222 protein-coding genes, 1 tRNA gene, 1 pseudogene and 1 riboswitch (2 of these 225 only partly in view) are annotated in these 220,480 nt (G+C 72.7%); of the genes and pseudogenes, 84 read left to right on the forward strand and 140 right to left on the reverse strand.

Translation table 11 applies throughout. The features are described from left to right. The 8 genes from ACFFXY_RS15710 to ACFFXY_RS15745 form a co-directional block, all read right to left on the reverse strand. Positions 1 to 799 carry the 5' portion of a BadF/BadG/BcrA/BcrD ATPase family protein gene (locus ACFFXY_RS15710; protein WP_382352318.1) on the reverse strand. Its footprint begins 479 nt before the window's first position, so only the first 799 of its 1,278 coding nucleotides appear in the window; the start codon lies at positions 797 to 799; its stop codon lies off the left edge, out of view. A gap of 4 nt (positions 800 to 803) precedes the next feature. Continuing rightward, complete coding sequence (locus ACFFXY_RS15715; protein ID WP_382352320.1) at positions 804 to 2,003, reverse strand: family 16 glycosylhydrolase; 1,200 nt, start codon at positions 2,001 to 2,003, stop codon at positions 804 to 806. 49 nt (positions 2,004 to 2,052) lie between these two features. Further along, a complete protein-coding gene (locus ACFFXY_RS15720) occupies positions 2,053 to 2,889 on the reverse strand; it encodes a carbohydrate ABC transporter permease (protein ID WP_382352323.1) in 837 nt (278 codons plus the stop codon). After that, positions 2,886 to 3,794 (reverse strand): carbohydrate ABC transporter permease, encoded by a 909-nt coding sequence (locus ACFFXY_RS15725; protein ID WP_382352326.1) that lies wholly within the window; start codon positions 3,792 to 3,794, stop codon positions 2,886 to 2,888. The genes ACFFXY_RS15720 and ACFFXY_RS15725 overlap by 4 nt, the downstream gene beginning before the upstream one ends. Positions 3,795 to 3,806: 12 nt before the next feature. After that, positions 3,807 to 5,204, reverse strand: coding sequence for an N-acetylglucosamine/diacetylchitobiose ABC transporter substrate-binding protein (gene ngcE / locus ACFFXY_RS15730; RefSeq protein WP_382352329.1), 1,398 nt, complete (start codon positions 5,202 to 5,204; stop codon positions 3,807 to 3,809). Positions 5,205 to 5,250: 46 nt separating this feature from the next. Next, positions 5,251 to 6,027, reverse strand: coding sequence for a sugar isomerase domain-containing protein (locus tag ACFFXY_RS15735; protein WP_382352332.1), 777 nt, complete (start codon positions 6,025 to 6,027; stop codon positions 5,251 to 5,253). After that, positions 6,024 to 6,947, reverse strand: a complete 924-nt coding sequence (locus ACFFXY_RS15740) for a MurR/RpiR family transcriptional regulator (RefSeq protein ID WP_382352335.1) — start codon at positions 6,945 to 6,947, stop codon at positions 6,024 to 6,026. The genes ACFFXY_RS15735 and ACFFXY_RS15740 overlap by 4 nt, the downstream gene beginning before the upstream one ends. 141 nt (positions 6,948 to 7,088) lie before the next feature. Then, positions 7,089 to 8,165 carry a hypothetical protein gene (locus ACFFXY_RS15745; protein ID WP_382352338.1) on the reverse strand — a complete coding sequence of 359 codons (1,077 nt, stop codon included), beginning with the start codon at positions 8,163 to 8,165 and terminating at the stop codon, positions 7,089 to 7,091. Between the two features lie 223 nt (positions 8,166 to 8,388). Between ACFFXY_RS15745 and ACFFXY_RS15750 the strand changes: the two genes are divergently transcribed. Then, positions 8,389 to 9,345 (forward strand): NAD(P)-dependent alcohol dehydrogenase, encoded by a 957-nt coding sequence (locus tag ACFFXY_RS15750; protein ID WP_382352341.1) that lies wholly within the window; start codon positions 8,389 to 8,391, stop codon positions 9,343 to 9,345. A 63-nt stretch (positions 9,346 to 9,408) separates the two neighbouring features. Continuing rightward, positions 9,409 to 10,338 (forward strand): diacylglycerol/lipid kinase family protein, encoded by a 930-nt coding sequence (locus ACFFXY_RS15755; protein WP_382352344.1) that lies wholly within the window; start codon positions 9,409 to 9,411, stop codon positions 10,336 to 10,338. On the opposite strand, the gene ACFFXY_RS15760 is transcribed toward ACFFXY_RS15755, so the two are convergent. Continuing rightward, positions 10,335 to 11,351 carry a LacI family DNA-binding transcriptional regulator gene (locus ACFFXY_RS15760; protein ID WP_382352347.1) on the reverse strand — a complete coding sequence of 339 codons (1,017 nt, stop codon included), beginning with the start codon at positions 11,349 to 11,351 and terminating at the stop codon, positions 10,335 to 10,337. The two genes, ACFFXY_RS15755 and ACFFXY_RS15760, sit on opposite strands and share 4 nt — an antisense overlap. Positions 11,352 to 11,633: 282 nt before the next feature. On the opposite strand from ACFFXY_RS15760, the gene ACFFXY_RS15765 reads away from it, so the two are divergent. The 5 genes from ACFFXY_RS15765 to ACFFXY_RS15785 all read left to right on the forward strand — a co-directional run bounded on the left by ACFFXY_RS15765 (position 11,634) and on the right by ACFFXY_RS15785 (position 16,786). Next, a complete protein-coding gene (locus ACFFXY_RS15765; RefSeq protein ID WP_382352350.1) occupies positions 11,634 to 12,626 on the forward strand; it encodes a LacI family DNA-binding transcriptional regulator in 993 nt (330 codons plus the stop codon). Between the two features lie 49 nt (positions 12,627 to 12,675). Next, positions 12,676 to 13,113, forward strand: coding sequence for an RpiB/LacA/LacB family sugar-phosphate isomerase (locus ACFFXY_RS15770; protein WP_382352353.1), 438 nt, complete (start codon positions 12,676 to 12,678; stop codon positions 13,111 to 13,113). 50 nt (positions 13,114 to 13,163) lie between these two features. After that, positions 13,164 to 14,492, forward strand: coding sequence for an MFS transporter (locus ACFFXY_RS15775; protein WP_382352356.1), 1,329 nt, complete (start codon positions 13,164 to 13,166; stop codon positions 14,490 to 14,492). 243 nt (positions 14,493 to 14,735) lie between these two features. Continuing rightward, positions 14,736 to 15,548 (forward strand): SigB/SigF/SigG family RNA polymerase sigma factor, encoded by an 813-nt coding sequence (locus tag ACFFXY_RS15780; protein WP_382352359.1) that lies wholly within the window; start codon positions 14,736 to 14,738, stop codon positions 15,546 to 15,548. A 95-nt stretch (positions 15,549 to 15,643) separates the two neighbouring features. Next, positions 15,644 to 16,786: a glycoside hydrolase family protein gene (locus tag ACFFXY_RS15785; RefSeq protein WP_382352362.1), complete on the forward strand. Its 1,143-nt coding sequence runs from the start codon at positions 15,644 to 15,646 to the stop codon at positions 16,784 to 16,786. A gap of 50 nt (positions 16,787 to 16,836) precedes the next feature. On the opposite strand, the gene ACFFXY_RS15790 is transcribed toward ACFFXY_RS15785, so the two are convergent. Continuing rightward, on the reverse strand, positions 16,837 to 17,589 hold the full coding sequence (locus tag ACFFXY_RS15790) for a TetR/AcrR family transcriptional regulator (protein WP_382355441.1): 753 nt from the start codon (positions 17,587 to 17,589) through the stop codon (positions 16,837 to 16,839). Between the two features lie 120 nt (positions 17,590 to 17,709). Between ACFFXY_RS15790 and ACFFXY_RS15795 the strand changes: the two genes are divergently transcribed. From ACFFXY_RS15795 to ACFFXY_RS15810, 4 genes are all read left to right on the forward strand, one after another. Beyond that, a complete protein-coding gene (locus tag ACFFXY_RS15795; protein WP_382352365.1) occupies positions 17,710 to 18,942 on the forward strand; it encodes a DUF418 domain-containing protein in 1,233 nt (410 codons plus the stop codon). Between the two features lie 172 nt (positions 18,943 to 19,114). Continuing rightward, complete coding sequence (locus ACFFXY_RS15800; protein WP_382352368.1) at positions 19,115 to 19,951, forward strand: CPBP family intramembrane glutamic endopeptidase; 837 nt, start codon at positions 19,115 to 19,117, stop codon at positions 19,949 to 19,951. Further along, entirely contained in the window at positions 19,951 to 21,090 is a 1,140-nt protein-coding gene (locus tag ACFFXY_RS15805; RefSeq protein ID WP_382355444.1) for a sensor histidine kinase, read from the forward strand. Before ACFFXY_RS15800 ends, ACFFXY_RS15805 begins: the two co-directional genes overlap by 1 nt. After that, entirely contained in the window at positions 21,087 to 21,743 is a 657-nt protein-coding gene (locus tag ACFFXY_RS15810; protein ID WP_382352371.1) for a response regulator, read from the forward strand. The genes ACFFXY_RS15805 and ACFFXY_RS15810 overlap by 4 nt, the downstream gene beginning before the upstream one ends. Before the next feature lie 3 nt (positions 21,744 to 21,746). Here the strand turns inward: ACFFXY_RS15810 and ACFFXY_RS15815 are convergent, their stop codons facing one another. Then, positions 21,747 to 22,307, reverse strand: a complete 561-nt coding sequence (locus tag ACFFXY_RS15815) for an NUDIX domain-containing protein (RefSeq protein WP_382352374.1) — start codon at positions 22,305 to 22,307, stop codon at positions 21,747 to 21,749. A gap of 157 nt (positions 22,308 to 22,464) precedes the next feature. On the opposite strand from ACFFXY_RS15815, the gene ACFFXY_RS15820 reads away from it, so the two are divergent. Then, a complete protein-coding gene (locus tag ACFFXY_RS15820) occupies positions 22,465 to 24,429 on the forward strand; it encodes an ABC1 kinase family protein (RefSeq protein WP_382352377.1) in 1,965 nt (654 codons plus the stop codon). Here ACFFXY_RS15820 and ACFFXY_RS15825 read toward each other — a convergent pair whose 3' ends face one another. The 5 genes from ACFFXY_RS15825 to ACFFXY_RS15845 all read right to left on the reverse strand — a co-directional run bounded on the left by ACFFXY_RS15825 (position 24,430) and on the right by ACFFXY_RS15845 (position 26,758). Continuing rightward, entirely contained in the window at positions 24,430 to 24,768 is a 339-nt protein-coding gene (locus ACFFXY_RS15825) for an Imm51 family immunity protein (protein ID WP_382352380.1), read from the reverse strand. It abuts the gene before it with no gap. A gap of 71 nt (positions 24,769 to 24,839) precedes the next feature. Continuing rightward, a complete protein-coding gene (locus ACFFXY_RS15830; protein WP_382352383.1) occupies positions 24,840 to 25,280 on the reverse strand; it encodes an SRPBCC family protein in 441 nt (146 codons plus the stop codon). A gap of 3 nt (positions 25,281 to 25,283) precedes the next feature. Next, positions 25,284 to 25,664 (reverse strand): ArsR/SmtB family transcription factor, encoded by a 381-nt coding sequence (locus ACFFXY_RS15835; protein ID WP_382352386.1) that lies wholly within the window; start codon positions 25,662 to 25,664, stop codon positions 25,284 to 25,286. Further along, positions 25,661 to 26,119, reverse strand: coding sequence for an SRPBCC domain-containing protein (locus ACFFXY_RS15840; protein ID WP_382352389.1), 459 nt, complete (start codon positions 26,117 to 26,119; stop codon positions 25,661 to 25,663). Before ACFFXY_RS15840 ends, ACFFXY_RS15835 begins: the two co-directional genes overlap by 4 nt. Positions 26,120 to 26,212: 93 nt before the next feature. Next, positions 26,213 to 26,758: a hypothetical protein gene (locus tag ACFFXY_RS15845; RefSeq protein WP_382352392.1), complete on the reverse strand. Its 546-nt coding sequence runs from the start codon at positions 26,756 to 26,758 to the stop codon at positions 26,213 to 26,215. Positions 26,759 to 26,817: 59 nt separating this feature from the next. On the opposite strand from ACFFXY_RS15845, the gene ACFFXY_RS15850 reads away from it, so the two are divergent. After that, positions 26,818 to 27,669, forward strand: coding sequence for a class I SAM-dependent methyltransferase (locus tag ACFFXY_RS15850; RefSeq protein WP_382352395.1), 852 nt, complete (start codon positions 26,818 to 26,820; stop codon positions 27,667 to 27,669). A 26-nt stretch (positions 27,670 to 27,695) separates the two neighbouring features. Further along, positions 27,696 to 28,652, forward strand: a complete 957-nt coding sequence (locus tag ACFFXY_RS15855) for a DMT family transporter (RefSeq protein WP_382352398.1) — start codon at positions 27,696 to 27,698, stop codon at positions 28,650 to 28,652. Here ACFFXY_RS15855 and ACFFXY_RS15860 read toward each other — a convergent pair. The 18 genes from ACFFXY_RS15860 to ACFFXY_RS15945 form a co-directional block, all read right to left on the reverse strand. After that, positions 28,616 to 29,026, reverse strand: a complete 411-nt coding sequence (locus tag ACFFXY_RS15860; RefSeq protein WP_382352401.1) for a VOC family protein — start codon at positions 29,024 to 29,026, stop codon at positions 28,616 to 28,618. The two genes, ACFFXY_RS15855 and ACFFXY_RS15860, sit on opposite strands and share 37 nt — an antisense overlap. Before the next feature lie 48 nt (positions 29,027 to 29,074). After that, positions 29,075 to 29,824 (reverse strand): helix-turn-helix transcriptional regulator, encoded by a 750-nt coding sequence (locus ACFFXY_RS15865; protein ID WP_382352404.1) that lies wholly within the window; start codon positions 29,822 to 29,824, stop codon positions 29,075 to 29,077. Between the two features lie 23 nt (positions 29,825 to 29,847). After that, positions 29,848 to 30,366: an acyl-CoA thioesterase gene (locus ACFFXY_RS15870; RefSeq protein WP_382352407.1), complete on the reverse strand. Its 519-nt coding sequence runs from the start codon at positions 30,364 to 30,366 to the stop codon at positions 29,848 to 29,850. A 52-nt stretch (positions 30,367 to 30,418) separates the two neighbouring features. Then, complete coding sequence (locus ACFFXY_RS15875) at positions 30,419 to 31,891, reverse strand: aldehyde dehydrogenase family protein (protein WP_382352410.1); 1,473 nt, start codon at positions 31,889 to 31,891, stop codon at positions 30,419 to 30,421. A gap of 8 nt (positions 31,892 to 31,899) precedes the next feature. Beyond that, positions 31,900 to 32,901 carry a proline racemase family protein gene (locus ACFFXY_RS15880; protein WP_382352412.1) on the reverse strand — a complete coding sequence of 334 codons (1,002 nt, stop codon included), beginning with the start codon at positions 32,899 to 32,901 and terminating at the stop codon, positions 31,900 to 31,902. Between the two features lie 58 nt (positions 32,902 to 32,959). After that, a complete protein-coding gene (locus tag ACFFXY_RS15885; protein ID WP_382352415.1) occupies positions 32,960 to 33,877 on the reverse strand; it encodes a dihydrodipicolinate synthase family protein in 918 nt (305 codons plus the stop codon). After that, entirely contained in the window at positions 33,870 to 35,264 is a 1,395-nt protein-coding gene (locus ACFFXY_RS15890; RefSeq protein WP_382352417.1) for an FAD-dependent oxidoreductase, read from the reverse strand. Before ACFFXY_RS15890 ends, ACFFXY_RS15885 begins: the two co-directional genes overlap by 8 nt. Then, on the reverse strand, positions 35,261 to 35,572 hold the full coding sequence (locus ACFFXY_RS15895; protein WP_382352420.1) for a (2Fe-2S)-binding protein: 312 nt from the start codon (positions 35,570 to 35,572) through the stop codon (positions 35,261 to 35,263). Before ACFFXY_RS15895 ends, ACFFXY_RS15890 begins: the two co-directional genes overlap by 4 nt. Further along, on the reverse strand, positions 35,569 to 36,810 hold the full coding sequence (locus tag ACFFXY_RS15900; RefSeq protein WP_382352423.1) for an NAD(P)/FAD-dependent oxidoreductase: 1,242 nt from the start codon (positions 36,808 to 36,810) through the stop codon (positions 35,569 to 35,571). Before ACFFXY_RS15900 ends, ACFFXY_RS15895 begins: the two co-directional genes overlap by 4 nt. Positions 36,811 to 36,907: 97 nt before the next feature. Next, entirely contained in the window at positions 36,908 to 37,546 is a 639-nt protein-coding gene (locus tag ACFFXY_RS15905) for a GntR family transcriptional regulator (RefSeq protein ID WP_382352426.1), read from the reverse strand. Positions 37,547 to 37,660: 114 nt separating this feature from the next. Further along, positions 37,661 to 40,321 (reverse strand): beta-L-arabinofuranosidase domain-containing protein, encoded by a 2,661-nt coding sequence (locus tag ACFFXY_RS15910; RefSeq protein ID WP_382352429.1) that lies wholly within the window; start codon positions 40,319 to 40,321, stop codon positions 37,661 to 37,663. After that, positions 40,318 to 41,718: an aminopeptidase P family protein gene (locus tag ACFFXY_RS15915; RefSeq protein WP_382352433.1), complete on the reverse strand. Its 1,401-nt coding sequence runs from the start codon at positions 41,716 to 41,718 to the stop codon at positions 40,318 to 40,320. Before ACFFXY_RS15915 ends, ACFFXY_RS15910 begins: the two co-directional genes overlap by 4 nt. Beyond that, a complete protein-coding gene (locus ACFFXY_RS15920; protein WP_382352436.1) occupies positions 41,715 to 43,004 on the reverse strand; it encodes an alpha/beta fold hydrolase in 1,290 nt (429 codons plus the stop codon). The genes ACFFXY_RS15915 and ACFFXY_RS15920 overlap by 4 nt, the downstream gene beginning before the upstream one ends. Continuing rightward, a complete protein-coding gene (locus tag ACFFXY_RS15925) occupies positions 43,001 to 43,858 on the reverse strand; it encodes an ATP-binding cassette domain-containing protein (protein ID WP_382352439.1) in 858 nt (285 codons plus the stop codon). The genes ACFFXY_RS15920 and ACFFXY_RS15925 overlap by 4 nt, the downstream gene beginning before the upstream one ends. Continuing rightward, the gene (locus ACFFXY_RS15930) at positions 43,855 to 44,691 is read right to left on the reverse strand and encodes an ABC transporter ATP-binding protein (RefSeq protein ID WP_382352442.1); all 837 of its coding nucleotides are present in this window, start codon (positions 44,689 to 44,691) and stop codon (positions 43,855 to 43,857) included. The genes ACFFXY_RS15925 and ACFFXY_RS15930 overlap by 4 nt, the downstream gene beginning before the upstream one ends. Beyond that, positions 44,688 to 45,686: an ABC transporter permease gene (locus ACFFXY_RS15935; protein ID WP_382352445.1), complete on the reverse strand. Its 999-nt coding sequence runs from the start codon at positions 45,684 to 45,686 to the stop codon at positions 44,688 to 44,690. Before ACFFXY_RS15935 ends, ACFFXY_RS15930 begins: the two co-directional genes overlap by 4 nt. Continuing rightward, positions 45,683 to 46,657: an ABC transporter permease gene (locus ACFFXY_RS15940; RefSeq protein WP_382352448.1), complete on the reverse strand. Its 975-nt coding sequence runs from the start codon at positions 46,655 to 46,657 to the stop codon at positions 45,683 to 45,685. The genes ACFFXY_RS15935 and ACFFXY_RS15940 overlap by 4 nt, the downstream gene beginning before the upstream one ends. A gap of 6 nt (positions 46,658 to 46,663) precedes the next feature. Beyond that, complete coding sequence (locus ACFFXY_RS15945; RefSeq protein WP_382352451.1) at positions 46,664 to 48,349, reverse strand: ABC transporter substrate-binding protein; 1,686 nt, start codon at positions 48,347 to 48,349, stop codon at positions 46,664 to 46,666. A 257-nt stretch (positions 48,350 to 48,606) separates the two neighbouring features. Here ACFFXY_RS15945 and ACFFXY_RS15950 point away from each other — a divergent pair, with 257 nt between their 5' ends. Next, positions 48,607 to 50,736 (forward strand): alpha-galactosidase, encoded by a 2,130-nt coding sequence (locus ACFFXY_RS15950; protein ID WP_382352454.1) that lies wholly within the window; start codon positions 48,607 to 48,609, stop codon positions 50,734 to 50,736. A gap of 10 nt (positions 50,737 to 50,746) precedes the next feature. On the opposite strand, the gene ACFFXY_RS15955 is transcribed toward ACFFXY_RS15950, so the two are convergent. Next, positions 50,747 to 51,358, reverse strand: a complete 612-nt coding sequence (locus ACFFXY_RS15955) for a TetR/AcrR family transcriptional regulator (protein WP_382352457.1) — start codon at positions 51,356 to 51,358, stop codon at positions 50,747 to 50,749. A gap of 88 nt (positions 51,359 to 51,446) precedes the next feature. On the opposite strand from ACFFXY_RS15955, the gene ACFFXY_RS15960 reads away from it, so the two are divergent. Next, complete coding sequence (locus ACFFXY_RS15960; protein WP_382352460.1) at positions 51,447 to 52,481, forward strand: aldo/keto reductase; 1,035 nt, start codon at positions 51,447 to 51,449, stop codon at positions 52,479 to 52,481. A gap of 40 nt (positions 52,482 to 52,521) precedes the next feature. On the opposite strand, the gene ACFFXY_RS15965 is transcribed toward ACFFXY_RS15960, so the two are convergent. From ACFFXY_RS15965 to ACFFXY_RS15975, 3 genes are all read right to left on the reverse strand, one after another. Beyond that, on the reverse strand, positions 52,522 to 53,916 hold the full coding sequence (locus tag ACFFXY_RS15965; protein ID WP_382352463.1) for a cellulase family glycosylhydrolase: 1,395 nt from the start codon (positions 53,914 to 53,916) through the stop codon (positions 52,522 to 52,524). An 83-nt stretch (positions 53,917 to 53,999) separates the two neighbouring features. Next, positions 54,000 to 54,992, reverse strand: a complete 993-nt coding sequence (locus ACFFXY_RS15970) for a MerR family transcriptional regulator (RefSeq protein ID WP_382352466.1) — start codon at positions 54,990 to 54,992, stop codon at positions 54,000 to 54,002. Next, a complete protein-coding gene (locus ACFFXY_RS15975) occupies positions 54,992 to 55,642 on the reverse strand; it encodes a HEAT repeat domain-containing protein (RefSeq protein ID WP_382352469.1) in 651 nt (216 codons plus the stop codon). The genes ACFFXY_RS15970 and ACFFXY_RS15975 overlap by 1 nt, the downstream gene beginning before the upstream one ends. Before the next feature lie 124 nt (positions 55,643 to 55,766). Between ACFFXY_RS15975 and ACFFXY_RS15980 the strand changes: the two genes are divergently transcribed. Genes ACFFXY_RS15980 through ACFFXY_RS15990 form a run of 3 tightly spaced genes read left to right on the forward strand, consistent with a single transcriptional unit; the run spans position 55,767 to position 58,894 of the window. Beyond that, positions 55,767 to 57,149: an MFS transporter gene (locus ACFFXY_RS15980; protein ID WP_382352472.1), complete on the forward strand. Its 1,383-nt coding sequence runs from the start codon at positions 55,767 to 55,769 to the stop codon at positions 57,147 to 57,149. A gap of 33 nt (positions 57,150 to 57,182) precedes the next feature. Beyond that, the gene (locus ACFFXY_RS15985) at positions 57,183 to 57,737 is read left to right on the forward strand and encodes a Chromate resistance protein ChrB (RefSeq protein WP_382352475.1); all 555 of its coding nucleotides are present in this window, start codon (positions 57,183 to 57,185) and stop codon (positions 57,735 to 57,737) included. Then, the gene (locus ACFFXY_RS15990) at positions 57,737 to 58,894 is read left to right on the forward strand and encodes an MFS transporter (protein ID WP_382352478.1); all 1,158 of its coding nucleotides are present in this window, start codon (positions 57,737 to 57,739) and stop codon (positions 58,892 to 58,894) included. The genes ACFFXY_RS15985 and ACFFXY_RS15990 overlap by 1 nt, the downstream gene beginning before the upstream one ends. Before the next feature lie 66 nt (positions 58,895 to 58,960). On the opposite strand, the gene ACFFXY_RS15995 is transcribed toward ACFFXY_RS15990, so the two are convergent. Continuing rightward, positions 58,961 to 60,319 (reverse strand): UDP-N-acetylmuramoyl-tripeptide--D-alanyl-D-alanine ligase, encoded by a 1,359-nt coding sequence (locus ACFFXY_RS15995; protein WP_382352481.1) that lies wholly within the window; start codon positions 60,317 to 60,319, stop codon positions 58,961 to 58,963. Between the two features lie 117 nt (positions 60,320 to 60,436). On the opposite strand from ACFFXY_RS15995, the gene ACFFXY_RS16000 reads away from it, so the two are divergent. Genes ACFFXY_RS16000 through vanX form a run of 3 tightly spaced genes read left to right on the forward strand, consistent with a single transcriptional unit; the run spans position 60,437 to position 63,064 of the window. Next, complete coding sequence (locus tag ACFFXY_RS16000) at positions 60,437 to 61,408, forward strand: NAD(P)-dependent oxidoreductase (protein ID WP_382352484.1); 972 nt, start codon at positions 60,437 to 60,439, stop codon at positions 61,406 to 61,408. Then, on the forward strand, positions 61,401 to 62,441 hold the full coding sequence (gene vanA / locus ACFFXY_RS16005) for a D-alanine--(R)-lactate ligase (RefSeq protein WP_382352487.1): 1,041 nt from the start codon (positions 61,401 to 61,403) through the stop codon (positions 62,439 to 62,441). The genes ACFFXY_RS16000 and vanA overlap by 8 nt, the downstream gene beginning before the upstream one ends. An 11-nt stretch (positions 62,442 to 62,452) precedes the next feature. Then, positions 62,453 to 63,064: a D-Ala-D-Ala dipeptidase VanX gene (vanX, locus tag ACFFXY_RS16010; RefSeq protein ID WP_382355447.1), complete on the forward strand. Its 612-nt coding sequence runs from the start codon at positions 62,453 to 62,455 to the stop codon at positions 63,062 to 63,064. On the opposite strand, the gene ACFFXY_RS16015 is transcribed toward vanX, so the two are convergent. Beyond that, positions 63,061 to 64,173, reverse strand: a complete 1,113-nt coding sequence (locus tag ACFFXY_RS16015) for a sensor histidine kinase (protein ID WP_382352489.1) — start codon at positions 64,171 to 64,173, stop codon at positions 63,061 to 63,063. The two genes, vanX and ACFFXY_RS16015, sit on opposite strands and share 4 nt — an antisense overlap. Next, positions 64,166 to 64,837 (reverse strand): response regulator transcription factor, encoded by a 672-nt coding sequence (locus ACFFXY_RS16020; RefSeq protein ID WP_382352491.1) that lies wholly within the window; start codon positions 64,835 to 64,837, stop codon positions 64,166 to 64,168. Before ACFFXY_RS16020 ends, ACFFXY_RS16015 begins: the two co-directional genes overlap by 8 nt. Positions 64,838 to 64,928: 91 nt before the next feature. On the opposite strand from ACFFXY_RS16020, the gene ACFFXY_RS16025 reads away from it, so the two are divergent. Then, positions 64,929 to 65,405, forward strand: coding sequence for a D-alanyl-D-alanine carboxypeptidase family protein (locus ACFFXY_RS16025; RefSeq protein ID WP_382352494.1), 477 nt, complete (start codon positions 64,929 to 64,931; stop codon positions 65,403 to 65,405). Between the two features lie 6 nt (positions 65,406 to 65,411). Here the strand turns inward: ACFFXY_RS16025 and ACFFXY_RS16030 are convergent, their stop codons facing one another. Next, positions 65,412 to 66,758, reverse strand: a complete 1,347-nt coding sequence (locus ACFFXY_RS16030; protein WP_382352497.1) for an MFS transporter — start codon at positions 66,756 to 66,758, stop codon at positions 65,412 to 65,414. 81 nt (positions 66,759 to 66,839) lie between these two features. Here ACFFXY_RS16030 and ACFFXY_RS16035 point away from each other — a divergent pair, with 81 nt between their 5' ends. Continuing rightward, complete coding sequence (locus ACFFXY_RS16035; RefSeq protein ID WP_382352500.1) at positions 66,840 to 67,361, forward strand: winged helix-turn-helix transcriptional regulator; 522 nt, start codon at positions 66,840 to 66,842, stop codon at positions 67,359 to 67,361. On the opposite strand, the gene ACFFXY_RS16040 is transcribed toward ACFFXY_RS16035, so the two are convergent. Then, the gene (locus tag ACFFXY_RS16040) at positions 67,352 to 68,296 is read right to left on the reverse strand and encodes a helix-turn-helix transcriptional regulator (protein ID WP_382352503.1); all 945 of its coding nucleotides are present in this window, start codon (positions 68,294 to 68,296) and stop codon (positions 67,352 to 67,354) included. The two genes, ACFFXY_RS16035 and ACFFXY_RS16040, sit on opposite strands and share 10 nt — an antisense overlap. Positions 68,297 to 68,404: 108 nt before the next feature. Between ACFFXY_RS16040 and ACFFXY_RS16045 the strand changes: the two genes are divergently transcribed. The 5 genes from ACFFXY_RS16045 (at position 68,405) to ACFFXY_RS16065 (ending at position 72,828) form a co-directional block, all read left to right on the forward strand. Beyond that, positions 68,405 to 68,809 (forward strand): RidA family protein, encoded by a 405-nt coding sequence (locus ACFFXY_RS16045; protein ID WP_382352506.1) that lies wholly within the window; start codon positions 68,405 to 68,407, stop codon positions 68,807 to 68,809. A 140-nt stretch (positions 68,810 to 68,949) separates the two neighbouring features. Continuing rightward, positions 68,950 to 70,491, forward strand: a complete 1,542-nt coding sequence (locus tag ACFFXY_RS16050) for a sugar ABC transporter ATP-binding protein (protein ID WP_382352509.1) — start codon at positions 68,950 to 68,952, stop codon at positions 70,489 to 70,491. Next, a complete protein-coding gene (locus ACFFXY_RS16055) occupies positions 70,488 to 71,483 on the forward strand; it encodes an ABC transporter permease (protein WP_382352512.1) in 996 nt (331 codons plus the stop codon). The genes ACFFXY_RS16050 and ACFFXY_RS16055 overlap by 4 nt, the downstream gene beginning before the upstream one ends. Next, positions 71,480 to 72,445 carry an ABC transporter substrate-binding protein gene (locus ACFFXY_RS16060; RefSeq protein ID WP_382352515.1) on the forward strand — a complete coding sequence of 322 codons (966 nt, stop codon included), beginning with the start codon at positions 71,480 to 71,482 and terminating at the stop codon, positions 72,443 to 72,445. Before ACFFXY_RS16055 ends, ACFFXY_RS16060 begins: the two co-directional genes overlap by 4 nt. Before the next feature lie 143 nt (positions 72,446 to 72,588). Continuing rightward, the gene (locus ACFFXY_RS16065) at positions 72,589 to 72,828 is read left to right on the forward strand and encodes a hypothetical protein (protein WP_382352518.1); all 240 of its coding nucleotides are present in this window, start codon (positions 72,589 to 72,591) and stop codon (positions 72,826 to 72,828) included. A 238-nt stretch (positions 72,829 to 73,066) separates the two neighbouring features. Here the strand turns inward: ACFFXY_RS16065 and ACFFXY_RS16070 are convergent, their stop codons facing one another. From ACFFXY_RS16070 to ACFFXY_RS16080, 3 genes are all read right to left on the reverse strand, one after another. After that, positions 73,067 to 73,684, reverse strand: a complete 618-nt coding sequence (locus ACFFXY_RS16070; RefSeq protein WP_382352521.1) for a TetR/AcrR family transcriptional regulator — start codon at positions 73,682 to 73,684, stop codon at positions 73,067 to 73,069. A 157-nt stretch (positions 73,685 to 73,841) separates the two neighbouring features. After that, complete coding sequence (locus ACFFXY_RS16075; RefSeq protein ID WP_382352524.1) at positions 73,842 to 74,222, reverse strand: hypothetical protein; 381 nt, start codon at positions 74,220 to 74,222, stop codon at positions 73,842 to 73,844. Positions 74,223 to 74,254: 32 nt separating this feature from the next. Further along, complete coding sequence (locus tag ACFFXY_RS16080) at positions 74,255 to 74,599, reverse strand: hypothetical protein (protein WP_382352527.1); 345 nt, start codon at positions 74,597 to 74,599, stop codon at positions 74,255 to 74,257. 185 nt (positions 74,600 to 74,784) lie between these two features. Here ACFFXY_RS16080 and ACFFXY_RS16085 point away from each other — a divergent pair, with 185 nt between their 5' ends. The 4 genes from ACFFXY_RS16085 (at position 74,785) to ACFFXY_RS16100 (ending at position 80,743) form a co-directional block, all read left to right on the forward strand. Next, positions 74,785 to 77,568, forward strand: coding sequence for an AfsR/SARP family transcriptional regulator (locus ACFFXY_RS16085; RefSeq protein ID WP_382352530.1), 2,784 nt, complete (start codon positions 74,785 to 74,787; stop codon positions 77,566 to 77,568). Between the two features lie 151 nt (positions 77,569 to 77,719). Continuing rightward, complete coding sequence (locus tag ACFFXY_RS16090; protein WP_382352534.1) at positions 77,720 to 78,775, forward strand: FecCD family ABC transporter permease; 1,056 nt, start codon at positions 77,720 to 77,722, stop codon at positions 78,773 to 78,775. Beyond that, positions 78,772 to 79,887, forward strand: coding sequence for a FecCD family ABC transporter permease (locus ACFFXY_RS16095; RefSeq protein ID WP_382352537.1), 1,116 nt, complete (start codon positions 78,772 to 78,774; stop codon positions 79,885 to 79,887). Before ACFFXY_RS16090 ends, ACFFXY_RS16095 begins: the two co-directional genes overlap by 4 nt. After that, positions 79,802 to 80,743: an ABC transporter substrate-binding protein gene (locus tag ACFFXY_RS16100; protein WP_382352540.1), complete on the forward strand. Its 942-nt coding sequence runs from the start codon at positions 79,802 to 79,804 to the stop codon at positions 80,741 to 80,743. Before ACFFXY_RS16095 ends, ACFFXY_RS16100 begins: the two co-directional genes overlap by 86 nt. On the opposite strand, the gene ACFFXY_RS16105 is transcribed toward ACFFXY_RS16100, so the two are convergent. Continuing rightward, complete coding sequence (locus ACFFXY_RS16105) at positions 80,733 to 81,482, reverse strand: NADPH-dependent F420 reductase (protein WP_382352543.1); 750 nt, start codon at positions 81,480 to 81,482, stop codon at positions 80,733 to 80,735. The genes ACFFXY_RS16100 and ACFFXY_RS16105 overlap by 11 nt on opposite strands. Before the next feature lie 100 nt (positions 81,483 to 81,582). On the opposite strand from ACFFXY_RS16105, the gene ACFFXY_RS16110 reads away from it, so the two are divergent. Together ACFFXY_RS16110 and ACFFXY_RS16115 are read left to right on the forward strand one after the other, a co-directional pair. Continuing rightward, on the forward strand, positions 81,583 to 82,191 hold the full coding sequence (locus ACFFXY_RS16110; RefSeq protein ID WP_382352546.1) for a TetR/AcrR family transcriptional regulator: 609 nt from the start codon (positions 81,583 to 81,585) through the stop codon (positions 82,189 to 82,191). 126 nt (positions 82,192 to 82,317) lie between these two features. Next, positions 82,318 to 82,788, forward strand: coding sequence for a hypothetical protein (locus tag ACFFXY_RS16115; RefSeq protein WP_382352549.1), 471 nt, complete (start codon positions 82,318 to 82,320; stop codon positions 82,786 to 82,788). Positions 82,789 to 82,856: 68 nt separating this feature from the next. Here the strand turns inward: ACFFXY_RS16115 and ACFFXY_RS16120 are convergent, their stop codons facing one another. Then, positions 82,857 to 83,711, reverse strand: a complete 855-nt coding sequence (locus ACFFXY_RS16120) for a phosphotransferase (RefSeq protein ID WP_382352552.1) — start codon at positions 83,709 to 83,711, stop codon at positions 82,857 to 82,859. An 82-nt stretch (positions 83,712 to 83,793) separates the two neighbouring features. Here ACFFXY_RS16120 and ACFFXY_RS16125 point away from each other — a divergent pair, with 82 nt between their 5' ends. Beyond that, positions 83,794 to 84,999 (forward strand): serine hydrolase domain-containing protein, encoded by a 1,206-nt coding sequence (locus tag ACFFXY_RS16125; protein WP_382352555.1) that lies wholly within the window; start codon positions 83,794 to 83,796, stop codon positions 84,997 to 84,999. Between the two features lie 39 nt (positions 85,000 to 85,038). On the opposite strand, the gene mnhG is transcribed toward ACFFXY_RS16125, so the two are convergent. From mnhG to ACFFXY_RS16215, 18 genes are all read right to left on the reverse strand, one after another. After that, complete coding sequence (mnhG, locus tag ACFFXY_RS16130; protein ID WP_382352558.1) at positions 85,039 to 85,437, reverse strand: monovalent cation/H(+) antiporter subunit G; 399 nt, start codon at positions 85,435 to 85,437, stop codon at positions 85,039 to 85,041. Beyond that, the gene (locus ACFFXY_RS16135) at positions 85,434 to 85,697 is read right to left on the reverse strand and encodes an MrpF/PhaF family protein (RefSeq protein ID WP_382352561.1); all 264 of its coding nucleotides are present in this window, start codon (positions 85,695 to 85,697) and stop codon (positions 85,434 to 85,436) included. The genes mnhG and ACFFXY_RS16135 overlap by 4 nt, the downstream gene beginning before the upstream one ends. Then, positions 85,694 to 86,272 carry a Na+/H+ antiporter subunit E gene (locus tag ACFFXY_RS16140; RefSeq protein ID WP_382352564.1) on the reverse strand — a complete coding sequence of 193 codons (579 nt, stop codon included), beginning with the start codon at positions 86,270 to 86,272 and terminating at the stop codon, positions 85,694 to 85,696. The genes ACFFXY_RS16135 and ACFFXY_RS16140 overlap by 4 nt, the downstream gene beginning before the upstream one ends. After that, positions 86,269 to 87,792, reverse strand: a complete 1,524-nt coding sequence (locus tag ACFFXY_RS16145) for a Na+/H+ antiporter subunit D (RefSeq protein ID WP_382352567.1) — start codon at positions 87,790 to 87,792, stop codon at positions 86,269 to 86,271. The genes ACFFXY_RS16140 and ACFFXY_RS16145 overlap by 4 nt, the downstream gene beginning before the upstream one ends. Next, the gene (locus ACFFXY_RS16150; protein ID WP_382352570.1) at positions 87,789 to 88,232 is read right to left on the reverse strand and encodes a Na(+)/H(+) antiporter subunit C; all 444 of its coding nucleotides are present in this window, start codon (positions 88,230 to 88,232) and stop codon (positions 87,789 to 87,791) included. The genes ACFFXY_RS16145 and ACFFXY_RS16150 overlap by 4 nt, the downstream gene beginning before the upstream one ends. Continuing rightward, positions 88,229 to 91,060, reverse strand: coding sequence for a Na+/H+ antiporter subunit A (locus ACFFXY_RS16155; RefSeq protein WP_382352573.1), 2,832 nt, complete (start codon positions 91,058 to 91,060; stop codon positions 88,229 to 88,231). Before ACFFXY_RS16155 ends, ACFFXY_RS16150 begins: the two co-directional genes overlap by 4 nt. A 211-nt stretch (positions 91,061 to 91,271) precedes the next feature. Beyond that, positions 91,272 to 91,703, reverse strand: coding sequence for a universal stress protein (locus ACFFXY_RS16160; RefSeq protein WP_382352576.1), 432 nt, complete (start codon positions 91,701 to 91,703; stop codon positions 91,272 to 91,274). Positions 91,704 to 91,770: 67 nt separating this feature from the next. Continuing rightward, on the reverse strand, positions 91,771 to 92,787 hold the full coding sequence (locus ACFFXY_RS16165) for an LLM class flavin-dependent oxidoreductase (RefSeq protein ID WP_382352578.1): 1,017 nt from the start codon (positions 92,785 to 92,787) through the stop codon (positions 91,771 to 91,773). Between the two features lie 2 nt (positions 92,788 to 92,789). Continuing rightward, the gene (locus ACFFXY_RS16170; protein WP_382352581.1) at positions 92,790 to 93,821 is read right to left on the reverse strand and encodes an aldo/keto reductase; all 1,032 of its coding nucleotides are present in this window, start codon (positions 93,819 to 93,821) and stop codon (positions 92,790 to 92,792) included. Positions 93,822 to 93,835: 14 nt separating this feature from the next. Next, positions 93,836 to 95,035, reverse strand: coding sequence for an acyl-CoA dehydrogenase family protein (locus ACFFXY_RS16175; RefSeq protein ID WP_382352584.1), 1,200 nt, complete (start codon positions 95,033 to 95,035; stop codon positions 93,836 to 93,838). A 61-nt stretch (positions 95,036 to 95,096) separates the two neighbouring features. Then, positions 95,097 to 96,011, reverse strand: a complete 915-nt coding sequence (locus tag ACFFXY_RS16180) for an LLM class flavin-dependent oxidoreductase (protein ID WP_382352587.1) — start codon at positions 96,009 to 96,011, stop codon at positions 95,097 to 95,099. Continuing rightward, entirely contained in the window at positions 96,008 to 97,249 is a 1,242-nt protein-coding gene (locus ACFFXY_RS16185) for an LLM class flavin-dependent oxidoreductase (protein ID WP_382352590.1), read from the reverse strand. The genes ACFFXY_RS16180 and ACFFXY_RS16185 overlap by 4 nt, the downstream gene beginning before the upstream one ends. A gap of 1 nt (position 97,250) precedes the next feature. Beyond that, positions 97,251 to 98,876: a dipeptide ABC transporter ATP-binding protein gene (locus ACFFXY_RS16190; protein ID WP_382352593.1), complete on the reverse strand. Its 1,626-nt coding sequence runs from the start codon at positions 98,874 to 98,876 to the stop codon at positions 97,251 to 97,253. Beyond that, the gene (locus ACFFXY_RS16195; protein WP_382352596.1) at positions 98,873 to 99,706 is read right to left on the reverse strand and encodes an ABC transporter permease; all 834 of its coding nucleotides are present in this window, start codon (positions 99,704 to 99,706) and stop codon (positions 98,873 to 98,875) included. The genes ACFFXY_RS16190 and ACFFXY_RS16195 overlap by 4 nt, the downstream gene beginning before the upstream one ends. A gap of 9 nt (positions 99,707 to 99,715) precedes the next feature. Continuing rightward, positions 99,716 to 100,666 (reverse strand): ABC transporter permease, encoded by a 951-nt coding sequence (locus ACFFXY_RS16200; protein WP_382352599.1) that lies wholly within the window; start codon positions 100,664 to 100,666, stop codon positions 99,716 to 99,718. Positions 100,667 to 100,721: 55 nt separating this feature from the next. Next, positions 100,722 to 102,434, reverse strand: a complete 1,713-nt coding sequence (locus tag ACFFXY_RS16205) for an ABC transporter substrate-binding protein (RefSeq protein ID WP_382352602.1) — start codon at positions 102,432 to 102,434, stop codon at positions 100,722 to 100,724. A 48-nt stretch (positions 102,435 to 102,482) separates the two neighbouring features. Beyond that, positions 102,483 to 102,557 (reverse strand): putative leader peptide, encoded by a 75-nt coding sequence (locus ACFFXY_RS16210; RefSeq protein WP_382355450.1) that lies wholly within the window; start codon positions 102,555 to 102,557, stop codon positions 102,483 to 102,485. A 32-nt stretch (positions 102,558 to 102,589) separates the two neighbouring features. Further along, a complete protein-coding gene (locus ACFFXY_RS16215; protein ID WP_382352604.1) occupies positions 102,590 to 103,495 on the reverse strand; it encodes a LysR family transcriptional regulator in 906 nt (301 codons plus the stop codon). 132 nt (positions 103,496 to 103,627) lie between these two features. On the opposite strand from ACFFXY_RS16215, the gene ACFFXY_RS16220 reads away from it, so the two are divergent. The 11 genes from ACFFXY_RS16220 to ACFFXY_RS16270 are packed head-to-tail and all read left to right on the forward strand — an operon-like array spanning position 103,628 to position 113,251. Beyond that, on the forward strand, positions 103,628 to 104,860 hold the full coding sequence (locus tag ACFFXY_RS16220) for an acyl-CoA dehydrogenase family protein (protein WP_382352607.1): 1,233 nt from the start codon (positions 103,628 to 103,630) through the stop codon (positions 104,858 to 104,860). A 45-nt stretch (positions 104,861 to 104,905) separates the two neighbouring features. Then, positions 104,906 to 106,012: a dimethylsulfone monooxygenase SfnG gene (gene sfnG / locus ACFFXY_RS16225; protein WP_382352610.1), complete on the forward strand. Its 1,107-nt coding sequence runs from the start codon at positions 104,906 to 104,908 to the stop codon at positions 106,010 to 106,012. After that, positions 106,009 to 107,202, forward strand: coding sequence for an SfnB family sulfur acquisition oxidoreductase (locus ACFFXY_RS16230; protein ID WP_382352612.1), 1,194 nt, complete (start codon positions 106,009 to 106,011; stop codon positions 107,200 to 107,202). Before sfnG ends, ACFFXY_RS16230 begins: the two co-directional genes overlap by 4 nt. 11 nt (positions 107,203 to 107,213) lie before the next feature. Continuing rightward, on the forward strand, positions 107,214 to 108,347 hold the full coding sequence (locus tag ACFFXY_RS16235; protein ID WP_382352615.1) for an LLM class flavin-dependent oxidoreductase: 1,134 nt from the start codon (positions 107,214 to 107,216) through the stop codon (positions 108,345 to 108,347). Positions 108,348 to 108,369: 22 nt separating this feature from the next. Beyond that, the gene (locus tag ACFFXY_RS16240) at positions 108,370 to 108,864 is read left to right on the forward strand and encodes a flavin reductase family protein (RefSeq protein ID WP_382352618.1); all 495 of its coding nucleotides are present in this window, start codon (positions 108,370 to 108,372) and stop codon (positions 108,862 to 108,864) included. Between the two features lie 40 nt (positions 108,865 to 108,904). Then, a complete protein-coding gene (locus ACFFXY_RS16245) occupies positions 108,905 to 109,486 on the forward strand; it encodes a sugar O-acetyltransferase (RefSeq protein WP_382352621.1) in 582 nt (193 codons plus the stop codon). Further along, complete coding sequence (locus tag ACFFXY_RS16250; RefSeq protein WP_382352624.1) at positions 109,479 to 110,042, forward strand: TetR/AcrR family transcriptional regulator; 564 nt, start codon at positions 109,479 to 109,481, stop codon at positions 110,040 to 110,042. The genes ACFFXY_RS16245 and ACFFXY_RS16250 overlap by 8 nt, the downstream gene beginning before the upstream one ends. Beyond that, a complete protein-coding gene (locus tag ACFFXY_RS16255; RefSeq protein WP_382352627.1) occupies positions 110,042 to 111,019 on the forward strand; it encodes a phosphotransferase family protein in 978 nt (325 codons plus the stop codon). The genes ACFFXY_RS16250 and ACFFXY_RS16255 overlap by 1 nt, the downstream gene beginning before the upstream one ends. Next, positions 111,016 to 112,362 carry an MATE family efflux transporter gene (locus tag ACFFXY_RS16260; RefSeq protein ID WP_382352630.1) on the forward strand — a complete coding sequence of 449 codons (1,347 nt, stop codon included), beginning with the start codon at positions 111,016 to 111,018 and terminating at the stop codon, positions 112,360 to 112,362. Before ACFFXY_RS16255 ends, ACFFXY_RS16260 begins: the two co-directional genes overlap by 4 nt. A 59-nt stretch (positions 112,363 to 112,421) precedes the next feature. After that, positions 112,422 to 112,844: a hypothetical protein gene (locus ACFFXY_RS16265; protein WP_382352633.1), complete on the forward strand. Its 423-nt coding sequence runs from the start codon at positions 112,422 to 112,424 to the stop codon at positions 112,842 to 112,844. Then, positions 112,841 to 113,251: a hypothetical protein gene (locus tag ACFFXY_RS16270; protein WP_382352636.1), complete on the forward strand. Its 411-nt coding sequence runs from the start codon at positions 112,841 to 112,843 to the stop codon at positions 113,249 to 113,251. Before ACFFXY_RS16265 ends, ACFFXY_RS16270 begins: the two co-directional genes overlap by 4 nt. A 42-nt stretch (positions 113,252 to 113,293) precedes the next feature. On the opposite strand, the gene ACFFXY_RS16275 is transcribed toward ACFFXY_RS16270, so the two are convergent. Both ACFFXY_RS16275 and ACFFXY_RS16280 read right to left on the reverse strand, forming a co-directional pair. Next, the gene (locus ACFFXY_RS16275; protein ID WP_382352639.1) at positions 113,294 to 113,770 is read right to left on the reverse strand and encodes a hypothetical protein; all 477 of its coding nucleotides are present in this window, start codon (positions 113,768 to 113,770) and stop codon (positions 113,294 to 113,296) included. 105 nt (positions 113,771 to 113,875) lie between these two features. Continuing rightward, positions 113,876 to 114,421, reverse strand: a complete 546-nt coding sequence (locus ACFFXY_RS16280) for a PadR family transcriptional regulator (RefSeq protein ID WP_382352642.1) — start codon at positions 114,419 to 114,421, stop codon at positions 113,876 to 113,878. A 146-nt stretch (positions 114,422 to 114,567) separates the two neighbouring features. Between ACFFXY_RS16280 and ACFFXY_RS16285 the strand changes: the two genes are divergently transcribed. Together ACFFXY_RS16285 and ACFFXY_RS16290 are read left to right on the forward strand one after the other, a co-directional pair. Next, complete coding sequence (locus ACFFXY_RS16285) at positions 114,568 to 115,428, forward strand: SDR family NAD(P)-dependent oxidoreductase (protein WP_382352645.1); 861 nt, start codon at positions 114,568 to 114,570, stop codon at positions 115,426 to 115,428. A 180-nt stretch (positions 115,429 to 115,608) separates the two neighbouring features. Then, positions 115,609 to 115,986 (forward strand): hypothetical protein, encoded by a 378-nt coding sequence (locus ACFFXY_RS16290; protein WP_382355576.1) that lies wholly within the window; start codon positions 115,609 to 115,611, stop codon positions 115,984 to 115,986. 105 nt (positions 115,987 to 116,091) lie between these two features. Here ACFFXY_RS16290 and ACFFXY_RS16295 read toward each other — a convergent pair whose 3' ends face one another. Continuing rightward, the gene (locus tag ACFFXY_RS16295) at positions 116,092 to 116,280 is read right to left on the reverse strand and encodes a YbdD/YjiX family protein (RefSeq protein WP_382352648.1); all 189 of its coding nucleotides are present in this window, start codon (positions 116,278 to 116,280) and stop codon (positions 116,092 to 116,094) included. Continuing rightward, positions 116,277 to 118,421, reverse strand: a complete 2,145-nt coding sequence (locus ACFFXY_RS16300) for a carbon starvation CstA family protein (RefSeq protein ID WP_382352651.1) — start codon at positions 118,419 to 118,421, stop codon at positions 116,277 to 116,279. The genes ACFFXY_RS16295 and ACFFXY_RS16300 overlap by 4 nt, the downstream gene beginning before the upstream one ends. A gap of 366 nt (positions 118,422 to 118,787) precedes the next feature. On the opposite strand from ACFFXY_RS16300, the gene ACFFXY_RS16305 reads away from it, so the two are divergent. From ACFFXY_RS16305 to ACFFXY_RS16345, 9 genes are all read left to right on the forward strand, one after another. Beyond that, positions 118,788 to 119,441 carry a zinc metalloprotease gene (locus ACFFXY_RS16305; RefSeq protein WP_382352654.1) on the forward strand — a complete coding sequence of 218 codons (654 nt, stop codon included), beginning with the start codon at positions 118,788 to 118,790 and terminating at the stop codon, positions 119,439 to 119,441. 9 nt (positions 119,442 to 119,450) lie between these two features. Next, positions 119,451 to 120,215, forward strand: a complete 765-nt coding sequence (locus tag ACFFXY_RS16310) for a hypothetical protein (protein WP_382352657.1) — start codon at positions 119,451 to 119,453, stop codon at positions 120,213 to 120,215. A 258-nt stretch (positions 120,216 to 120,473) separates the two neighbouring features. Beyond that, positions 120,474 to 123,224 (forward strand): AfsR/SARP family transcriptional regulator, encoded by a 2,751-nt coding sequence (locus ACFFXY_RS16315; RefSeq protein ID WP_382352660.1) that lies wholly within the window; start codon positions 120,474 to 120,476, stop codon positions 123,222 to 123,224. A gap of 91 nt (positions 123,225 to 123,315) precedes the next feature. After that, the gene (locus ACFFXY_RS16320; RefSeq protein ID WP_382352663.1) at positions 123,316 to 123,780 is read left to right on the forward strand and encodes a heme-degrading domain-containing protein; all 465 of its coding nucleotides are present in this window, start codon (positions 123,316 to 123,318) and stop codon (positions 123,778 to 123,780) included. Positions 123,781 to 123,855: 75 nt separating this feature from the next. Beyond that, on the forward strand, positions 123,856 to 125,238 hold the full coding sequence (locus tag ACFFXY_RS16325) for a 3' terminal RNA ribose 2'-O-methyltransferase Hen1 (RefSeq protein ID WP_382352666.1): 1,383 nt from the start codon (positions 123,856 to 123,858) through the stop codon (positions 125,236 to 125,238). 22 nt (positions 125,239 to 125,260) lie between these two features. Then, positions 125,261 to 127,798 (forward strand): polynucleotide kinase-phosphatase, encoded by a 2,538-nt coding sequence (locus tag ACFFXY_RS16330; protein WP_382352669.1) that lies wholly within the window; start codon positions 125,261 to 125,263, stop codon positions 127,796 to 127,798. Further along, positions 127,795 to 128,613: a nucleotidyltransferase domain-containing protein gene (locus ACFFXY_RS16335; RefSeq protein ID WP_382352672.1), complete on the forward strand. Its 819-nt coding sequence runs from the start codon at positions 127,795 to 127,797 to the stop codon at positions 128,611 to 128,613. Before ACFFXY_RS16330 ends, ACFFXY_RS16335 begins: the two co-directional genes overlap by 4 nt. Before the next feature lie 11 nt (positions 128,614 to 128,624). Further along, on the forward strand, positions 128,625 to 129,284 hold the full coding sequence (locus ACFFXY_RS16340; RefSeq protein ID WP_382352675.1) for an alpha-ketoglutarate-dependent dioxygenase AlkB family protein: 660 nt from the start codon (positions 128,625 to 128,627) through the stop codon (positions 129,282 to 129,284). Positions 129,285 to 129,338: 54 nt separating this feature from the next. Next, entirely contained in the window at positions 129,339 to 130,241 is a 903-nt protein-coding gene (locus tag ACFFXY_RS16345) for an EamA family transporter (protein ID WP_382352678.1), read from the forward strand. Between the two features lie 15 nt (positions 130,242 to 130,256). Here ACFFXY_RS16345 and ACFFXY_RS16350 read toward each other — a convergent pair whose 3' ends face one another. From ACFFXY_RS16350 to ACFFXY_RS16365, 4 genes are all read right to left on the reverse strand, one after another. Beyond that, positions 130,257 to 130,643, reverse strand: a complete 387-nt coding sequence (locus ACFFXY_RS16350; RefSeq protein WP_382352681.1) for a phage holin family protein — start codon at positions 130,641 to 130,643, stop codon at positions 130,257 to 130,259. 13 nt (positions 130,644 to 130,656) lie between these two features. Then, positions 130,657 to 130,944 (reverse strand): SHOCT domain-containing protein, encoded by a 288-nt coding sequence (locus ACFFXY_RS16355; protein WP_382352684.1) that lies wholly within the window; start codon positions 130,942 to 130,944, stop codon positions 130,657 to 130,659. A gap of 11 nt (positions 130,945 to 130,955) precedes the next feature. Beyond that, complete coding sequence (locus ACFFXY_RS16360) at positions 130,956 to 131,360, reverse strand: DUF6325 family protein (protein WP_382352687.1); 405 nt, start codon at positions 131,358 to 131,360, stop codon at positions 130,956 to 130,958. A 132-nt stretch (positions 131,361 to 131,492) separates the two neighbouring features. Further along, positions 131,493 to 131,945, reverse strand: a complete 453-nt coding sequence (locus ACFFXY_RS16365; protein ID WP_382352690.1) for a DUF4383 domain-containing protein — start codon at positions 131,943 to 131,945, stop codon at positions 131,493 to 131,495. Between the two features lie 218 nt (positions 131,946 to 132,163). Between ACFFXY_RS16365 and ACFFXY_RS16370 the strand changes: the two genes are divergently transcribed. Both ACFFXY_RS16370 and ACFFXY_RS16375 read left to right on the forward strand, forming a co-directional pair. Continuing rightward, on the forward strand, positions 132,164 to 133,006 hold the full coding sequence (locus ACFFXY_RS16370; RefSeq protein ID WP_382352693.1) for a hypothetical protein: 843 nt from the start codon (positions 132,164 to 132,166) through the stop codon (positions 133,004 to 133,006). A gap of 10 nt (positions 133,007 to 133,016) precedes the next feature. Continuing rightward, a complete protein-coding gene (locus ACFFXY_RS16375) occupies positions 133,017 to 133,265 on the forward strand; it encodes a hypothetical protein (protein ID WP_382352695.1) in 249 nt (82 codons plus the stop codon). 25 nt (positions 133,266 to 133,290) lie between these two features. Here the strand turns inward: ACFFXY_RS16375 and ACFFXY_RS16380 are convergent, their stop codons facing one another. From ACFFXY_RS16380 to ACFFXY_RS16395, 4 genes are read right to left on the reverse strand one after another with little or no spacing between them, the layout of a single operon-like run. After that, entirely contained in the window at positions 133,291 to 134,133 is an 843-nt protein-coding gene (locus ACFFXY_RS16380; protein WP_382352698.1) for a carbohydrate ABC transporter permease, read from the reverse strand. Further along, positions 134,130 to 135,101 carry a carbohydrate ABC transporter permease gene (locus ACFFXY_RS16385; protein ID WP_382352701.1) on the reverse strand — a complete coding sequence of 324 codons (972 nt, stop codon included), beginning with the start codon at positions 135,099 to 135,101 and terminating at the stop codon, positions 134,130 to 134,132. Before ACFFXY_RS16385 ends, ACFFXY_RS16380 begins: the two co-directional genes overlap by 4 nt. Positions 135,102 to 135,103: 2 nt before the next feature. Next, on the reverse strand, positions 135,104 to 136,426 hold the full coding sequence (locus tag ACFFXY_RS16390) for an ABC transporter substrate-binding protein (protein WP_382352704.1): 1,323 nt from the start codon (positions 136,424 to 136,426) through the stop codon (positions 135,104 to 135,106). A 46-nt stretch (positions 136,427 to 136,472) separates the two neighbouring features. Further along, a complete protein-coding gene (locus ACFFXY_RS16395; RefSeq protein WP_382352707.1) occupies positions 136,473 to 138,092 on the reverse strand; it encodes an FAD-dependent oxidoreductase in 1,620 nt (539 codons plus the stop codon). A 56-nt stretch (positions 138,093 to 138,148) separates the two neighbouring features. Here ACFFXY_RS16395 and ACFFXY_RS16400 point away from each other — a divergent pair, with 56 nt between their 5' ends. Further along, on the forward strand, positions 138,149 to 139,012 hold the full coding sequence (locus tag ACFFXY_RS16400; RefSeq protein ID WP_382352710.1) for an AraC family transcriptional regulator: 864 nt from the start codon (positions 138,149 to 138,151) through the stop codon (positions 139,010 to 139,012). Here ACFFXY_RS16400 and ACFFXY_RS16405 read toward each other — a convergent pair. The 3 genes from ACFFXY_RS16405 to ACFFXY_RS16415 all read right to left on the reverse strand — a co-directional run bounded on the left by ACFFXY_RS16405 (position 138,987) and on the right by ACFFXY_RS16415 (position 142,308). After that, positions 138,987 to 140,189, reverse strand: coding sequence for an MFS transporter (locus ACFFXY_RS16405; protein WP_382352713.1), 1,203 nt, complete (start codon positions 140,187 to 140,189; stop codon positions 138,987 to 138,989). The two genes, ACFFXY_RS16400 and ACFFXY_RS16405, sit on opposite strands and share 26 nt — an antisense overlap. 5 nt (positions 140,190 to 140,194) lie before the next feature. Further along, a complete protein-coding gene (locus tag ACFFXY_RS16410) occupies positions 140,195 to 141,277 on the reverse strand; it encodes a glycosyltransferase family protein (protein ID WP_382352716.1) in 1,083 nt (360 codons plus the stop codon). Positions 141,278 to 141,525: 248 nt separating this feature from the next. Next, entirely contained in the window at positions 141,526 to 142,308 is a 783-nt protein-coding gene (locus ACFFXY_RS16415) for an IclR family transcriptional regulator (protein ID WP_382352718.1), read from the reverse strand. 151 nt (positions 142,309 to 142,459) lie between these two features. Between ACFFXY_RS16415 and ACFFXY_RS16420 the strand changes: the two genes are divergently transcribed. Continuing rightward, a complete protein-coding gene (locus ACFFXY_RS16420) occupies positions 142,460 to 143,458 on the forward strand; it encodes an AraC family transcriptional regulator (protein ID WP_382352721.1) in 999 nt (332 codons plus the stop codon). 96 nt (positions 143,459 to 143,554) lie between these two features. Continuing rightward, positions 143,555 to 143,989: an RbsD/FucU family protein gene (locus ACFFXY_RS16425; protein WP_382352724.1), complete on the forward strand. Its 435-nt coding sequence runs from the start codon at positions 143,555 to 143,557 to the stop codon at positions 143,987 to 143,989. A gap of 37 nt (positions 143,990 to 144,026) precedes the next feature. On the opposite strand, the gene ACFFXY_RS16430 is transcribed toward ACFFXY_RS16425, so the two are convergent. Together ACFFXY_RS16430 and ACFFXY_RS16435 are read right to left on the reverse strand one after the other, a co-directional pair. Further along, entirely contained in the window at positions 144,027 to 144,779 is a 753-nt protein-coding gene (locus ACFFXY_RS16430) for an alpha/beta hydrolase family protein (protein ID WP_382352727.1), read from the reverse strand. Between the two features lie 11 nt (positions 144,780 to 144,790). Further along, complete coding sequence (locus ACFFXY_RS16435; protein ID WP_382352730.1) at positions 144,791 to 145,645, reverse strand: helix-turn-helix domain-containing protein; 855 nt, start codon at positions 145,643 to 145,645, stop codon at positions 144,791 to 144,793. A gap of 88 nt (positions 145,646 to 145,733) precedes the next feature. Here ACFFXY_RS16435 and ACFFXY_RS16440 point away from each other — a divergent pair, with 88 nt between their 5' ends. After that, positions 145,734 to 146,954, forward strand: coding sequence for a Gfo/Idh/MocA family protein (locus ACFFXY_RS16440; RefSeq protein WP_382352733.1), 1,221 nt, complete (start codon positions 145,734 to 145,736; stop codon positions 146,952 to 146,954). A 67-nt stretch (positions 146,955 to 147,021) separates the two neighbouring features. On the opposite strand, the gene ACFFXY_RS16445 is transcribed toward ACFFXY_RS16440, so the two are convergent. After that, positions 147,022 to 147,972, reverse strand: coding sequence for a helix-turn-helix transcriptional regulator (locus tag ACFFXY_RS16445; protein WP_382352736.1), 951 nt, complete (start codon positions 147,970 to 147,972; stop codon positions 147,022 to 147,024). Positions 147,973 to 148,034: 62 nt separating this feature from the next. Between ACFFXY_RS16445 and ACFFXY_RS16450 the strand changes: the two genes are divergently transcribed. Further along, entirely contained in the window at positions 148,035 to 150,263 is a 2,229-nt protein-coding gene (locus ACFFXY_RS16450; protein ID WP_382352739.1) for an ATP-binding cassette domain-containing protein, read from the forward strand. 24 nt (positions 150,264 to 150,287) lie between these two features. Here the strand turns inward: ACFFXY_RS16450 and msrA are convergent, their stop codons facing one another. Together msrA and ACFFXY_RS16460 are read right to left on the reverse strand one after the other, a co-directional pair. Further along, positions 150,288 to 150,842 carry a peptide-methionine (S)-S-oxide reductase MsrA gene (gene msrA / locus ACFFXY_RS16455; RefSeq protein WP_382352742.1) on the reverse strand — a complete coding sequence of 185 codons (555 nt, stop codon included), beginning with the start codon at positions 150,840 to 150,842 and terminating at the stop codon, positions 150,288 to 150,290. An 89-nt stretch (positions 150,843 to 150,931) separates the two neighbouring features. Next, the gene (locus ACFFXY_RS16460; RefSeq protein ID WP_382355453.1) at positions 150,932 to 151,309 is read right to left on the reverse strand and encodes a permease-like cell division protein FtsX; all 378 of its coding nucleotides are present in this window, start codon (positions 151,307 to 151,309) and stop codon (positions 150,932 to 150,934) included. 86 nt (positions 151,310 to 151,395) lie between these two features. On the opposite strand from ACFFXY_RS16460, the gene ACFFXY_RS16465 reads away from it, so the two are divergent. Beyond that, positions 151,396 to 153,285, forward strand: a complete 1,890-nt coding sequence (locus ACFFXY_RS16465; RefSeq protein WP_382352745.1) for an alkyl/aryl-sulfatase — start codon at positions 151,396 to 151,398, stop codon at positions 153,283 to 153,285. Positions 153,286 to 153,426: 141 nt separating this feature from the next. Here ACFFXY_RS16465 and ACFFXY_RS16470 read toward each other — a convergent pair whose 3' ends face one another. The 8 genes from ACFFXY_RS16470 to ACFFXY_RS16505 all read right to left on the reverse strand — a co-directional run bounded on the left by ACFFXY_RS16470 (position 153,427) and on the right by ACFFXY_RS16505 (position 159,221). Next, a complete protein-coding gene (locus ACFFXY_RS16470; protein ID WP_382352748.1) occupies positions 153,427 to 153,798 on the reverse strand; it encodes a hypothetical protein in 372 nt (123 codons plus the stop codon). Continuing rightward, on the reverse strand, positions 153,785 to 154,384 hold the full coding sequence (locus ACFFXY_RS16475) for a hypothetical protein (RefSeq protein ID WP_382352751.1): 600 nt from the start codon (positions 154,382 to 154,384) through the stop codon (positions 153,785 to 153,787). The genes ACFFXY_RS16470 and ACFFXY_RS16475 overlap by 14 nt, the downstream gene beginning before the upstream one ends. A 5-nt stretch (positions 154,385 to 154,389) precedes the next feature. Further along, a complete protein-coding gene (locus ACFFXY_RS16480; RefSeq protein WP_382352754.1) occupies positions 154,390 to 155,178 on the reverse strand; it encodes a hypothetical protein in 789 nt (262 codons plus the stop codon). Between the two features lie 139 nt (positions 155,179 to 155,317). Further along, a complete protein-coding gene (locus tag ACFFXY_RS16485) occupies positions 155,318 to 155,650 on the reverse strand; it encodes a YnfA family protein (protein ID WP_382352756.1) in 333 nt (110 codons plus the stop codon). A 54-nt stretch (positions 155,651 to 155,704) separates the two neighbouring features. Next, on the reverse strand, positions 155,705 to 156,025 hold the full coding sequence (locus ACFFXY_RS16490; RefSeq protein ID WP_382352759.1) for a hypothetical protein: 321 nt from the start codon (positions 156,023 to 156,025) through the stop codon (positions 155,705 to 155,707). A gap of 178 nt (positions 156,026 to 156,203) precedes the next feature. Next, the gene (locus ACFFXY_RS16495; RefSeq protein WP_382352762.1) at positions 156,204 to 157,019 is read right to left on the reverse strand and encodes a carbohydrate ABC transporter permease; all 816 of its coding nucleotides are present in this window, start codon (positions 157,017 to 157,019) and stop codon (positions 156,204 to 156,206) included. Then, positions 157,016 to 157,897, reverse strand: coding sequence for a carbohydrate ABC transporter permease (locus tag ACFFXY_RS16500; RefSeq protein ID WP_382352765.1), 882 nt, complete (start codon positions 157,895 to 157,897; stop codon positions 157,016 to 157,018). The genes ACFFXY_RS16495 and ACFFXY_RS16500 overlap by 4 nt, the downstream gene beginning before the upstream one ends. Continuing rightward, the gene (locus ACFFXY_RS16505) at positions 157,884 to 159,221 is read right to left on the reverse strand and encodes an ABC transporter substrate-binding protein (protein WP_382352768.1); all 1,338 of its coding nucleotides are present in this window, start codon (positions 159,219 to 159,221) and stop codon (positions 157,884 to 157,886) included. Before ACFFXY_RS16505 ends, ACFFXY_RS16500 begins: the two co-directional genes overlap by 14 nt. A gap of 153 nt (positions 159,222 to 159,374) precedes the next feature. Here ACFFXY_RS16505 and ACFFXY_RS16510 point away from each other — a divergent pair, with 153 nt between their 5' ends. Beyond that, positions 159,375 to 159,998: a TetR/AcrR family transcriptional regulator gene (locus tag ACFFXY_RS16510; RefSeq protein WP_382352771.1), complete on the forward strand. Its 624-nt coding sequence runs from the start codon at positions 159,375 to 159,377 to the stop codon at positions 159,996 to 159,998. Positions 159,999 to 160,001: 3 nt separating this feature from the next. Here ACFFXY_RS16510 and ACFFXY_RS16515 read toward each other — a convergent pair whose 3' ends face one another. Beyond that, positions 160,002 to 160,781, reverse strand: a complete 780-nt coding sequence (locus ACFFXY_RS16515) for an alpha/beta hydrolase (protein WP_382352774.1) — start codon at positions 160,779 to 160,781, stop codon at positions 160,002 to 160,004. A 146-nt stretch (positions 160,782 to 160,927) separates the two neighbouring features. Here ACFFXY_RS16515 and ACFFXY_RS16520 point away from each other — a divergent pair, with 146 nt between their 5' ends. Both ACFFXY_RS16520 and ACFFXY_RS16525 read left to right on the forward strand, forming a co-directional pair. Then, positions 160,928 to 161,092 carry a hypothetical protein gene (locus ACFFXY_RS16520; protein ID WP_382352777.1) on the forward strand — a complete coding sequence of 55 codons (165 nt, stop codon included), beginning with the start codon at positions 160,928 to 160,930 and terminating at the stop codon, positions 161,090 to 161,092. Beyond that, the gene (locus tag ACFFXY_RS16525; protein WP_382352780.1) at positions 161,092 to 162,261 is read left to right on the forward strand and encodes a YeiH family protein; all 1,170 of its coding nucleotides are present in this window, start codon (positions 161,092 to 161,094) and stop codon (positions 162,259 to 162,261) included. The genes ACFFXY_RS16520 and ACFFXY_RS16525 overlap by 1 nt, the downstream gene beginning before the upstream one ends. 61 nt (positions 162,262 to 162,322) lie before the next feature. On the opposite strand, the gene ACFFXY_RS16530 is transcribed toward ACFFXY_RS16525, so the two are convergent. Then, complete coding sequence (locus ACFFXY_RS16530; protein WP_382355456.1) at positions 162,323 to 163,216, reverse strand: arginase family protein; 894 nt, start codon at positions 163,214 to 163,216, stop codon at positions 162,323 to 162,325. 30 nt (positions 163,217 to 163,246) lie between these two features. Further along, positions 163,247 to 163,690 (reverse strand): annotated as a pseudogene (locus ACFFXY_RS16535) (MBL fold metallo-hydrolase); the annotation flags it as partial. Positions 163,691 to 163,856: 166 nt separating this feature from the next. On the opposite strand from ACFFXY_RS16535, the gene ACFFXY_RS16540 reads away from it, so the two are divergent. Then, complete coding sequence (locus tag ACFFXY_RS16540; RefSeq protein ID WP_382352783.1) at positions 163,857 to 165,239, forward strand: alpha/beta hydrolase-fold protein; 1,383 nt, start codon at positions 163,857 to 163,859, stop codon at positions 165,237 to 165,239. Between the two features lie 46 nt (positions 165,240 to 165,285). Here ACFFXY_RS16540 and ACFFXY_RS16545 read toward each other — a convergent pair whose 3' ends face one another. Genes ACFFXY_RS16545 through ACFFXY_RS16565 form a run of 5 tightly spaced genes read right to left on the reverse strand, consistent with a single transcriptional unit; the run spans position 165,286 to position 169,828 of the window. Next, the gene (locus ACFFXY_RS16545; RefSeq protein ID WP_382352786.1) at positions 165,286 to 165,741 is read right to left on the reverse strand and encodes a MaoC family dehydratase; all 456 of its coding nucleotides are present in this window, start codon (positions 165,739 to 165,741) and stop codon (positions 165,286 to 165,288) included. Beyond that, entirely contained in the window at positions 165,738 to 167,204 is a 1,467-nt protein-coding gene (locus ACFFXY_RS16550) for an acyl-CoA synthetase (protein WP_382352789.1), read from the reverse strand. The genes ACFFXY_RS16545 and ACFFXY_RS16550 overlap by 4 nt, the downstream gene beginning before the upstream one ends. 4 nt (positions 167,205 to 167,208) lie before the next feature. Continuing rightward, complete coding sequence (locus tag ACFFXY_RS16555; RefSeq protein ID WP_382355459.1) at positions 167,209 to 168,057, reverse strand: amidohydrolase family protein; 849 nt, start codon at positions 168,055 to 168,057, stop codon at positions 167,209 to 167,211. Between the two features lie 26 nt (positions 168,058 to 168,083). After that, on the reverse strand, positions 168,084 to 168,992 hold the full coding sequence (locus ACFFXY_RS16560; protein WP_382352792.1) for an SDR family NAD(P)-dependent oxidoreductase: 909 nt from the start codon (positions 168,990 to 168,992) through the stop codon (positions 168,084 to 168,086). Beyond that, positions 168,992 to 169,828 carry a PaaX family transcriptional regulator gene (locus tag ACFFXY_RS16565; protein ID WP_382352794.1) on the reverse strand — a complete coding sequence of 279 codons (837 nt, stop codon included), beginning with the start codon at positions 169,826 to 169,828 and terminating at the stop codon, positions 168,992 to 168,994. Before ACFFXY_RS16565 ends, ACFFXY_RS16560 begins: the two co-directional genes overlap by 1 nt. A gap of 111 nt (positions 169,829 to 169,939) precedes the next feature. Here ACFFXY_RS16565 and ACFFXY_RS16570 point away from each other — a divergent pair, with 111 nt between their 5' ends. From ACFFXY_RS16570 to ACFFXY_RS16580, 3 genes are all read left to right on the forward strand, one after another. Further along, entirely contained in the window at positions 169,940 to 171,229 is a 1,290-nt protein-coding gene (locus ACFFXY_RS16570) for an MFS transporter (RefSeq protein WP_382352797.1), read from the forward strand. A 17-nt stretch (positions 171,230 to 171,246) separates the two neighbouring features. Continuing rightward, a complete protein-coding gene (locus tag ACFFXY_RS16575) occupies positions 171,247 to 172,542 on the forward strand; it encodes an extracellular catalytic domain type 1 short-chain-length polyhydroxyalkanoate depolymerase (protein ID WP_382352800.1) in 1,296 nt (431 codons plus the stop codon). A 151-nt stretch (positions 172,543 to 172,693) separates the two neighbouring features. Next, complete coding sequence (locus tag ACFFXY_RS16580; RefSeq protein ID WP_382352803.1) at positions 172,694 to 172,954, forward strand: hypothetical protein; 261 nt, start codon at positions 172,694 to 172,696, stop codon at positions 172,952 to 172,954. 120 nt (positions 172,955 to 173,074) lie between these two features. On the opposite strand, the gene ACFFXY_RS16585 is transcribed toward ACFFXY_RS16580, so the two are convergent. Both ACFFXY_RS16585 and ACFFXY_RS16590 read right to left on the reverse strand, forming a co-directional pair. Further along, a complete protein-coding gene (locus ACFFXY_RS16585) occupies positions 173,075 to 173,680 on the reverse strand; it encodes a lytic polysaccharide monooxygenase auxiliary activity family 9 protein (RefSeq protein ID WP_382355462.1) in 606 nt (201 codons plus the stop codon). Positions 173,681 to 173,935: 255 nt separating this feature from the next. After that, positions 173,936 to 174,997, reverse strand: coding sequence for a GNAT family N-acetyltransferase (locus tag ACFFXY_RS16590; RefSeq protein WP_382352806.1), 1,062 nt, complete (start codon positions 174,995 to 174,997; stop codon positions 173,936 to 173,938). Between the two features lie 31 nt (positions 174,998 to 175,028). Between ACFFXY_RS16590 and ACFFXY_RS16595 the strand changes: the two genes are divergently transcribed. Then, on the forward strand, positions 175,029 to 175,511 hold the full coding sequence (locus tag ACFFXY_RS16595; RefSeq protein ID WP_382352808.1) for a MarR family winged helix-turn-helix transcriptional regulator: 483 nt from the start codon (positions 175,029 to 175,031) through the stop codon (positions 175,509 to 175,511). A gap of 265 nt (positions 175,512 to 175,776) precedes the next feature. Here the strand turns inward: ACFFXY_RS16595 and ACFFXY_RS16600 are convergent, their stop codons facing one another. The 6 genes from ACFFXY_RS16600 to ACFFXY_RS16625 form a co-directional block, all read right to left on the reverse strand. Then, positions 175,777 to 176,100 carry a hypothetical protein gene (locus tag ACFFXY_RS16600; protein ID WP_382352811.1) on the reverse strand — a complete coding sequence of 108 codons (324 nt, stop codon included), beginning with the start codon at positions 176,098 to 176,100 and terminating at the stop codon, positions 175,777 to 175,779. Further along, complete coding sequence (locus ACFFXY_RS16605) at positions 176,093 to 176,413, reverse strand: hypothetical protein (protein WP_382352814.1); 321 nt, start codon at positions 176,411 to 176,413, stop codon at positions 176,093 to 176,095. Before ACFFXY_RS16605 ends, ACFFXY_RS16600 begins: the two co-directional genes overlap by 8 nt. A 172-nt stretch (positions 176,414 to 176,585) precedes the next feature. Beyond that, the gene (locus tag ACFFXY_RS16610; RefSeq protein ID WP_382352817.1) at positions 176,586 to 176,861 is read right to left on the reverse strand and encodes a DUF397 domain-containing protein; all 276 of its coding nucleotides are present in this window, start codon (positions 176,859 to 176,861) and stop codon (positions 176,586 to 176,588) included. Beyond that, positions 176,861 to 177,052, reverse strand: coding sequence for a DUF397 domain-containing protein (locus ACFFXY_RS16615; RefSeq protein WP_382352820.1), 192 nt, complete (start codon positions 177,050 to 177,052; stop codon positions 176,861 to 176,863). Before ACFFXY_RS16615 ends, ACFFXY_RS16610 begins: the two co-directional genes overlap by 1 nt. After that, the gene (locus ACFFXY_RS16620; RefSeq protein WP_382352823.1) at positions 177,049 to 177,897 is read right to left on the reverse strand and encodes a Scr1 family TA system antitoxin-like transcriptional regulator; all 849 of its coding nucleotides are present in this window, start codon (positions 177,895 to 177,897) and stop codon (positions 177,049 to 177,051) included. The genes ACFFXY_RS16615 and ACFFXY_RS16620 overlap by 4 nt, the downstream gene beginning before the upstream one ends. Positions 177,898 to 178,099: 202 nt before the next feature. Beyond that, the gene (locus tag ACFFXY_RS16625; RefSeq protein WP_382352826.1) at positions 178,100 to 180,613 is read right to left on the reverse strand and encodes a tetratricopeptide repeat protein; all 2,514 of its coding nucleotides are present in this window, start codon (positions 180,611 to 180,613) and stop codon (positions 178,100 to 178,102) included. Between the two features lie 155 nt (positions 180,614 to 180,768). Between ACFFXY_RS16625 and ACFFXY_RS16630 the strand changes: the two genes are divergently transcribed. Next, positions 180,769 to 182,040, forward strand: coding sequence for an MFS transporter (locus ACFFXY_RS16630; RefSeq protein ID WP_382352829.1), 1,272 nt, complete (start codon positions 180,769 to 180,771; stop codon positions 182,038 to 182,040). Positions 182,041 to 182,474: 434 nt separating this feature from the next. Here the strand turns inward: ACFFXY_RS16630 and ACFFXY_RS16635 are convergent, their stop codons facing one another. The 4 genes from ACFFXY_RS16635 to ACFFXY_RS16650 all read right to left on the reverse strand — a co-directional run bounded on the left by ACFFXY_RS16635 (position 182,475) and on the right by ACFFXY_RS16650 (position 187,473). Continuing rightward, on the reverse strand, positions 182,475 to 183,278 hold the full coding sequence (locus ACFFXY_RS16635) for a hypothetical protein (protein WP_382352832.1): 804 nt from the start codon (positions 183,276 to 183,278) through the stop codon (positions 182,475 to 182,477). Positions 183,279 to 183,280: 2 nt separating this feature from the next. Continuing rightward, on the reverse strand, positions 183,281 to 184,615 hold the full coding sequence (locus ACFFXY_RS16640; RefSeq protein WP_382352835.1) for a hypothetical protein: 1,335 nt from the start codon (positions 184,613 to 184,615) through the stop codon (positions 183,281 to 183,283). A 70-nt stretch (positions 184,616 to 184,685) separates the two neighbouring features. Then, on the reverse strand, positions 184,686 to 186,941 hold the full coding sequence (locus ACFFXY_RS16645) for a hypothetical protein (RefSeq protein WP_382352838.1): 2,256 nt from the start codon (positions 186,939 to 186,941) through the stop codon (positions 184,686 to 184,688). Between the two features lie 447 nt (positions 186,942 to 187,388). Continuing rightward, positions 187,389 to 187,473: transfer RNA gene (locus tag ACFFXY_RS16650), tRNA-Leu, on the reverse strand. Between the two features lie 158 nt (positions 187,474 to 187,631). Here ACFFXY_RS16650 and ACFFXY_RS16655 point away from each other — a divergent pair. Together ACFFXY_RS16655 and ACFFXY_RS16660 are read left to right on the forward strand one after the other, a co-directional pair. Continuing rightward, positions 187,632 to 188,645, forward strand: a complete 1,014-nt coding sequence (locus tag ACFFXY_RS16655) for a phosphotransferase (protein ID WP_335987525.1) — start codon at positions 187,632 to 187,634, stop codon at positions 188,643 to 188,645. A gap of 58 nt (positions 188,646 to 188,703) precedes the next feature. Beyond that, positions 188,704 to 189,801 carry a C45 family autoproteolytic acyltransferase/hydrolase gene (locus tag ACFFXY_RS16660; RefSeq protein WP_382352841.1) on the forward strand — a complete coding sequence of 366 codons (1,098 nt, stop codon included), beginning with the start codon at positions 188,704 to 188,706 and terminating at the stop codon, positions 189,799 to 189,801. On the opposite strand, the gene ACFFXY_RS16665 is transcribed toward ACFFXY_RS16660, so the two are convergent. From ACFFXY_RS16665 to ACFFXY_RS16705, 9 genes are all read right to left on the reverse strand, one after another. Next, the gene (locus ACFFXY_RS16665; RefSeq protein ID WP_382352844.1) at positions 189,798 to 190,622 is read right to left on the reverse strand and encodes a TrmH family RNA methyltransferase; all 825 of its coding nucleotides are present in this window, start codon (positions 190,620 to 190,622) and stop codon (positions 189,798 to 189,800) included. The genes ACFFXY_RS16660 and ACFFXY_RS16665 overlap by 4 nt on opposite strands. Positions 190,623 to 190,675: 53 nt before the next feature. After that, the gene (locus ACFFXY_RS16670) at positions 190,676 to 191,710 is read right to left on the reverse strand and encodes an SPFH domain-containing protein (RefSeq protein ID WP_382352847.1); all 1,035 of its coding nucleotides are present in this window, start codon (positions 191,708 to 191,710) and stop codon (positions 190,676 to 190,678) included. Between the two features lie 38 nt (positions 191,711 to 191,748). Continuing rightward, positions 191,749 to 192,228 carry an NfeD family protein gene (locus ACFFXY_RS16675; RefSeq protein ID WP_382352850.1) on the reverse strand — a complete coding sequence of 160 codons (480 nt, stop codon included), beginning with the start codon at positions 192,226 to 192,228 and terminating at the stop codon, positions 191,749 to 191,751. Positions 192,229 to 192,335: 107 nt separating this feature from the next. Beyond that, positions 192,336 to 193,391 carry a ferrochelatase gene (locus tag ACFFXY_RS16680; RefSeq protein WP_382352853.1) on the reverse strand — a complete coding sequence of 352 codons (1,056 nt, stop codon included), beginning with the start codon at positions 193,389 to 193,391 and terminating at the stop codon, positions 192,336 to 192,338. 10 nt (positions 193,392 to 193,401) lie between these two features. Beyond that, positions 193,402 to 194,199 carry an enoyl-ACP reductase FabI gene (fabI, locus tag ACFFXY_RS16685; RefSeq protein ID WP_382352856.1) on the reverse strand — a complete coding sequence of 266 codons (798 nt, stop codon included), beginning with the start codon at positions 194,197 to 194,199 and terminating at the stop codon, positions 193,402 to 193,404. 44 nt (positions 194,200 to 194,243) lie between these two features. Beyond that, positions 194,244 to 194,948 (reverse strand): beta-ketoacyl-ACP reductase, encoded by a 705-nt coding sequence (locus ACFFXY_RS16690; protein ID WP_359951357.1) that lies wholly within the window; start codon positions 194,946 to 194,948, stop codon positions 194,244 to 194,246. Positions 194,949 to 195,049: 101 nt separating this feature from the next. Further along, a complete protein-coding gene (locus ACFFXY_RS16695) occupies positions 195,050 to 196,000 on the reverse strand; it encodes a VWA domain-containing protein (protein ID WP_382352859.1) in 951 nt (316 codons plus the stop codon). 25 nt (positions 196,001 to 196,025) lie between these two features. Then, the gene (locus ACFFXY_RS16700) at positions 196,026 to 196,916 is read right to left on the reverse strand and encodes a DUF58 domain-containing protein (protein ID WP_382355465.1); all 891 of its coding nucleotides are present in this window, start codon (positions 196,914 to 196,916) and stop codon (positions 196,026 to 196,028) included. A gap of 46 nt (positions 196,917 to 196,962) precedes the next feature. Next, entirely contained in the window at positions 196,963 to 198,042 is a 1,080-nt protein-coding gene (locus ACFFXY_RS16705; RefSeq protein WP_382352862.1) for an AAA family ATPase, read from the reverse strand. Between the two features lie 396 nt (positions 198,043 to 198,438). On the opposite strand from ACFFXY_RS16705, the gene ACFFXY_RS16710 reads away from it, so the two are divergent. The 4 genes from ACFFXY_RS16710 to ACFFXY_RS16725 are packed head-to-tail and all read left to right on the forward strand — an operon-like array spanning position 198,439 to position 201,194. After that, on the forward strand, positions 198,439 to 199,002 hold the full coding sequence (locus ACFFXY_RS16710; protein WP_382352865.1) for an alpha/beta fold hydrolase: 564 nt from the start codon (positions 198,439 to 198,441) through the stop codon (positions 199,000 to 199,002). Between the two features lie 23 nt (positions 199,003 to 199,025). Further along, a complete protein-coding gene (locus ACFFXY_RS16715; protein WP_382352868.1) occupies positions 199,026 to 199,244 on the forward strand; it encodes a hypothetical protein in 219 nt (72 codons plus the stop codon). A 7-nt stretch (positions 199,245 to 199,251) separates the two neighbouring features. Further along, positions 199,252 to 199,758, forward strand: coding sequence for a PH domain-containing protein (locus ACFFXY_RS16720; protein ID WP_382352871.1), 507 nt, complete (start codon positions 199,252 to 199,254; stop codon positions 199,756 to 199,758). After that, complete coding sequence (locus tag ACFFXY_RS16725) at positions 199,755 to 201,194, forward strand: PH domain-containing protein (RefSeq protein ID WP_382352874.1); 1,440 nt, start codon at positions 199,755 to 199,757, stop codon at positions 201,192 to 201,194. The genes ACFFXY_RS16720 and ACFFXY_RS16725 overlap by 4 nt, the downstream gene beginning before the upstream one ends. 6 nt (positions 201,195 to 201,200) lie before the next feature. Here the strand turns inward: ACFFXY_RS16725 and hisG are convergent, their stop codons facing one another. Together hisG and ACFFXY_RS16735 are read right to left on the reverse strand one after the other, a co-directional pair. Further along, positions 201,201 to 202,046 carry an ATP phosphoribosyltransferase gene (gene hisG, locus ACFFXY_RS16730; protein WP_382352876.1) on the reverse strand — a complete coding sequence of 282 codons (846 nt, stop codon included), beginning with the start codon at positions 202,044 to 202,046 and terminating at the stop codon, positions 201,201 to 201,203. 14 nt (positions 202,047 to 202,060) lie between these two features. Continuing rightward, positions 202,061 to 202,324: a phosphoribosyl-ATP diphosphatase gene (locus ACFFXY_RS16735; protein ID WP_091050946.1), complete on the reverse strand. Its 264-nt coding sequence runs from the start codon at positions 202,322 to 202,324 to the stop codon at positions 202,061 to 202,063. Positions 202,325 to 202,542: 218 nt separating this feature from the next. On the opposite strand from ACFFXY_RS16735, the gene ACFFXY_RS16740 reads away from it, so the two are divergent. Continuing rightward, on the forward strand, positions 202,543 to 203,247 hold the full coding sequence (locus tag ACFFXY_RS16740) for a GH12 family glycosyl hydrolase domain-containing protein (RefSeq protein WP_382352880.1): 705 nt from the start codon (positions 202,543 to 202,545) through the stop codon (positions 203,245 to 203,247). Between the two features lie 42 nt (positions 203,248 to 203,289). Here ACFFXY_RS16740 and ACFFXY_RS16745 read toward each other — a convergent pair whose 3' ends face one another. Together ACFFXY_RS16745 and ACFFXY_RS16750 are read right to left on the reverse strand one after the other, a co-directional pair. Next, positions 203,290 to 204,963, reverse strand: coding sequence for a glycoside hydrolase family 2 protein (locus ACFFXY_RS16745; protein WP_382352882.1), 1,674 nt, complete (start codon positions 204,961 to 204,963; stop codon positions 203,290 to 203,292). Positions 204,964 to 205,035: 72 nt separating this feature from the next. Further along, positions 205,036 to 205,776, reverse strand: coding sequence for a TetR/AcrR family transcriptional regulator (locus tag ACFFXY_RS16750; RefSeq protein ID WP_382352885.1), 741 nt, complete (start codon positions 205,774 to 205,776; stop codon positions 205,036 to 205,038). 122 nt (positions 205,777 to 205,898) lie between these two features. Between ACFFXY_RS16750 and ACFFXY_RS16755 the strand changes: the two genes are divergently transcribed. Further along, positions 205,899 to 206,813 (forward strand): NmrA family NAD(P)-binding protein, encoded by a 915-nt coding sequence (locus tag ACFFXY_RS16755; RefSeq protein ID WP_382352888.1) that lies wholly within the window; start codon positions 205,899 to 205,901, stop codon positions 206,811 to 206,813. 179 nt (positions 206,814 to 206,992) lie between these two features. After that, positions 206,993 to 208,444, forward strand: coding sequence for an ArnT family glycosyltransferase (locus ACFFXY_RS16760; RefSeq protein ID WP_382352891.1), 1,452 nt, complete (start codon positions 206,993 to 206,995; stop codon positions 208,442 to 208,444). 48 nt (positions 208,445 to 208,492) lie between these two features. Here the strand turns inward: ACFFXY_RS16760 and ribH are convergent, their stop codons facing one another. The 13 genes from ribH to ACFFXY_RS16825 all read right to left on the reverse strand — a co-directional run. Further along, on the reverse strand, positions 208,493 to 208,963 hold the full coding sequence (ribH, locus tag ACFFXY_RS16765; protein WP_382352895.1) for a 6,7-dimethyl-8-ribityllumazine synthase: 471 nt from the start codon (positions 208,961 to 208,963) through the stop codon (positions 208,493 to 208,495). A 1-nt stretch (position 208,964) separates the two neighbouring features. Further along, positions 208,965 to 210,215 (reverse strand): bifunctional 3,4-dihydroxy-2-butanone-4-phosphate synthase/GTP cyclohydrolase II, encoded by a 1,251-nt coding sequence (locus tag ACFFXY_RS16770; protein ID WP_382352898.1) that lies wholly within the window; start codon positions 210,213 to 210,215, stop codon positions 208,965 to 208,967. Further along, entirely contained in the window at positions 210,212 to 210,802 is a 591-nt protein-coding gene (locus ACFFXY_RS16775) for a riboflavin synthase (RefSeq protein ID WP_382352901.1), read from the reverse strand. The genes ACFFXY_RS16770 and ACFFXY_RS16775 overlap by 4 nt, the downstream gene beginning before the upstream one ends. An 88-nt stretch (positions 210,803 to 210,890) precedes the next feature. Continuing rightward, positions 210,891 to 211,032, reverse strand: a riboswitch (FMN riboswitch). 79 nt (positions 211,033 to 211,111) lie between these two features. Further along, the gene (locus tag ACFFXY_RS16780; protein WP_382352904.1) at positions 211,112 to 212,101 is read right to left on the reverse strand and encodes a GGDEF domain-containing response regulator; all 990 of its coding nucleotides are present in this window, start codon (positions 212,099 to 212,101) and stop codon (positions 211,112 to 211,114) included. A gap of 7 nt (positions 212,102 to 212,108) precedes the next feature. Beyond that, a complete protein-coding gene (gene rpe / locus ACFFXY_RS16785) occupies positions 212,109 to 212,804 on the reverse strand; it encodes a ribulose-phosphate 3-epimerase (protein ID WP_382352907.1) in 696 nt (231 codons plus the stop codon). A 76-nt stretch (positions 212,805 to 212,880) separates the two neighbouring features. Further along, the gene (locus ACFFXY_RS16790) at positions 212,881 to 214,236 is read right to left on the reverse strand and encodes a glycoside hydrolase family 6 protein (RefSeq protein WP_382352910.1); all 1,356 of its coding nucleotides are present in this window, start codon (positions 214,234 to 214,236) and stop codon (positions 212,881 to 212,883) included. A gap of 156 nt (positions 214,237 to 214,392) precedes the next feature. Continuing rightward, positions 214,393 to 215,781 carry an RsmB/NOP family class I SAM-dependent RNA methyltransferase gene (locus ACFFXY_RS16795; protein WP_382352913.1) on the reverse strand — a complete coding sequence of 463 codons (1,389 nt, stop codon included), beginning with the start codon at positions 215,779 to 215,781 and terminating at the stop codon, positions 214,393 to 214,395. Next, positions 215,778 to 216,698 carry a methionyl-tRNA formyltransferase gene (gene fmt / locus ACFFXY_RS16800; RefSeq protein ID WP_382352916.1) on the reverse strand — a complete coding sequence of 307 codons (921 nt, stop codon included), beginning with the start codon at positions 216,696 to 216,698 and terminating at the stop codon, positions 215,778 to 215,780. The genes ACFFXY_RS16795 and fmt overlap by 4 nt, the downstream gene beginning before the upstream one ends. Continuing rightward, positions 216,695 to 217,246: a peptide deformylase gene (gene def / locus ACFFXY_RS16805; RefSeq protein WP_359951606.1), complete on the reverse strand. Its 552-nt coding sequence runs from the start codon at positions 217,244 to 217,246 to the stop codon at positions 216,695 to 216,697. The genes fmt and def overlap by 4 nt, the downstream gene beginning before the upstream one ends. A 223-nt stretch (positions 217,247 to 217,469) precedes the next feature. Next, positions 217,470 to 218,192: a hypothetical protein gene (locus tag ACFFXY_RS16810; RefSeq protein ID WP_382352919.1), complete on the reverse strand. Its 723-nt coding sequence runs from the start codon at positions 218,190 to 218,192 to the stop codon at positions 217,470 to 217,472. 8 nt (positions 218,193 to 218,200) lie between these two features. After that, complete coding sequence (locus tag ACFFXY_RS16815; protein ID WP_382352922.1) at positions 218,201 to 218,881, reverse strand: hypothetical protein; 681 nt, start codon at positions 218,879 to 218,881, stop codon at positions 218,201 to 218,203. Between the two features lie 2 nt (positions 218,882 to 218,883). Then, positions 218,884 to 219,633, reverse strand: coding sequence for a hypothetical protein (locus ACFFXY_RS16820; protein WP_382352925.1), 750 nt, complete (start codon positions 219,631 to 219,633; stop codon positions 218,884 to 218,886). A gap of 2 nt (positions 219,634 to 219,635) precedes the next feature. Beyond that, a protein-coding gene (locus ACFFXY_RS16825; protein ID WP_382352928.1) for an ATP-binding cassette domain-containing protein crosses the window boundary here: on the reverse strand, positions 219,636 to 220,480 show its 3' portion. 88 nt of this gene lie beyond the right edge of the window; the window shows 845 of its 933 coding nt (coding positions 89–933); its start codon lies beyond the right edge, outside the window; it ends in the stop codon at positions 219,636 to 219,638.

Consider the following 220,480-nt stretch of genomic DNA (forward strand, 5'->3'; position numbering starts at 1 on the left):
CGCCGCCGCCGGGCGTGCCCGCGGCACTGGCCGGGTCGGTGGATATGGAATCCGTTGCGGCCGTCGCGGTTACGTCGGGGCCACCGTCGAGTTCACCGGTGTGACCGCCCGCGGCACCGGCCGGGTCGGTCGACGTGGAGTCCGCTGCGGCCGTGTCGGTCGCGTCCGCGGCAACTGCCGGGTAGGTCGGCACGGAATGCGTTGCAGCCGTTTCAGTTTCGCCAAGGCCCCCGTCGAGGACGGCCTGCATGACCAGGTGCGTCAGAAGTGTCGGGGGGCGTCCGGATTGGAGGCTGGCGGCTGTGTCGGCGGCGGCGCGGCGGCCTATCCAGAAGCCTGAGCCCTTGTCGCCGAGGAGCCAGCCGAGGCCGTCGCCGACGCGGGTGATGCGGTCGGCGTCGATGCGGGCGGCCGCGGCTCCGGTGCCCGCGATGAGGACCGTGCCGAGCGGGGCGTCGGTGCCCGAGGCGAAGGCGACCTGGGCGTCGCCGACGGCCGCGACCGGGCATTGGAGCCCGGCGGCGTCCCAGACGCGCTGGAACGCCGCCGAGGTCTCGGGCCGGTCGAAGCCGCTGACCCCGGCGAGGCCGAGGACGGCGGCCGCGATGCGGCGGGGGTCGGTACCGGCCAGGGCGGCGGCGAGGGCGCGGGCGACCTCCGCGGCGGCGAGGTCGGGCGGGACGGCCAGCGGGTTGCCCCCGCCGGCGGCGCCCCGGCCGACGACCGCGCCGTCGAGGGTGGTCGTGACCGCGCGGGAGGAGGTCCCGCCGACGTCGAGGCCGAGTACCAGCGTGCTCATGGGATCAGCATGGCCCCAGGTCGGTCCATTGCGGCGTCCAGCCCGGCTCGGAGCCCTGGGTCCACCAGTTCGCGCGCCACAGGTGCTCGCCGTCGCCGGACTTCGGGCCGCTCGGGTCGCCGTTCGCGCTGCGCTCGTGGACGACCGTGTTCCCCGCGGTATAGACGGAGGCGAAGGTCCAGTCGGGCGCGGTGCCGCAGTCGGCGCCGGTCGGCGGGTCGGTCGGGTCGGTGGGCTCCTCGGTGGTGGGCGGGGTGGTGGGGCATTCGCCGCCGCCGGTGCCCACGGTGTCGGTGTGGTCGACGCCGTCGGCGCGGTACCCGGCGACGCGGGCGTTCACCTGGGCGGGGCTGAGGACCTCGCCCGCGGTGTGCATGACGTAGTCGACCTGCTGGTTGTAGACGCTGGTGCCGCCCGCGTGGGCGGCGGTGTCGATGAACCAGAGGTTGAAGTTGATGGACATGGGGGTCTCCGGGTAGTACTTCCCGGAGTGGTCGGCGACGAGCGCGCCGTCCACGTAGTACTTGACGTGGCCGCCGGCGACGGTGAAGACGAGGTCGTGCCAGCCCGCGTAGCTCTGGCGCTGGTTGTTGTTGATGTTGTCGGCGATCCAGGGCTCGGCCTGGTAGGTCTCCCAGGTGGTCTCGTAGAGGATGCTGCCGGTCTCGCCCCAGCCGCCGTTGGGGAGGTACTCGAAGTCGATCTCGCCGTAGTCGGGGTCCATGGGCGCGTCGAGCGGTGTGATGGTGAAGAACGTCTCGACGAGGTGGTCGCCGTCCGTGCCGCTGACGGGGGCGTCGGCGAACTTGACGCGGGCGGCGTAGGTGCCCTCGAAGAACTTCTGCTGGTGGAGGAGTTCGGCGTGGCTGGTGCCGCCGCCGGTGCCGTCGGTGGCGGCGCGCAGTTGCAGGGACTTCGCGCCGTCCACTGTGGGGAAGGTGATGTTGCTCGCGGGCCAGGCGGCGCCGGGGACGCCGGGGCCTCCGGCGTTGGTGCGGACGGTCCAGCCGCGGGCGGCGATGTTGGGGTCGGAGGCGGAGTCGTAGGCGAAGTCGTCGAAGAGGACGCCGTCGCAGGCGGCGGGCTCGGCGGCGTCGGCGGTGCGGTCAGCGTAGGTCGCGGTGGCGGTGCCCGCCGCGGCTACGGCGAGGACGGCCGCCGCGACGCCGAGGAGGCGCCTGCGCGGGGTGCGGATGGTGGTCATGAGAGCTCCCTTTCCTGTTGAACTCGTGTCGCACGGATCTGGGGACGGGTCAGCGGACCGCGCCTGCGGTGAGGCCGGCGCGGATCTGCCGTTGGAAGAGGACGTAGGCGGCCAGGACCGGGAGGATCGCGATGACGAGTCCGGCGAAGAGGCCGGAGAAGTCGCTGCGGTAGCCCTGGCTGACGGCGAGGGCGGCGAGGCCCTGGGCGAGGACGTAGCGGTCGGGGTCGGGGTTGAGGACGAGGGGCAGCAGGTACTGGTTCCACAGGCCGAGGAAGTTGAAGATGCCGACGCTGACGATGCCGGGGCGGGCCATGGGGAGCATGACCCTGAAGAACACCCCGGTGTGGGAGCAGCCGTCGATGAACGCGGCTTCGGCGGTGGCCGCGGGGAGTCCGCGGAAGAAGGCGTGGAGGAAGAACACGGTGAAGGGCAGCGCATAGGCGGCGTACACGAGGATGAGCCCGTGGTAGGTGCCGAGGAGGCCGAGCTGGTCCACGACGAAGAACAGCGGGACGAGGGCGAGGAACACGGGGAAGAGCATCCCGGCGACGAGTCCGAAGTAGATGATCCGGTTGCCGGGGAAGTCGTAGCGGGCGAGGCAGTAGGCGGTCAGGGCCCCGAGGAGCATGACGAGGAGGAGGGCGCCGCCGACGACGACGAGCGTGTTGAGGAGGTAGCGCCCGATGTGGGCCTCCTGCCAGGCGCGGACCCAGTTGCCCCACTGGGGGGACGCGGGGAGGGACCACGGGCTGGCGAAGATCTCGGCGTCGGTCTTGAGGGAGGAGAGCACGGCCCATGCGAGCGGGAGGGTCACGAGGAGGGCCCAGGCGGCGAGGACGAGGTGGAGCACGGTGTCGGTGAGGCGCGGACGTCTCGGTCTCATGCGAGTTCCACCTTCTCTCTCCTGGTGGCGCGCAGGGCGAGCGCGGTGAGCGTGAGGGTGATGAAGAAGAGCGTGACGCCCATGGCGGAGGCGTATCCGAACTCGCCGTAGGTGAACGCGGCGCGGTAGAGGGTGAGGCCGATGACCTCGGTGGCGTTGTCGGGGCCGCCGGGGCCCACGGTCATGATCTGGACCAGCGCGAACCCGTCGAGGGCGAGGATGCCGAGGTAGACGTAGGCGACCTGGACGCTGTCCCACACGAGCGGGAGGGTGATGCGGCGGAACACGGTGAACCGGCCCGCGCCGTCGAGGGTGGCGGCCTCGACCACGTCGGTGGGCACGGACTCCATTGCGGCGGTGAAGAGCACGACGTAGAAGCCGACCGCGGACCAGACCATGACGGCGGTGACGGCGGGCAGCGCGGTGGCGGGGTCGGCGAGCCAGGCGCGCTGGAGGCCGTCGAGCCCGACGGCGCCGAGGAGGCCGTTGAGGAGCCCGTCGCCGGGCGTGTAGACGAACTGGAAGAGGACGCCGAGGATGGCCACGGACAGCAGCTGCGGGAAGAAGTAGACGATCCGGTAGAGCCCGGAGCCGCGCACGCCGCGCCGCCCCGTGCCGCCGCCGAGGGTGAGGCACGCGGCGAAGAACAGGGCGAGCGCGATGGTGGCGGTCGGGACGACCACGAGCATGATCCCGTTGTTGCGCAGGGCCGCGAGGAACAGGGGGTCGGACCAGAGGTCGGCGAAGTTCGCCAGGCCCACCATGCCCGCTTCGGCGGACAGGCCGTCCCAGTCGGTGAGGGCGAGGTAGAACGCCTGGGCGTAGGGGGAGACGACGAAGACGCCGTAGAGGAGCAGGGGCGGCGCGAGCGCCCCGATCAGGAACCGGTGCCTGCCGTGTCGCATGGCCGCCCCCGCTCAGCGCTCGTACTTGGGGATCGAGTCGTCGGCGGCGACGGCGTCGGCGGCGGCCTGGATGCGGTCGGCCCAGGCTTCGGGGTCGGCGCGCCCGGCGAGGAGCTCGCCGGTGGCGGTGTCCACTTCGACCGCGAGCTCGGGGTACCAGGTGCGGTACTTGTAGCCGAAGACGTCGTCCCCCGCGGCGTCGAGGGCCGCGGCGACGGAGGCGAGGCCGGGCGAGAGGTCGAGGCCGTCGGTGGCGCCCTTGACGACCGGCATGGCCTTGGCGGACTCGGCGAAGCCGCGGGCGACCTCGCCGGAGAACAGGCAGCGGAGGTATTCAAGGCCGCCGCGCGGGTTGCGGGCCTGCGCGGGGACGAGGAACGACTCGCTGCTGGAGCCCTGGAGGGCGCCTGCGGGGAGGGCGTCGGCGGCGGTGAGGGCCGGGACGGCGGCCATCGCCATGTCGAAGCCCTCGGGGGTGACGTCCTGCTGCTCCCCTTCGAGCCAGGAGCCGCACGGGATGAACGCGGCCTGCCCGGTGCACCAGGCGTTCTGGGCCTCGGTGTGGGAGAGGCCCTCGGAGCCTTCGAGGAGGTGGCCGCCGGTGACGAGCTTGTGGATCGCGTCGGCGGCGGCGAGGACGCCGTCCTGCTTCCACGCGCCGGGCGCGAGGTTGTCGACGGCGTAGACGAGGTCGAGGCCGCCCGCCTTGGCGGCGAGGGACTGGAGCGGGTCCATCATGTACTCGGGGTACTTGCCCTGCCAGGTCCACGGCGCGATCCCGGCGCCCTTGATCTCCTCGCAGAGGGCGAGCATGTCGTCCCACGTGGCCGGGACGGTCCAGCCGCGGGCGTCGAAGAGGCTGCGCGAGTACCAGATCCCCCAGGCCACATAGGAGTAGTTGAGGAAGGCGGCGGTCCCGTCGAGGGTGCCGTCCTCGACCACGCCGGGCAGCAGGAGGTCGCGCACCTTGACGGCCGGGTCGTCGAGGCTCGGGGCGTCGAGGAGGTCGGCGAGGTCGGTGAGCTGGCCCGCGGCGGCCAGCGCGGCGATGTCGAGGCGCCCGGCGCCGGTGTTGTCCACGACGTCCGGCGGCTCGCCGGACACGAAGCGCGGCTGGAGGACCTCGCCGACCTTCTGGAGCCCCTCGTGGGTGACGGCGGCGCCGGGGTGGCGCTCCTCGTAGAGGGTGACGGCGTGCTGCGTGTACTCCGAGCCGAAGCCGCCCTCGAAGACGACCACTTCGAGGTCGGCGTCCTCGGGGACGCCCAAGGGGTTGTCGTCGGTGACGGCGCCGGTGGCCTGCTCGGCCGGGCCGTCGCCGCCCGCGGTGACGCAGCCGGAGAGCACGGCCGAGGCACCGGCCATTGTGGAGAGTTGCAGGAGGGTGCGGCGGGAGGAGCGGACGTTCATGAGGGGCCTTTCGGGGGGGGTTGAAAGGGACAGCGGAAGGGTCGGGTCAGGCGGTGCGGCGGATGCGCCCGGCGTAGCGGGCTTCGAGCGCCAGGTTGTGGTCGTCGCCGCCGGGGATGTTGGCGGACAGGTAGACCGGGGGCTCGTGCCCGGCGTCGAGGAGGCGCTGCACGGCCTCGCCGACGACCATCTGGGCGAGCACGGCCGAGGTCACGGAGGAGACCGCGCCGACCGCGCCGCCGCCGGGCAGCGGCATGGCGGCGTCGCCGTAGGGGGCGCCGTTGTCGAGCACCACGTCCGCGATCTCGCTGAGCCGCTTGCCCGACGGGTGCCTTGAGGGGGTCTGGGCGGAGTGCTCGGCGGAGGTGAAGGCGATCAGGGGGTGGCCCTTCTCCTTCACCAGGAGGGCGAGCTCCACGACGACGCCGTTGATCCCGGAGTTGGAGGCGACGGCGAAGACGTCGGCGGGCTCAGTCGGGACGGTTTCGAGGAGCTGGCGCGCGATGTCGGGGTTGCGCTCCAGGAACGGGTCGGCGAGGGTCTCCAGCGGGCGCCCGCCCGCGAGGACGAGGTCCCGCAGCGCGATCTTGTTGGAGGGCACCAGGCCCCCGGCCCGCCCGGCCAGCTCCATCGCGAGGGCCTCGGAGTGCCCGGACCCGAACGCCTGGAGCACGCCGCCCGCCGCGATCGAGTCGGCGACGAGCCGCGCGGCCGCGGCGACCGCGGCGGCCTGCCGCTCCCCCACGCGCCGGATCGTCTCGGTCACGAGGTCGAGGTAAGCGGCGCCGGTGATGCGCGGCGCGGGCGTGGGTTCGGTGGTCACTGGTCCTCCTGGGTGCGGTTGCGGCGGCCGCGGTTCGGCTCGTCGGCGAAGCGGTGGGCCTGCACGGCGCGGGCGGTCACCTCGAACGCCTCGGTGGTGCGCTCGTAGGTGCGCTGCGCGACGGCCACGTAGATGAGGTCGAGGACGAGGAGCTGGGAGTGCAGCGCCGAGAGCGCGGCGAGGCGGAACGTCGTCTCGTGGACGGCGGTCGTGAGCACCACGTCGGCGGCCTGCGCCATCGGCGAGCGGTCGAAGGAGGTCACCGCGACGGTGAGCGCGCCCTGCTCGCGGGCCTCGGCGAGGACCTCGACGACCTCGCGGGTGCGGCCGGAGTGCGACAGGCCGATCGCGACGTCCCCGGGGCGCAGGAGCGCTGCGTTGGTGAGCGCGGTGTGCGCGTCGGGCCGGAACCAGCAGGGGACGCGGATGCGCTCCAGGCGGAACGCCAGTTCCCTTGCGGCCGTGCCGCTGCTGCCCAGGCCCACGAGTTCGACGCGGCCCGCTTCGGCGACGGCCCCTGCGACTCTGTCGATCCGGTCGAGGTCGAGGCGGGAGGCGGTCTCCTGGATCGCGCGGGAGTCGGCGCTGGCGACGATCCCCAGGACGCGGTCGAGCGGGTCGCCCGGCTCGATCTCGCGGTCGATGTCGGTCTCCCAGCGGGCCTGCTCGGCGCGGCCGCCCTCGGCGGCGAGGGCCACGCGCAGCTCGGCGTACCCGGAGAAGCCGAGGACGCGGCAGAAGCGGGTGACCGTGGCCGTGGAGGTCCCGGCCCGGTCGGCGAGGTCCGCGATGGACGCCCGCGCCGCGCCGTCCGGGTCCTCCAGGATCTGCGTCGCGACCCGTTGCAGCGCATCGGGAAGCGTCGCGAGCTCCGTTCGGAGGCGCCCGACCACGCTCTGGTTGCGCACTGTCGCCGTCACTGGAAATTCCTTTCATTGAAGGTTCCTTATGAAGAAAATTACGATGAACTGGCGGCCAAGTCAACGCTTCAGGAGAATTAATTTCATCGCGGGGCGCGCGAAGGGCGCCCGGGCCTCGGCCCGGGCGCCCGTGGGAGGTGGTCAGGCGTCCGCGGCCGGTTCCGCCCGGGCCCGTTCGCCGACGGGCCAGAGCTGGAAGAAGTCGGCGTGGAAGGCCAGGAGCGGGAAGGTGACCGCCAGGAGCGCGGACGCGATCCACACCTCCAGGTCGAAACTCGGCGCGCCGGACGGGAGGTCCCCGGTGAGGACCGGCGCGAGGAGGCGGTAGACGAGGGCGAGGACGGTGCCGATCGCGGCGGCGGCGACCGCGGCGACCACGCCCTTCAAGGGCTGCTTGAACTTCGCGAACAGCGAGCCCTCGAAGGTGTTGAGCATGAGGATGGAGCCGAAGATGAACGGGATCGGGACGGTCACCAGGTACACGGGCGCGTCCTGGCCGAAGGCCCCGGTGCCGAGCAGGTAGGCGGCCGCGGCGATCGCGAACGCGGCCGCGGTCCACACCGCGCCTAGGACCGGCTGGCGCATGAGCTTCGGGAAGCGCGACAGCGGCCACAGGTCGAAGTGGACCATGAGGAACATGGCCGCGACGGTGGAGACGAGGAAGGCCACGGCGCTCCAGCCGTCGAACAGGCCGCCGGGGTCCTGCTCGGGGATGTAGAGCGGGCTGCCTTCGAGGAAGGCGAAGTCGAAGCACACCAGGAAGACCGCGACGGCGATGGCGTAGCAGGCGACGAGGAGGGCGACCCCGGCGATGAGCTTGTTGCGGATGCGGGCGAAGGGCCACCCCTGCCAGATGACGGTGAGCCAGAAGCAGACGACGACCGAGACGATGATCGCCTGCACCAGGGGCGGGGCCGGCGGGGTCTCGCCCGCGCCGACGGTGACGACGTAGAGGAGGGCGACGACGAGTCCCACGAGGAGGGCGAGCACCAAGTGGATCAGGCCGCGCAGGGGCTGGCGGCGGGCGGCGGCGAAGGCGGGCTGCTCGGCGTGCCAGAACACGCCGATGACGAGGCTCGCGGGGATGGCGCACATGAGGTAGTACGAGACCCAGCCGGCGAAGGTCGGCCAGTCGAAGAGGGAGATGAAGACCAGGGCCACGACCATGATGAAGAGCGCGGCGGCGACGCCGCGCACGGGCTGCTTGAGGGCGGGCATGCGCTGACTCCTTGCTTCAGGCGGAGGGCGGTCCGGGCCCCGCGAGACGGGCGCGGGGACGCACCGAGCGCATTTACGCAGCTCGATGTGTTGGTGATCACATTGCTCCGGTGCGGCGGTGATTGTCAAGGCCCCCAGGAGGTGCGGACGTCCCGGATCGCGGACCCGGCCCCGGCGCCGGTCCGTCTATGCTGGACGCTCCGGCGCGAGACAGGAGTCCGCCATGCGAGCCGTCCTCCAGCAGCGGTACGGGAGCCCCGACGAGGTCGAGCTCGGGGAGCTCCCCCGGCCCGAGCCCGCGGAGGGCGAGGTGCTCGTCAAGGTCAGGGCCGCGTCCCTGAACGGCTCGGACCGCGAGAACCTCGCCGGGAGCCCGTTCTACGCCAGGATCGGCGGGCTGCGCAGCCCGCGGCACCCGGTGCCGGGCTCCGATGTGGCCGGCGTGGTGGAGGCCGTGGGGAGCGCCGTCACCGAGTACGCGCCCGGCGACGAGGTTTTCGGGGAGCTGCTCGGGTACCGCGGCGGGCTCGCCGAGTACGTCGCGACCCCGCCGAGGCTGCTGGCCCGCAAGCCCTCCGAGCTGTCGTTCGTGGACGCCGCGGCCCTGCCGCAGGCCGGGTGCATCGCCCTGCGGGCCACCGCGGGCGTGCGGGAGGGCGAGAAGGTCCTCGTCAACGGCGCGGGCGGCGCCGGGGGCGCCATGGTCATCGGGCTCGCCAAGCACTTCGGCGCGGAGGTGACGGCCGTGGACCGGGCCGACAAGGCCGAGTACCTGCGGCGCGTCGGCGCCGACGAGACGATCGGGTACGAGGACGAGGACTGGGCCCGCCGCCGCGGGGCCTGGGACCGGGTCGTGGACCTCGTCGGGCACCGCTCGCCGTACCGGGTGGGGCGGGCGCTGCGCCCCGGCGGCCGGTACCTCATGGTCGGCGGGCAGACGCGCATCCTCTTCGCGGTGCTCCTCGCCGGGCCGACCGCGGGCCTGGGGTCGGGCAGGCGGGTCCGGGTGCTGGTCGTGCCGCAGTCGCGCGCCGACCTCGAAGCGGTCACGGCCCTGGTGCTCGACGGCGCGGTGGCCCCGGTGATCGACCGGGTGTACCCGCTCGCGGCGGCGACCACGGCGTTCCGGCGGATCGCCGCCGGGGACAATCGGGGGAAGGTCGTCGTCGAGGTCTCGTGAGGCCGCTAGGCTGGGCACCTCTGCGCGGCGAGCTGAGCGTCCGTGCGCGACAAGGAGACGACGATGGCAGGCGACCGGATCGCGATCGTGTGGAACCCGTCCAAGACCGCCAAGGAGGACCTGCGCAAGGCGCTCCCGGCGACCGACGCGGCCCTCACCTGGCACGAGACGAGCCCTGACGACCCGGGCCGCGGCGCCGCGGACGAGGCGCTCGAAGCCGGGGCCGAGGTGGTCGTGGCCGCGGGCGGCGACGGGACCGTGCGAGCCGTCGCCGAGCGGCTCGCCGCGAGCGGCGCGAAGGCCGAGCTCGGGATCGTCCCGATGGGCACCGGGAATCTCCTCGCGCGGAACCTCGGGGTGCCTTTGAACAGCCTGCCGAAGGCCATGGAGCGGGCGTTCGAGGGCCGCGCGAAGGACATCGACCTCGGCTGGGTCGAGGCCGAAGTGGACGGCGAGTCCGTGCGCAGCGCGTTCGCCGTCATGCTGGGCTTCGGGATCGACGCGCACATGATCGCCGAGACCGACGACGACCTGAAGAGCCGCGTCGGCTGGCTGGCCTACGTGGAGTCGCTGGGGCGGGCCGTGAACGCCACCGAGGTCGTCGACATCGACCTGGCGGTGGACGGGCGCGAGCCCGAGCGCACCGCCGGGCACACGCTGCTCATCGGCAACTGCGGGACCCTCCAGGGCGGCATCCGCCTGCTCCCCGACGCCGACCCCTCCGACGGGGAGCTGGACCTGCTGCTGCTCAGCGCCGAGGGCGTGGGCGGGTGGATCGACACGCTCCGGTCCTTCGTGTGGGACAACGGGGTCCGGCGGCTCATCACCGGCGAGGACAAGGCCGCCAGCGCGGACACCGCCGAGCACGGGCGGGCCTCGGAGCTGAGCGTGAAGCTGTCCCGGCCGCTGGTGCTGGAGATCGACGGGGACGACCTCGGGGAGACCGACGCGTTCGCGGTCTCGTTGCAGAAGAAGGCGGTCAGGGTCCGCTAGGGGCGGGGCGCGGCGACGGAGTCGCGGGCGACGAACTCGGTGGGGAGGTTGAGCTCGGCGCCGCTGGCGTCGCCTTCGATGGCGCCCAGGAGCTTCGCGACGGCTCGGGAGCCCATGTCGCCCCAGGAGCAGCGGACGGTGGAGAGCGCGGGCGCGGACAGGTCGGCGCCGAAGATGTCGTCGAAGCCGATGAGGCTGAGGTCGCGGGGGACGTCGACGCCGTGCCGGCGGCAGGCGCCGAGGAGGCCGAGGGCGACGAGGTCGTTGTAGGCGAGGACGGCGGTGGCGTCGGCGGCCATGACGGCGGCGAACGCGTCGGTGCCGCCCTCGCGGGTGGGCGCGGCGGTCTGTATCTCCACGATGGACATGCTGCGGTCGACGGCGAGGTCGTGGGCGGTCACCCACTTCATGCCGTTCATCCAGGAGGCCTCGGGCCCGGCGAGGTAGGCGAGGCGGCGGTGGCCGAGGCCGTGGAGGAGGTCGAGGGCCTCGACCATGCCGGGCCGCACGTCGGGGGCGACGGAGGGGACGCCGGGGACGGGGCGGTTGACGGCCACGATCGGCTTGGCGGCGGCGAGGTCCTGGATCTGGGCGTCTTCGAGGCGGGAGGCGACGAGGAGGAGGCCGTCGACGGCGATCTGGAGGCGCTCGGCGGTGGAGCGTTCGAGTTCGGCGGACTCCTGGGAGTCGGCGAAGATGAGCATCGCGTCGTGCTCGCGGGCGATGCGCTCGGCGCCGCGGACCAGGTCGAAGTAGACGGGGTTGGTGAGGTCGGAGACCAGGAGGCCGAGGGTGCCGGTCTTGCCGGTGGGGAGGGCGCGGGCCATCGGGTTGGTGCGGTAGCCGAGGTCGGCGGCGGCCTCGCGGATGCGCTGCTCGGTGCTGGCGCTGACGCGGCCGGGCTGGTTGAGGGCGCGGGAGACGGTGGAGGGGTTGACGCCGGTGATGCGCGCGATGTCGTAGATGGTCGCGGGGGTCTTGCCCTTCGCCGCCGGACGGCGCTTGTCGCCCACGGCTCCCCCTTCGGATCGTCGTTCGCCGCACGCGGGTGCGGAGCACCGGCAGGACTGACTGAATCATAGGAGTCTATTTCAAGTTCTGTGTACCGGGGAGCGCGGGAGTTGCGGGAGTGCCGGTCGGGGCGGGCTCGGCGGCCGGGGTTTCGGGTCGCTGTTGCGGGGCAGACCGGGGGCTCGGGCTTGCGTTCCCGTCTGAAGCGGTGTTACGGTGGAAACGTTTCCGCCATGGAAACGATTCCATGACATCGGAGTCCAGTGCACAGAGAGGTGCCACCGTTGGCCACGATCAAAGACGTCGCCGCCCGGGCCGGGGTCGCCGTCGGCACCGCCTCCCGCGTCCTCAGCGGCAGCCCCCAGACCTCCCCCGACTCGCGCGCCCGCGTCCTCGCCGCCGCCGCCGAACTCGGGTACATCGCCAACGGTCCGGCCCGCTCGCTGCGCCGCGCCCGCACCGACGTGCTCGGACTCCTGGTCTCCGACATCCGCAACCCGTTCTTCTCCGAGCTGGCCCACGCCGCCGAGCAGGAGGCGCGCGCCCACGGCTACACGGTGATCCTCGCGAACGCCAACGAGGACGCGGCGCAGGCGGACGCGGTGCTCGACGTCTTCGCCGCGCAGCGCATCGACGGCCTGCTGCTGTCCCCGCAGGGCCCCAAGACGCCCCGCCTGGAGGCGCTGCTCGCCTCGGACCTGCCGATCGTGCTGCTCAACCGGTCGATCGAGGGCGTGGACGCGCCGCTCTACGGGACCGACAACGCGGGCGGCGTGGCCCAGGCGCTCAAGTGGCTCCAGCGCCGGGGCCACCGGGACGTGGCCTTCATCGGCGGCCCGGAGACGTTCTCCACGGGCGCCGAGCGCCACGACGCGTACCTGGCCGGGCGTGCGGCGCACGGCATCAGCGCCGACGACGCGCTCGTGGACGCGGGCGACTTCCTCGCCGACGGCGCGGCGGAGGCGATGCTGCGCATCCTCGACCGCGGCGCGCTCCCGACGGCGGTCTTCGGCGCGAACGGGCAGACCACCCTCGGCGCGATGCGCGCCGTCCGCGAGCGCCTCGGCGCCGAGGCGGCCTCGCTCATCGAGTTCGTGTCCTTCGACGACGTCGAGTGGTTCGCCTTCATGTCACCGCCGGTGAGCGCCGTCAGGAACGACGCCCCGGAGATCGGCCGCGCCGGGGTGCGGGGCCTGCTCGCCCTCATCGAGGGCGGGACCGCGGCCCCGCAGCGCGTCGCGACCGTGTTCGTCGACCGCTCCGCGGGCGGCGCCTGATGACCTACCACGGAACACCCACCGCCGCAACCGAGAGGAGCACCGACCGATGAGGATCGCGCTCGGAGCCGACCACGCCGGCTTCCCCATGAAGGACACCGTCCGCCAGGTGATCGAGGGCCTGGGGCACGAGGTCCTCGACTGCGGGACCTGGAGCGCCGAGCCCGTGGACTTCCCCGACATCGTGCGGGCCACGTGCGGGCCCGTGCTGGAGGGCCGCGCCGACCGGGCGGTCCTGGTGTGCGGCACCGGGCAGGGCGCGGTCATGGCCGCCAACAAGCTCCCCGGCATCCGCTGCGGGCTCGCCCACGAGCCGTACTCGGCGCACCAGGCCGTGGAGCACGACGACGCCAACGCGATCGCCATGGGCGCCTGGCTCGTGCCGCACGCGCTCGTCCCCGACATCGTGCGCGAGTTCCTCGCGGCGGTCTTCGACGACGACGAGGACACGCGCCGCCGGGTCGCGAAGCTCAACGCCCTCGACTGAACCCCTACCCCCGCAACAGGTCCCGGCACCGATCAAAGGAGATCCCCCGCATGACCCAGGCAGCGACCGCCCCCGCACGCAGCCCCCTCGGCTCGAAGGACCACGTCAAGACCGCCATCGCGGCGGCCGCGGGCACCAGCGTCGAGAACTACGACTTCATCGCCTACGGCACGGCCGCGGCGCTGTACTTCGGCACCGTGTTCTTCCCGTCCGAGGACCCCTTGACGAGCACGCTCCTGGCGTTCGCGACCCTCGCGGTCGGCTTCGTCATGCGGCCCCTCGGCGGCGCGATCGGCGGGTACCTCGGCGACCGCTACGGCCGCAAGCCCGTCCTCGTCGGCGCCATGATCGTCATGGGCGCCGCGACCTTCGCGATCGGCCTCATGCCGACGTACGCGCAGATCGGCGCCGCCGCGCCGGTCATCCTCACCGTCGTCCGCATGATCCAGGGCCTCGCGTTCGGCGCCGAGTGGGGCGGGGCGATCACCATGGCCTACGAGCACGCGCCGTGGCACCGCCGCGGCATGTTCGCCGCGATCCCCCAGTCCGGCAACCCGCTCGGCATCGCCCTCGCCAGCGGCATGTTCGCGTGGAGCGCGACCCTCGAAGGCGACTGGCAGTGGCGCACCCCGTTCCTGTTCAGCGCCGTCCTGGTCATCGTCGCGCTCATCGTCAGGTCCCGGCTCTCGGAGTCCCCGGAGTTCGAGGAGGCGCAGGCCGCCGGGAAGACCGAGAAGAACCCGTTCCTCGCCACCTGGCGCGACGACTGGCGGGGCATCCTCCGGGTCATCGCGCTGCGGATCGTGGAGTCCTTCGCGTACTACTCGACCGCGACGTACCTGCTCAACTACATCTCCGAGCGCGAGCCGGAGCTGCGGCCCGTCGCGCTCGGCGCGATCACCGCCGCGAGCATCACCGCGATCGCCGTGACGTTCCTGGCCGGGACGCTCACCGACCGGATCGGCAGGCGCCCCGTGTACATCGGCGGCTGCATAGCGGCGGCGCTGTTCGCGTTCCCCATGTACCTCCTGACCAACGACGGGGAGCCCGCGCTCGTCGTCGCGGTGTTCGTCATCGGCATCGGGTTCATCCACGCGGCCCTGACGGGCACGCAGGGCTCGCTGCTGACCGAGCAGTTCCGCACGGCCACCAGGACGTCGGGGGCCTCGCTCGGGTACCAGATCGCCGCCGCGCTCGGCGGGTTCGCGCCGCTGCTGGCGGCCGCGCTCGTCGGGAAGTTCGGGTGGCCCGGCGCGTCGATGCTGTACCTGTTCGCCGCGCTCGTCGGCCTGGCCGGCATCCTCCTGACGAAGGAGACCTGGGGCCGCGAGGAGCGCGCCCGCGTGGGCGCGCTCGTCGCCGAGGCCCGCAAGGGGTGAGGCGGGAGGGGCGGGGCCGGTCGGTCCCGCCCTTGTGTTATGTCGAATTGACACGTGATGTGCATCACAAACAGGTTTATTCAAAAGAGTTACCCGCCGGTAGGTGACATCTCCGGGAACCGCTCATATGATGAAGGACAAGGCGTTCCCAGGGCACCCCGGCCCTTCGGAGCACTGCCGAGAATAGACGGACAACCCGCACGACGTCTGCGCCCCGGCCGATCACCAATCGGGAGGAAGACGATGAACGACGTACGACACGACCGCCGCAAGACCCGATCCGAGGAGTACGGCCACCTGGAGCCGCTGTTCGCCGAGCTCGAAGGACTCGACCCGGAGGACCCGAAGCGGTCCGAGGTCAGGGACCGGCTCGTGACCGGCTACCTGCCGCTGGCAGAGCACATCGCGAGGCGCTTCTCCGGCAAGGGGATCGCCAAGGACGACCTGGTGCAGGTCGCCTCGGTCGGCCTCATCCACGCCGTGGACCGCTTCGACACGAGCAAGGGGTCCGACTTCCTCTCGTTCGCGGTCCCGACCGTCATGGGCGAGGTCAGAAGGCACTTCCGCGACACGACCTGGCCGATGCGCGTCCCCCGCCGCCTCCAGGAACTGCGCCTGAACATCAACAACGCCACCCCCGAGCTGTCGCAGCGCCTCGGCCGCCCCCCGACGGAGGCCGAACTCGCCGCGCACCTGGGGATCACCGAGCGCGAGGTCCTCGAAGGCCTCGAAGCGCGCCAGGCGTACCGGCCCGTCTCCCTCGACGAGTCCCCGTTCGAGGACGACGGCCGGCTCCCCCTGGCCGAGACCATGGGCGACGAGGACGCCGCGCTCGCGTTCGTGGACGACCACGAGACGCTGGCGCCGCTCCTCCAGGAGCTGCCCGAGCGCGAGCGCACCATCCTGGCGCTGCGCTACTTCGGCGACATGACGCAGACGCAGATCGCCGAAGAGGTGGGCATCTCGCAGATGCACGTCTCGCGCCTGCTCAGCCGCACCCTCGGCGGCCTCAGGGAGGAACTCACCGAGTCCATGGCCGAGCCCGTGGAGGCTTGAGGAAGGATATCGCCGGCCGCTCCGCGACGCTTGCCCCGAAGTGTCCGAAGCCATAGCATGAGGTCGGCGATATCCCTTCTGCCATAAGGAGATCCATGACCCTCCACAGAGTATCTGGATCGAAGCGCAGCGTAGACGGATCGAGACGGCGGGGCCGCCGTGCGATGCTCGGCCTGGCCGGGGCGAGCATCCTGGCGGTCGCCGCCGTCACGGTCCCCGCGTACGCCGACGGAGCGGACGCGGACGCCGCGTTCCAGGTCGGCGTCACGCACGAGCGCTACAGCGCCGACTGGTGGGGCGAGGAGCAGGCCGTCGCGGACGCCAGGGAGATCCTGAGCAGCGTGGGTCCCTTGCAGAACCAGCACCTCATGGGCTTCGGCGCCGAGAACCCCTGGCCCGCAGCGAATTCGAGCGCCCGCGACTGGGGCAGCCTCGACGAGCGCATCGAGTTGATCGAGGCGACCGGCGGGACGCCCGTGGTCACGCTGTGCTGCGCGCCCGGCTGGATGACCCCCTCGGGCGAGGACTGGCCCGACGCGTACGAGGCGCCGCAGCCGCAGTTCTACGACGAGTACGCCCAGCTGTCGGCCGAGGCCGCCGCGCGGTACCCGCAGGTCGAGTACTTCCAGGTCTGGAACGAGTTCAAGGGCTTCTGGAACGAGGACCTCAACCGCTGGGACCACGAGGGCTACACGGAGCTGTACAACCTCGTGTACGCCGCCGTCAAGGAGGTCCGGCCCGACGCGAAGATCGGCGGGCCCTACGTGTCGCTCAACAGCTTCCAGGACTGCGCGCACGACTGCTCCGACCTCGAAGGGTCCTGGGGCACCGCGGACCGGCGCGACCTCGACGCCATGGAGTACTGGCTCGCGAACGCCGACGGGGCCGAGTTCTTCACCGTGGACGCGTGGTCGTCCACGAACGACGGGTACCACCCCGCGGCGGCGGGCGTGTACGAGAAGTTCCGCGACGTCACCGAGTGGATCACCGCCCGCACCGACCTGCCCGTGTGGTGGTCGGAGTTCTACGCGCCCGCCTCAAGCGCCGACGAGTCGAGCTCGGTGGCGCTCATGCGCGCCGCGATCGAGGGGATGAGGGACGGCGGCGCGGCGGTGGCGCTGCTGTGGAGCCCCGAGTGCCAGTCGGAGCTGCCGTGCCTGTGGACGGCGACCGGCGCGGCGGGCGGCGGGCAGGCCACCGAGTACGTGCCGCTGATCCGGGAGTTCTCGGCCCGCTGAACGAAACCGGTCCGGCCCCGCGCTTTTTCGGCGCGGGGCCGTTCCGCTGCCTACTGCTCCTCGGCGGCCGCGACAGCGACGGCCACGCCGTCGAGGAGGAGGTCCAGGCCGAAGAAGAAGTCGTTCTCGCCGGTGTCCTCCCCCGTGTCCTCCAGGAGCCCGCCGCCGAAGAGCGCGGCGGCGTCGGGGAAGCGCTCCGGGTCGACCAGGCGGGCCATCGCGCGCCCGTACTCGCGCTCGGCGGCGGCCTGGTCCAGGCCGGTGCCCTCGCGGCCGCGCGCGAGCGACTGCGCGAGCTGCGCGGCGCTGAGGACGTAGCCGCTGACGATCATGATCGCGCCGACCTTCGCGCCCCAGTCGAGGCGGGTCGGGCGCATGGTGCGCAGCCCCGCGTCGAACCAGTCGATCCCGTTGGGGCCGCTGGGCGGGCCCGAGGGCGGGACCTGCGCGAGCCACGGGTGGGCGGTGAGGACGGCCATCTGCTCGACCGCCCAGCGCCGCAGGCGCTCCCGCCACGGGCCGGTGCCCGCGAGGGCCTCGGGGACGGGGCCCTGGGCGGCGTCGCGCATGAGGTCGAGCAGCTCGTCCTTGGAGCCGACGTGACGGTAGAGCGACATCTTGGTCACGTCGAGGGCCTCGGCGACCCGCGGGAGGGTCACGGCCGCGATCCCCTCGCGGTCGGCCAGGGCCACCGCAGCGTCCACGACCGTCCCGACGTCGAGGCGGGCCGGGCGGCCGCGCTTCGCATCGGGTGCGATGCGCCACAGCCGCGCCAGCTCCGGCGGCACGCGCTCCTGGTCCATGGCCTGGCCGCCCTCCGTTCTGCTCGTGGGGATGCGGGGGCCATCATCGCACACCCCATTAGTGTCCCTCGTATAGTATCCTTCAGACACTATCTCGGTCCACGGAACGAAGGAATCGACATGACCACCCCGACCACCACCGCCCCGCCCGCGGGGCCCGGCACCGCCCGCGGCCCCGTCCGCCAAGCCGAGCGGGCCCTCGCCCCCGACCTCGCCCGCGGCGCCATGCTCCTGCTCATCGCCCTCGCCAACAGCGCCGGGTACTTCCTCGCCAGCGCCCCCGGCGTCGAGCTCCACCCGCAGGGCTTCGAGCGCGTCTACAACTTCCTCATGGTCGAACTCGTGCACGCCCGCGCGTTCCCGCTGTTCGCCCTCCTCTTCGGCTACGGCCTCGTGCAGCTCTCGCGCCGCCAGGAGCGGTCCGGGGCCTCGCCGCGGCAGGTCCGGAACGTGCTGCTGCGCCGCGGCGCGGCCCTGTTCCTCTTCGGCGCCGTCCACGGCGTGCTGCTCTACTCCGGGGACTTCCTCGGCGCGTACGGCCTCATCTGCGTGCTGTTCACGCTCCTGCTGCTCCAGCGCTCCGAGCGCGTCCACCGCTTCGCGCCCTGGTACCTCGCGGTCGGCGGCGCGTACACGCTGGTTCTGGCGGTGCTGGCCGTCATGGGCCTGGCCGGCGGCGGCAGCGGCGCGGCGATCCCGGTGTCGCCCTTCCCGTCCGCGCTCGCGCCGACGTACCTGGAGTCGCTCGCGGAGCGGGCGGCCGAGTGGCCGGTGCACACGCTCACGATCGTGCCGATGATCCTCATGGTGTGGGTCGGCGCGTGGGCGGCGCGGCACCGCGTCCTCGAAGCGCCGCAGGAGCACCTGGCGCTGCTGCGCGCCACGGCCGTCGGCGGTCTCGCGGTGGCGCTGGCGGGCGGGCTGCCGATGGCGCTGCTGACGGCGGGCGCGATCGACATGGACGAGGCCACGGCGGGCTCGGCGAAGATGCTGTACGAGACCTCCGGGTTCTTCGGGGGCCTGGGGTACGCGGCGGTGTTCGGGCTGATCGCGTACGCGTTGCGCGGCAAGATGAAGCAGGGGCCGGTCGTCACGGCGGTCTCGGCGCTCGGGCAGCGGTCGCTGACGGGGTACCTGTTCCAGTCGGTGGCGTGGCTGGCGCTGGCGGCGCCGTTCGGGCTGGCGCTGGCGGAGCGGTCGTCCAGTCCGCTGCTGGTGTCGGGGCTGTGCGCGGTCCTGGTGTGGGCCCTGACCGTGGTCGCGGCCGACATGATGCGGCGCGCGCGGTACCGGGGACCGGCGGAGATGCTGCTGCGGCGCATGGTCTATGCGCGCAAGGCGGGCGAGAAGTAGTCCTTTCAGGAACGGGGCCCGCCGACCGGCGGGCCCTTTCCCGTTGCCCGGCTTGTCCCCCGCGCGAGCTACGCGGAAGTGTCGACTTCGGGGGGATTCGGGCGGGCGCGGCGGTCCGTAGCGTTCAGCGCATGCCGCGGCGCCCCCGCCGCGGATCTGCGAAGGAGTGCTCATGAGACTGGTATGGCAGCTCGCGGCGGTCGCGCTGATCGCCTTCCTCGGCGGTCAGGGCCTGTACGCCGTCAACGGGAGCCCGTGGCTGCAACTGGCGCTCGGCCTGGGGACGGCGGTGGTCGCGGTCCTCGTGTACCGCTGGGTGGTCGCGAAGACCGAGCGGCGGGCGGTGGCCGAGCTCGGGCGGCCGGGCGCGGTCGGCGGGACGGCGCTGGGGACGGTGCTGGGCGTGGCGATGTTCGGGTTCGTCATCGCGAACATCGCGTTCCTCGGCCACTACACGGTGGACGGTCTCGGGTCGCCGGAGGGCGCGGTCGGGCTGGTCGGGTTCATGGCCGCGGCGGCGGTGACGGAGGAGCTGCTGTTCCGCGGGGTGCTGCTGCGGATCGTCGAGGGCTGGTTCGGGACGTGGATCGCGCTGGGGTCCACGAGCCTCCTGTTCGGCCTGTCGCACCTGACCAACCCGAACGCGACCCTGTGGGGCGCCATCGCGATCGCGATCGAGGCGGGCGGGATGCTCGGCGCGGCGTACATCGCGACGCGGCGGCTGTGGCTGCCGATCGGGCTCCACTTCGGATGGAACGTCGCGGCGTCGGCGATCTTCTCGACCGAGGTGTCGGGGAACGGGACCCCGCAGGGGCTCCTGGACGCGGCGACCTCCGGGCCGGTGGCGGTCAGCGGCGGGGCGTTCGGGCCCGAAGGCAGCGGGTACGCGGTGTTCGCGGGGGCCGCGCTCACGGTCGTGTTCCTGTGGATCGCGAAGCGGCGCGGGCACCTCGTGCCGCTCCGTCGCCGCGGCGACCGCGCCGACGCCGCCGCTACACTGCCCCGGTGATGCAACGCCTCCTGGACCGCTGGCGCCGACTCGACGTCGCGGTCCGGGACCTCCCCCTCGGGCTGCTGCTGGCGGCCCTGTCGTTCCTGCCGGTGCTCCGCGGCCACGAGACCCAGGTGGGCGACCTGCCGGGGCGGCCGCTGGACGCGCTCGGGTTCGCGGTCCTCGCGCTCGAATGCCTCCCGGTCGCCTTGCGCCGCAAGCGACCCGGGGTGAGCCTCGGACTGATCGCGCTCGGGTTCACGCTCGCCTCGCTGGGGAGCTACCACACGGTCGCGGGCACGGCCCTGGGGATCGCGCTGCTCAGCGCGGGCGCGCACCTGGACCGGTTCCGGCGCACCGCGATCGCGGTCCTCACGGCAGTGTACGTCGGCCTGGCGTTCGCGCTCACCGGACTCGGGTCCGCCGAGGGCGTCGCCGGGTTCGCCGTGTTCTACGTGCTGCTGGCGGTGACGTGGGGCCTCGGCGCGTGGCTGCGGTCCACGCGGGCGGCGGAGGCCGAGCGGCGGCTCCGCGTCGCCGAGGCGACCCGCGCCGCGGAGCGGACCCGGATCGCGCGGGAGCTGCACGACGTCGTCACGCACCACGTCACGGCCATGGTCGTCCAGGCCGAGGCGGCCCGGTACCTCACGGCCGCACCGGAACGGCTCGACCGGTCGCTTCAGGCGGTGGGCGAGACCGGCCGCCGCGCCGTCACGGACCTGCGGCACCTGCTCGACCTCCTCGAACCGGGCCGCGGGGCCGAGCCGCGGACGCCGCCGGTCGGGCGGCTCCTGACGCTGGTGGAGCAGACCCGGCAGGCCGGGCAGCCCGTCGAGTTCACCGAGCAGGGCACGCCCGCGGCGTCCACCGGCAGCGCCGACCTCGTCGCGTACCGCGTGGTGCAGGAGGGGCTCACGAACGCGCTCAAGCACGCCCGCAGCAGCCCCACGCGGGTCGTGGTGCGCCACAGGGACAGCGACATCACCGTGGAGGTGGCGAGCGAGCGATCGGCGGCGGGCCCGGCCGTGTCCGGGGGCGGGCGGGGCCTGGCGGGGCTGCGGGAGCGGGTGGACCTGCTCGGCGGGGAGTTCGAGGCGGGCGCGACCGAGGGCGGGTTCGCGATCCGGGCGCGCATCCCGGCCGGGGGCGCCTCGTGAGCGCGCCGATCCGGGTCCTCGTGTGCGACGACCAGATGCTCGTCCGCACGGGCCTGGTCACGATCATCGACGCCCAGCCGGACCTGGAGGTCGCGGGCGAGTGCGGCGACGGCGGGTCCGCTGTGGACCTCGCGCGGCGGCTGCGACCCGACGTGGTCCTCATGGACGTGCGCATGCCGGTGCTCGACGGCATCGAGGCGACCCGGCGCCTGGCGGGCGACGCGGTCGCCGACCCGGTGAAGGTCCTCGTGGTGACCACGTTCAACCTGGACGAGTACGTCTACGAGGCCCTGCGCGCGGGCGCGAGCGGCTTCCTCCTCAAGGACGCCCCGCCCTCCCAACTGCTGCAAGGCATCCGGACCGTGGCGACCGGGGCGGCCCTCCTCGACCCGGAGGTGACCCGGGCCCTGGTCGGGAGGTACGCGGCGCGCATCCGCCCGGCGGGCGGGCCGGTCGAGGTCCCGCTGACCCCGCGCGAGCTGGAGGTGCTGCGGCTCATCGCCGACGGCCGCTCCAACGGCGAGATCGCCGCGGCCCTGGTCATCAGCCCCGAGACCGTCAAGACCTTCGTGTCGCGCATCCTCGGCAAGCTTGGGCTGCGCGACCGCGTCCAGGCCGTGGTCTACGCCTACCGGCACGGCCTGGTCACCTGATCCCTACCAGCGGATGTGGATCGGCGTCTGCGGCGGCCCCTCGGTGAGGAGGCGGCGCACGAGGTCGGGGAGGCCGCGCGGGAGGACGCGCACTGGCGCGGCGTCCATGGCGTCGGCGTCGAGCCACGCGTGCGGGGTGGCCGCGGGGGTGCGGGCGGCGTCGGTGCGCAGGAGGAAGAACTCGTCGGCGGCGGCGACGAACGCGCCGGAGTCGATGCGCTGCTGGAGGCTGTAGCAGGTGGCGACCGGCGCGCCGAGTTCCGCCGGGGCGGCGGCGAACCCGAGTTCCTCGTCGAGTTCCCGGGCGGCGGCCTCGGCGGGGGTCTCGCCGGGCTCGATCGCGCCGCCGGGGGTGTGGAAGTAGCGGTCGCCCACGTCGCGGATCTTCGCGGGCCGGTCCAGGAGCAGGACGCGGCCGTGGTGGTCGAGGAGGACGGCGCGGGCGGTCCGGCGGCGGATCGTGGTGCGGGCCGGGTCGCCTGGGAGGTCGGGCGCGTGATCGTCCAGGGCGCGGTCCGGTGCGGGTTCGGCCGCGGTCGGTCGCGGCGCTTCTGCGATGGTCATGGGACTCAGCGTAAACGCGGTGTCCGACATGCGCTTGTTCGAAGCGTGTGTCCGATTGCGCGGCGGGGCGCGACACGCGGCGCACGGCGGGCGCCGATGGACCCTCCGGCGTAGCCTGTGCTGTCGAGCGCTGTCCCGTCCGGAAAGGCCGTTCCCCATGACCGAGTTCCTGCTGTCGGTGTTCGGCATCGCGTTCAACACCGCGGCCGTCGCGTACGTCGCGACCAGGCTCCTCGACGTGCGGTACACGCTGTGGCGGCTCGTCGTGGTCTCGGTGTGCGGCTACGGGGTCATGCAGTACGGACTGCTCCCCTCCCTCATGGAGCCGTTCCGCGACCGCGAGCCCACTTCGGACGAGCTGCCGGGGACGTTCGCGCTGTGGGGCCTCGCGCTCGTGACCGCGCCGGTGATCGCGATGATCATGCTGGTGGTGTGGGAGGCGGTGATCCCGACCGGCGCGGTGCCGCCCGCGCGCACCTGGTTCAAGGGCCTGCGCACGCGGCTGCGGCGCACCCGCCGGTACCTCCAGATCCTCGCCATCGCGGGCCGCCACGGCCTCATCGGCCTGCTGCGCGGGCGGCGGCTGGCCTCCCAGGACGCGGAGATGGCGCGGGCCCTGCGGCGGGCGCTCGACGACGCGGGCGTGACGTTCGTGAAGCTCGGGCAGATCCTCTCGACGCGGCGCGACCTCCTTCCGGCCGTGTACATCGCGGAGCTGTCGAAGCTCCAAGACCAGGCCGCGCCGGTCCCCGGGACGAGCGCGGTGCGGCTCGTGGAGGCCGCCGCGGGCGCGCCGGTCGGCGAGGTGTTCGCGGCCTTCGACGCCGAACCCGTCGCGGCCGCGTCGATCGCGCAGGTCCACACCGCCGTGCTCCACGGCGGGGAGGCGGTCGTGGTGAAGGTGCGGCGGCCCGGCGCCGACGTCACGGTGGAGCGGGACCTCGACATCATCCGGCGCCTCGCGCGCAGCCTCGACCGGCACACCTCATGGGGCCGTTCGATGGACGTCCTGGGGCTGGCCGACGGGTTCGCCGAGGCGCTCCGCGAGGAGGTGGACTTCACCGTGGAGGCCCGCAACCTCGCGCAGGTCGCGGCGGCCCACGACCGGCGGCGGGCCGAGGTGCGGGTGCCGCGGCCCTATGCGGACCTCTCGGACGAGCAGGTCCTCGTCATGGAGCGGCTGCCGGGCGTCCCGCTCGCGTCGGCGGACCTCGCCGAACGGGGCCTGGACGGGCGGACCTTGGCGGCGGCGCTGCTGCGGGAACTCCTCGACGAGATCATGGTCGACGGGATCTTCCACGCCGACCCGCACCCGGGGAACCTCATGCTCCTGGACGACGACCGGATCGGGCTCATCGACTACGGGTCGGTCGGGCGGCTCGACCGGGAGCTGCGCGCCTCCTTCGAGGCGATCCTCCAGGCCGTGGACCGCCAGGACGGGCCCGCGCTCGCCGACGCGCTCGTGAGCGTCTCCAGCCGCCCCGACGAACTCGACCAGACCGGGTTCGAGCGGGCCCTCGGCTCGTTCATGGCCCGCCACCTCGTGCCGGGCGCGGCCCCGGGCATCCGCATGTTCTCCGAGCTGTTCCGCATCATCGCCAAGTACCGCATCGTGATCCCGCCCGAGCTCGCGGCCGTGTTCCGCACGCTCGCCACCCTGGAGGGCTGCCTGACCGCGATCGACCCGGGCTTCGACCTCATCGCCGAGGCCCGGGACGTGGGCCAGCGCTACGCCGAGCGGCGCCTGCGGCCCGCGGCGGTGCAGGACCTCGTCATAGAGGAGGTCCACGACCTGCTGCCGGTGCTGCGCAAGCTCCCGCGGCGGCTCGACCGGCTGCTGGCGTCCGTGGAGTCGGGGCAGCTGTCGGTGAACTTCCGGCTGTTCGCGAAGTCGGAGGACCGCCGCACGGTGACCGCGTGGCTGCACCAGGCGCTCTTGACGGTGCTCGCGGCGGCGTCGGGGCTGATGGCGGTGATGCTGCTGGGCAACGAGTCCGGGCCGATGCTGACCTCGGAGTTCACGCTGTTCCAGTTCTTCGGCCTGTCGCTGCTGCTCATCGCGTCGGTGATGGCGCTGCGGGTGCTGGCGGACATCTTCACCCGGCGCGGTCGCGAGGAGTGATCAGTCGTCGAACTCGAACCCGTCGGCGTCGGCCGCGGCGATGAGGGCCCGCATCCGGTCCTTGTCGGAGGCGAGGGGCTCCATGAGGGCCGCGAGCGCTTCGAGGGCGTCGCGGTCGTCGCCGTAGGCGCAGAACATGCCGCCTTCGGGGTCGTAGCCGAACCGCTCGTCGAGGCCGGGGGCCTCGGCGGCGACGAGGCGCTGGGCGACGCCTTCCCAGAAGTAGCCGTTCGGCTCGCGTCCCAGGTCTTCGACGACGTCGTCCACATCGGTGGACCCGGCGTTGAGCAGGAGGGAGTACTTCCCGGTGCTGGTCTCGACGATCTTGAGGTGGCTCATGCCCGAAAGCTAGCACCGGGCACCGACAGCCCCTCCCGCGAGCGGGAGGGGCCGCGGCCCTGCGAAGGTCGTCACCAGTTGTCGTTCTTGACGTCCCGCGGGGCGGGGTCGCCCGCGCCCTGCTCCAGGAGCGCCTTGAGGCTCAGGAGGAACACGGCCCACTTGGTGGAGCAGTGGTGCATGAACTCGACGGGTTCGGCCCAGCCCTCGTGCTTGAACAGGAGGACGGCCCAGCCGTCGTCGTCGTGCAGGTCCCAGTGGACGCGGGTGCCGATCCACTCGGGGGTGCCGCCGACGACCTCCCAGAGGACGCGCTTGCCCGGCTCGGATTCGAGGACGCGCATGTCGAACCCTCCGTCGGGGAAGCGGAAGGCGATCTCGCCTCCGGGTCCGGTGTCGCCGGTGGCGTCCTCGGTCCACCAGCCGCGCAGGCCCTCGATCGTGGTGAGCGCGCGGTAGACCTCGTCGGTGCCGTGGTTTTCGACCGCGACGCGGTGCAGGATGTCGACCATGGCTTACTCCTTCTCGTTCCGGTGTTCGGTGTCGGGTTCGGCGGTGCTCCCGCCGCCGGTGCGCTGGATGGTCTCGGCGATCCGCTTGATGCGGTCGAGCCGCGAGTCCCACGCGGAGCCGACGGCGTTCAGTTGGGCGACGGCGCGCGCGAGCTGCGCTTCGTCGACGCGGTAGCGGCGTTCGCGGCCCGCGGTGGCGCCGTGCACGAGGCCGGCCCTGTCGAGGACGGCGAGGTGCTTGGCGATGGCCTGGCGGGTCACCGGGATCTGCTCGCTGAGGCTGGTGGCGGTGCCGGTGCCGTCGGCGAGCAGGCGGTCGATCATGCGGCGGCGGGTCGGGTCGCCGACCGCCGACCACAGGTCGTCGTCCACCGCGGTGCTCATCGGGCGGCCTTCGCGACCGCCGCGGGCAGGCGCGGGATGAAGTAGTCCCAGCCCTGGACGTGGGCCGCGTACTCCTCGGCGGCGACGGCCTCGCTCCAGCCGCGCTCGCGGAACCCGGTCTCGGTCATGCGCAGCAGCGTCCCGGCCCCGTCGGGTTCGAGCTCGAACGTGACGAGGAACGAGTTCCCCTGCGCCGCCTCCTCTTCCTCGGCGTGCGTCCACCGGAAGGCGAACATCCGCGGCGGCTCGGCGTCCACCACGGTGAACTGCTCCCACTGCACGCTCCCGTCCCCCTGCCGGAACCCGATCCGCCCGGCCTTCCCCGGGACCGCCTCGTACTCGGCCTCGTCGGGCCACCAGACCTTCACGTGCTCAGGGTTGCTGACCACGTCGAACACCACTTCCGGCGCCGCGTCGATCCGGATCTCCCGCTCGATCGTCCCGTACTCGTCCATGTCCCTCTCCTAACTAGCAACCTTTGGTTGCATATAAACCTAGCAGGCTCCGGGGCCACGCGCAACCTTTTGTTGCATATTCTTGGACGGCGGCTACTTCCGCGGATGGTCGGCGGTGCACCAGACCTCGGCGTCGGCGATGAACGCGCTGGACATCGGCCCGGCCTCGTCGACCCGCGGGCCGCCGGGAAGGCGCTCGCCGCCGACGGCGATCACCGCCTCGCGGCACGGGATCCACACCGTCGAGAGGATGTGGGGGACCCCGCCCAGGTCGTAGTCGTCCTTGCGGGTCAGGTACCGCTCGATCGGGCCGGTGATCGCGACCGACACGTCGTCGGCCGCGGCCGTGAGGCCCGTGGCGAGGTCGAGGTCGAACGAGACCTCGGCCGTGGTGAGCTCCGGCTCCGACCAGGCGATGCCGCCGGCGAGCTTGATGTGCCGGTTGAACTCCGCGCCGAGCCACCGCCCCAGCTCCGGATCGGGTCCGATGATCCGCACCCGGCCGGGGACCGCGAGCACCAGCGCCCGCCCGGGCCCGCGCACGGACCAGTCCACGCGCCAGACCGAGGCGTACGCGACCGCCCGATCGCCGTCGAACACCGTCGCACACGGGTTGGCACCCATGAGAAGGAGCGTCATGCGGCCACGATAGCCCGGGCGGCCGGTCGGGGCGCGTCCGCTTCAGTAGGGTGGCCGTTGTGGCGAATGAATCGATGCGGCAGAACTGGACCGACGGGGCCGCGTGGTGGGTGGCGAACGAGGCGGTGTTCGACGCGGTGTTCGCGCCGGTGACGGCCGCGATCCTCGGGACGGCGCGGCCGGGGGCCGGGCGGCGGGTGCTCGACGTCGGGTGCGGGAGCGGGACGCTCCTGGAGGCGAGCGCCGAGGCAGGGGCTTCCGTTGCGGGCGTGGACATCTCCGAGGGGATGGCCGAGGCCGCGCGGCGGCGCGTGCCGGAGGCGAGCGTGGTCGTGGCCGACGCGCAGACCGCGGACCTGCTCGCCGAGCTCCCCGGCGACCCGTTCGACCTGGTCGTCTCCCGGTTCGGGGTCATGTTCTTCGAGGACCCGAAGGCCGCGTTCGCGAACCTCCGCAGCGCCGCCGCGCCCGGGGCCCGGCTCGTGTTCGCGTGCTGGCGGGCCGCCGCTGAGAACCCCATGTTCGGCATGGGGTCGAGCGTCCTGCTCGAACGGCTCGACCCGCCGCCCGGACCCGAGGAGCCCGGCGCGCCCGGGCCGACCGCGTTCGCCGACCGCGACCGGCTCGCGTCGATCCTCGAAGGCGCCGGCTGGGCGCCGCGGATCGAGGCGTTCGACTTCACCGTCGACTACGGCTACAACGGGACCGACGGCGTCGAGGAGCGGCTCACCAGCGTGGAGAGCGGCGGCGTCGGGCGCACGGCCCGCGCGCAGCTCCTCCCCCGCATCGGCCCCGACGGCTGGGACGCGCTCCTCGACGAGGTCCGCGCCGAACTGCGGCGCCACCTCGTGGACGGCGTGCTCCGCTTCCCCGGCGCGGTCTGGCTGGTCGACGCGACGAACCCCCGCTAGCCTTCCCTCACGAAAGCCGCCCCCTCTTGCGCACCGACAGATCCACACTGCTCGCCGTCGCCGCCCTCGTCGGCGCGACCCTGTTCTGGGCCGGGAACTACATCGTCGGCCAGCGCGCCGTCGAGACCATTGACCCGCTGAGCCTGGTCCTGCTGCGGTGGGCGCTCGCGCTCGTGCCGCTGCTCGTGATCGCGCAGCTCGCGGAGCGGCCGCGCTGGCGGGAGGTCGCGAAGGCGTGGCCGTGGCTGCTCGCGTTGAGCGCCTTCGGCATCCTGAGCTACAACCTGTTCCTGTACGCGGCGCTGGAGTACACGGACGCGTTCAGCGCCTCGCTCGTGAACGCGTTCAATCCGGCGCTCATCACGCTCGCGGCGGCGGTGTTCCTGCGCGAGCGCCTGACGCCGCTGTCGGTGTGCGGGGTGCTCGTGGCGCTCGTCGGGGTGCTGGTGGTCCTCGGCGACGGGGACTTCGGGTCGCTCGTGAGCGGCGGGTTCGGGACCGGCGAGCTGCTCATGCTGGGGGCGATCGCGGCGTGGACGGCGTACACGGTGGCGGGGCGGCGGGGGCCGCGGCTGCCGCCGGTGACCTCGACGGCGGTGCAGGCGGGGATCGCGGTGGTCGTGCTGGCGCCGTTCAGTCTCGCCGGGGGCGGGCCCGCGCTGCCGGGGACGGGGGCGGCGCTGTGGTCGCTGCTGTTCATCGCGGTGTTCCCGTCGGTGCTGTCCTACCTGCTGTGGAACCACGCGCTGACGGCGATCCCGCCGGGCCGGGCGGGCGTGTTCCTCAACCTCATCACCGTGTTCACGGCGGTGTTCACGATCCTCGCGGGCGAGCCGTGGACGGCCGCGCAGGTCGCGGGCGGGGCGGTCGTCATCGCCGGGGTGGTGCTCACGAACTGGAGGGCGTTCCGCGGGACCGGGGCGCGCCCCGATCCCGCTGCGGGGCGCTACTCGGGCTCGCCGGGCATCGCGGACGGGTCGTAGGACAGGAGCTCCCACGAGTGCCCGTCGGGGTCGTCCACGGCGCGGTTGTAGAGCCAGCCCATGTCCTGGGCCGGGCGGGGCTCGGTGCCGCCCGCGGCGACGGCGGCCTCCACGAGCCGGTCGACGTCCTCCTTCGACTCGGCGGCGAGGGCGTTGATGACCTCGATCGGGCCGGTCGCGATGTCGCGCTTGGTGAACCCGGAGAACTGCTCGTGGGTCATGAGCTGCACGGCGACGGCGTCGCCGAGGACGACCTGCGCGGAGGTCTCGTCGGTGAACTGCGGGTTGAGAACGCCGCCGAGGGCGAGGTAGAACGCCTTGGACGCGTCGAGGTCGGCGGCGGGAAGGTTGAGGTAGATCTGGGTGAACGCCATGACGGCCTCCTGGTTCGCTCCGGCCGGTCGTTCCGGCCTGCTCCGAATCTAAGGCCGGACCTGGGCGTCCGTCTTGTACAGAAGCGACAGCACCTCGTCGGGCGCGGGTTTCTGGAGCTCGGTGGCCTTGCGGCCGACGAACCGGGCCATGGACCGGGCGAGGTGGGGCTGGTCGTGGTAGCCGACGAGGTGCACGACGTCGGCGGTGGCGGTTCCGGACCGGAGGAGCATCGCGGCCTGGCGGGCGCGCTCGATCTGGCGGATCGTCCCCTGCGTGAGGCCGGTGGCGGCGGCGACGCGGCGCTGCACGGACCGGGGCGTGACCAGCAGGGGCGTGTCCCCGGCGAGGACGTCGGCGACGAGCGGGTCGCGCACGAGGAGCCCGGCGCGGACGAGGCGCTCCACGAAGGTCTCGGCGTTGCCGTAGGCGGGGATCTCCCATTCGGCGCCTTCGAGGACGAACGTGCGGTCCGTCGCGTGCGGGCTGTCGACGCTGGAGTCGACGAGGGCGGGGACGGGGAGGTTCCGCAGGTGGGCGCCGTGGCTGAAGACCACGCCGAACGCGCCGTCCATGCTGTCGCCCATGGGGACGACGGTGGGGTGGGTCTCGGGGCCGCGGACGGACACGGTGGTGACGCCCTCGGCGGTCCAGGCGATGAGCTCCCAGTTGGAGTTCGCGACGGACACCATGCGGGCGGGCGCGGGCGCGGCCCCGGGTTCCACCCGGTAGACGCGCTCGACGTACGGCGAGTCCGAGGGCCGGTGTTCGAGCCCGGGGATCTGCGGGTCCTGAGCCACGTCCCCGATGGTACCGGCGCTCGTCAGGCGCTGGGGATGCGCGAGGCGGCCGTGAGGTCGAGGAGCCACTGCGGGACGCTCGCGGCGGGGAACCCGCCCGCGAGCGCCTCCAGCTCGTCGTGCTCCACGGAGCCGCCGCCGCGCTTGAGGAAGCGGGTGCGCACGTACGCCTGGGCGTGGACGGTCTCGCCGGAGCGGAACGTCTGCTCGATGTAGCCCCACCGGTCGTCGAAGCCGAGGACCCGGGTGTGGACCTCGAACCGCTGCCACGGCTGGAGCGACTTGCGGTAGGTGATCGTCTGCCCGGCGACCACGGGGTACCAGCCCGCCTCCCGCATCTTCTTGAGGAACCCGGCGCGGTGCATGAGGTCGAGCCGCCCGACGTCCATGATCGTCAGGTACTTGCCGTTGGTCATGTGCCCCAGCGGGTCGAGGTCGGTCGGAACGACCCGGAACGGCGTCACCGCGGTCTCCCACAGCCCGATCGGGCCCCGCCGCCGGGCGCGCAGCCACAGGTTCAGCAGCCGGAAGTACAGGTTCACGAGCGCACCGCCATCGAGGAGGAGACCAGTAAGTTACCCGAGAGTAGCAAATCTAGTGCGCACGGTCGCCCCAGGTGGTGCTTTCTCCTGCCGGGGCGACGGCCTGGGGGATGTTCCAGGGGTTGTCGTCGCGGAGGGCTGGGGGGAGGGCTTCGGTGGGGGCGTTCTGGTAGGCGACGGCGCGCACGAAGCGGGTGATGGCGGCGGTGCCGACGCTGGTGCCGCCGGAGGTGGTGGCGGGCCAGGGGCCGCCGTGCTGCATCGCGGGGGTGACGGCGACGCCGGTGGGCCAGCCGTCGAAGAGGACGCGGCCCGCGCGGCGGGCGGCGGCGCGGACGAGGGCGGTAACGTCGTCGCCGTCGGCGCGGTGGACGGCCACCGTGAGCTCGCCTTCGAAGAGGGTGTCGAGGAGCTCGGCGTAGTCGGTGCCCTCCGGGGACTCCACGAGGATCGTGAGGGGGCCGAAGCACTCGGCGAGGAGCGCGTCAGGGTGGGGCCGGAAGTCCGCGAGCGGGACGGCGGCGATCGTGGGGGTCACCCAGCCCTGGCCGTCCTCGTCGGTGCGGACCGAGCCGGGGGCGACGAGGCGGACGCCCGCGGCGGACAGGACCGCCTCGCGCCCGTGGGCGTAGTTCGCGGCGATGCGAGGGTCGAGCATCCGCTGCTCCGCCCCCGCGGCGGCGGCCGCGAGGGCCTCGTCCAGGCCGTGGTCGGCGGGGAGGAACACCAGGCCGGGCTTGGTGCACAGCTGGCCGGCGGAGCCGCCGACGCTCGCGGCGAGGCCCGCCGCGAACTCGGGGCCGCGTTCGGCGATCGCGGCGGGGGTCGCGAAGACCGGGTTGACGGAGCCGAGCTCGCCGTAGAACGGGATCGGCGCGGGGCGGGCGGCGGCGATGTCGGCGAGGAGGCGGCCCGCGCGCAGCGACCCGGTGAAGGACGCGGCCTTCACCAAGGGGTGCTTGAGGAGCGCGGTGCCCTCGTCCTGGGTCTCGACGAGCTGCAAGGTCCCGGCGGGCAGCCCGGCGGCTTCGAGGGCCGCGGCGCCGAGCGCGGCGGTGCGGCGGGACAGGCGCGGGTGGCCCGGGTGGGCCTTGACGACGACCGGGTTGCCCGCAGCGAGCGCCGAGGCCGTGTCGCCCCCGGCGACGGAGAACGCGAACGGGAAGTTCCCGGCCGCGAAATTGAGGACCGGGCCGATCGGCTCGTTGCCGCTGCGCACGTCGGGGCGCGGCCCGAGCGCGAACTCCGGGTCGGCGCGGTCGATCCGCACGTCGAGGTACGCGCCGTCCACCACGGTGTCGGCGAACAGCCGCAGCTGCACGGCGGTCCGCTTGACCTCCCCGCGCAGGCGCGCCTCGGCGAGCCCGGTCTCCTCCATCGCCAGCGCGACGAGTTCGTCGGCGTTCGCGGTGAGCGCGTCACTGATGGCCACGAGGGCCTTGGCGCGCACGGCGGGCGGGACGTCGGCGAGCGCGCGGGCGGCCGCGTCGGCGGTCTTCGCGACGGTCTCGGTGCTGGTCGTCATCTGCTCTCCTAGAACTGGAAGCCGGTCGGGAACGGGTCGGTCGGGTCGAGCGTGTACTGGGCGGTGCCGGTGATCCAGGCGCGGCCGGTCACGGTGGGGACGACGGCGGGCCGGTCCCCCACGGTGGTCTCGCGGACGAGCCGCCCGATGAAGCGCGAGCCGATGAACGACTCGTTGACGAAGTCGGTGTCGAGGGCGAGTTCGCCGCGGGCCCATAGCTCGGCCATGCGCGCGGAGGTGCCGGTGCCGCAAGGGGACCGGTCGAACCAGCCGGGATGGATGGCCATGGCGTGGCGGGAGTGCCTCGCGTCGGAGCCGGGGGCGATGAACTCGACGTGGTGGCAGTGGTCGAGCCCCGCGATGTCGGGGTGGACGGGCGGCGCGGTCGAGTTGATGGCGTCCATGATCGCGAGCCCGGCCTTGAGGATGTCCTGCTGGCGGGCGCGGTCGAAGGGGAGGCCGACGGCGTCGAGGTCGACCATGGCGTAGAAGTTGCCGCCGAAGGCCATCGAGTAGGGGACGGCGCCGTACCCGGGGACGTCGACCGAGGTGTCGAGGGCCTCGACGTAGCTGGGGACGTTCTCGATGGTCACGGAGGCGGCGCGGCCGTCCTCGACGGCGACGCGCGCGGTGACGGGCCCGGCGGGCGTGTCGAGGCGGATCTCGGTGACCGGTTCGGTCACGGCGACCATGCCGGTCTCCACGAGGACGGTGGCGACGCCGATGGTGCCGTGCCCGCACATGGGCAGGCACCCGGAGACCTCGATGTAGACGACGCCCCAGTCGCAGTCGGGGCGGGTGGAGGGCTGGAGGATCGCGCCGCTCATCGCGGCGTGGCCGCGGGGCTCGTTCATGAGGTACAGCCGCAGGTCGTCGAGGTGCTCGATGAAGTGGAGGCGCTTGTCGTTCATGGTGGCGCCGGGAATGACGCCGACGCCGCCGGTGACGACGCGCGTGGGCATGCCCTCGGTGTGGGAGTCGACGGCGCTGATGACGCGGTTCGTTCGCATGTTCGTCCTTCCGCTGGGCGCCCTGTACGGCCGTGTGCACCGTACAGGGCGCGGGGCGCTACCGCGAGGCGGCGAAGTCCAGGGCGCGGCGGGTGTCGCGCACGACCTGGTCGCGCTGGGCCTCGGAGAGGGGGCCGCGCGGCGGGCGGGTCGCGCCGCCGTAGGAGTGCCCGGCGATGTCCATGGAGAGCTTGATGGCCTGCACGAACTCGGTCTTGGAGTCCCAGCGGAACACCGGGACCAGCCCGGAGTAGAGGTGGCGGGCCTCTTCGATGCGGCCTTCCTGCACGAGGGTGTAGATCTCGACGGCCTCGGCGGGGAACGCGTTGGGGTACCCGGCGAACCAGCCGGTGGCCCCGACGACGAGGGACTCGAAGAGGAGGTCGTCGGCCCCGGCGATGACGTCGATGCCGCACCGCTCCTTGATCTCCAGGACGCGGCGGACGTCGGTGGAGAACTCCTTGATGGCGACGACGTTCTCCAGCTCGTAGAGCTCGGCGACGAGGTCGGGCACGAGGTCGACCTTGGTGTCGATCGGGTTGTTGTACATCATGATCGGGAGGCCGACCTCGTTGACGCGGGCGTAGTGCTCCAGGACCTCGCCGCGGTTGGCGCGGTAGATCGTGGGCGGCAGGAGGAGCACGCCGTCGGCGCCGTCGTCCTTGGCGTGCTCGGCCCACTGGACGGCCTGGTGCCAGCCGACGCCGTGGACGCCGGCGACGACGAGGCCGCGGTCCCCGACGGTCTCGACGGCGACCTGGACGACCTTGCGGCGCTCCTCGTCGGTGAGGGAGGAGTACTCGCCGAGGGAGCCGTTCGGGCCGACCCCGCGGCAGCCGCTGCGCATGAGGAAGTCGCAGTGCTCGGCGAACTTGTCGTAGTCGACGGCGAGGCCGCCCGGCGCCTTCGGGTCCTCCTTGAAGGCGAGGGTGGTGGCGACGATGACGCCCCCGAGGTCGAAGTTCTTGCTAGACATGGGTGTCCTTCCCACAGGTGGTGGCTGGCGCGGCGAGGTCGCCGAGCCTGACGGGTGCGGCCAGGGGCCGCCGGTCGGTGGTGTCCTCGGCGCGGGTGAGGGCCGCGCCGGTGAGCTCCTCCACGGTGCGTCCGCACATGCGGGCCTGGCAGATGCCCAGTCCCGCACGGGAGGTGAGCTTCAGCGAGCGCAGCGAGGCCTGGTCCGTCGCGGCCGCGGCGTCACGGAGGGGCCCGTAGGCGACCTCCTCGCAGCGGCAGACGACGGTGTCGTCGCGCAGCCACGACGTCCACCCGCGGCGGATGCCGTGGGCGGCGTCGATGCGGCGCGCGAAATCGGTGGTGGCGCTCCGGCGCTTCAGGTCCGCGTCGGTCGCGGGGGCTCCGGCGGCGCGGGCCCCGGCGATGCGGCCTTCGACGAGCGCCGCGTCGACGCCGCCGATGCCGGTGATCTCCCCCGCGGCGTAGACGTGGGCGACGCTGGTGCGCTGGTCGCCGTCCACGGCGACGAACCGGTCGGGGCCGATGCGGCACCCGGCGGCGATGGGGAGTTCGAGGCGGGGCGTGAACCCGTGGGAGACGCACACGGCGTCGGCCGCGAGGGTCCGCTCGGAACCCGGGACCGGGGACCAGTCGGGGTTCAGGCGGGCGATGACGACCTCTTCGACGCGGCCGTCCCCGCGGGCCTCCACGACGGCGCGGCCGAGCCGGTACGGGACGCGGCGGCCGAGGTGGTGGGCGGCGTACCCGGCGAGCTCGCCGCCTTTGTGGGCGGCGCCGAGGAGGCGCCAGGGCCGCGGGAGCCAGCCTCGCGCGAGCGCGGCGGGCCGGGCGGCCTCGTAGACGCCGAGGACGCGTGCGCCTGCGGCCGTGAGGGACTGGGCGACGGGGAGTAGGAACGGCCCGGCCCCGGCGACGACGGCGCGGCGGCCGACGGCGACGCGTTCGCCCTTCGCGAGGGCCTGGGCGGCCCCGGCGGAGAACACGCCGGGGAGGTTCCAGCCGGGGAACGGGAGCGTGCGGTCGTGGGCGCCGGTCGCGAGGACCAGCGCGTCGGGGGTGAGGGTGCGGGCCGCGCGGCCGCCCGCGTCGGCGGGGCCGACCAGGACGTGGACGGCGATGCCGTCGTGCGTCTCGATGGCCCACACCTGGGCCTCGGTGACGACTTCGATCCCGGCGAGGCTGCCGCGGAGGCGGTCGAAGGCGTTCCAGCCGTGGTGGAGGCGGGCCTCGCGTTGCGCGGGCCGCTGCGGGGGCAGGTGGCGCCAGTATTGGCCGCCGAGGCCGTCTCCGGAGTCCAGGAGGGTGACGCGGGCGCCGGCGTCGCCCGCGGCGACGGCGGCGGAGAGCCCGGCGGGGCCCGCGCCGATGACGAGGACGTGCTTCACGGGGCCTCCTTCGTGTCGTCCTGGGTGGTCACGATGTCGCCGTCGTTCGCGCGGCGCAGGCACAGGCGCACGTCGGACTCGCCGTTGACGGTGGCGATGCAGTCGAAGCACACGCCGATGCCGCAGAACACGCCGCGGGCGCGGCCCGCGGTCGTGGTGCGCCATGCGACGCGGTCCTGGGCGAGCAGGACCCCGGCGAGCGACTGGCCTTGCAGCCCTTCGACGCGCGTGCCGTCCACGGTGATGTGGAGCGGCTGCGGCCGATCGGGTCGGATCGGGTCGGCTTCCCAGGGGACGATGCCGCTCACTCGGTGCCTCCGTTCGGCGCGGCGGCGGGGCCCGCGGGCCGCCCCGCCTCGGACGGTCCGTCCTCGCTCGCCAGGTGGGCGGCCAGGGACGGCCGGGACGGCAGGAACGGGGCCGGGTCGATCGCGGGATCAGCGCCGGTGAGCTGGGCGCACAGGAGGTCGCCGGTGACGCCCGCGAGGCCGATCCCGGCGCCTTCGTGGCCGGTGGCGTACCACAGGCCGGGGTGGCGGGGGTCCGCGCCGACGACCGGGAGGTGGTCGGGCACGTAGGGGCGGAAGCCCCCGTAGGCGCGGATCACGGGCGTGCCGGCGAGGAACGGGAACAGGCGCAGGGCGCGGCCCGCGATCTCGGCGAGCACGTTGACGCGGAGCCTGTCGTCGAAGCCGATCTGCTGGCGGCTCGATCCGATGAGGACGGTCCCGCCGGGGGTGGACTCGACCACGCTGGAGGTCTGGAGGTCGGCGTCCGCGGACTGGGTGGCGCCGAAGTAGTCGCCGTCGTAGACCTTGTGGAACACGCGCTGCGCCATGCGGGCGGTCACCAGGACCATGCCGCGGCGGGGGCGCACCGGCAGGTCGGCGCCGAGCACTCCGGCCACCGCGCCGGACCAGGGCCCGGCCGCGACCACCACGGACGGCGCGCTGATCGTCTCGGTCGCGGTGCGCACGCCGGTGATCCGGTCGCCGTCGCGCACGGCGCCGACGACCTCCCGGTGGGGCAGGACCGCGACGCCCGCGCGGCGCGCGGAGGCCAGCAGCGCCTCGGTGGCGACGACGGGCTGGAGCTGCGCGTCCTGCGGGTAGTGGACGGCGGCGGTGACCGCCGGGTTCAGGTGCGGCTCAAGGGAGAGCGCCTCGTGCGGCGTCAGGTGCGCGACCTCGACGCCCACGGCCGCCTGGCCGTCGGCGAAGGCCCGCAGCGGTCCGGCCCCTTCCTCGGTCGTGGCGACCACGACGCCGCCCTTGCGGTCGTACTCGATGTCGGGGAAGCCGGGGCCGAGTTCGTCGGCGAGGGACGCGGCGAGGCCGGGCCAGTGCCCGGCGGCGAGCATCGCGAGGTCGAGTTCGGGGCCGGGGGCCTTGTCGGACACGAGGAGGTTGCCTTCGCCGCGGGCGCTGGTGGCGCTCGCGGGCGCGCCGCGGTCCACGACGACGACGCGCAGGCCGGCCCGCGCGAGCGCCCGCGCGCACGCGGCGCCGACGATCCCCGCGCCGATGACCACGACGTCTGCGTTCAACTTCCCCTCCTTGTAATATGTCACATATTTCAACAAAGCCGGATCGTCCTCTGTACACGACCCTGCACCGGAGTGCCGCCGCCGACAGGCGAACGGCCTAATCCGCCGCCGGTTCCTCCGCTTTGCCCGCCCACCAGCCGACCGCGTGGCCGATGTGCTGACGCATGAGCTCCGCGCACGCCTCCGCGTCGCCCGCCACGAGGTGGTCGAGGAGCCGGTGGTGCTCGGCGGCGGAGACGTCGAGCATGCTGGTCTCCACCAGCGAGACCAGGCCGACGAGGCGGGTGCGGGCCCGCAGCTCGGCGATGGTCTCCACGAGCACCGGGTTGCCGAGGATCGCAGTCAGCTCCAGGTGGAACTTCTGGTCGGCGAGCAGGTACGCGGTGAGGTCGCCCGAGCGGGCGCCCGCCACGATGTCGTCGGCCTGCGTGCGCAGCTCGGCGAGCCGCCCGGTCGGGAACGCGGCGGCGAGGCGCGCCATGGCGGGCGGCTCCAGCAGCAGCCGGATCTCCACGATGTCGTGCAGCAGGTCGTCGCTCACGGCCGTCACACGGAAGCCCTTGTTGCGCACCGGCTCCACGAACCCGCGCTTCTCCAGGTCGAGGATCGCCTCCCGGACCGGCGTCGCGGACACGGCGAACTGCTCGGCGAGGCGGGGCACCGTCAGGAGCGCCCCGGGCGCGAGCTCGCCGGAGATGATCGCGGTCGAGAGGGTCCGCTCGACGCGCGCGCGCAAGCTTTCGCCCGGTTCGAGGCGATTGTCAGAGGTCAACATGATGCTCCCGCTCCCCACAAGGCGCATGGCCGCGCCGCCGTGCAGTGTACGCGATGGCGGCGACGATTCCGCTGGTCATGGAGTTCCCCGCCTTCCGGGGATGACGAGGCGCCGCCGGGGCTCCTCGTTGCCCGCGCGATCGGTCGCGGCGTACTCGATGACCTGCGGCTCGTCGCCGATCGCGCGCACGAACGCCTCCTGGAACGTGCCCCAGAACGTGCCCGGGCCCTCCCACTGGATGCGCTCCACACCGGACACGGCGTCCTCGGCGCGGAGTGTGATCTCCACGCTCGCGCCGAGATCCTTGACGACGGCCTCCGAGACGGGCGGCGCGGTGTCCACGCTGAGCTCGCGGCCCACCGAGCCGGTGCGGCCCTCGGGGTCGCTCGCGCGGGCCTCGACGCGGTGCACGCCTTCCCCGGTGAGGGCGACGGGCCCCGTGTAGGGGGTCCAGTCGCCGCCGTCGAGGCGCAGTTCGAGCGTGAGGCGGTCGCCGGTGCCCGAGTCGATGTCGAAGCCGCGCAGACGGATTCGCGGCGCGGTGGTGTACCAGCCGGAGGGCGCGGGGTCGTCCAGGACCTCGATCGCGACCGCGGGCGGGACCGTGCCGGGATCGATGAGGACCGGGACGTCGAGGCGCTCGTCGGGGCGGGGCGTGCCGGTGGCCCCGTCGAAGGCCGCCGCGGCGGCCAGGACCGCGGCGACCTCCTCGCGGCCGAGGAGCCCTTCGGCGCGGACGCGGCGGGCGGTGTCGGCGACGCGGGCGAGGAACGCGGTGCGGTCGGCGAAGGAACCCGGGGCCCACAGCTCGTCGAGGAAGGTGGAGCCGTCGGCGCGCTGCCGGTTCGGCACGCCGGTCCCGTTGCCGCCGAACGCGATCTCGGCGTCCGCGGAGCGGAGGTACATGTGGTAGCGGCCGTCCCCGCCCGACCAGCACGGCTCGAACGCGATGCCGTCCAGCTCGATCGCACCGTCGCGGCCGAGTTCGGCGAGCAGCTCGGCGCCGGTGCGGCCGGTGATGAGGCTGCCGTCGAAGGCGCGGCGGCCGTTGAGGCCGAACGCGAGGCCCGTGGTGGCCTCCGACCGCGCCAGCAGGAGCGTCGCGCCGAGGAACAGCGCGCACTGCCGCGGATCGTCCACGGTCGCTTCGGCTCGCAGCGACACGGGCGTGGTCAGGGCGAGTTCGTCGCCGTCCTGCCAGGCGCGGGTGACCGCGGCGTACTCCCCCGCGGCGGGCGCGGGGAGCCGCTCGCCGTTGAGGCGCAGCTCCGGCTCGCCTGCGGCCCAGGCGGGGACGCGGAGGCGCACGGTGCGCTCGGCGCCGTCGCCGGAACCGGTGAAGCGCAGCGTCACCGACTCGCCGAGCGGGAAGCCCGAGCGCTGCGAGACGCGCAGACCGGCCTCGGACCAGTCGAGGTCGGCGTCAACGGGGAGGTTCGCGTAGAGCCCGTCGGGGGCGGCGAGGAAGACCGTGTCCTGGTACTTGACGTGGTTTTCCAGGCCGGTGCCGCCGCAGCAGGTGCCGACGTTGTCGTACTCGCGCAGCGCGCCCGGGTGGACCGGGAACATGTACGTGACCTCGGGGCTCGTGTCGGAGCGGACCGCGCGGCGCGAGCCGAGGACGTGGTTGAGGACCGTGCGCTCGTAGTAGGCCGTGTAGCGGGGGTCGCGGGTGTGCGCGAAGAGGCGGCGCGCGAGTTTCAGCAGGTTGTAGCTGGCGCAGGTCTCGGCGTTGCGGTGGCCCACGTCGCCCGCGACGGTCCCGGGCGGGCCCCACAGCTCGGACTCGCCGGTGCCGCCGTGGGCGTAGGTGCGGCCGGGCACGATCTGGTCCCAGAGCCCTGAGGCCGCATCGAGGTAGCGGCGCTCGCCGGTCAGCTCGAACTCGTCCACGTAGCCGATGAGCTGCGGGAGGTGCTGGTTGGCGTGCATGTCGGTGAGCACGTCGGTGCGCGAGGCCCCCGCGTCGAGCAGCAGGTCCTGGTCGAAGAAGCGGGCGGTCTCCAGGAAGCGCGGCTCGTCGGCCGCGGCGCTGAGCCGGGCCATCACCTCGTTCATGCCGCCGAACTCCCCCGCGATGTACAGCGACCACATGCGCTGGCGCCGTTCGGGTTCGAGGCGCGAGAGGCGGCCGTGGAGCCAGCGGCCCATCGACACGGCGAGGCCGAGGGCCTGGCGGTTGCCCGCAAGCTCGTAGGCGTCGAGGAGCCCGGCCATGAGCTTGTGGCACGTGTAGTACGGGGCCCAGATCTCGCCGTACGGCGCGAAGTCCTCCAGGCGCGAGAACTGCCACTCGCCGTACGCCGCAAGGAAGCCGTAGTGCGAGTACCGGCCCGTGGCGGCCAGCGCGGCCTGGACCTCCGCGAGGCCCGCGACCATCTCGTCCACTTTGGCGCGCAGGGCCGGGTCGTCCTCGCCCGCGGCGGCCATGGCGAGCATGGAGAGGAAGTGGCCCGCGTAGTGGCCGCGCAGGAGGTTCGCGGTCTGGGCGTGCTCGCGGCCGGGGTAGTCGTGCTCGCCCCAGGCGTCTTCGTTGGGGTGGCCGAAGTCCTCCCAGTTGCCGGGCGGGAGGGCCCCGCGGGTGTCGAGTCCGGCGTTGCGGCGGAAGACCGCGAGGAGGCGGTCCACGGGGTAGGCGCGGGCGAGGTGGAGCAGTTCGGTGCGGGCGCGGGCGAAGACCGATGCGTCGCCGATGCGGACGGCGCCGAGCGGGAAGGGCTGCAACGGCTCGGTCACTGCTGGGCCTTCGTCCAGGTCTCGATGCCGTCGGCGTCGATGGGGAGGGCGGCGGAGAGGACTTCGGAGCCGGTGGCGGTCACGAGCACGTCGTCTTCGAGGCGCACGCCGATGCCGCGCAGCTCCGGGGGGACGGTGAGGTCGTTGGCGTGGAAGTACAGGCCGGGTTCGACGGTCATGACGACGCCCGGTTGGAGGTCGGCCCCCATGTAGTCCTCGTACTCGGCCTTGGAGCAGTCGTGGACGTCGAGGCCGAGGTGGTGGCCGATGCCGCAGGCGAGGTAGCGGCGGTGCTGCTGGCCGTCCGGGGAGAGCGCCTCGTCCACGGAGACGGGGAGGAGGCCCCAGTCGTGGAGGCCGGTGGCGATGACTTCCATTGCGGCGTAGTGGAAGTCGAGGTACTCGATGCCGGGCTTGATCTGGGCGAGCCCGGCGCGGTGGGCCTTCTCCACGAGGTCGTGGACCTCGCGCTGGCGGGGGCTGAAGGTCCCGGAGGCGGGGAGGGTGCGGGTGACGTCGGCGGTGTAGAGGCTGCGGGCCTCCACGCCCATGTCGAGGAGGAGCACCTCGTCGGAGAGGACCGGGCCGTCGCAGCGGACCCAGTGGAGGGTGGGCGCGTGGGAGCCGGAGCCGACGATGGTGGTGTAGCCGGTGCCGTTGCCGTGGGTGCGGGCGTGGCGGTCGAAGGTCCCTTGGAGCCAGCGCTCGCCGAGGCCCTCGGTGACGGCGCGCGGGATCTCGGCGGCGACGGCGGCGAAGCCGGTGACGGTGGCGTCGACGGCCTCGCGCAGTTGCGCGATCTCCCAGTCGTCCTTGACCATCCGCAGTTGCGAGAGGGTGCGGTCCAGGAGCGGGGAGGGTTCGAGGCCGTGGGCGGTAGCGCCGGTCGCGGTGGCGAGGGCGCCGGCGAGGTCGAGGCCGTCGAGGTCGGCGAGCGGCCGCACGGTCAGGCCGAGGGCGTCGGCCCATTCGCTCAGGCCCGGGGAGGCGCCGACCCAGAGTTCGCCGTGGGCGGCGTTCGCGAAGAACCCGGTGTCGCCGGGGCGGAACGGCGGCGGCATGAACAGGCGGGCGTCGTGGCCGCCGGGCCGCGGGGTCATGACGAGGACGGCGCCTTCGATCTGGGCGCCGGTGAGCCACGTGAAGGAGCTGTCGGCGCGGAAGGCGTAGTCGTTGTCGTCGTTGCGGACCGGGGCGGTCCCGGCGGGGACGAAGATCGTCTCGCCGGGGAGGCGCGCGCTGAGGCGGTCGCGGTGGGCCGCGGCGGCTTCGGGTGCGCCGTGGACCGTGGGCGCGGGGACCGGTCCGGTCCCCCAGCCGGTGGCGATGTAGTCGGTGAACGCGGGGGTCTCGGTCAGCCGCGGGTAGCGTTCGCCCGCGTAGGGGGGTCGTGTCATCGGCGTTCTCCTCCTCGGTCGCGGACCAGGTCGCGCAGGCGGGTGAGGACCCGGCCCGACCCGATGCCGTCGTGCTCGAACTCGTTGGTGACCCACGCCTGGGCGTTGCCGACGCCGTCGAGGGTGTCCAGTTGCAGGCCGGAGTCGACGAACATGTCGTCGAAGTAGACGACCGCGGCCACGGGGACCTCGTTGGCGGCCAGGCGTTCGGCGTCGAAGACGCGGCTCCACTCGCGGCGCGCGGCGAGGGCGTGGACGGCGGGCGCGAAGCCGCGCAGGAGCCTGACCTCCTCGAACATCCACGGGAACGCCATCTCGCCGGTGAAGGGGAGCGGGCGCACGTCCTCGCCGAACTCGGGCCGCCGGTCGCGTTCGCGCTGCGCGGCCCACGCGGTGGGGCCGTTCGCGCCGTCGCCGTAGATGGACTCCTGGAGGGTCCAGAACAGCGGGTTCGACGCGGAGGAGGTGCGGGCGAGGACGTCGGCGAGGAAGCCTTCGGAGAGGCGGCCGTCGCGGATGAACGCCTGCTCCACGAGCCAGTGCATGCGCTCGAAGCCGGGTTTCATGCCGAAGTCGATGCCCAGGGACTGGAAGCGGCGCACGGTGAGCACGTCGCCGTCGGGCAGGAGCACGGGTTCGGCGGCGAGCCGGTCGGCGATGGCCGCCACGGCGTCGGCGTCGTGGGGGTAGCGCCGGTAGTACTCGGCGGTCTTGGCGGCGACGCGGTCGAAGGTGCGGCGGTAGACCTCGTCGGCGCTCATGGGGTTGCCGGGGATGCCGCCGCACACGTACGCGGCGGCGAGGGCCTCGGGCGCGTGGGAGAGGTAGGCGAGGGTGAGCCAGCCGCCGTAGGACTGCGCGAGGGTCGTCCACTTGCGGCCGTCGTAGACGCTGGCGCGCACGTGTTCGAGGTCGCGGACGATCGAGTCGGCGCGGAAGCACGCGAGGTGGTCCGCTCCGGCCTCGGCGTCCCCGATCTCGGCGACGACCTGGGCGTCGAGCGGGGTGCTGCGGCCGGTGCCGCGCTGGTCCACGAGGACGACCCGGTAGTCCTTGAGGGCCTCCTCGATCCAGCCGTCGGCCTTGAGGGGGCGCGGGTTCGCGCCGCCGGGGCCGCCCTGAAGGTAGGTGAGCAGCGGCAGGTCGGCGCCGCGCCTGTCGGGGTCGACCAGTTCGCGCACGAACACCTCGATCGTGCCGCGCGCGGGGTCGGCCCAGTCGAGCGGCACGTCCACGTACCGCTCGCTCACCCGCATGCCGGGCATCGAGTACTCCACTGCGCTCATGCTTCCGCCTCCTGTCGGTGCCGCCGCGCCGCCTCGTTGCGGCGCCGTGCGGCGTCCCATTCCGGCCTGATCCTAGGGACGGCCGCGAGGAGCTTGCGGGTGTACGGGTCCTGCGGGTCGCCGAACACCTCGTCGCGCCCGCCGGACTCGACGATCCGGCCCTCGTTCATGACCGCGACGCGCGTCGCGATCTGCCGCACCACGGCGAGGTCGTGCGCGATGAACAGGTAGCTGAAGCCCTCCTCGTCCTGGAGGCGCTTGAGCAGGTTGATCACCTGCGCCTGCACCGAGACGTCGAGGGCCGAGACGGCCTCGTCGGCGATGATGAGCCGCGGCGAGACCGCCAGCGCGCGGGCGATGCCGATGCGCTGGGCCTGCCCGCCGGAGAACTGGGCGGGGAAGCGCGCGGAGTGGTCGGGGTTGAGGCCGACGCGCTCCATGAGCGCCTTGGTGAACGCGCGCGCGCCGCCGGGGATGGGCCGCTTCTGGTAGACGAGCGGGGCGGTGACGATCCGCTCGACGGTGTGCTTGGGGTTGAGGGACGAGTAGGGGTCCTGGAAGACCACCTGGACTTCGCAGCGGTAGGCGTGGAGGTCCTTGCCGGTGAGGGCGTGGACCTCGCGGCCGGCGAACTCGATGGTGCCCTCGGTGGTGTCGATGAGGCGGGCGATGAGGCGCGCGGTGGTGGACTTGCCGGAGCCGGACTCGCCGACGAGCGCGAGGGTCTCGCCGGCGCCGACTTCGAGGGAGACGTCGTCCACGGCGCGGAGTCTCGCGGTGCGGCCCAGGAGGCCGCCGCCGTGGATCGCGAACTCCTTGACGAGGTTGCTCGCGCGGAGCAGGGGTTCGCTCATCGGTCCTCCTCGGTCGTGGTGCGCAGCAGTCCGATCTCGTCGTCGATGCGGGGGACGGCGTCGAGGAGCATGCGGGTGTAGTCGGCCTGCGGGTCGCAGAAGACGCGCTCGGCGGTGCCCTGCTCGACCAGGTCGCCCTCGCGCATGACGACGATCTGGTCGGCGACCTCGCTGACGACGGCGAGGTCGTGGGTGATGAGGATGAGCCCGGCGCCGGTGTCGCGGCGGATCTCGGCCAGGAGGTCGAGGATCTGGGCCTGGACGGTGACGTCGAGGGCGGTGGTGGGCTCGTCGGCGATGATGAGGTCCGGTTCCATGCTCAGGGTCATCGCGATCATGACCCGCTGGCGCATGCCGCCGGAGAACTGGTGCGGGTAGTGGTCGACGCGGCGGGCGGCGTCGCGGATGTGGACGCGTTCCATGGCTTCGATGGCGACTTTGCGGGCCTCGCGGCGGGTGACGCCGGTGCGGTGCGAGCGGTAGGCCTCGGCGATCTGGGTGCCCACGGTGTAATACGGGTTGAGGGAGGAGAGCGGGTCCTGGAAGACCATGGCGATGCGGTCGCCGCGGACGGACCGCATCTCGCGCTCGCGGAGGGTCGTGAGTTCGGTCCCGTCGAGTTCGATGGAGCCGGTGCGCTTGGCGCCCTTGGGGAGCAGGCCCATGATGGCGAGGCTGGTCATGGATTTCCCGGACCCGGATTCGCCGACGATGCCGAGGGCGCCTCCGCGCGGCAGGTCGAAGCCGAGGCGCTTGACGACCTCGACGTCCCCTGCGGCGGTGGGGAAGCCGACGGTGAGGTCGCGGACGCGCAGGAGCGGTGTCTCGGTCATGTCGCGCTCCCGACGCGCACCCGCGGGTCGATCGCGGTGTACAGCAGGTCGACGACCATGTTCCCGACGACGACGAGGAACGCCGCGAGGAGCGTGACGCCCATGATGACGGGCTGGTCGTTCTTGGTGATGGAGTCGGCGGCGAGCTTGCCGACCCCGTTGAGGCCGAACACGGTCTCGGTGATGAGGGCGCCGCCGAGGAGCCCGGCGAAGTCCATGCCGAAGATCGTGACGATCGGGGTGAGGGCCGGGCGCAGGGCGTGGCGCCGCCACACGAGGCCGGGGCTGAGGCCCTTCGCGCGGGCGGTGCGCACGTAGTTCTCCTGGAGGGTCTCGATGACGTTGGCGCGCGTGAGCCTGGTGTAGACGGCGGCGGCGCCGATGGAGAGCACGATCCAGGGCATGAGGAAGTTCATGAACCACTGGAGGGGGTCCTCGCTGAACGGCACGGCCTGCGGGAACGGGAGCCAGCCGAGCGTGACGACCAGGAGGAACTGGAGCGACAGCGCGAGGACGTAGTTCGGGACGGACATGCCGGTGAGGGTGAGGCCGGTGATGAACCGGTCGGTGAACTTCCCTTCGCGCACGGCGGAGACGAGTCCGGCGGAGACGCCCGCGAGGAGCCACAGCACGGCGGCGCCGACGGCGACGGTGGCGGAGACGGGGAGGCGCTGGAGGATCATGTCGGTCACCGGCTGGCTCGACTGGAACGAGTAGCCGAGGCACGGTGCGACGCAGTCGATCGCGTTGGCGCCGGTGCCGTAGGTGCGGCCGACGAAGAGGCCGGAGAGGAACGTCCAGAACTGCTTGGGGAACGGCTCGTCGAGGCCGAGGTTGGCGCGGATCTGGTCGATGGCCTCGGGCGTGCAGTTCTTGCCGCAGATCTGCACGGCCGGGTCGGGCGAGAGCAGGAAGAAGATGACGTAGGTGAACAGGCACACCAGGAACAGCACGACGGCCATGCCCAGCAGGCGGTTCGCGAGGAAGCGGATCATGCGCGGCCCTCCCCGGACTCGGCGATCTTCTTGATGCGGTCGCCGAGGACGGTGAACGACAGCACGAGCAGGAACAGGAACGCGCCCGGGAACAGGAAGTACGCGGGGTCCACGGCGTACCAGGACACGGAGGAGGCGATCATCTGGCCCCACGAGGGGGTCGGGGGGACGACGCCCACGCCGAGGAAGGACAGGCCGGCCTCGGTGCCGACGTACCCGGGGACCGCGAGCGTGGTCATGACGATGATCGTGGAGGAGAGGTTCGGGAGGATCTCCTTGAAGATGATCTGGGCGCTGGAGGCGCCCGAGGCCTTCGCGGACTCGACGAACTCGCGCTGCTTCAGGGACATGGTCTGGCCGCGCACGATCCGGGCCAGGTAGGGCCAGCCGAAGAAGGAGATGACGACGACGAGGAGGGCCTGCCGGTTCTCGGCCGGGAGGGCCGAGAGCACCGCGATCATGAAGATGAGGGCCGGGAAGGCCATCAGGAACTCCATGATCCGGGAGATCACCATGTCGGTGCGCCCGCCGAAGTACCCGGCGATGAGCCCGAAGACGACGCCGAGGGTCGAGGTGAGCGCGGTCGCGAGCAGCGCGATCGTCATGGACACCCTGGCGCCGTAGACGATCCGCGCGAAGATGTCGCGCCCGTTGCCGGGCTCGACGCCGAACCAGTGGTCGGTCCCGATGCCGCCGCCCCACCCGAGCGGGAGCCCGCCGAGGTTCGGGTCCACGGCGGCCTGGTCGAACTCCAGGGGGCCGTAGCCGGAGAGCTTGACCAGGAGCGGGGCCGTCAGGGCCATGAGGATGACGACGAGGATGTACGCGGCGCAGGCGACGGCGGCGCGGTCGCGCAGGAAGGCGCGGGCGAGGCGTCGCCCCGTGGCGGGCGGCGAGGACGACGCGGGGTCGCCGGTCGCCTCACCGCCCGCCGCGCCTTCGGCTTCGAGTTCAGTCGGAGTGAAGGTCATCGGTGATCAGCCTGCGGACGGGTCCTTGAGCCCGATGATCGTCAGGTCCGTCATGCTGGTGTTCGGGATGTAGTTCGCGATGTTCTCGCCGGGCAGGAACACGCTCGGCTCCTGGAGCAGCGGGACCATCGGGGCCAGGCCCATGACCTGCTCGTCGAAGTCGCCCCAGGCGACGTTCGCGGCGTCGAGGTCGGTCATCGCGCGGATCTCGTCGATGCGGGCGTTGACCGCCGCGTCGTCGAACAGCCCGATGTTGGTGTTGCCCTTCTCGGTGATGACGCGGCCGTCGACCAGCGGCGGGACCATGGTGGAGGAGCTGGAGGGCCAGTCGGGGCACCAGCCGGTGATCGCGGCGTCGCTCATCTGCGAGGGCGTGCCGATGGTCTCGTAGTACGTGGAGGTGTCGATGACGTTGAGCTGCACGTCCACGTTGATCTTCGCGAGGGCCTGCTGGATCGACTCGGCCTGCGCCTGCATGATCGGCTGCGAGCGGATGTCGAGGGTGAACGAGAAGCCGTCTTCGAGCCCGACCGAGGCGAGGAGCTCCTGCGCCTTCTCGGGGTCGCCGTTGTTCCCCTCGCTGGGGTACAGGTCGAAGTCCTTGTGGCCGTTGACCGCGTCGGGGATGATCGTGGTCGCCGGGAGCGCGAGCTGGTTGCCGCCGGAGGCGGTCTGGAGCGAGGTGCGGTCGACGGCGTAGTTCATCGCCTGGCGCACTTCGAGCTTGTCGAACGGCGCCTCGGTGGTGTCCATGCCCATGTAGGTGACGCAGTACGCCTCGGCGGTCTCGGTGCGGTCGGCGAGATCCGGGGACTGGAGGCGCGCGAGGGTGGCGGGCTGGACCTTCCCGGAGATCGCGTTCTGGTCGGCGCCCTGCCCGGCGATGAGCCGCTCGTCGATCGTGGCCCCGTCGAGGCCGATCTCGAACTCCCACGCGTCGGGGTAGGCCTTGCGGACGTCGTCGGTGCCGGCGTCCCAGTTCTCGTTGCGCACCAGCTTGATGAGGCTGCCGGGCGTGTAGGCGTCCACGGTGTAGGGGCCGGAGGCGATGACGTCGTTGATGAACTCGTCGCCCGCGCCGGTGCCGACCGGGAAGGGCACCGCGTTCGGCTGCGCCAGCACGGAGTCGAACTCGGGGAACGGCTCGATGAGGTGGAAGACGATCGTCTTCTCGTCGGGCGTCTCGATCCCGGGGTGCTCGCCGGACTGGTACGGGCCGAGGTAGTCCTCGGGGGCCGCGATCGTGTTCTTCAGCCACGGGGAGCCGATGCCGATCTCGGGGTCCCACGCGCGGGAGATGCCGAAGGCGAGCTCGGTGGAGGTGATGGGGTCGCCGTTGTCGAACTTCAGGCCGTCTTTGAGGGTGTAGGTCCAGGTGAGGCCGTCTTCGGAGGCGGTGCCGAGGCTCTCGGCCATGTCCGGGACGATCGCGTTCGGGTCGTCGGCGTCGCCCGCGGCCTGCATGGTGAGGCCGCGGTAGATGAGCCGGTAGAACGCGTTGACGCCGCCGTCCCAGCCGCGGGCCGGGTCGAGGTAGGAGAAGTCGGCGTTCTGGAGCATGTGGATGGTCCCGCCGGAGACCGGGTCGTCGCCCGCGGTGCCCGCGGACCCGGTCTGCCCGCCGGAGCAGCCGGTGAGGAGGAGGGCGGCGGCGAGGAGTGCCGCGGGCGCCCTGGTCAGTTTCTTCAGCATGGGGGAGGTCCTTCGTCTGTGCGCCGAACGACGGGCCGCATTCCCGGGGGGCGGGTGTTCACGGGGCCGTCTCGCCGACGCCTCGGAGGCGCCGGCTCGCAGTAACATATCACATATCACATATCACTGACTTGGGCTCGGGTGTCGCCTCCGAGCAGGCCGGATGGGAACCTCCTGGCCGCCGCAGGCGCGGGCGGCTACGGTAGGGCGCCGACGGCAAGCGCTCTTCCCCCAGTCCACCGTTCCGAAGGAGCACCGTGAGCACACCGACCCTCCTGCGCCGCGACGGCGTGGCCCTCGTCCTGGACACCGCCGACGCGGGCCTGCCGCCCGTGCTGCACTGGGGCCGCGACCTCGGGCCGCTCGACGCGGCCGGGCTCGACGCCCTCGCGGCCGCGACGGGCCGCCAGACCGCGCCCGGCACCCTCGACGCCGCGTGGCGGGTCCCGCTGGTCCCGCAGGACTCCGACGGCTGGGCCGGGCGCCCGGCCCTCCTCGCCACCCGCGACGGCCGGCCGCTCTTCCCCCGTTGGGCCGCAACGGTGGAGCGCACCGGCGACGCGGCGGTCGCGATCACCGCGACCGACGCGGACGCGGGCCTGACGCTGCGGACGCGCCTGGAGATCGGCGCGGGCGGGCTCGTGCTCCTCGACCACGAGATCGTCAACGACGGCGGGGGCGCGGTGGAGGTCGCGTGGCTCGAAGCCGTGCTGCCCGTGGCGAAATCGGCCGACCACCTGACCGCGTTCTCCGGCCGGTGGGCCCGCGAGAAGGCCCCGCTCACCGCGCCGATGCCGCGCGGGGCCACCGTGCGCGAGTCCCGGCGCGGGCGCGGCGGCCACGACGCCCCCTGGGTCACCTTCGCGTCGGCGGGCCTGCCGCGCAACCGGACCGGCGAGGTCTGGGCCGTCCACCTCGGCTGGAGCGCCGACGTGCGCCACCGCACCGACCGGCTCACCGAGCACGGCACCGCCCTCGGGGCCGGGGAACTGGTGCGCCCCGGGGAGATCCGCCTCGCGCACGGCGAGTCGTACCGGACGCCGACCGCGTACTTCTCTTACGCGCACAACGGGCTCGACGGCGTCGCCGACCGCTTCCACACGTGGATGCGCGCCCGCCCGCAGCACCCCAGGAGCGCGCGCCCGCTCGTGCTGAACACGTGGGAGGCCGTGTACTTCGACCACGACCAGGAGCGGCTCTCCGCGCTGGCGCGGCGGGCGGCCGAGGTCGGCGTGGAGCGGTTCGTCCTGGACGACGGCTGGTTCCACCTGCGCCGCGACGACAAGGCCGGGCTCGGCGACTGGGTCGTGGACCCGGCGGTGTGGCCCGAGGGCCTCGAACCGCTCGCCGAACTCGTGCGCTCGCTCGGCATGCAGTTCGGGCTGTGGTTCGAGCCGGAGATGGTGAACCTCGACTCCGACGTCGCACGTGCACACCCGGACTGGGTCCTCGCCAACCCGGCGTCGGTGCCTTCGCCGGAGGGCCTGTCGTTCCGGACCCAGTACGTGCTCGACCTGGCGAACCCGGGCGCGTTCGAGCACCTGCGCGGCCAGATGTCCGCGCTGGTCGAGCGCCTCGGCATCGCGTTCATCAAGTGGGACCACAACCGGGACCTCGTGGAGGCCGTCCACGACGGCGCGCCGGGGACGCACGCGCAGACCCTCGCGGCGTACCGGCTCGTCGACCGCCTCAAGGCCGACCACCCCGGCCTGGAGATCGAGTCGTGCTCCTCGGGCGGGGCCCGCACCGACCTGGGCATCCTCCAGCGCACCGACCGCATCTGGGCCTCGGACTCGAACGACCCGGTGGAGCGCCAGGACATCCAGCGCTGGACCGAGCTCGTGCTCCCGCCGGAGATGATCGGCGCGCACGTGGGCCCCTCCCCCGCCCACTCCTCGGGCCGCGCCACCTCGCTGCCCTACCGGATCGCGACCTCGCTCCAGGGCTCGGCCGGGTTCGAGTGGGACATCATGTCCTGCACCGAGGAGGAGACCGCCCGCATCACCGGGTTCGCGTCCCTCTACAAGGAACTGCGCGGCCTCCTCCACACCGGCTCGGTGGTCCACCCCGACACGGTCGACCCGGCCCTGCGCGTCCGCGGCGTGGTGGCCGCCGACAGGTCGGAGGCGGTCTTCACGATCGCCACCGTCGCGTCCCTCGAAGAGGCCCTGCCGGAGCGCCTGCTTCTCGACGGCCTCGACCCCGACCGCAGCTACAAGGTCAAGGTGCGCACCGAGATCGGCGAGGCCAAGTGGGGCTGGACCACCCCGCCGTGGCTCGCGGGCGAGCCCGTGACGGTCCCCGGCAGCATCCTGACGGGCGTCGGCCTCCAGCTCCCGGGCCTGTGGCCGGTGCAGGCGGTCCTGATCCACCTGACCGCTGCCTGAGGGCGGCGGTCTAGAGCACGTAGGCACCCGAGCGGGCGGCGGCCGCGGCAGCGGCGGCCGCCCGCTTCGCCGTGTCCGCGTCGAGGGGGTCGCCGGAGACGAGGAAGCGGTAGTAGAGGGGGGCGGAGAGGGCGCGGACGACCTCGGCGGGGTCGGTGCCCGCGGGGACCTCGTCGCGGGCCAGCGCGTCGGTGACGCACGGGGACCACTCCTCGATGCGGAGGCGGTAGAAGCGGTGGAGGGCGGCGGCGGCCTCGGCGTCGGACGCCGCGGCGGCGATGAGGGCGCGGAAGAGCGGGCCCTGTCGCTCGTCGGTGAGGGTCTTGAGGATGAGGGCGGCGAGGGCGGCCAGGTCGCCGTCGAGGGTGCCGGTGGCGGCGCGGGGCTGGGAGGACTCGGCCATCTCGGCGAGCATGTCGGCGACGAGGCCGTGGACGGTGCCCCAGCGGCGGTAGACGGTGGTCTTGCCGACCCCGGCGCGGCGCGCCACCTCGGCGAGGTCGATGCCGCCGATGCCCTTGTCGGCCAAGGCGTCTCCGGCGGCGTGGAGCACGGACTCGCGGACGCGGGCGGTGCGCCCGCCGGGCCGGGCGGTGCCGGGGGCGCCAGTGGCCTGATTCATAACGGGACTCCAGTTGCGTTAAGGATGGTCGCTGCGCTAGCTTAGACCATGTTAACGGAACTGAAGTTCCTTTAGAAGGGAAACCGTCATGGAACACCGCCGTCTCGGCCGCTCCGGCCTCCACGTCCCCGCCCTGTCCTTCGGCGCCGGGACCTTCGGCGGCTCCGGCCCGCTGTTCGGCGCCTGGGGCGACACCGGCGCCGACCAGGCCCGCCGCATGGTCGACATCGCGCTCGACGCGGGGATGTCCATGTTCGACACCGCCGACGTCTACTCCGACGGGGCCTCGGAGGAGGTCCTCGGCGCGGCGCTCAAGGGCCGCAGGGACCAGGCGCTCATCTCCACGAAGGCCGGACTGCCCGTGGGCGAGGGCGCCAACGAGGCCGGGGCGTCCCGGGTCCACCTCACGCGGGCCGTCGAGACCGCGCTGCGGCGCCTCGGCACCGACTACATCGACCTGTTCCAGCTCCACGCCTTCGACGCCCGCACCCCCGTGGAGGAGACCCTCGCGGTCCTCGACGACCTCGTGCGGGCCGGGAAGATCCGGTACGCCGGCGCCTCGAACTACGCCGGGTGGCAGCTCATGAAGTCCCTCGACGCCGCCGACCGCGACCGGCGCCCGCGCTTCGTCGCGCACCAGGTGTACTACTCGCTCGTGGGCCGCGACTACGAGTGGGAGCTCATGCCGCTGGGCCTGGACCAGGGCGTCGGGGCGCTCGTGTGGAGCCCGCTCGGGTGGGGGCGGCTGACGGGGAGGATCCGGCGCGGGCAGCCGGTGCCCGAGGGCAGCCGCCTGCACCAGACCGCGCAGTTCGGGCCGCCCGTGGAGGACGAGGCCCTGTACCGGGTCGTGGACGTGCTCGACGAGATCAGCGCCGAGACCGGGAAGTCGGTGCCGCAGATCGCGATCAACTGGCTCCTGCGCCGCCCCACCGTGGCGTCGGTGATCGTCGGCGCCCGCGACGAGGCGCAGCTGCGGCAGAACCTCGGCGCGATCGGGTGGGAGCTCGACGCCGAGCAGGTCGCCCGGCTCGACAAGGCGAGCGCGAGGACCGCGCCGTACCCGTACTACCCGTACGAGCGGCAGGAGGGCTTCGCACGGCTGAACCCTCCGGCGGTGTGAGCGGCGGGGCCCGGTCCGATGGGGACCGGGCCCTCGCTCGCTACGGGAGGTTCGCGATCACGAAGGGCGCGTGGCCGTGCAGGTAGTTGTCCCACCCGCCGGTGACGGGCGCTCCGGCGGACAGCAGGTTGGTGGAGTCGTTGCCGACGTCCAGTTTCCATGCGGTCCAGGAGATCTTGTTCGCGGCCATCCAGTCGATCCAGCGCTGGGCCTCGTCGAGGCAGACGCGGCCGTCGAGCCCGCCGTCGGCGGCGCTGGCGCCCCACTCGGTGACGAAGAGGGCGAGCCCCGCGTCCACGGCGGCGTCGGCCTTGTCGCGGTTCCACTGGGCGTGGGTGCACGAGTAGAAGTGCAGCGTGTACATGAGGTTCGTGCCCGCGACGGGGCTCTGGGCGGCGGTGTCGACGTCCTGGGACCAGGTCGGGGTGCCGAGCACGATGATGTTGTCGGGGTCCTGCGCGCGGATCGCCGCGGTCACGGCCTCGTGGTAGGGCTTGAGGACGCCGGTCCAGGAGACCTGCTCGGGCTCGTTGTAGGGCTCCCAGATGACGTTGGGGAGGTGCCCGTAGCGGTCGGCGAGGTCGGAGAAGAACGCGACGGCCTCGGCCTGGTGCTGGTGGGCCTGGTGGGCGTGGAAGTCGACGATCACGTAGACGCCGGCCTCGGCCGCGTTCTGGATCACGGTCTCCACTTCGGACTTCCAGCCCTGGGGGTCGTCGAGGTAGGCGCCCTCGGGCTCGACGCCCATGGCGACGCGGAAGACCTCGATGTTCCAGTTGTCGCGCATCCACTCCAGGCCTTGGAGGTTCTGCGCGTACGGCTGGGTCTGCCAGTGCAGCCACATGCTGGAGACGCCGCGGAGCTGGACCTGCGCGCCGCTCTCGTCGCACATGCCCGCGCCGCAGACGTGGAGCTGTCCGTGCTCCTCGACGGGGGTGCCCGCGGGGGGCGGGTCGGTGGGCTCGGGGTCGGTCGGCTCGGGGTCCGTGGGCTCGGGGCCGGTGGTCTGCTCGCCGCCGCCTTCGGCGCAGGCGACGCCGTCGACCTCGACGTTGGTGATCTCGCCGGAGTTGCCGCTCGCGGTGAAGCCGAAGACCTCCCGGGTCTGCCCCGCGGCGATCGCGCCGTTCCATCCCGCGTCGGAGGCCGTGAAGTGCGACCCGCTGAGGGACTGGGAGGTGACGTTCCAGGCGCTGATGCCGGAGACAGCGCCGGTGAAGTCCCATTCCACGGTCCAGCCGTCGAGCGTCTCGCCCGCGGTGATGCTCACGTTGGCCTGGAAGCCCGAGCCCCAGTCGTTGACCACGTCGTACTCGACGTCGCAGGCGCCTGCGGCGCTGGCGTTCTGGGCCGCCGCGACGGTGAGCGCGCTCGCGCCGAGCGCCGCGGTGACCGCGGCGAGGATCGCCGCCGTCCTTCGTCTTCGCGTCTTCATATGCCGTCCTCGGGTAGGGGAAGCGGGAGTGCGGAAGCGCTCCCAAACAACATATTGAAGTTTGCCAATCTATTGCCGCGGCGTCAAGCCCTGTCGCGGGCCTCCACGACCCCGGCGAGCGCGGCGGCGGTGCGCGCGACCGTGGGGTCGGGGTCGGCGGCGAGGGGCCGGAGCAGGTCGAGCGCGAGCCCGTCCGGGAGTTCGGCGAGGGCCTGGACGAGGCGCAGCCGGGCGGGCGGCTCGGCGGCGGCCAGGGCCGCGGTGAGGTCGTACGCGATGGCGGCGGCGGGCCCGGGGTCGGCGGCGAGCGCGCCGAGGACTTCGGCGGCGTCGACGTCGTTGGCGCCGTTGACGACCATGTCCACGAGGACGGGGATCGCGGCGGCGCTCCCCCGGGCGCCGAGCGCGAGTGCGGCGCGGCCGCGGACGGCGGTGACCGCGTCGTCCAGGACCGTGTCGAGCGCGGTCGAGGAGTCGTCGCCGGGGATCTCGGCGAGGGCCTGGACGGCGCGCAGCCGCACGTCGGGGTCGTCTGAGGCCAGGCCCGGGACGAGGCTCGCGACGCCGTAGTCCGCGCGGGCCAGGGCCCACTGGAGGGCCCCGGCCACGAGCGGGTCGCGTTCGGCCAGCACAGCTTCGGCGAGGAGCGGCGCGGGCAGCTCCGCCTCCAGGGCGGCCTGCTGGCGGCGGGCGGCGCTCGGGGAGGCGAGGCCGCGCAGCAGCTCCACGATGCGGAGCACGTCCTCCCAGCCTTCCGGGTCGGAGGCGTCGACGGCCTTGAGCCGCTTGAGGAGTTCGCGCTCGCGGGCGAGGCGGGCCTCCGCGGCGGCGGTGAGGTCGGCGATGAGCGCGGCCGGCGCGAACGACGGGTCGTCGAGGACCGCGCCGATCTGGCGCAGCGACAGGCCCAGGGTCCGCAGGCTCTCCACGTGGAAGATCCGCCGGATGTCGGCGTCGGCGTACTCGCGGTAGCCCCCGGTGGTGCGGCCCGTGGGCCGCACCAGGCCGAGGTTGTCGTAGTGCCGGAGCATCCTGGTGGAGACGCCGGAGCGCCGCGCGACCTCGCCGATGAGCATTACGCCTCCGGTTCCCGGCCGCCGAGCGCGGCGATCCGCTTCGCGGCGTCCACGGCGGGCTCGAAAGCGGCCTCCGGGTCGCGCAGAAGCCGCTCCGTCGCGGCCGCGTGCGCCGCGACGACGGGGTCGTCGCTCGCCAAGGCGGCCTTGAGGACCGGCTCGGCGTGCTCGCCGAGCGCCGCGAGCGCGCGGCTCAGGCTGCGCTGCACCTCCCGCTCGCCGCGCCCGAACTGGGCGGCGAGTTCTTCGGCGAGCGCGCGTTCCCGACCCTCGGGGACGAGGACGACGGCCGCGCGCCAGGCGGCGCGGGCGACCTCGTCGTCGCCGTCGCGCAGCAGGTCCCGCGTGATCGCGGGCCAGGCGCGGGCGTCGCCGATCTTCGAGAGCGTGTGCAGGGCCTGGGCGCGGGCCTGCGCGTTCGCCGAGGCGAGTTCGGCGAGCAGGGCCGGGACCGTGACGTCGGCGGGGAGCCGCGTCAGCGCCCACGTGAGCATGTCGCGGACGTAGAAGTCCGGTTCGACCGCGCACCGCGCGATCAGGGCCGCCGCGGCGGCCGGGTCGGCCTCGGTGCCCGCGGCGAGCGCGGCCTTGAGCCGCACCGAGGCGTCGCGGGCGGCGAGCGCGCCGGTCGGCGTGCGTGTCGTGTCCATGGGGACCACCTCCGCGGTCAAGTGAAGACCTTGCCATCGTGTCAATGTCAAGCGCTTCGCGGGGGAATTCGCGGCGGACCGATGAGTCCGGGGCGCGCGGGCGGTCATAGGGGGAGACACTGAGATGCGAGAGGACGACATCATGAGCCTGGCGCCGACGCCCCCCGGTGGGTTCCGGACCTTCCTGCACGTGCTGGTCAACACGGCCGTCGCGAACGTGACGACGAGCTTCCTGTGGTTCGCGCTGACGTTCTGGATCTACGTGGAGACGCGGAACGTGATCGCCAGCGCCGTGGTCGCCGCGTCGTACATGATCTTCGTTTCGCTGTTCGGCATGTTCTTCGGGACGCTCGTGGACCGCTACGCGAAGAAGGCGGTCATGGTGTGGGCGACCCTCGCGGCGCTCGCGGTGTTCGTGCTCGACGCGGCGTTCTTCTTCGCGGTCGGCGAGGAGGGGATGCGGGACCTGTCGAAGCCGTGGTTCTGGATCTTCGCGGTGGTGATGCTCGCGGGCGCGGTCGTGGAGCAGCTGCGCGGGATCGCGCTGTCGACGACGGTGACGCTGCTGGTCCCGGCGGAGCGGCACGCGAACGCGAACGGCCTCGTGGGGACCGTCCAGGGCGTGGCGATGCTCGTGACGAGCGTGTTCAGCGGGCTCGCGGTCGGGTTCCTGGGCATGGGGTGGACGCTGCTCATCGGCATCGCGGCGCTCGCGCTGACGCTGCTGCACCTGGTGCCGCTGGCGATCCCCGAGGAGCGGCGGGCCCCGGACGGGGAGCCGGGGTCGCTGGTGGACCTGCGCGGCGGGTGGCTGGCGGTGCGGGCGGTGCCGGGGCTGCTGGCGCTGGTGCTGTTCACGACGTTGAACAACCTGTTCGGCGGGGTCGCGATGGCGGTGATGGACCCGTACGGGATCGACATGTTCGGCGTCGAGGGCTGGGGCATCTGGTTCGCGGTGGCGTCCACGGGGTTCATCGCGGGCGGCGCGGTCGTGGCCAAGCGGGGCATCGGGAGGAACCCGATCCGGACGATCCTGCTCGTGGTGGTCGCGCTCGGGCTCGCGGGCGGGCTGTCGGCGGTGCGGGAGCTGGGGTGGCTGTTCATCCTCGGCGTGTGGGTGTTCATGGCGCTGATCCCGGCCGCGGAGGCTGCGGAGCAGACGGTGATCCAGCGGGTCGTGCCGTTCGAGCGGCAGGGGCGGGTGTTCGGGTTCGCGATGACGTTCGAGGCCGCCGCCGCGCCGGTGACGGCCCTGGTCATCGCGCCGCTCGCGGAGCTGCTGGTGATCCCGTACATGCGGACCGAGGCCGGGCAGCGGCAGTGGGAGTGGCTGCTGGGGACCGGGGACTCGCGCGGGATCGCGCTGATCCTCCTCGGCGGCGGCCTGGTCTGCGCGGCCCTGGCGGTCGCGGCGATGCTCGCGCCGCAGTACCGGCAGCTCAGCGCGAAGTACCGTGCGGCCGTGGAGGAGTCCGAGACCGAGGAGCAGGAGGCGGTCGCCGCCTGAGCTCGCGATGTAACGGCTGATACATTCGCCGTTGTGACGAGTGAGGGACAGGGCCGGTGGCTGGTGCTGCTGGTGAAGGTTCCCGCGGCGCCGTCGAAGCACCGGGTGGGCATCTGGCGGGAGCTGCGGCGGATCGGCGCGCTCTCGCTGGGCCAAGGGGCCTGGGCGACGCCGGACCTGCCGGTGTTCGGCGAGGGCGTGGAGCGCGCGGTGGCGCTCGCCGACCGCGCCGGGGGCGAGGTCGTGGTCCTGGAGGCGAGCGGCCGGGCCGAGCAGGACGCCGAGCGGCTCGCGGCCCGGTTCACCGCGGCCCGCTCCGAGGACTGGACCGAGTTCCTCGCCGAGTGCGACAAGTTCGAGGCCGAGATCGCCAAGGAGATCCGCATCGGGAAGCTCACGCTCGCCGAGCTCGAAGAGGAGGAGCAGAGCCTCCAGCGGCTGCGGCGCTGGCACCGCGACCTGACGGCCCGCGACGTCTTCGGCGCCCCCGAAGCGCCCGCCGCGGCCGAGCGGCTCGCCGCGTGCGGCGAGGTCTGCGACGGCTACGCCGAGCAGGTGTTCACCGCGCTCCACGGGGGCCGGAGCTGATGGCGCGCACCATGGGCCCGCTGTACCTGGCCGGGTTCACGACCGCATTCGGCGCCCACGGCGTCGCCTCGGTGCTCGGCGCGGAGTCCGACGACATCGGCCTGACGCTCCTGGGCCTCGGCGCGGTCCTGGCGCTGTACGACGTCGCCGAGGTGGTCCTGAAGCCCGTCTTCGGGGTGCTGTCGGACCGGGTGGGGGCCAAACCGGTGATCGTGGGCGGCCTGGCGGCGTTCGTGCTCGCCTCGCTCACGGCCCTGATCGACCCGACGCCGCTCGTGTTCGCGATCGCGCGCCTCGGGCAGGGCGCTGCGGCGGCCGCGTTCTCCCCCGCGTCGTCGGCGGCGGTCGCGCGCCTGGCGGGCCGCGAGCGGCTCGGGCGGTACTTCGGCCGGTACGGGGCCTGGAAGAGCCTGGGGTATGTGCTCGGCCCGCTCATCGGGGTGGGCCTGACGCACCTGTTCGGCATCGAGGCGGTCTACGCGGCGCTGGCCGCGCTCGCGGCCGTCGCCATGGTGTGGACGCTCGCCGCGCTCCCGGCGCTGCCGGTGGTACCCCGGCCGCGGTACACCCTCGCCGACCTGGTCCGGCAGACCACCGAACGCGGGTTCCTCGTGCCGACCGCGCTCCTAGCGACGACTACCGCGGTCCTCGGTGTGGCCGTGGGGTTCCTGCCGCTCCTCGCGACCCGCCTCGACCTGCCCGCGCTCGCGGGCGCCGCGGCGGTCGCAGCCCTGGCGCTCGCCTCCACCTTGGTGCAGCCGCTCGTGGGACGGCTGCGGGACACCGGCCGGATCGCCGACCGGACCGGGACTGCTGCGGGACTCGCGCTCGCGGCGGTCGCATTGGGGCTCATCGCGGTCGCGCCGCACTGGTCGACGCTGCTCGGTGCGGCCGTCCTGCTGGGCGTCACGGTCGGCACGGTCACCCCACTGGCCTTCGCCCACCTCGCCGCCGCCACGCCGGAGGAGCGCATGGGCCGCACCATGGGCAACGCCGAACTCGGCCGCGAACTCGGCGACGCCGGAGGCCCCCTCCTGGTCGGCGCCATTGCAACGGCCGCAACCCTTCCGGTGGCACTAGGCGCACTCGCAGCCCTCAGCCTCGCCTCAGCGGCCCTGGCACGGGTCGGGCTGGCCCGGCGGCAACCGGTCGCGTAACGGCCTGCGGCAGCACAGGCGGCCGGCGCTGAGCGCCGATCCGCACGCCGCGTCGCGGGCGGGGCCTCAAAGTCGGTCGAGGGCTTCGATCGCCTCCGCCACCTCGTCGAGGCGGGCCGCTCTCGACGCCTTGACGAGGACGACGTCCCCTGGCGCAAGGCGGCTGCGGAGCCAGTCTGCGGCGGCGGCGTTGGTGGGCAGGGCCGTCGCGCGGTCCCCCGCGCCTGTGGCGATGAGGCGGGCGTCGGGGCCGACCGCGATCACTGCATCGGCGCGGGTGGCGGCGTAGGCGCCGATGGCGCGGTGTTCGGTGTCGGCGGCGTCGCCGAGTTCGGCCATCTCGCCGAGGACCGCGATGCGGCGGCCGCCTTCGATGGCCGCCAGCGCGTCGAGGGCGGCGCGGGTCGAGTCCGGGTTGGCGTTGTAGGCGTCGTTGAGCAGGACCACGCAGTTGGCGAGTTCGCGCAGTTCCATGCGCCACTTAGAGAGCGAGGCGGTCTCCAGGGCCTTCGCGGCCGCGTCGAGGGGCACGCCCGCCGCGAGTCCCGCCGCGGCCGCAGCGGCGGCGTTGCCTGCCTGGTGGGCGCCCGTGACCGGGAGCGCGACGCGGGCCGAACCGTCAGCCGTGCGGAGCGTGAAGGCCGGGCGGCCGAGGCGGTCGAGGGTCAAGTCGGCCACGCGCACGTCGGCGTCGGCCGCGGTGCCGAAGGTGAGGACCGGCCCGGCGGCGAGGGCGCGCATCGCGCGGGTGCGGGGGTCGTCGGCGTTGAGGACGGCCGTGCCGCCGGGCGCGAGGCCCTGCACGAGTTCGCCCTTGGCCGTCGCGATGGCCTCGCGGGTCCTCATGTAGCTCAGGTGCGCCTGGCCGACGTTGAGCACGACGCCGATGTCCGGCGGGGCCAGCGCGGCGAGGGCCGCGATGTCGCCGACGCGCCGCGCGCCCATCTCCAGGACCAGGAAGCGGGTGGCGGGGTCGGCGCGGAGCATCGTGATCGGGGTGCCGAGCTCGTTGTTGAGCGAACCGGTCGTGGCGACGGTGGGCGCGGCGGCGCCGAGCACGGCCGCGATGAGGTCCTTGGTGCCGGTCTTCCCTTGGGAGCCGGTCACTCCGGTGATCGTGAGGCCGCCGCGGAGGACGGCCGCGACGTGGGCGGCGAGCGCCTGGAGGGCCGCCTGCGCGTCGGCGACGACCACGGTGGGCAGTGCCGTGGGGCGGGTGCCGAGGACGGCGGCGGCGCCCGCGGCTCCGGCCTGGGCGGCGAAGTCGTGGCCGTCGGCGTGCTCGCCCGCGAAGGCGACGAGGAGGCCGCCGGGCTCGGCTTCGCGGCCGTCGAGGACGGCGGGGGCGGTGACCGTGACGGCGGGGTCGCCCGCGACGGTTCCGCCGGTGACCGCGGCGATCGCGCGGAGGTCGAGCGGGATCATGCGGCGGCTCCGGTGCGGTTCGGGATCATGCGGGCCAGTCAAGGGCGCGGGCCGTATCGCGGGCGTATGGAAATCCGCATACGCCCCGACAACACGGGCGGGGCTTGACTCCTGGGCATGACAGAGAGCGAACCCGCCCGCATCGCCGTCTATGGGTGCGGGCCCGACGAGGCCGACGCGTTCCGCGCCCTGGGCGACCGGATCGACCCGGTGCTCACCGACGCGCCCGTGTCGGAGGCCAACGCCGCGTTGGCGTCCGGGGCCAGGTGCATCAGCATCGGGCACAAGACCCGCGTGTCGAGCGCGACGCTGCTCGCGCTCAAGCGGGTCGGCGTCGAGTACGTGTCGACCCGGAGCGTGGGCTGCAACCACGTGAACGTGAAGTACGCCGAGAGCATCGGGATCACCGTCGAGAACGTCTCGTACTCCCCCGACGGCGTCGCGGACTACACGCTGATGCTCATCCTCATGGTGCTGCGCAACGCCAGGTCGGTGGTGCTGCGCGCCGACGTGCACGACTACCGGCTGTACGAGGAGCGCGGCCGGGAGCTGCGGGACCTCACCGTGGGCGTGGTGGGGACCGGGCGGATCGGTGCGGCCGTGATCGACCGGCTGCGCGGGTTCGGGTGCCGGGTGCTCGCGTTCGACAAGCAGCCCAAGGCGGACGCGGAGTACTTGCCGCTGGACCGGCTGCTGCGCGAGAGCGACGTGGTCACGCTGCACACGCCCCTGAACGCGCACACGCACCACCTCCTCGACCGCGGCCGCATCGACCGGCTCAAGCCCGGCGCGGTCGTCGTCAACACCGGGCGGGGGCCGCTCATCGACACCGAGGCGCTGGTCCCGGCCCTGGAGGGGGGCCGGCTCGGCGGGGCCGCGCTCGACGTCATCGAGGGCGAGGAGGGGGTCTTCTACGCCGACCGCCGGGACCGGCTGGTCGGGAACAACGCGCTGGAGCGGCTCCAGAAGCTGCCCAACGTGGTCGTCAGCCCGCACACCGCGTATTACACCGACCGGGCGCTGCGCGACACCGTCGCGCACTCGGTCGCGAACTGCCTGCGTTTCGAGGAGAGGAGTCAGCATGGCTAGGTTGAGGATCGGGGTCCTGTTCGGAGGGGCCTCGGAGGAGCACCCCGTGTCGGTGAAGTCGGCGCGGGAGGTCGCGAAGCACCTCGACGCCGCGAAGTACGAGCCGTTCTACATCGGGATCACGAAGGGCGGAGAGTGGCGGCTGTGCGAAGGGCCCGAGGGGGACTGGGAGCGCGGGGAGTTGCGTCCGGCGGTGCTGGCGCCCGACCGGGGCGTCCACGGGCTGCTCGTGCTCGACCACGGGAAGTACGAGGAGGTGCGGCTCGACGCGGTGGTGCCGGTCCTGCACGGCCGGCACGGCGAGGACGGCGCGGTCCAGGGGCTCCTGGAGCTGGCGGGCATCCCGTACGCGGGCTGCGACATCGCCGGTTCGGCGCTGTGCATCGACAAGTCGCTGACGTACCTGGTGGCGCGGAGCGCGGGGGTCGCGGTGCCGGAGTTCCGGGTCGTCGCCGAGGGCGAGGAGGTCGATCCGGCGTCGCTGAGGTACCCGGTGTTCGTGAAGCCCGCCAGGTCGGGGTCCTCGTTCGGGGTAGGCAAGGTGTCCGGGCCCGGGGAGCTGGCGGCGGCGCTGGCCGAGGCGCGCGAGTACGACGTGAAGGTCCTCATCGAAGAGGCCGTGGAGGGCGCGGAGATCGGGTGTGCGATCCTGGGCAGCGGCCCGGACCTGGTCGCGGGCGAGGTGGACCGGATCGCCCTGTCGCACGGGTTCTTCCGCATCCACCAGGAGGAAAGGCCCGAGACCGGCTCGGACAACTCGGTGGCGATCGTCCCGGCCGACATCCCGGCCGCGTCGCGGACGCTCGTCCAGGAGACCGCGAAGGCCGTGTACCGGGCCCTGGGCTGCAAAGGACTGTCGCGAGTGGACATGTTCCTCACGGAGGACGGCGGGGTCGTCCTCAACGAGGTGAACACCATGCCGGGCATGACCTCCTACAGCCGCTATCCGCGGATGATGGCGGCGTCGGGGCTCGACATGGGGGCGGTGCTCGACTGGATGATCGAGCTGGCGCTGGCGGGGACGGGGCGTTGAGAGAGACGGCGCTGAGGGACGGCTTCGCCTACATCGACGAGGCGCTCCCGGGCGTCCGCTGGGACGCGAAGTACGCCGGGCCGGACAACTTCACCGGGCGGCCGGTGGAGGGGTACCTGTCGCCGCGCGTCGTCGGCACGGTGGAGCTGTGCGCGGCGCTGGAGCGGGTCCAGGGCAAGGCCGAGTCGCGCGGGTTCGGGCTGCTGGTGTGGGACGCGTACCGGCCGCAGCGGGCCGTGGACGCGTTCCTGCGCTGGGCCGGGGAGCCTGAGGACGGCGCGGCGAAGGCCCGCCACTACCCGAACATCGCGCGGACCGAGATGGTGGGGCGGGGCTACGTCGCGCCCCGGTCGGGCCACAGCCGCGGGTCCACGGTGGACCTGACGTTCGTCGATCTGGAGACGGGCGTCCCGGTGCCGATGGGCGGGGACCACGACCTCATGGACCCGGTCTCGCACCACGGGGCCGAGGGCGTGCCGGAGGCCGCGGCGGCGAACCGCCGCGCGCTCCGGTCGGTCATGGAGTCGTGCGGGTTCGGCGCGTACCCGTGGGAGTGGTGGCACTACACGCTGCGGGACGAGCCCTACCCCGACACGTACTTCGACTTCCCGGTCGAGGGCTAGGACGCGGCGGGCAGGCGGACCGTGGCGGCGAGTCCGCCGCCCTCGCGCGGGGCGAGGGTCAGGGAGCCGTCGTGGGCGCGGGCGATGCTGTCGGCGATCGCCAGGCCCAGGCCGATGCCGACGTGGTCGGCGCGGGTGCGCCCGGAGCCGCGCTGGAACCGCTCGGTGAGCGTCGCGACCAGGGTCGGCGCGAGGACCCTGCCGGTGTTCTCCACGATGAGGTACGCGTCCCCGGCGTCCACTCCCGTGGCGACGCGGACCACGCCGTCCTCGGGCAGGTTGTGGACGATCGCGTTGTGCAGCAGGTTCACCGCGAGCTGGAGCAGCAGCGCGTAGGAGCCGCTCGCGGGCGCGGCGTCCCCCGAGACCTCGACGGCGACGCCGCGGCGCTCCGCGAGCTCCAGGAGGGACTCCGCGGCCTCCTCGGCGGCGAGCGAGAGGTCCACCGGCTCGGACGTGAAGGCCCGCTGGTCGGAGCGGCTGAGCAGGAGCAGCGCCTCGGTGAGGTCGATCGCGCGGGCGTTCATCAGGTGCAGCCGCTCGATGAGCTCCCCGGGGTCGCGCGAGGGGTCGCTGCGGGCCACTTCGAGCATCGTCTGCGTGATCGCGAGAGGTGTGCGCAGCTCGTGGGAGGCGTTGGCGGCGAAGCGCTGCTGCTCGGCCACGTGGGCTTCGAGGCGCGCCAGCATCGAGTCGAAGGAGTCGGCGAGCTCGCGGAACTCGTCCTGGCGGCCGGGCAGGCGGATGCGGTGGGCCAGCGCGCCGCCCGCGGCCTCGCGGGTGGCCTCGGTGATGCGGGTGAGCGGCGCGAGCATCCGCCCGGCCAGGAACCAGCCGCCGCCGAGGCCGAGGAGCAGCAGGAACACCAGGGACGCAAGGGCTTTGGGCGCGAACGCCCGCCACAGGTCGAGCCGGCCGGGGATGAACAGGCCGGGGCCGATGGTCCCGTCGGGGGCCACGCGGCCGCGGATCGTGACCGCCTCCGCCGGGACGTACCGCAGCAGGAACAGCCACACGATCGCCAGCAGCAGGCCGCCCGCGACCACCAGGAACAGCGCGTAGGACACGGTCAGGCGCAGGCGCACCGACAGGCCGGGCTTCCTATCCACGCTCGGGCTCCTCGATCCGGTAGCCGACCCCGGCCACCGTGGCGATGACCCACGGCTCACCGAGGCGCTTGCGCAGGGCCGAGACGGTGATGCGCACGGCGTTGGTGAACGGGTCGGCGTGCTCGTCCCACGCCTTCTCCAGCAGCTCCTCGGCGCTGACCACGCCGCCCTCGGCCGCCACGAGCACCTCCAGGACCGCGAACTGCTTGCGGGTGAGCGCCACGTACCTGCCGTCCCGGTAGACCTCGCGGCGGAACGGGTCCACGCGCAGGCCCGCCAGCTCGCGCACCGGCGGGCGGTGGTGCGCGCGCCTGCGGTCCAGGGCCCGCAGCCGCAGCACCAGCTCCCGGAACTCGAACGGCTTCGTCAGGTAGTCGTCGCTGCCGAGTTCGAACCCGGACGCCTTGTCGTCCAAGCGGTCCGCGGCCGTGAGCATGAGGATGCCCATGCCGGTGCCCGACGCCACGATCTCGCGGGCGACCTCGTCGCCCGAGGGCCCGGGGATGTCGCGGTCGAGGACCGCGATGTCGTAGGCGTTGACGCTCAGCAGCTCCAGGGCCGCATCGCCGTCCCCGGCGATGTCGGCGGCTATGGCCTCCAGGCGGAGGCCGTCGCGGATCGCCTCCGCGAGCAGGGGTTCGTCCTCGACGATCAGTACGCGCATAAGGAACACGATGCTACGGGCCCGCACCTATCGCCCGCATATCGAAAACCGCATACGGCCCCATAACCGCGCAGTCCGTTCACTGGAGCGCATGAGCCACTCCACGATCTCGCCCGCCCGCCGGGCCCTCGGCCCCGCGCACGGCGCCGTCCCCGCCGGGACCACCGTCTTCGACGACGCGCCCGCCGTCGCGAACCTCGACCCGGACCTCCTCGCGGCCCTGCGCCGGGCCGCGGCCGCCGCAGCGGGCGAGGGCGTCGTCTTCCTCGTCAACGGCGGCTGGCGGTCCCCCGCCTACCAGGAGGAGCTGCTCAGCGAGGCCGTCGCCGAGCACGGCTCCCCCGAGGCCGCCGCGCGCTGGGTGTCCACGCCCGAGACCTCCGCGCACGTCGCGGGCCGCGCGATCGACCTCGGCAGGGACGCCCGCGCCTGGCTCGCGGTCCACGGCGGCGCGTACGGCCTGCACCGGGTCTACCGCAACGAGCCGTGGCACTTCGAGCTGTGGCCCTGGCCCGGCCCGCCGCCGCTGTACGCGGACCCGTCCCACGACCCGCGCACGCGCCGGTAGCGGGCCTCACGCCCGGCGCGAGAGGACCGCGAACCCGGCCGCGGCGGCCGCGGCGAGGGCCGCGCAGGTCCACAGCGCCCCGTCCGTGCCGGTCGCGTCCACCAGGGTCGCGACGATCGGGATGCCCGCGGCGGTCCCGATGTAGCGCATCGTGTTGTTGACGCCCGAGCCCATGCCGCCGCGGTCGGCCGGGACGCTGTCGATGCTCAGGCGCGTCAGCGCCGGGTTCGCGGCCCCGTAGCCAGCCCCCGCCAGGACGAGGGCGGGCGCGGCGTGCCACCACGACCAGCCGTCGGCCAGGCCCGTGAGCAGGGCCGAACCGGCGCCCGCCACGACCAGGGCGAGGACCAGGAGCATCGCGGGCGTCAGGTTGAACCGCTTGACCTGCAACGAGACCAGGAACGCGGCGGTGGACCAGAGCGCGACCACCGCGGCCGTCTCGACCGGTCCGAGGACCGCGTCCGACTGGTACACCGTGGGCAGGTAGCTCATCATGCTGATGACCGCGACGCCCGTGACGAGCGCGCCGAGCGAGGCGATGAGGAACGCGGGGCGGGCGAACAGGCCCGGGTCGAGCATCGGTTCGCGGCCGCGGAGCTGGACGAGGACGAACGCGGCCGTGAAGACCGCGGCCGCGGCGAGGAGGCCGATGACGACCGGGTCGGACCAGTCCTGGCGGCCGAGGGTGAGGCCGGACATGAGGGCGGCCACGCCGAGCCCGAGCGTCACGGTCCCGGCGACGTCGGCCCGCCGCGGGTGCTCGGCGCGGGACTCGGGGAGCACGAGGCGGCCGGCCAGCGCGAGAGCCGCGGCGGCGGCCGCGTACAGCCAGTAGGGGCCGTTCCAGCCGAGCGCGGCGTCCAGCCCGGCGGCGAGGACCGCTCCGGCGCCGACGCCGAGGCCCATCATGGCCCCGTAGAGGGCGGTGGCGCGGCGGCGCTCGTCGGGGCCGGTGAAGACGGCGCCCATGATGCCGAGACTGGAGGTGAGGAGGGCGGCGCTGGCGGCGCCCTGGATGACGCGCGCGGCGGCGAAGACGGCGGTGTTGGGGGCGAGGGCGGCGAGGAGGACCGCGGCGGCGAAGAGCCAGGCGCCCGCGGTGAGGACCTTGCGGCGGCCGTGGTTGTCGGCGAGGTTGCCGGAGGTGAGGAGGGGGACGGCGAGGCCGAGGGAGATGGCGTTGATGATCCAGGTCTGGCCGGTCTCGCCCGCGTGGAGGTGGGCGGCGGTCTGCGGGGCGAGGATGAGGGGCGTGGAGTAGTTGAGGATGACCAGCAGCGGGGCCGCGCACAGGAGGGCGAGGACCGGCCCGGTCCTGGTGGTGGGGCGGGTCGGGGCGAGGGTCGCCGTCATGGGTGCTCCTTGGTTCGGTCAATGAACTCACCGGAGCCTAGCACTGTTGGTTCAATGAATGAACCGGGGTAGGATGCGGTCATGGCACTCGGCAAGGACTACCCCGGGCAGGACTGCTCGCTCTCGCGCGCGCTGGAGATGCTCGGCGAGCGCTGGACCCTGCTCGTGGTGCAGAACGCGATCTACGGCGTGCGCCGCTTCAGCGACTTCCAAGTGCGACTTGACATCCCGAAGGCGGTCCTGTCGGACCGGCTGGCCCGCCTGACCGAGGGCGGAGTGCTGGAGAAGCGCGCGTACCAGGCGTCACCGGTGCGGTACGAGTACGTGCCGACCGACGCGGGCGTCGAGCTGTGGCCGGTGGTCTACGCGCTCGGCGTGTGGGGGTACCGGCACATCGGCGGCGAGCCGCCGCGCCTGTTCCGGCACGCCGAGTGCGGGTCGGGGCTGCTGCCGTCCACCGACTGCCCGGCGTGCGGGCCGGTGCACCCGCGGGACGTGGAGATGTACCCGGGGCCGGGCCCCAAGCGCACCGACCGCGTGAGCCAGGCGATGAACCGGCCGCGGCGGCTCCTCGAACCGGTCGAGGCCGCGGTTCAGGCGTAGCGGGCGGCCAGCGCGGCGGCGCGGTCGCGGAGCGCGGCCCGCAGGGGCGGCGGGGCGAGGGCCTCGGCGTCGGTCCCGAGCCGCCACAGGGCCCATTCGGCGTGGCGCAGGTCTTGGAAGGCCACTTCGAGGCGGAGGCGCCCGTCGGGGTCGGGGATCTCGGTGAGGACGGCGACGGCGGCGTCCAGGAGCTCTTCGCGGCGGGCCGGGTCGATGCGGACGAGGACGCGGAGCCGGTCGTCGGCGAGGAAGCGGGCGGCGCGCTCGCGCCAGATCCGGTCGAGGTCGACGCGGTCGGGCCGCTCGGCGGGCTCGTCGAGGGCCTCGGCGGCCTTGACGCGGGAGAGGCGGTAGGTGCGGTCGGCGCCGGAGCGGGTGGCGAGGAGGTAGGCCTTGTCGCGAACGGTGACCAGGCCGATGGGGTCCACGGTGCGCCACCGCGGGTCCTGGCCGGAGGCGGCGTAGTGGAGGCGCAGGCGGCGTCCGGCGAGGACGGCGCGGCGGACGGTGCCGAGGACCGCGGCGGGGACATCCTCGGTGGCGGGGCGGCGTGAGAGCAGGTCGGTGCCGGGTTCGAGGAGGAACCGCCGGGCGGCGTCGTCCACGTCGGCGCGGTGGGACTCCGGGAGGGCGTCCACGACTTTGCGCAGGCCCGAGGCGAGGGCCGGGCCGAGCCCGAAGGGGCCCGCGGTGAGCAGGGCGAGGGCTTCGTCGCGGTTGAGGCCGGTCAGCTCGGTGCGGAAGCCGGGCAGGAGCGCGAAGCCGCCGTGGCGGCCGCGCTCGGCGTAGACGGGGACGCCCGCGGCGGACAGGGCCTCGATGTCGCGCAGGACGGTCCGGGTGGAGACCTCCAGTTCGGCGGCGAGGGCGTCGGCGGTGAGGCGGCCGCGCTGGCGCAGCAGCAGGACCAGGGAGACGAGGCGGTCGGCGCGCATCGGAGGAATGCTACCGGAATACCTGACATGAGGTGTCGTGATTTCCTGGGAGGCTCCTTGTCGCGGCGCCGAGAGCGGCGCCGATCCGACGAATGGAGCGATGGGGCAATGGAACGAACCGCGGTGAACCCGGTGGAGTGGTCGCTGGAGCTGGGCTTCAACCAGGGCGAGCTGGTGTCGGGGCAGACCCGGACGCTGTACTGCTCGGGGCAGACGGCGATGGGGAGGGACGGGCGGCCCGAGCACGAGGGCGACATGGCCGCGCAGCTGGCGCTGAGCCTGGACAACCTGGAGGCGGTGCTCGCGGCGGCGGGGATGGGGCTGTCGGACCTGGTGCGGCTCAACGTGTACACGACCGATGTGGACGGCCTGTTCCCGCATTACGGGGTGCTCGCGGGGCGGCTCGGCGCGGCCGGGGCCGCGCCCGCGACGACGATGCTCGGGGTGGTGCGCCTGGCGGTGCCGGGGCAGATGGTGGAGCTGGAGGGGACGGCCGTGGCGTCGGCGGTGTGACCGGGTGAGGGTCCGGCCCCGCCGTTCGCGGCGGGGCCGGTCCGTTCGGATCCAAGGCGGGTCGCGCGAAGCGCCCTATGTATCAACAAATTTCAATGGTTGACACATTAGTTCGGTCTCATTACGATTCGATACGTCAGATGTATGACCTGCCCGCTGGAGGTCCCGTGCACGATCTGCTGCTGCGACTCGAAGGGATCTCGAAGGGCTTTCCGGGCGTGCAGGCCCTCTCGGACGTCCACTTGGAACTGCGGGCCGGCGAGGTCCACGCGGTCGTCGGGGAGAACGGCGCGGGCAAGTCGACGCTCATGAAGCTCCTCGCGGGCATCCACCAGCGCGACGCCGGGTCGATCGAGGTCGGCGGCCGGGAGGTGGAGATCGAGAACCCCAGGGCCGCGCAGGAACTGGGCATCAGCATCATCCACCAGGAGTTCTCGCTGATGCCGGACCTGACGATCGCCGAGAACATCTACATCGGACGCGAGCCGCGCCGGGGCCCGTTCACCGACGACCGCAGGCTCAACCGGATGGCCGCGGACCTGTTCGCGCGCTTGGGGATCGACCTGGACCCGCGGGCGCGGGTGGGCGACCTGCTCGTGGCGCAGCAGCAGGTCGTGGAGATCGCGAAGGCCCTGTCGTTCGACGCGCGGGTCCTCATCATGGACGAGCCGACCGCCGCGCTCACCGAGTCCGAGACCGCGAACCTGTTCCGGCTCATCAGGGACTTGCGCGACCAGGGCACCGGCGTCATCTACATCTCGCACCGGCTCGGGGAGCTCAAGGAGATCGCCGACCGGATCACCGTGCTGCGCGACGGCGAGTACGTGGCGACGCTCGACGCCGCCGGGGCCGACCTGCGGCACGTCGTGGCGCTCATGGTCGGGCGCGAGCTGGCCGCGAACGGCGGCCCGCCGCGCACCGGCGACCCGTCGCGGCCGGTGGTCCTGGAGGTCAGGGGACTCGGGTCGAAAGGGCTCCTGGAGGACGTCAGCTTCGAGCTGCGCGAAGGGGAGATCCTCGGGTTCGCCGGGCTCGTGGGCGCGGGCCGCACCGAGGTCGCGCGGATCGTCTGCGGGGCCGACAGGGCCGACCGCGGCACGATCCTGCTGCGCGGCAGGCCCGTCAAGATCCGGACCCCGGCCGACGCGGCGCGGCTGCGCATCGGGTACCTCTCGGAGGACCGCAAGCGGTTCGGGCTCCTCCTCGACCAGGACGTGGGCTTCAACATCCTCGCGTCGTCCCTCGCCGAGCACGCGAACCCGCTGGGGCTCATGAAGGACGCCCAGGCGCGGCGGACCGCCGAGCGGTACGTGGAGTCGCTGCGCATCCGCACCCCTTCGCTGCGCACGCCGGTGCGGTCGCTCTCGGGCGGGAACCAGCAGAAGGTCATCCTCGCCCGCTGGCTCGCGAAGGACTGCGACGTCCTCATCTTCGACGAGCCCACCCGCGGCATCGACGTCGGCGCGAAGGAGGAGATCTACGAGCTTCTCGACAGCCTTGCGGCGGAAGGGAAGTCGATCATCATGATCTCCTCGGAGCTGCCGGAGGTCCTGCGCATGGCGCACCGGATCGCCGTCATGTGCGAAGGGAGGGTCACCGGCGTCCTCGACGGCGCCGAGGCCGACCAGAGGACCGTCATGGACTACGCCACCAGGGCCGGAGCACACGGAGGAATCGCATGAAGCAGACGGACACCGCCGCGTCGCCGCGCGTCCTGGGGCCCTCGTGGAACTTCGCGCGCCGCCAGCTCCAGCAGGTGCTCGCGTTCGCCAGCCTCATCGTCCTCGCCGCGTTCTTCGCGATCGCCAACCCGAACTTCCTGACCTGGTCGAACCTGAGCGGCATCCTCCTGTCGACGGCCGTCATCGGCATCCTCGCGCTCGGCACCACGTTCGTCATCATCACCTCCGGCATCGAGCTGTCGCTGGGCACCGGCATGACGCTCGCGGCCGTCATGACCGGCGTCATGCTCACCTCCTGGGGCCTGCCGCTGCCGCTGGGCGTCCTCGGCGGCGTCCTCACCGGGGCGCTCATCGGCCTGGTCAACGGCGTGAGCATCGCGGTGCTCAAGATCCCGCCGTTCATCGCCACGCTCGCCATGATGCTCATCGCCCAGGGGCTCGCACTGGTGATCTCGGGGACCGCGCCGATCTACTTCACCGACGTCCCCGGGTTCACCGACATCTCCCTGGCCTCGCTCGTGCCCGGCGTGCGCCTGCCCAACGCGGTGCTGATCCTGTTCGCGCTCACCGCGGTCGCCGCGCTCATCCTCGGCAAGACGCTCCTGGGCCGGTACTCGTTCGCCATCGGCTCCAACGAGGACGCCGCGAGCCTCTCGGGGATCGCCGTGCGCAGGTGGAAGATCGCCGTCTACACGCTCTCGGGGTGCTTCATGGGCATCGCGGGAGTGGTCCTCGCGGCCCGCCTCAACTCCGCGCAGCCGTCCCTCGGCATCGGGTACGAGCTCCAGGCCATCGCCGCCGTCGTCATCGGCGGCACCTCGCTCCAGGGCGGCAAGGGCTCCATCGTCGGGACGCTCATCGGCGCGCTCATCGTCGGCACCGTCACCAACGGGCTGCGCATCATGTCCATCCCGCAGGAGTGGCAGTCCGTCGTCATCGGCCTGGTCATCCTCGCCGCCGTCTACATCGACATCCTCCGGAGGAAGCAATGATGAAACGCAGGGCCGTACTCGCCGGAGCCCCCGGGGCGCTGCTCCTGATCGCCGGGTGCGGCGACGACGCCACCGAGGGCCTGGACCCCGACAAGCCCTACATCGCCCTGGTGTCCAAGGGGTTCCAGCACCAGTTCTGGCAGGCCGTCCAGGAGGGCGCGGAGCAGGCCGCCGAGGAGTTCGGCGTCGAGATCACCTTCGAGGGCCCCGACTCCGAGTCCGAGGTGGCGCAGCAGATCGACATGCTCCAGACCGCCCTGGACCGCGACCCCGACGCGATCGGGTTCGCCGCGCTCGACAGCCAGGCCGCCGCGCCGCTCATGACCGAGGCCGAGAGCCGCGGCGTCCCCGTGATCGCCTTCGACTCCGGTGTGGACTCGGACGTGCCCGTGACCACCGCCTCCACCGACAACCTCGCCGCCGCGGCCCTCGCCGCCGAGCACCTCGTGGAGCTCATCGGCGGCGCCGGGAAGATCGCCCTCGTCGTCCACGACCAGACCAGCGTCACCGGCGTGCAGCGCCGCGACGGGTTCACCGAGTGGGTCGAGGCCAACGCACCGGACGTCGAGATCGTGTCGGTGCAGTACGGCGGCGGCGACCAGCTCGAATCGACCAACATCGCCACCGCGATCATCGAGGGCAACCCCGACCTCAAGGGCCTCTACGGCGCCAACGAGGGCTCCGCGATCGGCGTCATCAACGCCGTCCAAGAGCTCGACCGCGTCGGCGAGATCCAGGTCGTCGGCTTCGACTCCGGGCAGGCCCAGATCGACGCGATCCGGGACGGCGTCATGGCCGGGGCCATCACCCAGAACCCCGTCGGCATCGGCTACGAGACCGTGAAGGCCGCCGTCGCCGCCATCAACGGCGAGGACCTCCCCGAGACCATCGACACCGGCTTCTACTGGTACGACGCGACCAACATCGACGACGCCGAGATCCAGGCCGTGCTGTACGAGTGAAGCGATCCGGGACGGGAGGATGACGCCCTCCCGTCCCGGGCCTGCGGGGGCCTTGGCCGCGTCGCGGGGTACAGCAGCCTGTACCCGTGTTTCACCAGGTGAGGGCATTGGGCGCGAGCGCGTTCCGCCATATCGTCGTAGTCATGGACACGACATCTGGAGGAGCCATGGACGACTTCCGCACCGCCCCGCCCCGCACCGCCCTCAGCCACGACAAGATCGTCAACCGGTCCCTGTGGGCCGGGTTCGCCGGCGGCGCGATCCTGAACGCCTTCCTGCATGTGGTCGGCCTGGGGCTCCTCGCCATCCCCTTCGGAATCCTCGCCCTCGCCAGCGGCATCGGCCTGGTGCTGCGCGCCGTCGTGCGGCCACGGCACCGGTAGGGCGAGTCCTTTCGGGACCCCCGTGAAGTTCAGGTACAGAGTACGTGATTCAATGGCATCGTTCACGTACGAGGTACGCACTCTGGTGAGCAACCGGTCACCCGGGCCGCGCGAAAGCCGCGGCCCGCGCGACCGTGCCCGTTCGTCTCCGGCATCGGCGGCGCGCGCACCGGAAGCCGCCGATGCCGGGCCCGCAGCCGCGGGCCCGGCCCACTGGCCTGGGCCGGGACCGCGGCCCTTAGGGCTCCAGGCCCTTGAGGATGATGCGCAGCCCGTCGCGGAACCGCGACAGCGGGTCCGATGCGCCTGCGGCGTCGGCGATCTCGACGAGCCGCGGAAAGCGCTCCCCGTCGAGTGCGGGCCCCTGGTCCGCGGCGGGAGCCGGTCCGGGCTGCGGGGCGACCACCTCGACCTGCGCGAACCCCGAGATGAACCCCGAGACGACGCGGAACGCCACCAGCAGCCGCGGGCCGCGGTAGCCGCCGCGGTGCAGCGCGTCGAGCATGGCCTCGGCGGGCGCGAGGGCCGACTCGTGGAGGGCCCCGCGAGCGAGCATGAGCGGGACGGCGTTCGGGTGCTCCCACACGGTCAGGAGCACGCCCTCGGCGACGGCGGCCAGGGCCTCGCGCCAGTCGCCGCCCTCGGGCTCCTCCCAGGTCGACATCGCCATGACCGCCTCGGTCACGAGCGCTTCGAGCCCGGTCCGGCCGTCGACGTAGTTGTAGATGGTCATCGCGCCCGTGCCGAGCTCGGCGGCGAGGCTGCGCATGGTCAGCCCCGCCAGCCCCCGCTCGTCGACGATGGACAGAGCGGTGGCCTGCAACTGCTCTCTCGTGAACCTTCTGGGCGCGGGCATGCTGCTCCTCGTTCGGGTACGGCGAGCGCCGGGGCACAGACGGGAGGCGCTCCCGTGCAAGGTACCGAACGGATGTGACAGGAGCGCACCCTCGTCCCGATCGAGGGCGCGCGGAAGCCGCCCGCCGGGGATCGGCGGGCGGCTCCGGGCGCGGGGGCTACGGCGTGTTGGAGGTCCAGATGCCGCCGTCGACCACGAAGCTGCCGGGCGGGCAGCTCACGATCGAGGGGACGTTGGAGGTGGTCTGCCAGACGGACGGGTTGCGGGTGAACCGGGGGCCGCCGCCCTCGGTCTGGCACACCGCGAAGACCAGCCAGGAACCGCCGTTGGCCTTGGTGCAGCGGGCGAGCCAGCCGTTGTAGTACTGGTAGTCGGCGCAGCCCGAGGGCCAGCCCATGATGGTCACGTCGTCGGAGGCGGTGGCGACGGCGGCGGTGGCGGCCGGCTCCGGCTCCGCCGCGGAGGCGCCTTGGACGCCGGTGAGGAGGCTGAGCGCCATCGCCGTCGAGGCGAGCAGCGCGTAGATCGTCTTCTTCATGGGAGTCGGTCCTTTCTCGGAGGGGTGGCGGTTCAGGGCGTCGGGGAGGTCCAGATGTTGGCGCTCACGGCGTGGGAGCTGCCGGGGCAGAAGGCCCTGGACCAGCCGGTCTGGCGCCAGGCGCCGTTGGCGATGAAGGTGTTCCCGTTGCTGTCCTTGCAGGTCGCCACGGCCTGGTAGGAGCCGCCGTTGTGGCTGGAGCACGAGGCGACCCCGCCCCAGTCCTGGACCTGGGCGGTGCAGCCGGTGGGCCAGCCCATGATGGTCATGTCGTCCTCGGCGGCGGCCGGGACCGCGGTGCCGAGGGAGAACATCCCGGCCAGCATCAACCCGGCCGCGGCGGCCGCGGCAGTCCGCTTGAGGCGCGTCCTGAACATGCCGATCACCTGCTTTCTGTTGTGGCGCAGCGAGATCGTTCGCCGCGCTGCGATCTATCCTGGAGGGCGGCGGTGGTGATAATGTGGCGGTTCCGTGGTCCCGCGGGCCCTCGCCCCGCCCGCGCGCCGCGCTGCGATCGGACGGACGGCCAGGTCCGCCGCGACGTGCCCGATGAGGAGGCGCCATGGCCGCCGACACGGTGAAGTTCCGGGCGCTGGGACCGCTGGAGCTCGCGGTCGACGGCCGGGCCGTGACTCCGCGGGGCGCGAAGCCCCGCGCGCTCCTGGCGCTGCTGCTCCTCGACGTCAACCGGGTGTGCGAGCGCGACCTGCTCATCGACCGGCTGTGGGCCGGACGACCGCCCGAGGGCGCCAGGGCGACGCTCCGCGCGTACGTGTACCAGCTTCGGAAGGAGCTGGGGCGCTTCGCGAACGGCGTGGCCCTCGCCGCCCGCGGCGGCGGGTACGCACTGGAGGTCGCGGCCGAGGAGGTGGACGCGCACCGCTTCGAGGCGCTCGCGGCCGAGGGCCGCCGCAGGCTGCGCGGGGGCGGGTCCGAGACGGCGGCGGCCGCGTTCCGCGAGGGCCTGGACCTGTGGCGGGGGGCCGCGGCGTACACCGGCATCGACGTGACCGCGGTGCGAGACAAGGCGAGGCTGCTCGACGAGCTGCGCATGGAGGCCACCGAGGAGTGCCTCGGCGCGGAGCTCGAATCGGGGTCCGCGCCCGTCGCGGTGTCCGAACTGGAGCACCTGACGGCGGCGCACCCGCTGCGCGAAGGCATGTGGCGCCTGCTCATGCTGGGCCTGTACCGGTCCGGGCGGCAGGGCGAGGCGCTGGAGGCGTACCGGCGCCTGCACCGGCTGCTGGACGAGGAGCTCGGGGTCAGACCCTCGCCGCAGGTCGAGCGGTTGCACCGCCAGATCCTCGACGCCGACCCCGACCTCCAGCGGCCCGGCGGGAGCGCGCGCGTGCGGACCGTGCCGCGCCAGCTGCCCGCCCCGCCCGCGCACTTCACCGGCCGCGAGGCGCAGCTGTCCGAGATGGACGAGCTGCTGGCGTCCCCCGACGCGCCGGTCGCGGTCGTCTGCGGCACCGCGGGAGTCGGCAAGACCGCGCTCGCGGTCCACTGGGCGCACCGCGCCTCCGACCGCTTCCCGGACGGGCAGTTGTACGTGAACCTGCGCGGCTTCGACCCGGTCGGGCAGCCGATGGCCCCCGGGGAGGCGGTCCGGGGGCTCCTGAGCGCGCTCGGCACGGCGCCCGAGGCGGTGCCCGGGGAGCTGGACGCGCAGATCGGCCTGTACCGGAGCGCCCTGGCGGACAAGCGGGTCCTGCTCGTCCTCGACAACGCCCGGGACGCCGCGCAGGTGCGCCCGCTGCTGCCGGGCGGGCGCGGCACGGCCGCGGTCGTCACCAGCCGCGACCGGCTCTCCGGGCTCGTCGCCCACGGGGCGCAGCCGATCGGGCTGCGCCAGCTCGGCCCCGCGGAGGCCGGGCTGTTCCTGGAGCGGCGGCTGCGCAAGCGCCGCATCGCGGCCGAGCCGGAGGCGGCCGCGCAGATCGCCGCCGACTGCGCCGGGCTCCCGCTGGCGCTCGCGGTGGTCACCGCCCGCGCCGCCGGGAACCCGCACTTCGCCCTGGCGGCGCTCGCCCGCGAGCTGCGCGAGGCCGCGCGCCGCCTCGACGCGCTCGCCGACCCCGACCCGGCCGCCGACGTGCGGGCCGTGTTCTCGTGGTCCTACCGGGCCCTGTCCCCCGGGGCCGCGAAGATGTTCCGGCTGCTGGGGACGCACCCGGGCCCGGACTTCACCGCCGCCGCGGCGGCCTCGCTCGCCGGGGCCGGGGCGCCGCCCGCGCGCCGCCTGCTCGCCGAGCTGGAGCGGGCGAGCCTCCTGTACGAGACGTCGCCGGGCCGGTTCGCGTTCCACGACCTCGTCCACGCCTACGCGGCGGACCTCGCCGCGACCGACGCGGACCGCGAGGACGCCGTGCTGCGGACCCTCGACCACTACCTGCGCACCGCCTACGCGGGGATGCGGCTGATCCAGCCGATCCAGGACGCGATCACCCTCGCCCCGGCCCCGCCGGGGGCCGTGCCCGAGCCGCTCGCGGACGGCCGGGCCGCGATGGCCTGGTTCGGCGCCGAGCGGGCCGTGCTCCTCGCCGCGGTCGAGCACGCGGCGGCGCTCGGGCTGGACGAGCACTGCTGGCAGCTCGCCTGGGCCGCAAGCGAGTTCCTCCACCGGGCCGGGCACTGGCACGACCTCGCGCGCAGCTGGGAGACCGTCAGCGCCCGCAGCGGGCCGCACACCGAGAGCGGGGTCCTGGTCCGCGTGGAGCGCCGCCTCGCGTTCGCGTACTCGCTGCTCGACCGCTTCGACGAGGCCCACGGGCTCCTCGACCGGGCCTTGGAGCGGTGCCGGGACCTGGGCCTGTCCGAGGGCGAGGGCCACGTGCACCAGTTGCGCGGGTACGTGTGGCGGCGGCAGGGCGAGTTCGACGCGGCCATCGCCTGCAACCGCCGAGCCCTGGAGCTGTACCGCACGGCGGGGCACCAGGGGTGCCAGGCCATCGCGCTCAACTCGATCGGGTGGCACCGGGCCACGGTCGACGGCGAGTACCGGGAGGCGCTCGCCGACTGCAAAGCGGCCCTCGGCTTCGCGGAGGCCGCCGACGACCGCGCGGGCCAGGCCGCGATCCAGGACAGCCTCGGGTACATCCGCCACCACCTCGGCCAGTACGACCGGGCGGTGGACCACTACCTCCGGTCGGTGGCCCTCTCCCGCGACGCGGGCGCACGCTCGGGCGAAGCCGCCGCCCTCGCCAACCTCGCCGAAACCCACCTCGCCCTCAACGCCCCCGACCACGCCCTTGACGCCTGGACCCGCGCCCTCGAAATCCTCGAAGACATCGCCCACCCCGACGCGGACCGGATCAGGGCGAGACTCGCAGAGCTGCGCGAGTGAACGACCGCGGGCCAGCCCGCCGGGTCCGGCGGGCTGGCCGCCCGGTCTCCGCTCCCACGCCGCTGGCGCCTCTCCCTCCTCAGAAACGAGCCGTCGTCACATCGGGGCACCGCACGGGCGGGGGGAGGTTAGCCTCTCCTAATATCGGCTGGTGCCCGTCGCCCTCCGACCGCCCCGTCCGGCCGCCTTGCGGCTGCCCCGGCCCGCCGCCACCGCCCGCGGCCGGGCCGCTGTGTGCGTTGCGGCCGCGGTTCTGTTGGGGCTCATCCTGATCGCGTCGCTCGCGTTCGGCGCGCGCGACCTCTCCCCCGCCGAGGTGTGGGACGGCCTCACCCGGGCCGACCCGATCGCGGCCTCCGTCGTGTGGGACCAGCGCGTCCCGCGGACCCTCGTCGGCCTGCTCGCAGGGGCCGGGCTCGCGGTCGCCGGGGTCCTCATGCAGACGCTCACCCGCAACCCGCTCGCCGACCCGCGGATCTTCGGCGTCGCCGCCGGGGCGAGCCTCGGCGTCGTGCTCGGCATGAGCGTCCTCGGGCTCACCGGCATGAGCCAGTACGTGTGGCTCGGCATCGCCGGGGCCCTGGTCGCCGGGGTCGTCGGGTACGCGGTCGCGACGCTCGCGACCCGCGCCACCGGCGGCGGCACCGCCACCTACGCGCTCACCGGGGCGGCGATCGACGCGAGCCTGTCCGCGGTCGTGTACGCGGTCCTGGCCACGAACGTGCAGTCCTTCGACCGGTACCGGTTCTGGGCCGTGGGGTCGCTCGACGGGCGCGGCGCGGACGTCGCGATCGGCATGGCGCCGTTCCTCGTCGCGGGCCTGCTCCTCGCGTTCCTCGCGGCGAGGGGGCTCGACGGCCTGCAACTGGGCGCCGAGACCGCGGCCGGGCTCGGCCACCGCGTCGGGCTCACGCGAGGGACCGCCGCGGTGACCGTCGCGCTCCTCACCGGGGCGGCCGTCGCCGCCGCCGGGCCGGTCGGGTTCATCGGCCTCGCCATCCCGCACCTCGCGCGCTGGGCCGTGGGCGCGGCCCACCGGCCGCAGATCGCCCTGAGCCTGCTGCTGGGGCCCTCGATGCTCCTCGCCGCCGACGTCATCGGCCGCGTCGTCGTCCCCGGCGAGGCCCCCGCCGGGATCATCTGCGCGGTGATCGGGGCGCCGCTGCTCATCGTGCTCGTCAGGCGCGCGCGGACGGTGAACGCGTGAACGCCGTGAAGCTCCCCGGACGGTCCGTGGTCCGCGTCGGCGCCCGCTCGATCACGTGGCACCGGCGCAGCGCGCTCGCGGCCGTGCTGCTGCTGGCCGTGCTCCTCGGGGCCGTGGTCGTGTCGCTGTGCCTGGGCCACACGTACATCACGTTCGCCGACGTCGTCGCGACCCTCACCGGGACCACCGGGTACGACCGGACCGTCGAGGTCCTGCGCCTGCCGCGCACCGTGCTCGCCGTCGCCGCCGGGGCCGCGCTCGCCCTGGGCGGGGCGCTCATCCAGTCGGTGGCCCGCAACCCGCTCGCCAGCCCCGACATCGTCGGGGTCACCGCCGGGGCCGGGCTCGCCGCGACCGCGACGCTCACGTTCGGGCTCGGGTACGCGCTCCTCGCGCCGTCGGCGCTGGCGGGCGGGCTCGCCGCCGCCGCGCTCGTGCTGCTCGTGGCCGCCCGCGGCTCGCTGGCCGCGCCGCGGTTCGTGCTCGCGGGCGTCGCCGTGGCCGTGCTCCTCAAGTCCGGCATCCAGATCCTGCTCATCTCCGCCGACGCCATCGACGCCCAGCGCGCCCAGATCTGGCTCATCGGCACGCTCGGGGGCCGCGGCTGGTCCGAGGCCGCGTTCCTCGGCGTGTTCCTCGCGGCCGCGCTGCCAGCGCTCGTGTGGGCGCAGCGTGCGCTGGACACCACTGACCTCGACGACCCCACGGCCACCGGCATCGGCGTGCGCGTCACCGGTCGGCGCATCGGCCTGGCCGTCCTCGGCGTCGCGCTCGCCTCGGCGGCGGTCTCGCAGGTCGGCGCGGTCGAGTTCGTGGCGCTCGCGGCCCCGCAGATCGCGCGGCGCCTCGCCCGCACCTCCCGCCCGCCGCTGCTCGGCTCGGCCCTGACCGGCGCGGTCCTGCTCGTCCTCGCGGACTGGCTGGGCCGCACCGCGTTCGGCGACTACCAGATGCCCGCGGGCGTGCTCACCGCCGCGCTCGGCGGCCTCTACCTGCTGTACCTGCTCCTGACGAAGGGAACCCGAAATGAGAAGACGACTGGTCGCCTCCGGATTGGCGGCCGCCTGCGCGCTCGCGCTGACCGCCTGCGGCACCTCCGACCCGGCCGCTGACCGGGGCGGCGAGGAGGGCGAGACCCGCACCGTCGAGCACGCCATGGGCACCACCGAGGTCCCGGTGGACCCGCAGCGGGTCGTCGTCCTCGACACCGACAAGATCGACACGGCGCTGTCGCTGGGCATCACCCCGATCGGCGCGGCCCGCACGAGCGAGGCCGAGCTGCCGACCTACCTCGGGGACCTGTCGGGCGTCACGGTCGTGGGCACCAGCGCCGAACCGGACCTGGAGGCGATCGAGCAGCTCAAGCCGGACCTGATCCTCGGCTCGAAGTTCCGGCAGGAGGAGTTCTACGACGAGCTGGACGCCATCGCGCCCACCGTGTTCACCGAGCTCGTCGGCCTGACGTGGAAGGAGAACTTCCTCCTCGACGGCGAGGCGCTCGGCCGCGGCGACACCGCGAGGGAGCTGCTGGACGGGTACGAGGCGCGGGCCGCGGAACTGGGCGAGTCGCTCGGCGAGGCCGTGTCCACCGAGGTGAGCCTGGTGCGGTTCATGCCCGACCAGATCCGCGTCTACGGCCCGGACTCGTTCTCCGGCATCGTCCTCGGCGACACCGGCCTGGCCCGCCCGGAGCTCCAGCAGTTGAACGGGGCCGAGGACCGCCGCTTCGCCGAGGTGTCGGCCGAGGAGGTCGACACGCTCGGCGGCGACGTGGTGTTCTACTGCGCGTACGGCGACGACGGCGACGCGAAGCTCGCCGAGTACACCGGCGGCGCGCTGTGGCAGTCGATCCCGGCCGTGCAGGAGGGGAACGCCCACCAGGTGGACGACGAGGTCTGGATGACCGGCATCGGCGTCACCGCCGCGGGGATGATCCTCGACGACCTGGAGTCGTACCTCAGCGCATAGCGTCGGGGACGGTGCCGCCCGCGGTGCCGCGCACGGCCGCGTCGAGGAGCTCCTTGACGCGGCCGGCGGGGACCGGGGCGCCCGGGGTGGACGCGAGCCATTGGAACGTCTGCTCGCGGTCGAGTCCCTCGGGGATCGGGCCGGGCATGTACGGCTGCACGTAGACCGGGGTGCCGGGCTCGGCTCGCCAGCTCTCGGCGAGCGTCCCGGCGTCCACGGCGTCGAAGCCGAGGGCGTCGAGCAGCCCGGCCGCGCGGGCCTTCGCCTCAGGGTCGTCCCCGGCGATGGGGAGCGCGGAGCGCTCGGGCCCGGCGGGGCGGGCCATAGTGACGAGGCCGAAGAACGCGATGTTGTTGAACGCCTTGACGACCGCCGATCCGGCCAGGTGGCGTTGGACGAGTTCGCTGGTGGTGGCCTCGTTGGCGTCGAGGGCGGGGAAGCGGCCGTCGCGCTCGGGGTAGTAGTTGCCGGTGTCGAGGACGGTCTTGCCCGCGAGCGCTTCGGCGGGGAGCCGCAGGTAGGCGCTGAGCGGGACGGCCGCGACGACGAGGTCGCCCGCCGCGGCGGCCTCGGCCGGGACGGCGGCGCGGGCGGCGGGGCCGAGTTCGCCGACGAGGTCGGCGAGGGTCTCGGGGCCGCGGGAGTTCGCGAGGACCACTTCGATGCCCGCCGCGACGGCGAGCCGGGCGAGGGTGGATCCGATCATGCCGGCGCCGATGATGCCGAGTGTCTTCGTCATGGCCGCAGCCTCTCTCGTAAACGATAGTCGGGTATCACTTCTGTGCGGGACCGACCGTAACACGAACCGATAGTCGACTACCAGTTGCTAGGATGGGCGCATGACCACTGCTGCCGGGCGGCCGCCGCGCGCCGACGCGGCGCGCAACGTCGAACGGCTCCTCGACGCCGCGCGCGACGTCTTCGCCGAGCACGGCCCCGACGCGACCCTGAAGGCCGTCGCCGAGCGCGCGGGCCTGGGGGCCATGACCCTGTACCGGCACTTCCCGAACAAGGAGGCGCTGGTGCGGGCCTCCTTGCGCCGCACCATCACCGAGCGCCTCGCCCCGGTCGTCGCCGCGACCGCCGCCGACCCCGACGCGCGCCGCGGCCTCGCCTCGCTCATGGACGCGACCCTCGACCTGGTCGACAGCGAGCGGAACCTCCTCGCCGCGGGGGCCGGGCCGCTCACCGCCGACGTCACCGGCCCCGTCCTCGAACCGATCGCGGCACTGGTCGCCCGCGCCCAGGCCGCCGGGCAGGTCCGCGCCGACGTCACCGCCGCCGATGTGCCGCGGATCATGGGCATGGTCATGAGCGTCCTCTGGGGGACCGAGCCGGGCCGCGGCGGCTGGCGCCGCTACCTGGCGCTCGTCCTCGACGCCCTCGATCCCCGCAGCGCCGATCCCCTGCCCGCCGCCGACCCGGAGGACCGCTGCGGCCCTTGCTGAAGCGGGCCCGCGGCCGCGCATGACTCCCGGGATCGTGCCGCCTGCGGCACGCGGCGGCGGACGGCTGGCGAGCGGGGCTTATGGTTCACACCGCAAGCAACCGACGCTTACGAGATTGGCAGCATCATGAGCGACTTCTCCATCGACAACGCGGGCGACGACTCCTACTCGGCCGACGAGTACGGCGCCGAGTCCACGGACACCTACAGCTCCGACGACTCCACGTCGTACTCCGAGGACACCTACTCGGACGACGTCTACACCGCCACCGCCGACACCGACATGGACGGCGACGGCGTCCTCGAATCCGTGTCCTACGACAACGACGGCGACGGCTACAACGAGACCGTCGAGTCCGACACGGACAACGACGGCTGGGTCGACACGGTCTACACCGACGCCGACGGCGACGGCTACTCCGAGACCCTCCTGGTCGACACCGACGGGGACACGTTCCTGGACACCTACGCCACGGACACCGACCTCGACGGCTTCGTGGACACCCTCGAAGCCGACACCGACGGCGACATGGTCATCGACACCACCGCCACGGACACCGACGGCGACGGCACCTTCGAGACCGTCGAGTCGGTATAAGCCAACCACTCACCACACGGCGGCGCGGTACCCCTTCAGTACCGCGCCGTCGTCATGTCCACAGGGGATCACGTCTCCGCCTCGGCGAGGACGGCGGCGATCATCCTGTGGCCCTGGGCCTCGAAGTCGGCGTCGCCGACCTGGCGGGCCCAGCAGGCCGTGCCGATCGCCGAGCGCACGCGCTGGCGGAACCAGGCGGCGGGCTCGCGCGGGTCCCCGCCGTAGCCCGAGACGAACGCCTCCTCCGCGCCCGGGTGGCGCGGGAACTCCTTGACGGCCAGGCGCTCGAAGTCCTCCGCGGCCGGGCGCAGGTCGGCGCGGCCGAAGTCGATGACGCGGAGCACGCCGCCGTCGAGGAGCCAGTTGCGGGTCTGCCAGTCGCCGTGCGTCGGCACGCAGGCGGCGCCGCCGGAGGGCCAGGACCGGACCAGCGCCGCGAGGCGCGCGGCGGCGGCGGGCGCGATGCGGTGGGGGCGGTCGAGCCAGGCGAGGGCCTTGGCGTTCAAGCGGGTCTCGTACTCGGGATCATCGGCGGCGGCCTGGTCGTGGTACTCGCGCAGCAGCGCCCCGGCCTGCTCGTAGAGGCCCGGGTCGGCGGCCGCGGCGGTGTCCTGGACGAGCGTCCCCGGGAGGTACTCGGTCACCAGGACCTTCGCACCGGTGTCCGCGTGGAGCAGCCGGGCGGCCCTGCCGCGCCGCACCCACGGGCCGGTCCACTCGCGGTGCGCGCGGATCTCCCGCGCGATGTGGAGGTCCGAGGCGCCGCCCGCCTTGACGACCACGAGCCGGTCGCCGGAGCGGACCCGCAGGACGGCGGTCTCGACCAGGCCCCAGCCCATGTCGGCCTCGACGGCCGCGCCGGGCAGCCAGGCCCCGATCAGCTCGCGCTGCCGGCCGGTGAGGGCGCTCAGTGGTTCGGTCACCGGGCCCAGCTTAGCGGCGGGTCGAACAGTTCTGCACTGCAACAGGGTTCACTTTGAGCGCGTTGTCCCCTAGGGTCGGGGGATGCGAAATCGAACACCCGTTGCAGCTTTGGCTGCGCTCGCGATCGTCCTGTCCCCCACCGCCGCTGCGAACGCGCACGGCTCGTCGCTCGATGAGGAGCTGCTCGAAGAGAAACTGGAAGCGTATGCGGCCGTAGGCGACTACGCCGCGCTGGCGGCGGTCGCCGACGGGGACGACTCGTGGACCGGGGCCGCCGGGAACCGGACGGTCGGCGGCGGCGAGGAGGCCGAGGACGACGACCTGTTCCGGATCGCGAGCCTCACCAAGTCGATGGTGGCGGTCGTGGTCTTCCAGCTCGAAGCCGAGGGCGAACTCGACCTGGACGACCCGGTCGAGGAGTACCTCCCCGGGGTCCTCCCGTACGAGGAGGAGATCACGATCCGCCAGCTCCTGGGCCACACCTCGGGCCTGGGCGAGTACTTCTGGAAGCTGTACCCGTCGCTGAACCAGGGCAGCATCGCCGACCTCGAAGCGCACCAGGCGGAGCACCACACGCGGCAGGAGCTCATCGCGCTCGCCACCGAGGGGCCGCTGCTCTTCCCGCCGGGCGAGGGGTGGTCCTACTCGACCACCGGGTACCTCGTGCTCGGCCTGCTCGTCGAGGACCTCACCGGGGACTCGCTGCGCCACCAGCTCAAGGAGCGCGTCTTCGAGCCCGCGGGCATGGACGACGCGTACTTCCCGCGCGACAACACCGCCGGGTTCCGCGGCGAGCACACCACGCCGTACATCACCACCGGCGACCCGTCGCGGCCGTACCTGGACACCACCAGCTTCTCGCACACGGTCTTCTGGGCCGGCGGCGCGGTCGTGGCCGATGTGGACGACGTGAACGCGTTCTACCGCGCCGCCGCCGACGGCACGCTCCTGACGGCCGCGCAGTACGCCGAGGCCGTGGACTTCCGCGAGACGAACTGGGGCTTCGACTACGGGCTGGGCTTCGTCGGCCTCAAGCCCGGCTGCGCGGACGACCCCGACGAGATGTTCATGGGCCACACCGGAGGCGGCGTCGGCCACACGACCTACTCGTTCCACTCCCTCGACGGGCAGCGCCAGGTCACGCTGACGTGGAACCTCGACAACTCCCACGGCACCGTCGACCCCGACGCGCTCCAGGAAGCCCAGGACGAGTTCATCGCGGCCGCGCTGTGCGACGGCGACGCCGCGGCGTCCGCGACGACCGAGGGGCTCCTCTCGATCGGCTGAGGCGCCGGGCCGCCGGGGCCGAGGGTCCCGGCGGTCCGCTCAGCTCGGCGGCGTCGCGGGGAAGCGGCTCGGGGCGTCGTCGGGCTTGTCGGTGAAGCGCTCCATGTGCGGGGCGAGCTCGTCGGTGAGGAGCAGGTCGGCGCGGGTCTGGCCGTCGCGGTAGGCGGCGCGGCCGACCATGTGGGCGGCGACGGGCGCGGTGGCGAGCTGGAAGACCGCGATGAGGACCATCGTGGTGATGTCCACGACGGTGGCGATGCGGATCGCGCAGCCCGTGAGCATCAGGAGCAGGCCGAGGACCTGGGGTTTCGCGGCGGCGTGCATGCGGCTCAGGAGGTCGGGGAAGCGCAGCAGGGCCACGCCCGCGGCGAGGCTGAGGAGCGCGCCGGTGACCATGAGGACCGCGGCGACCGCGTCGAGGACGCCTTCGAGGGTCATGACTGCTTCTCCCGGGTGACGAAGCGGGCCACGGCGACCGAGCCGGTGATGCCCAGCAGGGACACGACGACGAGCACCGGGAGGGCCGTGGGGTCGCGGCTGAACGCGGCCTCGGCGATGATCGCGGTGGCGGTGATCGCCAGGAGCACGTCGGTGGCGACGATCCGGTCCAGTGTGGTGGGTCCGCGGACGATGCGGACCAGGGTCATCGCGCAGGCGGCGGTGAGCAGCACGGCGATGGCGACGGCGGCGAAGGTCATGCCGGGCGCTCCTTGAGGTCGGTGGGCGGGCGGGCCTCGACCTGGCGCAGCTCCGCGTCTGATCCGATGGCGCGCACGAGCCGCGCCTCCAGGCGCAGCACCTCGGCGCGCAGGTGCTCCAGGTGCTCGGCGTCGCGGACGCCGAGCATGTGGATGTACAGCGTCCCGGTCTGGTGGTCGGCCTCGGCGATGAGGCTGCCGGGCACGAGCGAGACGGCCTCGGCGACGAGCGTCATGTTCAGGTCGGACTTGACGCGCAGCTCGACGGCCACGATCGCGCTCTTCGGCTCGCCGGGCCGGAACGCCAGCAGCGCCACCTGGAAGCTGGCGACGGTGAGGTCGAAGAAGAAGCGCGCGAAGAACGTGACGACGGCGACCGGCCGCAGCCGCCCGCCGAACTTCACCGGCGGCAGCGGGAACACGATGAGGATCGCGACGGCGATGACCGCCCCGGTGATCGTGTTCAGCCACGTGAACGCGCCCCACAGGAGGTTCCACACCAGGACGAGGCCGATGACGGCGGTGATGCGGCTGCGCAGGCGCTCGCGCTTGGTCAGCGCGGTCAGTGGGCTCATGGGGCACCGTCCGGGAAGACCGCCTCGATGTACGGCGTGCGGGTGATGAGGTCGGCCGCGGCCTCGGAGGTCACGGCGAAGAGCGGCCCGGCCACGACGGTGAGCGCGACGCTGAACGTCACGAGCGCGATCGTGGGCGCGACCATGAGCTTGGGCAGCATGGCCCCGCCGTCGAAGTCGGCGTCGTCGCGCGGCATCTCCGGGTGCGGCTTGCGCCAGAACGCGAGGTTCCACACGCGCCCGATCGCGTACAGCGTCAGCAGGCTGGTGAGGACCCCGCCCGCGACGACGGCCCACACGAGCGGGCTCGCGGCCTCGACGCCCGCCTGGAGCAGCCCGAGCTTCCCGAGGTAGCCCGAGAACGGCGGGATGCCCGCGAGGTTGAGCGCGGGGATGAAGAACAGGACGGCCAGGACCGGCGCGATCTTCCCGAGCCCGCCGAGCCGCTCCAGCGCGGTGGAGCCGCCGCGGCGCTCCACGAGGCCCGCGGCCAGGAAGAGCGTCGTCTGGATCGTGATGTGGTGCGCGATGTAGAAGATCGCGGCCGACAGGCCCGCCTCGGTCGCCAGCGCCACGCCGAACAGCATGTACCCGATGTGGCTGATGAGCGTGAACGACAGGAGCCGTTTGATGTCGGACTGGGCGACCGCGCCGAGGATGCCGACGACCATGGTGAGCAGGGATATCACCAGGAGCACGTCGCCGATGCGCCCGTCGGGGAACAGGAGCGTCTCGGTGCGGATGATCGCGTACACGCCCACTTTGGTGAGGAGTCCGGCGAAGACGGCGGTGACGGGCGCGGGCGCGGTCGGGTAGGAGTCGGGGAGCCAGGACCCGAGCGGGAACACCGCGGCCTTGATGCCGAACGCGAGCAGCAGCATCCCTTGGAGGAGGAGCCGCAGGTTGTCGGGGAGGTCGTCGAAGCGCCCGGCGAGCTGGGCCATGTTGAGGGTCCCGGTGGCGCCGTAGACGAGGCCGAGGGCGCTCAGGAAGATCACCGAGGACAGGAGGCTGACGACGACGTACGTGGTGCCCGCGCGGATGCGGTTCTCGGTGCTGCCCAGGGTGAGGAGCACGTAGGAGGCGACGAGGAGGATCTCGAAGCCGACGTACAGGTTGAACAGGTCGCCCGAGAGGAACGCGTTCGTGACACCGGCGGTCAGGGCCAGGTAGGTCGGGTGGTAGACGGACATGGGGGTCTCCTCGTCGCCGTCCGCCGAGCCCTGCCCGATGGAGTAGACGAGGACGCAGAGGGTGACGGCGGTGGAGACGACGAGCATGAGCGCGGCGAGCTTGTCGGCGATGAGGACGATCCCGAGCGGGGGCGGCCAGCCGCCGACGGCGACGACCTGCGGGCCGTCGGTGACGGTGAGCGCCAGGAGCATCGAGGAGACCGCGAGGGTCGCGGTGAGCGCGGTGAGGCTGACGGTGCGCTGGATGGCGGGCCGCCGGGCGAGCATGAGCGTCAGGGCGGCCCCGAGCAGGGGGATGACGACCGGGAGCGGGACGAGGAAGGTCATCGGCCCTCCTTGCCGGGGGCGCAGTGGTACACGGGGTCGGGGAGGTCGTCGTCGCCGCTCTCCTTGGCGTGCGGCCCCTCGTCGCGTTCGGCGAGGTCGATGATGCGGCGGTCCTCGGCGTCGTCCTGGACCTCGTCGTGGCCGAGGAGCTGCTGGCTGCGGTAGGCGAGGGCGAGGAGGAACGCGGTGATGCCGAGGGTGATGACGATGGCGGTGAGGATCATCGCCTGCGGGAGCGGGTCGCTCATGCCCTCGGTGGGGGTCTCGCCGACGATGGGCGGGGTCCCGAACTCCGAGCCCATGAGGATGAGGACGTTGACGCCGTTGCCGACGAGCACCACGCCGATGAGCACGCGGGTGAGCGTGCGCTCCAGCAGGAGCGAGACGCCCGCGCCGATCAGGACGCCGACGACGACCACGTAGACCAGGTTCGGGATCATGCGGGCTCCTTCTCGGGCACGAGGGCCGGCGCGGGGTCGGACTCGCCGTGGCGGTCGATCTCGGCGCCGAGGCTGCGGAGGATGTCGAGCACCAGGCCGACGACGACGAGGTAGACGCCGATGTCGAAGAACGTGGAGGTGACGAAGTGGACGTGGCCCACGACCGGGAGCTCGAAGTCGAGGATCGCGCTCTGGAGGACGGTGCCGCCGAAGGCGAACGCGGCGGCGCCGGTGCCGACGGAGACGAGGAGGCCGGTGCCGAGGAGGCGTCCGGCGTCGACGGGGGCGGCGGCGTTGAGTTCGGCGCGTCCGCCCGCGAGGTACCGGAAGGTGAGCGCGAGCCCGGCGACGAGGCCCCCGGCGAAGCCGCCGCCGGGGTGGTTGTGGCCGGTGAAGAGCAGGTAGATCGAGAACAGGACGATGGTGTGGAACAGCAGCCGGGTGACGACCTGGAGGATGATCGCCTGGTGGCTGCCGCTGGTCTCGGGCCGGGCGAGCCATTTGACGTGCTCGCCGGTCTTCGGCGGGGCGGGCCGTGAGCCGCCGCGGCGGATCAGGAGCCGTTCGCGCCCGAAGATGAGGCTCGCGACGCCGGTGGCGGCGACGAGGAGGACCGCGATCTCGCCCATGGTGTCCCAGGCGCGGATGTCCACGAGGATGACGTTCACGATGTTGTGCCCGCCGCCGTAGGTGACGGCGGGTTCGGCGAACTGCTCGGAGATCGGGGCGGCGGTGCGGCCGCCGACGGCCACGTACGCCATCGCGGCGGCCACGACGCCGACGGCGATGCCGACGCCGACCCTGAAGCGCCGCACCATTTTCAGGGGGCGTTCGGAGAAGCGGGCGGGCAGGCGGCGCAGGACCAGCACGAACATGACGATCGTGACGGTCTCGACGAGGAACTGGGTCAGGGCCAGGTCGGGGGCGCCGTGGAAGATGAACAGCATGGCGACGCCGTAGCCGGAGACGCCGGTGAGGATCATCGCGGTGAAGCGGCGGCGGGCGAGCGCGGCGGTGATGGCGGCGGTGACGACGACGGCGCCCGCGACCAGTTGCAGGGGCGTGTCGAACAGGCGGATGCGGTGGGGCCAGGGGCCGTCGAAGACGAGGAGCCCGCCCGCGAAGACCACGAGGGACACGAGGATGACGCCGAGGTAGAACGGCAGCGAGCCGCGCTGGGTGCCGCCGGTGAGCTCGACGGCGGCGCGGTCGACGCCGCCGAGGGCCTGCTTGTAGACCGTTCCGGAGGCGAGCGGGAGTTTCACGGAGCGCCAGGCGCTGGTGCGGTGGGTCGCGGCGTAGATCCCGATGCCGGTGAGGATCGCCAGGAGCGAGAGGCCGAGCGCGGGGGTGAAGCCGTGCCAGAGCGCCAGGTGGTAGACGTGCCCGGTGTGCGGGTACCGGTCGGCGTACGGGGACAGGAGTCCGTCGACGGCGGGGGCGGCGAAGCCCGCGGCCAGGCCCGCGGTCGCCAGGAGCACGGGGGCGGCGAGGAACCCGGGCCCGGCGGGGGCGGCCTCGGTCGGCGCGGTGTCGCTCTTGCGGGCGAACGCGCCCCACAGGAACCGCAGGCCGTAGGCGACGGTGAGCGCCGCGCCCGCGACGAGGACCACGAGCATCGCGCGGTCGAGCGGGCCGCCGTCCCAGAACGCGGCGAGCATCGCCTCTTTGGCGACGAACCCGAGGGTCGGGGGCAGGCCGATCATCGAGGCGACCGCGACGACGGCGGTGGCGGCGAGGACGGGCCTGCGGTCGCCCAGGCCCGAGAGCGAGTAGATCTCGCGCGTGCCGGTGGTCTTGTCGATGATGCCGACGACCAGGAACAGCGCGGCCTTGAACATGGCGTGCCCGGCCAGGAGCGCGGCCCCGGCCAGCGCCGTGTCGTAGGTGCCGGAGCCGAGGACGACGGCGATCATGCCGAGCTGGCTGACCGTGCCGTAGGCGAGCATGAGCTTGAGGTCGGTCTGGCGCAGGGCCGTCCATCCCCCGAAGAGGAACGTGAGGCCGCCGCAGACCCAGATCACCTGCTGCCACGGCGTGTCGGCGGCGAACGCGGGGGTGAGCATGCCGATGAGGAACACGCCGGCCTTGACCATGGCGGCGGCGTGGAGGTAGGCGCTGACGGGGGTGGGGGCGGCCATGGCGCTGGGGAGCCAGAAGCTGAAGGGGAAGACCGCGGACTTGGAGAGGGCGCCGAGGAGGACGAGGACGAGGGCGGTGACGAGGTACGCGCCGCCGGGGAGGTCGTCGACCACTTCGGACAGGAGGTAGGTCCCGGCGTGCTCGCCGAGCATGATGAAGCCGACGAGCATGGCGAGCCCGCCGAAGGTGGTGACGAGGAGGGCCTGCATGGCGGCCCAGCGGCTGGCGCTGCGGGCGGGGTCGTGTCCGATGAGGAGGTAGGAGAAGACCGAGGTCAGCTCCCAGAAGACGTAGAGCAGGAGCAGGTCGTCGGATACGACGAGGCCGAACATGGCTCCGGCGAAGGCGGTGAAGACGGCGGCGAAGCGGCCCAGGCCCTGCTCGGTGGCGGGGAAGTAGTGGGCGGAGTAGGCGAGGACGAGGGCGCCGACGCCGCTGACCAGGAGGACCATGACCCACGGGAACGTGGTCATGCGGAACGCGAGCTCCTGGTCGAGCTGGGGCACCCACCGGTAGGTCTCGGTGACGGCCCCGCCGAGGCGGACGGTCTCGGCCTGGGTCAGGGCCCAGGCGAAGGTCGCCGCGGGCACGGCGGCGACGGCGTAGAGGGCGCGCGGGCCCCACCATCGGACGAGGGCGGGCGCGACGATCGCGGCGACGGCATAGCAGGCGAGTAGGACTAGCAAACGACCCCCGGGAAGATTCAGTTGGCCCCGACCCTATCCGTTCGGGTGCGGCCGTCGCCAAATGTCGGCGCATCTGAAATCGGATTGTCTACAGGGTCCGGCGCGGGGAGCTGCGTTTCCGTCCGCAAGGCGTGCAATAACATGCGCAGTTGTCGCGTTCTGCGCGCCGTGTCGCGCACGGACGTGACGCTCGCCTCCCCGCGCCGGCCGGTCACTCCGCGGCGCGGATCACGACGACCGGGCAGTCGGCGTTGGTGACGCAGTGGAGGCTCACGGACCCCAGCAGCGTCCCCTTGATGCCGCCCTGGCCGCGGCTGCCGACCACGAGGAGGTCGGCGGTCTTCGACTGCTCGATGAGGACCTTCGCCGGGTGCCCGAGGGCCGCGGTGCGCTCGACCACGAGGTCCTCGCGCCCTTGGACCGCCGCGTCCACCGACTCGTTCAGCGCCCGCTCGGCGGTCTCGGTGAAGCTCTCCCCCGGGACGGCCTCTACGGCGGTCCCGTAGACGACCGGGGGCTGCCAGCCGTACACGGCCGCGACGGCGGCCCCGGTCTTCTCGGCGTACCGCAGCGCCCAGCCCAGCGCCTCGATCGACACCGGCGATCCGTCGACGCCGACCACCACTCGCTCGGTCTGTTCCATCCGGCCTCCTTCGGTCGCTCCGGGTCCTCCGGGCAAGGACCCTCGGGCCCACAGGGTATGCGAGTGGCTAGTGGGGCGTCGCAGGGTGCCAGCCGAGGCGCGGGGCGAGGTCGGCGGCGGTGTCGGTCAGGAGCCGCACGTGCTCGTCGAGGTCGGGGACGCCGGGGACGAAGGAGACGAGGAGGTCGGTGGCGTGCTCCAGGGCCGGGTCGGCGGCGAGTTCGGCCGCGAGGCCCTCGGCCGGGCCCAGGAGGGTCCGGTCGCCGTCGAGGTACTCGGCGACGCTGAGGCCGCCCACGTCGCGTTTGGCGGCGAACCACTCCTGCCAGCGCCGCACCCCGGGGGTCACGAGGCGCACGGCCTCGTCGCGGTCGGGGTGCGGGTAGACGGCGCGGGAGACCTGGACGCGCGGCGGCGCGGCCGAGGACCACGCGTCGCGGTAGGCCCGGATCGTGTCCGCTTGGTGCGCTTGGGCTTCGAGGAGGGTGCCGCCGCGCCAGGCGGTGGCGCGGGAGAGCTGGAGGCCGTCTCCGGCCCACGCGGCGGCGGCCGCGGCGGTGAACGCCACGGCCGGGTCGGAGCTGGTGGCCTGCCACAGGCGGGCCCGCACGCCGGCGCCGGGCGGGTGGAGGACCTCGCCGAGTCCGTTGAGGGCCTTGCCGTCGAGCACGTCGTGGAGGTGGCGCACGGCGGTGTCGAACAGCCGGTGGCGTTCGGCGAGGTCGCGGCCGAACGCCTCCCAGGCGCCGGGGAAGGGCCCGGAGCCGACGCCGAGTTCGAGCCGCCCGCCGCTGAGCGCGTCCACTGTGGCCGCGTCCTCGGCGACCCGCAGGGGGTCTTCGAGCGGGAGGACGAGGACGCCGGTGCCGAGGCGGATGCGGCTCGTGTGCTGGGCGATCGCGGCGAGGACGACCAGGGGCGCGGCGACGTGCTCGTTGCCTTGGCGGAAGTGCCGCTGGATCACCCAGCCGGAGTCGTAGCCGAGGCCCTCGGCCGCCTGGAACAGCGCGATCGCGTCCCGGTAGGCGGCCGCGGGGTCCTGGTCGGCGTCGAGGTGGAGGAGGAAGCCGAGGCGCTCGACCATGCTCAGTCCCGGGCCCGGCGCAGGGCCGCGGGCTGGAGGGACGGGGTGTCGCGGCCGGTGTCGCGTTCGAGGAAGTGCGTGCCAGGGGCCACGATGGCGTCGATCCGGTCGAGGATGTCGTCGCTGAGGACGGTGTCGGCGGCCTTGAGGTAGGCGTCCAGGTGCTCCTGGGTGCGGGGCCCGATGATGACGCTGGAGACCGCGGGGTGGTTGAGGGCGAACGCGATCGCGAGGTCCACGAGGGTGAGGCCGTGCTCCTCGGCGAGGGACGCGAGCGCGTCGGCGGCGGCGAGCTTGCGTTCGTTCTGCGGGGCCTCGATGTCGAAGCGGCCGGGGATGAGCCCGGCGCGCGCGGACTCGGGCTGGGGGCCGCCGACGCGGTACCCGCCGGAGAGCCAGCCCGCGGCGAGGGGCCCGTACGAGATGACGCCGACGCCGTACTTCTCGACCACGGGGAAGACCTCGCGCTCGACCGAGCGGATGAGCAGCGAGTACGGGAGCTGCTCGCTGTGCGGGGCGATGAGGCCGTGCTTCTCGGCGAGCCAGTGGGCCTCCACGAGCTGGTGCGCGGGGAACACGGAGGTGCCGAAGTAGCGGATCTTCCCGGCCCTGATGAGGTCGTTGAGGGCCTGGAGGGTCTCCAGGAGGTCGGTGTGCGGGTCGGGGCGGTGGGCCTGGTAGAGGTCGATGTGGTCGGTGCCGAGGCGGCGGAGGCTGTCCTCGACGGCGCGGGTGATCCAGCGGCGGGAGTTCCCCTTGTGGAGCGGGTTGTCGCCGATCTGGCCGTGGAACTTGGTGGCGAGGAACAGGTCGTCGCGGCGGTCCTTGATCGCCTTGCCGACGACCTCCTCGGAGCGGCCCTGGGTGTAGACGTCGGCGGTGTCGACCGCGTTGATCCCGGCGTCGAGCGCGGCGTGGATGATGCGGATGCTCTCCGCCTCCTCCTGGTTGCCGCCGAAGTTCATGGCGCCCAAAGTGAGCGGGGTCAGCGGGACGCCGGTGCGGCCGAGGACGCGGGTGGCTTCGAGGGTCATGTGCAGTGGTCCTTTCAGAAGAGCCCGGTGGTGGGCGGTTCCTCGCCGGTGATGCGGTAGGCGCCGGCGACGGCGGCCTTCCACTGGCGCGGGTTGTGGTTGGCGACGGTGCGGGCGTTGCGCCAGTGCCGGTCGAAACCGAGGGAGCGGTTGGTGATCGAGCCGCCCGCGACGTCGAAGACGAGCTCGGCGGCCTTGAGCGCGGACTCGATGGCGATGACGCCGGTCTGCGCGACGGTCACGGAGGCCTCGGCCCCGGCCGCGCGGGCCTCGGCCCCGGTGAGGTCCCGGGTGGCCTCGATCGCCTCGGCCGCGAGGAGGACCACGGACCGGGCGGCGTGGGCGCGGGCGGCGATCTGGCCCACGGTCTCGCGCACGTACGGGTCCTCGCTGGAGACCGACGCGCTGGAGTGCTTGATGGGCCGGGCCTTCTCGCGGGCGTACCTGGCCGCGTCGTCCAGCGCGGCGGCCGCGATCCCGGCCTCGACCGCGGCGAGGTAGAGCTGCGCGAACGCCCCGAGCCATGGGACCTCCAGCCGCGAGTTGTCGCGGGCGACCACCTCGTCGGCGGCCAGGCGCACGCCGTGGAGGCGGGTAGTGCCGCTGGCGGTGAGGCGCTGGCCGACGGCGTCGAAGTCGTCCAGACGCTCGACGCCCGCGCGGTCGACGGGGACGGTGAAGCCGTACACGGTGCCGTCCTCGGTCTTCGCGGACCCGGTGAACCAGTCCGCGTAGAGCCCGCCGGTCGAGTAGTACTTCTCGCCGTCCACGATCCAGCCGCCGGGGTTGCCGGGGGCGGCGTCGGGGTGGAGCACGGTGTTGACGGACCCGCTCGCGCCGCCGGACCGCTCGTTCGCGGTGCCCGCGAACAGGTGCCCGTCGCGCAGCCGCGCGAGGATCACCGCCCGGTGCGGCAGGTCGCGGCGGGAGGCGACCTGGTTGGCGGTCAGGAAGCTCGACCGCAGTGCTTGCGCCACATTGGAGTCGGCGCGGGCGATGGCGATGACGAGGTCGGCGACGTCCCGCACGGTCCCGCCAGCGCCCCCGTCTGCGACGGCGATCCCGGTGAGCGTGATCCGCTCGGCCGCAAGGGCCTTCACCTCCTCGAACGCGTACTGGCGCTCCCGCTCCCGCTCGGCCGCGCCTTCACGGAGGCGGTCGAGCACGGGCGCGGTGGCGGCGCGGATGCCCGCCACGGTGTATTCGGAGGTCATGCGATCGCCGTCCTTTCGAGGAGCGGGGCGGGTTCGGGTGTGCGGCTCGCCGAGGGTTCGCTCATGACGCCACCGCCTCGCGCAGGCCGAACGCGGCGCGGAGCGTCGGGGGGCCGGACGGGTTCACCAGGAGGGGGACGAGGTCGCGCAGGACCGCCGCGACCGATTCGAGGCCACCGGCAGGGACCAGCTCGAAGCCGTCGAGGCGGTCGGCCGCGGCCCAGGAGCGCAGGTCGGCGGCGAGGGCCGGGGCGTCCAGTGCGGGGGCGTCGAGGGCCTCGATCGGGACGCGGCCGACGAGCGCCGCCTCCGAGCGCGGCAGGCCCGCCGCTCGCAGCGCATCGGCAAGGGCCGCATCGGCTCCCGGGGATTCGCCGCGGTCGATGACGACCGCGTCGGCGCGTTCGGCGGCGGTGATGAAGCCGAGACCGGCGAGGTCGGCGACGAGGACCGGGCGGCCCTGGACCGAGGCGGGGCCGTCGAGGGGGCCCGCGACCCGGTACAGCGGGCCGTCGTGGCCGATCGGGTGGATCAGCCCGTCGTCGGCGAAGACCGCCGCCTCCTGGTCCCCCACGAGCGCCTCGCGCGGGAACGACTCCCACAGCCGCGCCAGCACCGCCGCGTACTCGCGCCAGCGCTCCGCCGGGTGGGCCGTCGCCGGGCCGGAGACCTCGTCGCCCGCGCCGGGGACGAGCGCGACGCCGAACCGCCCGCCCGCGGCGCGGTCGATCGACAGGAGCCGCCGGGCCGCGTTGTACGGGGCGTTCCCGGTGGTCGAGAGCTCGGGCACGAACGGGATGCGGTGCGCCCCGGCGAGGTAGGAGGCGGCGATCGTCGGTTCGAGCGCGCCCGGCTCGTCGCGCAGGCGGACCGCGGCGACCCCGACCTGCTCGGCGAGCGCGGCGACCGCGCCCGCGTCGGCGAGGCCCAGGCCGGACTCGCCGACCGCGATGGACAGTTGGACGAACGTGCTCATGCTGCCTCCAGGGCGGGGACGGGGCCGGGCGCGGCGGGCGCCGCGGGCAGGCCGAGGCCAAGGTGCGAGCGCAGGGTGGTCCCCTCGTACTCGCGCCGGAACAGGCCGCGGCGTTGCAGTTCGGGGACCACGTGGTCGGCGAAGGCGTCGAAGCCGGACGGGAGCACGTCGGGCATGACGTTGAACCCGTCCGCCGCGCCGGCCCGGAACCACCGCTCGATGTCGTCGGCGACCTGCTCCGGTGTGCCCGTGACGATCCGGTGCCCGAACCCGCCGCCGAGCTTGCGCAGGAGCTGACGCAAGGTGGGGCGCTCGCGCTCCACGATGCCCCTGACCATGCGGTAGAACGTCTGGGAGCCGCCCGCCTCGTCGGGGTCCAGGAGCCGGTCGAGCGGGAACGGCTCGTCGTCGTCCAGCTCGCCGACGTCGAAGCCGACCTGGCCCGACAGGCGCCCGCGCGCGTACACGTCGGGCAGCAGGTCGTCCAGGAGCTCCCTGCGGGCCTTGGCCTCCACCTCGGTCGAGCCGATCACGGTGGACAGTCCGGGGAGGACCACGAGGTCGTCGGGGCGGCGGCCGTTCGCGGCGGCCCCCGCGCGGAGTCCGGCGCGGAACGCCTTGGCGTGGTCGAGGTCCTGGTCGGCGGAGAACACGACCTCCGCGACGCGGGCCGCGAGCCTGCGGCCGTCGCTGGAGCCGCCCGCCTGGACCACCACCGGGCGGCCCTGCGGGGACACGTGCGAGGTCCTTGCGGCCCAAGAGGACACGGCGTGCTCGGTGAACGCGGCGGCGCGCTCGTACCGGGAGGCGTGGGCCTGCTCGGCGTTGCGGCCGAAGTTGCGGGCCGCGACCGGCCCGGCCGTGGTGACCACGTTCCACCCGAACCGGCCGCCCGAGGCGTAGTCGAGGTCGCCGAGGCGCCGCGCCAGCTCGTCGGGGTCGTTGTAGGACGAGGAGAGCGTGCCGATGAGGCCGATCCGCTCGGTCTGGGCGGCGATCCGCGCGAGCACGGTGGTCGGTTCGAGGCTGTTGCCCGCGCGGTGGCGGATCGTCGGGTCCAGCAGCGGCCCGTCGGCGAGGAACACCGCGTCGAGCTTCGCGGCCTCGGCCTTCTTCGCGATGGAGGTGTAATGGTCGATGCCGTAGCTCGCGAGCGCGTCGGAGCCCGGGAGCCGCCACGAGCCGCCGAAGACGCCCGCGTTGAGGATGTTCACGTTGAGGTGCAGCCGGTCGGCCATGTCAGCTCCTTGCGGTGGCGAGTCGGGTGCCGGGGACGGCGGCGAGCAGCTCCCGGGTGTAGTCGTGCTCGGGCGCGGCGAGCACGGAGGCGGCCGGGCCGGTCTCGACCACGGCGCCCTCGCGCATCACCGTCACGTCGTCGGCGATGAGGCGGACCACGCCGAGGTCGTGGGTGACGAACACGTACGCGAGCCCGAACTCCCCCTGGAGGTCCACGAGCAGCCGCAGGATCTGCGCCTGCACCGACACGTCGAGGGCGCTCACCGCCTCGTCCAGGACGAGCACCTGCGGGTTCGGGGCGAGCGCCCGCGCGATGGCGACGCGCTGGCGCTGGCCGCCGGAGAGTTCGGCGGGCAGGCGGCCGAGGTGGGACTCGTCCAGGGCGACCGCTTCGAGCAGTCGCACGACGCGGGCGCGGCGGTCGCCGGGGATCTGCAAGGCGCGCAGGGGTTCGGCGATGATGCGTTCGACGGTGAAGCGCGGGTCGAGGGAGGTGAACGGGTTCTGGAACACGAACTGGAGGTCGCGGCGGACCTCGCGGAGCGCCTTGTGGCCCAGGCCGGTGAGTTCGCGGTCGCCCAGGCGCACGGTCCCTGAATCGGGGGCGTCGAAGCCGACGAGGATGCGCGCGAGCGTGGACTTGCCCGCGCCGGACTCGCCGACGATCGCGTGGGTGGTGCCTGCGCGGACGGCGAGGTCGACGCCGTCGAGGGCCCGCAGGTCGCGGCGCCCGCGCCCGCGGAGGCGGTAGGTCTTGGCGATGCCTTCGGCGTGCAGCACGATCGGGGCGTCCTCGGCGCGGGCGCCGACGGCGGGTTCGAGGCGGCCGGGGTGGCGCGAGGGGGCGGCGTCGAGGAGGCGGCGCGTGTACGGGTCGGCGGCGTCCGCGGCGACCTCGGCGGTCGGGCCCTCCTCCACGATGCGGCCGCCCTGCATGACGGCGATCCGGTCGGAGCGGTCGAGCGCGACGCCGAGGTCGTGCGTGACCAGGAGGATGCCGATGCCGAGCTCCTCGCGGAGCGCGGCGAGGTGGTCGAGGATGCGGCGCTGCACGGTGACGTCGAGGGCGCTGGTGGGCTCGTCGGCGAGGATGAGCTTCGGCTTGCCCGCCAGGGCGATCGCGATGAGCGCGCGCTGCTTCATGCCGCCGGACAGCTCGTGCGGGTACTGGGCGAAGACGCGTTCGGCGTCGGCGAGCCCGGCGGTGCGCAGGCTCTCCAGGGCCGCGCCGCGCCACGCGGCGGCGTCGCGGCGGGTCCGCTCGTTGAACCTGACGGCCTCGACGACCTGCTGGCCGATCTTCTTGACCGGGTTGAGGGAGGTGTTCGGGTCCTGCGGGATGAAGCCGACGTAGTTGCCGCGCACGAGGGCCATGCGGCGGTCGCTCCAGCCCGTGACGTCCACATCGGAGTATTGGACGGTCCCGGCGCTCCGCCGGGCCGCGGGGGGCAGGAGGCCCAGGGCCGCTTGGACGAGGGTGGTCTTGCCGGAGCCGGACTCGCCGACGAGGGACACGAACTCCCCCGGTCCGACGTGCAGGGACGCGTCGCGGACGGCGGGGGTCCAGCGCCGTCCGGCGCGGTACTCGACCGTGAGGTTCCGGAGGTGGAGCAGCGGGTCGGTCATCGTCGCGGGTCCTTCCTGAGCGAGGTGGAGATGCGGTGCGCGGCGATCACGACGAGTGCGAGCGCGATGCCGGGCAGGATCGAGATCCACGGGTGGACGGCCACGTAGTCGCGGCCCTCGGCGACCAGGAGGCCCCATTCGGGCTCGGGCGGCGGGGAGCCGTAGCCGAGGAACCCGAGGGAGGCCACGGCGAGGACGGCGGTGCCGACCTCCAGGGCCGCCAAGGCGATCACGGAGCTGAGGGAGTTGGGCACGACGTGGCGGGCCATGACGGCGAAGCGGCCCGCCCCCGAGCCGTACGCGGCTTTGACGTAGTCCTGGTTGACGACGGCGAGCACCTCGGCGCGCATGACGCGCGCGAACGAGGCGACCGAGGAGATGCCGACCGCGAGCGCGATGTTGTTGGCGGAGTAGCCGAGGACGGAGACGACGACCATGGCGAGCAGCAGGCTCGGGATGGACAGGAACACGTCCACGACCCGCATGACGACGTTGTCCCAGACCTTCCCGAAGTACCCGGCGACGAGCCCGACGAGCGTGCCGACGCCGAAGGCGATGAGCACGGCCAGGAGCGTCGCGGTGAGCGTGGTGCGGGCGCCGTAGACGCAGCGGGCGTACAGGTCGCGGCCGAGCCGGTCGGTGCCGAACCAGTGCTCGGCGCTCGGCGGCGCGAAGCTCGCCGAGGGGTCGCCGGTGTAGGGGCTGTAGGAGGTGAACAGCTGCGGGAGCAGGGCCCAGCCGACGGCGAGGGCCACCACGACCCAGGCGGCGACGAGCACGGGGTGGCGCAGGAGTTCGCGGGTGGCGCGGGGCGCGGTGAGCGTGGTCATCGGTGCCTCCTAGGCCGTCGCCGCCGCGAGCGTGGCCCGCAGGCGCGGGTCCAGCAGCGGGTAGACGAGGTCGACGGCGAGGTTGATGGACGCGAAGCTCGCGGCCACCAGGACCACGATCCCCTGCACCAGCGGCACGTCGAGGGTGTTGATGGCGGTCTGCGTCAGGCGTCCGACGCCTTCGCGGGCGAACACGGTCTCGGTGATCACGGACCCGGCGATGAGGTTCCCGAAGGTGATGCCCGCGATGGTGAGCGCGGGCAGGCTCGCGTTGCGGAAGACGTCGCCGGCGACGATCTGCTCCCGGGTGGCGCCCTTGGCGCGGCTGGTGGTGACGTACCCGGATTCGAGTTCGGCGGTGAAGCGGCGCACCAGGAGCTGCGCGATGGGCCCGGAGACGGGGATCGCGAGCGTCACGAGCGGCAGGACCAGGCTCGCGGGGCCGTCGGAGCCGAACGCGGGGAACCAGCCGAGCTTGAACGCGAACACCTGGAGCAGCAGGATGCCGGAGAGGAACACCGGGACCGAGACGGCCGCCGACGGCAGGGACTCCAGGAGGTTGCGCAGCCAGGGGCGGCGCGTGGAGGTCGCGGTCAGGGCGATGCCGTAGGCGATGAGCGCGGCGAGCGCGAGGGCCCCGACCGACAGGAGCAGGGTGCTCGGGAGGACTCCGAGGACGGCGGCGGTGACGGGCTTGCCGGACTGGACGGAGTTCCCGAAGTCCCCGGTGAGGGCGTGGCCGAGGCGCTCGAAGTACTGGACGAGCACGGGCCGGTCGAAGCCGTAGTTGGCGGCGACCTGCTCGCGGACCTCGGGCGGGATCGTGTTCAGCTCGGTGGGGTCGAACAGGAGGTCCTCGGGGTTCGCGGGGAGCACGAACAGCAGGACGAACGTGAGGGTGAACGCGGCCCAGACGACGAAGAGGGCGCGGCCGGTCTTCAATGCGGCGTACCGGAGCACGGCGGGTTCCTTTCCGGACGGTCGCGGCGGCCGGTCCCCCGGCCGCCGCGGCGCGTCACTCGGCCTTCCAGGCGTCCACGAAGTGGTTGCGGGACTGGGCGTCGAAGAGGATGCCGTGGACGTACGGGGCCTGCGCGATCACCTGGGAGGGGTTGTAGACCGGGCTGACCAGGGCGTACTGCTCCAGCAGGAGGTCCTGCGCGGCCTTCGCGTATTCGTTCCGCAGGTCCGGGTCGAGGGTGGTCTCCAGCTTCCCGAGGACGTCGGCGACCTCGGCGGCGTCGACGCCCGTGGAGTCCTCGGTGATGTACGAGGCGTTGCCGAGCGCCGGGTTGTACAGGAGGTTGAGGACGGCGGGGTCGTTGCGGGAGCGGTTGGCGGCGGTGATGTTGAAGTCGGCGTCGGCGGTCGCGAACGCGGCCGTGTAGTCGGGGATCGGGACGACGGTGAGCTGGAGGTCGATGCCGATCGCCTTGAGGTCCTGCTGGATCGACTCGTACGCGGGCTTGTTCACGACGAGGTTGTTGATCCCCAGGAGCTTCAGTTCGAGGCGCTCGCCGTCCTTGGTGCGGATGCCGTCGCCGCCGGGGGTCCATCCGGCCTCGTCGAGGAGCCGGTTCGCCTCGTCGGGGTCGTAGCGCAGGACCGAGTCGCTGTAGTCGGCGTGGCCCTGGACGGACGGGGCCAGGACGGAGTCGGCGATCGAGTAGGAGTCGGTGAGGACGGTCTGCTCGATGGCCTCGCGGTTCCAGCCGAGCTGGATGGCCTTGCGCACGTTGATGTCGTTGGTGGGGAACAGCGAGGAGTTGAGGTTGAGGAAGATCGAGGAGCCGGAGACGCCGCGGCTGATGATGTCGAAGCCCTGGTCGAGCAGCGGCTGCTCGTCGGTGGTGCCGACGTCGAGGGTCGCGTCCAGTTCCCCGGAGACGAGCGAGCCGGTGCGGACGCTGGCCTCGGGGACGGTGTTGAAGACGATCCGGTCGAGGTAGGCCTCCCCGTCGTGGCCGAGCGCGGGCGGGGACCAGTCGTAGCCCTCGCGCTTGACGAGCACGGTCTTGACCTGCTCCTCCCAGGACTCGTAGACGAACGGGCCGGTCCCGATCACCTTGAGCGGGTCGGTGCGCTCCTCGGCGCTGAGCGCGAGCGTGGAGAGGGAGAGGAACCCGGGCTGGGCGTTCGCGGTGAAGGAGCTGGCCTGGAGGAAGCTCGCGAGCGGGTGCTCGAAGCGGACCACGGCGGTGTACGGGTCGGGCGTGAGCGTCTCGATGTACCCCGAGAGCAGCTGCGCGCCGTTCGGGTTGATGCCGAGGTCCTGGTCGCCGTGGACGTACTGGTCGAAGTTGGCCTTCACGACCTCGGAGTCGAACGGCGTGCCGTCGCTGAAGGTGACGTCGTCGCGGAGGTGGAACGTGAACTCGGTGAGGTCCTCGTTGTACTCCCAGGACTCGGCGAGCCACGGCGTGATCTCGCCGGTGTCGGGGTCCTGCCAGGTGAGCTTGTCGGTGACGTTGTTGCCGATGGTGGACTCGGCGTAGTTGGTGCCCCACTGCGGGTCGGGGCTGCGCTGGTAGTCGATGAGCGCGAATTCGAGGGTGCCGCCGCTGACGGGACTGCTGCTGTCAGCGGCGGCGGTGTCGTCGCCGGAGGCGCGGGTGGCTCCGAGCCACGCGATCCCGGCGACGAGGACGAGGGCCGCGGCCCCGGCGATCCAGGGCCATTTGGGTTTGGGTTTCTCGGCGGCGGCGATGGTCTGGCTGAGTTCGGACATGGCGGTGCTCCAGTGGGCTTCGTGCCGGTGACGGGTGGGTCGGGGCGGTCAGCGCCGACAGAGCGCACCGGCGACGCGCACGAGGTCGACCTCGCGGCGGGAGTACAGGAGCATCGTTCGCATATTCCTACCTTACCGATAGGATTAATCAAGAATCAAGGGTGACTTGCGCCATAGGCCGCCGAGCGGGCCGCGAGGAGCGCCGCCAGCTCGTCGACGGCGGCCGGGAGCCGCGCGGCCTTCCTGCGCAGCAGCCACATCGCGACCGGGGTGCGGTCGTCCTTGATGGGGCGCGCGGTGATGAGGCCGCCGCGCGCGAGCGGGTCGCCGTGGACGGAGTAGTCGGGCAGGATCGTCGCGCCCAGGCCCTCGGCCACGAGCATCTTCCCCATCTCGGCGCCGTCCACGCTGTGCCACACCGCGGGCAGGCGGGACCCGAACAGCCGCATGGCGAACCGGTGCATCACGTAGCCCGCGCGCATCCCCACGAAGGTCTCCCCGCGCAGGTCCTCGGCGCTCACCTCGGCCTGCGCGGCGAGCGGGTGGGCGCCGGGCAGGACCGCCACGGGGCGGCCGCGCTTGAGTTCGGCCCCTTGGAGGTTCGCGGGCACGGCGGGGTCGCCGAGGACGTTGACGAGGCCGAGGTCCAGGGAGCCGTCGGCGAGCCCGGCCTCGATCTCGTCCTGCTGGAGGGCCCGGACCTCGACGCGGGCGCCGGGGCGGCCGGCGCGGAAGTCGCGGATCGCCGGGAGCAGGAGGCTCGCGGTGCCCGCGTTGACGGTGCCGACGCGGATCGCGCGGGCGGCGGCGGTCGAGGCGGCCGACTGGAGCCGGTCCACGGCGTCGAGCACGCCGACCATGTGCTCCAGGAGCTCCTTGCCGCGCATGGTGATCCGGGCGCCGTCGCGGCGGCGCTCCAGGAGCGTGACGCCGAGTTCGCGTTCGAGCTTGCTGACGGCCTCGCTGAGCGCGGGCTGCGACACGTGCAGGTGCTCGCTCGCGCGCCGCAGCGACCCGTGCCGCGCGACCGCCGCGACGTACTCCAGTTGTTCGATGCGCATCCGCCGCCCGCCTCCGGTCTTCGGTGCGGCCGATGGGGTTATCGGCCGATCCGATGGTCGAGAGCTGTTCCCCGATTGCATTTCCTAGTAACTTGATAGGAAAAGACTACTCCGAGGAAGGGGTTCAGCACAATGACGAACGGACAGGACGCGCCCGACTGGTCGAAGCGGCCGACGACGCCGGACGGATGGGTCGCCCGCGCCCGCGAGGTGGCCGCGCGGCTCGCGGTCGACGCCGTGGCGCGCGACCGGGAGGGCGCGACCCCGTACGCGGAGGTCGAGCTGCTCAAGGACGCCGGGCTCGTCCCGCTCCTCGCCCCCGCCGAGCACGGCGGCGGCGGGCAGGACTGGACCACCGCGTACCGCGTGATCCGGGCCGTCGCCGCGGGCGACGGCTCCATCGGGCAGCTCCTCGGCTACCACTACCTGTGGGCCTGGGCCGCAAGGCTGGTCGGCACCCCCGCGCAGATCGAGGCCGTCGAGCGCCAGGCCGCCGAGGAGGGCTGGTTCTTCGGCGGGGCCGTCAACCCCCGCGACGACGACCTGGTGATCCGCGAGGAGGACGGCGAGCTGGTCTTCAACGGCCGCAAGACGTTCTCCACCGGCGGCAAGGTCTCCGACGTCACCGTGCTCGAAGGGGTCCTGGAGGGCACCGACAAGCACATTTTCGCGATCGTCCCCACCGACCAGGACGGCATCGTCTTCGCCGGCGACTGGGACAACCTCGGCCAGCGCCTCACCGAGTCCGGTTCGGCGGTCATCGAGAACGTGCGCGTCCCGTGGGCCGCCGCGGCCGGGTACGTCCCGCGCGCGGACGGGTACGAGTTCGTGCCGCGCACCTACAACACGCTGAACGTGCCGCTGATCCAGCTCGTGTTCACCAACTTCTACCTCGGGATCGCCCAGGGCGCGCTGGAGACGGCCGCCGCGTACACGCGCGAGAAGACCCGGGCGTGGCCGTACGCCGCGGACCGCAAGGAGCGCGGGATCGACGAGTTCTACGTGCAGGAGGCGTACGGGGACCTCCAGTCGAAGCTGTGGGCCGCCGAGGCGCTCGCGGAGCGGGCCGCGGGGCTCATCGAGGCGATCAACGCCCACGCCGACGACGTGACGCCCGAGGAGCGGGGCGAGGCCGCGGTGGTCATCGCGGCGGCGAAGCAGACCGCGATCGACGCGGGGCTGGAGATCGGCACGCGGGTGTTCGAGGTGACGGGCGCGCGGGCCAGCGCGAACGCGGTGGGCCTGGACCTGTTCTGGCGCAACATCAGGACGCATTCGCTGCACGACCCGGTGGCGCACAAGCGGGCCGAGGTGGGCCGGTACGCGCTGACGGGCGAGCTGCCCGAGCCGACCTGGTACACGTGACCGTTCTTCTTCGATCCGTTCCGATCCCCTTCTCTGGAGCCGCACATGAGCACGCCGTCCACTGAGCCGCTGAAATTCGCGTACTGGGTCCCGAACGTCTCGGGGGGCCTGGTGGTCTCGAAGATCGAGCAGCGCACCGACTGGAGCTACGAGTACAACGTGAAACTCGCCCGCCTCGCCGAGGAGTCGGGGTTCGAGTACGCGCTCTCGCAGGTCCGCTACATCGCCTCGTACGGGGCCGCGTACCAGCACGAGTCCACCTCGTTCAGCCTCGCGCTGCTGCTGGCGACGCAGCGGCTCAAGGTGATCGCCGCCGTCCATCCGGGGCTGTGGCACCCGGGGGTCCTCGCGAAGTGGATCGCCACCGCCGACCAGCTCTCGGGCGGGAGGGCCGCGGTCAACGTGGTCTCGGGCTGGTTCAAGGACGAGTTCACGAAGCTCGGCGAGCCGTGGCTGGAGCACGGCGAGCGGTACCGGCGCTCGGAGGAGTTCATCCGGTACCTCAAGGAGATCTGGACGAGCGAGCACGCCGAGCTGAGCGGGGACTTCTACCGGCTGCACGACTTCGACCTGAAGCCGAAGCCCGTGAGCGGGGAGGGGCGGGCGCATCCGGAGGTGTTCCAGGGCGGCAACTCGCTCGACGCGCGGGGCATGGCCGGGCGGGTCTCGGACTGGTACTTCGCGAACGGGAACTCCCCCGAGGGCGTGGAGGCGCAGATCCGGGACGTGCGGGAGGTGGCCGCGGTCCACGGGCGCGCGGTCCGCTTCGGCGTCAACGGGTTCCTCATCGCGCGGGAGACCGAGGCCGAGGCGCGGGCGGTGCTGCGGGAGATCGTGGACAAGGCCGACCGGGAGGCCGTGGCGGGCTTCGGGGCGGCCGTGAAGCAGGCCGGGCAGTCCACCGGGGACGGGCAGGGCATGTGGCAGGACTCGGGCTTCGAGGACCTGGTGCAGTACAACGACGGGTTCCGCACGGGCCTGGTCGGGACGCCCGAGCAGATCGCGCACCGCATCCTGGAGTACAAGCGGCGCGGCGCCGACCTGCTGCTCCTGGGGTTCCTGCACTACCTGGAGGACGTCGAGCACTTCGGGCGGCACGTGCTGCCGATCGTGCGCGAGCTCGAAGCGGCCGAACTGGAGCGGGTGCCGTGAGCGACCCCGTCTGTAGCGTCCTCGACGCCGCGGCCGCACTGGGCGCGGCGTCGGGGCTGGCCGGGGAGTTCGCGGCGGGCGCCGCCGAGCGCGACGCCCGCCGGACGCTCCCGTACGCCGAGGTCGACCGGCTCGCGGCCTCGGGGCTCCTGGCGATCACCGTGCCGCAGGCGCACGGCGGCGCGGACCTGCCGACCTCGGTGGTCGCGGAGGTGTTCCGCCTGCTCGCGCAGGGGGACCCGAACATCGCGCAGATCCCCCACAGCCACTTCGTGTACGTGAACCAGCTGCGGTTGCGGGGCGACGGGGAGCAGCAGCGGCGGCTGTTCGCGGAGGTGCTGCGCGGCAAGCGGTTCGGGAACGCGCAGACCGAGTTCGGGACGAAGCACGTGCGGGACCACCGCACGGCGCTGACCCCGGACGGGCCGGGCCGGTGGCGGCTGAACGGCACCAAGTACTACTGCACGGGCGCGCTGTTCGCCGACTGGATCCCGGTGCTGACGCACCTGGGGGTCGAGGGCCCGATGCACGTGGCGTGGGTGCGCCGCGACGCGCAGGGCGTGGAGGTCGTGGACGACTGGGACGGGATCGGCCAGCGCACCACCGCGAGCGGGACGGTGCGGCTCCAGAATGTCGCGGTCGCGGACGAGTGGATCACCCCGTACGCGTCCACGTTCGACGCTCCGCAGACGTACGGCGCGTTCGCACAGGTCCTGCACGCGGCGATCGACGCGGGGATCGGCCGGGCGGCGCTGGAGGAGGCCGCGGAGTTCGTGCGCACGAAGTCGCGGCCGTACCCGGACGCGGGCGTGGAGCGGGCCGCGGACGACCCGCTCACGGTGCGCGCGTTCGGGGAGATGGAGCTGGCGCTGCGCGGCGCGGAGGCGCTGCTGAAGGAGGCGGCGTCCGCTGTGGACGAGGCGAACGCGGACCTGACGGAGGAGTCGGCGGCGCGGGCGTCGCTGGCGGTCGCGGCGGCGCGGGCGGCGACCGCGAAGGCCGCGGTGGACACCGCGAGCCGGGTGTTCGAGGTCGCGGGCACGCGCAGCGCGCTGGCGGGCCTGAACCTGGACCGGCACTGGCGCAACGCCCGCGTCCACACCCTGCACGACCCGGCGGCGTGGAAGGTCCAGCATCTGGGCCGGTGGGCCCTCGACGGGGCGCCGCCGCCGCGCCACGGACAACTGTGAGGAGAGAAGCGTTGAGCGCGTTGCAGTTCCACTGGTTCCTGCCGACGAACGGCGGCGACGGCCGCCAGGTCGTGGACGGCGGCCACGGGGTCGGCGCGGGGGCGTCGTCCCGGCCCGCGTCGGTGTCGTACCTGGGCCAGGTCGCGCGGGCGGCCGAGGACAACGGGTTCGCGGCGGCGCTGACGCCGACGGGCGCGTGGTGCGAGGACGCCTGGGTGTCCACGGCGATGCTCTCGCAGGTGTCGGCGCGGCTGAAGTTCCTGGTGGCGTTCCGCCCCGGGGTCGTCTCGCCGTTCCTGGCCGCGCAGATGGCGGGCACGTTCCAGCACTTGACGGGCGGGCGGCTGCTGCTCAACGTCGTCACCGGCGGCGAATCGCACGAGCAGCGCATGTACGGGGACTTCGAGGACAAGGAGGCCCGGTACGAGCGGTGCGGGGAGTTCCTGCACATCGTGCGGCGCCTGTGGGCCGGGGAGACGGTGGACTTCGAGGGGAAGCACCTGCGCGTGGAGGGCGCGCGGCTCGCGCAGGTCCCCGATCCGGTGCCGGACGTGTATTTCGGCGGGTCGTCACCGGCGGCCGGGCGGGTCGCGGCCGAGCACGCGGACGTGTACCTGACCTGGGGCGAACCGCCTGCGGCCGTGGCGGAGAAGGTGGCGTGGATCAAGGAGCTCGCGGGCGGGCGGGCGATCCGGTTCGGGCTGCGCGTCCACGTGATCAACCGCGACACGAGCGCCGAGGCGTGGGCCGAGGCGGACCGGCTGCTGGCCGGGATCGGCGAGGACGACATCGCGCGCGTCCAGGCGGGGCTGCGGCGCTCGGAGTCCGAGGGCCAGCGCCGGATGCTGGACCTGAACGGCGGCAGCAAGTCCGGCCTGGAGATCCATCCTGGACTGTGGGCGGGGATCGGGCTGGTGCGCGGCGGCGCGGGGACGGCGCTGGTCGGCTCGCACACCGAGGTCGCGGACCTCATCGAGGAGTACCGGCGGGTCGGGATCGAGGAGTTCGTGCTCTCGGCCTACCCGCATCTGGAGGGCGCGTACTGGTTCGGCGAAGGCGTGCTGCCGGAGCTGGAGCGGCGCGGCCTGTGGTCGCACCCGGCGCCGCCGCGCGCCCGGGCGGCGGCCGTCCCGTTCGCCAACTGAATCGGCCCCTAGGAGGCACCCCATGTCCCTGACCACCAACCAGGACCTCGACCCGCGACGGCTGCGGGAGGCGTTCGGCGCGTTCCCGACCGGGGTGGTGGCCGTGGCCGCCGCCGTGGACGGGCGGGTCACCGGCCTGGCGGCGAGCTCGTTCACGTCGGTGAGCCTGGACCCGCCGCTCGTGTCGTTCTCGATCGCCGTGTCCTCGAAGACCTGGCCGGACCTGCGCCGGGCCCGGCACCTGGGCCTGACGGTGCTCGCCGACCACCACGGGTCGGTGTGCCGCCAGCTCGCCGGGGACCCGGCGACGCGGTTCGCCGGACTGGCGCTGAGCGCCACGGACGAGGGCGCGGTGACCCTGGACGACGGGCTCGCGCGCTTCGACTGCTCGGTGTACCGGGAGGTCGAGGCGGGCGACCACGTGATCGTGCTGCTGCGGCTGCACGCGGTGGAGCACTCGGACGGGGCCGGGCCGCTGGTGTTCCACCGCAGCGGGTTCCGGAGTCTGGCCGCCTGAGGTGTGGACGACCGTACACCCGTAGTGTACGGTCGTCCACATGACCGACCACTTCGCCGGGGACGACCGGACGATGCGCGAGCGGATGCTCGCCGGGGACTACTACCTCGCCGACGACCCCGAGCTGGAGGCGCTCATGGCGCGCGCCGCCGTGCTCGCCGAGCGGTACCGGGCCGAGTTCACCGAGGACTACGCGGCCGCGCGGAAGCACCTGGAGGAGCTGCTCGGGGAGGTCGGCGAGGGCGTGTTCATCCGCCCGCCCCTGTACGTCGACTACGGGTCCAACATCCGGATCGGCGCGCGGTCGTTCGCGAACTACGGGCTCGTCGCGCTCGACGTGGCGCCCATCGTCATCGGCGAGGACGTCCAGATCGGCCCGAACGTGCAGCTCCTGACCCCGACGCACCCGGTCGAGCCGGGCCCGCGCCGCGACAAGCTGGAGGCGGCCAAGTCGATCGCCATCGGCGACAACGTGTGGATCGGCGGCGGCGCGATCGTCTGCCCCGGCGTCACCATCGGGGAGAACACCGTGGTCGGCGCGGGCGCGGTGGTCGTCAAGGACCTGCCCGCGAACGTCGTCGCCGTCGGCAACCCCGCCAAGGTGATCCGGACCGTTGACTGAGCCCCGGGCCCGGCGCCGCGACCCCGACCGGCGGGAGCGGATCATCGCCGCGTGCCTCGACGTCATCGCCGAAGCGGGCGTCGCGGGCACCTCGCACCGGAGGGTCGCCGCCGCCGCGGACGTCCCGCTCGGCTCGATGACCTACCACTTCGCCGGGATGGACGAGCTGCTCCGGGAGGCGTTCACGCGCTTCGGGACCGCCGTCAGCGACGGGTTCGAGGCGGCCATGGCCGCGGCCGACGGGCCCGAGGCGGCCGCGGAGGCCGTCGTCGCGATCATCACCGACAGCGTGTTCGGGACCCAGCGGGACCTCGTCCTCACCCACGAGCTGTACACGCTCGCCGCCCGCGAGCCCGCGTTCCGGGCGCTCACGAACGCGTGGATGGCCCGGTCCCGCGCCGCCCTCGAACGCCACTTCGACCCCGCCACCGCGCGGATGGTCGACGCGCTCATCGAGGGCCTCACCATCCACCGCGCGCTCGACACCGAGCCCTGCGACCCGAGTATCGTCGCCGAGGCCGTCCGGCGGATCACCCTGCGAGAGGACCACCCCTGATGGAGAGCATCACCAAGAACCGCCAGAGCCCGGAGATCTTGCGCGCCATGGCCGCCCGCGCCTACGGCGAGGACCGGGCTCCCGTCGGCGGGGACTTCTTCGAGGAGCTGGGGCACGGCTGGTTCAACGTCGCGTACCTGCTGCGCCTGCGCGACGGTTCGCGGGTCGTCCTCAAGATCGCGCCCCCGCCGGGCGTCGAGGTCATGACGTACGAGCGCGGCGCCATGGGCATCGAGCTCGCGTCCCTCGCGCTCATCCGCGAGCACGCCGACGTGCCGGTCCCCGACGTGCACTTCGCCGACGCGAGCCTGGAGCTGTGCGACGCCCCGTACTTCTTCATGCCGTACATCGACGCCGAGAACATCGGGATCGTGCAGGACTCGCTGTCCCCGGAGGCGCTCGCGGACTACTGGGAGCAGTTGGGAGCGCTCAACTCGCGGCTCAACGGCATCAAAGGCGCCGGGTTCGGGCCCCTCCTGGACCCCCGCTTCGGCACGTGGCGGGAGGCGTTCGGGAGCATGGCCGAGGACGTCCTCGCCGACGGCGAGCGCCGCGGCGTGGACCTCGGCTTCGGGTACGACGCGATCCGGGAGATCCTTGCGGCCCACGCCGACAGCCTCGACGAGGTGACCGAGCCGCGCTTCGTCGAATGGGACCTGTGGCCCAGCAACGCCATGGTCCGCGACGGCCGCATCGTGTGCGTCATCGACCACGAGCGGGCCTTCTGGGGCGACCCGCTCATGGAGGCCGGGTTCTGCGGCGCCGAGCTGCCCGCGATCTCCGACGCCGAGGCGTTCGGGCGCGGCTGGGGCCGCGGGCCGCTCACCGCGACCGAGCGGAGGCGGCGCCGCCTCTACGGGCTGTATCTCCTGCTCGTCATGGTCATCGAGACCGACTACCGCGGGCACACCGACACGAAGCAGTACGACTGGGCGCGTGGGCAGCTCGAAGGACTCATGGCCCGGTTCGACTCGTGACCGCCCGCACCGCCGAGGGCGTCAGGGCGCTCGCCGACGCCCCCGTCGGGCGGCTCCTGTGGCACGGCACCGCGCAGGCGACGATGTCCGTGGGGATCTACGGGATCTACGCGCTCACCAACGCCGCGTTCGTGGCCCACGGCGTCGGCCCGACCGCGATGGGCGCGGTCAACCTCGTCGCGCCCGTGCTCCTCGTCCTCAGCGCCCTGTCGACCACCGTCGGGGTCGGCGGGGCGTCGCTGGTGTCGCGGCGGCTCGGCGCGGGGGACGCGGCCGGCGCGGCGCGGGCGGCCGGGAACGCGTTCCTGCTGTTCTGGACCGGCGCGCTCGCGATGGCCGTCGCGGGCCTGGCGTGCCTCGGACCGCTGCTGACGGCGCTCGGCGCGGAAGGTGAGATGCGCGGGTACGCCCGCGACTACGCCGTCGTCATCCTCGCCTCGACCCTCGTCGGGACCGGGTTCTCCAGCCTCATGAGAGCCGAAGGGCGCCTTCGGTTCGCGACGATGCAGTGGGTCGTGCCGGTCCTGGTGCAGATCGTCCTCGACCCGGTCCTCATCTACGGGTTCGGCATGGGCGTGCGCGGCGCGGCCCTGGGCACCGCGGGCGGGCAGGCGGTCTCGGCCGCGATGGCCCTGTGGTTCTTCTTCTGGCAGCGCGACCGGCCCTACCGCGTGCGCGCCGCCCACCTGCTCCCCCACTGGCCCACGCTCCGGTCGCTCCTGGCGGTCGGCGCCCCGTCGATGCTCGCCGGGCTCGGCGCGACCGCGCTGACGCTCCTGGTCAACAACCTCCTCGGAGCCGCTGCGGCCGTCACCGCGTACGCGGTCGCCGCGCGCGTCCAGGTCTTCGCGGTCATGCCCCAGCAGGGCATCAGCATGGGCATGCAGCCGATCGTCGGCTTCAACACCGGCCGCGCCCGCGCCGACCGGGTCGTGCGGACCAGGACGCTGGCCCTGCGCACCACGCTCGCCTACAGCGCCGCCGCGGCGGCGCTCACCGCGCTCCTGGCCGGGCCGATCACCACCGCGCTCCTCGGGACGGCCTCCCCCGAGGCCGCGACCGCGCTGCGGCTCATCGCGATCGGCATCGCCGCCTCCGGGGTGCCGCTGCTGGTCTCCGCGTACTTCCAGGCCGTCGGCGCCCCGGGGCCCTCGTACCTCATCTCCATCGGCACACTTCTGGTCCTCAAGATCCCCGCCGTGCTGGCGCTGAGTCCTCTGGGCCCCAACGGGATCTGGGCGGGCCTGGCGGCCGGGGACCTCGCCGCGGCCGCGGCGGCACTGGTGCTGCTGCGCCTGCGCCGGGAGGTACGCCCCGAGCGGGCCGTACCTCCCGCGATGTAGGCCGATTGACAACTCCCGGGCGATCCCGGGACGGCGGGCGCGGCGGCACACTGGCCCGCGTGAAACTGGTCTTCCTCGGATGGACGCGCTTCGTCGTCGTCCTCCTCGTCCTCCAAATCGGACTCGCCGGGTGGGGCGCCGTCTCCACCGGCGGCGAGCGCATCGAGCGGTTCATCGTCCACGCGGGCAACGGCGGCATGCTCATGTTCTGGCTCCTGCTCTCGACGGTCCTCGCGCTCATCGCCCGCCCCGGCCGCAAGGCGGTGCTGCTCACGGCCCTGTCCACGTTCATGATCTGGATGCAGGGCGCGCTCGCGTACGGCTTCGGCACCGACGGCGTCCCCGGCGGCGTCGGCATCGCCCTCCACGCCACGAACGGCCTCGGCGTGCTCCTCATCCAGCTCGCCGTCGCCCGCCTCGCCAAGCGCGCGGTCGACGCCAAGCGCGCCGAGAAGGCCCTCGCGAAGGCGGTGCCCGCATGAACCGGCCCTTCGCGATGATCCTGCGCGCGTGGATGGTCCTGCTGCTCGTCCTGCTCGTCGTCCAGTTCGCGCTCGCCGGGTTCGGCGTCGGCTACGGCGGCGGCATCGGCCCCGGCTTCGAGCTGCACTTCCGCAACGGCGACGCGCTCCTGTACCTGTACGCGGCGGCGATCCTCCTCGCCCTCGCCGCCCGCCTCGGCCCGAAACCGGTGTGGCTCACCGCCCTCGGCACCCTCCTCGTGCTCCTCCAGCACGGCCTGGCCCTCGTCAACGTCCCCGGCACCCTATGGGGGCAGTCGCTGTTCCTGGTCCACGCCCTCAACGGGCTCGTGCTCATCCTGCTGACGTTCCGGATCGGACGCCTGGTCAAGGCCCTGATGCGGGAGGAGGTCACCGCCGGGCGGTGAGGGCGCTCCCTGCGGGCGAACCACAGAGAGCGCTCTCTCTTGCTAGCAGCGGCAGATGACGATGCCGGGATCGAAGGCCGCGTTCAGCGCCCGCGGCTCCTCGCCGTGGCCCCAGCCGTCGGTGTGCGCCTTCTCGTGCGCGCCGACGCGGTCCCAGTCGGACTGGCCCGCCCCGTAGCGCTCCATCTCGCACTTGTCGTAGACGATGTACCAGTCGCCCACGGACCACCAGGTGGCGTAGGCGAGGACGTTGTCGTAGCAGTCGCCGCCGTAGTACGTCGGCACGTTCCCGTCGATGTCCGGCGGGTAGGTGGTCCCCGTGGCGCGCTGCGCGGACACGCCGGGGTCGTCGTTCGCGGCGGCCTCCAGCTGCTCGGGCGTGGGGTCGGTGATGACGGTCAGCGTCAGGATGTCGTCGGGGTGGTCGTGCTCCTCGGCCGCGGGCGCCGGCGTGTCCAGCGACAGCGTCAGCGCCAGGGCCAGCGCCCCGGCGGCGGCGAACAGGGTTTTCAGGGGCATACGCGCTCCTTTGCGAAAGGTCGGGCGAATTTCATTAAGGTTTGCATACAGATACAAACCTGTCAATCAACTTCGTCCGCCTTCGCCCCGGTTCGCACCCCACCCCTACCGGTCGTCGGCCCCCGCGCCGGGCCGCGGCGCCTCCTGCGCCCACTCGGCCCAGTCCGCAAGGGCCTCATACAGCCTGATCCCGGCCTCGATCGTCATGCGCATGGACTTCACGGACGGCGCGTCGCCGTATTCGCCGCGGTCCTTGGCCGCCGCGTACTCGCGGAACCCGGCCGCGGCGGCGCGGTAGAACGCGGCCTCCGAGGCGAGGTGCTCCCCCAATTCCTCCGGGTCCATGAGCCAGTAGAAGAGCGAGCGCAGCAGGGATTCGAGCCGGGCGGTGTGGTCGACGGGCACCTCGGTGAGCCAGCGCCGCACCTCGGCGAGGCCCTCGGGGGTGATCCGGTAGACCTTGCGCCCCCGCGGGCCCTCGCTGTCCACGGTGATGAGCCCGGCGTCGGCGAGCTTGCCGAGTTCGCCGTAGATCTGCGGATGCTTTGCGGGCCAGATCAGCTGGAGCTGCTTCTCGAAGCGCTGCGTCAGGTCGTACCCGCTCGCGGGGGCATCGGCGAGCAGCCCGAGCAGGGCGTACCGCAACGACATCGCTGTCCTCCTGACCTCGGCCCCGCCGGTCGGAGCTCGGACGAGTCTAGCCGCCGCCCCGATGGCCGGGCTTGACAGCGGTCGCATCAACATGTAGCTTTATACACGTCATAGCTTACATGTTCATTCATACCTCTGGAGCGATCATGAACGACACCCCCGCAGTTCTCCTCACCGGCGCGAACGGCGGCATCGGCACCCCGACCGCCCTCGAACTCGCCCGCCGCGGCTTCCTCGTCTACGCGGGCGTGCGCCGCACCGGCCACGGCCCGTTCGACGGCGCCGACGGCATCCGCGAACTCCGCCTCGACGTCACCGACCCCGACTCGGTCGCCGCCGCGATCGACCGCGTCACCGCCGAGCACGGCTCCCTCCACGCGGTCGTCAACAACGCGGGCGTCATCGTCCAGGGCCCGCTCGAACTCGTCCCCGACGACGAGCTCCTGCGCCAGTTCGCCGTCAACGTCCTCGGCCCGATCCGCCTCCTCAAGGCCGCCCTCCCCCTCCTCCGCACGGGCCGCGGCCGAATCGTCAACGTCGGCGCCCCGACCGCCTACCTCCCCATGCCCATGAACGGCCCCATCTCCGCGAGCAAGGCCGCCCTCCACTCCCTCACGACGGCACTCCGCGGCGAACTCGCCGCCTGGAGCATCCCGACCTCCGTCGTCGTCCCCGGCCTGGTCGACACCGAGGTCTTCACCAAAGCCGCCGCAGCCCAACGCGCAGCACAGGTCCCGCCCGAACGCCTCGCGCTCTACCGAAACCACCTGGCGGCGGCCGCGCAGGCGGGCGCCAAGCAGAAGCCCGAGCCGACGACCGGAACGGTCCGCGCCATCACAGCCGCGGTCACCGACCACCACCCGAAAGCCGAGTACTTCAGCAGCCCCAACGCCCGAATCCTGTCCAAACTCCTCCCCCGCCTCCCCCGCCCGATGCGCGAATCGGCGATCCGCAAAGCCATAGGGCTCCAAGGAATCACACCGCCCGCGACCGCTCCGGTCCACTGAGCAGGGCGACGGCTTTCGCTGTACCCCATACCGGGCGAACATCGCATATATTCCGGGGTTGTGACCCGCCACCACACGGCGGGCCGATCAGACTGCCCGTATGCCATTCAGGTGCATCTGGAGTGGCTCAGGAAATTTCGAATGCCTCTGGTGTGAGCGTCTATGCATTGTAGGAGTGCAATGAATCTGGTTGGATTCTTCGCGGAACTCGACCCGAACAGCAGTTTTTCTCAGGGGAGCATTCATGATGTCGTCTCCGAGACTGCGCAGCCCGATGAAGGTCTGATCGCCGAGTATCTCGAACACGGGCATCCGCTCGTGGATTTCACTGAGACCACTCAGGACGTGATCGACGGAAGGGGAGAGATCATCGGGGGCTCGTCGCTGGCGAGCGACAACACCTGGATCTGGAGGATCGACCTTCCGCACTACGTGCGCAAGTACCACTTGCGGCTCCCGGCGGCGTTCGTCGATCACGTGCGAGCCCAGGGGTTCTCGGTGCCGCCGCGTGATCGTGAGCAGTTGATCGCGCGGGCGCAGGAGTACTTCCGCCGGTAGAGGGGTGGGGCGAGCGCAGCGGTGGGGTGCTCCTCTGCGCACGCTGATCCGAATCGCCGAGTTCGACGCGGTCGTGGTGCGGCCGCGCCGAACTCGGGGTGGGGGTCAGCAGCAGCGGGTCCGTGGGTGCTCGTCCCCGCGGTCGGTGCGCCGGCGTTCGAATTCGCGGCGGGGCATCGCGGGGACGCCGGGGTGGGCGAGGCGGTGGCGTTCCAGGTAGTGGTCGTAGGCGGACTCGCCGGTGAGTTCCCGGAGGTACCACCGGACGAGTCCGAGCAGGCGGCGGGCCGTCACGGGCGGTCCTCGGTCGGGTCGGCGTCCTTCGCGGAGGAGAAGCGCCCGGCCGAGACGAGGAGTCTCGACTCGACGTAGGGGGCCTCGGTGGACGGGAGCGGTTCGGTCGCCCGGACCGCGCGCCAGCAGACCCAGGCGGCGTTGAGGATGACGATCACCACCAGGATCGCGAAGAACGCCGCGAGGACGCCGTCCACGGTGGAGTTGGTGACGACGGTCCGCATCTGGTCGAGGTCCTTCGCCGGGGCGAGGACCTCGCCCTGGCCCAGGGCGTCGGCGTAGCGCTCGCGCTGGGCGAAGAAGCCGATGCGCGGGTCGGTGGAGAAGACCTTCTGCCAGCTGGCCGTGAGGGTCACGACGGCGACCCAGGCGAGCGGCACAGCCGTCACCCACGCCCATTTCAGGCGTCCGCTCTTGACGAGGACGGTGGTGGCGACGGTGAGGGCGATGGCGGCGAGGAGCTGGTTGGCGATGCCGAACAGCGGGAAGAGCTGGTTGATGCCGCCGAGCGGGTCGTTGACGCCCGCGTAGAGGAAGTAGCCCCAGGCGAGCACGACGACCGCGCTGGTGGCCCAGATGCCCGGCTTCCAGGAGACGCGGCCGAGGGGCTTCCAGACGTTGCCGAGGGTGTCCTGGAGCATGAAGCGCCCGACGCGGGTGCCGGCGTCCACAGTGGTGAGGATGAAGAGCGCCTCGAACATGATGGCGAAGTGGTACCAGAAGGCCTTGAGCCCGTCGCCTCCGAAGACCGAGGAGAGGATCTCCGACATGCCGACGGCGAGCGTCGGCGCGCCGCCGGTGCGGGCGACGAGGGACTCCTCCCCCACCGCGTCGGCGGCCGCCTGGAGATCCTGCGGAGTGATGGTGAAGCCCAGGTTGGCGACCGCGGTCGAGGCGGACTCCACTGTGGTGCCGAGGAGGCCCGCGGGGGCGTTCATGGCGTAGTACAGGCCCGGGTCGAGGATGCACGCGGCGATGAGGGCCATGACGGCGACGAACGACTCCATCAGCATGGCGCCGTAGCCGATCATGCGGACCTGCGACTCCTTCTGGATCATCTTCGGCGTGGTGCCGGAGGCGATGAGGGAGTGGAAGCCCGAGAGCGCGCCGCACGCGATCGTGATGAACACGAACGGGAACAGCTTGCCCGAGAACACCGGTCCGGTGCCGTCCAGGGCGAAGTCGGTGATGGCCTCGGTCTGGAGGACCGGGGCGACGATGAGCACGCCGACCGCGAGGAGCCCGATCGTGCCGATCTTCATGAACGTGGACAGGTAGTCGCGCGGCGCCAGCAGCATCCACACCGGGAGCACCGCGGCCACGAACCCGTAGATCACCAGGCAGAACACGAGGGTCTGCGGGCTGAGGGTGAACGCGTCGGCCCACGAGGAGGCCTGGACCCAGCCGCCCGCGACGATCGCGAGGACGAGCAGGGCGACGCCGATGAGGCTCGTCTCCAGCACTCTGCCGGGTCTGAGCGTGCGCATGTAGAAGCCCATGAGCAGCGCGATCGGGATGGTCATCGCGATCGAGAACGTGCCCCACGGCGACGCGGCCAGCGCGTTGACGACGACGAGCGCGAGCACCGCGAGCAGGATGATCATGATGGAGAAGACGCCGACGAGCGCGGCGGCGCCGCCGATCGGGCCGATCTCGTCGCGGGCGAGCTGGCCGAGGCTCCTGCCGTTGCGGCGCATGGAGATGAAGAGGACGACCATGTCCTGGACGCACCCGGCGAAGATGGCGCCGATGATGATCCACATGGTGCTGGGCAGGTAGCCCATCTGCGCGGCGAGGACGGGGCCGACGAGCGGTCCGGCGCCCGCGACGGCGGCGAAGTGGTGGCCGAGGAGGACGCGGCGGTCGGTGGGCTGGAAGTCCACGCCGTCGTCGAGCCGTTCGGCGGGCGTGGCGCGGGTGTCGTCGACGCGCAGGACCTTGACGGCGATGAAGCGGGCGTAGAAGCGGTAGCCGATGGCGTAGGAGCCGAGGGCCGCGAGGACGAGCCAGAACGCGGAGACCTCTTCGCCGCGGGCCAGGGCGATGACGCCCCATGCGGCGGCCGCGGCGACGGATATCGCCGTCCATATGAGGACGGTCCGCCAGCTCGGCCGGGATCTGGTGCTGTCGGGGGTGGTCATGTGGTCCTCCGGTTGTTCGGCCGCGGGGGGCCGGGGGTGGGGCAGGGGGTCCGGCTCCGCGCGGCGGGCCGCCGCACAGGGCTCGATGTAGGTAGATGCCTCTATTTCTGCAAGCGAATGTGTTCTGCGTCTCGCGGGTGCCGCCGCTCCGGTACTGGTTTACCAGTATTTCGTCCGGATTTCCAGTGATCCGGGCGCGGACGCGCCGGGGCCGCTCGACGTTCGCTCGCGGAGCCCGAGGACCCGCGACGGCCCGGGGAGCGCGGACCGGCCGGTCTGTACGTCTCGTGTACGGCGCGTGTACCGCCCGCTCCCTACGCTGACGGAGGCCGCGTCGCCCCTGGACCGGCCGGAAGGGAATGTCCTATGTCGATACTTTCGGCGAAGCGGTCGGGCGTCAGGGCCGTGTGCCTGGCCGCCGCCGTCTTCACGACCGTGGCGGTCACGGCCGGAGTCGCCTGGGCGGCGTACACCGACAACATGTACCCCACCCAGTACGAGCAGTCCGGGTGCTTCAGCGAGAGCGGCCCCGACGGCCAGGTCTCCTGCCAGACCGACAACGCCGCCCTCACGTACTACATGGACAGCGGCGGCACCAACATGCTGGAGACCGAGGACCGCAACGTCGTCATCAGCGTCATGAACAGCGTCTACGGCCCCACCGACTTCACCGTCTCCCTCGACACGACGCCCGAGTTCTCCGGCAGCGCCGAGACCGACATCGTCTACGAGGAGAGCGCCGTGGGCATGTCCGCGAGCGCCGACGGCGTGACCTTCTGCAACAACGCCGCGTCCACCCTCAAGTGCGACCAGCAGTACATCCGCATCCGCGGCGGGGGCCACTACGTCAAGGGCCTGACCTGCCACGAGACCGGGCACGCCGTGGGCCTGCTCCACGGCAACAAGTCCTCCCCCATGCGGTCCAACACCGACGAGCTCCTCGGGTGCATGGAGACCCCGACCAGCGACGAAGAAGGCTTGCAGGCCAACAACATCGAGAACATCAACGCCACCTACTGAGGAGGACCCGTGCGCATCAGAACCCGCATCGCAGCGGCGGCAGGCGTCATCGCGGCCGCCTCCGCCACCGGCGTCGCCGTCGCCGCCCTGGGCGCGCCGGCCGAGGACCGGGCCGCACCCGAGACCGAGGAGGTCCTGCTCGCGCAGGGCAGCGACCACCTCCCGAGCATCACCGCCGCCGACTGGGTCACCTACGCCGACCACGTGATCGTCGTGGAGGCCGTGGCCGAGGAGGCGATCGAACCGGAGGCCGAGGAGCTCGACCGCGGCGAGGGCATCATCGGCCGCACCGTCTCGCTCGTGGTCGAGGACGTCCTGTGGTCGCGCGAGGGCGCCCCGCAGGCGGCCCCCGAGACCTGGGAGTACTCGGCCCTCGGCTGGCACTTCAACGCCGAGGCCGAGGACCCGATCGAGATGGCCCTCGACGGCTTCCCGCGCGTCGAGGTCGGCCACCAGTACGTCATGGCGATCCGCTGGGAGGAGGCCGTGTGCACCGAGGGCGGCGACTCCCGCCCGGCCCAGTGGCGCGGCCTCGGCGAGGGCTCCGAGATCCCCTTCGACGGCGGCACGCTCGGCAACGGCGAGTCCGAGGGGACCGTCAAGTCCGCGGCGGCCTTCGCGGCCGACGAGGACGTCCACGTCGACGAGGGCGTGGAGGAGATCCTCGCGGGCGAGGACGCCGACGCGCTCGTCGCGGCCCTGGCGGACGCGAAGCCCGACGCGGCCGCGCTGTCCGAGGTCCAGGCCCTCGCCGCCGCCGACTCCTGCGCATAGCGGAAGCGGTTGCGGCTGAGGCGCGACCGCCCTGGAACGGCTGCTCGGCCGCCGTCGCCCGGCTCCCCACGCCGCGGGAGCCGGGCGACGCCGCGTCGACGCGCCCGCCCGGCGCGGATATAGTGGCCGCTGCCCCTTTCGGACTCGACGCCGACACCGGAGCCGAGTGCGGGGAGCCGCCGCGGCCGCCGGGCGCGCGGCGAGGACACGCCCCCGCGCGGACCGGACGGGGGCTCGATTCCTTTGAGGCTGTGCCGTATGCGCTTCTCGGTACTCGGTCCGCTCCGGGTCGAGACCGGCGGGCGGACGGTCCCCCTCGGCGGCCCGCGCCAGCGCGCCGTCCTCGCGGCGCTCCTGACCGCCCCGGACGAGCCCGTCAGCCGCGCCCGGATCATGGACCTCGTCTGGGACGACCCGACCCCGTCCGCGGGGGTGAACCTCCGCGGCTACGTCTCCAAACTCCGTGCGGCCCTGCACGATCCGGCCGACCCCGAGCCGCGGATCGTGTGGGACCAGGGCCTGCGGCTGCGGGTCGCGCCCGGCGAGCTCGACGTCTGGGAGTTCGACCTGCACGCCGCGGCGGCGCAGCGGGCGCGGGACGAGGGGCGGCTGGCCGACGCGGCCGAGGCGTACCGGGCCGCGCTCGCGCTCGTGCGCGCCGAACCCTTCCAGGACGTCGAGGGCAGCAGCAGGTTCGAGGAAGTGCGCACCCCGCTGCGCGAGCGGCGCGACCTCGCGTTCGAGCGGTACGTCGCCGCCGGACTCGACCTCGGACGCCACGCCGATCTCGTCGGCGAGCTGCGGACATGGCATGCGCGCCAGCCGCTCTGGGAGCACCTCGCCGCGCAGCTCATGCTCGCGCTGTTCCGCTCCGGCAGGCGCAGCGAGGCCCTCGCGGTCTTCCAGGAGACCAGCGAGACCCTTATGGACGAACTCGGCACGGGACCCGACAGGGAGCTGCGGCTCATGCACCGGCGCATCCTCGCCGACGACCCCGGGCTCCAGCCCGCCGCCCGCGCGCGGCTCGCTCCGGTCCCCCGGCAGCTCCCCGCCGCGTCCGCGCACTTCACCGGGCGCGCAACGGAACTGGACGCACTCGACGGACTGCTCGCCGACGGCGGCGAGGCCGTCGCCGTCCTGTCCGGGCCCGGCGGGATCGGCAAGACCGCCCTCGCGCTCCACTGGGCCCACCGCGTCGCCGCGAAGTTCCCCGACGGCCAGATCCACCTCGACCTGCGCGGCTTCGACCCCGCCGCGGCGCCCATGGACCCCGGCGAGGCCCTGCACGCCGTCCTCGACGCGCTCGGCGTCCCCGCCGGGCACCTCCCCGAGGGCGCCGACGCTCGGTCCGCGCTCCTGCGCAGCACCCTCGCCGACAAGCGCGTCCTCATGGTGCTCGACAACGCCCGCGACGCCGCCCAGGTGCGCCCGCTCCTGCCCGGCACCGCCGGGGGTCTCGTCCTCGTCACCAGCCGCGACCGCCTCTCCGCGCTCACCGCCGCCGGCGCCAGGCCGCTGCGCCTGGCCGTCCTCGGCACCGCCGACGCCGAGCGGTTCATGCGCCGGCGACTGCGCGACCGGCGGGCCGCCGCTGAGCCCGAGGCCCTCGGCCAGATCATCGCCTCGTGCGCCGGACTGCCGCTCGCGCTCGCCGTCGCCGCCGCGCGGGCCGTCAACGACCCGGCGTTTCCCCTTGCGGCCCTTGCGGAGGAGCTGCGGCCCGCGGAGCGGCGACTCGACGCGCTCGCCGACCCGGACGGGAGCACCGACCTGCGCACGGTGTTCGCCTGCTCCTACCGCGACCTCACTCCGGCCGCGGCGCGGCTGTTCCGGCTCCTCAGCGTCCACCCCGGACCGACATTCGCGCTCGCCGGGGCCGCGGCCGTCGCCGCCGCCCCGGCCCGCGAGACCCGGCTCCTGCTCACCGAGCTGACCCGCGCGAACCTCCTCAACGAGTCCGGCCCCGGCCGCTTCGGCTTCCACGACCTCACCCGGGCCTACGCCGCCGAACTCGCCTCGGCCGAGCGCCGTGGCGCGGTGCGCAGGCTCCTCGACGAGTGCCTGCACACCGCGCACGCCGCGAACCTCCTCCTCGACCCCCACCGCGACCCGCTCGACCTCGTCCCGGCCCTCGACGGGACCGCCCCCGCCGCGTTCGCGGACGCCGCCGAGGCCATGGCCTGGTTCCACACCGAGAGCGCGGTCCTCACGGCCGCGGTCGGCCTCGCCGCCGAGCACGGCTACGACCGGCACTGCTGGCAGCTCGCGTGGACCCTCCGCGACTACCTCGACCGCGGTCGCCGCCACGAGCAGGCCGCCGTCTTCGGCGTCGCGATCGAGGCCGCCCGCAGGCTCGGCGACGTCCGCGCCCAGGTCAAGACCGGCCGCCTGCTCGCCGAGGCCCTGAGCTGCCTCGACCGCGGCGACGAGGCCGCCGCGATCCTCGACCGGACGCAGGCGCTGTGCCGCGAGCGCGGCGACCTCCTGGAGCAGGGGCACACCTGGTACGTGCACGCCCGGCTGCTGCACCGGCAGGGCCGGTTCGCCGAGGCCGTCGGCAGCGACCTGCGGGCGCTGGACCTGTACCACCGTGTCGGACACCAGGTCGGCAAGGCCAACGCGCTCAACGCGATCGGCTGGAACCACACGCTCGCGGGCGACCACGCCCAGGCGATCGGGTACTGCGAGGAGGCGCTGGCCCTCATGCGCACCACCGGCGACCGCCACGGCCAGGCCGCGACCCTCGACAGCCTCGGCCACGCGCTCCGCGGGCTCGGGCGGCACGACGAGGCCGTCGCGCACTTCCATGCGTCCCTTGACCTCTACCGCGACCTCGGCAACCGCCACGAGGAGGCCTCCACGGTCCTCAAGCTCGCCGACGCCCACGCCGAGCACGGCGACCGCGCCGCGGCCCGCCGCACCTGGGAGCGGGGCCTGGCGATCCTCGACGAGCTGCACCACCCCGACGCGCAGGCCGTGCGGGCGAAGCTCGCGGCCTTCGACGGCTAGGACGCTTCCGGGGGCCGAGGCGACGCTCCGGCGGCTACGCTCCTGGAGGACGGCGCCCCGGCCGGGGGCCGCGGAGCACCGGGGAGCGTTCATGGCCGATCTGATCACCGCGCTGGAGCAGCAGGAGCGGGACCTCGTCTTCGACCGGTTCGACCACGACGACGCGTGGGCGCTCGGCTCGCGCATCACCGCGATCGCGCGGGACGCCGGGCACGGCGTGGGCGTCGACGTCAGGCGCCCCGGCCTGATCCTGTTCCGCGCGGCCCTGCCCGGCAGCGGGCCGGACCAGGAGTCGTGGATCGCGCGCAAGTCGGCGGTCGTGCTCCGCATGGAGGCGAGCAGCGCGCTGGTCAACGAGCGGCTCAAGGCGAAGGGCGTGGACCCGGGCGCGACGGGGTGGCTCGACCCGGCCGTGTACGCGGTCACCGGCGGTTCCTTCCCGGTCCGGGTGCGCGGCGTCGGCGTCGTCGCGGCCGTCACCGCCTCGGGCCTGTCCTCGATGGACGACCACGAGCTGGTGGTCTCCGGCATCAGGGCGTTCCTGGACACGGCGTGAGACCCGCCGCGCCGGGCCCGCGGGCCTCGGGAAACCAGGTCGCTGCGGGTGCGGACCGGGTGGCATGATCGGCAGGTGCTGCTGACGATCACCACCACCGCGAGGCCCGCGACCGACCTGGGTCGCCTGCTGCGCAAGCACCCCGACCGGGTCCAGTCGTTCGAGCAGACCTTCGGGACCGCGTGGGTGTGCTATCCGGAGGCGGGCGAGGACCGGTGCACGGCGGCGCTCCTGCTGGAGGTCGACGCCGCGCGCCTGGCGCGCTCGCACGCGCGCTCCTCCGGCGGGGACTCCCTGAGCCGGTATGTGAACGACCGGCCCTACGCGGCCTCCTCGCTCCTGGCCGTGGCCCTCGGGAAGGTCTTCTCCACCGCCCGGACCGGCGTCAGCGAGGACCGGCCGGAGCTGGCCGCCGCGGCGCTGCCCCTGGAGATCGGGCTGCCCGCCGTCCCGTGCACGGGCGGGCCGCAGCTGGTGCGGGACCTGTTCGCGCCCTTGGGGTGGGAGGTCCGGGCCGAGGCGGTGCCGCTGCCGGGCTTCGACGCCGACTCGCGGTACGTGGACGTGCGCCTGCGCGGCGAGGTGCGGCTCTCCGATGCGCTGAGCCAGCTGTACGTGCTGCTGCCGGTGCTCGACGACGCGAAGCACTACTGGGTCGACATCGGCGAGGTCGACAAACTCGTGCGCTCCGGCGGCGAGTGGCTCGCCGCCCACCCGCTGCGCGGCCTCATCGCCGCCCGCTATCTGGCGCACCGGAAGTCGTACGAGCGGGCCGCGTTCGACCGGCTCGCCGAACTCGCCGAGACCGCCGGGCCCGAAGCGGACCTCGCGGAGGACGCCGAGACGGCCGAGCAGTCGCTCCCGCTGCACCGCATCAGGATCGGCGCCGTCGTAGACGCGCTCGCCGCGTCCGGCGCGGCCTCGGTGCTCGACCTCGGGTGCGGTTCGGGCAAACTCATCGCCGCGCTCCTGGACGACCCGCGGTTCACGCGGATCACCGGCGCCGACGTCTCGTCCCGCGCGATCGGCATGGCCGAGCGGGCGCTGCGGACCGACCGGATGAGCGAGCGGCGCCGCTCGCGCCTCACGCTCGTCCAGGGCTCGGTCGTCTACCGCGACAAGCGGTTCGCCGACTACGACGCGGCGGTCCTCATGGAGGTCGTCGAGCACCTCGACCCCGGGCGGCTGCCCGCGATGGAGCGGGTCGTGTTCGGCGAGGCCCGGCCGCGCACCGTCGTCGTGACGACCCCGAACGCCGAGTTCAACGCCCGCTACGGCATGGGCGGGCACGAGATGCGCCACGCCGACCACCGCTTCGAGTGGGACCGGGCCGAGTTCGCCGCGTGGGCGGGCGCGGTCGCCGACCGCTACGGCTACCGGGTCCGGATCGAGGGGGTCGGCACCGTCGACCCCGAGGCCGGGACCCCGACCCAGATGGGGGTGTTCGACCGTGCCTGATCCGACCGTGACTGATGCGACCATGCCTGCCGCGCAGGCGATCAGCGTCCCCGAACTGTCCCTCGTGGTCCTCATCGGCGTCTCCGGCTCCGGGAAGTCGACGTTCGCGGCGACGCACTTCAAGCCCACGCAGGTGATCTCCTCGGACTACTGCCGGGGGCTCGTCGCCGACGACGAGACCGCGCAGGCGGCGACGGGCGAGGCGTTCAAGCTGCTCCACCACATCGTGGGGACGCGGCTGCGGCTCGGGCTGCTCACCGTCGTGGACGCCACGAACGTGCAGGAGCGCGCCCGCGCCGAGCTGGTCGATCTCGCGCGGTCGCACCACGTCCTCGTGGACGCGGTCGTCCTCGACGTCGAGCCGTCGGTGGCCGCGGCGCGCAACCGGTCCCGGCCGGACCGGGACTTCGGCGAGTCCGTCGTGCGCCGCCACCACCGCGACCTCAAGCGCAGCCTCAAGCACCTGAAGAAGGAGGGCTTCCGGCGCGTCCACCACCTCGACGGGGCCGAGGCCGTCGCCGCCGCGCGGGTCGTGACCGAGAAGTCCTGGAACGACCGCAAGGAGGAGACCGGCCCGTTCGACCTCATCGGCGACGTGCACGGCTGCCGCGCCGAACTCGAAGCGCTGCTCGCGGAACTGGGCTGGGCGATCGAGCGCGACGACCGGGGCCGCGCCGTGAACGCCGCGCACCCGCAGGGCCGCAAGGCGGTGTTCGTGGGCGACCTGGTCGACCGCGGGCCCGACACGCCGGGCGTGCTGCGCCTGGTCATGGGCATGGCCGCGGCCGGGACGGCGCTGTGCGTGCAGGGCAACCACGAGCACAAGCTCGTGCGGGCCCTCAACGGCCGCAAGGTCACCGTCGCGCACGGCCTGGCCGAATCGCTGGAGCAGCTCGGCGCCGAGGACGCGGCGTTCCGCGAGGAGGCCCGGTCCTTCATGGACGGGCTGCGGGCGCACCTCCTGCTCGACGGCGGGAACCTCGTCGTCGCGCACGCGGGCCTCAAGGAGGAGTTCCACGGCCGCGCCTCGGGCGCGGTGCGCTCGTTCGCGCTGTACGGCGACACCACCGGCGAGACCGACGAGTTCGGGCTGCCGGTGCGCCTGCCGTGGGCCGAGGAGTACCGCGGCGCGGCCGCGGTCGTCTACGGCCACACCCCGACCGTCGATCCCCAGTGGATCAACAACACGATCTGCCTCGACACCGGCGCCTGCTTCGGCGGGAGGCTCACCGCGCTGCGCTACCCGGAGCGGGAGCTCGTCGCGGTCGAGGCCGAGCGCGAGTGGTACGAGCCGGCCCGCCCGCTCGTCCCCGCCGCGGCCGAGCGGGACGCGGCGACCCTCGACATCACCGACGTCACCGGGGACCGGCACCTGGAGACCGGGCTCGTCGGCACGGTGAAGGTGCGGGCCGAGAACGCGGCGGCGGCGCTGGAGGTCATGAGCCGCTTCGCGGACGACCCGCGGCGCCTGGTCTACCTGCCGCCGACCATAGCCCCCGTCGACGCCTCCGATATGGACGGCTACCTGGAGCACCCGGCGCAGGCGTTCGCGCAGTACCGCGGGCGCGCCGAGCGGGTGGTGTGCGAGGAGAAGCACATGGGCTCGCGGGCCGTCGCGCTCGTGTGCCGCGACGAGGCGACCGCGGGGCGCCGCTTCGGACTCGACGCGGCGCCGTGGGGCGCGCTCCTGACGCGGACCGGCCGCGCGTTCTTCCAGGACGAGGCGCTCACCGGCGACCTGCTCGGCCGCGTCGCCGACGCCGCCGCGGCCGCGGGCCTGTGGGACCGCCTCGACACCGACTGGATGCTCCTCGACTGCGAGCTGCTCCCCTGGTCGGCGAAGGCCCGCGACCTCATCGAGGACCAGTTCGCGGGCGTCGCCGCCGCGGGCCTCGCCGCGCTCCCGGCCGCCTCGGCGATCCTGGACGCCGCCGCGGCGCGGGGCCTCGACGTGGCCGCGATCGCCGCGCGGACCGCCTCGCGCCGCGCCAACATGGAGGCGTTCGCGGCGGCGTACCAGCGGTACTGCTGGCCGACCGAGGGACTCGACGGCGTGCGGCTCGCGCCGTTCCAGGTCCTCGCGACCGAGGGCCGCAACCTCGCCGACCACCGGCACGACTGGCACCTGGAGGTCCTCGACGCGCTCAACGCCGCCGACGCCTCGGGGCTGCTGCTGGAGACGCGGCGGCGCTTCGTCGCGCTCGGCACGCCCGACGAGGACGAGGCGACCCGCTGGTGGCTCGACCTGTGCGCCTCCGGCGGCGAGGGCATGGTGGTCAAGCCGGTCCTGGAGGACCGCCCGAAACTGCAACCGGGCCTGAAGGTCCGCGGCCGGGAGTACCTGCGGATCATCTACGGCGCCGACTACACCGACCCCGAGCGCCTCGCCGACCTGCGCCGACGCCGCTTGCAGCACAAGCGGTCCCAGGCGCTGCGGGAGTACGCCCTCGGCGTCGAGGCCCTCGACCTCGTGGCGAAGAACGCTCCACTGTGGCAGATCCACCAGTACGTGTTCGCGATCCTGGCCCTCGAATCCGAGCCGGTGGACCCGCGGCTGTGAACGGAGACGACGTGAACGAGCACGGCACGGACGAAGACGGCGCGACCGCCCGCGCCAACGAGATCCTGCGGACCGAGGCGGGCTCGGGCGTCCACGGGCTCGCCATCGCGGGCGTGAGCGACCACGACGAGGCGGGCGTCTTCATCGAGCCCGCCGAACACGTCCTCGGCCTGGCCGGGCCCCTCGACCACCACACGTGGCGCGACCGCCCCGAGGGCCACCGGTCCCAGGCCGGGGACCGCGAATGCACCCTGTACTCGCTGCGCAAGTTCCTGCGCCTCGCCATCGCGGGCAACCCGAACCTGCTGCTGCTCCTCCACGCGCCCGAGGCGTCCGTGTACCACTCGACGCCCCTGGGCGACGAGCTGCGAGCCCTCGGCCCGGCGTTCCTCTCCCGGCACGCCGCCCGCCGCTGCATCGGCTACCTCGACGGCCAGGTCGCCATGCTCCTGGGCCGCGGCCGCCAGAAGGACATGCCCAAGCGCCCCGAACTCGTCGCCGCCCACGGCTACGACACCAAGTTCGCCTCCCACGCCCTCCGCCTCGGCCTCCAGGGCCTGGAGATGACCGAGCACGCCCGCCTCACCCTCCCCATGCCCGCCGGGCAGCGCGAACGCGTCCTCGCCGTCAAGTCCGGCAAGGTCCCCGGCCTCGACACCGTCCTCGCCGAGATCACCGCCGTCCGCGACCGCATCGAGACCCTCCTCGACACCGGCCGGACCCCCCTCCCCGCCGAGCCCGACACGGACCGCGTCTCGGCCTGGTCGGTGCGGGCCCATCTCCGGCACTGGGACGCCGCCGCGCCCGCGGCCTAGACTTCGATGCCGTGAGCGACGAGTTGTTCCCCAGGACCCGCACCGAGGTCGCGCCCGGCGCGGTGCTGGTGCCGGACTGGCTCGACGCCGGCCGCCAGCGGGACCTCGTCGCCGCTTGCCGCGAGTGGGCCCGCGGCCCGGCGGGCATGCGCGAGGTCCGCACGCCCGGCGGCGGCACGATGAGCGCCAAGCAGGTGTGCCTGGGCTGGCACTGGCGCCCGTACGCGTACTCGCGGACCACCGACGACGGCGCCCCAGTCAAGGCGTTCCCGCCCGAGCTCGGCGACCTCGCCCACCGCGCGCTCGACGCCGCGTACGGGGCCGCGCCGCACCCGGACTACGACATGGCGCTGGTCAACTTCTACGACGCGAACGCGCACATGGGCATGCATCAGGACCGCGAGGAGCGCTCGGACGCGCCGGTGGTCTCGCTGAGCCTCGGCGACACGTGCGTCTTCCGGTTCGGGAACACCGAGACGCGCACGCGGCCGTACACGGACCTGGAGCTGCGCAGCGGCGACCTGTTCGTGTTCGGCGGGCCCTCGCGCCTCGCGTTCCACGGCGTGCCGCGCGTCCTCGCGGGCACCGCCCCGGCCGGGCTCGGCCTGACCGGGCGGCTCAACCTGACACTCCGCGCGAGCGGCCTCGGCGGTGCCGCCGGGGGCCGGTGAAGGTCACGTCCTATTGCGTTTGCCGCGGGGGGCGGGCGCGGTCATGATGGACCGATGCCCGTCCGCCATGTACTGCTCGCCATGGCCGTCGCCGTGATGTGGGGCCTCAACTTCATCGCGATCGACGCCTCGCTCCAGCACTTCCCGCCGATGTTCCTCGTCGCGCTCCGCTTCGCGCTCATCGCGATCCCCACGATCCTGCTGGTCAAACGCCCCGACGTGCCGCTGCGCTGGCTGATCGGGTACGGCCTGGGCTTCGGCACGCTCCAGTTCCTGTTCCTGTACTGGGGCATGGCCGCCGGGATGCCCACCGGCCTGGCGTCGCTGGTCCTCCAGGCGTCGGGGCCGTTCACGATGCTCCTGGGCGCGACGTTCCTGCGCGAGCGCGTCTCCGGGCCCCAGCTCGTCGGCATCCTCGTCGCGGTCGGCGGCCTCGCCGTCGTCGGCTGGCAGCGCGCCGAGCACGCCAGCGTGATCCCGTTCCTGCTGACCCTGGCCGGGGCCCTGGGCTGGGCGATCGGCAACATCTCCAACCGGCAGGCGCGGGCCGCGAACCCGCTGCACCTGACGCTCTGGATGTCGGTGGTCCCGCCCCTGCCGATGCTCGCGCTCGCGCTGGTCTGGGAGGGGCCGTCGCGGATCGCGTCGTCCCTCACCGACTTCGGCGACCCGGGCGCGCTGGGGGCCGTGCTCGGCCTGCTGTACACGGTGCTCGTCGGCACGATCCTCGGCTCGGGCCTGTGGACCTGGCTCATGTCCCGCCACCCGGCGGGCGTGGTCGCGCCGTTCTCGATGCTCGTGCCGGTCACGGGCATGACCGCGGCCTGGCTCATCCTCGGCGAGACCGTCACGCTCCCCGAGGCGCTCGGCGGCGTCCTGGTCGTGGGCGGCGTCCTCCTGGGCAGCATCAGGACTCGAAAGCCCGCGCTTCCCCTCCCCGAGCCCGCTCCCGCTTAGACCGCGGCCCCCGGCTCAGGACTTCGGGGGCGCGCGGTCGGGGACGGCGAGGCCGACGATCCAGGAGACGACGGCGACGAGGATGGCGCCCCAGAAGGCGGGCCAGAAGCCGTCGATGGCGAAGGGGAGGCCGAGCCGTCCCGCGATCCACTCGGTGAGGAGGAAGAGGAGGGCGTTGACGACGAGGGCGGCGAGGCCGAGGGTCACCCAGTAGACGCAGCCTCCGGCGCGGCGGAAGAGCGGTTTGAGGGTGGCGTTGACGAGGCCGAAGACGAGGGCGACGCCGATGAGGGTGAGCGTGTTGCGCAGCGGGCCCGAGGCGTCCACATGGATGCCGCCGATGACGAGCGCGGCCAGCGCGAGGGCGGCCGCGGTGATGAGCGTGCGGATGAGGAAGCGCATGGCGGCCTCCGGTTCAGGCCAGGAGCTTGGCTTTGGCGGCGGCGAACTCGGCGTCGTCGAGGACGCCGCTGGCGTGGAGCTGGCCGAGGCGGTCGAGCTGCGCGAGCATGTCGTCCCCGCCTCCGGACGGGGCCGGAGCGGGCGCGGTCTGCTGCCGGTACGCCTGGGCGTCGGCCTGGGTCTGGGCGCGGCCCGCGGCGGCGCGCTCCATGGAGCGGTTGACGGCGCCGGCGGTCCCGGCGATGACGGCGGTGCGCGCCATCGTGCCGAGCAGGCCGGGGCGTCCGATACGTCGTGGCATGGCGTGGCTCCTCAGGTCGCGGCGAGTGCGGTCAGGGCGGCGGCGGGGACGCGTTCCCAGTCGACCAGGCGCCCTCCTCTGCTCTGGACGGACGCGGCGAGCGCGCCGGCCCAGGTGTGCTCGAAGACGAGCATGCCGATCGCGGTGCCGGGCTGAAGCTCCTCGGCGACGGCTTCGGCGTCCTCGGCCGCCAGCAGCCCGGCGGGTTCGCCGACGAGGGCAGCGAGGCGCTCGTCGGCGCCGGCGGCCTCGGCCCATTCGACCGAGCCGTCGCCGCCGCGGCTGACCAGCAGCGCGTCGAGGACGGTGATCGTCCCGGCCTCGACGAGCGTTTCGAGTTCGGCGAGGATGCCGCCGTCGAACCGTCCTCCGGAGAACTCGACGAGGACGAGGTCCACCGGTCCCTTGCCTTCCATGTGCGCCTCCCCGGACCGGCCGCGGTCGGGTCGGGTCCTGGCTGGACGCTACCCCGCCGCCCGCCCCCGGACGCCGGTTTCGGGCGAACGCCCGGAGGGGGCGCGGGGTCGGCGGGGCGGAGGCGGTCTCGATCAGGCGGTCGCGCGCCGCTGCTGGCGCGAGAACGCGAGGCCGAGGGCGAGCATGCCGACGGCCAGGCCGAGGTGGAGCCAGTTGTCGGCGTCGTTGACGGGGACGAAGTTCGCGGTGGAGTCGAGGTCGATGAGCAGGCCGTACAGCCACAGGACGAAGTAGATCGCCCCGCCGGTGACGAGGTAGGTGACCGCGGCTCCGGCGGTGCGGACCATGAGGAACCCGACGACGCCGAACAGCACGTGCACCAGGTTGTGCAGGACCGACACCTCGAAGATCCCGAGGAGCGCCGCGCCCGAGTGGTGTCCGGCGAACGTGAGGTCGTCGAGGCCGGTGGTGATGCCGGGGACGAACCCGAGCACCCCGACGAGCGCGAAGACGGAGGCGATCAGCATCGTCACGGTCTGGACCGGTGCGCGACCGGTGCGGGCCTGGGCATATGAGGAGGACATGAGAGGCTCCCTTGTCGTAGTGCGAGTCGATACACGGGGTATTCGTCGCCGCCCGCGCCCCGGATGGGTCGGGTCCGGGGGTTTCCCGGTGCCGGATGGCGGCCCTGTTGCGGCGGAACGCATCCGGTCGTCCGTTTGCTGGGGTTCCCGTGCGCTATGGTGAGTTTGCTTCGTATTCGAGGCGGCGGACTCCAGGAAGAGGACGAGCGCGGTGCTGCATGGGTAGTTCGAGTTCCAAGCCGAGCGGGAACGCCGGCGGCAAGGCGGCGGGCACGATCGTCAACCGGGTCCTCAAGTGGCCCGGCGCATTCCGCAAAGCGGTGAGCCGCAAGAAGAAGCCGGGCGACACGGGGACGGCCCCCGGGCCCGCGCCGAAGACGGACGTCCCGACGCCGGACGCGCCCAAGGGCTGGACGCACCCCAAGCACCCCGACGTGAAGCTGAGCCCCGAGGACAACGCGGCCGTGGACCGGTTCCTGGAGCGCTCGCGCGACGCCGAGTCCCGGATCACTCCGAAGATGGACGAGATCGCCGAACGCAACGGCTCCGAGCTCATCGGCCGCGACCACCGGCTCAAGACCGAGGACTCCCTCAAAGAGAAGATCGCGAGGATCCAGCGGCGCAACCCGGACGCGACGGCAGACGAGGCCATCAAGGAGATCAACGACTCCGTCAGGTACACGATGGGGCACTCCGAGGGCAGGTACACCGAGGGCGTCAAGGACGCGCAGCAGAGCCTCAAGGACGCCGGCTTCGAGCCCGACCCGAAGCAGTACAAGTACAAGTGGAACCAGGACGGCAAGTACCAGGGCATCAACACGACCTGGAGGGACCCCGAGACCGGCACCCAGTTCGAGGTCCAGCACCACACCGGGAAGAGCTTCTGGGCCAAGGACGAGGGCACCCACGATCTGTACGATCAGATGAAGGTCCTGGACGACGGGGACCCGCGGAAGGCGGCCCTCGACGCGGAGCAGAAGAAGATCTTCAACGAGGTGCCGCATCCGAACAACGTGCAGGACCTCAAGACGTTCGATGGGAGTTTCGGTGGAGGATCTTAGGTACTACGTGATGGTCAATCACCGCTGGCCCAGGTCCAACCCCGCCGGATTCCTGCGCCGCTACCGCGACGGCGCCGCGTCCCGGAGCGAGGAGTACGACTTCTTCAAGTCCGCCTGGGAGCGCACCACGTTCTTCCTCGACTACGACCGCGGCCACATCGACTACGACTACGAGGAGGTGCCCGCCGCCGAGGCCGAGGCCCTCATCGAGGAGAAGCGCCGTCGGAAGGCCGAGCGGGACCGCCGGCAGGGCGCGTAGCGGACCGCCCGGCCCACCTGCGGCGTCACTTGACCGCGCCCGCGGTGAGGCCCGCGATGACGTGGCGCTGGAGGGCGAGGAACAGGACGACCGGGACGAGCATGACGAGGGTTGCTCCGGTGACCGCGCCGGTGACGTTGAAGCCGAACTGGGACTTGAACCCGGCGAGGGCGAGCTGCACGTTCTGGTTCTCCTGCGACACGAGCAGGAGGTTGGCGAAGAAGAACTCGTTCCAGATGTTCACGAACGCCACCACCGAGACCGTGGCGAGGGCGGGCCTCGTCAGCGGCAGGACCACGCGGAACATCGTCGTGAAGTAGCCCGCGCCGTCCATCATGGCCGCCTCTTCGAGTTCGGGCGGCGTCGAGACGAGGAAGGCGCGCAGGACCACGAACGTGAACGGGAACTGAAGGGCCGCATAGAAGACGACCATGCCGATCCGCGAGTCGAACAGGCCCAGCTCGCGCACCACGAAGAACACCGGGGTGGCGAGGCCGACCAGCGGGAGCGCCAGCGCCAGCGAGAACAGCGCGACGACGGCGTTGCGGCCCGCGAAGGCGTAGCGGGCCAGCGGGTAGGCGGCGAGGTAGGCGGCGGTGAGCGCGCCGAGGGTGCCGAAGACGGCGTAGATCAGCGTGTTGAGGACGTAGCGGTGCAGGTGGATCTGGGTGAAGACGTCGGTGAAGCCCTGGAGGGTGAACGGGTCGGGCCACAGGCCCTCACCGGTGAAGATCTGGTTGCCGGTCTTGAAGCTCGACAGCATGACCCAGGCGGTGGGCGCGAGCGCCAGGAGGGCGACGGCGGCGAGGAAGGCGTAGACCAGGGTCCAGGTCCACAGTGGTCGGCGGGTGGCGGTGGCGGCGGTCATGTGCGCTCTCCGATGCGGAAGACGCGGCGGACCGAGACGATCAGGACCAGGCCGATCGCGATGATGACGGTGCCGACGGCGTTGGCGTAGCCCCATTCGCCGGTGAGGTAGGCGCGGTAGGCGTAGAGGGCGAGGGTGGCGGTGGCGTCGTCGGGGCCGCCCGCGGTGAGGATGAAGACGAGGTCGAACATGCCGATGTCGACCAGGAGCCGCAGGAGGATCGCGGTGCCGATGACGTTGCGCAGCAGCGGGAGCGTGATGCGGGTGAGCTGCTGCCAGGTGGTGGCGCCGTCGACGGTGGCGGCCTCGTAGACCTCGGCCGGGATGGCGGTGATCTCGGCCATGACGAGGACGACGGTGAAGCCGATGACGAGCACGAAGGTGCCCGCGACGGCCCACCGGGCGGTGGCGCTGTCGAAGAGCCAGTCGCGGTCCGAGCGCGCGCCGAGCGCGGCGAGCGCGTTGTTCAGCAGCCCGGAGCGGGGGTTGTAGAACATGGAGAAGATGACGGCGTAGGCGGCGCCGGAGATCACGAACGGGATGAAGACGACGGTGCGGATCGCCTTCCAGCCGGGGGGCCGGAGCGCGAGGAGCATGCCGACGGCGACCCCGAGCGGGACCTGGACGAGGACGGACGCGGCGGCGTAGAACACGGTGTTGCCGAGGGCTTTGAAGAAGACGGGGTCGCCGAGGAGCCGCCGGTAGTTGTCGAGGCCGGTCCAGTCGAGGTGGAGGCCGCTCCAGTCGGCGAAGGCCGTGGCGGTCATGACCGCGAACGGCGCCAGGAAGAACGTGCCGAACAGGGCGAGGCCGGGCAGGAGCGAGAGGGCGACGGCGCGGCGCATGCCGCGCGGGATGCCGCCCGCGCGGCGGGGTCTCCGCCGCGGCGCGGCCCCGCGCTCGGGCGGGGCCGGGCCGCCGGGTTCGGCGCCGAGGAGGAGGGGCCGGGGGATCGTGGGCGTGCTCATCGTCAGCCGCCGAGCCCGGTCGCGGCGGCGTCGTCGGCGAGGCGCTGGAGGAACTCGCCGGTGTCCATGTCGCCTTCGACGTAGGCGGGCCACAGGTTCTTCCAGGCGGCGCTGAACCCGGCCGGGCCGTGGACGCGGGCGTGCGGGTAGGTGAAGGCGAGGCCGTCGGCCTGCGCGACGAGGCCGGTGGCGAGGGGTTCGAGGCCCGCGGCGTCGGCGGCGGCGGGGTCGACCTCGACGGGCGGGTTGGCGCCGGTGGCGGCGGCCTGCGCGAGGACCTCGTCCTGTGAGGACACGAAGCGGGCGAAGGCGTGGACGGCTTCGAGCTCGCGGTCCTCAACCGCGCCGGAGACCCAGCCCGCGCCGGAGACGACGATCGCGCCGCGTTCGCCCGCGGCCCAGCCGGGTGCGGGCGCGTAGCCCGTGGCGTCGTAGAGGCCGGGCGGGGCCGCGTCGGTCTTGAGGTTGGTGGCGACGAACCAGGGGCCGTTGGCGACCATCGCGGCGTCCTCGGTGAGGTAGGCGGCGGCCGCGTTCTGGAAGTCCCCGGAGAAGGCGTCGGCGTTGACGTAGCCCGCCTCGTGCCAGGAGCGCAGGCGCTCGGTGGCGGCGACGACGGCGTCGTCGCTCCCCCAGTCGCCGTCCTCGATCCCCTCGTCGAGGAACGCGGCGCCGCCGGGGTGGGTGCCGATGAGGTGGACCCACATGAGCATCGTGGACCAGTCGCCGTCCATGGCGATCGCGGTCTTGCCCTCGCTCTTGAGTTCGGCTGCCAGGGACTCGAACTCGTCCCAGGTGGCGGGGAACTCGTCGTACCCGGCGGCGGCGAGGAGGTCGGCGTTGTAGTAGATCCCGATGGCGTCGCGCTGCTGCGGGATCGCCCAGACCTCGCCGTCGTCCCCGGTGAGGGCGTCGAAGGCGTGGTCCTGGAACGTGCCGGCCCAGTCGGGGTCGGCGTCGAGGGCGGGCGCGAAGTCGTGGAGCCTGCCGGTCTCCTGGAGGGCCTTGATCTCGCCGGAGTTGAGCTGGAACAGGTCGGGGAGGTCGTCGGCGAGGGCGAGCCGCTGGTAGTACTGGAGGCGGTCCTCGCTCGACCCGGCGTTGGCGTTCTCGATCGTCTCGATGCGGTACCGGCCGGCGAACTCCTCGTTGAACCGCTGCGCCGCTTCGTAGTTGTACTGGAGGAACGGGTCGGTGGGACTCTCCTGGCAGGTGCCGCAGGTGATGACCACCTCCCCGGTGTCGCTCTCGCCGCCGCAGGCCGCGGCGGACGCCAGCAGGAGTGCCGCGGCGGCCGCGGCGGCGGTCGTGCTCGTCTTGGACATGGTGCCGTCTCCTTCGATGGGCAGGTGGGGGTCGGGGGTGGCGCGGTCAGTAGCCCGCGACGCGCGGCCAGTGGCGCTCGACGCCCGCGTCGTCGAGTTCGCGCTGGAAGTCGGCCAGGAGCGCCTCGTCGGCGCGGACCTGGCGGGGGGTGGCGCCGCGGTCGGCGCAGAAGGCGACGAGGTGCCCGACGACCTCGCCGATGTTCCACTCCACCAGCGGCATCCGGTAGGCGCCGTTGGTGATGTGGGTGGTGCCGATGTTCTTCGCGGCGGGCAGGAGGTTCTCGACGCGCTCGGGCAGCAGGGCGCCGAGCGGCAGCTCGAACGGGCAGCAGCCGATGTCGATGTACGGGTCGCCGCCGGTGGAGGGGTGGAGGTCGATGCGGTACATGCCGATGCCGACGCTGTCGGGGTGGGCGAGCGCGCCCGCGTCCCCGCGCACGTCGAGGGAGAGCTCCTGCTCGACGACGGTGTGCTCGGCGCGGATGCGGCGCGACTCGCGGATGTACGCGGCCTTGGCGAGGCCGTCCTCGGTGTCGCCCAGCAGGTCGCCGCGCAGGCGCAGGCCGGGCCAGCCGGTGCCGCCGTCGGGCCGCGGGGCCTCGGTCTGGAGCCAGTACAGGAAGGAGCGGCTGAGTTCGCGGGCGGCGGCCAGGTGCGCGTCGGCCTCGGGGTGGTCGAACACGGGGCCGCCCCAGTAGTCCATCTGCGGCCAGTTCACGAGCGTGACGTCGCTGGGGTAGGCGCCGGGGAGGAAGTTCCCGCGGGCGGCGATGCGCCGGAACGTCCACAGGTTCCGGTCCATCGAGCCGACGCGCTGGTCGGCGTAGTCGGGGCGCAGGTCGGCGGGGTCGCCGTCGGGGTTGGGCAGGAACATGTGCTGCACGGGGCGGCGGGTCTTGGGGTGCGGGGCGGTGAGGGAGAGCTGGCCTTCGGGCCAGTCCACGGCCCCGGCGGACTTGAACTTCTCGTAGGCGTCGGGCCGGTCGACGACGTGGTCCTCGCCGGGCCGGTGGTCGAGCGCGAAGCACACGGAGACCGGCTGCATGTTGAGCGGGTCGGCGGCCGCGGGGGCGTGCGGCTCGCCGGTGTCGGCCTGGGACTCGGCGCCGGTGACGTACTCGACGCCCGCGAGCGGGAGGAGGTCGCCGGTCTCGGTCGCGTCGACCACCCACGGGGCGGCGATGACGCGGCGGGTCCCGGTGCGCTTGTCCTGCAAGGTGACCGAGGTGATGCGGTCGCCGTCGGCCTCCGCGTCGACGGGCGCGTGCTCCATGAGGACGCGCAGGCGGCCGGAGGCCCGCAGCGGGGCGATCATCGCTTCGAGGACGGCGAGGGTCACGCGCGGCTCGTGGCACAGGTCGGAGACCTTCGCGCCGCCGGGGTTGAAGGCGCGGCGGGCCCGCGCGGCGTCGGTCAGCGGGTAGTGGCGCCGGTAGTACTCGCGCACGGCCTCGCGGTAGGCCCGGTAGGTCGCGGTGCAGCCGAACCGCTCGATCCAGACGTGCTCGTCCGGGGGGACCGCCTGCGTGGTGAGGACCCCGCCGATCCAGTCGGTGGGCTCGGTGAGGGTGACGCGGAGGCCGCGGCGGGCGGCGGCCACGGCCGCCGTGAGCCCGCCGACGCCGCCGCCGACGACGAGCAGGTGTGTCTCAGGTTCGCTCATGTGATCCATGACATCAGGATTCATCCTGTATTTACATGGCTGTAATATGCTGGTCTGTGTCTGAGATTGATGACGGCTTCCGGTCCGGGTTCGATGCGCAGTCGCGGCGGCTGCGCATGACCGACGCGACCGCCCGCCAGCTCGTGCAGCCCGCCGGGTCGCGGATCGGCCCCCGACTCCAGCAGGAGGTGCAGCTCATGCTGGTCCACGCCGGGTCGATGACCGTGCGCATCGACGGCGGCGCGCCCCGCACCGTCCCCGCCGGGCAGATCTGCCTGCTCCTGCCCGGCCACACCGAGCAGATCCGCTTCGACCCCGGCGAGGACACCCGCGAGACCCTCGTCCGCGGCCGCATGGAGGGCGCCACCGACCGGATGCGCGCCTGGCTGACCTCCCTGCGGCCCACCAGGACCCTCTCGTCGGCGCTGACGTACCTGGCGCGCGAGGCCGTCGTCACCGAGCAGACCCGGCTCACCGCCGACGGGGCCCTGGTCGACGCGCTCGCCACGGCCCTGCTGTGGCGGTTCATCGCCGAGTTCCGGAACCTCCCGGCGGCCCTGCCGCGGCCCATCGAGGACGCCCGCATGTTCATCCACCGCCACCTCGGCGAGCCGATCGCGCTCGCCGACATCGCGGCCGCCGCCGCGGTCACCCCCGGCCACCTCGTGCGGATGTTCAACGCCCACATGGACACCACCCCCGTCAGGTACCTGTGGGACCGCCGCATCTCACTCGGCGTCGAACTGCTCACCTCCACCGGGCTCCCGGTCGGCTCGATCGCCGTGCGCTGCGGCTTCAAGACGAGCTTCCACTTCGCCCGCAAGATCAAGGACGCCACCGGGCTGTCCCCCACCGAGCTGCGCACCTCCACCGCGCGCACCGCGCCGGAGGCGCTCACCGCCGCAGACCGGACAGGCTGAGGACCGCCACGCCCGCGACGACCGCGCCCGCCCCGCCCATCGCCACGTGCGGCCCGGCCGCCGTGGCCGCCCAGCCGCCGAGCACGCCGCCCAGCGGGTAGCCGACCCCGTAGGCGGCCATCCGCGCGGCCGTGTTCACCCGCGACCGCAGCCGGTCCGGGGTGCTGAGCTGGCGCCACACGACCGCCGCGAGCACCACCGCGAGGTAGCCCAGGCCCCACACCGCGCTCGCGGCCACCGCCGCCGGGACGCCGACCGCGAACGCGCAGCCGACCGCGCCCGCCGCGGCGATCCACATGGCGCCGAACGCGACCGGCCGCCGCCCCGTGCGGCGCGCCAGCGCGAGCACCGCGACGGTGGCCGCGAGCCCGCCGACGGCCCACGCGGTGAACAGCAGCCCGGCGACCGCGCCGTCCCCGCCCGCGCCGAGCCGCTCGGCGGCCCACGGCACGGCCTGGGACACGAACACCCCCTGGCTGACCGCGACCGCGACGCCGAGGGCGATGGTGGAGCGGACCGGCCGGTGCGCGAGCAGCCAGCGCGCGCCGTCGGCGATGTCGCGGTACAGGCCCGAGGACCGCTCGGGCCGGGCCGCGCCGGGCAGGCCCGCCGCGGCGTAGCAGGCGAGGGCCAGGGCCGAGGCGCCCGCGCCTGCGGCGATCGCGTACGGGGCGGGGAGCAGGGCGAGCGCGGCGCCGACCAGGCCGGGCCCGATCATCTCGACGACGGTGCTCGTCGCGAACAGCAGGGCCGTGGTCTCGGCGAGGCGGCCGGGGGGCGCGAGGGCGGGGACGAGGCCGAAGTTCGCGGCGTCGGCGAACACGAACGCGGTGCGCGCCACGGCGACCGCGGCGACGACCAGGAGCGGGGGGACGGGGCCGAGGAGGGCCGCGGCGGGGATCGCGGCGAGCGCGAGCGCGGTGGCGAGCTCGGCGGCGCGCAGGAGCGCGGCCCGGTCGCAGCGGTCGGCGACGGCGCCCGCGACCGGGCCGAGGACCAGGTACGGCAGGCCCTGGACGGCGACGAGCGCGGACACCCACAGCGGGGAGCCGGTCTGCCGGTAGAGGAGGACGGGGGTGGCGACCAGGGCCGCGGAGGCGGCGGCGAGGGAGAGGACCCTGCCGTACCAGTACCTCCGCAGCGCCCGGTCGCGCAGGAGCCGGAACCGGTCCGACACCGGGCTCAGACGCCCGGGGCAGGGTTGACAGGGGCAGGGTCGAGCGGCACGCCGAGGCCCGGGTTGACCGCATCCTTGGGGTGGACGAGGCCGAGGCTGCGTCCGATCTGGAGGACCCGCTCGGAGAACTCCAGGTTCGCCTCGCGGGCCTGGTCGAGCGCTTCGGGGGCCGGGCGGGCGTGCTCGACGGCGATGAGCCAGTCGGCCTGGCTCGCGTACGAGATCGGCCACCGGAAGCCGTGGAAGCGGGTCGAGTTCGGCTCCACGGCGACGGCGCCGCGGCCGAGCAGGAGCGCCCAGTACAGGGCGTGGTAGGAGTTGGAGACGACGACCCGGGCGGAGGCGAGGCGCGCGAGCGTCCCGCGCAGGTCCTCGGTGTTGTTGGTGAGGTGCTCGAAGTCGTGCCCGGCGGCGCGGGCCTGCGCGGTGTCGATGCCGCGCTCGTAGTGGTTGAGGACGACGAAGTCGTGCTCGGGTTCGATGCCGCGCAGCTCGTCGAAGACCGGGAGCATGGCGCTGGCGCAGGGGACCCACGGCAGGCCCGCGTCCCAGTCGCGGACGCCGACGGCGTCGGCGCGGGCGAGCCACTCGGGCCACAGCCGGGTGACGCCGTCCTTGAGGACGCGCCTGCGCCAGCCGGAGGTCGGGTCGCGGTGGACGCCGGCCTGGAAGTTGTGGCCGATGCCCCACAGCGCCACGGCCGCGGGGCGCTGCTCGAAGACGGACTCCACGCAGGACTCGAAGCGGCCGGGGCCGACGAGTCCGCTCCCGCCGACGACGACGAGCTTGCCCTGGAGCGGGGAGTGGCGGCCCAGGCGCTGGAGGGACGCGGCCTCGTAGAGGCTGATCGTCCCGCCGAGGCGCTGGACCCATTGGACGGTGCGCCCGGCGGCGGACCAGTGGTCGCCGACGTTGCGCATGGAGTTGCTCTCGCAGACCGCGACGATGTTCACGCGGTCGAGCAGTTCGGCGAGTTCGCGGTGGCTCCGTTCGGGAGCGGGTGCGGTGGCGGGGGGCGCCGCGCGTCCTGCGGTGCCCCGGTGGGTGTCGGTCGCGTCGGTTCCGTTCGCGCTGAGCGTGGTCTGCACGGTGCGCTTCCCTTCTCGTGGCTGGCGCGGCCCGGGTCCCCTGCGGGACGCCGTTGTCGGAACCTTCACGGTCTCGGGGACCTCGGGCCTGGGTTCGAGCGTATGGGCCCGGCGGGTGCGCCCGCTGTCCACTGAGAGCCGATGTGGGGGCCGTATCCTGCATCAACACAATGGAATCGGTGCGTTGAACGAGCGGTAACAACGAGGCTGCCAGCAGGGGAATCATCGATACACATAGTCCACTATGTCTATTCAATCTCGGGAATGAGGATCGGCACGAGCTCGGCCGCGGCCAGGCGCAGGCGCCGGTCCACGCCGCGCCGCCGGGCCTCGGGCAGGCCGATCGGCACCGCGGCGGCCAGCGCGAGGCCGTCGGAGGCGCGGGCGCCGGTCCGCACGATCACGCCGGAGCAGGCGACGTCCTCGCGGCACTCGCCCGACTCGGTGAAGACGCCGGTCAGGGCCCCGCGGCGCAGCTCGGCCTCCAGGGCGTCGGCGTCGCGGACGGTGCGGGCGGTGAACGGGCGCAGCCCGTGGTCTTTGAGCAGGCGGCGGCGCTGGTGCGCGGGCAGCCCCGCGAGGAGGGCCCGGCCCATCGCGGTGGCGTGCAGGGCTTCGGGGAGGTCGGCGGCGAGGTCGTCGAGCCGCGGGGCGCCGGGGGCCGCGGCGTGCGCGGCGACGGCGAGGCGGTCGTCGCGCAGCGACGCGAGGGACACGGCGGCGCCGGTCGCGGCGGCGAGGCGTTCGAGGACCGGCCGGACCCGGTCGAGCCGCGGGACCGCGGCGGGAGCGGGGTCCACGGCCTCGGGCCGGAAGTAGTGGCGGCCGTCCTCGCCGCGCCAGGCCCACTGGCGGTCGATGACGGTGCGCAGGTGGTGGTAGACGGTCTTGAGGGGGATGCCGGTCCGGCGCGCGAGCTGCTTCGCCGTGAGCCCCTGCGGGTTGCGGCTGAGCTGCTCGACGATGCGCAGCACCCGGTCGGGGCTGCGGAGTGCGGGGGGACCGCCGGTCGGGGCGGGGAGTGGCGCCACGGCTGCTCCAAAGAGGATCGCTGGTCGCGTCGGCGCTGGCGCGTTCGCTGACGGCGGTTCCTCCCCCGTGCCGTGGAACCGTTCTCACTATCTTGGATTCGCGGACCGCGCGGCGATTGCCCTCGGCCGCGGGGTCACCGATAGTTAAGCGATGGGCACTGATTCTACGCAGCCCCTGCCGCTCGCGGGCCACCGCGTGTTCCGCACCGGCGACCTTGAGGCCGCCCGCGCCGGGGCGTCCCGGGCGCTGTTCCCGCACCGCTTGCGCCGCAAGCAGGGCGGCTTCGACGCGGTGCTGCACTCGGCGCGGGTCGGGGCGGTGCGCGTCAGCGTCCTCGCGTACGGGGCCGGCGTCGAGCTGACGGCGGAGGCGAACGACGGGTACCTGGTGGCGCACCCGATCACCGGGCGCGCGGTGTTCCACTTCGGACCGGAGGCCGTCGCCGCGCGGCCCGGGACGGCCGCCGTCGCCTCCCCCGGGGAGGACCTGCGGATCGACTGGGAGCCGGGCTGCGCCATGGCGGTCGTCGGCGTGGACCGGGCGGCCCTGGACGCCGAGTTCGAGTCGTGGACGTCGGCGGCGCCCGACCCGCCGCTGCGCTTCGCCCACCGGGTCGAGGCCTGGGAGCGCCCGGCCGCGGGCTGGTGGGCCGCGATCGACAACCTGGTCGAGGACCTCGACTCCCCCGCGCCCCTGCTCCGGCACCCCGCCGCGGTGGCGGCGGCCGAGCGCGGCGTGCTCACCGGGATGCTTCTGGCCTTGCGCCACAACCACTCCGAGCGCCTGTGGGACGGCGGCGGCGCGCCGGGCCCGGACTGGATGCGCCACGCCGCCGACCTCCTCGAACGCCTCCCCCACCGCGACTGGACCGTCGCCGAGCTGGCCCGGAGGGCGAACACCAGCACCCGGGCGCTCCACGAGGGCTTCCGCAAGCGCCTCGGCACCACCCCGATGGCGTACCTGCGCCGCGTCCGCCTCCAGAGGGCCAACGACCGCCTCCACGCCGCCGACCCCGGCCGGGGCGCGACCGTCACCGCCATCGCGGTCCAGTTGGGCTTCACCAACCTCGGCCGCTTCGCCGCCGACTACCGCCGCCGCTTCGGCGAGCCGCCGTCCACCACGCTCCAGCGCCCCGCCGACCGGCGGTGAAAACCGACCACCGCCCGGTGAACGCGGCCCTTCCCTCCGCCGCGGCCGGGCCATAGCCTCGACATGCGCCTTCGCATCCGCTGAAGAAAGGACCGCATGCTCACCTACGGCCTCATCCATCCGCCGCTCCTCGCCGCGCTCGCCTCCGCCGGGCACGGTTCGCGGATTCTCCTCGCCGACGGGCACTTCCCGTGCTCGACGCACACCAACCCGGCGGCGGCCACGATCCACCTGAACCTGCGCCCCGGCCTCCTCGACGTCGACCAGGTCCTCGAAACCCTGCTCGACGCCGTCCCCGTGGAGCACGCGGCCGTCATGGCCTCGGACGGGCCGCACGTGCCCGCCCACGACGGCTACCGCGCCGCGCTCGGCGCGAACGTGCCGTTCGAGGCGGTGGAGCGCTTCGCGTTCTACGACCTCGCCCGGACCGCCGACACCGCGGTCGTCGTCGCGACCGGCGACCAGCGCCAGTACGCGAACCTCCTGCTCACGATCGGGGTCGCGGGCGTCACCCCGCGAAAGGAGCCCTGAGATCGCGGCGGCCCGCCCCGAGGCGGGCCGCCGCCGCTCAGACGCTGGCTGCGAGGAACGACGCGGTCAGCTCCACCAGGCGCTCGCGGGCCGGAACGGTCTCGAAGCCGTGGCCGACCGCGTCGAAGACGTGCAGGTCGAGCCGGTCGCCGTACAGGCCCCGGTACTGCGCCAGGAGGTCGCCCTGGAGCACGAAGTCCTCGGTGCCCACGGCCAAGAGCACGGGTCCGGGGTAGGCGGCGGCGTCGGCGAACGGGTCGATGCCCTTCGCGTCCTCCACGAACGCCTGGCGGACGGGCAGGCCGCCGAAGTCGTCGTACCCGTGCTCGGCGATGGCGTCGGCCCTGAGCTTCGCGGCGGCCCCGTCCATCGACACCGCGCCCGCCGCCGGGGCCCACAGCGCGAGCGAGCGGACCGGGAACCGGGCCGCCGCGAGCTGCGCGGTCAGCCCGCCGAGGCTCATGCCCATGAGCGACAGGCGCTCCGGGTCGACGCCGGGGTGGGCGGCCAGCGCGCCGAGCACGGCCTCGGCCTGGGCGACCTGATCGGAGACGGTGAGGTCGTCGAAGTCGCCGTCCGAGTCGCCGCACCCGGCGAAGTCGAACCGGTAGGCGGCGACGCCGCGCGCGGCCAGGCGCTCGGCGAGCCGCACGAACGTGTAGCCGAACTCGGCGCGGTTGCCGCCGAAGCCGTGGCAGAGCGCGACCGCGGGGGCCGCGGTGTCGGTGGCGGGGAGGTGGAGCGCGCCGCGGAGGGTGCGGCCGTCGTGGTCGATGTCGAGGTGTTCCATCTGGTGCGGACCTAACTTGGTTCGGGAGGGGACTTCATGGACGGCCGCCGGTGCTGGCGGCGGTAGACGGCGGGCGGGACGCCGCATTCGTTCTTGAACGCGGAGTAGAAGCGGCTGACCGAGGCGAAGCCCGAGTCCGACGCGACCGCGGCGATGGGCAGGTCGGTGGTGACGAGCAGGCGGCGTCCCTCGGCGAGGCGGCAGCGGGTGAGGTAGTCGATGACGGTGGTGCGCACGATCTTGCGGAAGTGGGTCATCGCGTAGTTGGGGTGCAGGCGCGCGGCGGCGGCGACGTCGGCGACGGTGAGCGGTTCGCGGAAGTGCTCGGCGAGGTGGCGCACCATCGCCACGACGTGGCGCAGGGCCGGATCGCCGCCCGCGTACTCCGGCGCGGGCTCCTGCGGCGCGTCGAGCGCGAGGCGGCGGACGCGGGCCTCGACTTCGAGCAGGAGGATGCGGCGGCGCTCGGGGTCCTCGCTCGCGAGGTCGGCGGCCCACTGCGTGAAGCTGGCGGGGTCGGACTCCCTCGCGGCCGAGGGCGGGGCGATGAGCGGCGTCCCGGAGAGGAGCCGCCCGACGAGCGCGGTCGGCAGCCCCCAGCCGAGGAACGTCGCGAACGGCACGTGCACCCAGTGGGCCCGGGTCGCGTCGTTCGCGACGAGCTGGTGCGGGACGGCGGCCCAGAACGCCGCGACCGACCCGGGGCCGACCTCGACGGTCTCGCCGCCGAAGAGGTAGAGCATGGCGCCGCCTTCGGCGACGAAGTTGATCTCCAGGTCGTCGTGCTGGTGGGCGGTGTCCATGAGGATCGGCCGCCCGGCCCAGCCCACCAGCGCGGGGGGCGCGATCTCGATCTGAGGATGCAAGAAACAGTCGCTCTTTTCAGTGAAGAATTCTCCGATCAGAACCTATACCGTGGTGCCGCAGCGGTCGGCACCGGCCGCGATCCGTCGCATGGCACAAGGAGCCGTCTTGTTCTCTCTCGGAATCGTCGGCGCGGGGCAGTTCTCCGGCGCGTTCGCGAAACTGTTCCACGCCCACCCCGGGGTCTCCCGCGTCACCGTCACCGACCTGGTCCCCGACCGCTCCGCGACCCTCGTCCGCGAGCTCGGCCTGGCGGGGGTGGAGCCGGACTTCGACGCGATGCTCGCCTCCGACGTGGACGCCGTCGCGATCTTCACGCAGCGGTGGACGCACGGGCCGCTGGTGGTGCGGGCCCTGCGCGCGGGCAAGCACGTGTACTCGTCGGTGCCGATGGCCTTCACGCCCGAGGAGATCGCCGCGATCATCGAGGCGGTCGAGGAGACCGGCCTGACCTACATGATGGGCGAGACCAGCCACTACCACCCGGTGACCGTGCTCGCGCGGCAGAAGGCCGCCGAGGGCGCGTTCGGGCGGCTGTTCTACGCCGAGGGCGACTACGTGCACGACATGGACCACGGGTTCTACGCCGCGTACCAGTACAGCGGCGGCGAGGACTGGAAGAAGACCGCCAGCTTCCCGCCCATGAAGTACCCGACCCACGCGATCGGCGGCGTGCTGGGCGCATGGAACACGCACGCGGTCAGCGTCAGCGCCATCGGAGTGCCGGACCAGCGCGGCGACGGCGTGTTCGACAAGTCCGTGAGCATGTTCGGCAACGACTTCTCCAACGCGTCCGCGCTGTTCGAGACCGCCGACGGCGGCAGCATGCGCACCAACGAGTTCCGACGCGTCGGCCTCGGCCACTGGATCCCCGAGTCCCGCTTCACCTTCTACGGCACGGAGGGCATCCTGGAGCAGGGCTCGCGCACCACCTTGTGGCACAAGCGGTCGAGCGAGCTGGACGACTGCACCGAGCTGGTGCGGCCGGGCTGGGCGACCGGCGCGGACGACCCGGTCCTCGCCAACGTCGACCCGGCCCTGCACGACTCGTTCATCTCGGGCCACGCCCCCGTCCACGACACCGCCGCGCTCCCCGCCGAGTTCAAGGGCCTCGGCAACGGCCACATGGGCAGCCACCAGCTCCTCGCGCACGACTTCGTGACCGCGGTGAACCAGGGGACCCTGCCGCCGGTCAACGCCTGGGTCGCCGCCCGGTACACCCTGCCGGGCCTGGTGGCCCACGAGTCCGCCCTCCGCGGCGGCGAGCGCCTCACGATCGACGACTTCGGCGACGCCCCCGGCGCGGCTTAGCCCGCTGCTCCAGGGCGCGGCGCTTCGAGGAGCGCTGCGCCCCGGGGCCCGGCCGCACGGACCGCACTCACCGGGCCGCGGCGCGCAGCCGGGCCGCGAACGCCCGGTACCCCTCCAGGAACGACGGCGGCGCCTCGATCGTGAAGGCCGCGTTCAGGGACGCCACCGCCGCGAGCGGCCACTCCCACGACTCCTGGTGCAGCACCACGCGGGTGCGGCCGTCCTCCAGCGCCGTCAGCTCCGCCGTGTCGTGCCGGAACGCCTCGGCGACCGGCCCGGCCGGGGCGTCGATCGTGAACGCGACGACTTCGCGGTTCCGCCTGATCCCCGCCACCAGGAAGTCCAGCGCCGGGGGCGCCTCCCGCTCCCCGAACGCCGTCGTGGACAGGCGCAGCGCGTCGATCCGGTCGGTGCGGAAGACCCGCCAGTCGCCCTTGTCGAGGTCCCACGCGAGCAGGTACCAGCGCTGGAGGTGGTGGAGCTGCCGGTGCGGCTCGACCCGCCGCGAGGACGCCGACCCGTTCGCCCGCCGGTACTCGAACGACACGAGCTGCCGGTGCGCGATCGCGTCCGCCAGCTCCCCCAGGTACCCCGCGCTCGTGCTCGGGGCCGAGACGTCACCGGTGTCCAGGCTCGCGCGCAGCCGCGCGATCCGGTGCCGCAGCCGCTTCGGCATGTACTGCTCGACCTTCCCGAACGCGCGCGTCGCCGCCTCGTCCACCGACCCCGCCGCCGCGCTCCCGGTCGAGGCCAGCGCCGCGAGCCCGAGGAGCACCGCCACGGCCTCGTCGTCCTCCAGCATCAGCGGCGGCATCGCGGCCCCGGCGACGAGCCGGTAGTGGCCGCCCGGTCCCGGGCGCGTCTCGACCGGGTAGCCGTACTCGCGGAGCCGGTCCACGTCGCGCCGCACCGTGCGCGGGCTGACCCCGGTCCGCGCCGAGAGCTGGCCGCCGGAGAACGAGCGGCCGGTCTGGAGGGTCGACAGGAGCGAGAGCATGCGGCGCGTGACATCGGGCATGCCCCCAGTCTGCAACGAATCGCGGCCATAATATGGCCGCATCTGCGCATAGCGTCGGGGGCATGAACGAGCGAATGATCCGCATCCGCGGCGCCAGGTCCAACAACCTCGACTCGGTCGACCTCGACCTGCCGCGCGGGACCCTCACCGTGTTCGCGGGCGTCTCCGGCTCGGGGAAGTCCTCCCTCGTGTTCGACACGATCGCGGCCGAGGCCGGGCACCAGGTCAACGAGACGTACCCGCCGTTCCTGCGCAACCGGCTCCCGAAGTGGACCCGGCCGGAGGCCGACGAGCTCGCGGGCCTGTCGCCGGTCGTCGTCATCGACCAGCGCCGCCTCGGGGGCAACGCCCGCTCCACGGTCGGCACGGTCACCGACGCCTGGACGTACCTGCGGCTCCTGTACTCCCGCATCGGCACGCCGCACCTGGGCGAGTCGAACCGGTTCTCCTTCAACGACCCCGCGGGGATGTGCCCGGCCTGCTCGGGCCTGGGCGAGGCCGTCGAGCTCGACACCGGCCGGTTCCTCGACGCGGGCCGCACGCTCGCCGACGGCGCGATCCTCCTGCCCGGCTTCGTGGACGGCGGGTACTGGCACTCCAAGTACACGGCGGTGGAGGCGTTCCCCGCCGACGTGCCGCTGCGCGAGTGGAGCGAGGACGAGCGGCTCGCGCTGCTGCGCACCGAGGAGTACGCGGCCCGCATCGGGCGGCCCCCGGCCGGGTACGAGGGGCTCGCCGACTGGTTCGAGCGCATCTACCTGCGCACCGCCGACGACATCTCCGCCCACAAGCAGAAGGCCATCGACACGTTCACGCGCTCGGGCACGTGCCCCGAGTGCGGCGGCGAGCGCCTGAACGCCGAGGCCCGTGCCGTGCGCGTCGGCGGGCGCACCATCGGCGAACTCGCGCTCATGGAGGTCGCCGAGCTCGCCGACCTCATTGCGGCCGTGGAGGACCGGACCGTCGCGCCGGTGGTCGCCGCGCTCGAAGAGCGCCTGCGCGCGATGGACGCGATCGGCCTCGGCTACCTCCACCTCGGCCGCGCGACCACCAGCCTCTCGGGTGGGGAGTCGCAGCGCATCAAGACCGTCAAGCACCTGGGCTCCAGTCTCATCGAGCTGCTGTACATCTTCGACGAGCCCACCGTCGGGCTCCACCCGCACGACGTCGAGGCCATGACCGGGCTCCTGCGACGCCTGCGCGACAAGGGCAACACGGTCCTCGTCGTCGAGCACGACCCCGCCGTCATGGCCGTCGCCGACCAGATCGTGGAGATCGGCCCCGACGCGGGCGCGGGCGGCGGCCGCGTGGTCTTCCAGGGCCCTTACGCCGACCTCCTGCGCGCCGACACGCCCACCGCGAAGGCCCTCGCCTCCCGCGCGCCGGTCCCCCGCGAGCCGCGCCGGGCGACCGGCGCGGTGACCGTGGCGCACGCCCGGCGCAACAACCTGCGGGACCTCACCGTGGACGTCCCCACCGGGGTGCTCACCGTCCTCACCGGCGTCGCCGGGTCCGGGAAGTCGAGCCTCGCCGCCGAGCTCGTGGACCGGCACGGCGCGATCACGGTCGACCAGCGGCCCGTCGGCGCCAACCGCCGCTCCACGCCGATCACCTACACCGGGATCGCCGCCCCGATCCGCAAGCTGTTCGCCAAGGCCAGCGGCCTGCCCGCCAAGTACTTCAGCGCCAACTCCGAGGGCGCCTGCCCCGACTGCAAGGGGCTCGGCGTCGTCCACACCGACCTCGCGTTCATGGACGGCCAGGAGACCGTGTGCGAGACCTGCGGGGGACGGCGCTTCACCGGGGAGGCGCTGCGCCACCGGGTGGACGGGCTCACGATCGCCGACGTCGACGACCTCACCATCACCGACGCCCTCGACCGCCTCGCCGACCCGGCGATCCGCAAGGGCCTGCGCGACCTCGACCGCGTCGGCCTCGGCTACCTGCGCCTGGGCCAGCCGCTCACCACGCTCTCGGGGGGCGAGTGCCAGCGCGTCAAGATCGCGCGGGAGCTGCGCGAGGCCGCCGACCCGTCCCTCTATGTGCTGGACGAGCCGACCACCGGCCTCCACCTCCGCGACATCGAGAACCTCCTGGAGGTGCTCGACCGGTTGGTCGACCGCGGCCACACGGTCGTCGTCATCGAGCACCACCTCGACGTGATCCGCCAGGCCGACCACCTCATCGACCTCGGCCCCGGCGCGGGCCGCCACGGCGGGCGCCTCCTCTACGAAGGCCCGGTCGCGGGCCTCCGGGGCACCCCGACCGCGACGGCCCTCGGCCACGACTGACCGGCTCCGCCGCTCCGCGGCCGGTCAGTCGCCGGTCGCGGTGCGGGCGGGCAGGACCCAGCCCGGGCGCGGGAAGTGGCAGGTGTACCCGTTCGGGTAGTTGAGCAGGTAGTCCTGGTGCTCGGGCTCGGCCTCCCAGAACGGCCCGGCCGCCTCGATCGTCGTGACGGCCTTCCCCGGCCACAGGCCCGACGCGTCCACGTCCGCGATCGTGTCCCGCGCGACCCGCTCCTGCTCGGGGCTGAGCGGGAAGATCGCCGACCGGTAGCTGGTGCCCCGGTCGTTGCCCTGGCGGTTCAGCGTCGTCGGGTCGTGGATCTGGAAGAAGAACGCCAGCACGTCCCGGTACGTGGTCTTCGCCGGGTCGAAGACGATCTCGACGGCCTCGGCGTGCCCGGGGTGGTTCCGGTACGTCGCGTGCTCGTTCGTCCCGCCCGTGTACCCGACCCTCGTCCCGAGCACCCCCGGCTGCCGCCGGATCAGGTCCTCCATCCCCCAGAAACAACCCCCGGCCAGCACGGCCGTCTCCGTCCCCGCCTCACGGGTGACGCTTCCAGTGTCGGTGATACCGCTGGTCATGACCGCTCCTCCACGCTCCTGCTCCATCGCCCCAATAGGCGCTCCCCAACCACAACAACCCCCACCCCGTTTTTGGTCCCGCCCCGGCCTCAGAGGTCGTAGCCGAAGCCGGCGCACACCTGCTGCACCTCGTAGACGACCGATTCGGTGTCGCCTTCGGCCGGGCTGATGCCCTTGTCCTCGAACTCGATGCAGGCGGGCACCCAGTAGCGGTAGAGCTCCATGAGGTCGCTGGCCTCGTAGACGCCTTCGGCGTCCTGGAACTCCGCCGCGAACTCCGCGGATCTGTCGCCGTCGGTGAGTCTGATGCGGAAGGCGGACGGGAGCACGTCGGGGTCCACGGAGTCCACGAGGTCGGGCTGGTCCTCGAAGGTGTCCTGGAAGCGTTCCAGGGCTTCCGCCTGGGACTCGAACTGGACCTCCTCGACCAGCGGGTGCGCTTGGAGCGTCGATTCGAGCTCGTCCAGGACGTCGTCTTCCGGGTGCCCCGCCGAGGCCGGACCCTTGACCGATTCCGGTGTGCGGGCCGTGGGCCGGTGCGACGATGATCGGCATGACCGAGCCTAAGCCCGCCTCCGAGTCCATCGCCGCGCAGCAGCGCGAGGCCCTCGCGGCCGGGCCCTTCGAGGACACCGCCGACTTCGACGACGCCGCCCGCGGCCTGATCGCGCGGCGCGAACCGAACGCGGTGACGGCCGAGGACGGGCGGGTGGTGTGGGACAACGACACCTACGCGTTCCTCGAAGGCGACGCGCCCGACACGGTCAACCCGAGCCTGTGGCGACAGTCCCGGCTCAACGCCACGGCCGGCCTGTTCGAAGTGGTCGAAGGGGTCTACCAGGTCCGCGGCATGGACCTGTCGAACGTCTCGTTCATCGAGGGCGACGAGGGCGTCGTCGTCATCGACCCGCTCCTGACCGCCGAGACCGCCGCGGCCGCGCACGCGCTCTACCGCGAGCACCGCGGCGACCGGCCCGTCAAGGCCGTGGTCTACACCCACTCCCACGCCGACCACTTCGGCGGCGTCAAGGGCGTCGTCACCCAGGAGGACGTCGACTCCGGGGCCGTGAAGGTCTTCGCCCCCGAGGGGTTCGTGGAGCACGCGGTCGCCGAGAACGTCTACGCGGGCACCGCGATGAGCCGCCGCGCCGGGTACATGTACGGGGCCGCGCTCGCCCGCGGCCCGCGGGGCGCCGTCGGCGCGGGGCTGGGCCAGACGACCTCGACCGGGACGGTCACGCTCATCGCGCCGACCGACGAGATCACCGCCACCGGCCAGGAGGCCGTCGTGGACGGCGTCCGCATGGTCTTCCAGATGGCGCCCGACACCGAGGCGCCCTCCGAGATGCTGATCTACCTCCCCGACTTCAAGGCGCTGTGCGCGGCCGAGGACGCGACCCACACCTTCCACAACCTCCTGACGCTGCGCGGCGCGGTCGTGCGCGACCCGCACGGCTGGTCGAAGTACCTGACCGAGACCATCGACCTGTTCGGCGCCGACCTGGAGGTCGTCTTCGCCTCCCACCACTGGCCGACCTGGGGCAACGAGCGCGCCGTCGCGTTCCTCGCCTCCCAGAGGGACCTGTACGCCTACGTCCACGACCAGACCCTGCGCCTGCTCAACCAGGGCCTGACCGGGCCCGAGATCGCCGAGGAGCTGGTGCTGCCGCCCGCGCTGGAGCGCACCTGGTCCTCGCACGGCTACTACGGCTCCTTGAGCCACAACGTGAAGGCGATCTACCAGCGCTACCTCGGCTGGTTCGACGGCAACCCCGCGAACCTGTGGCAGCACACGCCCGTGGAGCGGGCCACGCGCTACGTCGATCTCGCGGGCGGGGCCGAGAGCGCCGTGGACGCCGCGCAGGTCGCGTTCGCGGCGGGCGACTACCGGTGGGCCGCCGAGGTCCTCAACCACGTGGTGTTCGCCGAGCCGGGCCACGCCGACGCCCGCGCCCTGCTCGCCGACACGTACGAGCAGCTCGGGTACGGGGCGGAGAACGGCACCTGGCGCAACTTCTTCCTCTCGGGGGCGACCGAGCTGCGCGAGGGGAACTTCGGCACCCCGACGGCCACGGCCTCGCACGACATGCTCGGCCAGCTCACGCCCGACCTGCTCTTCGACGCGCTCGCCATCCAGGTGAACGGCCCGAAGGCGTGGGACGAGCACTTGACGATCGACGTGGCGCTGACCGACACCGGCGACCGGTACCGGCTGCGCCTGTCCAACGGCGTCCTCACCTACACCGCGGCCGCGCAGCCCGGCGACGCCGACGCCACCGTCAGCGCCCCGGCGAAGGCCCTCCCGTCGGTCGTCCTCGGCGGCCTCGGCGCGGACAACCTCGCGGCCCAGGGCGTCGAGATCACCGGCGACGCCGGAGTCCTGCAACGCCTCGCCGCCGTCCTCGACCCCGGCGACCCCGACTTCGACATCGTCACGCCCTGACCGGCGAACCCGTCAGAGCCCGATGCCGTAACGGAGGCGGAAGGCGCGAACGCGCTGCCGGTGAACGCCGTCATGGCGGCTCTCGCCGCGTGCGCGGCCCGAACCCCGGTGCGGCGGAGGGCCGTCGGCCCTCCGCCGTACTCAGGCGGTGGTCCCGGGGAGGTTGACACCGCAGTTCTCTTCGATGAACTCGCCGACGAGGCGGACCTGGTCCTCGTCGATCATGCTGCGGTCACCGTGCTCGTTGGCGTGCAGGATGCCCTCGAACTCGTCGGCCAGCTCGTCGGGCGCGGTCGCGGCGAGGGTGGCGAGCGCTTCGGCCTTCGCGCCAGGCTCCTCCATGCCGATCGCGCCGACCTCCATGGCGGCGGCCTGCTCGCAGAACGCCTCCCGCTCGGGCCAGTCGTCCGGCGGCCGGTTCGCGAGCACGAGGCCGAACACCGCGGCCGCGCCCGCCAGCACCGCCGCCGCCCCCGCCAGCGCCAGGCGGGCCCTCGCCTTAGAAGAGCGCATTGATCGCGTCGAGGTCGTGCGAGTCGAATCGCGGCCGGCTCGCGAGGACCGTGCTCCTCATGCACGAGTTGTTGTCCGTGTCGTTCGCCGCGCTCCGATGGGCGAGCCCGGTGGTGTGGCCGAGCTCGTGGCAGCCCAGGCTCTGCCATCTCGCCCAGCTGAAGGACGCCGCGTACGACAGGTTGTAGCGGACCCGGTAGACGTTGCAGTCGCCGTCCCACCACCACTCGTCCTCCTGGCAGTTGGCGTACCCCGCCATGCCCGCCCACGCGCCGGTCCTGCCGTAGTAGGCGTCGTACACGTGGACGTCGATCTCGGGGCCGTCGGCATAGGTCGCGTTCATCACGGACCGGTCGATCTGGGTGATCCCGTGCGTGGTCGCCTGGCTCGCGTACCCGGTGAGGCTGATGTTCTTGACGTAGTGCGTGGCGTTGTCGGGCGGCCCGCCGGCGAAGTCGCCGCTGTGCGAGGCCTGCACCGGAGCGGCGGAGGCGGCCACGAGGGCGAACACGGCGGCGGCGACCGCCGCCAGCACACGGATGGAACGGGATCGCAAGGGCGGCTTCACTTTCGGGGTGGCGGTCATGGTCGTCATTCCTCCCAGCACAGCGGCGCCGAGTTCTCGTCGGCGGGATCGGTCGGCACGCACACCGAGACGAGTTCGGCGATCGCCTCGCCGGACTCCGCGGCCTCGGCGGCGGACTGGATCGCGGTCGTGAAGGAGGCCGACGTGCCGTCGGCGAGATCGGCGGCCGCCCAGGGGCCCTCCTCCTGCCAGTGGCCGGGGATGGAGACCTCCAGGCTGGGGGCGATCAGCACCCGGCCGGTCTCGTGGATGTAGGTGTACAGCTCGTCCTCGCGAAGCGCCGGAGGCGGTCCGGCGAGGTAGAAGTAGCCGCTCTGGCCGACCTCAGTCCACGGCATGCCCTCGCGGGTGTAGCCGATGCCGTTCTCCCAGAAGCCCTCCGCGACGACGACGGTCTCCGGCGCCTCGATGCCGAACCGGTCGAAGACGACCTGGTCGACCTCGACGACCACCTCCCGGCCGGTCACCGTCGTCTCGGACCCGTCGTCGAGCGCCACCGTGTCCCCGGGGCGGGCCTCGACGGCGGTCCCGTGGACCACGAGGGCGGAGCTGGCGGTCATGGTGCCGAGGTCGTCGAAGGTCCGCACGTCGGCGGCGTGGTAGACCGATTCGGGCTGGTCGGGGAAGGGATCGGGGTCCGCTTCCGCTTGCGGCCGCAGCGCCCAGCCGGCGGCGCCCGCCACGATGAGCGCGGCGGCGCCTCCCGCGATGAAGGCGAGCAGGCGGGGGCGTCTGCTTCGGGGCAGAGGGGTGCGGGGCGGTTTCACGTCCGCCGGGGGGTCGTTGTCCGACATGGGGCCAGGCCTTCCGATGGTGCCGAGGGGGATCGGGAACGAGTCCGATGAGGACCACTCAAGCAGGGTTCGGGCCCGGACGCGAGGCGGTGACGGGGCGGGATGGCGGCAGGATCTCGACCGCGGCGGGGCGGGACGGTCACCCGCGGGGCGCGTACATGATGACCGCGACGCCGACGAGGCAGATGGCGGCGCCGATGACGTCCCACCGGTCGGGGCGGAACCCGTCGACGGCCATGCCCCAGGCGAGGGACCCGGCCACGAAGATCCCGCCGTAGGCGGCGAGGATGCGCCCGAAGTTCGGGTCGGGCTGGAAGGCGGCGACGAACCCGTACGCGCCCAGTGCGATCACCCCGGCGGCGATCCACAGGACGCCCTTGTGCTCGCGCAGGCCCTGCCAGATGAGCCACGCGCCGCCGATCTCGGCGAGCGCGGCGAGCAGGAACAGGCTGATCGAACGGGCGGTGTCCATGCGCGCGAACCTATCAGGAACGCGGGCACTGACCCGGGATCGCCGCCGCGGCCGTCAGAGGCGTCCCTCGTAGTACACGTGCCAGGCGGTGCCCATCGCGTTGCCCTGCAGGCACCAGGTGTCGGTGATGCCGTCGAACGTCCAGAGCCAGTCGGCCACCTCCAGGCACTTCGTGGAGGTCCTGTAGGTGGAGAAGTAGGTGCCCCGGGCCGCCGCGTAGTCGCCGGAGGCGGTCGCGACCGTCTCGGCCCGGGCGGGGGCCGGGGCCGCCGCGGCGGTCCCGGCGACGGCGGAGCCCGCCATGGTCGCGGCCACCGCGAGCCCGGCGAGCACCGCCGAGGTCCTTCGCGCGTTCATCTTGAGGGAGCTGGTCATGGACATCGCGTTCCTTCCGCTGCAATGGCTTGCGCCGATCCAAGGGGCGGCGCCCGGCCGGCCGACGGGGAGGCTCGGCCGGCACGGGCCGCCACTGTGATCAGTCTCGCCGCGGAAGTCGCGCCGTACCAGGCGGAACGGCGGCGGCTCAGCGGCAGGGACCGGTCCGGTCCCGCGGCTACTTGACGGCTCCGGCGAGCAGCGCGGTGACGAACCTGCGCTGGAGGAGCAGGAAGAGGACCACGGTCGGGAGCATGATCGTGACCGCCCCCGCGCACAGCAGGACGACGTCGGTGCGGTGCTCGCCCTGGAACGCGCCCAGCGCCCCGGCCATCGTGCGCAGGCCGGGGTCGTCGACGAGCACCGAAGCGACCAGGAACTGGTTCCAGGTGCTGATGAACTGGAGCAGCGCGAGGGTGCTGATCGCCGGGAGCGCCAGCGGCAGGTGCACGTGCAGGAACAGCCGGGTCGTCCCCGCCCCGTCCATGCGCGCCGCCTCGCTGATCGCCGAGGGCACCCCGCGGAAGTGCGCGGACATCCAGAACACCCCGAACGGCGCGAGCAGCCCGATCATCGGCAGGATGATCGCCCACCTGGTGTTGAGCGTGCCCATCGCCTCCGCCTGGTAGTACAGCGGGACGATCGCCGACTCGAACGGGACCGCCAGACCGGCGAGGAACAGCGACGAGATCAGGACCCGGCCGGGGGTGCGCAGGTGCCCCAGCGCGAACCCCGCCATGGTGCACACGAGCACCCCGACCGGGACGACGGCGAGCACGATGAGCGTGCTCGACCACAGCAGCGGCCCGATGTTCCCGACCCTCCAGGCGTCGAGGTAGTTGCCCCACTGCGGCGACTCGGGCCAGGAGATCCCCGCGGGCATGGTCCCCTGCGGGTGCAGCGAGGTGAAGAGGACGCCGACGAAGGGCACGATCGAGATCGCCATCATCGCGGCGAGGATCAGGCGCTCGCGGAGGCGGGGGCCGGGGTTCACGGGTGCGCCCTTCGGTTGAGGATCTGCATGGGGACGACGACGGCGAGGACCAGTGCCAGCAGCACGATCGCGAGCGCGGAGCTGAGGCCGACCTCTCCGGTCGTGAACGCGAGGCGGATGATCTGCACCCCGGGCACCATGGTCGAGAAGCCCGGTCCCCCGCCGGTGGACACGTAGACGATGTCGAAGGAGGACAGGGCCGCGATCGTGGTGATGGTCGCCGCCACGCCGATCTCGTTGCGCAGGCCCGGGAGGGTGATGTGCCGGAACTCCTGCGCCGCGTTCGCGCCGTCGAGCCGCGCGGCCTCGTACAGGGCCGGGTCGATCTTCCCCGCGCCGACCATCAGCAGCACGAAGCAGAACCCGGTCGAGACCCAGCTGCCGATGAGCCCGACCGCCGCCAGCGCCGTGCCGAAGTCGGCGAGCCAGGGCCGCGCGAGCCCGGAGAGGCCGACGCCGCGCAGAACCTGGTTGACCGCGCCCTGGTCGGAGTACATCCACGTCCAGATGATCGCCGCGCCGACCAGCGGGATGATCTGCGGCAGGAACAGGACGGTGCGGGCCGCGCCGACGAACGCGCCGGTGCGCAGCCGTCCCATCGCCGCGACCGCCAGCAGCGAGATCGACACGGGGATGACGGTGAAGAACAGGATGAGGATCAGCGCGTGCACGACGGAGTCGCGCAGCGTCGGGTCGGTGAGGACGGTGAGGTAGTTCCGCAGCCCGACCCAGGTGGCCTCGCCGATGCCGTTCCAGTCGTACAGCGAGTACCTGGCGGTCTGGGTCAGCGGGTAGAGCACGAAGATCGCGTAGAAGGCCAGCGCGGGCAGGACCCAGAGCAGGCCCGCGCGGTCCCGGTTGTCGTCACGCACGTTCACGCTCGACGTCCTCCTGGAGCCGCGACAGGAAGGTCGCCGGATCGCTCTGGCCGTCGATGAGCAGGTCGATCTGGGGTTGCAGGGTGCCCGTGAGCATCCCGGCGCTGGCGTTGGCGAGGAAGTCCACGAACCGGTCGGCCTCCGAGACCGCGGTGAACGCCGCGGCGGCGTCCGCCAGCGTCCCGTCCTCGTCGAGCGCGGGTGCGGGCTCGACCGGCCCGCCGGGGAGCAGCCCGGCGGTCGCGACCAGCAGGTCGCGGGCCTCCGGATCGGTCGAGGCCCAGTGCAGGAAGGCCGCCGCGACGTCGGGGTGCTGGGCGTTCGCGGGGATCACGAAGCCGTTGGGCGCCGACGTCGCGGTCGGGGCGCTGTCGGGCGCCGTCCCGGGGACGACCGTGAAGCGCACCTCGATGCCGGTGGCCGCCTGGTCGACCGCGGCGGCCATCCACGACCCCTGGATGTAGAACAGGCCCTGACCGGCGGTGAAGGCCGACAGCGCGGCCGTGTCGTCGACGGCCAGGACGTCGGGCGCCAGGAACCCGCGGTCGCGCCAGTCCAGGAGGGCGGCGGCGGCCGCCTCGGTCTCGGGGCCTTCGATGCTCGCTCCGGACCTGCCGAGGACCCAGTCCGACACCTGCTCGGCCGCGGTCGCCTGCATGAGGTTCTGGAGTATGTACGACAGGCCCGCCTGGCTGGAGACGAGCGGCGTCAGGCCCGCGTCCTTGGCCGCTGCCATGGCCTCGGCCATCGCTTCGAGGGACTCGGGCAGGGCGAGCCCGAGTCCGTCGAGGGCGGTCGTGTTCGTGTAGAGGCCGACGAGCGCGAAGCCGATCCCCAGGCCGTACAGGTCGCCGTCGCCGCGGGTGTGCCCGTCGGGGGCGATCCGCCACTGGTTCAGCTGGGTCTCGGGGAAGTCGTTCCACCCGTAGGCGTCGGCGTACGGCTGCAACGGGAGGAGCAGGCCGTCGGCGACCGCGTCGCCGGGAGAGGGGAAGCGGAGCAGGTCGGGGGCGTCCTGGGAGGAGAGGTAGCGCGGGCCGTTCTGCTGGAGCGCGGCGAAGTCCTCGGTGACGACCTCGACGGTGATCTGCGGGTGGGCGTGTTCGAAGGCGCCGCCCAGCGCCTCCCAGAGCGGGGCCTGGTCGGCGTTGGCGCGCATCGTCAGCGTGGTCGGTTCGGCGGGCAGCTCGGTGCCGATGGAGCGGGGCGCGGTGGTGGCCGGGCCGGAGCCCGGTGCGCCGCAGGCGGACAGCGCGCTCGCTGCGGGGAGTGCGAGGAGCGCTCCGAGCGCGGTTCGGCGGGGGATGGTCGGCGACGTTGCCATGGGATCGAATCCTTCCATCCTGACTCCTCAGTCAGGATACTCGGCTCGATCCTACTGACTATTCAGTTAGTATTCAAGGATGAGCATCTCCGTTCCGCCTCGCAGGCGCCCCGCACCGACGCCGACCAGCGCGAAGACCGCACGGAGCCCGCGGTGACGGGCGGGCGTCCCGGGCAGGGGGCGGCGGCGCGGGGCCACGCGCGGCGCGAGCGCATCCTCAAGGCGGCCACGTACTTCATCGCGCGGCACGGCGCGCGCGGCACGTCGCTCGCGCAGATCGCGAAGCAGGCCGGGGTGTCGCAGCCGGGCCTCATCTACCACTACAACACCAAGGAGCTGCTGCTCCACGCCGTCCTGGACCGGCGCGACGAGAGCGAGCAGTACTTCACCTGGGGCGGGGAGGACCGCCCCGGGCTCGCGGTCTTCACGGCGGTGGTCGAGGCCGTGGGGCGGTGGCCGGAGGACTCCGACACGGTCGGGATGCACACGGTCCTCGTGGCCGAGAACGCGAGCGAGGACAACGCGATCAGCGAACGCCTCCGCGCCGCTTACGAAGCGGGGGTGGAGAAGGTCGCGCTGGCGCTCGCGCGCGCCCAGGAGGACGGGGTGCTGCGCGGGGACGTCGACCCCCGGCTCAAGGCGATGGAGATCCTGGCCTTCGTCAACGGCCTGGAGACCGCCTGGCTCGCGAACCGCTCGATGCCGGCGCAGGAGATCGCCGCCCAGTGGGCGCGGGACCAGGTGCGCACCTTGGGGATCGGTCCCGGGGGCGACTGAGGGTCACGCCCCGGCGGGCCCTCGCTGGGCGGCGGGGAGCCACGCGAGGAACGACTGGAGCTGGGCGTCCCAGTAGTCCCACGTGTGCGCGCCGGGGCCGAGGTCCACCGCCGGGTCGAGCCCCAGTTCCCTTGCGGACGCGATGAACCGCTCGTTCTCGGCCAGCAGCGGATCGTCGGTGCCGCAGGTGACGCGCAGCGGCGGCAGTGTGTCCTTGGACGAGGACTCCAGCAGCCAGAGCAGGTCGTGCTCGGTGCCGGTGACGTCCCGGCCGTCGAAGACGGTGTCCCAGAGCCGGGCGTCGAGGGCGCCCGCGGCGCGCGGATCGACGGTCCGCTGGGCCAGGCCCAGCGCCCCCGAGAAGCTCGCCGCCGCCCCGAACCGCTCGGGCTCGCGCAGCGCCCACTTCATCGCCCCGTACCCGCCCATCGACAGCCCCGCCGCGAACGTGTCCCCTCGCTCGGCGCTGACCCGGAAGGTGCGCGAGACGATCGCGGGGACCTCGGCGGTCACGTGCGTCCAGTGGTCGATGCCGTGGGCCTCGTCGGTGTAGTACGAGCGGTGGGCCTGCGGCATGACCACCAGCAGCGGCAGCGCGCACGCCTGGAGGTGCCGCTCCAGCGCCGTCTTCCGCGTCCACATCGTCGCGTCGTCGCTCAGCCCGTGCAGCAGGTACAGCACCGGGTAGCCCCCGGGCGGGGGCGGCGCGTCGGGCACGCAGGCGGTCAGGGACGTGCTCAGTTCGAGCACCTCCGAACGGTAGTCGTAACGGATCATCGCCATGTCGCACACCGCTCCCTAAACTGACTGAATAGTCAGTAGGTTACTGGAGGCGCCCGCCGGGGGTCCGATGAGCCCGGGGTATTGACGGCCATCGGTAAATGCACTATTCCTATAGGAGAGATCTGCTTTGAGAAAGGAAGTGCCCCATGAGCAGTGAGTCCCCCTCCGGCGATGCCCCCGCCACCGCAGCGCCCGACCCCGACGAACCCCGCCCGCGCGCGTTCAACGAGGACTGGGCCGCGGTCGTCGTCGGCCTCGCCCTCCTCGCCCTCGTCCTGATCGGCGCCATCCCCGAAGGAGTGATCCCGTAATGGCCACCGAGAACGCCGACGCCCAGGCCGCCCCGGAACCCGCCGCGCCCGCGACCTCCGAGACGGCCGCCCTCACCGACACCTCCCCCGCCGCCCGCGCCCCCTGGGGCTTCATCGCCCTCGGCGTGCTCATCGTGCTCGTCCTGGGCGCGGCCACCCGCTTCCTCGAACAGAACGTGCCCGAATGGGCCGCCGACACCGCCTTCGCCGAGGTCGCCGCCGCCGTCGAATACCCCGTCTACGCGATCGTCCTCGGCCTCCTCGGCGGCCTCGCCATCACCCTGACCGGCCTGCGCGACAAGGTCGCCGATGGCTTCCGCACCGAGTTCTTCATCAAGACCGGCCTCGTGCTCCTCGGCGCCTCCATCAACCTGTCCGTCATCGCCCGCGCCGCGGGGCCCGCGATCGCCCAGGCGCTCATCGTGGTCCCCACCGTCTTCCTGTTCACGTGGTGGCTGGCCGGACGCCTCGGCCTCGACGAGAAGCTGCGGGCGCTCCTGTCCTCGGCCGTCTCGATCTGCGGCGTCTCCGCCGCCATCACCGCCGCGGGCGCCGTGCGCGCCCGCCGCGAGCAGCTCGCCTACACCGCGAGCCTCGTCATCCTCTTCGCCCTGCCCTCGATCTTCCTGCTGCCGTGGCTCGCCGACGTCCTCAACCTGTCCACTCCGGTGGCGGGCGCCTGGATCGGCGGCAACATCGACACCACCGCCGCGGTCGCCGCCGCGGGCGCGCTCGTCGGCGAGGAGGCCCTCCAGATCGCCGCCGTCGTCAAGAGCACCCAGAACGTGCTCATGGGACTCGTGGCCGTCGCCCTCACCGCGTACTTCACGTACAGAGTCGAGCGCACCCCCGGCTCGGCCCGCCCCGGCCTCGGCGCACTGTGGACGCGCTTCCCGAAGTTCGTCCTCGGTTTCATCCTCGCGTCCGTCGTCGCCACGATCTACCTCAACCAGGTCGGCGACGCCGGAGCCGACACCATCGGCGTGGTCAACGACCTGCGCACCTGGTTCCTCATCCTCGCCTTCGTCTCCATCGGCCTCGAATTCCGACTCACGCGCCTGCGCGAGGCCGGATGGAAGCCGATCGCCGTCTTCGGCGGCGCCGCCGTGTTCAACCTGGCGCTGGCGCTGCTCCTCGCGTCGCTTCTGTTCCGCGGCTTCGCAGTCTGATCCCTCGGCGGGCCGGTCGCTCTCAGATCCGGCCCGCCGCGGTCCGCGCAGGGCGTCGGGCTCAGCCGGTGAAGACCGCGACGAGCGTGTCGGCGAGCTCGGCGGCGAGGCGGCCGTCCGGGTCCAGGTCGGGGTCGAAGACCGTGATCTCGAAGCCGACGCAGCGTTCGGAGGCCACGAGCGGGGTCAGCAGCTCCCGGAGTTCCCCGTGGCTCAGGCCGCCGGGGTTCGGGGAGTCGACGGCGGGCATGACCGCCTCGTCGAGGACGTCGGCGTCGACGTGCACCCAGAAGCCGTCCACGCCGGCCCGGTCGAACCGTTCGAGGGCCGCGGCGGCCGTGGCGGCCGGGCCGTCCTCCCGCAGGCGGGCCAGCGGGCGCACCAGTGCGCCGAGGGCGTCGAGCTCCTCGGTGTACTCGTCGTCGTCGCGGATGCCGAGCACCGCCGCGTCCTCGACCCCGATGTAGGGCCGCAGGCCGTCGATGTCGGTGGCGAGCGCCTGGCCGCGTCCGGTGACGAGCGCAAGGTCCTCCCCCGCGGCCGCGCCGACGCCCGGGGAGTTCTCGGGGTGGCGGAAGTCGGAGTGCCCGTCGAGGAACGCGACGCCGTACCGGCCGCGGCGGCGCAGCGCCAGGGCCGCGCCCAGAAGGATCGAGCAGTCGCCGCCGAGGACGACCGGGAAGCGCCCGCCTTCAAAAAGAGCGCCGAGCCGATCGGCGAGGACCCGGGTGTAGGCGGCGATCCCGTCGGCGTTGAACAGCCCGTCCCCGAGCACCCACTCGCCCCGGTCGTACCGCGGCGGCGTGGCGTACCCGGCGTCCTCGCCCCCGATCCGGTCGAGAATGCCCTGGTCCCGCAGCGCCCCGGCGAGCTTGTAACAACCGGGAACGACCCCGGGCGCGGGCGGGCGCAGCCCTAGGTTCGACGGGGCATCGAGCACGGCGATCTGGCGCAACATCCCCGGACCATACCCCGCCCACCACGGTCACCGACTCCAGCCGTGCTCGCCTCGTTCATGCCGTTCGGCGAGGAGGGCGACCCGCTCGGCGGCGATGTCGGAGGTCCACTCCCAGCCGGGCTTGGCACTCGGGCCGACACGCGGGTCGGTCGGCACCCGGCCCTGGCTCAACGCGAGCATGTAGGCCCGGTCCATCTCGATCCGCGCCCGCATCGCGCCAGCGTCGCCGACCGACCCGTGCCCCGGGACGACCGTGTCGACGCGGTCGGCCACCGCCTCCAGCAGGCCCAGACCGACGAGGTACTCCCCGATCGGGTCGTTCGTGTCGTTCAGCTCGTCGAGGCCCGGCACCAGGACATCGGAGAGCATGTCGCCCGCCACGAGGACCCCGCGGTCGGCGATGAGCAGCGCCGCATGGCCCGGGGCATGCGCCGGGTGCTCGATGATCTGCACCTCCGGCCCCTCCCAAGGGAACCAAAACTCATCGCCGTGCCGCGGGCATGGGTCCGCTACTCATTGAAGACCTGGTACGCACGGCCCCTTGACATTGCTTTATCGATATACAAGCCTGGTATCGACGTTCGATCGCCCGCCCCTCCCGGCCGGTCGAGAAGCCGTGCGACAGAGGAGGAAGTCGATGAACGACAACGGCGATCCATGGGTGTCCGAGGTCCCCGACAGCCCGGTCGAGGGCGTGTACCGCTTCACCGTGCCCGCCGGGGCCGCGGCCGAGGCGACCGGGGTCGAGGACGGCCAGGTCATCGTCCAGGGGCGCTTCGGCCCCGGCGGGGCCTGGACCGAGCTCAACGCCGACGGCGACGGCGAGCGCGTCGCCACGATCGGCCCGCTCCGCCCCGGCCGGTACCGCTACCGGTACGCGGTGCGCCCGGCCCCCGACGCGGAGGCCGTCGCCTTCCGCGATCCCGAGGCCAAGGGCCTCAGCGCACTGTCCGTGCCCGGCCCGGACCCGGTCGACTACGGGGACGAGGAGCGCCTCCCCGTCGCGACCGCAATCGCCGCACCGGGCGCGCCCACCCCGTGGGTCGGCCCGGACGGCACCGTCACCTTCGAGGCGGGCTCCGAGTTCGCCGCCTCCTCGCGCGTCGCCCTCTGGGGCAACTTCGGCCCCGCCGGAAGCTGGCCGCGGACTCCGATGGCGCGGCAGGACGACGGCTCCTGGCGCCTGTCGCTGCCGCTCGAAGGCGGCTCGTACTACTACAAGTTCGAGGTCGACGGCGTCGACTACAAGGACGAGCGAAACCCGGCCGCAGTGCGCTCGGAGCCGACGTGGAGCACGTTCACCGTCCCTGGCGACACCCTCCTGGGCCGCTTCACCGCCCCGGCCCCCGCGGCCGGGCGCGGCGAGGTCGGCGTCATGGAGTACGCCAGCACCGCAGGCGAAGCGGAGCGCTCGGCGTACGTGTGGACGCCCCCGGGCTACGACGCCGACCGCGCCGAGCCCTACCCGGTGCTCTACCTCCAGCACGGCGGCGGCCAGACGTGGGCCGACTGGATCGAGGTCGGCCGCGCCGACCGCATCCTCGACCGCCACCTGCGGGAAGGCGCAATCGCGCCCATGGTCGTGGTCATGGCGGACGGCAACGACGTGGACTTCCCGGCCGAGATCACCGCGCGCATCGTCCCGACCGCCGAGAAGCGGTACAACGTGAGCGCCGATCCGCGGCGGCGGGCGCTGGCGGGGCTGTCGATGGGCTCGGGCCAGACGCTCGCCACCCTGTGGGCGCATCCGGGCGAGTTCGCTTACATCGGCGCGATGTCGGCGTTCGGCGACCCTCCTGAAGGGACGGACGTCGCAGCTGTCAACGCCGGGACCGCGCTGCTGCGGGTGTACTCCGGCGACCGCCAGGACTTCACCTACGAGCCGACGCTCGACCTCATCGCGGCCATGGAGCGCAGCGGCGTCGAGCACGAGTTCGCGCCGATCATCCCCGGCCCGCACTGCTGGGACGTCTGGCAGCGGTCCCTGATCGACCTCCTGCCGCGCCTGTTCAGGGCCTAGCGGCGCGGCCGTCCGGGGCGGCGGGAGCCGCCCCGGACGGCCGGGCTCACTCGTAGTAGCGGTAGACGGCCTGCGCCGCGCAGGCCGGCTTCGCGCCGTGCTCGATCTCCACGGTGAAGTCGAGGACGAGCTGTGCGCCGCCCGGGACCTCCTCGGCCGCGGCGACGGCGGCGTGGAGGCGCACCCGTTCGCCCACCTTGACCGGGGCGGGGAAGCGGACGCGGTTGAGGCCGTAGTTGACGCTCGCGGTGACGCCGCCGATGTCCAAGAGCTCGTTGAACATCGGGATGACCAGCGACAGGGTGAGGTACCCGTGGGCGATGGCCGCGCCGAACGGGCCGTCGGCGGCCCTCACCGGATCGGTGTGGATCCACTGGTGGTCGTCGGTGGCGTCGGCGAAGCCGTTCACGCGCTCCTGGGTGATCTCGCGCCAGGCCGTGCGGCCCAGGTCGGCGCCGCCCAGGGCGGCGATCTCCGCGACGCCGGCGACTCGTCGGCTCATCGGTGCTCCTCTCGCAGTGCTCTCCGGATGATCTTGCCCGTCGGGGACCTCGGCAGCTCGGCGGTGAAGACCACCGACTTCGGGATCTTGTACCCGGCGAGCCTGCCCCGCAGGAACGCGAGGAGCTCGGGGGCCTCGACCGGCCCGGCCGCGACGACGACCGCGCGGCCCACCTCGCCCCAGGTCGGGTCGGGGACGCCGATCACCGCGCAGTCGGCGACGGCGGGGTGGGCGCCCAGCGCGGCCTCGACCTCGGCGGGAGAGACGTTCTCGCCGCCCGAGATGAACACGTCCTTGGCGCGGTCCAGGATGGACACGAAGCCGTCGGCGTCGGCCGAGGCGATGTCGCCGGTGCGGAACCAGCCGTCGGCGAACGCGGCGGCGGTGTCCTCGGGGCGCCGCCAGTACTCGCGCATCACGTTGGGGCCGTGGATGACCACCTCGCCGCGCGCACCGGGCGCGACGGGGCGCGCGTCGGCGTCGACGATGCCGACGTCGGTGAAGAAGTGCGGGACGCCCGCGGTCCCGGCCTTGCGGGCGCTGTCCTCGCCGGTCAGGAACAGCACGCCGGGCGAGGCCTCGGTCATGCCGTAGCCCTGGCTGAAGACCACGCCGCGCTCCAGGTAGGCCGCGATCGTCGCGGGAGGCACGGGCGCGCCGCCGCAGCTGACGCGGCGCAGGCTCGACAGGTCGGCGCCGGCCCAGGCCGCCGAGCGCGCGATGGCCGCGAACATGACGGGCACGCCGAACATGTAGGTGACGCGCAGGGACCGGACGAGCTTGAGGGTGCGCTCGGGGTCGAAGGACGGCTCCAGGACCACGGTGCCGCCCTTGAGGAGCGTGGGCAGGCAGGTCATGTTCAGGCCCGCGGTGTGGAACAGCGGGGCCGTGCACAGCGTGGTCTCGTCGGAGGCGAGGTCGATGTCCACGAGGACGTTGAACGCGTTCCAGGTGAGGTTGCCGTGGGTGAGCAGCGCGCCCTTGGGGCGGCCGGTGGTGCCGGAGGTGTACATGATGATGCAGGGGTCGTCGAGTCCCACGGCCTCGTCGATCGGATCGCTTGGGGCGCTGGCGATCAGGTCCTCGTACTCGGGCCCGACGGCGACCGCGCGCGGCACCGGCGGGGCGGGCAGCCCGGGGTCGCGGACCAGGACCGCGGCGCCGGAGTCGTCGAGGCAGTGCCGCAGCTCGGGCTCGGCCAGGCGGGTGTTGAGCGGGACGAAGACCGCGCCGAGCACGCCGCTGGCGAACAGCGTCTCCAGGAACGCGTGGTGGTTCGGCCCCAGGTAGGCGACGCGGTCGCCGCGGCGCACGCCGAGGCCGCGCAGCGCGTGCGCGAGGCGGTGGACGCGCTCGTGCAGCTCGGCGTAGGTGAAGCGCCCGCCGGGGTCCAGGACGGCGGTCTTGTGCGGGGTCTTGCGGGCGCGGCGCGCCGTCCAGGACCCGATGCCGAAGTCGCGCAAGGGATCACCCCTCCGCGGGTTTGAGGCCGAGGAGCCGGGCGGCGTTCTCCTTGAGGATGAGCGGCCGCACCTCGTCCTTGAGGTCGAGCCCGGCGAAGTCGGCGAGCCACCGGTCCGGGGTGAGCAGCGGGTAGTCGGACCCGAAGAGCACCTTGTGCTTCAGGAGCGAGTCGGCGTAGCGGACGAGGACGGGCGGGAAGTACTTCGGCGACCAGCCCGACAGGTCGATGTAGACGGACGGCTTGTGGACGGCCACGGCGAGGGCCTCCTCCTGCCACGGGAACGACGGGTGGGCGAGCACGATCGTCAGGTCCGGGAAGTCGGCGGCGACGCCGTCGACGAGCATCGGGTTCGAGTGCCGCAGCCGGATGCCCCCGCCGCCGGGGACGCCCGCGCCGATCCCGGTCTGCCCGGTGTGGAAGACCACCGGCAGGCCGAGTTCCTGGATCGCCTCGTACAGCGGGTAGGCCATGCGGTCGTCGGGGTCGAACGCCTGGAGGCTGGGGTGGAACTTGAAGCCGCGGACGCCGTGCTCGGCGGCGAGGCGCCGGGCCGCCTTGACCGCGGCGGCGCCGCGCCACGGGTCCACGCTGCCGAAGGGGATCAGGGTGTCGGCGTTGCGGTTGCAGGCCTCGGCGACCTCCTCGCTCGGGACGGGCCTGCGCCCGGTGGCGTGCTCGGCGTCCACGGTGAAGACCACCGCGGCCATGCGCCGCTCGCGGTAGTGGGCGGCGATCTCGTCCACAGTGGGATGGCGGCGGCCCTGCGTGCCGAAGTGGGCCGAGGACGCGTGCAGCAGCTCGTCCGGGAGGGACGTGTGGCCGTCGGCGGCGATCTCGGCGTGGACGTGCATGTCGATGGCGACGAGGTCGTCGGGGTTCACGGCCGCTCCTCGGGAGCAGGGACGCCGACGGACTCGCCGCGCGGGGCGAAGACGGCGGGCCACACGTCGGCGATGCCCTCGGCGGTCCAGCCGCCGCCGTCGACGGCCGCGACGGTCTCCTGCGGGTGCGACCACAGCGAGAGCCGGTCGCCGCCGAGCCCGATCGCCTGGCCGGTGATCTCGGCGGCGAGCTCGGACATGAGGAACACCGGGAGCGGCGCGACGTCCTCGGGGACGCCGAACCCGGCCCCGGCCCGCAGCCAGGAGGGCAGCGGACGGCCCTCCCGCTCCCATGCGTCCACATAGGGTGCAAACACGGGGATCGTGCGGGTCATCGCGGTGGCGGCCACGGGGATCACGGCGTTGACGGCGATGCGGTCGCGCGCGCACTCCATGGCCCAGGTGCGGACCATGCCGACGATCGCGGCCTTCGCGGCCGAGTAGTTGGTCTGGCCGACGTTGCCGCGCTGCCCGGCCGGGGAGCCGACGACGACGATCCGGCCGCCCTCCCCCTGCGCACGCATCCGCTGCACGGCCGCGCGGACGCAGGTGAACGTGCCGCGCAGGTGGACGCCGATCACGGTGTCGAAGTCCTCGTCGGACATCTTCCACAGGATCCGGTCGCGCAGGACGCCCGCATTCGCGACGAGCCCGTCGAGGCGCCCGAACGCCTCGACCGCGCGGTCCGCGAGCATCTCCGCGGTCGCGGTGGGGCCCACCGCGCCGGGGGCCGCGACCGCCTCGCCGCCCGCCGCGACGGCTTCGGCCGCAACGGCTTCGGCGGCCTCCGCGTCGGCGTCGTTGACGACGACCGAGGCGCCCGCCGCGGCGAGGGCCAGCGCGTACGCCCGGCCCAGTCCCCTGCCGGCGCCGGTGACGACGACGCTCCTGCCGTTCAGGTCCATCAGCGGTCTCCTTCGTCGTCGGTCTCGGGGACGGTGTCGAGGACTTCGAACGCGATCGCGCGCGCCCTCGGTTCGAGTTCGGCGTGCAGGGTGCGGAAGCGCCGCTGGGCGGCCTGCGCGGGCCAGTCGGGGGGCAGGTGGCGGGCGGGCAGGCGCGGGTCGGCGCGGAGGACCTGGAGCCATTCGGCGGTGAGGAGGAGCTGGAGGGCGAGGGCGTCGGTGGTCCCGGCGCCGGGCGGCTCGGGGGTCCAGCGGTCGAGGAAGCGGTGGTAGACCTTCGCGAGCCCTTCGAGGTCCCAGGCGCCGTCGACCAGGTCGTCGACGTCGGTGGGGGCGACGGCGCGGGCCTCGAAGACCTTGACGTGGCGCGCGGCCTCGATGCCGTCGAGGACGGCGTCGATGTCCACTGGGGACGGCGCGATCCAGAGGCCGCCCTGGAGGGAGCCGAACCCGGCCCACAGGAGGCGCGAGCGCAGCAGGTGTCGCTGGCGGCGCTGGGATTCGGGGACGGTGAAGCCGAGGAGGGTCCAGGAGCCGTCCCAGCGGTCGTTGACGACGCCGTCGCGCCAGATGCGGATCTCGCCGTCGTCGAGGATCTGGCGGGCGCGGGCGGTGAGGCCGAGGTAGACCTTGCGGCCGCGCCGGTGCCGTCGCAGGAGGCCGTGGTCGCCCATGCGGGCGAGGGCCGACCGGGCCGCGGGCTCGGCGACGCCGGCGCGGGCGAGGACGTCGATGACGCTGCCGGTCGCGACGCGGACGCCGCGGCCGAGGACGTGGCCTCCGAAGAACGGGAGCAGGAGCGCCTGGGGGCGGGTCTCGCCGTTGTCACTCAACATGAATTCATTCTAGTCAATATATTGACTATCGTCACGTATCTGCATACGTTTATTTGGGAGCGGACCGGACTCCCTGCCGGACCGCCACCGTCAGCCCACCGGAGGCGCCCCATGTCCCGGACCGAACCGGCGTCGAGCACCCCGCTCCGCCGCGCCGTCTTCTCCAGCTACCTCGGCAGCCTGATCGAGTTCTACGACTTCCTGCTCTACGCCACCGCGGCCGCCCTCGTGTTCAACAAGGTCTTCTTCTCCGACATGGACCCGCTCGTCGGCACCGTCGCCAGCTTCGGCACCCTCTTCGCCGGGTACCTCGCCCGCCCGCTCGGCGGCGTCCTGTTCGGCCACTACGGCGACCGGCTCGGCCGAAAGCGGACGCTCGTCACCACGATGACGATCATGGGCGCCGCGAGCACCCTCATCGGCGTCCTGCCGACCTACGACCAGATCGGGGCCGCCGCGCCGATCCTCCTGGTGGCCTTGCGCATCGTCCAGGGCATCGCCCTCGGCGGCGAGTGGGGCGGCGCGGTCCTGCTCTCGGCCGAGCACGCCACTACGCGGCGCGGCCTCTGGGCCTCGTTCACCAACGCGGGCGCCCCGAGCGGCATGGTCGTCTCCACCGGCGTGCTCGCGCTCGTGGCCGCGGGCACCACCGAGGCCCAGTTCGCGTCCTGGGGCTGGCGCCTCCCGTTCCTGTTCAGCGTCGCCCTGCTCGCGCTCGGACTGTTCGTGCGCCTCAAGGTGACCGAGAGCCCCGTGTTCGACGACGCCGGGGACGCGCCGCCGAAGTGGCCGCTCGTGGAGGTCGTCCGGCGCCACCCGCGGAACCTGCTGCTGTCCATCGGGATCGGCTTCGGCGCGTTCGTCGCCCAGTCGACGCTCACCGTCTTCGTCGTCTCCTACGCGGTCCAGGCCGGGTTCGAGCGCGGCGCGGTCCTGAACGCGCTCGTCATCTCCTCGGTGCTGGCCGTCGCCGGCATCCTCGGCTACTCCGCGCTCTCCGACCGCGTCGGCAGGCGCCCGGTCGTCGCCGCGGGCGCACTCGGCATGGTCGCGGTCGCGTTCGCACTGTTCCCCTTGATCGACACCGGGACCTGGGGGCTGCTGCTCCTCGCGGTCGTCCTCGGCCAGGCCGTCGTCCACCCGCTCATGTACGGGCCGCTCGCCGCGCTCTACAGCGAGCTGTTCGCCACCCGCACCCGCTACACCGGCGCGTCCCTCGGCTACCAGGTCTCCTCGACCGGCGCCGGGGCCGCGCCCCTGGCGTTCGCCGCGCTCCTCGCCGCGGGCGCCGACCCGTGGGTGCTCTCCGCGATCATCGCCGCGTGCTGCCTGTTCACCGTCGCGTGCATCTACGCGGTCGGCGAGACCCACCGCCGCGACCTGACGGGCGCGGGCGGCTGACAAGAAAGGTGTCCACCGTGAAACGAACGAGATCCATCCTCGCCGCGGTCCTCAGCGGACTGCTGCTCATCACCGCCTGGGCGGCGTTCGCGCCCCCGGCCGCCGCCGCATCGCTCCAGGAGGTGACGAACTTCGGCGACAACCCCGGCGGCCTCCGCATGCACGTGTACGTGCCCGACACCCGGCCCGCCAGCCCCGCGATCCTCGTCGCGATGCACGGCTGCGGCAGGTCGGGCACCGGGTTCTACTCGGGGTCCGAGTTCGCCGCGCTGGCCGACCAGTACGGCTTCATCGTCGTCTACCCGACCGCCACGAAGCAGACCGCCATGGGCAACTGCTTCGACGTGTGGTCGGCGGCGTCCAAGACCCGAGGCGGCGGCAGTGACCCGGCATCCGTCGTCTCCATGGTCGAGTACGTCGAGGACCAGTACAACGGCGACCCGAACCGGGTCTTCGTCACCGGCAGCTCCTCCGGCGGCATGGAGACCAACGCGCTCCTCGCGCTCTACCCCGACGTGTTCGCCGCGGGCTCGGTCTACATGGGCGTGCCCTTCACCTGCTTCGCGAACGAGGCGGACTTCCCGCCCCAGACCAGCAAGTGCGTCAACGGCAGCATGGACCGCACCCCGCAGTCGTGGGGCGACTCGGTCCGCCAGGCCTACCCCGGCTACAGCGGGCCGCGCCCGCGCGTGCAGCTGTGGCATGGCAGCCAGGACACCCTCGTCCCCTACCAGCTCCTCCAGGAGGAGGTCGAGCAGTGGACCAACGTGTTCGGGCTGAGCCAGAACCCCACGACCACCGACCGGCCGCAGCCCAGCTGGGAGCGCAAGCGCTTCGCCGACACCGGCGGGACCGTCCGCGTCGAGGCGATCACCGCCGTCGGCGCCGGGCACGCCCTGCCCCAGACCGGCATGGCGCGGCTCGCCATCGAGTTCTTCGGCCTGCACCAGAACGACCCCGGCGGCACGACCCCGCCTGCGACGACTCCCCCTGAGACCACGCCGCCGCCCACGCGCGCCTGCACCGCGACGGTGCGCATCGTCAGCAGCTGGGGCTCGGGCTGGCAGGGCGACGTCGACGTCACCGCCGGCACCGGCGCGCTCAACGGGTGGACCCTGACCTGGACCTGGCCCGCCGGCCAGTCCATCTCCAGCAGCTGGAACGCCCAGGTCACCTCCTCCGGCTCCACCGTCACCGCCCGCGACGTCGGCTGGAACGGCTCCATCGCAGCGGGCCAGACCCGCTCCGCCGCCTGGGGCTTCATCGGATCAGGCACCGCCACCGCACCCGCAGTCACCTGCACGGCAACCTGACCCACACGGCCGCTGGCCCTCCCGAAGCGGCGACCGCGCCGCTCCGGGAGGGCCAACGACTCCCCCGACACCATCGACGCACCCGCCTCACAGCGACCCGGCGTTCGACCACTGCCACTGGGCGCGAACGCAACTCGCCTAGGATGCCCCTGTGGACCCGATCGACTCTCAGATTCATCGCGCGATATCCCGGTCAAGCGCCACCGAGCTCCTCCTCACCATCGCCGCAGGCACGGTGCTCCTCACCGGACTCGCATCTGGCGCCGTCATCGGGGGGCATGCACTGGCCTGGATGTTCGGTGCTTCAGTCGCCGTCGCGGGGGTCCTCCTCGGCATCGCCGCCCACCTGGGCATCAACCGCGCACGGCTGCTGCTCGCCTGGCAGCAGCGTGCAGGGGCCACCGGCCGCTGACCGCCGCAGCCGATCCACGATCGTGCCCACGCGCCGCGGCATCGACGCGCCCCGGCCCGACCGCTCGCCGCGGTCGGACCGGGGATGAGGGGACCGGGCCTCCAGGGTCCGACCTGCGCGCTACGCGCCGCCGAACGTGACGTCGGAGCAGGAGTAGAAGGTCTGGTCGAAGTGGCTGGCCTGCCAGACGACGTACACGATGTGGTGCCCGGTCCTGCCGGGCGCGCTTACCTGGATGTCGACCGGCGCGCCCGGTTCGTAGACCCCGGTCTCGACGACGCGTTCGAGGTCGCCCCAGTCGAGCGCGTCGGTCGTGGCGTCATACCCCTGCTTGGTGACGTACACCCAGTAGTAGTCGGCGCCGTGCCGCGCCTGGTCCTCGTAGTGGAGGGTGAAGTCGTTGCCGAGCGCGGTGGTGTGCCAGTCGCCCGGCTGGTCGAGCGACGCGTACTCGGGGTTGGCGCCGGAGCAGAGCTGGTTGTCGGGGATGCGCTGCTCGTGCTGTCCCTGCATGCCCTCGCGGAGCAGGCTCATCCAGCTCCACATGGTGTTGGGGTTGGCCTGGAACGCCTGGTAGCACATGGGGTCCTCAGTGGCCATGTCCGGATTCATGTGGTCGCTGCCCCAGCGCTCCCAGCAGGAGTACTGGCGCGCGGCCGGCGAGGTCGCGGTGCCGTGGGCGCCGGCGCCCTGGGCGGTGAAGCACAGCACCGCGGCGCTGGCCATGACCACCGCTGCGAGCCTGAGGAGGAGCCGGCGGAGGCGAGGTGTTCTCGATCTGAGCATGGTATCGCTCCCAGTCGTCGAAGACATTGACAAATGCAAATATTATCGACATATGCTCACAATGTAAATACGCGCAGAGCCAAAAGTGGGAGCGATGACCCCGACAGCTCATCGGTGGCGCCGGACATGGCGGCCGCACGGCCCCGGCGATCCAGCGCCGGGGCCGCCGCCTTCCCAGGGCCGCACCTGGCGCCGTCAGCGAGCCAGGTCCTTGACAAGGGTCGTGACGCCGTCGCCGTGGGCGGTCGGGAGGTAGCCCCGGTTCTTGTAGAAGTCGATGTTCCGCAGACTCTTCGCGCCGGTGTGGAGCAGGAGGCGGTCGCAGCCGGGGGCGGCGGCGGACTCGGCGAGGTCGAGGAGCCATCCGCCCAGCCCATGCCCGCGCAGGTCAGGAGCGACGGCGAGGCGGCCGATCTCCCAGGCGGTGCCCGAGCGGCGGGTGCGGACCATGCCGAGGAGCCGGCCGTCGAGCAGCAGTCCGGTGGCGTCCCACTCGCCGAGCCAGGACCGGACGTCCGCAAGGGACTCATGGAGCGCGGGGATGTCCAAGGTGGCGTTGACGATCGCCTCCTCGGTCCAGCAGCACCGCTGGAGCACCGTGACCTCGGCGGCGTCCTCGGGCGTCAGGGTCCTGGCGTAGGACCCGAGAACGGGGCCCGGAACCGCTTCGGGGCGGGCGCGTTCCCGCATGGGCCGCAACGCGTTCGCGAGCCGGACCAGCTCGTCGAGCATGGAGGCCGCCGCGCCGTCGCGGCGAATCTCGGGGCGGAGCACACCGTGTTCGACGGCGTCGCCGATGCGGATCGCCACGGTGGCGCCGAGCGGGACCAGGCGGAGGGTCGTGACCACCTGCTTGGCGTGCTGCACCGAGCGCGTGCCCGCCGAGGTGTTCCCGTAGCTGACGAAGCCGATGGGCTTCCAGGCCCATTCGGCGCTCAGGTAGTCGAGGGCGTTCTTCAGCGACCCCGGCATGCCGTAGTTGTACTCGGGCGTCACCGCGATGAAGCCGTCGGCCGCGTCGACCAGGGCGCTCCAGCGGCGCGTGTGCTCGTGCCGGTAGACGCCCGATGAGGGGTGCTCCTCCTCGTCCAGGAACGGCAGGCCGAGGTCGGCGAGCGAGACCGGGACGAGCTCCACGCCGAGGTCATCGGCGGGCCCGGCGAGGGCGTCCTCCAGCCACCGGGCGACCGCGGGCCCGAGGGCCCCGGGCCGGGTGCTGGAGGTGATGACGAGGACGCGGAGTTTTCTCGTTGACATGGAAACGAACTGTACCTGCTATGTTGATTACATGTCAACGAGTTATCCGGCGAAGGCCGTACGCTGGCTCGACGCCGACGAGGAGCGCGCCTGGCGAGCCTTCCGGCAGGTCATGACCGCCGTCCAGTCGGGTACCGCGCGCGACCTGGCCGCGATCGGGCTCTCCGAGGCCGACTACGAAGTCCTGAGCACCCTCTCCGAACGCCCCGAGCACACCAGCACGCTGGGCGAGCAGGCCCGGAAAATGGGCTGGTCACGCAGCCGCCTGTCCCGCCACGCCAGCCGCATGGAATCGCGCGGCCTCCTGCGCCGCGACCCCGACCCCGCGGACGGCCGGGGCTGCCTCCTCACACTCACCGACCAGGGCATGACCACCCTCACCGACGCCGCCCCCGCCCACCTCGCATCGGTACGCCACCACTTCATCGACCGCCTCGACCCTGCCGACCTCACCGCCCTCGAACGCATCGCCGAACACGTCGCAAGGCAACCACCGACCGACGACCCCCACTGAACCGCAACGCACCCAGTTGGCAGACGATGCCGTTGCACCAAAGCCAGGATCGCCGACCTCACACTCTGTCCATAAAGGGCTTCTATTGGCGGCCCCGGCGGGAAATCCGGCCGTGGGAGGGGTCGGGCGGCCTTCCACCAAAGGTCGCCCGACCCCGTTTCGGGTGCGGTGGTGTCGCGAGAAGCGAAGACGGCCACCGCATCCCGATCGGTTCCGCGCCGGTCTGTCGTTCAGGCGCCCGGCTGCGGAACTTCAAGGGTGAAGGTCAGGTGGTGTCGGGTGCGGCGATCAGGATCATGCACTTGTCCATGAGCCAGGGGCACCACGGGTCACCGGACCAGGCCGGGGCCCACTCGGGCACGTCCTCGGAGTCGTCGGTGAAACGGCAGCATTCGCGCGGACCGGCCCCGTCCTCGACGTCGAGAAGATAATCGACGATCTTCTGAGCGCGGCCGGGGTCCGAGCCCAAGCGGTAGAGCGTGAAGACCGCCGGGCCGCGGTGAAAGTCACCCAGGTAGCCATCGATGCCGGGCTTGCCGTCTGAACGAAGGTTGTATTTACCGCCCCCTGATGCGTTCGGTTCAGTCATCGCCGGGCACCGCCCGGGCCGCAGCGAGGTCGCCACGGTAGAAGACGCGGAACGCCTGCTCTTCGAGCCAGATCTTCGATTGTGGTTTGAGGCCCCGCCAGAAAGCGCCCCAAGTCGCTTTCAGGTCCCCGGAGCCCAGGCCGGAGACCACCAGGACGACGTCGTCGCCACGCGGGCCGGTCAGGACTTGGAACGAGTCCGGTGCGACCGGCCCGGAGGCGCGGACGGTGTAGTCGCGGTACTGGTCGCTGAAGGTCCCCCGATTGAGCGCGTCGGGATCGGGACACCCGACGGCGGTATGTCTGCTGCTCATGCCAATGAGCTTATGAGCTGCGCAAACACAGGCACCAGCATTGATTCTGGCGGGCGTGCCAGGCCCACCCGCGGCGACCGCGTCTCAGCGACGGACATGCGGACCGGACAAGAAAGACGCGCCGTGGTGTCCCATCGGCGCGTCCTCAAGCGTCAGTTAGAGCAGCTCGGAGCTATTCGAGGCTGCCTCGCTCCACGTCAGCGGCGAGCACGGCGAGGTCGAGTTCGCCGTCGCGAACCCCGCCGACGAACGCCTCCCATTCGCCTGGGGTGTAGATCAGGATCGTCCCGCTCGGGTCATCCACGCGGCGCATGGCGACCAGGCCGTTGTCGGCGAACCCGAGCTCCAGTTCACCCGGTTCCCCGTCGGCGGCGTCGGGGCGGACCCACCTAGCAGCGGCAGCGTCGAACTGGCCCTTGAGCGGGTGTTCCCTGACCGAACCGGACATCAGCCGTGGTCTTTCACCCAGGCCAGCAGGCCCGTGTAAGTGGCGGGGGTGATGGAAAGGATCGGGCGGTCCTCGGGGAGCTTCGAGTCCGAGACCTGCGGGGCACCGTCGCTCAGCCGCACTTCGACGCAGCTGTTGTCCTGGTTGGCGCCGCTGCGGCTGGACTTGCGCCAGGGACCAGTGGTGCTCATGTGAAGAACTCCTCCGCGGTGATCGACTCGGCCGACGCGAGCTTGAACGCGTCTGTGAAGAACTTACCCTGCGAAGTGCTCGCGTCCACGAATCCCCCACCGCGCGGGGACTCGACGTTGATAACTGGCGGCTGGTCGCCGTCGTACTCGAAGAGGTTCAACTGCCACGGCAGCAAGTCATAGCGCCCCAAGGAAAGCGGCATGATCCGAACATCAGCAAACGGAAGCGCGGCGATCTGTTTGATGTCCGCGAGAATCACGTCTCGGTCGGGTCCGAGACCCATGGTCAGAGCGGCCTCGCCGATGAGGAGTAGCGCATCGCGCCCAGACTCAATCCAACGCTCACGGCGCTCCATCCGGAACTCCAAGCCCTCATCCCAGTCGACTTCCCAACGAATCGGCACCTTCGTGGTTGCGCGAATCATCCGGTAGTACGCCTCGCTGTGGATGAGCGAGGGGATCGCGAGCGGCGAGTGGTAGCAAAGGAAAGTGGCGGCGTCTTCGCACTGCTGGAGGAACCAGCCGCGGTCGTTGGCGGCGTTGCTGTAGACCGAGCACCAGTCGCCAGCACGGGCGGCTTCGGCCAGTCGGGCGATGTGGTCAACCTTCTGGTGCGGGGTCTCGTAGAACCGCAGCAGCTCCAGGACCGTGCCGACTCTGACGCCGCGATAGGACCCAGACTCCAAGCGGCCCAGCGTCTTCGCCGAGCAGATGTTGGTCGGGACCTCGTTCTTCCGGTAGCCCGTCGGCCTCCCGTGTCGGCGCCGGACACGTTCGGCTTCGAGCTGGCGCCCCAGTTCCTGCACCGGCGGCGGGACCTTGGCCGGGTCTTCGATGTCGGTCATGACAAAGGATTCTAGAGACCGTCACCGACCGATTACAAGCCTTACATGCAGGAACTCCCCTGCACGCCAATCGAAACGGCCATGGCGACCAGACAATGCCATGGGACAAATATTGCAGTCCTTGGTGTCCCATCCTGATGTCCAGACAACGTCGGGTTTCCGCTGACAGCGTGCAACCTGGTTCGTCGCTAACGAAACCGCTTCAGAGGTCGGCGAGTCTGCGGCGGAGGTCGTCGGCGCCGGTGTGGCCGATGTCGGTGAGGATTTCCAGCGCCTGCTGCAGCGCCTCGCGGGCGGCGTCGGGGTCTCCGGCCGAGAGGTGGAGTTCGCCGAGGGACGAGAGCACCTCGCCCTCTCCTCGGCGCGAGCCGGCTTCGCGAACGCGTGCCAGGGCCAGGTGGTAATAGGAGCGTGCGCGTTCGTACCGGCCGAGGCGATGATGGATGAAGCCGAGACTGTCCGATACGGCGGCTTCGAGGTGGGGTCGGAGGTCGGAATCGACCGCTTGGCAGGCGTCGAGTGCCCGTTCGCAGTATTCGATCGCCTCCTTGTACTCGCCGAGCTGCGCGTGGTACCAGCCGACCGCGTTCAGCGCACGGGCCACGCCGATGCGGCTGCCCTGCGCAGTGGAGAGCTCCAGAAACCGCCGGGAGTGTTCAAGCGCTGCGTCGTGATGTCCTTGCAGCGCGGCCAGATTGGCAAGGCCATGGTGAGCGGCCGCCTGTGCGATACGGTCCTCGGTCGCGATGGCGAGCCGCAGCGCCTGGGTCAAGTGCGCGTGGCTGTCCTCGAAACGCCCGAGCCCGGTATAGCTCCAGGCCAGGACCCGATGAGAGTGGACCTGCGCGGCCGAATCGCCGATCCGCTCCGCGGCGCCCAGGGCGGCGAGCTGGAGGACGACCTGGTCGCGCATGTGGCCGCGGACGTAGTAGAAGCCTGAGAGCGCCCAGCCGGACTGCCAGACTTGGACGTCGAGTTCGCCTTCCGGTTGGCGGAGCACGGCGGCGGCCATGCCCGCATGCTCCGCTTGGAACCAGGCTCGCGCTGCCTCCCGCTCGGTGAGGGATTCGGGGACGGTGCCGGGGCTCGGTTCTCCCAGCGGGATGGCGAGCTCGTCGATGCTCGGCCGGATCATCGCGGCCGCGGGGCAGGCGGTGTGCGTGTAATGGTCCAGCAGCCGCTGTATGGCGTTGCGGCGCTCAGCGTCTGAGTCGGTGCGCTCGGCCAGCGCGGTGGCGTGTTCCCGGAGGAGGTCGTGGAGGGAGTAGCGGCCTTCGGCGCTTCGAGTGAGCAGGCTGGCCCGGGTCAGTTCCATCAGGGCGGTGGCGGTGTCGTCGGTGCTCATGCCGGTGAGGCTGGTCGCCAGTGCCGGGGACAGGTCGAGACCTGGGTGGAGGCCGAGGAGGCGGTAGGTGCGCTGTGCCGGGATGGAGAGGTGGCGGTAGGACCGGTCGAAGACTGCGGCGACTGAAGTGGACGGGTCGGTGGGGCCGACGTTCAAGCGGCTGAGGCGGTTTTCGGTGAGCATGCGGGCGTAGTCGCCGATAGAGGTGGTCCGTGAGTGGTGGGTTCGGTGGTTCGCGGCCGCGATGTGGAGGGCGAGGGGCAGGCGGCCGCAAGCGTCGGCGAAGGCCGCTATCTCGTCTGCTTCGGCGTCTTTGGCGGTCGGCCGTCCCAGGAGGCCGCGCAGGAGTGAGGCGGCTTCGGCGCCGGGGAGGGTGTCCAGGGGCAGGTGGACGGTGCCGTGGTGGGTGGCGCGCAGTCCTTCGAGTCGGCTGCGGCTGGTGATGAGGACCAGGCAGTTCGGCTCGGTGGGTATGAGCGGGCGGATCTGCGGGTCGGCGTGGGCGTTGTCCAGCACGATCAGCATTCGCGTGCCTCGCAGTGCCTCCTGGTAGCGCGCGGCCAGTGCGTCGGGGTCGTCCGGCACGGTCTTCGGGTCGACGCCCAGTTGCTCAAGCAGGCCGGCGAGCGCTTGGTGCGGGTCGGTCGGGGGCAGGTCGGCGTAGCCGTTGAGGTTGACGTACAGGCAGCCGTCAACGAAGCGCGCTTTGGCCGCCCGGCTGCGCGCCCAGTGCACCGCGAGCGCAGTCTTGCCGACGCCGCCGATACCGGTGAGCGCGGCAACGACCACCGACCGGCCGCGGCGGTGCTCGCGCAGCAGGCGGTCGAGGCGCCGCAGCTCTTGATTGCGGCCGGTGAATGCCTGGTCGTCGGCCGGGAGTGCGCGAGAGGCCCAGTCGGCGACGGGCTTCTCGGCGCTGAGTGAGGTGCCGGTGAGGCGGCGGCGGACTTCGTCGAGCTCGACGCGCTCACGCAGGCTCAGGCCCAGGCGCGGGTTGCTGAGGAGCTGGTCGAAGCGGTCGGGTGCATCGCCGGTCGGAGGCTTGGGGAGGTACTCGCCGCGGATCCAGTAGTAGATCGTCACCCGGCTGACGTTCTCGGTGGTCTCGGCGATCTGCCTTACGCTGCACCCGGAGTCGGCGATGCGGGCGCGCAGCCAGGCTCCGAACTTGGCCGGGGTGTCGAGGTGGGCGAACCCGCCGCCCTCGTCGCCGGGCCGGTGGCCGGAGAGCCAGGACCGGACGGTCCCCTCGCTCACACCGAGCTCGTCGGCCACTTCGGCGACGGTCTGGCCGCTGTCGGAGAGGTGCACGGCCAGCCAGGAGGAGAGCTTCGCGATGGCGTTGCCGGATCGGCGGGGTTCGGGATTCACGGGCCTCCGCTGGCGGGGTCGGCGGACGGGCGAGTTCAAGATAGTGCAGCAGAAGCTTGCCGTCAACGTCCGCATCGGATGCAATGGCGTCGTCCGTCACCGTTCCTCGCCGACGGTCCACCCGTCCCGGCTTCGGGTCGACACCTAGGAGACGCATGTCAGAGCAGGCAGCCCGATTCCGCGACGTGTTCGCCATCGGCGAGTTCCGGGTGCTCTGGATCGCTCAGGCGCAGTCGCGCATCGGCGACCAGCTCGCTCGGGTCGCCCTGTCGCTGCTGGTGTTCGAACAGACCTCGTCGGCGGCGCTCACCACGCTGGTATACGCCTCGACCTACCTGCCGCCACTGCTCACCGCACCCCTGCTCGCGGGCCTGGCGGACCGGTACTCACGCCGCACCGTCATGTGGACTGTGGACGTGCTGCGGGCGGTGCTCATCGGGCTCATGGCGATCCCGGCCATGCCGCTGCCGGTGCTCGGCCTCCTCGTGGTGGCCGTCGCCTGCCCCGAGCCGCTGTTCTCCTCCGCCCGCATCGCGACCCTCCCCAAGGTCCTGCCCGGCGGTCGCTACCAGGTCGGCATGGGCATCACCGGCGCCACGGACGGCATCGCGCAGATCGCCGGGTTCGCCCTGGGCGGGGTCGTCGTGGCCGCCACCGGCAGCCCGCACCTGGTCCTGGCCGCCAACGCGTTCACGTTCCTGGTCTCGGCCGCGCTCGTACGATGGGGTCTGCGCCCGCACCTGCCCGAGTCCAGCGGGAGCAATGGAACCAGCGCCTCCAAGGGCCGGTTCGCCCTCGCCGGAGTCCGGCTCGTGGCCAGGAACCGGAGCCTGCTGGGCCTGGCCGCGCTCGCCTGGACGTTCGGGTTCTACGTCGTCCCCGAGTCGCTCGCAGCCCCCTACGTCGCCGAGATCGGCGCGGGTGCGTCCGCAGTCGGCCTGCTCATGGCGGCCGACGTCGCCGGGATGGCGATCGGCGGACTCCTGGTGGCCCGCCTGGGCACCGACGCGCGGCGGCGGCTGACGGTGCCGCTCGCCTTCGCTGCCGGGCTCCCGCTCGTCGTGACGTTCGCCGAGCCGGGCGTCTGGGTCGCGGTCGTGCTGTGGGCGATCTCCGGCTTGTGTTCGAGCTTCGTCGTCATCGCCGAGGTCAGGTTCGTGCTCCAGGTGCCCGATGAGATCCGCGCCCGTGCCATCGGCTTCGCCGCTGCCGGCCTCCAGACCGCCCAGGGGTTGGGGATGGCGCTCGCCGGCGTTCTCGCCGAAGCGTTCTCCCCGGCCGCCTCGATCGCGTTGTGCGGTGCGGCCGGCTCGGTCGTCGCACTCACTATCGGCCTCGTTTTCAGGCTCGCCGCAGCGGACGAGCCGCAAGTCTCCGAGCGGTCGGCGCTTCCCGCCGTGGACCGCTCGGAACCGGTCAGGACATGAGCGACACACGAGAGGAGGGAACACGATGAACCACATGCAGAAGGACACGAGCTGGGGCAAGGACACCAGCTGGGGTAAGGACACCACCTGGCCCACCCCCTAAGGGCGACTGCCGTCGGGCCCGTGCCGAGAATCCGGCACGGGCCCGACACTGTCTCAAGCCGACCGACAATCCGTGACACCCGGTAGACCGAGGACGGCGGATCCGCCGTCCTCGAACCCGACTTCGATTCGGAGCGGACCGGCGGTGCCGGCGAAGCTCCTCAGCCGTTCGGCTCACCGCCGCGCCAACCCCCAGGCCCTCGCGCGGCTGATCGCCGCCGCGAGCACCGAAGTGGCGGTAGTGGACGCATCGTATCCTCTACCGCCTGAGCCGATTCCGCCGAGCGGACAGGGTTGACCAGCGAGTCGCCGCCCAGACGCCGGTCGGATCCTCAACCGCGGCGGGGCGGTTCCGCGATCTCGATCTCGGGGCCCGCGACACCGGCGAAGACCGGGGTCCGCAGGACCGGCCCGGTCGTCTCGTCCTCCGCGGTCGCGGGGATCGCGTCGGGCGAGGCGTCATGGACGACGGGCAGTCGCCTCCAGCGCAGCACCGTGCGGAGCTGGCCCGCCGTGTGCCGGACCGCAGGGTCGGCGGCGGGCCGCATGGCGGCTTCGAGCGCCCGGGTCTCCTGCGGCGGGCGCATGTGCCGAGAGCGCAGCTCGGCGAGTTCGATGACGGTCTCGCGCCGACCGGACGCCGAGAACAGCACCAGCACCGGCCGGTAGCTGCCGACCTTCTCGCGCGCCTCGGCGCTGCCCGGCCTCGATCCGGGCACCTTGTCCAACCGCACTTCCGAGCGGGCCCGGGCCAGGTCGTAGACCTTGGCGGAGCGGCGCCCCGGCGTGACCACTGTCAGCTCGGAGCCGTTGAGGTAGAGCAGCTCCCCCGCACCCGCTCGCAGCGCGTACCCGAACCCGAGCGGGCCGACCAGGAACACCAGTCCGAACAGGACGCCCGTCGCCTCGTACGTCAGGCCGGTCCCGCCGGAGCGGCGGGCGGTGGAGCTGTGGTAGCTCGTCCAGTCGAATCCGCCGTTCGCGGTCGCCAGGACCACCGATGCCGCGATCAGCACGATCCCGAGGCAGGCGCCGATGATCCGCATCCGGGTCACGAGCACCGCCGTGCGCTCGGGGTCGAGGACGGCGCCGAGACGCGACACCATGCGCTGACCGCTGAACTGCTTCTCGGACATCGTCAAACCGCCAGGCCGCGGACGCGGCGCTTGGGTTTGCCGTTGCCGTCGCGCGGCACGTGAGGCAGGAGGGGCCAGCGCTCCATGAGCGCGTTGCGGAGTGCGCGCCCGCGCGCTCCGGCGATGCCGGTGCCGACCGTGGCCGCGACGAGCAGGCCCGCCGAGACGAGCACCGCGGCGGCGGACTCGGTGCGGTAGAGGGCGAAGAACTCCTGCGAGCCCAGGCCGAAGCCGCGGCCGAGCAGGTAGGCGGCGGTGCCGAACACCAGGCCGACCCCGGACGCCACGCCGGCGACGCGCGCCAGGGGGTGGGTGCGCCGCCCCGCGTGGTACTCCAGCAGGCCCTTGTCGGGACTAGCAGACCGGGGATCGTCCAGGGCCGCATACAGGTCGGCGCGTTCGGCGCCCCGCTGCCTCCAGTCGATGAGGACCCCGGCCACCGCCAGCAGCGCGGCCACGGGGAGCAGGGCCGCGAAGATCCAGAAACCGCCCGAGATGACGAACTCGACGGGCGGCGCGTAGTGGACCTGCTCGCATTCGGCTCCAGCCCTCGGAGCCGACCCGCAGCGCAACCCCAGCGACACCGTCAGCGCAGCGAAGCCGACGACGCACAGCAGCGCCCCGCCGTGCATGAAGCCCTCGGCCTTCGAGAACGTCAGCCTGGCGCCGCGGCGCCTGCCTCCGGACTTGGCCCGCTTCCACGCCTCGGTCTCGTCACCTGACTTCCAGTGCGCGGCGATCAATGCGCGGCGGCGCCGGTGGACCCGCGGAAGCCATGTCCGGCAGGCGTATCCGACCAGGCCCATGAGCGCCGCGTAGCCCAGGCACGCCCAGGTGACGTTCCAGCCATCGGGATCGCTGTCGGCCAGCACCACGAGCAGTGCGATCAGCCCGAGCCCGCCGACGCACCCGGCGTTCCACCACGCGAAGTACCTGAGCGTGCGCGCCGGCTCGTTGACGACCGACGCGACCTGGTCGGGCGAGGGCACGGCCTGGCGCGACGCACCCCGCTCCGCGGCCCTGACGAGCGCCCTGGACGTGGTCGCCTCCTGCAAGAACGTCGCGACCGCCCACGCCAGGGAGGCGACCATCGCCAGCCCGAGGAGGAGCCCGGCGCTCATGCGACTGAGGTCGTCCACGGCCGATTCGAGGCCGGGATCGCCGAGCAGATGCTCCTCGGCGAGGATCCCCGCACCCATGAGCAGCACGAAGGCGGCCGCCAGGCCGATCAGGAACGACAACAGCGACCGGACGCACGCCCGCACGGCCTCGCCCGCCACCCCGACCGGGTACTCATGCCAGTGCCAGCCGGTCGACCGGCCGTCCTCATCGTTCACGCAGATCCCTTCAGCGTTCCGGCGCTCACCGCATCCTAGAAAGCCGCCGCAACCGTCACAAGACGGGCGGCTACCGGCTCGCCATCTCGCGGCGGACCTGCTCGACCTGGTCCCGCACGTACTCCTGGAGCGGCGCGTCGTCCCGCTTGTGGGCGTTGCGGCTCAGGATCTCCAGCTGCTCCAGGGCGCCCGCGAAGTCGCGGAGCCGCCGGTGGCAGTCGACGAGCAATGCGCGATTCGCGTCGGCCGCCGACGGGTCCTCAAGCCTGTCGTGGTCCCGGAGTTCGTCGAGGAGGTCGGCACGGGCCTCCGCGGCGTCGACCGCGTCGTCCAGGCGACCGGCGGCGAGGTACCCCTGCGCGAGCCAGTGCCAGTGCATGGCGGGCACCCCGCTGGAGCGCTCCGCGGCGATCCACTCCTCCAACGCCAGCACGGCCTCCGCCGCCCGGCCCTCGCCGATCAGGCCCCGGGCCTGCGCGTAGCCGAAGCCGACCCGCACCGCTGCTGTTGTGCCCGAATCGAATCCGGCGGTGCGCTCGTCGACCTCCCGGCGGTAGGCGGCTCCGGTGCCCGCCTCGGCGTGGGCCGCCTCAAGGCAGGAGAACGCGCGGACCGCCTGGGCGGGCCAGTCCGCGTCCAGTGCGGCGTCGCGCATCGCCTCCGCCAGGGCGACGACTTCATCAAGGGGCGCCTGCCGCTTCTGCGCCCGGTGCACCCGGTGCCCCGCGACGAGGGCGACGACGTAGGGGTCGCTGGATTCGGCGGCGTCCTCGGCGGCGCGGGCCAGCGCGCGGTCGACCTCGTCGGAGTCCAGTCCGGTCATCACGTTGGCGTACGCGAACTCCGCGCGGGCGACCGCCGCCGGTTCGGGCAGCTTGCGCAGCATGTCGCGCATGCCGGTGACCACGGGCACCGCGTCGTCGAGCCTGCCGTTGTCGGCCATCCACACCGCGGCGTCGCACAGGCACAGCGCCATGCGGACCCAGTCCTCGTCGTCCTGGTACTGACCGGCCGCCTCATAGAGCGCGGAGCCCTCATCGGGCCCGCCGTCCAGTCGCGCCAGCAGGTGCGCGCGGCGGGCGGCCAGGTGCGCGGGCGGCTGTCCGAGCGCCCGGAGGTGGTCGCGGGCCGCGGTGCGCCGCCCGCGGTCGAGGTGCCGCTCGGCCCGGGACAGCACCTCCTCGGGCGGCAGGTCCGCGGGGATGCCGTAGGTGAACGGGAGGCTCGCGGCGCTCACGCGGACCGGTGCGACCGGGCCGGCGGCGAGGCGGGCGCGGACCCGGTCGGTGTGGGCCGTGGTGGCGTCACGCTCGTCGAACCGCGCCGCGAGGTCGAGTGCGGTGCCGCGCATGCGCCCAAGCATCTGCACGGCGTCGACGTACTCGTCCTCGCCCTGCTTCGCCCAGCCGACGGGCTCGTCGCCGCGCCCGGCCTCGACCATCTGCCGCATCAGGACCGCGACGGCGGCGGCGAAGTCCATCTTCCCGGTGGGCCGGTTCAGGGTCGGGAAGCCCCACATCATCATGCTGACCCGCTCCAGGCCCGCGTCGAGGTTCCCGGTGAGCGCGCAGAACTCGATGAGCTTGCCGCTGTACTCGTAGCGGTACACGTCGCGGTCGATGCCGCGGCGGGCGAGCCGGAACGACCGCCGGGCCTCGGCGTGCAGGCCCATGCGCGCCAACGGCAGGAGCATGTCGATGTGCACCGGCACCGGGGGCTCGTCGAAGGTCCGGTCCCCGGCCAGTACCGGCGCGGCCAGCGCGTACGCCGCCGCGTCGTCTCCGCGGGCGGTGAGCCGACTGACTTGCAGGGCGAAGTCCCACATGTCCGTCGGGTCCGGTCCGCCCGCGGCCGTCCAGCGCTCGAAGTACTCCTGCTCCTGGTCCCAGTCCGCGGCGCGGTGCGCCACGGAGCGGCGGGTCGCGTACACCTCGCGGAGGTCCCGGCCCGCGGTCCGGAAGCGCCGTTCGACGTCGTCGAGCGCCGCGTAGATCCGGGGCAGGCCGATGGCCGGGAACTCGGCCATCGACGTGATGATCCAGCAGTACCAGGAATGCAGCGCGGCCTCGTCGTCCGGACCGAGCTCGTGGCCGCGCGCGTCGTGCTCGGCGAGGCAGCGGGCGAACAGGGGGAAGGCCCGGTCCCATTGCCGGCCTACGCTGTACGCGTTCGCCAGCGCGTGCCGTGCGGCGAAGGCGAGCCGGGGGAACCCCCCGGCGTCGGCGGCGTCGACCAAGTCCTCCAGCCGCGCCTGCTGGATGTCGTTGTCCGCCAGCTTCTCCGCCGCTTCCAGTGCGGCCCACAGGTGCGGTTCGTGGTGGCTCATGGGTCTCCTGCCGATCGACTCCCGCGGCATCGTACGGCAGGGCCGCCACCACCCCCGCCCCTCAGCGGCGCGGCCCCGCCGGGACGTTCACAGGCGTCGTCTCGTCTCGGCGAACAGCAGCCAGCCGAGGTAGCCGCCGCCGATGATGACGGTGATCAGCCGGAGACCTGACGATCGCGCTCATGGCCGGTGCTCATCCCAGTGCGGGAAGCCACCGACACGCCTTCACAAGGCCCGGCTGCACTGCCGGCCGCAAACAACCACCATTGTCAAGGGCGGGATACCCAATACTGCCGGTTCCCCGCCCAATCTTCTGAAGCGATGGCGCCCGGCAGCCCGAATGGCTGTCTTTTTGGCTGCAGACCTGGCCCTGAAGCAGCGGATCAAGCGGCCGCCCCAGTACGTCAAAGACAGCAAAAAGGCCCTGTCACCAGGGCCTTTGTAGTGTGCGCGAGGGGGGACTTGAACCCCCACGTCCATAATAGGACACTAGCACCTCAAGCTAGCGCGTCTGCCATTCCGCCACCCGCGCGTGCACACTGAAGAGTGTATATGGAGTTTGTTTTGGCTGCCAGGTGGGCCTTTTGGCTTGCCCCGGCACGAGACGAAACTTTACACGACGGTTTTGGGGGTTGCGCAAGGGGGGTTCGCGGTCGGGGTGGGGGGCGGGCGGCGGCTACGCTTGGGGGTATGACCGTGACCGCGCCAAGACTCCCCGACGCGGCGCTGGCGCATTGGGATCTGGGGCAGATCTACCAGATGCAGCGGGTGCAGACCGGGTTGATGAACCGGTCTTGGCGCGTGGACGCGTCGAGCGGGTCGTACCTGCTCAAGCTGTTCAGGGACGTCACGGGGCCTGAGCTTCAGTTCCAGTTCCATGTGTTGCAGACGCTGGGGGGCAACGGCGTCCCGGTGGTGCTGCCGGTGCTGAGCCGGGACGGGCGGACCACCATTTTCCTGGAGGGCGAGGAGTTCGGCGTCTTCCCGTGGGTCGGGGGGCGGCACCGGAGCGGGTTGTCGATGTCACGGGACGCCTGCCGGGACCTGGGCTCGGTGATTGGAAGACTGCACCGGACGCTGCATGCTTCGATCCCGGCGGATCGGGCTCCCAAGGTCGAGAACCCGCCGACGACGGAGGCCGCCTTGCAGAAGGTCGACCGGCTGTTGGAGCTGGTCGCGGCCGGGCGCGGGGATAAGACCGGGTTCGAGGCGACCGCGGAGCAGACGCTGCGGTTGAAGCGGGGGCTGCTGGTGCGGCTCGGGGACCGGCGGCCGCCGGACCTGGCGCCGCAGTACACGGGGTACACCCACGGGGACCTGCATCCGCACAACGTGCTGCACGGACCTGACGACCGGATCTCGGCAATTCTCGACTGGGACCGTCTGACCGTGTCGTCCTATGCGCGGGAGATGGCCCGCGCCGCGGTGTTCTACTTCACGTACGGCGATGAGCGGGGTCTCGACTGCGATCGGATCCGGGCGTTCGCCGGGGGATATCGAAGCGTGTTCGACGTCGGCGAGCCCGAGATCGGACTGGCCACGCACCAGCTCTGGTGGGACCGGCTGACCGACAACTGGGTCATCGAGTGGCATTACGTGCGCCACAACTCCGCCTGCGACCACCTGCTGCCCGGCCAGACGGGGCTGGTGAAGTGGTGGACCATCCACTACTCGCAGGTCGAGCAGTCGCTCATGGGCCGCTGAGGTCCGCGGCCGAAATTCGCGGTGGCGGGGCGATATCGCTTCTGTCACAATGGCTCGCATGACTGAACTGCCCCTCATCCACCTCCAGGGAAGTCCCTACCGCCAGGGCGTGCAGCAAGGCGAGCAGCTCAGGGAGCAGATCGCGGCGAACGTGGCCGTCTACCGGTCGCGGATGCTCACCTCCGGGCTCCCGGAGGACTCGCTCGCCGAGCGGTCGCAGCACTACCTCGGGATCTTCACCAAGGAGGACTCGCAGTACCGCGCGATCATGGACGGGATCGCCGACGGGTCCGGGCAGAACATCCTGGACATCGCGCTGCTGAACGCCCGGTATGAGCTTCTTTACAGCGCCTGGAGCGAGTTCGGGCGGCCCACGGTCGACAGCATTCGGTCGGAGTGCACGTCGTTCGGTGGGTCGGACGGGGTCTTCGCCGCGGGCGGAACGCACATCGGGCAGAACTGGGACTGGTTCACCGGCGTCGAGGGCGCGCTGCTCCAGTGGAAGCACGGCGAGACGACCGTGGTCGGATTCACCGAAGCGGGCGTCGCCGGGACCAAGATCGGGATCAACTCGGCCGGGATCGGCCTGTGCGTGAACGGGCTCGGGGCGAGCGTCGATGACTGGAAGATCGACTCCGTCCCGTTCCACCTCCGGACGTGGCGGATCTTGCAGTCGAGCACGCTCGCTGAGGCCGTCGGGCATGCGGTCGCCCCTCGTCCCGCCTGTTCGGCCAACTTCTTCGTCGGGAGCGCTTCGTCCGGGGTCGCGACGGTGGAGACGTCGCCGCTCGGGTCGCGCGTGATCTACCAGGACGGGACCACTCCCCTGGTGCACGCCAACCACTTCCGCGATCCCGAGGCGCTCGGGGTGTACCAGAGCTGGCTGGAGACCGGCCGGGTCTCCACGTACCACCGGTGCGACCGCATGGAGCACCTGCTGGCCAAGGAGACCCCCGTCAGCACCGAGCACCTCCACGCGGCCATGCGGGACCACGACGGCGGGCCGCTGGGCCTGTGCCGCCACCCCGTCGAGAGCGACCCGGAGGAGCTGCGGACGCACACCGCGCTCGCCGCGCACCTGGAGCTGGACGAGCTGAAGTTCTCCTACACGTGGGGCCCGCCCTGCGAGTCGGAGTTCACCACGGTCAGCCTCTAGCGGGGCGTCGGCTGCGACAGCTCCCAGCAGGCCACGGCGGTCGCCGCGGCCACGTTCAGGGAGTCGACGCCCGCGTGCATGGGGATCACCACGGTCCGGTCGCAGGCGTCGAGCGCGGCCCCGGTGAGGCCGGGGCCCTCGGCGCCGAAGAGGAGCGCCGGGCGTTCGCGCTCGGCGGCGGTGACCTGGCCGATGTCGATCGCGCCGCGCGAGGGGCTGAGGCCGTGGAGCGTGAACCCGGCCTCGCGGACCTGGGCGAGGCCAGCGGGCCATTCGTCGAGGTAGGCATACGGGACCGCGAACACCTCCCCCATCGAGACGCGCACGCTGCGCCGGTACAGCGGGTCGGCGCAGTCGGGGGCGAGGAGGACGCCGTCGAAGCCGAGGCCCGCGGCCACGCGGAAGATCGCGCCGATGTTCGTGTGGTTGTTGATGCCTTCGAGGACGACGAGTCGCCTGACGGACGTCAGCAGTTGCGCCGGTGCAGGCAGTTCCTTGCGGTGGAACGAGGCGAGGGCGCCGCGGTGGACGTGGAAGCCGGTCACGGATTCGAGGACGTCGGGTCCGGCGGCGTAGCAGGGGGCGTCCTCGGCGAGGTGCGCGAGCTGTTCGACGCGCTTGGCGTCGATGAGCATGGAGCGCATGCGGTACCCGGCGCGCAGGGCGCGGCCGATGACCTGGTGGCCTTCGGCGATGAACAGGCCGTGGGGCTGCTCGAAGCGGGTGCGCAGGGCCAGGTCGGTGAGGGCCCGGTAGTCGGCGAGGCGCTCGTCTTCGGGGTCGGAGATGTCGATGGCGGGCACGTGGCCATTGTGCCCCATGGCGTGCGAAACGGCCGGGACCGCCCGTCAGGGGTCCCGGCCGTCACGTGTGCTTACGCCGGCGCGGGCGGGAGTTCGCCGCGGTCCTTGCCTTCGCCGAGGTCCTGGACCTCGCGGGCGGCCTGCTGGGCCGCTTCGAGGGCCTGGAGCGCGGAGTCGTCGAGTTCGAGCGCGCTGGTGTCCACCTCGACCTCTTCCTCCTCGGCCGGGCCGGACTTGTCGCCGCCGCCGAACGCGGTGCCAATGCCGCCGAGGGCCTTGGTGAGCTCGGCGGGGACGACCCAGACCTTGTTGGCGGTGCCCTGGGCGATCGTGGGCAGCGTCTGGAGGTACTGGTAGGTCAGGAGGCGGTCGGTGGGCTTGGCCTTGTGGATGGCCGCGAAGACCGTCTGGATGGCCTTGGCCTCGCCGTCGGCGCGGAGCACGGCGGCGTCGCGCTCGCCCTTGGCGCGGAGGACGGCGGACTGCTGCTCGCCCTCGGCCATGAGGATCGAGGAGCGCTTGGTGCCCTCGGCGTTGAGGATCGCGGCGCGGCGGTCGCGCTCGGCGCGCATCTGCTTCTCCATGGCGTCGCGGATGCTCAACGGCGGCTCGATGGAGCGCAGCTCGACGCGGGTGACCTTGAGGCCCCACTTGTCGGTGGCCTTGTCGAGCTCGGCGGCGAGGCGGGCGTTGATCTCCTCGCGGCTGGTGAGCGTCTTCTCCAGGTCGAGGGAGCCGACGACGTTGCGGAGCGTGGTGGTGGTGAGCTGCTCGACGCCCGCGAGGTAGTCGTCGATGTTGTACACGGCCGCGGTGGGCTGCGTGATGATGTAGTACAGGACGGTGTCGATCTGCACGCCGAGGTTGTCGGCGGTGATCACCGGCTGCGGCGGGAAGTTGACGACGCGCTCGCGGAGGTCCACTTTGGCGCGGACGGAGTCCACGAAGGGGACCAGGAGGCGCGGCCCGGGTTCGAGCGTGCGGCGGTAGCGGCCGAGGCGCTCGATGATGTAGTTCCACTGCTGGGGCACGATCTTGATCGAGCGGAACAGCACGATGATCAGGAAGAACGCGACGATCAGGAGCAGTATGCCTACGGGTTCCATGGTTTCTCAGCCTCCAGTGGTCTGGCGGATCGGGCGGGCTATGGGCACGAGGGTACTGAACGGCCGCCTGTCGGTAACGACTGCTTCCAGACGATGACCGTCGCGCCCTTGATCTCGACGACGGTGACGGTGTCGCCGGGTTCGAGGAGCTGGTCGGGTTCGAGGGGGTAGGCGGTCCAGTTGTCGCCGGCGATCTCGACGAGGCCGCCGGAGAGGTCCACGGTCTCGATCACGCGGGCCTCGGCGCCCTCGATGGCGCGGGTGCCGAACGGGCGGTGCGCCTGGGCGCCGGTGTCCGATTCGAGGGCCTGCCGGAGGAAGGGTCGAAGGCCGAAGATCGAGGCGATGGAGCCGACCCCGAAGAGCACGGCCTGGAGCCAGAGGGGGGCGCCGACGGCGGCCCCGATGCCCGCGAGCACGGCTCCGACGGCGACCATGGCGAGGACCAGGGTGCCGGTGAAGAGTTCGACCGCGCCGAGGATAACGGCGACGATGATCCAGATGAATACGTCGTCCACACGTCAAGCATGTCACGTGGCGGACACCTGCGGGGACTACGGTCCGGGCCCGCGCCCGGCGCGGCTCGCAAAGCGGTGCAAGCGGCTCCGTGCGCGGGCCCGTGTGATCAGCGGCCGCGCTTCTCCGGGGCCGGGGGCCGGCGCGCGGGGCAGCAGCCCTCGACGGTGGGGTCCCAGACGGGGAGCTTGCCCAGGCGGCGGATGGGCGCGCCCTGGACGCGTTCGGCGACGAGGTCGCGGAACATGCCGACGAGGTCGGCGTCCACGGTCGGCGTCCCGGCGCGCAGGTAGCGCAGGCCCAGGTCGGCGGCGGTGTCCTTGGCCTCGTTGTCGAGGTCCCAGAGGACCTCGATGTGGTCCGAGAGGAACCCGACGGGGCTGACGACGACGGTGTCGACCCCTTCGGAGGCGAGGACCTTCAGGTGGTCGTTGACGTCGGGCGCGAGCCACGGCATCGACGGCGGGCCCGAGCGGGACTGCCAGACGACGTCGAAGGGCCCGGTCCATCCGGCGCGCTCGGCGACGAGCGCGGCGGCCTCGGCGACCTGGTCGGAGTAGCGGGCGCCCTCGGGGCCGGAGCACTCCTCCATGACGTCGGGGATGGAGTGCGCGGTGAAGACGACGCGGGTCTTCGACTGGTCCTCGATCTGGTCGAGGGAGCCCTTGAGCTGCCGGGCAAAGCCGCCGACGAACCCGGGGTGGTCGAAGAAGTGGCGGATCTTGTCGATCTGCGGCGCGGTCTCGCCGACGGCGGCGCGGGCGGCGTTGATGTCCTCGACGTACTGGCGGCACGAGGAGTAGGAGCCGTACGCGCTGGTGCACAGGGCGAGGGCCTTCTTGACGCCGTCGCCGGTCATCTGGGTGACGGCGTCGACGAGCATGGGCGGCCAGTTGCGGTTGCCCCAGTAGATCGGCAGGTCGATCCCGCTCTTGCGGAACTCCTGGCGGAGGGCCTCGATGACCTCGCGGCACCACTGGTTGATCGGCGAGATCCCGCCGAAGTGGTAGTAGTGCTCGGCGACCTCGGTGAGGCGCTCGTCGGGGATGCCGCGCCCGCGCGTGACGTTGCGCAGGAAGGGCAGCACGTCGCCGGGGCCCTCGGGGCCGCCGAAGGAGACGAGCAGGACGGCGTCGTAGCCGTCCGTGTTGTCGATGGCTGTCATGGCGACTCCGCTACTGCCCTGTGCTCACGTTTTCGGTGCGCTCGACTCCGACGGCGTGGAACCCGCCGTCGACGTGGACGATCTCGCCGCTGGTGGCCGGGAACAGGTCGGACAGGAGGGCCGCGCAGGCCTTCGCGACGGGCTCGGAGTCGGTGAGGGACCAGCCGAGGGGGGCGCGCTTGGTCCACGCCTCCTCGAAGGCCACGAAGCCGGGGATGGACTTGGCGGCCATGGTGCGCTGCGGGCCGGCGGAGACCAGGTTGACGCGGATGCCCTTGGGGCCCAGGTCGCGCGCGAGGTAGCGGTTGACGGACTCCAGGCCGGCCTTGGCGACGCCCATCCAGTCGTAGACGGGCCACGCCTGCTGCGCGTCGAAGTCGAGGCCGACGATCGCGCCGCCGTGCTCCATGAGCGGCAGGCAGGCGACGGCCAGGGACTTGTACGAGAACGTCGAGACCTCGACGGCCTTGGCGACGTCGGCCCACTCGGTGTTCAGGAAGTTCCCGCCGAGGGCGCCGGGCGGGGCGAAGGCGATGGCGTGGAGGACGCCGTCGAGCCCGTCGACGTGCTCGCGGACCTTGTCGGCGAGCCCGGCGAGCTGCTCGGGGTCGGTCGCGTCGAGCTCGACCACCGGGGCGGGCGTCGGGAGCTTCTTGGCGATGCGCTCGACCAGGGACAGCCGCCCGAAACCGGTGAGGACCACTTCGGCGCCCTGCTCCTGCGCGTACTTGGCCACGCCGAAGCCGAGGGACTGCTCGGTGATGACACCGGTGATCAGCAGCCTCTTGCCGTCCAAGATTCCAGACATGTGTGTTCCTCCGTGCGTTATCGGTGCTTGAAAACTATCCGGGCCTAGTGGCCCATGCCCAGGCCGCCGTCGACGGGGATGACCGCGCCGTTGACGTACGCGGCGCCGTCGCCGGCGAGCCAGGTGACGGCTCCGGCGATCTCCTCGACGGCCCCGAAGCGCTTGGCCGGGATCGAGTCGAGGTAGGCCTTGCGCTGGGCTTCGGGGAGCGCATCGGTCATGTCGGTCTGCACGAAGCCGGGGGCGACGACGTTCGCGGTGATGTTGCGCGAGCCGAGTTCGCGGGTGATGGAGCGGGCGAGGCCGACGAGCCCGGCCTTGGACGCGGCGTAGTTGGTCTGCCCGGCGTTGCCGTAGAGGCCGACGACCGAGGAGATGAAGATCATGCGGCCGAACTTGCCGCGGAGCATCTTCGAGGAGGCGCGCTTGGCGACGCGCCAGGCGCCCTTGAGGTTGGTGTCCACGACGCGCTCGAACTGCTCGTCGCTCATGCGCAGCAGCAGCGTGTCGTCGGTGATCCCGGCGTTGGCGATGAGGACCTCGACGGGGCCGAACTTGTCCTCGACCTCGGTGAACGCGGCGTCGACAGAGGCGGTGTCGGTGATGTCGCACTGGACGCCGAAGAGGCCGTCGGGGGCGCCGGAGCCGCGGTGGGTGACGGCGACGTTGTCGCCCTGGGCGGCGAACGCCTTGGCGATCGCCAGGCCGATTCCGCGGTTGCCTCCGGTGACCAGGACCGTGCGCGCCATTGTCCGAACTCCCTCATGTTCTTTGTACGAAGCCACCGACGATCGTAGCGACGGGCCTCTTCAGCGGCGAAGGGGCCTTCACGGACCGTGTGGTGCCGGACTCAGGTGAGGCGGGAGGTCCACGCCAGGCTCAGCCCGGCCGCGGCGAACAGGAGGATCATCGCGGTGCCGATGAACCACTGCGAAACGTCCTCGGCGATGGTCTGGTAGCCCAGGGACGAGCCCATGTCCTCGTAGACGGCGCGGAGTTGCTCGGCGGTGACGGCCTCGTAGTACTCGCCGCCGGTGGCCTCGGCGAGCCCGGCGAGGGCCTCGCGGTCGACGGGCACCGAGACGATCTCCTGGTCGAGTTCGATGACGCCCTCGTCGGTGCCGAACGCGACGGTGGAGACGGGGATCTCGGCCGCGGCGGCGGCCTCCCCCGCCTCGTCGACGGTGCGCCCGGCGGTGCGGTAGCCGTCGGAGAGCAGGAGGATGCGGGCGGGCGCGAGCTGCCCGGACTCGTCGGTCATGACCTGCTGGACGGCCTGGAGCGACGCGAACACGGCGTCGCCGGTGGCGGTGGCCTCGGCGAGGGTGAGGCCGTTGATCGCGGAGGTGACCTCGGCGCGGTTCTTGGTGGGGGGCACGACGACCGAGGCGTACCCGGCGAAGGACACCAGGCCGACGTTGTACTGCTCGGGCAGTTCGGCGACGAAGTCGGAGGCCGCTGACTTGGCGGCGTCGATGCGGGTCGGGTCGACGTCGGTGGACATCATCGACAGGGACACGTCGATGGCGAGGATGACGGTGGCCCGCTCCTGCGGCTCCTCGACGTCGACCGCGGGGCGGGTCATGCCGCCGACGAGGACGGCCAGCGCGATGACCAGCAGGCCCGCGGGGAGGTGGCGGCGCCAGCCGGGGAGCTTGGGGACGAGTTTCGCCAGGAGCGAGGCGTTGGCGAACCTGACGGCGATCCGCTTGCGGGCGAACTGGGCCCAGACGTACACCGCCGCGAGGACCGCGACGGGGACGAGGGCCAGCAGCCATGCGGGTTCGAGCAGGCGGATCAACGGTTCTCCTTGGCGTAGTTGGCGTTCAGCGGTAGGCGGCGAGGTGGCGGCGTTCGGCGACGAACGCGGCGATGTCGCGCAGCCAGTCGGAGCCGGTGGACAGGCGCAGGTGGGCGGCGCCGCCGGAGCGGATGCCGGCGGCGATGCGGGCGCGCTGCTCGGCGGCGGCCTCGGCGTAGCGGGCGCGGAAGCGGGCGTTGCCGGTCTGGACTTCGACGGTGGCGCCGGTCTCGGGGTCCATGAGGTCGAGGACGCCGACGTCGGGGAGCGCGAGCTCGGCGGGGTCGAGGACTTCGACGCAGAGGACCTGCTGGCGCACGGCGAGGCGGCGCAGCTCGCGGGGCCAGTCGCTCGGGTGCTCTTCGTCTTCGAGGAAGTCGGAGACGACGATGGCGAGGCCGCGGCGGCGGGCGTGGCGCCGGGTCTTGTCGATGAGCTCGGCGAGACCGTGCTCATGCGCGTTCCGGCCTTCGGCCTTCAAGCGGTCGGCTCCCTCGCCGCGCGGGAGGCTTGTGACGGCGCGCAGGAGGGAGCGGGCGCCGCCGCGGCCGGGCCGGGGCGGGATGGCCTTGGCGGGGCCGCCTTCGGTGACGACGGCGCCGATGCGGTTGCCGCCGCGTCCGGCGAGGTAGGAGAAGGCGGCGACGGCGCCTTCGGCGAGTTCGCGCTTGAGCATGCCGACGGTGCCGAAGTCGAGGCTCGGGGAGAGGTCGATCGCGAGCCAGGTCTCCAGTTCGCGGTCGGCGATGGTGGTGCGCACGTGCGGGGTGGTGGTGCGGGCGGTGACGGGCCAGTCCATGCGGCGCACGTCGTCCCCGGCGCGGTACTCGCGGGCCTCGCCGGGCTCGGAGCCGGGTCCGGGGAGCAGGCCCAGGTAGTCGCCGTGCAGGAGCCCGTCGAGGCGGCGGGTGACCATGAGCTGGAGGCGGTCGAGGGCGCGCAGGTCGGCGGCGTTCACGCGGTTACCAGGCCCCCGGCTGCTGCGGCTGCTGGTAGGTGGGCGAGGGTTCGGCCGGGCGCGGCGCGGCGTCCTGGCGGGGCGTCACCGTGGGGGCGGGGACGGCCTGGAGGAGCTGGGCGACGAGGCGGTCGGCGGTGATGCCGTCGGCCATGGCGTCGTAGGAGAGGACGAGGCGGTGGCGCAGCACGTCGGGGGCGATGTCGTCGAGGTCCTGCGGGAGCGCGTAGTCGCGGCCGCGCAGGAGCGCGATGGCGCGGGTGGCGCGGATGAGGCCGAGGGACGCGCGGGGGCTGGCGCCGTACTGGATGTGGCGGCTGATGGCGCCCAGGCCCGCGGCGGCGGGGTTGCGGGTGGCCATGACGATGCGCACGGCGTAGTCGACGAGCGCGTTGTGGATGAAGACGCCGTCGGCGGCCTGCTGGAGGCGCAGGAGGTCGTCGGTGTCGAGGACGCGTTCGGGGATGGGCGAGTCGACGCCCATGCGGAAGACGATCTCGCGTTCTTCGGCGTCGGTGGGGTAGCCGACGTTGACCTTGAACAGGAAGCGGTCCCGCTGGGCCTCGGGCAGGGGGTAGACGCCCTCCTGCTCAATGGGGTTCTGGGTGGCCATGACCAGGAACGGCTTAGGGAGGACGTGGGTCTGGCCGCCGATGGAGATGCGCTGCTCGGCCATGACTTCGAGCATCGCGGACTGGACCTTCGCGGGGGCGCGGTTGATCTCGTCGGCGAGCACGAAGTTGGTGTAGACGGGGCCGAGCTCGACGTCGAAGGACTCCGAGGACTGGCGGTAGATGCGGGTGCCGACGATATCGGCGGGCACCAGGTCGGGGGTGAACTGGATGCGGTTGAACTCGGCGCCGACGACCTTCGCCATGGTCTCGACCGCTAGGGTCTTCGCGACGCCGGGCACGCCTTCGATGAGGCAGTGGCCGCGGGCGAGGAGGGCCGCGAACATGCGCTCCACCAGGGCGTCCTGGCCGACGATGACCTTCTTGATCTCGAAGAGGGCCTTCTCCAGCAGCGCGGCGTTCTCCGCCGGGGTCGGAAGGCCGTTCGCGCCCGATCCCTCGGGTGATCCCATATCGGTTCCAGCTCTCATGTTCGACGGCGTGTCGTTCTTCGCGGTGTCGTCCGGTGCTGTCGATGGTAATGCGCGCTCCTCAGAGGCGCAGGGGCCCGGAGGGACCCGTTTCGGGGTGTCGCACCGGGTTTTGTCAGGAACCCGACAGTTCTTGCCGAACCCCTTGGGGCACAGCAGGTCTAGACTGCGCGCGGCCCGCGGCGGCAAACCCCCAGGGGGTTTTTGCCCCGTCGAGTGACACGCCGCGCGGATTCAATCCGTTGCTGCGAAATGTCGGAGCGCTATGCTTTCCCCAACCCGCACGACTTCCCCCGTGGTCGTGCGGGTCTTTCCGTCCCCGGGCCCGGTCCGTCTCACGTACCGGACGACGCGACCGACGCAACTAGAATCACTCTCATGCCCCGCCGTCGCCAGGCCCTGCTCCTGCCCGGACGCAACTACAGCGTCCAGGGGCCCTTGCTGATGTACACGCACGTCGCCCTGCAATCGCGCGGGGCGCGGACTTACCCGATCCAGTGGACGGACGTCGACCGGCTCGCCGCCGACGAGCAGACCATGATCGAAGGGGTCTGCGAGCAGACCGAGGCGGTCCTCGACCGCGTCCACAACGACGACCCGCCGCTGCTGGTCGGCAAGTCCCTCGGCACGGCCGCGTCCGTGCTCGCCGCCCACCACGGGCTCCCGGCGATCTGGTTCACGCCGCTGCTCAAGGACTACCCGATCGTCCGGGCCCTGCGCCGCGCCACCGCCCCGTTCCTGCTCATCGGCGGCACCGCCGACCCGGCGTGGAACGGCGCGCTCGCGCGCGAGCTGCCCGGCGACGTGTTCGAGGTCCGCGGCGCCGACCACGGCATGTTCCTGCGCGGGCGCCCGCTCGTGGACTCCGCGCACGCGCTCGCCGACGTCATCGAGGCGGTCGAGGCGTTCATCGACACAGCCGTGTGGCCTCGCCACGGCTGACCCGCATGACGCACAATCGCACTGTGTCCGATCCGAACCCGGCGTCCGGTCAGAGCCCGCCGCCCGTGTGCTCCTCCCGCGGCTGCCGCCGCGACGCGGCGTGGATGCTGCTGTGGCGCAACCCGAAGATCCACGGCCCCGAGCGGGTCAAGCGCTGGGCGGCCTGCGAGGAGCACCTGCCGGTCCTGCGCGACTTCCTCACCGCGCGCGGATTCCCGTGCGAGACCAAGAGAGTGGAATGATCAAGGGATGAGCGCGAAAACGGTCCCGGTGTGGGACCTGTGGCCCGACGAGGTCACCTGGCAGCCCATGTCGCCGAAGCTGCGCACCGTGTGGGTGCTGCGGAGCCTGCTGAACCTCTTCATCCTCGCCGTGATCGCGGCCGTGCCCCTGACGATCTGGCTCGGCTGGCGCGGCGTCCTGTGGGCCCTCGGCGGGTACGCGGTCCTGGCGGGCCTGCGCTCCTGGGCCGTCGCGCGCACCGTCGCCACCTGGGGCTACGCCGAGCGCGAGGAGGACCTGCTGGTGCGCCACGGGCTCCTGACGCGGCGTCTGAACATCGTCCCCTACGGCCGCATCCAGCTCATCGACCTCTCCGCCGGGCCCATCGAGCGCATGTTCGGCCTGACCACCGTCCAGGTCCGCACCGCGGCCCTCGGCTCCACGTCCGAGGTGCCGGGCCTCGAACCGATGGTCGCGTCCGCGCTGCGCGACCGGCTCGCCCTCCGGGCCGCCGAGGTCCGGGAGGGCCTGTGAGCGACGAGCCCGCTCCCCCGCTGGCCGAGGCGGCCTACGGGCCCGAGGCGGCCCCCGCGGCGCCGAGCGCTCCGCCCGAGGGCGTCCAGCGCCAGCGCCTGCATCCGCTCACGCCGCTGCTGGAGTCGTTCCGGTTCCTGACCGCGGCCGCGGCCGCGGCGGGCCTCCAGGCGTTCACCTCCCGGAACTTCCTGTTCGCGCTCTACATCGCGCTCGCGGCGGCCGTCATCGGCGGGATCGCGAGCCTCATCGCGCTCCAGTACCGCGGCTTCGTGATCTGGGGCCGCGAACTGCACATCTACGGCGGCGTGTTCACCCGCAGCCACCGCACGGTCCCGCTGGACCGGCTCCAGTCCGTGGACCTGGTGCGGCCCATCCGGGCACGGCTGTTCGGCTTGGCGCAGTTGAACATCGAGGTCGCCGGGGGCGACGGCACGGACGCGCGGCTGGCGTACCTGAAGGCCGACCGGGCCCTGGCGCTGCGCGCGGAGCTGCTGGCGATCGCGGGGCGGCCGGCCGCGTCGGCCACATCGGTCACGGAGGAGCCCGGGGCCGAGGCCGAGGCGGTGCCTGACCGGGACGCGGGCCTGCTGGTCCCCCAGTTGACCGTGCGGCGCCTGGCGCTGGCCTCGTTCCTGGAGGCCCTGCCCGCGCAGGTCACGTTCCTGGCGGTGTTCGGGACGGCGTTCGCGGTGACCGGGTCGATCTTCGGGTTCACGACGGTGGCGACGACGCTGTGGGTGGGGTTCCTGGCCCCGGCGCTGATCGGCTACGTGCAGAGCACGATCGCGGCGGTGAACCGGTTCCTGCGCAACGGCCGGTTCCGGATCGCCCGGGACGGCACGAACCTGCTCATCCAGCGGGGCCTGACGGACACCAGCCACGAGACCGTCCCGGTGGACCGGGTGACGGGCGTGAGCTTCGTGGAGCCGGTGCTGTGGCGCTCGCGGCGGTGGAAGCGCGTCGAGGTGTGGACGGCGGCGGTGGCGCAGCAGAGCGCGACCGCGACGCGGTCGACGACGGCGCTGCCGGTGGGCGAGCCCGACCAGGTGGCGCTCGTGGCCGCGGAGGCGGTGCCGGACCTGCCGAGCGTCTTCGAGACGGTGCGCCCGCCGCGGCGGGCGCGATGGCGGATGCCCTTGCGGTGGAAGAAGACCGGGGCGGCGCTCACCGAGCGGGCGTTCGTGGTGCGCCACGGCCTGTGGGTGAACGTCCATGTGGCCGTGCCGTACGCGCGCATCCAGTCGGTGCGGGTGACGCAGGGCCGCATCCAGCGGATGCAGGGCCTGGCGACGGTGCGGGCGATGGCCGCGGGCGGGGTCGGGCACGACGCCGTGGCGGTGCACCGCGACGCGCGCGAGGCGGTGGCGATGGCGTCGGCGCTGCGGGACCGGGCCGACGCCGCGGCCGCGCTGGAGCGGCCGCGGCTGTCGTAGCGCGGACTACAGGCGGCAGGCGTCGATGTTCGAGGCGAGGATGCCGCGGGCGCCCAGCTCGTAGAGGGCGTCCATGACGCGGTGCAGGTCGGCGCGCTCGGTCATCGACTGGACGGCGACCCACCCCTCCCGATGCAGCGGCGAGACCGTCGGGGACTCGATGCCGGGGGTGAGCTCGACGGCCGCTTCGAGGAGCTCGGCGCGCACGTCGTAGGCGAGCATCACGTACGAGCGGGCCACAAGCACGCCGCGCAGGCGCCGCAGGAGCTGGTCGATCGCCGCGCCGGTGCCGTTGCCCGCCTTGCGAACGAGCACGGCCTCGGAGTGCATGATCGGCTCGCCGAAGACGGCGAGCCCGGCCTGCTTCAGGGTCGTGCCGGTCTCCACGACGTCGGCGATGGCGTCGGCGACGCCGAGGGCGATCGCGTTCTCCACGGCGCCCGCGAGCTCGACGATGGCGGTCTTGACGCCGTGCGCGTCGAGGTCGCGCTGGACGACGCCCGGGTAGGAGGTCGCGATGCGCTTCCCGTCGAGGCCCGCGACGGAGTCGGTCTCGCCGGGGCGGCCCGCGTAGCGGAACGTGGAGCGGCCGAAGCCGAGCGCGAGGACCTCTTCGACCTCCGCACCGGAGTTGACGGCGAGGTCGCGGCCGGTGATGCCGAGGTCGAGGTCGCCGGAGGCGACGTAGGTGGCGATGTCGCCGGGGCGCAGGTAGAAGAACTCGACGCCGTTGGCGGCGTCCACGGACTGGAGGTCGCGGCTGCCGCGGCGCTGGCGGTATCCGGCCTCGGTGAGCATGTCGGTGGCGCCCTGTGAGAGCGCGCCCTTGTTGGGCACGGCGATGCGGAGCATTCGGATGGGCCTTTCTAGAGGTACCGGTAGACGTCGTCGACGCTGATGCCGCGGGCGACCATCATCACCTGGAGGTGGTAGAGGAGCTGGGAGATCTCCTCGGCCGCGGCCTCGTCCGACTCGTACTCGGCGGCCATCCAGACCTCGGCCGCCTCTTCGACGATCTTCTTGCCGATGGCATGGACGCCGGCGTCGAGGGCGGCGACGGTGCCGGAGCCCTCGGGTCGGGTGACTGCTTTCTCGGAAAGTTCGGCGTAGAGCTGCTCGAAGGTCTTCACGCTGCCGAATTCTACGCGCCGGACCGGGCCGGACCGCCGCCGACGCGGCGCCGCTACCGCAGTGCGGGACGGCCGAGACGGGGATCACGCGGGGGCGGTGACGGACGGTCACGGGTCTGGACATTCGTTTGGTCGTCTGTTTTAATTAATGTATCGACATTCGTCAAATTTCGGATGCCGGTGCTGAAACCGCGACTCTTGAGAAAGGCGCACCGCCTATGCGACGCAGATCGCTCCTCACCGCCGCGCTGGCCGCCCCCCTGGCCACCGCGGGCGCCGTCGGCGCCCTCCAGTCCCCGGCGCAGGCCGCCACCTGGTCCTCCTCGGACCAGTGGGGCCAGTGGACCACCGGCGCGTACACGCTCTACAACAACATCTGGGGTTCGGGCGCGGGCGCGCAGACCATCTGGGCGAACTCCGCGTCCAACTGGGGCGTGTGGGCGAACCACCCGAACACCGGGGGCATCAAGTCCTACCCGAACGTCTCGTACACGCTGGGGCGCAACGTCTCCAGCATGGGGAACGTGTCCAGCTCCCACAACGTGACGGTGCCGTCGGGCTCCGGGCTCGCGTACAACACCGCGTACGACGTGTGGGGCAACGGCCACGCCCACGAGATCATGATCTGGACGAAGTGGACCTCGAACGTGGGCCCGCTCGGTTCGTTCGTGCAGAACGTCAGCCTCGGCGGGCGCAACTGGGGCTACTACCAGGGGCACAACGGGTCCAACCCGGTGTACAACTTCCTCGCCCACACCCAGACCACGTCTTCGACGGTGAACATCACCGCGCACTGCCAGTGGCTGGTGAACCAGGGCCGCATGCCGAACGTGCGGATCGACCAGATCCAGTTCGGCTGGGAGATCACGTCCTCGGCCGGGGGCTACAACTTCAACTGCAACAGCTACTCGCTCACGACGTGAGGCCGCGGGCCTCCCGCGAGGCGCGGGAGGCCCTTCGCGCCGCTAGGCGCCGTGGCGGCGGAACCGCTCGCGCACGGCCTTGAACGACTGCTTCGGGCGGCGGTACTCGTCCACGATGCCCTTGTCGTTGACGCCGCGGGGGCGCTTGAGGAGCATCTCGCGGTGCTCGGTGGTCCGGAAGTCGCCGAGGACCCAGATGCCGAGGCCCGAGATGCGCTCGTGCCCGACGACGTGGTCGACCACGGTGGTGAGCAGGGCGGTCTGGTAGTCCTCGGTCCACAGCGAGCCGTTGGCGTCGTTCCAGCCGGGGACCGCGCCCGCCCCGATCTCCGAGACGATGAGCGGCTTGTCGGCGTGGCCGAGCGCGTCGACGTGGGCGGCGATGCGGTCGAGCTGGGCGGGGATGCCGGGGACGTCGCCGAAGTACCAGCCGGGGTAGTTGTTCGCGGAGACGACGTCCACGAGGTCGAAGCACAGGTCGTCGAAGGCGTTCAGGCTGGCGTACGTGACCGGGCGGGTCGCGTCGAGTTCGCGCAGGCGCCCCAGGAGCCGCTCGTAGACCGGGCGGCCGGCCTCGGACCAGCTCGGGCACTCGTTGAGGATGCCCCACAGGACGACCGAGGGGTGGTTGCGCCCGGCGGCGACCATCTCGTCGATGTGCTCGATCTGCGCCTCGGCGAAGCCCGGGGCGGTCAGGTGCTCGACGGGGTACTGCCAGCCGATCGACTCCTCCCACACGAGCAGGCCCGCCTCGTCGCACAGGTCGAGGAAGAGCGGGTCGAGCGGGTAGTGGCTGCCGCGCACGAAGTTCGCGCCGAGGTCCTTGAGCTGCTGCACGTCGGCGACGAGGAGCGCGGCGGGCTGGGCGTGGCCGAACTGCGGGTGGAGCTCGTGGCGGTTGACGCCCAGGAGGGTCACCGGCTCGCCGTTGAGGGTGATCCGGGCGTCCTCGACGCCGATGCGGCGCAGGCCGAAGCGCTCGCGCAGGTCGTCGCCGCCGAGTTCGGCGGCGAGCAGCGAGAGGCGCGGGTCGGCGGTGGTCCACGGTGCGGCCCACGGGATCTCGACGGTGCGCACGAGCGTGCCGGAGGTGTCGAGCGCGACGTCCTCGGCGAGGAGCGGGAGGCCGTCGCAGGCGAGCGCGAACGGCACGGTGGCGGGCGCGTCGGCGGTGTAGTCGACGCGGACTTCGATGCGGCGGTCGGCGACGGAGAGGGTGTCGATCGCGAGCGCGTCGATGCGGACCGGGCCGAGTCGGTGGAGCGCGACGGAGCGGCTGACGCCGCCGAAGTGGTACCAGTCGAAGTGCTCCAGGTGGAGCGGCGAGCGCTCGCCGAAGCGGTTGTCCACCAGGACGATCAGCTCGACCTCGCCGCCTTCGGACCGGGTCTCGGCGGTGAAGCGCGTGAAGCCGCCCGCATGGTCGCGGAGCGGCTCGCCGTTCCACAGCACGCGGCACCAGTGCTGGACGCCCTCGAAGACGAGGCGCTGGAGCCCGGCGCCGGCGCGCACGCGGGTGCGGTAGGCGGCGAGGCCGCGGCGGCCCGCGTAGGCGGGGGTGGCGTCGAAGCAGCCGGGGACGGCCATGACGTCGTCGAAGGCGATCGCGGCGGGGTCGACGTCGTCGGGTTCGACCTCGCCGAGGTAGGCGAAGTCCCAGACGCCGTCGAGGTCGGTCACGGGGCGCAGGACGTGCGGGAGGAATCGGCGGGCCATGGTCGGCCTCCTTCGCGGTCGGCTCCGGTCGATCCTAGGCGAGGAGCTGCAACCGGTTGCCGAGGGCCTTGCTCAGGCGCCTTTCCGCTTGTCGCGGAAGGCCTTCTGGCGGCAGGCCGGGGAGCAGTACTTGGCGGGGCGGCCGGTTCCGGCGTGGGCGATCGGAGTGCCGCAGACCGGGCAGGGGTCTTCCGTTACGGCGATTTCGTTACGGATCACAGGAGCGGCACTGGTTTCGTTACGGATCTCGTGGTTTCGTTCGGCCCGCATGCCGTCCCAGAACAGCGTGGCGAGGTGCGCGGCGCGCTCCGCGGAGCCGAGCGACTGGGCCATGGCGGTGCACCCGGCCAGCAGCGCCCGCACGTCGCGGGTGTCGAGGTCGGCCCGCAGGACGCCCGCGCCCTGGGCCTTGGCGACCAGGGCCGCGAGCGGGGAGTCGATGACGCAGCGGCCGTCGCCCTTGGAGGGCTCCTGCCAGTCGCCGCGGGCCGCGAGGGCCTCGCAGATGGCGCGGTTGGCGAGGGCCTGCTCGTTGAGGAACCGCAGGTACTCGAAGAAGGCGTACTCGACGTCGGGGTGGCGCAGCATCGCGGCGCCGTAGTCGCCGAGCGCGGCGAGCCGCTCGTCCAGGACGCTCGCGAGCAGGGCGTCCTTGGTCGGGAAGTGCCGGTAGACCGTGCCCGCGCCGACCCCGGCGGCGGTGGCGATCTCCCCCAGGGAGACGCCGGTGCCGCGCTCGCCGAAGAGCCGGTCGGCCGTGTCCAGGACCTTGCGCCGGTTGCGCTGGGCGTCAGCGCGCTCCGCTCGTTTCACCGCCGTCTGCAACGGTGCCCCCTCTCGCGCCCGTCAATAAACGGGTGTACTGTTCCGCTTTAGCAAGCGGGTCGCCGACTCCGATACTAACCGGCGGCCCCGGGAACGGAAAGGACCGCAGTATGCCCTCCACCGACAAGACCATTCTCGTGTCCGGCGCGACCGGCCGCCAGGGCGGGGCCGTCGCGGCCCGGCTCCTCGCCGACGGCTGGGGCGTGCGGGCGCTCACCCGCGACCCCGCGAGCGCGAAGGCGCTGGCGCTCAAGGAGGCCGGGGCCGAGGTCGTGCGCGGCGACCTGGACGACCCGGCGTCGCTCGCGGCGGCGGCCGAGGGCGTCTGGGGCGCGTTCAGCGTCCACGCGGGCGCCTACGAGGGCGGGCCGTACGGCCACGACCTCGGGCACGAGGAGCGCTCGGCGGCGAACCTCGCCGCGGCGGCGAAGGCCGCGGGCGCGGCGTTCCTCGTCCACTCCTCCTCGGTCGGCGTCGGCGGGCCGCTGGAGCCGCACATGGACATGCTCCAGCGCAAGGCCGAGGCCGAGCGGGCGGTCGGCGCGAGCGGGCTGCCGCACACGATCCTGCGGCCGACCTCGTTCATGGAGAACACCTTCGACTCGTTCCGCGAGCTCCAGGACGGCGCGCTCGTCTCACTGCTCCACGCCGACACCTACGAGCCGCACATCGCCGCCGCCGACATCGCGGCCTTCGCGGCGATCGCGTTCGCCGACCCGGCGGCCCACGCCGGGAAGGCGTACGAGCTCGCCGGGGACGACATCACGCAGCTGGAGAAGGTCGCGATCATCTCGCGGGTCACCGGCCGCGACGTGCCGTATGTGGCGATCGACGCCGCCGCGGTCGCCGCGCAGAGCCCCTCGACCGCGAAGACCCTGGGGCTCATCAACGAGCACCGCATCGAGGTCGACATCCCCGCGCTCAAGAAGGTCCACCCGGGCCTGCTGACGTTCGAGGAGTGGATGACCGGGATCGGCAAGCCGCTCGTGGACGCGTACTTCGCACGGGTCGACGCGGCGCGCTGACTCCAGGCGGGGGCGGCGGCGGGCGCGACCCGCCGCCTCCCCCGAGGACGTCGCGGTCCTCACCGACCGCTCCGGGCGGGCGGCCCCCGCGTTCCACGAGGCGATCGAGGCGATGCGCAAGGCCGAGTGAGCAGCACGGTACGCTGGCGCACGGGACCCCCTCACCCCGAAAGGCCGCCGTGCGACCGCTCCACCGACTCCACCCGACCCTGGCGAGCCTCGCGCTCGCCGCCGCGCTCGCGCTCACCGCGAGCCGGTACGACTACCACCGCGACGAGCTGTACTTCCTGATGCTGAAGCCCGCCTGGGGCTACGCGGACCAGGGCCCGCTCACGCCGCTGCTGGGCCACCTGTCGATCGCGGCCCTCGGCAACACCGTCTGGGCGTTCCGGTTCCCCTCGATCCTGTGCATGGCCGGCGCCCTCTGGCTCGCCGTGCTCATCACCCGCGAACTCGGCGGCGGCAGGGCCGCGCAGGCGCTGTGCGCCTGGGGCCTCGCCTTCGCCGGGGTCGCGCTCGGGTTCGGGCACCTGCTGTCGACCGCGACCGTGGACCTGGTCGTGTGGGTCGCCGTGCTGCTGTTCGTGGTCCGCGCCCTCATGCGCGACCCGCGCTGGTGGCTCGCGGTCGGCGCGACCGCCGGGATCGGGCTGTACAACAAGCACCTGATCGTGCTGCTGTTCATCGGCCTGGCCGCCGGGCTCCTCGAAGTGCGCTCCCCCAACGGGCTGCGTTCGAAGTGGCTGTGGGCCGGCGCGGCGCTCGCGCTCGTCATCGGCTCGCCGAACCTCGTCTACCAGGCGCTCAACGGCTGGCCGCAGTTGGAGATGGCCGCGGCGATCCGCGAGACGGACGGCGCGGAGAACCGCGTCCTGCTCTTCCCGTTCCAGCTCCTGCTGCTCGGGGTGTTCCTCGTGCCGGTCTGGTTCGCGGGGCTGTGGGCGCTGGTGCGGCGGCCCCAGTGGCGGCCGATCCGGGCGCTGGCGGTGGCCTACCCCGTGATGCTGGTGATCGTGCTGGTGACCGGCGGGCAGTACTACTACCCGATCGGGCTGGTCGTCGCGTTCTACGCGGTCGGGTGCATCCCGGTCGCGGCGTGGGCGAAGGCCCGCGGGCGCCGGACGCTCCTGGTCGCCGGGGTCGCGCTCAACGGCGCCGTCTCGGCGGTGGTCGCCCTCCCGCTCCTCCCCGTCGAGGCCGTGGGCGACTCGCCCGTCCCGGCCATGAACGGCTCCGTGGCCGACCAGGTCGGCTGGCAGTCCTACGCCCGGCAGGTGGAGGCGGTCGTCATGTCGCTGCCGCCGGAGGAAGCGGCCCGGACCGTGGTGGTCACGGCGAACTACGGCGAGGCGGGCGCGCTGGACCGGTATGCGGCGCAGGCCGGTCCGGTCTACAGCGGCCACAACGCCCTCTTCGAGTACGGCCCGCCGCCGGAGTCGGCGACGACGGTGGTCACCGTGGGGCTGCCGCTGGAGCGCGTCGGCGAGTTCTTCGATGAGTGCACCGCGGTCGCCGTGCTGGACAACCACGTCGGAGTCGACAACGAGGAGCAGGGCGAGACCGTCGGCGTCTGCCGCGGCCCGGTCATGGCGTGGTCCGAGCTCTGGCCCGAGTTCCAGCACTACAGCTAGCACGCGTGAAGCCGCGCCCGCATCAGCGGGCGCGGCTTCGCGGCGGTGCTAGTCGAGCGAGCGGATCGCCAGGGCCGCACCGAGGGCGGCCACGACCGCCTCGTAGCCCTTGTCCTCGGTGGAGTCGGCGAACCCGGCGCGGGCGACGGCCTGCTCCTGGTTGTCGACGGTGAGGACGCCGTGGGCGACGGGGGTCGACTCGTCGAGCGCGACCCGGGTCAGGCCCTCGGTGACCGACTTGCAGACGAAGTCGAAGTGGGCGGTGCCGCCGCGGATGACGGTGCCGAGGGCGACCACGGCGTCGTACTTCCGGGCGAGGGCCTGCGCGGCGATCGGGAGCTCGACGGCGCCCGCGACGTGCAGGACCTTGACCTCCGCGACCTTCGCGTCCTCGGCGGCGTCGAGCGCGCGCTTGAGCATCTGCTCGACGACCGAGGCGTTCCAGTCCGTGGCGACCACGCCGAGCGTCAGCCCGGCGGCGTCGGGGACCTTGACTGCGGGTGCTCCGTGTCCGGCCATGTTATGCGGCTTCCATTGCGGTGACGGGCGCGAGCTGGGGCAGGTCCGCGAGGAGGTGCCCCATGCGGTCGCGCTTGGTGGTCAGGTAGGCGATGTTGTCGGGCGTGGCGTACGTCGGCAGCGCCACCCGGTCGACGACCTTGAGGCCGTGGCCCTCGATCCCGGCGCGCTTGTCCGGGTTGTTGGTCAGCAGCCGCATCGACTTGATGCCGAGGTCTTCGAGGATCTGCGCGCCGATGCCCCAGTCGCGGGCGTCGGCGGGCAGGCCGAGTTCGAGGTTCGCGTCCACGGTGTCGCGGCCCTGGTCCTGGAGCTGGTACGCCTGGAGCTTGTGCACCAGGCCGATGCCCCGGCCCTCGTGGCCCCGCATGTAGAGCACGACGCCGCGGCCCTCGGCCTCGACCGCGCGCAGCGCGGCCTGGAGCTGCGGGCCGCAGTCGCAGCGCAGCGAGCCGAACGCGTCGCCGGTGAGGCACTCGGAGTGGACGCGGACGAGCACGTCCTCGCCGTCCCCGATGTCGCCCTTGACGAGCGCCACGTGCTCGTTGCCGTCGAACACGGCCCGGTAGCCCACGGCCGTGAACTCCCCGGATTCGAGCGGGAGGCGGGCCTCGGCGAGGCGCTTGACGTGGACCTCGTTGCGCTGGCGCCACTCCACGAGCTGGGCGACGGTGATGAGCGCGAGGCCGTGCTCGTCGGAGAACTCGCGGAGCTCGGGCAGGCGCATCATGGTGCCGTCGTCGTTCATCATCTCCGACAGCACGCCCACGGGCTGCTTGCCCGCGAGGCGGGCCAGGTCCACGGCGGCCTCGGTGTGGCCGGTGCGCACGAGCACGCCGCCTTCCTTGGCGCGCAGGGGGACGACGTGTCCGGGACGGCTGAGGTCGCCCGCGACGGTGCCGGGGTTCGCGAGCACGCCGATGGTGTGGGCGCGGTCGGCCGCGGAGATGCCGGTGGCGATGCCGCGGCGGGCGTCCACGGTGACGGTGTACGCGGTGCCGCGCGGGTCCTGGTTCTCGGCGGCCTGGGGCGGGAGCTGGAGCAGGTCGGCCCGGTCGGCGAGCATGGGCACGCACAGGTAGCCGCCGGTGTGGCGGATCGTGAACGCGACGAGCTCGGGGGTGGCGTCCTCGGCGGCGAAGATGATGTCGCCCTCGTTCTCGCGGCCCTCGTCGTCGGCCACGATGACGGGCCGGCCGGCCTTGATCGCGGCGATCGCCTCGTCGACGGTGTTCAGGCGGATGTCGTTCATCGGGTGCCTCCAGCGGCTTCCAGCAGCTTCTCGACGTGCTTGGCGACGACGTCGGTCTCGATGTGGACCGGGTCGCCGACCTGCTTGCGGCCCAAGGTGGTCGCTTCAAGGGTGGTGGGGATGAGGCCGACGCTGAATTCGTCGCCCTCGATCCACGCGACGGTGAGGGAGGTGCCGTCCACGGTGATGGACCCCTTCTCGACCACGTACTTCGCGAGCCCGGCGGGGAGGCGGAAGGTCACTTCCTCCCACTCGGCGGCGGGGGTGCGCTTGACGATGTGGGCGACGCCGTCCACGTGGCCCTGCACGAGGTGCCCGCCGAGGCGGGTGGTGAGGGTGGCGGCGCGTTCGAGGTTGACGCGGTCGCCTTCGCGGAGGTCGCCGATCGCGGTGCGGCGGTAGGTCTCGGCCATGACGTCGGCGGTGAAGACGTCGCCGTCGACCTGGACGACGGTGAGACAGACGCCGTTGACGCTGATCGAGTCGCCGAGGGCGGCATCGGAGGTGACGAGCGGGCCGCGGACCGCGAGGAACGCCTCGCTGGACTTGACGACCTCGCCGAGTTCTTCGACGATTCCGGTGAACACGGTGTGAACTCCCTACCTGCTGCGTATTCTGCGGCGCGCAGGCGGGGGCAAGAGAAATACTCGCAGGGGCCACCAGTGGCCTCCCGCGTTGCGTCTGCTCCCATCCGGACTTTGACCGTCGGTCCTGGATTCTCACCAGGTCAACCGTCCGCTGGTTGCGGACGGGTCGCGGACTCGCGGCTTTCGCCGCTCACCGCCGGCTCGGAATTGCACCGACCCCGCTGACGCGCGTTTGCTACAAGGAATTGTGCCACGCCGGTATTCCGCCGCGGTCCGTACTGTGACGCACCCTACTTGCCGGCAGGCCGGTCAGTGCTCGTTCGTCCAGAACACGGGACGGCGCCCGCCCCGGCCCGGGGCGCGGCCCTCGGGGTAGGCGACGTACGTCCCGGAGTGGGACTTGGCGACGCTCTTGAGGGCCGTGGCCTCGGCGACGGCCTCGTAGGCGTCGGCGAAGCGCCGCTGCGTGGAGAGGGCGACGCCGATCGAGAGGGTGGGCAGGCGCGAGCGGGTCATGCGGCGCGAGACGCGGTCGGCGTGCTCGATGTAGCCGCGCTCGGCGTCCTCGGGGTCGCACAGCTGGCGGACGCGGCGCGCGAAGTGGTCGTTGAGGAAGCCGGTGACGGCCTCGACGTGTTCGGGGACGCACAGGATCGTGAAGTCGTCGCCGCCGACGTGCCCGAGGAACACCGGGGCGGCGCCCGCGTCGCCCGCCGCGGCGTAGACGCACTCGGCGAGGCCCTTGATGAACTCGTCGCCGCGCACGAACCCGTACACGTCGTTGACCGCTTTGAACTGGTCGATGTCGATGTAGCACAAGGCGAACGGGTCGCCGCGCTTGATCCAGGACTGGAGCTCGCGGAGGATGCGGTCGTTGCCGGGCATGCCGGTGAGCGGGGAGGACTCGCGGACCTCGCGGTGGCGGCGGATCGCGGAGTCGATGCGCGCGGAGACCTCGGCGGGGTCGAAGGGCTTGGCGATGTAGTCGTCGGCCCCGGCCTTGAGCCCGGCGATCTTGTCGGCCGAGGACGGCTGGGCGCCGAGCAGGATGATCGGCAGGCTCGCGGTGGCCGGGTCGGCGCGGAGCTGGCGGGTGAGCGCGAGGCCGTCGATGAACGGCAGGTCGGCTTCGAGCAGGACGATGCCGGGGCGGCGCAGCGCGATCCCGGCGAGCGCCTGGTAGCCGTCCCGGGCGAGCGCGGTGTCGAAGCCGTCGGCTCTCAGGCGGGCGGCGAGGAACTCCGCGATCTCGGGGTCGGCGTCGGCGATGAGGACCAGGTCAGGGGTGGTTGCGGCCATGCGCGGCTCATTGGGGTGATCGCGCCGCGTCGGCGCGGGCGCGCAGGCGCCTGGCCGCATCGGCTGGATCGTCCGCGCCGTAGACGGCGGTCCCGGCGACGAACGCGTCGGCGCCGGCCTCGGCGGCGGCCGCGATCGTGTCGTCGGCGATGCCGCCGTCGACTTCGATGCGCAGCTCCAGGTGGCCGGAGGCGGCGCGCTCGCGGGCGGTGCGGACTTTGTCGAGCATGGCGGGGATGAACTGCTGGCCGCCGAATCCGGCCTTGATCGTCATGATCAGGAGGGTGTCGAACTCGGGCAGGAGGTCCAGGTAGTCCTCGACCGGGGTGTCGCGGTCGATGGCGAGGCCCGCTTTGGAGCCCGCGGCGCGCAGGTCCTTCGCGAGGGCGACGGGGTCGTCGCTGGCCTCGGCGTGGAAGGTGACGTTGTGGGCGCCGAGTTCGGCGTAGCCGACGGCCCACCGCGCGGGGTCCTCGATCATGAGGTGGCAGTCGAGCGGGATGTCCGTGGCGGCCTTGAGGGACTTGACGATCGGCGGGCCGAGCGTGAGGTTGGGGACGAAGTGGTTGTCCATGACATCGACGTGGAGCCAGTCCACGGCGCCCTCGACCGCCTCGGCCGCCTCCGCGAGGCGGGCGAAGTCGGCCGCCAGGAGGCTGGGTGCGATGACGGTGTCGGCCTGCGCCGCTTGGAACTGTGCCACACGGACAGTGTAGGTCGCGAAACCGCGACGCAGGCCGGACACCTGGTGCCTTCTGTGGCTCAGGTCAGCTTTCTGCTCAGCAGGGGACGTCGAAGTCCGCTGCCGGGCCGGAGGCGACGAAGCCGAACAGTTCCTTCGTCTGGCCCGCGGCGACGGCGCCGTTCCAGCCGACGTCGCTGGCGGTGACCGTGGAGCCGGAGGTCGTGAGCTGCACGTTCCAGCTCGACTGGACGGACTGGGAGCCCGGCCAGGTCCAGTGGACGGTCCAGCCGTTGACGGCCGCGTCGGCGGTCATCGAGACCTTGCCCTGCCAGCCGCCGTTCCAGGAGGAGACGGTGTCGATGTGGACGGTGCAGTCCCCTTCGGCGGGTCCGCCGGTGGTCGGGCCGTCGCTGGTCGGGTCGTCGGAGGTGACCGGGTCGGTCGGCTCGACGTCGCCGGGCCAGCCCGAGCCCGCGTTGTTGGCGAGCTGGTAGGCGAGGTCGGGGATGAACTGGCCCGCGGCGCCGGCGCAGCCGTCGGCCTCGCCGGGGAGCTTGACCCACAGGTACGCGTCGATGCCCGCGACGCCGGTCGCGGTGGTCGGGAACTTGCCGATCGCGCGCCCGGGCGGGTCGCACCAGTCGTTGGGGTTCGGCGGGTTGAGCGGGCCGTTGCCGTTGCGGCTGGTGTCGATCACCGCGGTCTTGCCGGAGCCGACGATGCCGCGGACCTGGTTGGCCCAGGCGGTGGCCTCCTCGGTGGTGCGGTAGTTGGAGACGTTGAGCGAGAAGCCGTCGGCGTTCTGGATGCCCGCCGCCTGGAGGCGGGAGCCGGCCACGCTCGGGGTGAGCCAGGCGGAGTTCCCGGCGTCGATGTAGACCTTCACGGCGGGGTCGGCGGCGTTGAGCTTCTGGGCCGCGTAGGAGAGCGAGGCGTTGATCTGGGCCCGCTCGGTGGAGTTGTAGCAGTCGTGCGCGATGACGTCGGGTTCGAGGATGATGTACGCGGGCCCGTCGATCTGCGCGGCGATCTGGTCGATCCAGCCGCGGTAGACCTCGTGGCTGGAGGCGCCGCCGCCGGAGGCGCCGCCGCAGTCGCGGTTGGGGATGTTGTAGACGACCATGATCGGGGCCGCGCCCGCGGCGGCCGCGCCGTCCACGACGGCCGAGACCTGGGACGCGATGCCGCCGGTCGGGTTGGTCTGGGTGAACCAGGTGCCCGCGGGGGTCTCGGCGATCCGGTCGCGGATCATGTTGGCGCGCGAGTCGCCCGGGTTCTGGGCGACCCAGCGGGCCGCCGCCGTGTTCGGGTTCGTCCACAGCGCCTGCGCCTGCGCGGAGACGTCCTGCGCGCCCGCGTTGGGACTGAGGAGGAAGCCCGCGCTGAGCGCGGCGACCACTGCGGTGGCCGCTCCCGCGACGATCGCCGCGAGGCGATTTCGTCGGTTCATCTGGTGCTCCTTGGGGTCTAGATGCCGGTAGCCCGGAGTACATTCACTTATGTCAATGTATGGTAGCGCTTCCAAAGAGCATGGTTAAGCGACCTCACCCGTCAAAAGGCAGCGCGGAACGACGACCGCGGCGCGCACCGCGCTCGAACTGGGTTGTTACCGGTTGCCGGTCTTGCGCAGCAGCGCCATGAACATCGCGTCGGTGCCGTGCCGGTGCGGCCACAGCTGCACGAAGTCCCCGCGCGCCGAGTCCGGGACGCGGTCGAGCAGCCAGTCCGGGCGCACGAGCTCCGCTCCCCCGGCCTTGAGCACCGACTCCACGGCCTCCGAGGTCTCGTCGAGCACCGGCGAGCACGTCACGTACGCGACCAGGCCCCCCTTGCGCGCCAAGCGGAGTCCCGCCGCCAGCAGCTCCCGCTGGAGCGGCACCAGGGCGTCGAGGTCGGACCGCTGCTTGCGCCAGCGCGCCTCCGGGCGGCGGCGCAGCGCGCCGAGCCCCGAGCACGGCGCGTCCACGAGCACCCGGTCCGCCGAGCCCGGCTCGCCGAACAGGCGGCCGTCGCCGGTGTGGACGGTGACCGGGAGTCCCTTGGCGGCCTTGGCGACCAGTTCGGCCCGGTGGGGCTGGACCTCGACGGCGTCGAGGCGGGCGCCGCGCTCCGCGGCGAGCGCGCCGAGGAGCCCGGTCTTGCCGCCGGGGCCGGCGCACAGGTCGACCCAGGCCGCGTCGGGGCCCTCCAGGGGCGCTTCGGCGAGCGCGACGGCGACGAGCTGCGAGCCCTCGTCTTGGACGTGCGCGAGGCCGGTGGCGACGGCCCTGATCCGGCCGGGGTCGCCGCCGGGCAGGTACACCGCGTACGGCGAGTACTGGCCGTGGAGGCCGCCGCGGGTCTCGCGGGACAGGTCGCCCTTGGTGATGCGGCCGGGCTTGGCGCACAGGTGGACCGGGGGCGCGACGTTGTCGGCGGCGAGCGCGGGCGCGAGCTCCTCGGGGCCGAGGACGGCCTCGAACTCGCGGGCGATCCACTCGGGGTGGGCGTGGCGCAGCGACAGGTCGTGGAGGCGGTCGCCGGTGGCGAGGTCCTCGCACCACTGGTCGAGGTCCTTCGCGGCGACCTTGCGCAGGACGGCGTTGGCGAGCCCGGAGACGCGGGGGCTGACGGCGGCCTTGACGAGGCTGACGGTGGTGGCGACGGCCGCGTGCGCGGGGATGCGCATGTACAGGAGCTGGTAGGCGCCCAGGCAGAGGGCGTCGAGGAGGTCCTGCTGGAGTTCGCGCACGTCGCGTCCGGAGGCGGCGGCGAGGATCCGTTCCAGGGTGCCGAGGCTGCGGAGGGTGCCGTAGGTGAGCTCGGTGATGAGCCCGGCGTCGCGGCCGGTGTGGCCGGTCTCGTTGATCATGCGGGGCAGCACGATGTTGGCGTAGGCGTTGTCGGCGGTGACGGCGCGGATCGCGTCGAAGGCGATGCGGCGCGGGTTGACCGTGGGACGCGGGGCGTCGTCGTCGCGGCGGGGCGCGCGCTTGCGGGACCTGTTGTCGCTCATGCGAACCTCGGTGCGGTCTGGAGGCCGCGGCCCCACGATGCGGCGTCCATGGGCTTCTTTCCGGCGGGTTGGACCTGCCCGAGGAGGACGGGCTCGGTGGCGGTGCCGACGTGCACGGTCTTCTTCGCGACGGCGACTTGGCCGGGTTCCAGTTGCGGCCCTTCGGGGTCGGGGACGACGGGGCCGAGGCGCAGGCGCTGGCCGTCGAGGTCGGTCCAGGCGCCGGGGGCGGGGGTGACGGCGCGGACGCGGCGGTCGACGGCGAACGCGGGGTCGCTCCAGCGGACGCGGGCGTCCTCGACGGTGATCTTGGGGGCGTGGGAGACGCCGTCCTCGGGCTGGGGTTCGCCGACGAGGGCTCCGGTGCCGAGGCCGTTCACGACGTCGAGGGTGAGGCGGGCGCCCGCGGCGGCGAGGCGGTCGAGGAGGTCGCCGGAGGTGTCGCGGGGGCCGATGGGCTCGGTGAGGCGGCCGTAGACGGGGCCGGTGTCGAGGCCCTGTTCGAGCTGGAAGACGCAGGCGCCGGTCATGGCGTCGCCGTTGAGGACCGCGTGCTGCACGGGGGCGGCGCCGCGCCATGCGGGCAGGAGCGAGAAGTGCAGGTTGATCCAGCCGAGGCGCGGGATCTCCAGGGCGGCGGGGGGCACGAGCGCGCCGTAGGCGACGACGGGGACGACGTCGGCGGCGAGTTCGGCGAGGCGCTCCAGGAACTCGGGCTCACGGGGCTTGGCGGGGGCCAGGACCTCGACGCCGTGCTCGTCGGCCCAGGCGGCGACGGGCGAGCGGTGGACCTTGCGGCCGCGGCCGGTGGGGGCGTCGGGCCTGGTCAGGACGGCCACGACGTCGTGGTCGGACGCGTGGAGGGCCTCCAGGGTCGGCAGGGCGACCTCCGGGGTCCCGGCGAAGACGATCCTCATCGCTTGAAGAACACACCCTTGGTGTCGTGGGGGGTGACTTTGACTTTGACGTCTTCGTTGTACCAGTCCTGGGCCTGGATCTCGGTCATCGCGGCCTTGCGGCGCTCCGAGTCGAGGCGGTCGATGAAGATGATGCCGTCGAGGTGGTCGGTCTCGTGCTGGAGGCAGCGGGCCATGAGGCCGGTGCCGACGATCTGGAGCGGGTCGCCGTACTCGTTGAAGCCCTTGGCGACGACGTTCTGGCGGCGGATCGTGTCGAAGTAGAGGCCGGGCAGGGACAGGCAGCCTTCGGGGCCGTCCTGCTCCTCCTCGTCGGGGAATTCGAGGACGGGGTTGACGATGTGGCCGATGACGTCGTCGACGTCGAAGGAGAACACGCGCTTGCCGACGCCGAGCTGCGGGGCGGCGAGCCCGGCGCCGCCTTCGTCGCGCATGGTGTCGAGCAGGTCCTTCACGAGGTTCCGCAGTTCCTTGTCAAAGGTGTCGACTTCCTCCGCCGCGGTGCGCAGGACCGGGTCGCCGAAGATGCGGATGGGCTGGATCGACAATGTGCTGACCTTCCGGAGCTTGTACTGGCCGGTCACCAGTGTCCCACCCTCCCGGGGCCGCACGTGAGGGGTCGGGCGGCCGTGTGGCGCGTCTCGGCGAGCCGCGGGGCGGGGCGGGCGGCGTCCCGGCCGTGAGGAGCAGCCCCGCCACGACGCCCGCCGCGATGCACGCGGCGACCACGAGCACCGGGAACGGGACGTCGGCGACGAGGAGGCCCATGGTTCAGCCGCCCCGCTTGGGCACCGGCACGGACCGCAGGACCAGGACGAGCGCGGTGACCATGGCGGCGATGAACGCCAGGCCTGAGCCGATCCAGGCGGCGGCCCGCCAGCTAAACGCGTCCACGGTGTACCCGAAGAACTCCAGCGACAGGGTGCCCGCGATGAGCATGGACGGGAACAGCAGGAACAGGACGACGACGAACGCGCCCTCCTTGCCGATCCGGGCGGCCGCGGCGGTGACGAGGGCGCCGGCGAAGAAGTACGCGGGCCCGATGAGGAGGTACCTGGCGCCCTTGGCGAGGACCTGGCCCCAGGTGTCGTCGGGTGCGGCGACGAGGCCGAGCATGAAGTGCTCGACGGCGAAGCCGGTGACGGCGAGGGCGGCCAGCGCGGCGGAGGCGAGGGCGCCGAAGACGAGGAACGCGACGGTGATCTCGCGGCGGGTGACGCCGCGGGAGATGAGGCCGGTCAGGGAGCTGTGGAGGAAGACGCCGCCGGTGATCGCGGTGAACCACTGGAGGACCGAGATCGTGCCGGTCCAGGCGCCCGCGTCGGCGCCCCAGATGAGATGGATGAGGGGCCCGCCGAGGACGGCGAGCACGAGGGCCGCGAGGAGCCACCAGCGGAGCCAGCGGACGGCGGCGGTGAACATGCGCGCGCCGAGCCGGTAGCGGCGCCGGGCGAGTGCGGCGGCGGGGTCGGCGGCGGTCGCGGTCGGGTTCATGGTCGGGCTCATTTCGTTCGGACGGGGACGGTGCGGAGGGTCGCGGCCAGGCCCGCGACGAGGACCGCGGTGACGGCGAGGCAGATGCCGGCCCACCCGGCGAGGTCGGTGCCGCCGCGGGCGTAGCCGAACTCCAGGGCGAGGACGCCGGAGTACTGCCCGGCGGCCGCGACGAGGACGACCAGGGTGAACCAGGCGCGGCCCGCGAAGCGGAGCGCGGCGGCGCCGATAAGCGCGCCGGTGAAGCAGTAGATCGGGGTGATGAGCAGGTACCGGGTGCCGTTGCCGAGTGCGTCGCCCCAGGTGCCGAGGGGTTCGCCCGCGGCCGACAGGAGGGCGTGCTCGGCGGCGAACCCGGCGGTGACGACGGCGGTCGTGGCGATCGAGGCGAGCGTCCCGAACACGAGGAGGGCGGTGGTGAGTTCGCGGCGGGTGACGCCGCGGCTGATCGCGGCGGGCAGGTTGGCGTACAGCCAGCGGCCCGCGGCGGAGGCGACGAACCACTGGAAGACGGTGGCGGTGATCGCCCACAGGCCGGTCTCGATCGCGTTGACGAGCAGCACGGACAGGAGCGGGGTGAGGACGATCCAGGCGAGCCCGATCCAGCGGAGCCAGCGGGCGGCGCCGAGGGCGATGCCCAGGCCCAGGCGGTAGCGGCGCCCGGGGAGCACGTGGTGGACGGCGGTCATGGTCAGGCCCGCTTCGAGCGCAGGGGGATGTCGATGAGGAGGCGGCGGGCGGCGACGGCGAGCGCCGCGACGGCGAGCGCGATCAGCGCGGCGAGGGGGACGCGGCCCCACTCGTCGATGTACAGGCCGAGGAACCCGATCCAGCCGGGGCCGACGGGCTCGGTGTTGAACAGGGCCGCGTCGAGGCCGAAGACGACGGGGAGGATCGGCACGACCAGGAGCCACCCGGTGTGCTCCCAGCGGTAGGAGGCGACGCCGATGACGACGCCCGCGGCGAAGTACGACAGGAGCAGCAGCGGCAGGTACGCGGCGAAGGAGGCGGTGTCGGCGAGGGACCCGATGGGCGCGATGCCGTCGTTGGCGTCGATGCCCTGGGACCAGCCGAACGCGCCGTAGTAGGCGTGCTCGGCGAGCAGGCCCGCGAAGGCGACGGCGCCGAGGCCGAGGGACCACAGGAGGCCGAAGACCCCCATGGACGCGGCGAGTTCGCGGCGGGTGAGCCCGGTGGCGATGAGCTGGGGCAGCAGCGTGTACACGAAGCCGCCGCCGACGAACGCGGTGAACCACTTGGCGCCGTTGGCGGCGTAGTACCAGGCGGAGAGCTGAACGTCGGTGTACTGGGCGACGATGAGCGGGACGGCGAGGCTGAGGACGGCCGCGGCGAGGATCCAGTACTTGAAGTAGTTGAGCGCGGCGCCGGCGAGTCCGGCGCCGAGGCTGTAGCGGCGCGAGGCGAGGGCGGGGGCGGTCATCGTCAGGCTCCGTTCCGGTCTTTGCGGAGTTGCGAGGGCGCAGCCCTCTCCGGTTCGGGGTGCGGGTGGGGCGACGGGTGCGGGGCGGTGAGGTGGATGAAGAGGTCCTGGAGGCCGACGGGGCCGATCTCGATCCCGGCCGCGGCGGCGCGGGAGCGGGTCTCGGCGTCGAGGGCGTCGGCGACGGTGATGCTCTTCGTGCCGCCGAGGCGCTGCTCGGCGAGGGCGTCGAGGCCGAGGGCGTCGACGGCCGCGGCGGGGCCGGTGAGCGTGGCGCCCATGCCCTGGAAGGACTCGACGTCGGCGTGGCGCAGGATGCGGCCGCGGTCGACGATGACGACCTCTTCGAGGTAGTTGGCGACCTCGTCGATGAGGTGGGTGGACAGGACCACGGTGTGGGGCCGGTCCATGTACTCGGCGAGGAGCTCCTTGTAGAACGCGTCGCGGGTGGGCGCGTCCATGCCGAGGTGGACCTCGTCGAACATGGTGAGGTCGGCGCGGGCGGCGAGCCCGCAGACGGCGGCGAGGACGGAGCGCTTGCCGCGGGAGAGGGCCGAGACGCGCTTCTTCAGCGGCACCTCGAAGCGGTCGGCGAGCTTGTAGGCGTACTCGGCGTCGAACGAGGGCCGGATGCTCCCGGATTCGATGGTGGCCTTGACGGTCTCGGTGTCGTCGAAGTCCCCGCCCTCGCGGATGAGGGCGACGCGGGAGACGACCGGCGCGTTCTCCCACACCGATTCGCCGCCGACGAGGACCTGCCCCGAGGTGGGCTTGCGGAACGCGGCAACGAGGCTGAGGAGGCTCGTCTTGCCGGCGCCGTTGCGGCCGAGGAGGCCGTAGATCTTCC

The sequence above is a fragment of the Glycomyces mayteni genome (genome assembly GCF_042428885.1).
Lineage (GTDB): Bacteria > Actinomycetota > Actinomycetes > Mycobacteriales > Micromonosporaceae > Glycomyces > Glycomyces mayteni.

Coding starts and splice junctions, on each gene's coding strand:
- ACFFXY_RS16375 (WP_382352695.1), top strand. CDS start 133,017: ATGGTCAATCACCGCTGGCCCAGGTCCAACCCCGCCGGATTCCTGCGC.
- ngcE (WP_382352329.1), bottom strand. CDS start 5,204: ATGAACGTCCGCTCCTCCCGCCGCACCCTCCTGCAACTCTCCACAATG.
- ACFFXY_RS16105 (WP_382352543.1), bottom strand. CDS start 81,482: ATGACGAAGACACTCGGCATCATCGGCGCCGGCATGATCGGATCCACC.
- ACFFXY_RS16380 (WP_382352698.1), bottom strand. CDS start 134,133: ATGACCGCCGCCACCGCCACCCGCCGACCACTGTGGACCTGGACCCTG.
- ACFFXY_RS16560 (WP_382352792.1), bottom strand. CDS start 168,992: ATGGACCTGAACGGCAGGAGCGTCGTCGTCACCGGCGCCGGCAGGGGA.
- ACFFXY_RS15965 (WP_382352463.1), bottom strand. CDS start 53,916: ATGAAGACGCGAAGACGAAGGACGGCGGCGATCCTCGCCGCGGTCACC.
- ACFFXY_RS16420 (WP_382352721.1), top strand. CDS start 142,460: ATGGGCACTGATTCTACGCAGCCCCTGCCGCTCGCGGGCCACCGCGTG.
- ACFFXY_RS16390 (WP_382352704.1), bottom strand. CDS start 136,426: ATGTCCAAGACGAGCACGACCGCCGCCGCGGCCGCCGCGGCACTCCTG.
- ACFFXY_RS16080 (WP_382352527.1), bottom strand. CDS start 74,599: ATGTTCAGGACGCGCCTCAAGCGGACTGCCGCGGCCGCCGCGGCCGGG.
- ACFFXY_RS16610 (WP_382352817.1), bottom strand. CDS start 176,861: ATGTCCGGTTCGGTCAGGGAACACCCGCTCAAGGGCCAGTTCGACGCT.
- ACFFXY_RS16520 (WP_382352777.1), top strand. CDS start 160,928: ATGAGCAGTGAGTCCCCCTCCGGCGATGCCCCCGCCACCGCAGCGCCC.
- ACFFXY_RS16615 (WP_382352820.1), bottom strand. CDS start 177,052: ATGAGCACCACTGGTCCCTGGCGCAAGTCCAGCCGCAGCGGCGCCAAC.
- ACFFXY_RS16425 (WP_382352724.1), top strand. CDS start 143,555: ATGCTCACCTACGGCCTCATCCATCCGCCGCTCCTCGCCGCGCTCGCC.
- ACFFXY_RS15795 (WP_382352365.1), top strand. CDS start 17,710: ATGACCACCCCGACCACCACCGCCCCGCCCGCGGGGCCCGGCACCGCC.
- ACFFXY_RS16475 (WP_382352751.1), bottom strand. CDS start 154,384: ATGACCGCCACCCCGAAAGTGAAGCCGCCCTTGCGATCCCGTTCCATC.
- ACFFXY_RS16060 (WP_382352515.1), top strand. CDS start 71,480: ATGATGAAACGCAGGGCCGTACTCGCCGGAGCCCCCGGGGCGCTGCTC.
- ACFFXY_RS16370 (WP_382352693.1), top strand. CDS start 132,164: ATGGGTAGTTCGAGTTCCAAGCCGAGCGGGAACGCCGGCGGCAAGGCG.
- fmt (WP_382352916.1), bottom strand. CDS start 216,698: ATGAGGATCGTCTTCGCCGGGACCCCGGAGGTCGCCCTGCCGACCCTG.
- ACFFXY_RS15755 (WP_382352344.1), top strand. CDS start 9,409: ATGGCAGGCGACCGGATCGCGATCGTGTGGAACCCGTCCAAGACCGCC.
- ACFFXY_RS16770 (WP_382352898.1), bottom strand. CDS start 210,215: ATGAACGACATCCGCCTGAACACCGTCGACGAGGCGATCGCCGCGATC.
- ACFFXY_RS16705 (WP_382352862.1), bottom strand. CDS start 198,042: ATGGGATCACCCGAGGGATCGGGCGCGAACGGCCTTCCGACCCCGGCG.
- ACFFXY_RS16165 (WP_382352578.1), bottom strand. CDS start 92,787: ATGGTCGAGCGCCTCGGCTTCCTCCTCCACCTCGACGCCGACCAGGAC.
- ACFFXY_RS16305 (WP_382352654.1), top strand. CDS start 118,788: ATGTCGATACTTTCGGCGAAGCGGTCGGGCGTCAGGGCCGTGTGCCTG.
- ACFFXY_RS16470 (WP_382352748.1), bottom strand. CDS start 153,798: ATGCGCTCTTCTAAGGCGAGGGCCCGCCTGGCGCTGGCGGGGGCGGCG.
- ACFFXY_RS16220 (WP_382352607.1), top strand. CDS start 103,628: ATGACGAACGGACAGGACGCGCCCGACTGGTCGAAGCGGCCGACGACG.
- ACFFXY_RS16515 (WP_382352774.1), bottom strand. CDS start 160,781: ATGGCGATGATCCGTTACGACTACCGTTCGGAGGTGCTCGAACTGAGC.
- ACFFXY_RS16635 (WP_382352832.1), bottom strand. CDS start 183,278: ATGTCCGAGAAGCAGTTCAGCGGTCAGCGCATGGTGTCGCGTCTCGGC.
- ACFFXY_RS16000 (WP_382352484.1), top strand. CDS start 60,437: ATGACAGAGAGCGAACCCGCCCGCATCGCCGTCTATGGGTGCGGGCCC.
- ACFFXY_RS15970 (WP_382352466.1), bottom strand. CDS start 54,992: ATGCTCATCGGCGAGGTCGCGCGGCGCTCCGGCGTCTCCACCAGGATG.
- ACFFXY_RS16740 (WP_382352880.1), top strand. CDS start 202,543: ATGCGACGCAGATCGCTCCTCACCGCCGCGCTGGCCGCCCCCCTGGCC.
- ACFFXY_RS16315 (WP_382352660.1), top strand. CDS start 120,474: ATGCGCTTCTCGGTACTCGGTCCGCTCCGGGTCGAGACCGGCGGGCGG.
- ACFFXY_RS16430 (WP_382352727.1), bottom strand. CDS start 144,779: ATGGAACACCTCGACATCGACCACGACGGCCGCACCCTCCGCGGCGCG.
- ACFFXY_RS16505 (WP_382352768.1), bottom strand. CDS start 159,221: ATGGCAACGTCGCCGACCATCCCCCGCCGAACCGCGCTCGGAGCGCTC.
- ACFFXY_RS16270 (WP_382352636.1), top strand. CDS start 112,841: ATGAACCGGCCCTTCGCGATGATCCTGCGCGCGTGGATGGTCCTGCTG.
- vanA (WP_382352487.1), top strand. CDS start 61,401: ATGGCTAGGTTGAGGATCGGGGTCCTGTTCGGAGGGGCCTCGGAGGAG.
- ACFFXY_RS16240 (WP_382352618.1), top strand. CDS start 108,370: ATGTCCCTGACCACCAACCAGGACCTCGACCCGCGACGGCTGCGGGAG.
- ACFFXY_RS16085 (WP_382352530.1), top strand. CDS start 74,785: ATGGCCGCCGACACGGTGAAGTTCCGGGCGCTGGGACCGCTGGAGCTC.
- ACFFXY_RS16320 (WP_382352663.1), top strand. CDS start 123,316: ATGGCCGATCTGATCACCGCGCTGGAGCAGCAGGAGCGGGACCTCGTC.
- ACFFXY_RS16545 (WP_382352786.1), bottom strand. CDS start 165,741: ATGAGCCGACGAGTCGCCGGCGTCGCGGAGATCGCCGCCCTGGGCGGC.
- ACFFXY_RS15770 (WP_382352353.1), top strand. CDS start 12,676: ATGAGGATCGCGCTCGGAGCCGACCACGCCGGCTTCCCCATGAAGGAC.
- ACFFXY_RS16700 (WP_382355465.1), bottom strand. CDS start 196,916: ATGGTCACCCGCCGCCTCGACGGGCTCCTGCACGGCGACTACCTGGGC.
- ACFFXY_RS16395 (WP_382352707.1), bottom strand. CDS start 138,092: ATGAGCGAACCTGAGACACACCTGCTCGTCGTCGGCGGCGGCGTCGGC.
- ACFFXY_RS16205 (WP_382352602.1), bottom strand. CDS start 102,434: ATGTCCGAACTCAGCCAGACCATCGCCGCCGCCGAGAAACCCAAACCC.
- ACFFXY_RS15785 (WP_382352362.1), top strand. CDS start 15,644: ATGACCCTCCACAGAGTATCTGGATCGAAGCGCAGCGTAGACGGATCG.
- ACFFXY_RS15820 (WP_382352377.1), top strand. CDS start 22,465: ATGACCGAGTTCCTGCTGTCGGTGTTCGGCATCGCGTTCAACACCGCG.
- fabI (WP_382352856.1), bottom strand. CDS start 194,199: ATGTCTGGAATCTTGGACGGCAAGAGGCTGCTGATCACCGGTGTCATC.
- ACFFXY_RS16680 (WP_382352853.1), bottom strand. CDS start 193,391: ATGACAGCCATCGACAACACGGACGGCTACGACGCCGTCCTGCTCGTC.
- ACFFXY_RS16280 (WP_382352642.1), bottom strand. CDS start 114,421: ATGTCGTTGCGGTACGCCCTGCTCGGGCTGCTCGCCGATGCCCCCGCG.
- ACFFXY_RS15980 (WP_382352472.1), top strand. CDS start 55,767: ATGCGAGAGGACGACATCATGAGCCTGGCGCCGACGCCCCCCGGTGGG.
- ACFFXY_RS16140 (WP_382352564.1), bottom strand. CDS start 86,272: ATGAGCCCACTGACCGCGCTGACCAAGCGCGAGCGCCTGCGCAGCCGC.
- ACFFXY_RS16065 (WP_382352518.1), top strand. CDS start 72,589: ATGGACACGACATCTGGAGGAGCCATGGACGACTTCCGCACCGCCCCG.
- ACFFXY_RS16020 (WP_382352491.1), bottom strand. CDS start 64,837: ATGCGCGTACTGATCGTCGAGGACGAACCCCTGCTCGCGGAGGCGATC.
- ACFFXY_RS15815 (WP_382352374.1), bottom strand. CDS start 22,307: ATGACCATCGCAGAAGCGCCGCGACCGACCGCGGCCGAACCCGCACCG.
- ACFFXY_RS15925 (WP_382352439.1), bottom strand. CDS start 43,858: ATGAGCGAACCCCTGCTCCGCGCGAGCAACCTCGTCAAGGAGTTCGCG.
- ACFFXY_RS15915 (WP_382352433.1), bottom strand. CDS start 41,718: ATGACACGACCCCCCTACGCGGGCGAACGCTACCCGCGGCTGACCGAG.
- ACFFXY_RS16110 (WP_382352546.1), top strand. CDS start 81,583: ATGACCACTGCTGCCGGGCGGCCGCCGCGCGCCGACGCGGCGCGCAAC.
- ACFFXY_RS16035 (WP_382352500.1), top strand. CDS start 66,840: ATGGCACTCGGCAAGGACTACCCCGGGCAGGACTGCTCGCTCTCGCGC.
- ACFFXY_RS16145 (WP_382352567.1), bottom strand. CDS start 87,792: ATGACCTTCCTCGTCCCGCTCCCGGTCGTCATCCCCCTGCTCGGGGCC.
- ACFFXY_RS16605 (WP_382352814.1), bottom strand. CDS start 176,413: ATGAGCAGCAGACATACCGCCGTCGGGTGTCCCGATCCCGACGCGCTC.
- ACFFXY_RS16170 (WP_382352581.1), bottom strand. CDS start 93,821: ATGACCCTCGAAGCCACCCGCGTCCTCGGCCGCACCGGCGTCCCGCTG.
- ACFFXY_RS16595 (WP_382352808.1), top strand. CDS start 175,029: ATGTCAACGAGTTATCCGGCGAAGGCCGTACGCTGGCTCGACGCCGAC.
- ACFFXY_RS16480 (WP_382352754.1), bottom strand. CDS start 155,178: ATGTCGGACAACGACCCCCCGGCGGACGTGAAACCGCCCCGCACCCCT.
- ACFFXY_RS16720 (WP_382352871.1), top strand. CDS start 199,252: ATGAGCGCGAAAACGGTCCCGGTGTGGGACCTGTGGCCCGACGAGGTC.
- ACFFXY_RS16590 (WP_382352806.1), bottom strand. CDS start 174,997: ATGTCAACGAGAAAACTCCGCGTCCTCGTCATCACCTCCAGCACCCGG.
- ACFFXY_RS16540 (WP_382352783.1), top strand. CDS start 163,857: ATGAACGACAACGGCGATCCATGGGTGTCCGAGGTCCCCGACAGCCCG.
- ACFFXY_RS15975 (WP_382352469.1), bottom strand. CDS start 55,642: ATGGACACGACACGCACGCCGACCGGCGCGCTCGCCGCCCGCGACGCC.
- ACFFXY_RS15875 (WP_382352410.1), bottom strand. CDS start 31,891: ATGACGACCAGCACCGAGACCGTCGCGAAGACCGCCGACGCGGCCGCC.
- ACFFXY_RS16820 (WP_382352925.1), bottom strand. CDS start 219,633: ATGACCGCCCCCGCCCTCGCCTCGCGCCGCTACAGCCTCGGCGCCGGA.
- ACFFXY_RS16285 (WP_382352645.1), top strand. CDS start 114,568: ATGAACGACACCCCCGCAGTTCTCCTCACCGGCGCGAACGGCGGCATC.
- ACFFXY_RS16185 (WP_382352590.1), bottom strand. CDS start 97,249: ATGGCCGACCGGCTGCACCTCAACGTGAACATCCTCAACGCGGGCGTC.
- ACFFXY_RS15800 (WP_382352368.1), top strand. CDS start 19,115: ATGAGACTGGTATGGCAGCTCGCGGCGGTCGCGCTGATCGCCTTCCTC.
- ACFFXY_RS16040 (WP_382352503.1), bottom strand. CDS start 68,296: ATGCGCGCCGACCGCCTCGTCTCCCTGGTCCTGCTGCTGCGCCAGCGC.
- ACFFXY_RS16525 (WP_382352780.1), top strand. CDS start 161,092: ATGGCCACCGAGAACGCCGACGCCCAGGCCGCCCCGGAACCCGCCGCG.
- ACFFXY_RS15780 (WP_382352359.1), top strand. CDS start 14,736: ATGAACGACGTACGACACGACCGCCGCAAGACCCGATCCGAGGAGTAC.
- ACFFXY_RS16360 (WP_382352687.1), bottom strand. CDS start 131,360: ATGGAAGGCAAGGGACCGGTGGACCTCGTCCTCGTCGAGTTCTCCGGA.
- ACFFXY_RS15745 (WP_382352338.1), bottom strand. CDS start 8,165: ATGCCCGCCCTCAAGCAGCCCGTGCGCGGCGTCGCCGCCGCGCTCTTC.
- ACFFXY_RS16655 (WP_335987525.1), top strand. CDS start 187,632: ATGACCGTGACCGCGCCAAGACTCCCCGACGCGGCGCTGGCGCATTGG.
- ACFFXY_RS16795 (WP_382352913.1), bottom strand. CDS start 215,781: ATGAGCGACAACAGGTCCCGCAAGCGCGCGCCCCGCCGCGACGACGAC.
- ACFFXY_RS16030 (WP_382352497.1), bottom strand. CDS start 66,758: ATGACGGCGACCCTCGCCCCGACCCGCCCCACCACCAGGACCGGGCCG.
- ACFFXY_RS16745 (WP_382352882.1), bottom strand. CDS start 204,963: ATGGCCCGCCGATTCCTCCCGCACGTCCTGCGCCCCGTGACCGACCTC.
- ACFFXY_RS16150 (WP_382352570.1), bottom strand. CDS start 88,232: ATGATCCCGAACCTGGTCTACGTGGTCGTCGTCGGCGTCCTGATCGGC.
- ACFFXY_RS16135 (WP_382352561.1), bottom strand. CDS start 85,697: ATGACCTTCGCCGCCGTCGCCATCGCCGTGCTGCTCACCGCCGCCTGC.
- ACFFXY_RS16075 (WP_382352524.1), bottom strand. CDS start 74,222: ATGAAGAAGACGATCTACGCGCTGCTCGCCTCGACGGCGATGGCGCTC.
- ACFFXY_RS16485 (WP_382352756.1), bottom strand. CDS start 155,650: ATGGACACCGCCCGTTCGATCAGCCTGTTCCTGCTCGCCGCGCTCGCC.
- ACFFXY_RS16300 (WP_382352651.1), bottom strand. CDS start 118,421: ATGACCACCCCCGACAGCACCAGATCCCGGCCGAGCTGGCGGACCGTC.
- ribH (WP_382352895.1), bottom strand. CDS start 208,963: ATGGCCGGACACGGAGCACCCGCAGTCAAGGTCCCCGACGCCGCCGGG.
- ACFFXY_RS16465 (WP_382352745.1), top strand. CDS start 151,396: ATGACCGAGCCTAAGCCCGCCTCCGAGTCCATCGCCGCGCAGCAGCGC.
- ACFFXY_RS16780 (WP_382352904.1), bottom strand. CDS start 212,101: ATGGCCGCAACCACCCCTGACCTGGTCCTCATCGCCGACGCCGACCCC.
- ACFFXY_RS16450 (WP_382352739.1), top strand. CDS start 148,035: ATGAACGAGCGAATGATCCGCATCCGCGGCGCCAGGTCCAACAACCTC.
- ACFFXY_RS15940 (WP_382352448.1), bottom strand. CDS start 46,657: ATGACCTTCACTCCGACTGAACTCGAAGCCGAAGGCGCGGCGGGCGGT.
- ACFFXY_RS15955 (WP_382352457.1), bottom strand. CDS start 51,358: ATGAATCAGGCCACTGGCGCCCCCGGCACCGCCCGGCCCGGCGGGCGC.
- ACFFXY_RS16330 (WP_382352669.1), top strand. CDS start 125,261: ATGCCTGCCGCGCAGGCGATCAGCGTCCCCGAACTGTCCCTCGTGGTC.
- ACFFXY_RS16275 (WP_382352639.1), bottom strand. CDS start 113,770: ATGCCCCTGAAAACCCTGTTCGCCGCCGCCGGGGCGCTGGCCCTGGCG.
- ACFFXY_RS16710 (WP_382352865.1), top strand. CDS start 198,439: ATGCCCCGCCGTCGCCAGGCCCTGCTCCTGCCCGGACGCAACTACAGC.
- ACFFXY_RS15835 (WP_382352386.1), bottom strand. CDS start 25,664: ATGAGCACCGCGGTGGACGACGACCTGTGGTCGGCGGTCGGCGACCCG.
- ACFFXY_RS16245 (WP_382352621.1), top strand. CDS start 108,905: ATGACCGACCACTTCGCCGGGGACGACCGGACGATGCGCGAGCGGATG.
- ACFFXY_RS16810 (WP_382352919.1), bottom strand. CDS start 218,192: ATGAACCCGACCGCGACCGCCGCCGACCCCGCCGCCGCACTCGCCCGG.
- ACFFXY_RS15885 (WP_382352415.1), bottom strand. CDS start 33,877: ATGTCTAGCAAGAACTTCGACCTCGGGGGCGTCATCGTCGCCACCACC.
- ACFFXY_RS15845 (WP_382352392.1), bottom strand. CDS start 26,758: ATGACGCTCCTTCTCATGGGTGCCAACCCGTGTGCGACGGTGTTCGAC.
- ACFFXY_RS16620 (WP_382352823.1), bottom strand. CDS start 177,897: ATGACCGACATCGAAGACCCGGCCAAGGTCCCGCCGCCGGTGCAGGAA.
- ACFFXY_RS16445 (WP_382352736.1), bottom strand. CDS start 147,972: ATGCCCGATGTCACGCGCCGCATGCTCTCGCTCCTGTCGACCCTCCAG.
- sfnG (WP_382352610.1), top strand. CDS start 104,906: ATGAGCACGCCGTCCACTGAGCCGCTGAAATTCGCGTACTGGGTCCCG.
- ACFFXY_RS15995 (WP_382352481.1), bottom strand. CDS start 60,319: ATGATCCCGCTCGACCTCCGCGCGATCGCCGCGGTCACCGGCGGAACC.
- ACFFXY_RS16585 (WP_382355462.1), bottom strand. CDS start 173,680: ATGGCCAGCGCCGCGGTGCTGTGCTTCACCGCCCAGGGCGCCGGCGCC.
- ACFFXY_RS15880 (WP_382352412.1), bottom strand. CDS start 32,901: ATGCGAACGAACCGCGTCATCAGCGCCGTCGACTCCCACACCGAGGGC.
- ACFFXY_RS16345 (WP_382352678.1), top strand. CDS start 129,339: ATGCCCGTCCGCCATGTACTGCTCGCCATGGCCGTCGCCGTGATGTGG.
- ACFFXY_RS16630 (WP_382352829.1), top strand. CDS start 180,769: ATGTCAGAGCAGGCAGCCCGATTCCGCGACGTGTTCGCCATCGGCGAG.
- ACFFXY_RS15840 (WP_382352389.1), bottom strand. CDS start 26,119: ATGGACGAGTACGGGACGATCGAGCGGGAGATCCGGATCGACGCGGCG.
- ACFFXY_RS16100 (WP_382352540.1), top strand. CDS start 79,802: ATGAGAAGACGACTGGTCGCCTCCGGATTGGCGGCCGCCTGCGCGCTC.
- ACFFXY_RS15750 (WP_382352341.1), top strand. CDS start 8,389: ATGCGAGCCGTCCTCCAGCAGCGGTACGGGAGCCCCGACGAGGTCGAG.
- ACFFXY_RS16660 (WP_382352841.1), top strand. CDS start 188,704: ATGACTGAACTGCCCCTCATCCACCTCCAGGGAAGTCCCTACCGCCAG.
- ACFFXY_RS16565 (WP_382352794.1), bottom strand. CDS start 169,828: ATGTTGAGTGACAACGGCGAGACCCGCCCCCAGGCGCTCCTGCTCCCG.
- mnhG (WP_382352558.1), bottom strand. CDS start 85,437: ATGACCCTCGAAGGCGTCCTCGACGCGGTCGCCGCGGTCCTCATGGTC.
- ACFFXY_RS16175 (WP_382352584.1), bottom strand. CDS start 95,035: ATGACCTCCGAATACACCGTGGCGGGCATCCGCGCCGCCACCGCGCCC.
- ACFFXY_RS16215 (WP_382352604.1), bottom strand. CDS start 103,495: ATGCGCATCGAACAACTGGAGTACGTCGCGGCGGTCGCGCGGCACGGG.
- ACFFXY_RS16190 (WP_382352593.1), bottom strand. CDS start 98,876: ATGACCGACCCGCTGCTCCACCTCCGGAACCTCACGGTCGAGTACCGC.
- ACFFXY_RS15935 (WP_382352445.1), bottom strand. CDS start 45,686: ATGATCCGCTTCCTCGCGAACCGCCTGCTGGGCATGGCCGTCGTGCTG.
- ACFFXY_RS16070 (WP_382352521.1), bottom strand. CDS start 73,684: ATGCCCGCGCCCAGAAGGTTCACGAGAGAGCAGTTGCAGGCCACCGCT.
- ACFFXY_RS15960 (WP_382352460.1), top strand. CDS start 51,447: ATGGAACACCGCCGTCTCGGCCGCTCCGGCCTCCACGTCCCCGCCCTG.
- ACFFXY_RS16385 (WP_382352701.1), bottom strand. CDS start 135,101: ATGAGCACGCCCACGATCCCCCGGCCCCTCCTCCTCGGCGCCGAACCC.
- ACFFXY_RS16180 (WP_382352587.1), bottom strand. CDS start 96,011: ATGAGCACGTTCGTCCAACTGTCCATCGCGGTCGGCGAGTCCGGCCTG.
- ACFFXY_RS16670 (WP_382352847.1), bottom strand. CDS start 191,710: ATGGAACCCGTAGGCATACTGCTCCTGATCGTCGCGTTCTTCCTGATC.
- ACFFXY_RS15945 (WP_382352451.1), bottom strand. CDS start 48,349: ATGCTGAAGAAACTGACCAGGGCGCCCGCGGCACTCCTCGCCGCCGCC.
- ACFFXY_RS16645 (WP_382352838.1), bottom strand. CDS start 186,941: ATGAGCCACCACGAACCGCACCTGTGGGCCGCACTGGAAGCGGCGGAG.
- ACFFXY_RS16690 (WP_359951357.1), bottom strand. CDS start 194,948: ATGGCGCGCACGGTCCTGGTCACCGGAGGCAACCGCGGAATCGGCCTG.
- ACFFXY_RS16290 (WP_382355576.1), top strand. CDS start 115,609: ATGAATCTGGTTGGATTCTTCGCGGAACTCGACCCGAACAGCAGTTTT.
- ACFFXY_RS15930 (WP_382352442.1), bottom strand. CDS start 44,691: ATGACCGAGACACCGCTCCTGCGCGTCCGCGACCTCACCGTCGGCTTC.
- ACFFXY_RS16160 (WP_382352576.1), bottom strand. CDS start 91,703: ATGGAACAGACCGAGCGAGTGGTGGTCGGCGTCGACGGATCGCCGGTG.
- ACFFXY_RS15830 (WP_382352383.1), bottom strand. CDS start 25,280: ATGGTCGACATCCTGCACCGCGTCGCGGTCGAAAACCACGGCACCGAC.
- ACFFXY_RS15715 (WP_382352320.1), bottom strand. CDS start 2,003: ATGACCACCATCCGCACCCCGCGCAGGCGCCTCCTCGGCGTCGCGGCG.
- ACFFXY_RS16600 (WP_382352811.1), bottom strand. CDS start 176,100: ATGACTGAACCGAACGCATCAGGGGGCGGTAAATACAACCTTCGTTCA.
- msrA (WP_382352742.1), bottom strand. CDS start 150,842: ATGACCAGCGGTATCACCGACACTGGAAGCGTCACCCGTGAGGCGGGG.
- ACFFXY_RS16790 (WP_382352910.1), bottom strand. CDS start 214,236: ATGAACCGACGAAATCGCCTCGCGGCGATCGTCGCGGGAGCGGCCACC.
- ACFFXY_RS16570 (WP_382352797.1), top strand. CDS start 169,940: ATGTCCCGGACCGAACCGGCGTCGAGCACCCCGCTCCGCCGCGCCGTC.
- hisG (WP_382352876.1), bottom strand. CDS start 202,046: ATGCTCCGCATCGCCGTGCCCAACAAGGGCGCGCTCTCACAGGGCGCC.
- ACFFXY_RS16115 (WP_382352549.1), top strand. CDS start 82,318: ATGAGCGACTTCTCCATCGACAACGCGGGCGACGACTCCTACTCGGCC.
- ACFFXY_RS16755 (WP_382352888.1), top strand. CDS start 205,899: ATGCCCTCCACCGACAAGACCATTCTCGTGTCCGGCGCGACCGGCCGC.
- ACFFXY_RS16665 (WP_382352844.1), bottom strand. CDS start 190,622: ATGGGGCACAATGGCCACGTGCCCGCCATCGACATCTCCGACCCCGAA.
- ACFFXY_RS15790 (WP_382355441.1), bottom strand. CDS start 17,589: ATGGACCAGGAGCGCGTGCCGCCGGAGCTGGCGCGGCTGTGGCGCATC.
- ACFFXY_RS16350 (WP_382352681.1), bottom strand. CDS start 130,643: ATGCGCTTCCTCATCCGCACGCTCATCACCGCGGCCGCCCTCGCGCTG.
- ACFFXY_RS15920 (WP_382352436.1), bottom strand. CDS start 43,004: ATGAGCGCAGTGGAGTACTCGATGCCCGGCATGCGGGTGAGCGAGCGG.
- ACFFXY_RS16255 (WP_382352627.1), top strand. CDS start 110,042: ATGGAGAGCATCACCAAGAACCGCCAGAGCCCGGAGATCTTGCGCGCC.
- ACFFXY_RS16045 (WP_382352506.1), top strand. CDS start 68,405: ATGGAACGAACCGCGGTGAACCCGGTGGAGTGGTCGCTGGAGCTGGGC.
- ACFFXY_RS16125 (WP_382352555.1), top strand. CDS start 83,794: ATGCGAAATCGAACACCCGTTGCAGCTTTGGCTGCGCTCGCGATCGTC.
- ACFFXY_RS15860 (WP_382352401.1), bottom strand. CDS start 29,026: ATGGCGTTCACCCAGATCTACCTCAACCTTCCCGCCGCCGACCTCGAC.
- ACFFXY_RS16055 (WP_382352512.1), top strand. CDS start 70,488: ATGAAGCAGACGGACACCGCCGCGTCGCCGCGCGTCCTGGGGCCCTCG.
- ACFFXY_RS15725 (WP_382352326.1), bottom strand. CDS start 3,794: ATGCGACACGGCAGGCACCGGTTCCTGATCGGGGCGCTCGCGCCGCCC.
- ACFFXY_RS16555 (WP_382355459.1), bottom strand. CDS start 168,057: ATGCACGTCCACGCCGAGATCGCCGCCGACGGCCACACGTCCCTCCCG.
- ACFFXY_RS15990 (WP_382352478.1), top strand. CDS start 57,737: ATGGCGCGCACCATGGGCCCGCTGTACCTGGCCGGGTTCACGACCGCA.
- ACFFXY_RS16355 (WP_382352684.1), bottom strand. CDS start 130,944: ATGCCACGACGTATCGGACGCCCCGGCCTGCTCGGCACGATGGCGCGC.
- ACFFXY_RS15805 (WP_382355444.1), top strand. CDS start 19,951: ATGCAACGCCTCCTGGACCGCTGGCGCCGACTCGACGTCGCGGTCCGG.
- ACFFXY_RS16195 (WP_382352596.1), bottom strand. CDS start 99,706: ATGACCACGCTCACCGCGCCCCGCGCCACCCGCGAACTCCTGCGCCAC.
- ACFFXY_RS15720 (WP_382352323.1), bottom strand. CDS start 2,889: ATGAGACCGAGACGTCCGCGCCTCACCGACACCGTGCTCCACCTCGTC.
- ACFFXY_RS16025 (WP_382352494.1), top strand. CDS start 64,929: ATGAGCCACTCCACGATCTCGCCCGCCCGCCGGGCCCTCGGCCCCGCG.
- ACFFXY_RS15825 (WP_382352380.1), bottom strand. CDS start 24,768: ATGAGCCACCTCAAGATCGTCGAGACCAGCACCGGGAAGTACTCCCTC.
- ACFFXY_RS16440 (WP_382352733.1), top strand. CDS start 145,734: ATGGCACAAGGAGCCGTCTTGTTCTCTCTCGGAATCGTCGGCGCGGGG.
- ACFFXY_RS16490 (WP_382352759.1), bottom strand. CDS start 156,025: ATGACCAGCTCCCTCAAGATGAACGCGCGAAGGACCTCGGCGGTGCTC.
- ACFFXY_RS16050 (WP_382352509.1), top strand. CDS start 68,950: ATGTATGACCTGCCCGCTGGAGGTCCCGTGCACGATCTGCTGCTGCGA.
- ACFFXY_RS15775 (WP_382352356.1), top strand. CDS start 13,164: ATGACCCAGGCAGCGACCGCCCCCGCACGCAGCCCCCTCGGCTCGAAG.
- ACFFXY_RS16815 (WP_382352922.1), bottom strand. CDS start 218,881: ATGACCGCCGTCCACCACGTGCTCCCCGGGCGCCGCTACCGCCTGGGC.
- ACFFXY_RS16365 (WP_382352690.1), bottom strand. CDS start 131,945: ATGTCCTCCTCATATGCCCAGGCCCGCACCGGTCGCGCACCGGTCCAG.